Source organism: Pollutibacter soli, from assembly GCA_029269725.1.
In the GTDB taxonomy this organism is placed as follows: domain Bacteria; phylum Bacteroidota; class Bacteroidia; order Chitinophagales; family Chitinophagaceae; genus Pollutibacter; species Pollutibacter soli.
The window spans coordinates 115,343-346,028 of the sequence record JARJHS010000002.1 but is presented as its reverse complement, the minus strand read 5'-3'; the positions used below and the strand labels follow the sequence as shown (position 1 = coordinate 346,028).

173 protein-coding genes and 7 tRNA genes (2 of these 180 cut by a window edge) are annotated in these 230,686 nt (G+C 42.1%); 76 read left to right on the top strand and 104 right to left on the bottom strand.

What is annotated here, in order from left to right:
* A protein-coding gene (locus P2W82_RS06010; protein WP_336514945.1) for an amidohydrolase family protein crosses the window boundary here: on the top strand, window positions 1–2,223 show its 3' portion. Its footprint begins 825 nt before the window's first position; only the last 2,223 of its 3,048 coding nucleotides appear in the window; its start codon lies off the left edge, out of view; its stop codon occupies window positions 2,221–2,223.
* A 36-nt stretch (window positions 2,224–2,259) separates the two neighbouring features.
* Complete coding sequence (locus P2W82_RS06005; RefSeq protein ID WP_336514944.1) at window positions 2,260–3,564, top strand: amidohydrolase family protein; 1,305 nt, start codon at window positions 2,260–2,262, stop codon at window positions 3,562–3,564.
* 52 nt (window positions 3,565–3,616) lie between these two features.
* Here P2W82_RS06005 and P2W82_RS06000 read toward each other — a convergent pair whose 3' ends face one another.
* The 6 genes from P2W82_RS06000 to P2W82_RS05975 all read right to left on the bottom strand — a co-directional run bounded on the left by P2W82_RS06000 (window position 3,617) and on the right by P2W82_RS05975 (window position 12,552).
* A complete protein-coding gene (locus tag P2W82_RS06000; RefSeq protein WP_336514943.1) occupies window positions 3,617–4,114 on the bottom strand; it encodes a SixA phosphatase family protein in 498 nt (165 codons plus the stop codon).
* A gap of 422 nt (window positions 4,115–4,536) precedes the next feature.
* Entirely contained in the window at window positions 4,537–6,384 is a 1,848-nt protein-coding gene (locus P2W82_RS05995; RefSeq protein WP_336514942.1) for an amidophosphoribosyltransferase, read from the bottom strand.
* A 121-nt stretch (window positions 6,385–6,505) separates the two neighbouring features.
* Window positions 6,506–7,861, bottom strand: a complete 1,356-nt coding sequence (locus tag P2W82_RS05990; RefSeq protein ID WP_336514941.1) for a peptidylprolyl isomerase — start codon at window positions 7,859–7,861, stop codon at window positions 6,506–6,508.
* Between the two features lie 60 nt (window positions 7,862–7,921).
* On the bottom strand, window positions 7,922–10,717 hold the full coding sequence (gene infB / locus P2W82_RS05985; RefSeq protein WP_336514940.1) for a translation initiation factor IF-2: 2,796 nt from the start codon (window positions 10,715–10,717) through the stop codon (window positions 7,922–7,924).
* A 113-nt stretch (window positions 10,718–10,830) separates the two neighbouring features.
* On the bottom strand, window positions 10,831–12,078 hold the full coding sequence (nusA, locus tag P2W82_RS05980; protein WP_336514939.1) for a transcription termination factor NusA: 1,248 nt from the start codon (window positions 12,076–12,078) through the stop codon (window positions 10,831–10,833).
* A 42-nt stretch (window positions 12,079–12,120) separates the two neighbouring features.
* Window positions 12,121–12,552 (bottom strand): LSm family protein, encoded by a 432-nt coding sequence (locus P2W82_RS05975; protein ID WP_336514938.1) that lies wholly within the window; start codon window positions 12,550–12,552, stop codon window positions 12,121–12,123.
* Window positions 12,553–12,844: 292 nt separating this feature from the next.
* Here P2W82_RS05975 and P2W82_RS05970 point away from each other — a divergent pair, with 292 nt between their 5' ends.
* Window positions 12,845–13,096, top strand: a complete 252-nt coding sequence (locus P2W82_RS05970; protein WP_336514937.1) for a hypothetical protein — start codon at window positions 12,845–12,847, stop codon at window positions 13,094–13,096.
* A 115-nt stretch (window positions 13,097–13,211) separates the two neighbouring features.
* On the opposite strand, the gene P2W82_RS05965 is transcribed toward P2W82_RS05970, so the two are convergent.
* Window positions 13,212–13,850: an HAD family hydrolase gene (locus P2W82_RS05965; RefSeq protein ID WP_336514936.1), complete on the bottom strand. Its 639-nt coding sequence runs from the start codon at window positions 13,848–13,850 to the stop codon at window positions 13,212–13,214.
* A gap of 120 nt (window positions 13,851–13,970) precedes the next feature.
* Here P2W82_RS05965 and P2W82_RS05960 point away from each other — a divergent pair.
* The 8 genes from P2W82_RS05960 (at window position 13,971) to P2W82_RS05925 (ending at window position 20,497) form a co-directional block, all read left to right on the top strand.
* A tRNA-Ile gene (locus tag P2W82_RS05960) sits at window positions 13,971–14,044 on the top strand.
* A 119-nt stretch (window positions 14,045–14,163) separates the two neighbouring features.
* Window positions 14,164–14,898 (top strand): outer membrane beta-barrel protein, encoded by a 735-nt coding sequence (locus tag P2W82_RS05955; RefSeq protein ID WP_336514935.1) that lies wholly within the window; start codon window positions 14,164–14,166, stop codon window positions 14,896–14,898.
* Between the two features lie 228 nt (window positions 14,899–15,126).
* Complete coding sequence (gene hflX / locus P2W82_RS05950) at window positions 15,127–16,314, top strand: GTPase HflX (protein ID WP_336514934.1); 1,188 nt, start codon at window positions 15,127–15,129, stop codon at window positions 16,312–16,314.
* Window positions 16,315–16,316: 2 nt separating this feature from the next.
* On the top strand, window positions 16,317–16,670 hold the full coding sequence (locus P2W82_RS05945) for a Rieske (2Fe-2S) protein (RefSeq protein ID WP_336514933.1): 354 nt from the start codon (window positions 16,317–16,319) through the stop codon (window positions 16,668–16,670).
* Window positions 16,671–16,695: 25 nt separating this feature from the next.
* The gene (locus P2W82_RS05940) at window positions 16,696–18,333 is read left to right on the top strand and encodes an ArnT family glycosyltransferase (RefSeq protein ID WP_336514932.1); all 1,638 of its coding nucleotides are present in this window, start codon (window positions 16,696–16,698) and stop codon (window positions 18,331–18,333) included.
* A 68-nt stretch (window positions 18,334–18,401) separates the two neighbouring features.
* On the top strand, window positions 18,402–18,779 hold the full coding sequence (locus P2W82_RS05935; protein ID WP_336514931.1) for a winged helix-turn-helix domain-containing protein: 378 nt from the start codon (window positions 18,402–18,404) through the stop codon (window positions 18,777–18,779).
* Window positions 18,780–18,914: 135 nt separating this feature from the next.
* A complete protein-coding gene (locus P2W82_RS05930) occupies window positions 18,915–19,991 on the top strand; it encodes a cytochrome-c peroxidase (protein WP_336514930.1) in 1,077 nt (358 codons plus the stop codon).
* Window positions 19,992–19,996: 5 nt separating this feature from the next.
* On the top strand, window positions 19,997–20,497 hold the full coding sequence (locus P2W82_RS05925) for a molybdopterin-dependent oxidoreductase (RefSeq protein WP_336514929.1): 501 nt from the start codon (window positions 19,997–19,999) through the stop codon (window positions 20,495–20,497).
* Window positions 20,498–20,628: 131 nt separating this feature from the next.
* Here P2W82_RS05925 and P2W82_RS05920 read toward each other — a convergent pair whose 3' ends face one another.
* Window positions 20,629–22,137 (bottom strand): PQQ-dependent sugar dehydrogenase, encoded by a 1,509-nt coding sequence (locus P2W82_RS05920; protein ID WP_336514928.1) that lies wholly within the window; start codon window positions 22,135–22,137, stop codon window positions 20,629–20,631.
* A 106-nt stretch (window positions 22,138–22,243) separates the two neighbouring features.
* Window positions 22,244–23,299: a helix-turn-helix domain-containing protein gene (locus P2W82_RS05915; RefSeq protein WP_336514927.1), complete on the bottom strand. Its 1,056-nt coding sequence runs from the start codon at window positions 23,297–23,299 to the stop codon at window positions 22,244–22,246.
* A 201-nt stretch (window positions 23,300–23,500) separates the two neighbouring features.
* On the opposite strand from P2W82_RS05915, the gene P2W82_RS05910 reads away from it, so the two are divergent.
* From P2W82_RS05910 to P2W82_RS05890, 5 genes are all read left to right on the top strand, one after another.
* The gene (locus P2W82_RS05910; RefSeq protein ID WP_336514926.1) at window positions 23,501–23,794 is read left to right on the top strand and encodes a hypothetical protein; all 294 of its coding nucleotides are present in this window, start codon (window positions 23,501–23,503) and stop codon (window positions 23,792–23,794) included.
* 233 nt (window positions 23,795–24,027) lie between these two features.
* A complete protein-coding gene (locus tag P2W82_RS05905; RefSeq protein ID WP_336514925.1) occupies window positions 24,028–24,354 on the top strand; it encodes an ArsR/SmtB family transcription factor in 327 nt (108 codons plus the stop codon).
* A 58-nt stretch (window positions 24,355–24,412) separates the two neighbouring features.
* Window positions 24,413–25,255: an arsenite methyltransferase gene (locus tag P2W82_RS05900; RefSeq protein ID WP_336514924.1), complete on the top strand. Its 843-nt coding sequence runs from the start codon at window positions 24,413–24,415 to the stop codon at window positions 25,253–25,255.
* Between the two features lie 245 nt (window positions 25,256–25,500).
* Window positions 25,501–26,583 (top strand): ACR3 family arsenite efflux transporter, encoded by a 1,083-nt coding sequence (gene arsB, locus P2W82_RS05895; protein WP_336514923.1) that lies wholly within the window; start codon window positions 25,501–25,503, stop codon window positions 26,581–26,583.
* Window positions 26,584–26,594: 11 nt separating this feature from the next.
* Window positions 26,595–27,368: a metallophosphoesterase family protein gene (locus P2W82_RS05890; RefSeq protein ID WP_336514922.1), complete on the top strand. Its 774-nt coding sequence runs from the start codon at window positions 26,595–26,597 to the stop codon at window positions 27,366–27,368.
* 181 nt (window positions 27,369–27,549) lie between these two features.
* Here P2W82_RS05890 and P2W82_RS24795 read toward each other — a convergent pair whose 3' ends face one another.
* Window positions 27,550–27,849 carry a GIY-YIG nuclease family protein gene (locus P2W82_RS24795; protein WP_419555703.1) on the bottom strand — a complete coding sequence of 100 codons (300 nt, stop codon included), beginning with the start codon at window positions 27,847–27,849 and terminating at the stop codon, window positions 27,550–27,552.
* A gap of 89 nt (window positions 27,850–27,938) precedes the next feature.
* On the bottom strand, window positions 27,939–28,232 hold the full coding sequence (locus P2W82_RS24790) for a GIY-YIG nuclease family protein (RefSeq protein WP_419555702.1): 294 nt from the start codon (window positions 28,230–28,232) through the stop codon (window positions 27,939–27,941).
* A gap of 242 nt (window positions 28,233–28,474) precedes the next feature.
* On the opposite strand from P2W82_RS24790, the gene P2W82_RS05885 reads away from it, so the two are divergent.
* From P2W82_RS05885 to P2W82_RS05850, 9 genes are all read left to right on the top strand, one after another.
* Entirely contained in the window at window positions 28,475–29,680 is a 1,206-nt protein-coding gene (locus P2W82_RS05885) for a site-specific integrase (RefSeq protein WP_336514921.1), read from the top strand.
* A gap of 262 nt (window positions 29,681–29,942) precedes the next feature.
* Window positions 29,943–30,272 (top strand): helix-turn-helix domain-containing protein, encoded by a 330-nt coding sequence (locus P2W82_RS24785; protein ID WP_419555701.1) that lies wholly within the window; start codon window positions 29,943–29,945, stop codon window positions 30,270–30,272.
* Window positions 30,269–31,684, top strand: a complete 1,416-nt coding sequence (locus P2W82_RS05880; RefSeq protein WP_336514920.1) for a DNA primase family protein — start codon at window positions 30,269–30,271, stop codon at window positions 31,682–31,684. Before P2W82_RS24785 ends, P2W82_RS05880 begins: the two co-directional genes overlap by 4 nt.
* 99 nt (window positions 31,685–31,783) lie before the next feature.
* Window positions 31,784–32,476, top strand: a complete 693-nt coding sequence (locus tag P2W82_RS05875; protein ID WP_336514919.1) for a DUF6371 domain-containing protein — start codon at window positions 31,784–31,786, stop codon at window positions 32,474–32,476.
* A 5-nt stretch (window positions 32,477–32,481) separates the two neighbouring features.
* Entirely contained in the window at window positions 32,482–32,931 is a 450-nt protein-coding gene (locus tag P2W82_RS05870) for a hypothetical protein (RefSeq protein ID WP_336514918.1), read from the top strand.
* A 194-nt stretch (window positions 32,932–33,125) separates the two neighbouring features.
* Window positions 33,126–34,256: a protein NO VEIN domain-containing protein gene (locus P2W82_RS05865; protein WP_336514917.1), complete on the top strand. Its 1,131-nt coding sequence runs from the start codon at window positions 33,126–33,128 to the stop codon at window positions 34,254–34,256.
* Between the two features lie 68 nt (window positions 34,257–34,324).
* On the top strand, window positions 34,325–36,337 hold the full coding sequence (locus P2W82_RS05860; protein ID WP_336514916.1) for an STM2767 family DEAD/DEAH box helicase: 2,013 nt from the start codon (window positions 34,325–34,327) through the stop codon (window positions 36,335–36,337).
* Window positions 36,330–36,989 carry an STM2766 family helicase-associated protein gene (locus tag P2W82_RS05855; RefSeq protein ID WP_336514915.1) on the top strand — a complete coding sequence of 220 codons (660 nt, stop codon included), beginning with the start codon at window positions 36,330–36,332 and terminating at the stop codon, window positions 36,987–36,989. Before P2W82_RS05860 ends, P2W82_RS05855 begins: the two co-directional genes overlap by 8 nt.
* A gap of 43 nt (window positions 36,990–37,032) precedes the next feature.
* A complete protein-coding gene (locus P2W82_RS05850) occupies window positions 37,033–37,932 on the top strand; it encodes an HNH endonuclease (RefSeq protein WP_336514914.1) in 900 nt (299 codons plus the stop codon).
* A gap of 106 nt (window positions 37,933–38,038) precedes the next feature.
* Here P2W82_RS05850 and P2W82_RS05845 read toward each other — a convergent pair.
* A tRNA-Asn gene (locus P2W82_RS05845) sits at window positions 38,039–38,112 on the bottom strand.
* A gap of 185 nt (window positions 38,113–38,297) precedes the next feature.
* The gene (locus tag P2W82_RS05840; protein ID WP_336514913.1) at window positions 38,298–39,500 is read right to left on the bottom strand and encodes an MFS transporter; all 1,203 of its coding nucleotides are present in this window, start codon (window positions 39,498–39,500) and stop codon (window positions 38,298–38,300) included.
* Between the two features lie 475 nt (window positions 39,501–39,975).
* On the opposite strand from P2W82_RS05840, the gene P2W82_RS24780 reads away from it, so the two are divergent.
* The gene (locus P2W82_RS24780; protein ID WP_419555700.1) at window positions 39,976–40,308 is read left to right on the top strand and encodes a four-helix bundle copper-binding protein; all 333 of its coding nucleotides are present in this window, start codon (window positions 39,976–39,978) and stop codon (window positions 40,306–40,308) included.
* 105 nt (window positions 40,309–40,413) lie between these two features.
* On the opposite strand, the gene P2W82_RS05835 is transcribed toward P2W82_RS24780, so the two are convergent.
* From P2W82_RS05835 to P2W82_RS05810, 6 genes are all read right to left on the bottom strand, one after another.
* Window positions 40,414–43,584 (bottom strand): efflux RND transporter permease subunit, encoded by a 3,171-nt coding sequence (locus P2W82_RS05835; RefSeq protein WP_336514912.1) that lies wholly within the window; start codon window positions 43,582–43,584, stop codon window positions 40,414–40,416.
* 19 nt (window positions 43,585–43,603) lie between these two features.
* Window positions 43,604–44,680 carry an efflux RND transporter periplasmic adaptor subunit gene (locus P2W82_RS05830; protein WP_336514911.1) on the bottom strand — a complete coding sequence of 359 codons (1,077 nt, stop codon included), beginning with the start codon at window positions 44,678–44,680 and terminating at the stop codon, window positions 43,604–43,606.
* A 5-nt stretch (window positions 44,681–44,685) separates the two neighbouring features.
* Window positions 44,686–46,029: a TolC family protein gene (locus P2W82_RS05825; RefSeq protein ID WP_336514910.1), complete on the bottom strand. Its 1,344-nt coding sequence runs from the start codon at window positions 46,027–46,029 to the stop codon at window positions 44,686–44,688.
* Between the two features lie 204 nt (window positions 46,030–46,233).
* Window positions 46,234–46,839 carry a TetR/AcrR family transcriptional regulator gene (locus P2W82_RS05820; protein ID WP_336514909.1) on the bottom strand — a complete coding sequence of 202 codons (606 nt, stop codon included), beginning with the start codon at window positions 46,837–46,839 and terminating at the stop codon, window positions 46,234–46,236.
* 283 nt (window positions 46,840–47,122) lie between these two features.
* A complete protein-coding gene (locus tag P2W82_RS05815; RefSeq protein ID WP_336514908.1) occupies window positions 47,123–48,814 on the bottom strand; it encodes a RagB/SusD family nutrient uptake outer membrane protein in 1,692 nt (563 codons plus the stop codon).
* A gap of 13 nt (window positions 48,815–48,827) precedes the next feature.
* Complete coding sequence (locus tag P2W82_RS05810; protein WP_336514907.1) at window positions 48,828–51,848, bottom strand: SusC/RagA family TonB-linked outer membrane protein; 3,021 nt, start codon at window positions 51,846–51,848, stop codon at window positions 48,828–48,830.
* Between the two features lie 830 nt (window positions 51,849–52,678).
* Here P2W82_RS05810 and P2W82_RS05805 point away from each other — a divergent pair.
* On the top strand, window positions 52,679–54,550 hold the full coding sequence (locus P2W82_RS05805; RefSeq protein WP_336514906.1) for an outer membrane protein assembly factor BamB family protein: 1,872 nt from the start codon (window positions 52,679–52,681) through the stop codon (window positions 54,548–54,550).
* 356 nt (window positions 54,551–54,906) lie between these two features.
* On the opposite strand, the gene P2W82_RS05800 is transcribed toward P2W82_RS05805, so the two are convergent.
* On the bottom strand, window positions 54,907–58,131 hold the full coding sequence (locus P2W82_RS05800) for a malectin domain-containing carbohydrate-binding protein (RefSeq protein WP_336514905.1): 3,225 nt from the start codon (window positions 58,129–58,131) through the stop codon (window positions 54,907–54,909).
* Between the two features lie 645 nt (window positions 58,132–58,776).
* Here P2W82_RS05800 and P2W82_RS05795 point away from each other — a divergent pair.
* On the top strand, window positions 58,777–59,517 hold the full coding sequence (locus P2W82_RS05795; RefSeq protein ID WP_336514904.1) for a murein L,D-transpeptidase catalytic domain family protein: 741 nt from the start codon (window positions 58,777–58,779) through the stop codon (window positions 59,515–59,517).
* 56 nt (window positions 59,518–59,573) lie between these two features.
* Here P2W82_RS05795 and P2W82_RS05790 read toward each other — a convergent pair whose 3' ends face one another.
* Entirely contained in the window at window positions 59,574–60,221 is a 648-nt protein-coding gene (locus P2W82_RS05790) for a hypothetical protein (RefSeq protein WP_336514903.1), read from the bottom strand.
* Window positions 60,222–60,224: 3 nt separating this feature from the next.
* On the bottom strand, window positions 60,225–61,718 hold the full coding sequence (gene rpoN / locus P2W82_RS05785; protein ID WP_336514902.1) for an RNA polymerase factor sigma-54: 1,494 nt from the start codon (window positions 61,716–61,718) through the stop codon (window positions 60,225–60,227).
* Between the two features lie 174 nt (window positions 61,719–61,892).
* On the opposite strand from rpoN, the gene P2W82_RS05780 reads away from it, so the two are divergent.
* Window positions 61,893–62,111, top strand: coding sequence for a hypothetical protein (locus P2W82_RS05780; RefSeq protein WP_336514901.1), 219 nt, complete (start codon window positions 61,893–61,895; stop codon window positions 62,109–62,111).
* 429 nt (window positions 62,112–62,540) lie between these two features.
* On the opposite strand, the gene P2W82_RS05775 is transcribed toward P2W82_RS05780, so the two are convergent.
* From P2W82_RS05775 to P2W82_RS05760, 4 genes are all read right to left on the bottom strand, one after another.
* A complete protein-coding gene (locus tag P2W82_RS05775; protein WP_336514900.1) occupies window positions 62,541–64,118 on the bottom strand; it encodes a glycoside hydrolase family 10-like protein in 1,578 nt (525 codons plus the stop codon).
* A 23-nt stretch (window positions 64,119–64,141) separates the two neighbouring features.
* On the bottom strand, window positions 64,142–64,591 hold the full coding sequence (locus P2W82_RS05770; protein ID WP_336514899.1) for a MarR family winged helix-turn-helix transcriptional regulator: 450 nt from the start codon (window positions 64,589–64,591) through the stop codon (window positions 64,142–64,144).
* A gap of 54 nt (window positions 64,592–64,645) precedes the next feature.
* Window positions 64,646–65,671, bottom strand: a complete 1,026-nt coding sequence (locus tag P2W82_RS05765; protein WP_336514898.1) for an AI-2E family transporter — start codon at window positions 65,669–65,671, stop codon at window positions 64,646–64,648.
* A 109-nt stretch (window positions 65,672–65,780) separates the two neighbouring features.
* The gene (locus tag P2W82_RS05760) at window positions 65,781–66,809 is read right to left on the bottom strand and encodes a radical SAM/SPASM domain-containing protein (RefSeq protein ID WP_336514897.1); all 1,029 of its coding nucleotides are present in this window, start codon (window positions 66,807–66,809) and stop codon (window positions 65,781–65,783) included.
* A gap of 129 nt (window positions 66,810–66,938) precedes the next feature.
* On the opposite strand from P2W82_RS05760, the gene P2W82_RS05755 reads away from it, so the two are divergent.
* The 3 genes from P2W82_RS05755 (at window position 66,939) to P2W82_RS05745 (ending at window position 70,209) form a co-directional block, all read left to right on the top strand.
* Entirely contained in the window at window positions 66,939–68,927 is a 1,989-nt protein-coding gene (locus P2W82_RS05755) for a M1 family metallopeptidase (RefSeq protein WP_336514896.1), read from the top strand.
* Between the two features lie 16 nt (window positions 68,928–68,943).
* Complete coding sequence (locus P2W82_RS05750; protein WP_336514895.1) at window positions 68,944–69,759, top strand: glycoside hydrolase family 25 protein; 816 nt, start codon at window positions 68,944–68,946, stop codon at window positions 69,757–69,759.
* A 219-nt stretch (window positions 69,760–69,978) separates the two neighbouring features.
* Window positions 69,979–70,209 (top strand): hypothetical protein, encoded by a 231-nt coding sequence (locus tag P2W82_RS05745; RefSeq protein WP_336514894.1) that lies wholly within the window; start codon window positions 69,979–69,981, stop codon window positions 70,207–70,209.
* Window position 70,210: 1 nt separating this feature from the next.
* Here the strand turns inward: P2W82_RS05745 and P2W82_RS05740 are convergent, their stop codons facing one another.
* The 4 genes from P2W82_RS05740 to P2W82_RS05725 form a co-directional block, all read right to left on the bottom strand.
* On the bottom strand, window positions 70,211–70,636 hold the full coding sequence (locus P2W82_RS05740; protein WP_336514893.1) for a YybH family protein: 426 nt from the start codon (window positions 70,634–70,636) through the stop codon (window positions 70,211–70,213).
* A 100-nt stretch (window positions 70,637–70,736) separates the two neighbouring features.
* Entirely contained in the window at window positions 70,737–71,672 is a 936-nt protein-coding gene (locus P2W82_RS05735) for a sugar phosphate isomerase/epimerase family protein (RefSeq protein ID WP_336514892.1), read from the bottom strand.
* Between the two features lie 72 nt (window positions 71,673–71,744).
* Window positions 71,745–72,317 carry a gluconate 2-dehydrogenase subunit 3 family protein gene (locus tag P2W82_RS05730; protein ID WP_336514891.1) on the bottom strand — a complete coding sequence of 191 codons (573 nt, stop codon included), beginning with the start codon at window positions 72,315–72,317 and terminating at the stop codon, window positions 71,745–71,747.
* A 104-nt stretch (window positions 72,318–72,421) separates the two neighbouring features.
* The gene (locus P2W82_RS05725) at window positions 72,422–74,272 is read right to left on the bottom strand and encodes a glycoside hydrolase family 2 protein (RefSeq protein ID WP_336514890.1); all 1,851 of its coding nucleotides are present in this window, start codon (window positions 74,270–74,272) and stop codon (window positions 72,422–72,424) included.
* A gap of 189 nt (window positions 74,273–74,461) precedes the next feature.
* Between P2W82_RS05725 and P2W82_RS05720 the strand changes: the two genes are divergently transcribed.
* The 5 genes from P2W82_RS05720 (at window position 74,462) to mtgA (ending at window position 80,183) form a co-directional block, all read left to right on the top strand.
* A complete protein-coding gene (locus tag P2W82_RS05720) occupies window positions 74,462–76,399 on the top strand; it encodes a glycosyltransferase family 2 protein (protein ID WP_336514889.1) in 1,938 nt (645 codons plus the stop codon).
* A gap of 44 nt (window positions 76,400–76,443) precedes the next feature.
* On the top strand, window positions 76,444–77,970 hold the full coding sequence (locus P2W82_RS05715) for a GH3 family acyl-acid amido synthetase (protein WP_336514888.1): 1,527 nt from the start codon (window positions 76,444–76,446) through the stop codon (window positions 77,968–77,970).
* A gap of 105 nt (window positions 77,971–78,075) precedes the next feature.
* The gene (locus P2W82_RS05710) at window positions 78,076–78,714 is read left to right on the top strand and encodes a LysE family translocator (protein ID WP_336514887.1); all 639 of its coding nucleotides are present in this window, start codon (window positions 78,076–78,078) and stop codon (window positions 78,712–78,714) included.
* Window positions 78,714–79,292 carry a hypothetical protein gene (locus tag P2W82_RS05705; RefSeq protein ID WP_336514886.1) on the top strand — a complete coding sequence of 193 codons (579 nt, stop codon included), beginning with the start codon at window positions 78,714–78,716 and terminating at the stop codon, window positions 79,290–79,292. The genes P2W82_RS05710 and P2W82_RS05705 overlap by 1 nt, the downstream gene beginning before the upstream one ends.
* Window positions 79,293–79,490: 198 nt before the next feature.
* Window positions 79,491–80,183 carry a monofunctional biosynthetic peptidoglycan transglycosylase gene (mtgA, locus tag P2W82_RS05700; protein WP_336514885.1) on the top strand — a complete coding sequence of 231 codons (693 nt, stop codon included), beginning with the start codon at window positions 79,491–79,493 and terminating at the stop codon, window positions 80,181–80,183.
* An 89-nt stretch (window positions 80,184–80,272) separates the two neighbouring features.
* On the opposite strand, the gene P2W82_RS05695 is transcribed toward mtgA, so the two are convergent.
* The 3 genes from P2W82_RS05695 to pnuC are packed head-to-tail and all read right to left on the bottom strand — an operon-like array spanning window position 80,273 to window position 83,144.
* Window positions 80,273–81,949, bottom strand: a complete 1,677-nt coding sequence (locus P2W82_RS05695) for an ArnT family glycosyltransferase (protein WP_336514884.1) — start codon at window positions 81,947–81,949, stop codon at window positions 80,273–80,275.
* A gap of 8 nt (window positions 81,950–81,957) precedes the next feature.
* A complete protein-coding gene (locus P2W82_RS05690) occupies window positions 81,958–82,554 on the bottom strand; it encodes an ATP-binding protein (RefSeq protein ID WP_336514883.1) in 597 nt (198 codons plus the stop codon).
* Window positions 82,518–83,144, bottom strand: coding sequence for a nicotinamide riboside transporter PnuC (gene pnuC, locus P2W82_RS05685; RefSeq protein WP_336514882.1), 627 nt, complete (start codon window positions 83,142–83,144; stop codon window positions 82,518–82,520). The genes P2W82_RS05690 and pnuC overlap by 37 nt, the downstream gene beginning before the upstream one ends.
* 83 nt (window positions 83,145–83,227) lie before the next feature.
* On the opposite strand from pnuC, the gene P2W82_RS05680 reads away from it, so the two are divergent.
* A complete protein-coding gene (locus tag P2W82_RS05680) occupies window positions 83,228–84,358 on the top strand; it encodes a saccharopine dehydrogenase family protein (RefSeq protein ID WP_336514881.1) in 1,131 nt (376 codons plus the stop codon).
* 37 nt (window positions 84,359–84,395) lie between these two features.
* Here the strand turns inward: P2W82_RS05680 and P2W82_RS05675 are convergent, their stop codons facing one another.
* Complete coding sequence (locus tag P2W82_RS05675) at window positions 84,396–84,992, bottom strand: NifU family protein (protein WP_336514880.1); 597 nt, start codon at window positions 84,990–84,992, stop codon at window positions 84,396–84,398.
* A 131-nt stretch (window positions 84,993–85,123) separates the two neighbouring features.
* Here P2W82_RS05675 and P2W82_RS05670 point away from each other — a divergent pair, with 131 nt between their 5' ends.
* Window positions 85,124–85,621, top strand: coding sequence for a ferritin (locus P2W82_RS05670; protein WP_336514879.1), 498 nt, complete (start codon window positions 85,124–85,126; stop codon window positions 85,619–85,621).
* Window positions 85,622–85,799: 178 nt separating this feature from the next.
* On the opposite strand, the gene P2W82_RS05665 is transcribed toward P2W82_RS05670, so the two are convergent.
* The 11 genes from P2W82_RS05665 to P2W82_RS05615 form a co-directional block, all read right to left on the bottom strand.
* Window positions 85,800–86,456: a YiaD family glycine zipper/OmpA-like lipoprotein gene (locus tag P2W82_RS05665; RefSeq protein ID WP_336514878.1), complete on the bottom strand. Its 657-nt coding sequence runs from the start codon at window positions 86,454–86,456 to the stop codon at window positions 85,800–85,802.
* Between the two features lie 12 nt (window positions 86,457–86,468).
* Window positions 86,469–87,290 carry a tetratricopeptide repeat protein gene (locus tag P2W82_RS05660; RefSeq protein ID WP_336514877.1) on the bottom strand — a complete coding sequence of 274 codons (822 nt, stop codon included), beginning with the start codon at window positions 87,288–87,290 and terminating at the stop codon, window positions 86,469–86,471.
* Window positions 87,291–87,548: 258 nt separating this feature from the next.
* Window positions 87,549–97,889 (bottom strand): malectin domain-containing carbohydrate-binding protein, encoded by a 10,341-nt coding sequence (locus P2W82_RS05655; protein WP_336514876.1) that lies wholly within the window; start codon window positions 97,887–97,889, stop codon window positions 87,549–87,551.
* Window positions 97,890–98,284: 395 nt separating this feature from the next.
* A complete protein-coding gene (locus P2W82_RS05650) occupies window positions 98,285–104,143 on the bottom strand; it encodes a malectin domain-containing carbohydrate-binding protein (protein ID WP_336514875.1) in 5,859 nt (1,952 codons plus the stop codon).
* 386 nt (window positions 104,144–104,529) lie between these two features.
* A complete protein-coding gene (locus P2W82_RS05645; RefSeq protein ID WP_336514874.1) occupies window positions 104,530–105,324 on the bottom strand; it encodes a hypothetical protein in 795 nt (264 codons plus the stop codon).
* 87 nt (window positions 105,325–105,411) lie between these two features.
* Window positions 105,412–106,221 (bottom strand): hypothetical protein, encoded by an 810-nt coding sequence (locus P2W82_RS05640; RefSeq protein WP_336514873.1) that lies wholly within the window; start codon window positions 106,219–106,221, stop codon window positions 105,412–105,414.
* Window positions 106,222–106,467: 246 nt separating this feature from the next.
* Window positions 106,468–107,604, bottom strand: coding sequence for a glycoside hydrolase family 5 protein (locus P2W82_RS05635; protein WP_336514872.1), 1,137 nt, complete (start codon window positions 107,602–107,604; stop codon window positions 106,468–106,470).
* Window positions 107,605–107,629: 25 nt separating this feature from the next.
* On the bottom strand, window positions 107,630–108,538 hold the full coding sequence (locus P2W82_RS05630) for a cupin-like domain-containing protein (RefSeq protein WP_336514871.1): 909 nt from the start codon (window positions 108,536–108,538) through the stop codon (window positions 107,630–107,632).
* Between the two features lie 65 nt (window positions 108,539–108,603).
* Window positions 108,604–111,045, bottom strand: coding sequence for a tail fiber domain-containing protein (locus P2W82_RS05625; RefSeq protein ID WP_336514870.1), 2,442 nt, complete (start codon window positions 111,043–111,045; stop codon window positions 108,604–108,606).
* A gap of 451 nt (window positions 111,046–111,496) precedes the next feature.
* On the bottom strand, window positions 111,497–113,191 hold the full coding sequence (locus P2W82_RS05620; protein ID WP_336514869.1) for a GMC family oxidoreductase: 1,695 nt from the start codon (window positions 113,189–113,191) through the stop codon (window positions 111,497–111,499).
* Window positions 113,192–113,216: 25 nt separating this feature from the next.
* Window positions 113,217–113,756, bottom strand: a complete 540-nt coding sequence (locus tag P2W82_RS05615; protein ID WP_336514868.1) for a gluconate 2-dehydrogenase subunit 3 family protein — start codon at window positions 113,754–113,756, stop codon at window positions 113,217–113,219.
* A 134-nt stretch (window positions 113,757–113,890) separates the two neighbouring features.
* On the opposite strand from P2W82_RS05615, the gene P2W82_RS05610 reads away from it, so the two are divergent.
* Both P2W82_RS05610 and P2W82_RS05605 read left to right on the top strand, forming a co-directional pair.
* Window positions 113,891–114,529, top strand: a complete 639-nt coding sequence (locus tag P2W82_RS05610; RefSeq protein WP_336514867.1) for an MCP four helix bundle domain-containing protein — start codon at window positions 113,891–113,893, stop codon at window positions 114,527–114,529.
* Window positions 114,530–114,960: 431 nt separating this feature from the next.
* On the top strand, window positions 114,961–115,311 hold the full coding sequence (locus P2W82_RS05605) for a hypothetical protein (protein WP_336514866.1): 351 nt from the start codon (window positions 114,961–114,963) through the stop codon (window positions 115,309–115,311).
* Window positions 115,312–115,317: 6 nt separating this feature from the next.
* On the opposite strand, the gene P2W82_RS05600 is transcribed toward P2W82_RS05605, so the two are convergent.
* From P2W82_RS05600 to P2W82_RS05580, 5 genes are all read right to left on the bottom strand, one after another.
* Entirely contained in the window at window positions 115,318–116,601 is a 1,284-nt protein-coding gene (locus P2W82_RS05600) for an MFS transporter (protein ID WP_336514865.1), read from the bottom strand.
* A gap of 171 nt (window positions 116,602–116,772) precedes the next feature.
* Entirely contained in the window at window positions 116,773–117,561 is a 789-nt protein-coding gene (locus tag P2W82_RS05595; RefSeq protein WP_336514864.1) for an SDR family NAD(P)-dependent oxidoreductase, read from the bottom strand.
* Window positions 117,562–117,586: 25 nt separating this feature from the next.
* Complete coding sequence (locus tag P2W82_RS05590; RefSeq protein ID WP_336514863.1) at window positions 117,587–118,648, bottom strand: sugar phosphate isomerase/epimerase family protein; 1,062 nt, start codon at window positions 118,646–118,648, stop codon at window positions 117,587–117,589.
* Between the two features lie 9 nt (window positions 118,649–118,657).
* Window positions 118,658–121,207, bottom strand: a complete 2,550-nt coding sequence (locus P2W82_RS05585) for a DUF7133 domain-containing protein (RefSeq protein WP_336514862.1) — start codon at window positions 121,205–121,207, stop codon at window positions 118,658–118,660.
* Window positions 121,208–121,270: 63 nt separating this feature from the next.
* Entirely contained in the window at window positions 121,271–122,668 is a 1,398-nt protein-coding gene (locus P2W82_RS05580) for a glycosyltransferase (protein ID WP_336514861.1), read from the bottom strand.
* A 466-nt stretch (window positions 122,669–123,134) separates the two neighbouring features.
* On the opposite strand from P2W82_RS05580, the gene P2W82_RS05575 reads away from it, so the two are divergent.
* Window positions 123,135–126,209 (top strand): ligand-binding sensor domain-containing protein, encoded by a 3,075-nt coding sequence (locus P2W82_RS05575; protein WP_336514860.1) that lies wholly within the window; start codon window positions 123,135–123,137, stop codon window positions 126,207–126,209.
* A 123-nt stretch (window positions 126,210–126,332) separates the two neighbouring features.
* Here the strand turns inward: P2W82_RS05575 and P2W82_RS05570 are convergent, their stop codons facing one another.
* The 4 genes from P2W82_RS05570 to P2W82_RS05555 all read right to left on the bottom strand — a co-directional run bounded on the left by P2W82_RS05570 (window position 126,333) and on the right by P2W82_RS05555 (window position 129,881).
* Entirely contained in the window at window positions 126,333–126,803 is a 471-nt protein-coding gene (locus tag P2W82_RS05570; protein ID WP_336514859.1) for a DUF1648 domain-containing protein, read from the bottom strand.
* 157 nt (window positions 126,804–126,960) lie between these two features.
* Window positions 126,961–127,731: a LytR/AlgR family response regulator transcription factor gene (locus P2W82_RS05565; protein ID WP_336514858.1), complete on the bottom strand. Its 771-nt coding sequence runs from the start codon at window positions 127,729–127,731 to the stop codon at window positions 126,961–126,963.
* Window positions 127,732–127,746: 15 nt separating this feature from the next.
* Window positions 127,747–128,826 carry a sensor histidine kinase gene (locus P2W82_RS05560; protein WP_336514857.1) on the bottom strand — a complete coding sequence of 360 codons (1,080 nt, stop codon included), beginning with the start codon at window positions 128,824–128,826 and terminating at the stop codon, window positions 127,747–127,749.
* Complete coding sequence (locus tag P2W82_RS05555) at window positions 128,823–129,881, bottom strand: sensor histidine kinase (protein ID WP_336514856.1); 1,059 nt, start codon at window positions 129,879–129,881, stop codon at window positions 128,823–128,825. Before P2W82_RS05555 ends, P2W82_RS05560 begins: the two co-directional genes overlap by 4 nt.
* Window positions 129,882–130,226: 345 nt before the next feature.
* Here P2W82_RS05555 and P2W82_RS05550 point away from each other — a divergent pair, with 345 nt between their 5' ends.
* The 11 genes from P2W82_RS05550 (at window position 130,227) to P2W82_RS05500 (ending at window position 140,337) form a co-directional block, all read left to right on the top strand.
* Complete coding sequence (locus tag P2W82_RS05550) at window positions 130,227–130,904, top strand: sigma-70 family RNA polymerase sigma factor (protein ID WP_336514855.1); 678 nt, start codon at window positions 130,227–130,229, stop codon at window positions 130,902–130,904.
* Between the two features lie 393 nt (window positions 130,905–131,297).
* On the top strand, window positions 131,298–131,870 hold the full coding sequence (locus P2W82_RS05545) for a Pvc16 family protein (RefSeq protein ID WP_336514854.1): 573 nt from the start codon (window positions 131,298–131,300) through the stop codon (window positions 131,868–131,870).
* A 44-nt stretch (window positions 131,871–131,914) separates the two neighbouring features.
* Window positions 131,915–132,688, top strand: a complete 774-nt coding sequence (locus P2W82_RS05540; protein WP_336514853.1) for a M15 family metallopeptidase — start codon at window positions 131,915–131,917, stop codon at window positions 132,686–132,688.
* A gap of 185 nt (window positions 132,689–132,873) precedes the next feature.
* Entirely contained in the window at window positions 132,874–133,302 is a 429-nt protein-coding gene (locus P2W82_RS05535) for a hypothetical protein (RefSeq protein WP_336514852.1), read from the top strand.
* Window positions 133,303–134,572: 1,270 nt separating this feature from the next.
* Window positions 134,573–135,175, top strand: coding sequence for a TetR/AcrR family transcriptional regulator (locus P2W82_RS05530; protein ID WP_336514851.1), 603 nt, complete (start codon window positions 134,573–134,575; stop codon window positions 135,173–135,175).
* A 51-nt stretch (window positions 135,176–135,226) separates the two neighbouring features.
* Window positions 135,227–135,748, top strand: a complete 522-nt coding sequence (locus P2W82_RS05525) for an acyl-CoA thioesterase (RefSeq protein ID WP_336514850.1) — start codon at window positions 135,227–135,229, stop codon at window positions 135,746–135,748.
* A 114-nt stretch (window positions 135,749–135,862) separates the two neighbouring features.
* On the top strand, window positions 135,863–136,555 hold the full coding sequence (locus P2W82_RS05520) for an aspartate/glutamate racemase family protein (RefSeq protein ID WP_336514849.1): 693 nt from the start codon (window positions 135,863–135,865) through the stop codon (window positions 136,553–136,555).
* Window positions 136,556–136,573: 18 nt separating this feature from the next.
* On the top strand, window positions 136,574–138,043 hold the full coding sequence (locus P2W82_RS05515; protein WP_336514848.1) for an APC family permease: 1,470 nt from the start codon (window positions 136,574–136,576) through the stop codon (window positions 138,041–138,043).
* 8 nt (window positions 138,044–138,051) lie between these two features.
* Window positions 138,052–138,576 (top strand): GNAT family N-acetyltransferase, encoded by a 525-nt coding sequence (locus tag P2W82_RS05510; RefSeq protein ID WP_336514847.1) that lies wholly within the window; start codon window positions 138,052–138,054, stop codon window positions 138,574–138,576.
* Window positions 138,577–138,626: 50 nt separating this feature from the next.
* A complete protein-coding gene (locus tag P2W82_RS05505; protein ID WP_336514846.1) occupies window positions 138,627–139,379 on the top strand; it encodes a class I SAM-dependent methyltransferase in 753 nt (250 codons plus the stop codon).
* 19 nt (window positions 139,380–139,398) lie between these two features.
* Window positions 139,399–140,337, top strand: coding sequence for a ketopantoate reductase family protein (locus P2W82_RS05500; protein WP_336514845.1), 939 nt, complete (start codon window positions 139,399–139,401; stop codon window positions 140,335–140,337).
* Between the two features lie 316 nt (window positions 140,338–140,653).
* Here P2W82_RS05500 and P2W82_RS05495 read toward each other — a convergent pair whose 3' ends face one another.
* From P2W82_RS05495 to P2W82_RS05465, 7 genes are all read right to left on the bottom strand, one after another.
* A complete protein-coding gene (locus P2W82_RS05495; RefSeq protein ID WP_336514844.1) occupies window positions 140,654–141,784 on the bottom strand; it encodes an AAA family ATPase in 1,131 nt (376 codons plus the stop codon).
* 128 nt (window positions 141,785–141,912) lie between these two features.
* Window positions 141,913–142,401, bottom strand: a complete 489-nt coding sequence (locus tag P2W82_RS05490) for a ribonuclease H-like YkuK family protein (protein WP_336514843.1) — start codon at window positions 142,399–142,401, stop codon at window positions 141,913–141,915.
* 41 nt (window positions 142,402–142,442) lie between these two features.
* Window positions 142,443–142,515: transfer RNA gene (locus P2W82_RS05485), tRNA-Phe, on the bottom strand.
* 14 nt (window positions 142,516–142,529) lie between these two features.
* A tRNA-Asn gene (locus tag P2W82_RS05480) sits at window positions 142,530–142,601 on the bottom strand.
* A gap of 3 nt (window positions 142,602–142,604) precedes the next feature.
* A tRNA-Lys gene (locus P2W82_RS05475) sits at window positions 142,605–142,678 on the bottom strand.
* Window positions 142,679–142,730: 52 nt separating this feature from the next.
* Window positions 142,731–142,803, bottom strand: a tRNA-Arg gene (locus P2W82_RS05470).
* Between the two features lie 632 nt (window positions 142,804–143,435).
* Window positions 143,436–144,338 carry an aldo/keto reductase gene (locus P2W82_RS05465; RefSeq protein WP_336514842.1) on the bottom strand — a complete coding sequence of 301 codons (903 nt, stop codon included), beginning with the start codon at window positions 144,336–144,338 and terminating at the stop codon, window positions 143,436–143,438.
* Between the two features lie 207 nt (window positions 144,339–144,545).
* On the opposite strand from P2W82_RS05465, the gene P2W82_RS05460 reads away from it, so the two are divergent.
* Complete coding sequence (locus tag P2W82_RS05460; protein WP_336514841.1) at window positions 144,546–145,079, top strand: DinB family protein; 534 nt, start codon at window positions 144,546–144,548, stop codon at window positions 145,077–145,079.
* 122 nt (window positions 145,080–145,201) lie between these two features.
* Here P2W82_RS05460 and P2W82_RS05455 read toward each other — a convergent pair whose 3' ends face one another.
* Genes P2W82_RS05455 through P2W82_RS05430 form a run of 6 tightly spaced genes read right to left on the bottom strand, consistent with a single transcriptional unit; the run spans window position 145,202 to window position 154,549 of the window.
* The gene (locus tag P2W82_RS05455) at window positions 145,202–145,978 is read right to left on the bottom strand and encodes an HpcH/HpaI aldolase family protein (RefSeq protein ID WP_336514840.1); all 777 of its coding nucleotides are present in this window, start codon (window positions 145,976–145,978) and stop codon (window positions 145,202–145,204) included.
* Window positions 145,975–147,069, bottom strand: coding sequence for a phosphotransferase family protein (locus P2W82_RS05450; protein WP_336514839.1), 1,095 nt, complete (start codon window positions 147,067–147,069; stop codon window positions 145,975–145,977). Before P2W82_RS05450 ends, P2W82_RS05455 begins: the two co-directional genes overlap by 4 nt.
* The gene (locus P2W82_RS05445; RefSeq protein ID WP_336514838.1) at window positions 147,062–148,225 is read right to left on the bottom strand and encodes a bile acid:sodium symporter family protein; all 1,164 of its coding nucleotides are present in this window, start codon (window positions 148,223–148,225) and stop codon (window positions 147,062–147,064) included. The genes P2W82_RS05450 and P2W82_RS05445 overlap by 8 nt, the downstream gene beginning before the upstream one ends.
* A gap of 45 nt (window positions 148,226–148,270) precedes the next feature.
* Window positions 148,271–149,839 (bottom strand): sialidase family protein, encoded by a 1,569-nt coding sequence (locus P2W82_RS05440; RefSeq protein ID WP_336514837.1) that lies wholly within the window; start codon window positions 149,837–149,839, stop codon window positions 148,271–148,273.
* 29 nt (window positions 149,840–149,868) lie between these two features.
* A complete protein-coding gene (locus P2W82_RS05435; protein ID WP_336514836.1) occupies window positions 149,869–151,545 on the bottom strand; it encodes a RagB/SusD family nutrient uptake outer membrane protein in 1,677 nt (558 codons plus the stop codon).
* Window positions 151,546–151,573: 28 nt separating this feature from the next.
* Window positions 151,574–154,549, bottom strand: coding sequence for a SusC/RagA family TonB-linked outer membrane protein (locus P2W82_RS05430; protein WP_336514835.1), 2,976 nt, complete (start codon window positions 154,547–154,549; stop codon window positions 151,574–151,576).
* Between the two features lie 340 nt (window positions 154,550–154,889).
* Between P2W82_RS05430 and P2W82_RS05425 the strand changes: the two genes are divergently transcribed.
* A complete protein-coding gene (locus P2W82_RS05425) occupies window positions 154,890–155,771 on the top strand; it encodes an AraC family transcriptional regulator (protein ID WP_336514834.1) in 882 nt (293 codons plus the stop codon).
* Window positions 155,772–156,145: 374 nt separating this feature from the next.
* Here the strand turns inward: P2W82_RS05425 and P2W82_RS05420 are convergent, their stop codons facing one another.
* A complete protein-coding gene (locus P2W82_RS05420; RefSeq protein ID WP_336514833.1) occupies window positions 156,146–157,546 on the bottom strand; it encodes a Gfo/Idh/MocA family protein in 1,401 nt (466 codons plus the stop codon).
* Window positions 157,547–157,671: 125 nt separating this feature from the next.
* Window positions 157,672–158,289 (bottom strand): helix-hairpin-helix domain-containing protein, encoded by a 618-nt coding sequence (locus P2W82_RS05415; RefSeq protein ID WP_336514832.1) that lies wholly within the window; start codon window positions 158,287–158,289, stop codon window positions 157,672–157,674.
* A gap of 448 nt (window positions 158,290–158,737) precedes the next feature.
* Here P2W82_RS05415 and P2W82_RS05410 point away from each other — a divergent pair, with 448 nt between their 5' ends.
* Window positions 158,738–159,067 carry a hypothetical protein gene (locus P2W82_RS05410; protein WP_336514831.1) on the top strand — a complete coding sequence of 110 codons (330 nt, stop codon included), beginning with the start codon at window positions 158,738–158,740 and terminating at the stop codon, window positions 159,065–159,067.
* 350 nt (window positions 159,068–159,417) lie between these two features.
* Here P2W82_RS05410 and P2W82_RS05405 read toward each other — a convergent pair whose 3' ends face one another.
* From P2W82_RS05405 to P2W82_RS05380, 6 genes are all read right to left on the bottom strand, one after another.
* Window positions 159,418–160,308, bottom strand: a complete 891-nt coding sequence (locus P2W82_RS05405) for a sugar phosphate isomerase/epimerase family protein (protein ID WP_336514830.1) — start codon at window positions 160,306–160,308, stop codon at window positions 159,418–159,420.
* A gap of 279 nt (window positions 160,309–160,587) precedes the next feature.
* Window positions 160,588–161,493 (bottom strand): DUF1684 domain-containing protein, encoded by a 906-nt coding sequence (locus tag P2W82_RS05400; RefSeq protein WP_336514829.1) that lies wholly within the window; start codon window positions 161,491–161,493, stop codon window positions 160,588–160,590.
* A 1,416-nt stretch (window positions 161,494–162,909) separates the two neighbouring features.
* On the bottom strand, window positions 162,910–163,341 hold the full coding sequence (locus P2W82_RS05395; protein WP_336514828.1) for a hypothetical protein: 432 nt from the start codon (window positions 163,339–163,341) through the stop codon (window positions 162,910–162,912).
* Window positions 163,342–163,549: 208 nt separating this feature from the next.
* Window positions 163,550–164,071: an ATP-binding protein gene (locus P2W82_RS05390; RefSeq protein ID WP_336514827.1), complete on the bottom strand. Its 522-nt coding sequence runs from the start codon at window positions 164,069–164,071 to the stop codon at window positions 163,550–163,552.
* A 27-nt stretch (window positions 164,072–164,098) separates the two neighbouring features.
* Window positions 164,099–164,869, bottom strand: a complete 771-nt coding sequence (locus P2W82_RS05385) for a hypothetical protein (protein WP_336514826.1) — start codon at window positions 164,867–164,869, stop codon at window positions 164,099–164,101.
* 120 nt (window positions 164,870–164,989) lie between these two features.
* A complete protein-coding gene (locus tag P2W82_RS05380; RefSeq protein WP_336514825.1) occupies window positions 164,990–165,823 on the bottom strand; it encodes a sugar phosphate isomerase/epimerase family protein in 834 nt (277 codons plus the stop codon).
* Between the two features lie 324 nt (window positions 165,824–166,147).
* On the opposite strand from P2W82_RS05380, the gene P2W82_RS05375 reads away from it, so the two are divergent.
* The gene (locus P2W82_RS05375; RefSeq protein ID WP_336514824.1) at window positions 166,148–167,050 is read left to right on the top strand and encodes a hypothetical protein; all 903 of its coding nucleotides are present in this window, start codon (window positions 166,148–166,150) and stop codon (window positions 167,048–167,050) included.
* An 8-nt stretch (window positions 167,051–167,058) separates the two neighbouring features.
* Window positions 167,059–167,889: an FkbM family methyltransferase gene (locus tag P2W82_RS05370; RefSeq protein ID WP_336514823.1), complete on the top strand. Its 831-nt coding sequence runs from the start codon at window positions 167,059–167,061 to the stop codon at window positions 167,887–167,889.
* 400 nt (window positions 167,890–168,289) lie between these two features.
* Here the strand turns inward: P2W82_RS05370 and P2W82_RS05365 are convergent, their stop codons facing one another.
* The 7 genes from P2W82_RS05365 to P2W82_RS05335 all read right to left on the bottom strand — a co-directional run bounded on the left by P2W82_RS05365 (window position 168,290) and on the right by P2W82_RS05335 (window position 180,870).
* Window positions 168,290–170,713: an ABC transporter permease gene (locus tag P2W82_RS05365; RefSeq protein WP_336514822.1), complete on the bottom strand. Its 2,424-nt coding sequence runs from the start codon at window positions 170,711–170,713 to the stop codon at window positions 168,290–168,292.
* Between the two features lie 698 nt (window positions 170,714–171,411).
* Window positions 171,412–172,011: a DJ-1/PfpI family protein gene (locus P2W82_RS05360; protein ID WP_336514821.1), complete on the bottom strand. Its 600-nt coding sequence runs from the start codon at window positions 172,009–172,011 to the stop codon at window positions 171,412–171,414.
* A gap of 395 nt (window positions 172,012–172,406) precedes the next feature.
* On the bottom strand, window positions 172,407–174,785 hold the full coding sequence (locus P2W82_RS05355) for a hypothetical protein (RefSeq protein WP_336514820.1): 2,379 nt from the start codon (window positions 174,783–174,785) through the stop codon (window positions 172,407–172,409).
* 27 nt (window positions 174,786–174,812) lie between these two features.
* On the bottom strand, window positions 174,813–175,979 hold the full coding sequence (locus P2W82_RS05350) for a DUF4249 domain-containing protein (RefSeq protein ID WP_336514819.1): 1,167 nt from the start codon (window positions 175,977–175,979) through the stop codon (window positions 174,813–174,815).
* A 137-nt stretch (window positions 175,980–176,116) separates the two neighbouring features.
* Window positions 176,117–177,295 carry a DUF4249 domain-containing protein gene (locus P2W82_RS05345; protein WP_336514818.1) on the bottom strand — a complete coding sequence of 393 codons (1,179 nt, stop codon included), beginning with the start codon at window positions 177,293–177,295 and terminating at the stop codon, window positions 176,117–176,119.
* A 39-nt stretch (window positions 177,296–177,334) separates the two neighbouring features.
* Entirely contained in the window at window positions 177,335–180,106 is a 2,772-nt protein-coding gene (locus tag P2W82_RS05340; protein ID WP_336514817.1) for a TonB-dependent receptor, read from the bottom strand.
* Between the two features lie 32 nt (window positions 180,107–180,138).
* Window positions 180,139–180,870, bottom strand: coding sequence for a hypothetical protein (locus P2W82_RS05335; RefSeq protein WP_336514816.1), 732 nt, complete (start codon window positions 180,868–180,870; stop codon window positions 180,139–180,141).
* 444 nt (window positions 180,871–181,314) lie between these two features.
* Here P2W82_RS05335 and P2W82_RS05330 point away from each other — a divergent pair, with 444 nt between their 5' ends.
* Entirely contained in the window at window positions 181,315–183,132 is a 1,818-nt protein-coding gene (locus tag P2W82_RS05330; protein WP_336514815.1) for an alkaline phosphatase, read from the top strand.
* Between the two features lie 141 nt (window positions 183,133–183,273).
* Here the strand turns inward: P2W82_RS05330 and P2W82_RS05325 are convergent, their stop codons facing one another.
* Together P2W82_RS05325 and P2W82_RS05320 are read right to left on the bottom strand one after the other, a co-directional pair.
* The gene (locus P2W82_RS05325; RefSeq protein ID WP_336514814.1) at window positions 183,274–183,729 is read right to left on the bottom strand and encodes an SRPBCC family protein; all 456 of its coding nucleotides are present in this window, start codon (window positions 183,727–183,729) and stop codon (window positions 183,274–183,276) included.
* Window positions 183,726–184,052 (bottom strand): ArsR/SmtB family transcription factor, encoded by a 327-nt coding sequence (locus P2W82_RS05320; RefSeq protein ID WP_336514813.1) that lies wholly within the window; start codon window positions 184,050–184,052, stop codon window positions 183,726–183,728. Before P2W82_RS05320 ends, P2W82_RS05325 begins: the two co-directional genes overlap by 4 nt.
* A gap of 244 nt (window positions 184,053–184,296) precedes the next feature.
* On the opposite strand from P2W82_RS05320, the gene P2W82_RS05315 reads away from it, so the two are divergent.
* Together P2W82_RS05315 and P2W82_RS05310 are read left to right on the top strand one after the other, a co-directional pair.
* Window positions 184,297–189,678: a CHAT domain-containing protein gene (locus tag P2W82_RS05315; protein WP_336514812.1), complete on the top strand. Its 5,382-nt coding sequence runs from the start codon at window positions 184,297–184,299 to the stop codon at window positions 189,676–189,678.
* Window positions 189,679–189,998: 320 nt separating this feature from the next.
* A complete protein-coding gene (locus tag P2W82_RS05310) occupies window positions 189,999–190,388 on the top strand; it encodes a GxxExxY protein (protein ID WP_336515432.1) in 390 nt (129 codons plus the stop codon).
* Between the two features lie 164 nt (window positions 190,389–190,552).
* On the opposite strand, the gene P2W82_RS05305 is transcribed toward P2W82_RS05310, so the two are convergent.
* Genes P2W82_RS05305 through kdpF form a run of 7 tightly spaced genes read right to left on the bottom strand, consistent with a single transcriptional unit; the run spans window position 190,553 to window position 198,871 of the window.
* Window positions 190,553–192,244, bottom strand: a complete 1,692-nt coding sequence (locus P2W82_RS05305; protein WP_336514811.1) for a sensor histidine kinase — start codon at window positions 192,242–192,244, stop codon at window positions 190,553–190,555.
* 4 nt (window positions 192,245–192,248) lie between these two features.
* A complete protein-coding gene (locus P2W82_RS05300; RefSeq protein ID WP_336514810.1) occupies window positions 192,249–193,376 on the bottom strand; it encodes a sensor protein KdpD in 1,128 nt (375 codons plus the stop codon).
* Window positions 193,376–194,452 (bottom strand): porin, encoded by a 1,077-nt coding sequence (locus tag P2W82_RS05295; RefSeq protein ID WP_336514809.1) that lies wholly within the window; start codon window positions 194,450–194,452, stop codon window positions 193,376–193,378. Before P2W82_RS05295 ends, P2W82_RS05300 begins: the two co-directional genes overlap by 1 nt.
* Window positions 194,453–194,457: 5 nt before the next feature.
* The gene (gene kdpC, locus P2W82_RS05290; RefSeq protein ID WP_336514808.1) at window positions 194,458–195,012 is read right to left on the bottom strand and encodes a potassium-transporting ATPase subunit KdpC; all 555 of its coding nucleotides are present in this window, start codon (window positions 195,010–195,012) and stop codon (window positions 194,458–194,460) included.
* 10 nt (window positions 195,013–195,022) lie between these two features.
* Window positions 195,023–197,065 (bottom strand): potassium-transporting ATPase subunit KdpB, encoded by a 2,043-nt coding sequence (gene kdpB / locus P2W82_RS05285; protein WP_336514807.1) that lies wholly within the window; start codon window positions 197,063–197,065, stop codon window positions 195,023–195,025.
* A 6-nt stretch (window positions 197,066–197,071) separates the two neighbouring features.
* Entirely contained in the window at window positions 197,072–198,790 is a 1,719-nt protein-coding gene (kdpA, locus tag P2W82_RS05280; protein WP_336514806.1) for a potassium-transporting ATPase subunit KdpA, read from the bottom strand.
* A gap of 3 nt (window positions 198,791–198,793) precedes the next feature.
* Complete coding sequence (gene kdpF, locus P2W82_RS24775; RefSeq protein ID WP_419555711.1) at window positions 198,794–198,871, bottom strand: K(+)-transporting ATPase subunit F; 78 nt, start codon at window positions 198,869–198,871, stop codon at window positions 198,794–198,796.
* Window positions 198,872–199,196: 325 nt separating this feature from the next.
* Here kdpF and P2W82_RS05275 point away from each other — a divergent pair, with 325 nt between their 5' ends.
* Complete coding sequence (locus tag P2W82_RS05275; protein ID WP_336514805.1) at window positions 199,197–201,719, top strand: family 20 glycosylhydrolase; 2,523 nt, start codon at window positions 199,197–199,199, stop codon at window positions 201,717–201,719.
* A 141-nt stretch (window positions 201,720–201,860) separates the two neighbouring features.
* Here P2W82_RS05275 and P2W82_RS05270 read toward each other — a convergent pair whose 3' ends face one another.
* The 4 genes from P2W82_RS05270 to P2W82_RS05255 form a co-directional block, all read right to left on the bottom strand.
* Entirely contained in the window at window positions 201,861–202,643 is a 783-nt protein-coding gene (locus P2W82_RS05270; RefSeq protein ID WP_336514804.1) for a polysaccharide deacetylase family protein, read from the bottom strand.
* Window positions 202,644–202,753: 110 nt separating this feature from the next.
* The gene (locus P2W82_RS05265) at window positions 202,754–202,999 is read right to left on the bottom strand and encodes a hypothetical protein (protein WP_336514803.1); all 246 of its coding nucleotides are present in this window, start codon (window positions 202,997–202,999) and stop codon (window positions 202,754–202,756) included.
* Window positions 202,980–203,306 carry a hypothetical protein gene (locus P2W82_RS05260; protein ID WP_336514802.1) on the bottom strand — a complete coding sequence of 109 codons (327 nt, stop codon included), beginning with the start codon at window positions 203,304–203,306 and terminating at the stop codon, window positions 202,980–202,982. The genes P2W82_RS05265 and P2W82_RS05260 overlap by 20 nt, the downstream gene beginning before the upstream one ends.
* 442 nt (window positions 203,307–203,748) lie before the next feature.
* Window positions 203,749–205,080, bottom strand: a complete 1,332-nt coding sequence (locus tag P2W82_RS05255) for a sigma-54-dependent transcriptional regulator (protein WP_336514801.1) — start codon at window positions 205,078–205,080, stop codon at window positions 203,749–203,751.
* A gap of 483 nt (window positions 205,081–205,563) precedes the next feature.
* On the opposite strand from P2W82_RS05255, the gene P2W82_RS05250 reads away from it, so the two are divergent.
* Window positions 205,564–206,640: an SMP-30/gluconolactonase/LRE family protein gene (locus P2W82_RS05250; RefSeq protein WP_336514800.1), complete on the top strand. Its 1,077-nt coding sequence runs from the start codon at window positions 205,564–205,566 to the stop codon at window positions 206,638–206,640.
* Window positions 206,641–207,225: 585 nt separating this feature from the next.
* Here the strand turns inward: P2W82_RS05250 and P2W82_RS05245 are convergent.
* Window positions 207,226–207,298 (bottom strand) — tRNA-Phe (locus P2W82_RS05245).
* Window positions 207,299–207,488: 190 nt separating this feature from the next.
* Between P2W82_RS05245 and P2W82_RS05240 the strand changes: the two genes are divergently transcribed.
* Complete coding sequence (locus P2W82_RS05240; RefSeq protein WP_336514799.1) at window positions 207,489–210,119, top strand: MGH1-like glycoside hydrolase domain-containing protein; 2,631 nt, start codon at window positions 207,489–207,491, stop codon at window positions 210,117–210,119.
* A 183-nt stretch (window positions 210,120–210,302) separates the two neighbouring features.
* Here P2W82_RS05240 and recQ read toward each other — a convergent pair whose 3' ends face one another.
* Window positions 210,303–212,588, bottom strand: coding sequence for a DNA helicase RecQ (recQ, locus tag P2W82_RS05235; RefSeq protein ID WP_336514798.1), 2,286 nt, complete (start codon window positions 212,586–212,588; stop codon window positions 210,303–210,305).
* A gap of 206 nt (window positions 212,589–212,794) precedes the next feature.
* Between recQ and P2W82_RS05230 the strand changes: the two genes are divergently transcribed.
* The gene (locus P2W82_RS05230; RefSeq protein ID WP_336514797.1) at window positions 212,795–213,760 is read left to right on the top strand and encodes a KpsF/GutQ family sugar-phosphate isomerase; all 966 of its coding nucleotides are present in this window, start codon (window positions 212,795–212,797) and stop codon (window positions 213,758–213,760) included.
* Window positions 213,761–213,819: 59 nt separating this feature from the next.
* On the top strand, window positions 213,820–214,902 hold the full coding sequence (locus P2W82_RS05225) for a mannose-1-phosphate guanylyltransferase (protein WP_336514796.1): 1,083 nt from the start codon (window positions 213,820–213,822) through the stop codon (window positions 214,900–214,902).
* A gap of 110 nt (window positions 214,903–215,012) precedes the next feature.
* Here P2W82_RS05225 and P2W82_RS05220 read toward each other — a convergent pair whose 3' ends face one another.
* Window positions 215,013–215,423: an OsmC family protein gene (locus tag P2W82_RS05220; RefSeq protein WP_336514795.1), complete on the bottom strand. Its 411-nt coding sequence runs from the start codon at window positions 215,421–215,423 to the stop codon at window positions 215,013–215,015.
* 210 nt (window positions 215,424–215,633) lie between these two features.
* Between P2W82_RS05220 and P2W82_RS05215 the strand changes: the two genes are divergently transcribed.
* The 6 genes from P2W82_RS05215 (at window position 215,634) to P2W82_RS05190 (ending at window position 221,970) form a co-directional block, all read left to right on the top strand.
* On the top strand, window positions 215,634–216,023 hold the full coding sequence (locus tag P2W82_RS05215; RefSeq protein WP_336514794.1) for a RidA family protein: 390 nt from the start codon (window positions 215,634–215,636) through the stop codon (window positions 216,021–216,023).
* A gap of 14 nt (window positions 216,024–216,037) precedes the next feature.
* Entirely contained in the window at window positions 216,038–216,535 is a 498-nt protein-coding gene (locus P2W82_RS05210) for a hypothetical protein (protein WP_336514793.1), read from the top strand.
* Between the two features lie 35 nt (window positions 216,536–216,570).
* Window positions 216,571–217,743 (top strand): methionine aminotransferase, encoded by a 1,173-nt coding sequence (locus P2W82_RS05205; RefSeq protein WP_336514792.1) that lies wholly within the window; start codon window positions 216,571–216,573, stop codon window positions 217,741–217,743.
* Window positions 217,744–217,751: 8 nt separating this feature from the next.
* Complete coding sequence (locus P2W82_RS05200; protein ID WP_336514791.1) at window positions 217,752–218,621, top strand: TraB/GumN family protein; 870 nt, start codon at window positions 217,752–217,754, stop codon at window positions 218,619–218,621.
* 81 nt (window positions 218,622–218,702) lie between these two features.
* On the top strand, window positions 218,703–220,955 hold the full coding sequence (locus P2W82_RS05195) for a helix-turn-helix domain-containing protein (protein WP_336514790.1): 2,253 nt from the start codon (window positions 218,703–218,705) through the stop codon (window positions 220,953–220,955).
* Between the two features lie 346 nt (window positions 220,956–221,301).
* Window positions 221,302–221,970, top strand: a complete 669-nt coding sequence (locus tag P2W82_RS05190; protein WP_336514789.1) for a hypothetical protein — start codon at window positions 221,302–221,304, stop codon at window positions 221,968–221,970.
* A gap of 60 nt (window positions 221,971–222,030) precedes the next feature.
* On the opposite strand, the gene P2W82_RS05185 is transcribed toward P2W82_RS05190, so the two are convergent.
* From P2W82_RS05185 to ybeY, 4 genes are all read right to left on the bottom strand, one after another.
* Window positions 222,031–222,993: a c-type cytochrome gene (locus P2W82_RS05185; RefSeq protein WP_336514788.1), complete on the bottom strand. Its 963-nt coding sequence runs from the start codon at window positions 222,991–222,993 to the stop codon at window positions 222,031–222,033.
* A gap of 186 nt (window positions 222,994–223,179) precedes the next feature.
* A complete protein-coding gene (gene mnmG / locus P2W82_RS05180; protein ID WP_336514787.1) occupies window positions 223,180–225,048 on the bottom strand; it encodes a tRNA uridine-5-carboxymethylaminomethyl(34) synthesis enzyme MnmG in 1,869 nt (622 codons plus the stop codon).
* A gap of 67 nt (window positions 225,049–225,115) precedes the next feature.
* A complete protein-coding gene (locus tag P2W82_RS05175; RefSeq protein ID WP_336514786.1) occupies window positions 225,116–225,772 on the bottom strand; it encodes a CAP domain-containing protein in 657 nt (218 codons plus the stop codon).
* Between the two features lie 9 nt (window positions 225,773–225,781).
* Complete coding sequence (ybeY, locus tag P2W82_RS05170; protein WP_336514785.1) at window positions 225,782–226,207, bottom strand: rRNA maturation RNase YbeY; 426 nt, start codon at window positions 226,205–226,207, stop codon at window positions 225,782–225,784.
* Between the two features lie 56 nt (window positions 226,208–226,263).
* On the opposite strand from ybeY, the gene P2W82_RS05165 reads away from it, so the two are divergent.
* Window positions 226,264–226,488, top strand: coding sequence for a FeoA family protein (locus P2W82_RS05165; RefSeq protein ID WP_336514784.1), 225 nt, complete (start codon window positions 226,264–226,266; stop codon window positions 226,486–226,488).
* A gap of 29 nt (window positions 226,489–226,517) precedes the next feature.
* Window positions 226,518–227,108, top strand: coding sequence for a nicotinate (nicotinamide) nucleotide adenylyltransferase (gene nadD, locus P2W82_RS05160; protein WP_336514783.1), 591 nt, complete (start codon window positions 226,518–226,520; stop codon window positions 227,106–227,108).
* Here the strand turns inward: nadD and P2W82_RS05155 are convergent.
* Both P2W82_RS05155 and P2W82_RS05150 read right to left on the bottom strand, forming a co-directional pair.
* Entirely contained in the window at window positions 227,088–228,347 is a 1,260-nt protein-coding gene (locus P2W82_RS05155; RefSeq protein WP_336514782.1) for a chromate transporter, read from the bottom strand. The genes nadD and P2W82_RS05155 overlap by 21 nt on opposite strands.
* A gap of 63 nt (window positions 228,348–228,410) precedes the next feature.
* Window positions 228,411–229,355 (bottom strand): isopenicillin N synthase family dioxygenase, encoded by a 945-nt coding sequence (locus P2W82_RS05150; protein ID WP_336514781.1) that lies wholly within the window; start codon window positions 229,353–229,355, stop codon window positions 228,411–228,413.
* Between the two features lie 159 nt (window positions 229,356–229,514).
* Between P2W82_RS05150 and P2W82_RS05145 the strand changes: the two genes are divergently transcribed.
* Window positions 229,515–230,471, top strand: coding sequence for a DUF3089 domain-containing protein (locus P2W82_RS05145; protein ID WP_336514780.1), 957 nt, complete (start codon window positions 229,515–229,517; stop codon window positions 230,469–230,471).
* Between the two features lie 51 nt (window positions 230,472–230,522).
* On the top strand, window positions 230,523–230,686 hold the 5' portion of the coding sequence (locus tag P2W82_RS05140) for a universal stress protein (protein WP_336514779.1). It continues 661 nt past the right edge of the window; 164 of the gene's 825 nt are visible here — the first part of the coding sequence; the start codon lies at window positions 230,523–230,525; its stop codon lies beyond the right edge, outside the window.

The window sequence follows — 230,686 nt, the reverse complement described above, 5'->3', positions numbered from 1 at the left end:
ATCATTAAGGGAGGAGGAAATGAATATCAGCGAATCACAGAAATGGCTGGTACCAAAGCAAGCTTCATTGTACCTCTGAATTTCCCGCAGGCAATGGATGTTGAAGATCCGAACGATGCAAGATTTGTTTCCATCACTGATCTGAAACATTGGGAGCTGGCACCGGGCAATCCGGCAGCATTCGAAAAAGCAGGAATCAATTTTACCCTGACAACAGCTGATCTTTCAGATGTAAAAACTTTCTGGACCAATCTTCGCAAAGCACTTGAATATGGCCTCAGCGAAGAGGCCGCACTTGCTGCACTCACAAAAAATCCAGCAACGATACTTGGTATCAATACCCTCGTGGGAACTATTGAGCAGGGTAAGCTGGCAAATTTTTTAATCACCAGTGGACCGATCTTCAATGAGAAAACTGTTATACTGCAAAACTGGGTGCAAGGAAAAAAATATGCAGTAAAAGAAGATGGCTGGAACAATTTCCGCGGCAGGTACAACCTGACTTTAAAGAAAGCCGGTGCTGCCACAAACTATGTACTCGACGTAAAATCTGCACAGTCCGCTTCGGTTATAGCAAAAGATACTGTTAATACAAAGTTCAGTTTTGATGGTAAAATCATTAAGCTGAGTTTCGGACCAGATAAAAAAGCGAAATCATCATTTTTCCTGAGTGGTGTAAATAATGGTGACGCATGGAATGGAACTGGTACTGATACATCCGGCTCTTCATTTACGTGGACCGCCACCCTGGATAAACTCACGAGGGACAGCGCAGACAGCATAAAGAAAAAACCTTTGCCAAAAACCGGAAAGTTAATGTTTCCCTTCCAGGCTTATGGATGGGACACAGCTCCTGTGCAGGAAACGATATTGATTAAAAATGCAACGGTCTGGACAAATGAATCAGCGGGGAAACTGGAAAATACTGACGTACTTGTGAAAGCAGGAAAGATTGTACAGATCGGCAAAAATCTGAGTGAAAGCGGGGCTCGTGTAATTGATGGTACCGGCAAACATCTTACAGCGGGGGTTATAGATGAACACTCACATATTGCAGCAGCATCTATCAATGAAGGTGGACAATCTGTTACATCTGAAGTAAGAATTGCTGATAATCTTGATCCTGACGATATCGATATTTACAGGCAATTGAGCGGTGGCGTAACGTCGTCACATATCCTTCACGGAAGCGCAAATACTATTGGTGGGCAAACACAATTGATCAAACTCCGTTGGGGTGCCAATGACGATCAGTTGAAATTCCAGGGCGCTCCAGGATTTATAAAATTTGCCCTGGGTGAAAACGTAAAACGTTCTTCAGCAACACAGGGAAATCCGAGATTTCCCGATACCCGAATGGGTGTTGAAGAAGTTCTTACAGATGCATTCACACGCGCAAAAGATTACCAGGCTGCACTTCAACGCGAAAGCTCAGCGCTGAAAGCTAAAAAAGGTGCCACAGATGATGCATATAAAACAGTTCGTCGTGACCTGGAGCTCGAAGCACTGGTGGAAATTCTGAATAAGAAAAGATTTATTACCTGTCACTCCTATGTTCAAAGTGAAATCACTGCCGCACTTAGGGTTGCTGATAAGCTTGGTTTCACTTTCAATACATTCACACATATTCTCGAAGGTTATAAGGTTGCGGATAAAATGAAAGCACAGGGGTCTAACGCTTCTACTTTTTCCGATTGGTGGGCTTACAAAATGGAGGTGCAGGACGCTATTCCATACAACGCTACAATAATGCAGCGTGTAGGCCTGAACGTTGCCATCAATTCTGATGATGCGGAAATGGCGAGACGCCTTAACCAGGAAGCTGCGAAAAGTGTGAAGTATGGAGGGATGAGTGAAGATGAAGCTTTGAAAATGGTAACGCTCAACCCAGCTAAAATGCTTCATGTTGATGATAAAGTAGGTAGTATAAAAGTGGGTAAAGACGCGGACCTCGTACTTTGGACCGCACATCCACTCAGCATTTATGCTATGTCCGACAAAACTATTGTTGACGGTATTGTTTATTTCGATCGTACGAAAGATCTCGAATTAAGGAAACAGGTTTCCGAAGAAAGAAATCGACTTATTCAGAAAATGATCGGAGAGAAAAAAGGTGGCGGTGCAACAGTTCCTGCCCGACCTTCTTTTGTAATTAAGAATGCCTGCAGCGAACACGATCACAATCACGGATTATTGGCCATCGACCAGGTAGAAGGTGAATAAGTCATTGTCATTTTGTACAAAGCGAAAAATAATAACATGAAAAAATTAACAATCATATTCATAATCATAGCTTTTTTCAGACAGGCATTAATAGCACAGGATGATGTGTACCCCACGCCGGATAATAACGGGCAGTTATTCATTAAAAATGCGGTCATCCATGTAGGCAATGGACAAGTTATCGAAGGTGGATCAATTGAAATCAACCAGGGCAAAATTGTAAAAGTTGGCGCCGGTGTTCCAGTACCTGCAAATGCCAGAGTGATTGATGCTGCGGGTAAGCATGTTTATCCCGGTTTGATACTCTCAAATTCAAATCTCGGACTCGTAGAAATCAATAGTGTTAGAGCAACACAGGATGCAAACGAAATTGGTGATATCAATACATCCATCCGTTCTATAGTCGCTTATAATTCGGATTCAAAAGTCATCAATACATTGAAATCAAATGGTATTCTCCTGGCCAATATTGTACCTGGTGGCGGCTCCATCAGCGGATCTTCAAGTATTGTACAACTCGATGCGTGGAACTGGGAAGATGCGGCTTATGCAATGGATAATGCCATCCACATGGAGATGCCCCGGCTGATTTATATTCCGGGTGCAAGAAGTTTTTTCCAGGGTAATCAACCACAGGGCGATCCGGTAAAAAGAAATCTTGAAAAAATTGATGAGCTGAAATCTTTTTTCCGGGAAGCAAAATCGTATGGATTGCAGCCGCAATCAAAGGAAACCAATCTGAAAATGGAAGCAGTACAAGGCTTGTTTTCAAAAAAACAGAAATTGTTTATTCACTGTGACATCGTCAAGGAAATCCTGGTAGCAGTTGATTTTGCAAAAGAATTCGGATTTGATGTTGTACTCGTTGGTGCAAGCGAAAGTTACCTTGTTGCAGATCTGTTGAAACAATACAATATCGCTGTTGTTCTCAATCAGATGCATAGTCTTCCAACGAGCAACGACGATGATGTTGATCAACCTTATAAAACTCCTGCACAACTGCAGAAGGCCGGAGTATTATTTGCAATAAATGATGCAGATGGTCAAACCCGCGGCCGCAATCTTCCTTTCAATGCAGGAACTGCTGCTGCCTACGGCCTTAGCAAAGAAGAAGCTTTGGCCGCCATCACATTGAATGCAGCAAAAATTCTTGGTGTTGGTGATTTAACCGGATCCATTGAAGCAGGAAAGGATGCAAATATTGTCATCAGCGAAGGAGACATTCTTGACATGCGAACCAGCATCATCACAACTGCACTTATCCGTGGCCGTCAGGTCAGCCTGGATGATAAACACAAACAATTAAATGAGAGATACAAGTATAAGTATGGATTGAAATAAGAGGGAGTAAACAGTACCAGAATACCGGCCGACTAAAACTCCGCCGGTTTTTTTATGCGTCGGTTTTTTTCGGGTATTCAAAAAACCAGAACTCTTTTGAGGCGTTACGAAATTCCTTCCACGTCTTACTCTGAACGCGTACGGCAAATACGCTGCAGGTAGGCATTTCGTCGATTTTTGCAACCTCCATTAAGTTGGCAAAACTGGTGATTCCAGGGTTGTGAGAAAAGATGGCGACGTTTTCCAGTTTGTCGTCAAGATTTTCAATCGTTTCAAAAAACTGTTCTGGTCCTGCTTCATACAGGTTTTCAACATAGATGATCTTCGCTGTATCTACACCATATTTTTCCGCAAATGCCTGGGCTGTTTTCTTAGCTCGTTTTGCGGGACTGGAAACAAAACCGTCTATACTGACTTTTCTGTCCAGCAACCTGCCTGCAATCATAGGGGCATCCCTTTTCCCCCGGTCGTTCAACGGCCGGTCAAAATCAGGGACGCTAAAATTTTCCCAGCTGCTTTTTGCATGACGTATGAGAAGTATAGATTTCATTCCCAAGGATTGAGTTCCCTAAAATAAAAAAGAAGAACAAAGAATTGTTCTTCCCTACCAATATTAATAAGTTTCGTCTCGATGTTTTTTCAGGGTATCGATTGTAATTCAATAACCAAACGGGTCAATTAGGAACGAGGATTTATAAAAACGGGTCCAACCTGCTGATTCATAAGCAAATATTGAGCCAAAAACCAACAGCCAGGCAATACGCAATAGTAGGGAGGCAATAGATATAAAAAAGAAGGTAAGGAGTAGACGGCGGACAGTAGATGTGATGAGAAAATAGTTTAGGAGTACCGGGCCATTGAAAAAGCTGATCGATTCAATATTCAGAGTTAGGGTAGACTTTTTTACTTCAGCCTTCACTCTTCCATCTTTCAAGGACTACCATTCGCCACTCATGGCTCAGCTTTGGCTTCTTAATAACCTCTCACGTCCTTGCCTTCCATGAAATTCATGAAAGCCTTGTTCACCACGCGGTTTCCGCCTGGCGTCGGGTAGTTTCCGGTAAAATACCAGTCGCCAGTATTTGTCGGACAGGAATCGTGCAGGTCTTCAATCGTCTGGTATATCACTTCAACAGGAATTTTCAGATCGGGAGGTGTAATGAGTTCTGCAATTTTTTTGGAAATTTCTTCCGGTGTGAAGGTCTTGTAAATATGCTTGACCAGGTTTTCAGAATGAAGGTTATTGTTGCGCTGCAACTCTTTGCATCGTGCATAAAGCTCATCGAGCAGGCTTTCTCTTCCGCTTTCTCTGAGCAATGTAATCGCGGCCCTGAAGGCGATGAAATCATACATCTTGCTCATATCGATTCCATAACAATCGGGGTATCTGATCTGAGGTGCAGAAGAAACGATGGTGATTTTTTTAGGTTGAAGCCTCGCCAGCATCCGAACGATACTTTCCTTAAGTGTCGTACCTCGCACAATGGAATCATCAATCACAACGATTGTGTCAACATTTTTCTCCACCGTTCCATACGTGATATCGTATACATGCTGTACCATTTCATTACGACTTGAATCTTCTGTAATGAATGTGCGCATTTTTACATCTTTGATGGCTATCTTCTCCACGCGGATTCTTCGGTTGACCATCTCCGCAAGCTTCTCTTCGTCAAAATTTTTATCCCATGCCATGATCTTCTGAATCTTGATCTTGTTCAGGTAATCTTCCATACCTTTTAGCAGGCCATAAAAAGCTACCTCAGCAGTATTAGGGATAAAAGAAAATATGGTATGCTTCAGATCATTGTTGATGGATTTCAAAACCGCACCGCTAAGATGATGGCCGAGCGCAATCCTTTCACGATAAATCTTTTCATCAGAACCTCTGGAGAAATAAATTCTTTCAAAGCTACATGCGCGCCGCGGCTGAGGATCGAGGATCTGTTCAACTTTATAAGAACCATCTGCTTTAATGATCAATGCATTGCCTGGCATCAGCTCCATTACTTCGTTCTCGCCGACATTAAAACAGGTACGTATAGCCGATCTTTCTGAAGCACCAACGATTACTTCATCATCGATATAATAATAAGAAGGACGAATGCCATGCGGATCGCGGATAAGGAATGAATCTCCGTTCCCAAGAATTCCACCAACATGATAACCTCCATCAAAAAGTTTGAAAGATTTTTTCAGCACAGCGGATAAACAAAGATTACCCGGATTCTCTTCATCACCTTTCACCTGGAAATGATGAACGACTTCCATCATTGCAGCGAGGTCACTTTGTTTCTGAAATTCGCCTGGCTCGATATTCGCTAAAGCAAACAGTTCGTCTTTATTTACCAGGTTGAAATTTCCCGCAAGTGCCAGATTTCTTGCCGGGATAGTATCACGTTTTATAAAAGGATGGCAGAATTCAACATTGTTTTTCCCCTGCGTACCATAGCGCAAATGACCCAAAAGAAGCTCGCCCATGAAAGGCAGATTTCCTTTCATCAGACCGGGGTGTTTTTTAATATCCGGCTGGTATTTTTCCAATTCCTGGATCTCCTTTCCAACGGTGGAAAAAATATCCGCAATAGATTGGTTTGCATTACTGCGTAGACGATGTAAAAAGGGATAGCCAGGTTCGGTATTCAGTTTGACTGCCGCAATTCCTGCGCCGTCCTGTCCACGGTTGTGTTGCTTTTCCATCAGGAGGTAGAGCTTGTTCAGCCCCCAGAGCGCAGTACCTCTTTTCTGCAAGTAATAGGAAAACGGCTTTAGTAGTCTGATGAATGCTAAACCGCATTCATGTTGGATTGCATCACTCATGGATTTGAAATGAGAAGTGCAAAGTTAACAGGAAATGCCTGAACTGCAGAGGTATAAATCAGGGCTGAAGAGGGAGATTTTACAGATTAACTTTTCCTTTGTCACCAAAAAGTCTACCACCTTAATTCGAAGCCAGCGAAGGGAACTGTTTGCGGATACCTTCACAACCACTGAATTCCTTATCTACCATAATGTAATAAGTAGGCATCTTGGTCTGGAACCATTTTTCCAATACTTCGTTTTTCTTTTCAGCAAGTGCCAACTGAGCGAGCTTGTTGTAGTCGTCTTTCATATTCTGCCGATGTGGTTCAGTACGACTTTGGAGATAAACGATGCGAACGCCGGTTTTGCCGCGTTCGTCTTTATATGTAATAGGGTGTGAGAATTCTCCGACTTTCAACTTATCCAATTGAGTAACCAACTCTTTATCCAGTTCATCAATAGTCACAAAATTTCCGCCTCTTCCCTGGATGATACCTGCAGTCATTTTACTGTACTCTTCGTCGCTGTACTTTGTTACTGCTTCACCGAAAGTGGTAGTGCCAGCAATCAGGTTGGAACGGACACTATCCAACTTCGCTACAGCAGCTGCCATATCTTCATCAAGTATCTGAGGTGTTTTCAGTATATGAGCTACAACGATATCATCACCGTTACGACTGATCATTTTGATGATATGATACCCGAATTTTGATTTTACCACTGGTGAAATCTGACCTTCTTTAAGACGGAACGCAGCATTCTTGAAATCAGGATCCCAATGTTTATCGGATTTATTCATTTCCATGCGACCGTTATTCTGAACCTTGGAAGGATCTTCAGAATACAAACGTACCATGTTTTCAAAAGATGATTTACCGGATTCAATCTGAGCTTTAATATCAGCTAATTCATCCAGTGTAAATTTCTCCAGCTCCCGGCCTGCTTTTGGAAATAGTACAATCTGACCCACAACAAGTTCTGATTCATAAAAAGGCAAGGAATCTTTCGGAATCTTCTCGTAGTAATTTTTTACTTCCGTAGGAGTAATCTTAACATTCGATACAATGCTATTTCGCATTGCCTGGGCAAGTCTTCCTTCTCGAATTGATTTGCGAAAATCTTCTTTTACCTGGTAAACAGTACGACCGGCAATCTGCTCAAAAGCTTCTTTACCACCGTACTGAGAAATAAAATAACGAATACGCTGATCAAGCTCTGCTTCCACTTCTTCATCAGAAATCGGTAAGGAATCTTTTTCAGCCTGCAGGATCAGTGCCTTATCGGCCATCATCTGTTCGAGAAGAAAGCATTCCGCATTTGGCGGTACCTCTCGTTCCTGGCGCTTCATATCATCGATATAATTAATGATGTCTGACCTGAGTACGATCTTATCACCAACAATACCAATGATTTTATCTGCGATTACCCTTGCCTGCTGAGCTTTCAGACCCATAAAGACAAAAAGGCCAAGGAACAGAAGTACTGACTTTTTCATATCCAAAATTGCTGATTTCAGGTACTGAAACCTTTAGCTCTAATCCTAAATTTATCCTAATTATAAAGTACGCTTGATTTCTTCCTCTTCAAAAGCCTCCACCACATCACCTACGCGGATGTCATTGAAATTTTTGATCGTAAGACCGCATTCAAGACCCGGGCCCACTTCCTTCACATCATCTTTGAAGCGTTTCAAGCTGCCCAGTTCACCCGCCTGGCCTTCACCTTTCGGAAATTCCACGATACCATCCCTGATAACTCGGATCTTATTGTTCCTGGAAATTTTTCCTTCGGTAACCTGGCATCCGGCGACAGTTGCTTTATCAAACTTGTATACTTCGCGAACTTCCACATTGGCAACGATCTTCTCCTGGATCTTCGGCTCCATCATCCCTTCCATCGCACTCTTTACCTCTTCGATAGCGTTGTAAATGATAGAGTACAACTTGATCTGAACTCCTTCAGTTTCAGCAAGTTTATTGGCCTGGCTGGAAGGACGAACGTTAAATCCGACGATGATTGCATCCGATGCAGTCGCAAGCAGTACATCACTCTCGGTAATCTGACCCACCGCTTTGTGAACCACATTAACCGCGATTTCTTCAGTAGAAAGTTTCTGCAAGGAATCACTTAATGCTTCAACAGATCCATCCACATCACCTTTAATGATGATATTCAGTTCCTTGAAGTTACCAAGGGCCAGACGACGGCCGATTTCATCCAGTGTGATATGTTTCTTAGTGCGGATACCCTGTTCGCGGAGGATCTGGGCACGACGATTGGCAATTTCTTTTGCTTCTGCTTCGTCTTCATATACCTTGAATTTCTCACCTGCCTGTGGAGCACCGTTCAATCCCAAAATCAATACCGGTGTAGTTGGCGGCGCTTCATCCTCTCGTTTATTGCGCTCGTTCACCATCGCTTTTACGCGGCCATAATACTGACCACTTACCACGAGGTCACCTGGTTGTAAGGTACCATTCAGTACCAGTACAGTCGCAACATAACCGCGACCCTTATCAAGTGAAGCTTCCACCACGGTACCACTTGCCTCCCGGTTCGGATTGGCTTTCAATTCCAGCAGTTCAGCTTCGAGCAATATTTTCTCAAGAAGTTTATCTACATTCTGCCCGGATTTCGCTGAAATTTCCTGGTTCTGGTATTTACCGCCCCATTCTTCAACGAGTAAATTCATCCCCGCCAGCTGTTCATAGATTTTCTGAGGGTTTGCACCTTCTTTATCCATTTTGTTGACAGCAAAAATCATCGGCACGCCGGCAGCCTGTGCGTGGCTGATAGCCTCTTTGGTTTGAGGCATCACTGCATCATCAGCTGCTACCACAATCACTGCGATATCTGTAACCTTAGCACCACGGGCACGCATCGCTGTGAACGCTTCGTGACCAGGAGTATCGAGGAACGTTATGGTTTTTCCATTACTTACTTCCACTTTATATGCTCCGATGTGCTGAGTGATACCTCCAGCTTCACCCGCAACCACATTTGCATTACGGATATAGTCAAGCAGTGATGTTTTACCATGGTCAACGTGACCCATGATCGTTACGATCGGCGAACGTGGTTCGAGTTCATCTTCTTCATCCTCCTCTTCGGTTTCCTCCATCTCCATTTGTTTTTCCATGTCGATGAATTCCACTTCAAAACCAAACTCACTGGCTACCAGTTCTATAACTTCGGCATCCAGGCGTTGATTGATGGAAACCATGATACCCAGGCTCATACATTTGCTGATAACATCAGCAAAGCTTACATCCATCAGGCTCGCGAGCTCGCTCACACTGATAAATTCTGTCAGCTGCAATTTGTTGTCTCCTTCGCCATCGCCCATCTGCTCTGCCATTTCATCGCGTTTAGCACGACGATATTTGGCTTTCAGGCTCTTACCACGGCCGCCTGTCCCGGCAAGTTTGGCCTGTGTTTCCCTGATCTTATTCTGAATTTCTTTTGAGTCGATTTCTTTTACTTCACGACGCACAACCTTAGTAGCCTGGATACGCGGGCCCTGGCGCTGAGGAGCACCGCCATGTTGCGGAGGACGATTTCCATGACCACCCTGTCCACCAATGTTTTTCTGAATAACAGCTCTTGGCTTGTTAGCCTGCGGTTGTTCTTTCTTTTCGATAGGAATACGCTTTCTTTTGCGTTTCTCATCCATCGGCCTTGAACGGTTTTCCACTTCCACCGGCAATTCAATCTTGCCGATGATTTTGGGTCCCTCAAGTTCAGGTGCTTCTATCTTGATCTTTTCTACTTCAGGCTCTGCTATTTCCTGAACCACCGGCTCTTCTTCCACTAATTCCTCCACTACCGGTGCTGCTGCTTCTTCTTCTATTTCTTCAACAGGCAATTCCTCTTCTTTTTCTTCTACCGGCTTCTTGGTAATAGCCTTTTTAGGTCGGGTGGAGGAGTCAATTGCACTAAGGTCAATTTTATCCAACACTTTCGGACCCTCAAGTTCAGGTGCGTCCAATCTTACTACTTCCGCAGGAGCAACCGCAGCAACTTCTTCCGGAACTTCTTCTTTTACAACAACTGTCTCTTCAACAGGAGCAGTAACTTCCTTCTCTGTACTTTTCTTCTTTATCTCTTTCTTAAAAGTGATCTCTTCCTCATCACGTTTTTTCTTTGCTTCAATGATATTTCCTTTCGGAATTTCAATAGCATCACTTTTCGCCTTAGCCGCCTTGTCCTGAGCGAATTCCTGTACCAGAGAGCGGTACATATCTTCCGTCAGTTTAGAGGTCGGCTTCAGGTCGTCCCTGCTGAATCCTTTGGTTGCCAGGAAATCCACAAGGGTATCCTTACCGATGTTGAATTCCTTGGCCGCAGCCATTAATCTGATGTTTGTTTCTGACATTTATTCTCCTAAAGCTTTGTCGCTTAAGTTTAAAATATTTCGATAACAATAAATACCATTCCTCCCGGGATGTAACCCATCTTTCCTTGTTATCCTTTCTGAAATTCTGCTTCTAATACTTTTCTAAGTTCAATAATTGTTTCTTTTTCCAGGTCTGTCCTTCTTTCCAGTTCTTCCTGGGTGAGTACCAACACGCTTCTGGCAGTGTCGCAACCGATTTTCTTCAGTTCCTCGATTACCCATGGTTCGATCTCATCGCTGAATTCATCAAGATCGATATCGTAATCGTCTTCTTCTCCTTCGTTATCCCTGTATACATCAATATCGTACCCTGTCAGATCTTCTGCGAGTTTGATATTCACACCACGCTTTCCGATAGCCAGCGAAACCTGTTCGGGAGACACAAATACTTCTGCAGTTTTGTTCTCATTATCGAGGTTCATGCGGCTGATCTTGGCTGGGGTCAGCGATCGTTGAATCAATAACTGAATATTATTGGTCCAGTTGATTACGTCGATATTTTCATTTTTCAATTCTCTCACTATTCCGTGGATCCTGCTTCCTTTCATACCCACGCAGGCACCCACCGGGTCGATCCTGTCGTCATAGCTTTCTACTGCCACCTTAGCTCTTTCGCCCGGTTCACGAACGATTTTGCGGATCACAATCAGACCGTCAAAAATTTCAGGTACTTCAATCTCCAGCAATTTCGCCAGGAAAGAAGGATGTGTACGGGATAGAATGATTACCGGGCTGTTATTTTTCATCTCTACTTTCTTTACCACTGCACGGATATTCTCTCCTTTCTTGAAATAATCGGAAGGTATTTGTTCAGATTTCGGAAGAATCAATTCATTTCCATCTTCATCAAGTAATAACACTTCTTTCTTCCATACCTGGTATACTTCAGCGCTGATGATTTCACCGATGCGGTCACCATACTTCTTAACCAGGCTGTTCTTTTTCAGATCGCCGATACGGCTGGCGAGGGTTTGTTTGGCGGCGAGTATTGCCCTCCTTCCAAAGTCCTGAATTTCAACCTCTTCGTACAAATCCTCACCCACTTCATAGTCAGGCTCGATTTTAATTGCGTCGCTGTAGGCAATCTCAGCTAAGGGGTCCTGAACTTCGCCATCGTCAACGATCGTACGTCTGCGAACGATTTCAAGGTCACCTTTTTCTGTATTCACGATTACGTCGAAATTTTCATCCGAACCGTATTTTTTCCGCAGCAGCGTTTTAAAAACATCTTCCAGCACTTTCATCATTGTGGGGCGGTCGATGTTTTCTGCATCTTTAAAATCCTGGAAGGATTCGATAAGGTTTATACTTGCCATAACACTTTCATTTGACCTGGTCCGCCGCGGCGGACAGGGTTTTTAGAAAACGATCTGAATTTTAGTTGTTTTTATTTGATCAAATGGAATGATGTGTTCCACCACTTCCTTTTTTTTGTTTTTGCCCTTTTCTTCCACTACAAAAATCCTGCTGTCTTCCACCTGTTTCAGCAATCCTTCCACTCTTTTTCCATCATTCTGGATCACTTCTACGGTTCTTCCGGAGTTTTTCACGTATTGCCGATGCATCTTTAAAGGTTCATCAAGGCCAGGGGAAGAAACCTCGAGAGAAAAATCGTCACCTGGGAAAAGACCGCTTTCACTGATGGTTTTATACAGCGCTCTGTTGATACTGATGCATTTTTCAATAGTTATTCCCTGGTCACCATCAACATAAACACGGATATTATTTACCGGTTTAATCTTGATATCCACAAGAAAAAAAGCCGGGTCCGCTGCTAAAATCTGATTCACCCAATCCGCTAAAGTTGTTATTTGCTGGTCGTTGCTCATATCCGGGAAACAAAGAAGGGAACGGCTCCGTTCCCTTCTTGCTGATCATTTATCCAGTGCAAATGTAGAAGTTATTCAATTAAAAAAAAAATATTCGCCTAGAGCGACCTAAGGAAATATCATCTTCGATGCAGAATGCAACCGCATTGAATTTTTTCCACTCAACATCAAATGTCCGCCCTTATCTTTTTTAGTCCATTATTAAAATGCTTTAACATCTATCAATTCCCAAAGAAGTTAAATTTGTTTGACCATGATCATTCGATATATTTTTTACGCATTCCTTGTTTATCTCGGATACCGTTTTATTGTCGGCTTTGTAATTCCTGTTTTCAAAACCACCAGGCAGGTCAAGCGACAATTCCGCGACATACAGGAACGTATGCAGCAACAGCAACATGGTGGTGGATATCCTGAGGCAACTCCACAACAAAATACTTCACAGAAAAATTCTTCCGGCAATTCAAAAGTGGGAGACTATCTTGATTTCGAAGAGGTCAAATAAAGCAGGAAGTCCGGATGGTTGAACGTTGAACGTTTAACGTTATACGTTTTACCAACCGTATTAATAGCACTGTATTAGTTCAGACAACTGCCCATAAACAACTAACTATTCAAACTCACTTCAATAAATAATCAAACACCGATTCAATACTTTCCTCTGGCAATAAAAGATGTGTTTGTAATCCAACCGAAGTCGCTCCTTTAATGTTGTCCGCATTATCATCAACAAAAAGGGTCGTCACAGGATTGAGTTGCTGTTCCTCCAATATATACTGAAACCCTTCCGGATGTGGCTTGCGAAAACCGATATCGTGTGAATAGTATGCCTTTGTAAAAAAATCATCCAGGTCAGGATATGCAGATTCTTTTTTAAATGTCTGAGAGAAAGATTCATAATGTATCCGATTGGTATTAGAGAAAAGAAATACCGGCATTTTCTTTTTCAGCTCATGAATGAAATTCAGACTTTCAATTCTGAAATCCAGCAGCATTGCGTTCCATGCGCCAACAATTTCTGTGTTACTCAGGGTTGTTCCGGATTCTTTTCGCAGGCTGGTAATGAATTCTTCTATCTCCGTGTGACCTGTTTCCAGTTTATCAAATAGTGGTGTCGCTTTAAAGACGGTGAATAGCTGATCAAAATGAGGAATGCCCAGGTCGATAAATGCCTGGCGGGTACGATCGGGTGCGAGATTGATTAAAACACCGCCGAGATCGAAGATGACCGCATTAACCGGATGAATAGTTGAATTCATGCCCCGAAATTAAGCATTGACGCGACTTGAAGAATATGCCGGGTTAAGGAATGAACGGAAGCAAAAAACTGCTATTTTTGCTGCCTGAAAAAGAAAACGGTACTTCTGAATTCTTTTTCCGGACCTATAGCTCAGTTGGTTAGAGCACCTGACTCATAATCAGGGGGTCCCTGGTTCAAGCCCAGGTGGGTCCACAATTTCTACTTCAGGTGGGTTAGAATATTACCTGCTCACGGTCAACACTGTGGGCTTTTTTTTAACCTTAACCTTTCATTAACCGGTGGCAAAATACATTTGCCCCTCAACCAGAAATATGAAGCATTGCTTATTGGCTTTTCTTTTATTAGCTTTCTTCACCACTGCAAATGCACAGCAGCTTGATTCCTTACCCGCAGCTAAGCCAGCAAAAAAAGACTGGAGTAAAATCGATCTCAGTCAGCGCTCTGCTGATCACCTGATGATTCAGTTTGGTTATGCAGGCTGGGCGAAAGTTCCGGATACTATAAATATTGGCGGATTTTCCAGAACTTTTAATATCTATTTCTTTTTTGATTTCCCATTCAAGTTAAATCCGCGCTTTAGTGTTGGCCTGGGTGCCGGGTATGGATCCGATAATATCTTCTTCAAAAAGACGCTTGTAGATATTAAAAGCGGCAGTGCAGTAACTATCAGAAAGGATACCATTACTCAATACAAGAAACTGAAGTTACAGACAGGCTATCTGGAAATACCCCTTGAACTTCGTTATTCAACAAATCCTGAGAATATGAATAAAGGTTTTAAGATGGCATTGGGCGTTAAAGTAGGATTGTTGGTTGACGGTAAGGTAAAAGCGAAGATTGACCGTGATGCACAGGGCAATTCAGGTTATATCTATAAAGAAAAAGAAACAAAATATTTTCAGAATAGTCGTGTAGCGGCACATCTGCGCGTGGGATATGGCAACGTCACTGTTTTTGGTCAATATACCCTGACAAACTATTTCAAAGAAGGTACGGGGCCTGCCGTAAAGCCCTGGTCAATCGGCCTGACTTTAAGCGGACTTTAAACCTGGCAGGTGTATTAAACCTGGGAGGTCTAAGACCTCCCAGGTTGGTTATATGATTTGCAGTCAGAACAAGCGGTTCCTAGTACAGAAAGTATATTGTTTATTCTCAAGTCATCTTCGAGGAAGCAAAACCGGCAGCGTTCTGAAAGAAAATGAACCTGGCAGGTCTAAGACCTGGGAGGTTTTAGACCTGCCAGGTGTTATATTTGAAAAACTGAAACAGACGCATTGATTGAAAGAAAACAAATCCAGGATCAGGAAAAAGCGGTTCTTGTGGGTGTCATCCACAAGAATCAAACAGACAGGCAGGTAGAAGAATATCTTGATGAGCTGTCTTTTCTGGCAGAGACTGCCGGCGCTCAGACCTCCCGGAGATTCATTCAGAGACTTCAACATCCCGACAGCAAAACATATATCGGCAAAGGAAAGCTCGAAGAGATCAGGCAGTATGTCCAGGGTCGTGATATCCGCGTAATCATTTTTGATGACGAGCTTTCCGGAGCACAGATCACTAATATTGAAAAGGCGCTGGATATTAAAACGATCGACAGAAGCGATCTTATCCTGGACATTTTTGCCCGTCGTGCAAAAACAGCACAGGCAAAAGCGCAGGTTGAACTGGCTCAATATCAGTATATTCTGCCGCGACTCAGAGGTATGTGGAAACACCTGGAAAGGCTGGGAGGTGGAATCGGTACAAGGGGCCCGGGTGAAACAGAAATTGAAACTGACCGTCGAATCGTAAGAGAAAAAATTTCATTATTACGTCGACGGCTGGCCGAAATTGATAAACAGGCATTCACCCAGCGAAAAGATCGGGGTGAATTTATTCGTGTTGCTTTGGTTGGATATACCAACGTTGGCAAATCAACAATCATGAACCTGCTCACCAAAAGTGATGTACTGGCCGAAAACAAATTGTTTGCAACACTGGATACCACCACAAGAAAAGTTGTTTTCGAAAACACTCCTTTTTTACTGAGCGACACTGTTGGATTCATAAGAAAATTACCTCACCATCTTGTTGAAAGTTTTAAGAGCACGCTCGACGAGGTGAAGGAAAGCGATGTGTTGCTTCATGTGGTTGACGTTTCCCATCCGCAATATGAAGATCAGATCAATGTAGTGAATGCGACACTTGCTGATCTTAAGTGCCATGATAAGCCCATCGTTACTGTATTCAACAAAATGGATCAGTATGAAAAAATGAATATCGACGAGTGGCTGGATGCGGAGGTAAAAGCCACACTGATCAGCGAACTGAAAGAAAGATGGCAGCATGAAACAAATGGCAATGCAGTTTTTATTTCAGCAACGGAACGTGAAAATATAGACGACCTCAGGAAAATCATTCTTGAAAAAGTGAGGGAGTTGTACAGGATCCGTTACCCATACAAAACGGAGTTCCAGTTCTGATCATGGAAGGCAAAAAGTACAATTGGTTTCGCATTGCATCATCTGCGGAAGAATTACCCTTAACCGATTCCGGCGGCCTGTGTGAAATCCATGTAAACAGCAAATCGGTTTGCCTCGCTAAATACAACGATAAAATTTTTGCTTTCCCTGCAAAATGCCCGCATGCAGGTGGATATCTTTCCAATGGTTATATCGATGTACAGGGTAATATCGTTTGTCCGCTACACCGGTATAAATTCAATATGACTAATGGCAGAAACGTGAGTGGCGAAGGATACTATCTGAAAATCTATCCTGTTGAAATAAGAGCTGATGGCATATATATCGGGTTTGAAAAAGGCTGGTTCAACGTTTAGCGTTGAACGTTAAACGTTGTACGTCATGCAAATTTCAGATAAGAGTCTTTACCGGTTTTTACTGTTTCTGGCCATTGCGGTGAATTTCTCAGGTTTATTCCTGATCATTATCGGCCCCGATGGTTCTCTTTATGCTGCCATCTCAAAAAAGATAGCGATGAGTGGCAACTGGCTGGAGCTTTTTGGTAATGGCACTGACTGGCTTGATAAACCTCATTTTCCATTCTGGATAACAGCAGTTTCCTTTAAAATATTCGGTATTAGTTACTGGAGTTATAAGTTACCGGCAATTCTTTTTCTGTTGGGAGGCGCCTGGTACACTTATGCTTTTGCGAAAAAATTGTATAACACGACTGTCGCACTTTGGTCTGTTCTGATATTACTAACTGCACAACACATTATTCTTTCCAATACTGATGTTCGTGCAGAACCATATCTGACTGCACTCATCATGGCTGCTGTCTTTCATTTTTATCGTGTCATTGAAACCAAAATCTTTGTCCAACTTATCCTGGCTTCATTTTTTGCTGCATGTGCAGTGATGACCAAAGGGATGTTTGCGTTAATTCCGATAGCAGCTGCTATCGGAGGGCACCTGGTGATCAAAGGAGATTGGAAAAATGTATTCCACTGGCGCTGGCTGGTTGCAATCGTTTTGATTCTGATCATGATCATCCCGGAACTATATTCTCTCTACTATCAGTTTGACCTGCACCCGGAGAAAACTGTTTTCGGTCAGCAAAATGTATCGGGATTAAAATTCTTTTTCTGGGACAGCCAGTTCGGTCGTTTCTTCAATACGGGTCCGATTAAAGGGAAAGGTGATCCAACATTTTTTCTGCACACGACATTATGGGCATTTCTCCCATGGTCGATTTTGTTTTACGTTGCTATTTTCAGAAAGATTAAAGATGGTATTCAGAAAAAAGAAAACGGTGAATGGTATACAGTCTGCGGTTCCTTAGCTACTTTTTTACTTTTCAGTGCATCCAGCTTTCAGCTTCCACACTATATGAATATCGTTTTTCCTTTTTTTGCGATCATCACAGCAGATTATCTCTTCCGGCTTCATCATATAAAATCGCTCAGGATATTCAATAGAATTCAAACCGGTCTCGTGATACTGATGATCATCCTGGTAACCGGATTGTATCTTATTTATAAACCCGGGCACAGTTCATGGATTGCATTACTCGTCATCGTTATTTTGTTTTTTGCAGCATTTTATATCTCAGCAGGATGGAAAGAAAGGTGGAAGGAAAAAATGATTACGAAGAGTATTTGCGGTGTGGTTGCTGTTAATCTTTTTTTAAACTGGATTTTCTATCCTGATCTATTGCAATACCAGGGGGGAACGAAAGCGGCAGAATACCTCAATCAGCAATATCCCGGAGTTAAAGTAGTGCAGCTCTTTCCTCGTTTCAGCTATACGCTGGAATTTGATCTTGATGCTCCATTGATCACCATTCCGTCATTAGACGATACTTCCGGATTGCAAAAGCCGTATATCCTTTTCATACAAAAAGGAGACGATTCCACTATACTCAGTAAACCCGTTCATGAAGTGAAACAATTTCATGTCAGCAAGCTGAATGGAAAATTCATCTATCAAAAAACGCGGGAAGGACAGTTGTCTTCTTTTCGGTTATACTATGTAAACTGAAAACCCCGGTATTCCCATTGAATTTACTTTAAAAAAGGTGAACTTAGGCAGACATAAAGTTCATACCAATGGCAAAAGCATCTATCAGCAAAATCCTCAAAAAAAAATCAGGTTACAAAGTTGAAGGCAAACTCTGGATTGAATTTGAAGGAGAAAAATATTTCGGTCCCGGTCCTGTGGAGTTGCTTGAAAAAATCGAAAGCACTGGTTCACTGAATAAAGCTGCCAAAGAGATGAATATGTCTTATAAAAAAGCCTTAAAAATTGTAAATTCTTTAAACACGAAGAGTGCCAAACCTTTTGTAATCCTTCATGTTGGTGGAGAAGAAGGCGGCGGGTCAGAAATTACTCCTGAAGCAAAACAAATGATCGCTTATCATACTTCTATGCGAAAACGGTTTGCTGATTTCCTTAAAAAAGAAACCGATCAGATAAAAAAGCCCTGATCATCCTTCTCTGGATCATTCCTGTTTCTGAGCTATCGTTATATATCTGAAAATATAACGATCTTTATTTCCATAAACTCTGGCTTATAAATAGTTATACAATAAAGCTATTTTTTGAATTGTAGCGATATATCCATGGCGCGCTCATCAGTTGCAATAGGGGTAATCATTCTGCTTGTCATTTTGATGAGCCTGCTGAGTTATTTACCTGCACCTGGTTACGAAATAAAATACCCTTCTTATTTCGGCGACCGAATTTTTATTCCTGCAGACAATCCAACAACAGAGGCAGGCGTGAAATTGGGAAGAATGCTTTTTTATGAAACGTCACTATCAAAATCCAATACCATCTCCTGCGCCACCTGTCATCAACAGCAACTGTCTTTTACCGATGGGAAAAAATTCAGTACAGGTGTAGATGGTACAATGCAGAAAAGAAATACAATGTCGTTGGCCAATCTTCTTTGGGTACGAAATTTTTTCTGGGACGGGAGAGCTGCTGGTCTTGAAGAGCAGGCAAAAACACCTTTGACGGACCCGCATGAAATGGGTCAGTCGCTGCAGATTTCTGCTAAGAAGCTCCGCAAGAAACAAGCATACCCTTCCCTCTTCAAAAAAGCATTTAACTCGGATACGATCAAGGAAGCGATGATCGTAAAAGCACTGGCACAGTTTCAACGAACACTCGTATCAGCAGAATCACGTTATGACAAATACCTTCGCGGAGAGTATAAGCCTACAGTATCTGAACTCAATGGTATTGCATTATTTTATGCCGCACCCGACCCGATAAAAGGCATGAGAGGAGCAGATTGCGCTCACTGTCACGGCGGACCAAAAACATATACTGAACTTTTTCAGAATAATGGCCTCGATAGTATACCATCTGATCGTGGTCGTGAGCTGTTCACAGGAAATGATTTCGATCGTGGTCGGTTCAGGGTGGCTACATTGCGGAACATTGCACTGACTGCACCATATATGCATGATGGAAGATTCAACACACTGGAAGAAGTAGTAGATCATTACAATGAACACGTGAGCAATAATATCCTGACAAGTCCTTTTCTACGGAACAGATCAAATGAACTAAATGGCAAGCAACTCGGACTCACGAATAATGAAAAGAAAGATATTCTTGCATTTCTTCATATGCTTACGGACTCCTCATTCATTAGTAATAAAAATTTTTCAAATCCATTTTCAAAATAAAGTCTATGACTTTTAAATACATTGCAGGGATTTTTTTGATCATCGGTTTTTCAAATTTCCATTTACAGAGTCAGACGCCAGCAAAAGGAACACTGAAGATCAGCGGGCAGGTTGAAAAACAAATTGTTTTAACTGCAGAGCAAGTTTCTAAAATGAAACATGTGACTGCGGTACTCACAGATCGTGGTGGAAAAAATGTAAACTACAGGGGTGTTTCGCTACAGGATTTGCTTGGACTTGCGGGTGTAAGTACAGGATCGGCATTACGGGGTGAAAACCTGGCGAAATATCTGATCGTAAAATGCGCGGACAATTATGAAGTTTTATTTTCGCTTGCAGAAATCGATAGTAGTTTTACCGATAGAGTGATTATTCTTGCAGATACTACAGGAGGTAATCCTTTGCCCGTTGACAAGGGACCTTTCAGACTAATAGTGCCAGGCGAAAAGAAACCAGCGCGGAGTGCTTACCAGGTGAGGGAATTTGTTGTGAAGTTTGCGAAATAATGAGCCACTGTGGGATTACTGCAACAGACCATCTTTTATTTATTTCCGACTGAAAGGCAGGAACGAAAATTTACCTCCCTTGATGTGAAAGAGGGAGTACGAAATCAGAGAATTCCCTCCTGTGTGACTTTTCAGAACGCATCATTCCTTACCCGTATCAGTTTCCCATCCACTTCATCTGTCAAGATATACAACTTACCTGCAGGACTTTGTGCAATCTTTCTAATGCGCACGCGATCATCAGTAAAAAGCTCTTCAGCTCTTTTAATTCTTTCCCCTTCTATCACCATTCGCCATAAACTTCCTCTGGATAATCCTCCAACGATCAGATTGTTGTTCCATGCACCAAATTCAGTCCCCGAATAAAAATGCAAACCAGAGGGAGCAACTGTTTGCAGCCAGGACCATACAGGATCAGTGTAAACATTTCCAGGAATTAGGTTCGGCGCAAACTCTGCATAACGATATTTTCCCGTGGTTTTCATCGGCCAGCCATAATTCGCTTTTGGTTTCAGGATATTGATCTCGTCCCCCTGGTGAGTACCATGTTCCGTGAACCATATTTTTCCGTTACTGGTATCCAGCGCAAGACCTTGTGCAGCTCTTATACCAACTGCGTATAATCCCTTTGGGGCTCTTGAGCCAAAATCCGGATTATCATTTGGTATCGTACCATCGGGATTGATCCTGTAAATTTTTCCTCTTTTATCTTCCAGGTTTTGTGCAATTGGAATTTCAGGCTGATCTTTTTCTGTAAACAAACGTTCGCCGATAGTGAAATAAAGTTTACCATCTTTTCCGAAAACCATCCCGCCTCCGAAATGAAAATGTTCTCGGGTGTATGGCTCCGCAATGAACAGTGTTTTTACATGCAGTAAAGAATCATTTTGCAGGATCGCGCGTATAATTTTCGTGGTTCTTAATGTATCTTTTTTTGCAGCATAGGCTACGTATACAAATTTGTTCCTTTTAAAATCAGGATCGATTACCACATCAAACTTTCCTGTATTGTCGCCAAAACCCGTCTGTTCGCCCGCCATATCAGAGGGGAAATTTTTAATCTTTGTTTTTTCTTTATTGAAGAGATTAATCCTAACCAGGTCACCATCTTTTTCCGACACCAGGGCAGAATCATCAGATAAAAATGCAATGCTCCAGGGCCTGTTCAACCCCTGCATGATGATTTCCTTTGCAGGCTTTATTGTATTTATATCAATGACCCTGTGTGGCGTTGCTGTAGATATTTTATCGGCAATCATCCAACCCTCAGCCGTTTTCATCAGGTTGAAATAGTCTGTAAAAAGAATTCGTTCCATATTCAACTCTACTTTCGCGCTGCCCATGTTGTTGGTGATATCGAGCGAAACTATGCGTGTAGTGAGGTTTTTCGGACTCGGATGTGGTTTGAAAAGAGCCAGGTATTGACTCCTAGAGTACTCAACGAATTTGCCATCCCGGTAGTTTTTCAAACGACAAGAGTGATGCATTGCCTTGCCTACTTTGGTCGTATCGCCAGTCGCCCAGCCATCAAAATAAAGCTGGATGACCTCTTCAATTAATTGTCTTTCGCTGTTCGTATTCTGAGAAAACGCAGAGATAAAGCTTGCAAGCAGGACAACAATGATGGTTATTTTTTTCATTTTAAAATATTTGGAATGACCAGATCAGGAGGTTTCCCGATTGCTGTCAAAAATCCATAATAGTTTAAAAATGAAGGTCTTAGATACGTTAATTCGTAGTACGGATTTATAAATCTGTACTCATTGACTGCTGAAAGGCGCTGGGTGTAAGGCCGCGGATTTTTTTAAACGTGGCGAAAAATGTGGACTTCGAATTGAATCCGACTTCTTCACCAATTGCTTCAATGGTGAGGTTTGAATTTTCAGACAAGATCCTGCATGCTTCGTTAATACGGTACTCGTTCACGAAAACCGTAAAGCTTTTTTCGCAGTTGTCGTTGAGTAACTGAGATAACTGTGCACCGGAAATATTGATCTCTTTAGCGAGATCATTTACTTTCAAATTAGGGTTTTTGAAAAGTTCTTTTTCAATCATTGCTTTTTGCAGCCGACCAATCATTCTTTCTGCTTCCGTTTGGTCAAGTTTCTTATCAATATATTTCCTGGTGTTTTCAAAAAACAGGTCATTTGTTTTTTTGCGATAAAGCAATGCAAATACAACGAGATAGATCGCCAGCGAAAACCATATAGCTCCATTGATATAACTTCCTTTCGTGAGGTTGAAGAATGACCAGATATAACAGGCATAAATAATCGAAACCAATGCACAAATGGCCAGCACCCATTTCTCATGCGGTTTAACCGGTTCTTTTTTTGTGATCCTTTTCAGGACCGGAATTATTAATAACAATGAAGCAGCGACATATATTCCCCATTGCATGTAGATAGCAGGTATGATGTAATGCCCCCATACCGGAGCGGAGCTTTGATAAGGAAATATAGCGCCGACGGTTAAAATAGCGATCAGGCAAAACAGGATTTGTTGTATCCAGCTCCTCGGAATTTTGCGGATCTGCGCTGTTTCTGCCTTTGTAAAAAAATAAAGAAATGGACCGATGAAAAAGCAGGCGGTCAACCCGATCTGCAGATATGTTTTGGACAGGTTGTAGTCAAAAAAATATGCCACCGATTTCCAGATCCTGATGGTTAACATCAGTAACAAGGCGCCAAAAAGATATGCAGATAAGTGTTTTTTGGCGGTAAAGAAAAAAAAGTAAATACTTAAGATCAGTCCGTTGAAGACGCCCAGGTAACCGAAAAAATATAAGGCATTGCTGTTCATAAAAGAAGACTTGAATTTACCTTTTTACAAGCTTATTCAACATTTAATAATGATTATTTCTTTGTATATCCTTAAGATGATCTGACTTTTGACTATTTTATGAATTGTGCATCAGGGTTCGTCCCGTCTTATTGAATTCATTCGAATTGCTTTTAAGTAACTTTATTTGTCATCGATTGATTGTCAACTAAAATATATTTTATGATTGTTGTTCATGACATTTTTATTTGTAAGCCAGGCAATGCATCCAAAATTGCAAAACTTTTTAAAGAAAGGGCCGACGTTGCACCACAAAAAAATGTTACCGTAATGACTGATATGACAGGGCAGTATCACCGTGTCATTATTGCTTCCAGTTTTGAAAACCTTGCTTCATATGAGGAAGGTATGAAGTCAATGGGCGAGAGCGAAGAAGAGAAAAAGGTGATGGAGAAGTTTAAAGACATGAATGAAATGTATGTCTCAGGAAGCAGGGAGATTTTTAAGGTTTGGTAAAAATGGAGACTGAATCGAAATAAGCAATAAAGTCCAGGATTTTGAACCCAAGGTTTACAAAAGATCCTATATTTTTTTGTACGCCCGCTACTGTCCCTGACAGGAATCCGAACGATTTCTACCCATGATTCAGGCAAGTGGGCTTTAAACTCCGCTGGTAATTGGAGCGGAACTAAAACAACTCAAAAAAAATTTGGCAATTCAAAAATATATATCGTAATATTGCGATAGATATGGGAGCAACAAAAACGGAAGTATTTAACGCGAAGGAAAACAAACTGGCAAAGTATGGAAAGGCTTTAGGCCATCCGGCCAGAATAGCAATCCTTAATTACCTGGCTAAACAAAAGTCTTGTGTATGCGGGGACATCGTTGATGAATTACCTCTTTCGCAAAGTACCGTTTCACAGCATTTGAAAGAACTAAAGGAGGCTGGATTAATCACGGGAGAAATAGAAGGAGTGAAGGTGTGCTATTGCATTGACGAAAAGGAATGGAAACAGGCGCAAATCTGGATTAATCAATTGTTTGACAGCTACAAAGGATGTAAAGGTTGTTAAACCTTTTTTTTGCACGGATTCATCGTAATATTTCGATTAACATTTAAAATAACGAACAATGCAAACTCAGGAACAATTAAAGGATATGGTAAAGCAGAAATATTCAGAAATAGCACGCCAGGACAAAGAAACAAATCAAAGCTCCTGTTGCGGGTCCGGATGCTGCAGTGACGAGGTTTACAATATTATGTCAGATGATTATTCAACAATGGAAGGATACAACCCAGATGCAGACTTAGGGTTGGGATGCGGATTACCTACACAGTATGCCAGGATTAAAAAAGGAGACGTAGTAATTGACCTGGGAAGCGGAGCCGGTAATGATGCTTTTATTGCACGACATGAGACCGGAGAAACAGGAAAAGTTATTGGGATTGATTTTACACCTGCAATGATTGAAAGAGCACGTATAAACGCAGAAAAGAGAGGATTTCACAATGTAGAATTCAGGCAGGGAGATATTGAAAATATGCCAGTATCCGCTAATACCGCTGATGTGATTGTAAGTAATTGCGTCCTGAACTTGGTGCCAAACAAAGATGCAGTGATAAAAGACATTTTCCGGGTTCTGAAATCCGGGGGACATTTTTCAATTTCCGATATCGTCCTTGATGGTCCCTTGCCAGAAAAGATAAAAGAAGCTGCAGAAATGTACGCGGGTTGCGTATCGGGTGCAATTCAAAAGGAAGTGTATCTGGAATTGATTGAGGAAAATGGATTTAAAAATATCCTGGTTCAAAAAAATAAGGCTATACGTATCCCGGATGATATTCTTAGAAATTATTTGACAGAAACAGAAATTCAGGAATTCAGAAATAGCGGTACCGGTATAACCAGTATAACTGTTTATGCTGAAAAGACGCAAGACAAAAGTTGCTGCGAACCCGGTTGCTGCAATTAATCAGGATTACCTCATTCTCAAATACGTAAAAACTTAAATCATGAATAACAATTATCAAACAACTGCATCAGAGGCGCAATGTTGTGTCGACTATTGCCAAACTTCTTTTTCCGTAGATGGCAAAGAAATGGTTAACAATTACAAATGTGGTCAGGAGTCTTTTACCAGTTCACAAATGTGGAGTCTAGAAAAAAACCGTCAGACGCCGGCAATTGAAATCAGTACTGCAAAGCAGATATAATCTTATGTCAGCAAATAATTGCGCCCCTGCTAACGGAAGGAAAAGACTTGGCTTTGTCGATAGATACTTAACAGTATGGATATTCATGGCGATGTTAATTGGAGTTGGCATTGGCTATTACATTCCAGATTCCGGAGATTTTATTAATTCCTTTTCGAGCGGATCAACCAATATTCCTTTAGCGATAGGATTAATCCTGATGATGTTTCCACCATTTGCAAAAGTGAAATTTGAAACGCTTAAGGAAGTATTTAAAGACGCAAAGATTTTAAGGATGTCTTTGTTGCTGAATTGGGTTATTGGACCGATCCTGATGTTTCTCCTGGCAATCACTTTTTTAAGCGGATACCCGGAATACATGATAGGACTGATTCTGATTGGTCTTGCTCGCTGCATTGCAATGGTAATTGTCTGGAATGAGCTTGCGGGCGGGAGCCGGGAATATGCAGCCGGCCTTGTAGCAATGAACAGCATTTTTCAGGTTCTGTTGTATAGTTTTTACGCATATATCTTCATTACCGTTTTACCTCCTTTATTCGGTTTACGGTCGACAACAATTAATATTTCGATCGGACAAATTGCTGAAAGTGTTGCCATATATTTAGGAATTCCATTTATATCGGGTTTTGTTGTCAGGTACACTTTAATCCGGTTAAAAGGACCTGATTGGTACAATGAGCATTTTATCCGCTTGATTTCGCCAGTAACCTTAATTGCATTACTATTTACTATAATAGTGATGTTTAGTTTGAAGGGTAAAGTAATTGTACAGCTCCCATTGGATGTAGTCCGGATTGCGGTCCCGCTGGCAATCTATTTTGCAATAATGTTTTTGATCAGCCTGTATATGGGTAAGAGGCTCGGAGCCGATTATTCAGTGAACACTTCGATTGCTTTTACTGCTGCGGGAAATAATTTTGAATTGGCTATCGCTGTTGCCATTGGAGTTTTTGGAATAAACAGCGGACAAGCATTTGCAGGTGTGATTGGCCCTTTGGTTGAAGTACCCGCGTTAATCTCCCTCGTTAACGTTGCCTATTGGTTTAAAAGAAAATATTATCCAATAAACAAATTACAGAACGCATAAAAATTATTCCAATGAAAATTGCATTGTTCAGCGATATACATGCAAACCTCCCTGCCTTGCAAGCTTTTTTTGCAGACCTGGAAACCAGAAATGCTGATGCGGTTTATTGTTTAGGAGACCTGGTAGGCTACAACGTTTGGCCAAATGAAGTGATTAATGAAATCCGGAAAAGGGGAATACCTACTATTGCCGGCAACTATGACCAGGGAATTGGGTTAATGAGCGATGAATGCGGGTGCGCATACAAAACAGAAACGGAAAAAGACATGGGTAAAATTTCCATTTCGTATACAAACTCATTAGTAAAACCTGACGAAAGAAGATATCTCAGAACGTTACCCTCACACATCCGTGTAGAATTTCAGTTGAATAACGACAAACTGAATTTGCTTTTAGTACACGGTAGTCCAAGAAAAATAAATGAATATCTGTTTGAGGACCGGGATGAAAAAAGTCTGTTAAGAATAATGGAGCAAGCGGATGCTGACATCATGTGTTTCGGACATACACATAAACCTTATCACAGAATTCTTCCTTCTGAGCCTGGAAACGATCAACATTTTCGGCATGCTATAAATATTGGTTCTGTGGGAAAGCCGAAAGACAAAAATCCAAATGGTTGTTATGTAATGCTGACGATAAACCCGGACAGCAGTATTTTGAACAAAGATGCTATTCAAGTTGAGTTTATCCGATTCGAATATGATGTGGAAAAGGCTGCAAAAGGGGTCGAGAAAAGTCCACTACCCAATGAATACGCGGACATGCTGAGGCTTGGCTATTAAATAAACGACTAAATTCTTCGCGTTCAACTGTAATTGTAAATGATTTAGAACTTAGTGGTATAATTGTAATAAACTGTCTGACGCCAGAAAAAAGGCAAGAAAAATTGTACTCTGCTGATCGTACTCTCCATAAACTGGATTTTAGTCATGCTATTAGTTGAAGGGCCTCATAAGAGTTCAATCACTTGCTGAGTAAGAAGCAATTTTCAACCATCTCCGGAAATGCCTTCAAATTTTCAATGTACTTTTTGCTCTTCATTTTTTTGATATGGAGCTCAACTGACTTTGCCTGCTTTTCCCCGTTGCCCCCGTTGCATATCATTGTCAAAAAAATTTCCCAGTCGTCAGCTTTAGTCGTAAATACTGTATTGCCGAAAAAATGATTTCTATGTTTTTCTATTCTTAAATCAAGGTCGGATGTACAACCCGTATAATATCGATCCAGCTTTGGAGAATAAAGTATATAAACCTGCCAGTTCATTCAAATACAAAACCCCACATTTCGTGCGGGGTTTGCTCCTCAGACTGGACTTGAACCACCCCGATAGCTATCGGGGCTCTGATTAACAGTCAGATCACATATCGGGTCAATAGTTTTTCAACCATCTCCGGAAATGCCTTCAAATTTTCAATGTACTTTTTGCTCTTCATTTTTTTGATATGGAGCTCTACTGACTTTGCCTGCTTTTCCCCGTTGCATATCATTGTCAAAAAAATTTCCCAGTCCTCAGCTTTAGTCGTAAATACTGTATTGCCGAAAAAATGATTTCTATGTTTTTCTATTCTTAAATCAAGGTCGGATGTACAACCCGTATAATATCGATCCAGCTTTGGAGAATAAAGTATATAAACCTGCCAGTTCATTCAAATACAAAACCCCACATTTCGTGCGGGGTTTGCTCCTCAGACTGGACTTGAACCAGTGACCCTCTGATTAACAGTCATATTCACCTATACAAACAAACAAATAATAACGATGTAATAAACGGCTACAACTCAAGGCAGGCATGGATTTCATGTGAATATTTCATTTTTTATTTCTTCGCTTTTTTCTCGATTCTTTCCTATTTTGTGTCGCGAATGTGTCGCAATCAAAGTACCCTATTATGGCAACAGCAACAGCGAAAGCATTTATTAATGAATATCATCCTCAGAAAGACGGTAAATGCTCCGTTACGATAAGAGTAACTTATCAACGAAAAAAGAAGTACTACCCAACGGGGATAAGTTTGCTGTCAGACGATTTCAGGCGTTTATTTAATGCAAAGAGAAGAAACGACTCTGAAAAAGCGATGTACAATCGAATTTTAGCTTTTGAGACGAAGGCCAATCAGTGTATTGATAGCATCGGCATTTTCACTTTTTCGAGGTTCGAAGAAAGTTTTTTGCAAAACCGGGAAGCGGCAGACAGTATAAAAGCGGGATTCGATCGATACATTGCCGAATTGAAGAATGAAGACAGAATCGGGACAGCAGTTTCTTATGAATGCGCAAGAAATAATTTCGAATCTTTCAAACCCGGGCTGAAATATGTCGATGTTACGAAAGCAATATTGTCGAAGTATGTAGAGTGGATGAGTAAAAATGGGAAGAGCCAGACAACAACAGGAATATATTTAAGAAGCTTGCGGGCCATTTTTAACCGAGCTAAGATTGATAAAAGTATTTACCCTTTCAAAGATTTTACCATTCCCTCTGGACGGAATATCAAAAAGGCTTTAACGATCGAAGAAATCGGAAGAATTTTTGAATATCCCGCGTCTACCAATACCAGCGAAGAAATGGCGAAGGACTATTGGATATTCAGTTATCTGTGTAATGGTTTAAACGTAAAAGACCTATGTTTATTAAAACGAAAAGATATCGCCGGGGATATACTAACTTTTGAGAGAGCTAAAACTAAAAGGAGCAAAAAAGCAGCTGAAAAAATTACTGTATCATTTAAGCCTGAAGCCAAGGCCATTGTGTTAAAACATGGCATACCATCTGTCGACCCCGGCAGCTTTATTTTCCCACATCTTAAAAAGGGTATGACTGCTGAGCAACAGCGTAACACAATTCAACTGGTCACGCGCCTGATTAATAAGTACATGAAACGGATTGCCGACAAGTTGGGAATTGAAAAAAATGTTACCACTTATTTTGCTCGTCACAGCTTCGCAACTATTTTGAAGCGTTCCGGTGCTCCTACGGAATTCATCAGCGACGCTTTAGGTCACAGCGATCTGAAGACAACAAAAAGCTACCTTGCTGGATTCGAAGAGAAGGCGATTCATGAGACTACGGACGCGCTTACTGCTTTTAAAAATTAGATATAATCCCACTTATTTTCTTCTTTGCACATACTGTGCATATTTTACTTTTTTGAACAATTTTAAACGTTTTACGGCTATATTTCACCGTTATTAAAAGTTCTCCGCGCTTTGTGGAAAATCCATGCTTTAACTATTTCATTTCTGCATTTAGCTTGCATGAAATTTATTTTTTTATGAAAGCATTTTTAATCCCTGCCCACGAAGCACAAGCATTCCCAACGAAATCAATGTCCCTTGACAGAAAAGGAGGTAGACTTCTATGCTAACCCTCGAACAAATGCCGCAAGCAATTGAGTGCCTACACTCGAAAATCGATTCGCTTGAAACTCTAATCAGGAATTACACAACCTCAAGCGCAGTTAAAAATGATTCCTTAATGACCATCGAAGAAACGGCTAAGTATTTGAAACTTTCGGTTGCTACGATTTACAAGTATGTTTCAAATGCTGCAATACCAGTTTGCAAAAAAGGCAAGAGACTTTATTTCTCTACGTCGGAGTTAGATAATTGGATAAAGTCGGCTAAAAAGCTAACCAATAAGGAAACAGCTAATGAGATTGACAACTTTTTAAGCAGGAGGGCAGCATGATTACAATTGAGAAAAGCAATGCCTCTACAGTGTTACCTCTTCCAATAGCCCACGAACAGATTTTGTCAAAGCTATTGGTTCAGCTGAAAAAAATTGAATTCCGACAACTAGCTGGCCTTGAGGGTCAAGACAAACTTCAACGAAAGCATTTCATTGTTTATGCTATCGAAGAAATATTAAAATCAGCAAAAGAGCAAGGCTGGCAGTTATGCCGAAATAATGGACAAACATATTTGTATAATGGCGAGTATTGGAAGATAATTGACCGTGAACTATTACAAGATTTTTTTGGTCGTGCAGCCGAAATGCTTGGAGTACCACAGGCCGACGCAAGATTTTATACATTCAGACTTGATCTTTTGAAACAATTTGAAGCTGTGTCTTATTTGCCGCCGCCAGAACGCGTGAATGGCAAAACATTGGTGAATTGTAAAAATGGTACGTTTGAAGTCGAGGGATACGAACAAAAACTTCGAGAACATAGAGCAGAAGATTTCCTTACTCATCAGTTACCTTTTGAATACAATTCAGCTGCAAATTCACCCCTATTCCATATTTTTTTGGACAAAGTTTTACCCGGCAGGGAAGAACAAATGATACTTCAGGAATACTTAGGCTATGTATTTGTTGATGCAAAGAAATTAAAGCTAGAGAAAGTATTGCTTCTTTATGGCGGTGGTGCAAATGGTAAAAGCGTTTTTATTGAGGTTTTAAGTGCGCTTTTAGGTCCTGACAATGTCTCCAGGTTTTCGCTGGAAAGTATAACCGACCCTAAAGGTTATTCTCGCGCCGAACTGAGCAATAAGCTTCTCAATTTGAGTACAGAGATTTCAGGTAGGCTTGATAAGGGCATTTTTAAACAGTTGGCGAGCGGAGAAAGTGTAGAAGCGCGATTTATTTATGGAAGCCCATTTACAATGGAAAATTATGCTCGTCTGCTTTTTAGCACAAATGAACTTCCTAAAGAAACAGAAAACTCAAACGGCTTTTTCAGACGCTGGCAAATTGTTCCTTTTGACGTCACTATTCCCGAACATGAACAAGACAAGGAGTTGTCCAAAAAGATCATAGATGCGGAATTAAGTGGTGTATTTAATTGGGTTTTAGACGGCTTAAATAGGCTACTAAAAAACAAGCGATTCACAGAAAGCAAAGCCGTTAAACAACAGGTCGAGTCCTTTCGTTTACAATCAGACAGCGTGTTAATGTTTTTGGATGATGAGGGATATCAGAAATCTCCCAATGATACAATCGAGTTTAAACGACTGTTCGAACTGTATAGGGTTTATTGTAATGAAAGCGGCTATTATGCCTGTTCAAAAAGAACGTTTAGCGAACGGCTAAGAAATGCCGGCTTTCATACCCATAAAATGAATTATGGGAATATAGTGTACGCAAAAAAATCAAGTTAGTTTTCGATCACTTAGATCACTTCGTGCACGCTTACAAAGAGTGCGCGAAGTGCATCAAGTGATTTAAAAAAAACATCTTAATTATTAAATCGAAAAAAAATGATTTTACAAAAAACAATCAATCTTCCAATATTGGCAATATGTCCTAAATGTGGTAAAACCTCTTATCAAAACTTCAAACCAATTATTAAAATGCTTTTTAGCGATAAAATTGGCAGGTGCATTTTACCTGAATGTAGTTATGAATTTTCAACTGAAGACTATAAAAGAACCCTTGAAAAGGGAATACCTTTTTCGATTATGGAAAAAGCAATGTTGATAAGTCCGAATCAGCCTTTGGAAAATCAAAACGGCTTTCTTGCCTATCTAGTTAAGAAGTATGGACAATTTGAAATGGAGAGGGTGCGTAAAATGTATTTCCTCGGACGCGCGAAGGAAAAAGCTGCCACAATTTTTTGGCAAATTGACAAGTTGATGAATGTTATTGGAGGTCTAATAATCAGTATTGACCCATTAACGGGCGAGGCAGATCAATCTAGTCAAAAAAAAGTATTCATGCAAGATCGGTTAAGTTATGAGCGGGACGAACACAACCATTTGTATGGGGAACATTTACTTAAGTCATACCCTGAAAAGAAATGTGTTATTGTTAATGATTGTAGGTCGGCTGTCATTTGCAGTATAGAGTACCCGGAATATTTATGGCTGGCAATTACCAATCATTCTCAAAAGAACATCGAAAGAGTAAAGGCATTTTTACCACAAGCAATATGGTATGCTGATAAATTTTAGGATATATGGAAGGGGTAATAAAGGCTTCGACAATTCGGCGAGAACTCAATATTGAATCAAGGGACGACAAAAAACGAATTTTTGTACTCATTAATTCGCTTCCCAGAGTTGAAATGATTTGCGAAAAAATTGGCGGTAATCCCGGAGGGGTTCGATGGTTTTTTATTTGTCCGATTACAAAGAAGAGGAAGCATAAGCTATATTTTTGCCAAGAAGAATTTATTATCCCGAAGTACGAAAGAAAACCTTGGATAACAGGTTCACCCTTAGACAAGTTATTGCGTAGGCTTGAAGTGAGGATGAAAGCAGAACGACAATTTGGTACAAAAAAGTTCAGAACGCACTATAGAGGTAAGCCAACAAAAAGGTTTTTGAAAATCCAAAATGGACTGGATATTTCAATGTGCGACTTAATTAATGGCAGATACGACTTTTTATTGAAGAGGAAACGGTGATTTTCCCAATTTCAGCGAGAAAAAAACGGCAAAACACCGGCGTTTTCAACGCTCTTTTCTATTCGGGTAATCTTATCTTTGGATTCAACAATTAATTGGTTTGATTCAAACGGGGCCGGCAGATGAATGCCGGCCTTTTATTGTATTTAAGGCGGATTTTGTACATTCAGCTGGTTTATTAAAGTTTAATGTAAATGGAAGACTTAATACTTCAGTTGAAAAAATTAGAAGAAAAGGACTTTCAAATTAGCAAACTAAAGAAACAACTGAAAATCCTACACAATTCTTTTCTGATTTGTTTTCTAATTAGTGGTATTTCTTCAGCAACGCTTACTTTCTTTCTGGTCGAAACCGATAGTAAAGCTTTATGGGCCTTCATAGCATTAGTATATGGTTCACTGATAGGAATTTATTTGGGAGAGCTTGTGGAAAAATTCTTGATAGGATATTATAAACTCAACCCGAAAACATGGCTCGAGATTCTCGACCATGAAAATGCGAAAAAAGCTATCCATCTTAAAATTAGTAATCTTAAGAACGGTTATGAATTCAGAAGCAATTTAGCCAGTGAAAGTTTTCCACAAATTGATTTTAAAGAGCAGGATTCTGATCGAGAAGAAATCACCTCTTTAAATGGAGTAGACAGCGAAGAAAAAAAACTACATTCCTTATCGACGACTGAAGTAGGAGAACCGCTTTGGCGAGGTATAAATAAAGCCAAGACAAAAGCTTTGTCCATCATTAAAAAATCAATTTTCAAAAAATTAGAAAGTAATTTTCAAAATGAAGTATACGATAAACCATCAGGCGAAAAAGGTAATGATCAAACTAAAATTAGTAATGAGGTTGAGAATATAATTATTGGAGAAAAAATCGATTTCGAGCAATTAAATAAAAATAGAACGGAAATAGGAGCGATTGGAGAATTGATTGTACTTAATTATGAAGTAAAGCGATTGGCTCGACTAGGTTTAAATGATTTAATTCGGAATGTTATCCACGTTTCGAAGGAATCCGATTCCTTCGGATACGATATACTTTCATATTGTGACAATAGAGAACGCAAGTATATTGAGGTTAAATCAACTACTCAAGGCTCGCAGGCCCCATTCTACCTAACAGAAACCGAAATTCGAATGATGAATACACTAAAAAACTATTTCATTTACAGAGTATATAATCTTAATTTGGAAACCCAAAAGGCAGAAATTTATTTTATCAATTGCGAAACTCAATTGAAGCCATTTTATAAATTTGAACCAACTTTATTTCGAGTAACTCCAATCAATAATTTGGGAGCGGTCGATACGGCACCTTTAGACTAAATTTCGCAATACGTCAACGTTAGGTACCCAACCAAAATATTTATTTTGTCGAGCATTAAATTCAAACAATGACAAGTTATTTTTTTTCGCAGATTTCGAGCGGAGGACTAGATGACACTTTATTAAAAGATCTCGAAATCTATTCAGAAACTAAAAAGCAATTAGTGTATGTTATCAGTGGGCCGTTAGATCAAAAATATAGCTACGACTACCAAGACGCTTTAATTTTATTGTCTCCTAGACATAAAATTTCGGTTGTCGACTTTGGACAAGGCAGGCATAAGTTTGAAAACTACGTTGAAGATTTTCTTGAGGATTTGACTTCCATATCTGATAAATATTTATACCGCTCTATTGTAGGGCGGCCTAGAAATTGGAAAGGTGTTCTGATTGAAGTGATTAAAGACCCATCAAAATTGGAAGACATTCCAAATTTTTTTACAAGTGTGAAGCTCAAGGATCCGGCTGAAATTAAAAAAGTAGACCTGCTAATCTCTCTCTTAATTGGAAGTATTAATGACGTTGATCGAGTAAAAGACGAAGTGCCTGAAACTGTACTTGATAAAGTCAAACAGAAAATTCAACTATTCGATGGCGACCAAACAAGATTTGTCTATCAGGTCCCACACTCAAAACGTGTAACAATTCAAGGGCTCTCCGGAACAGGGAAAACTGAACTTCTATTACATAAATTGAAGGACCTATACATCCAAAATCAAGAATCGAAAATATTCTTTACTTGCCATAATAAGGTGCTCTCGGACAATCTTAGACAAAGAATTCCTTCTTTCTTCAACTTCATGAAAGTTGAACAGCAGATTGATTGGGAAAAAAGATTTTGGTGTAGGAATGCATGGGGTTCAGGTAGCTATTATCATTCCGGCGTCTATTCTTATATCTGCCATTTTTATAGTATTCCGTTTTACAGATATTCTTCCGTCATGAGTTTCAGTAAGGCGTGTGAGTTGGCATTAAAAGACTTGCAAGAAAAGTACATAGATGATTCTCCAGAGTATGCCTTTAGTTATATAATAATAGACGAGAGTCAAGATTTTGATGAAAATTTTTTTAAGCTTTGCGAATTTGTAACTGAGAAGAATGTATACATAGCTGGCGACATCTTTCAAAGTATTTTTGATCAAGCTAAATTAGCACACACTATAAAACCAGACTATCTCCTAGGCAAATGTTATAGAACTGATCCGAAGACTCTAATGTTCGGCCATGCCTTGGGAATGGGATTATTTGAAAAAGAGAAATTACGCTGGTTGGATGAAAATGAGTGGATAGCCTGCGGTTATAATGTGTCAGTAGATGCTAGAAAAAAGCTTCACCTTAGTCGTGAACCATTGAGAAGATTTGAAGATATTGATGATGACTTTGATAGCATCGAAATAATCGAAGCAAAAAATAATCTCGATTCGCACATAATTGACATACTATCTCACATCGTGAAGGAAAACGAGACTGTATTACCTGAAGATATCGGAATAATTTTATTGGACGACTACAGGTATATCTATGATTTGGCAGATCAGTTGGAAGTTAGTATCCAAAGAAAATTTTCATGGCCTGTAAATAAGGCCTATGAAACAAAAACGAAACGGCCTAATCAAATTTTCCTTTCGAATAAAAACAATGTGAAAGGGCTAGAATTTCCATTTGTAATATGCGTGACAATTAAGATTCTAAAAACACCGAGCTATAGGAATTCTCTTTATACAATGATTACTCGATCATTTATAAAAACATATTTTTTGATAAAGGAAGACGAGAATTCAGGGTTAAGCAAAGAGATTAAAGATGGACTTGACCACATTTTAAGGAAGAATGAAATGGTTATAGATCAGCCCTCCGAGACAGAACAAAAAAAGATCATGACTCGGTTTATGAAAATGTATCGAGATAGATCATACCACGAAATAATGATGGATATTTTCAGAAAGAAAAAAATAGAAAAGAAATATCATAACCGACTCTTCTCAGTTGCTCAGCAACTTGGAATGATGGGGAGCGACGAAAAAACTTTAACCCAATTTGTAATAGATAATTTAAAATATTTGGAAGATCAAAATGGCTAAAGAAATTTCACGATTCTTATTGCCTTTTCAAGAAGGCCAGGTTTTTTCAGCAATGAGAGATAAAATTCATTATGCCAAAAGTATTCTTTATGTTTCAAGGTTTCTATTATTAAAGCCCAACGAGTCGACAGAAAGTTCAATGAAGCTGGTAGTGGGCAAAATGAGTAGAATATTCATTTTTAAGCAAAGCAAATTTTTAAGTTTCGCGTTCCCTTTATTTGTTGACATTGAAAAGGAAGAAGTTCTTGCAATTCGGTCAAGATGGGGTGTAAACATAGATTCGGAAATAATTTCTAAATGTTTCGAAATACTAAATGATGAAAATTTCTTACATAATCCTTCACTGACTGGTTTTTATTTTAGACAGCAATCTCCAAATGATGCTGTTTTCAATTTGCTCGAAGAAATAATAATGTTTGAGCCCTGTTATATAAGATACGATTTTGATAAGGAGCGCGCTAATGGCAGACGGCATCCATTGTATCATCTTGATGTTAATTATTCTGATTATGGCAATTTTAAAATGGGCCTTGATGAAGCATTGCTTAATGACAACTTTGAAGATATTTTGAATATCGAAACGGATTGTGCATATCTACAAGATGCGTTTAAGAAAACACTTAGGAAGCCTCTAATATTAGCAAAAAAATAAGCCAGTCGACAATTTTTGTTTCCATCAAAATATTGTAATTATCATGTTTGCAGTATCGCCCACTGATTTAAATTGGTTTAATTATCTAAAAGACAACGGTTTCAATTCCTTTGTAAATTTTTGGACACCTACACCTTGGAATGTTAGCAAATTGAGTATCGGAGACAAATTGTATTTTTTACTAAAATCTCCTTATCGTAAACTAGGTGGTTTCGGGGAGTTTGTACTTTATAAGAACATCTCAGCCACTGAGGCTTGGAATGAGTTCGGTCTACGAAATGGAAGAGCCTCACAAGAACTCATGTTTGAAAGCATTATTAATTATCTCCAAAGAAATAGTAAGGTTATCAATAATGATGACTTTTCAGTAAATACACATCGAATTGGATGCATTGTCCTCAAAAACTGTGAATACTGGGATGAGGAATATTTTATGTCTCCTAATGATCTTGGAATTTCTTTTCCCTCTCAGGTCGTTAAAATGAAGTATTTCCAGCAAGCAGAACCTCAGATTTTTGAAAATTTGAATGCAAATGAATTCGTGTTGATAGATGATGATTTACCGCGGCATCGTAGGCTAGCGACGGTTAGGGTGGGTCAAGGAATGTTTAAAGGCAGAATTCTGGGTGCTTATAATAATCAATGTTGTGTTTCTGGGCCATGTTTGCCAGAATTATTAGAAGCGGCCCATATTCAGCCGTATATCAACAAAAATTCTAATCATATAAGAAATGGAATTTTATTGAGAGTGGATATTCACAGGCTTTATGATAATGGGTTATTGTATATAGATGAGGAATATGTAATTAACGTAAGTCCTTTGGTTTTAGATCCTTACTACCAGTCATTTAATGGAACTAAAATAACATTACCGGCTCGCATAGCAAATCATCCTTCAAAACAGGCCCTTTGTTTACGAAAAGAGAGCTTTCGAGTTCATTAAGTACTTACTATCATTATTAGTTTTAATTACTCAATTGTGTCGTCAATGTGTCGTGGTAGGAGAAATAAAAAAGGGTTCCAGTTAATGAAACCCTTGACTAGCAACGCTCCTCAGACTGGACTTGAACCAGTGACCCTCTGATTAACAGTCAGATGCTCTAACCAGCTGAGCTACTGAGGAATCTGTTTTTGGGGTGGCAAAAATAAGGCTTTCCTGCTAATACTAATTCAAAAACAGGAAAAAAATCAGAATCAGATTATCAGAGAATTCAACAAAAGGCCTTCTGCCTGACAGCCAGAATGCAACCCGGACTATACTACCTGGGAGGTCTAAGACCTCCCAGGTTTAAGACCTCCCGGGTTTTATTATGGAGTTCTGGCCCTCAGCCTTCGCATCAAAATTGAACAGATCACAAAACCACCAAATGCCATCAGCGCTCCAACATACTCGGGAGAACGGTAGCCAAAACCAGCTGCAATCGGTAGCCCTCCGAGAAAAGCACCTAGCGTATTGCCAACATTGAAACTTGCCTGGATCATCGAAGAAGCCAGCATTTCGGCGCCTTTTGCTGTATTAATCATCAGCATCTGGATCGAAGGGGCTATGGCGAAGGCTACAGCACCGGTGACAAAAGTCAGCACAAGTGCAATAGGCTTGTAATGAGAAAACAGGGCTACAAGTATCAGCGTTATCGTCATCGTAACCAGTAAAGCAGCGACTGCTTTTGTTGGTGAAAAACGATCAGCCAGCATTCCACCCAGGAAATTTCCTACTGCCATTCCCACGCCTGCAATAATCATGATCATGGAAACTGAGTTGGCGTTAAAGCCGGCGACTTCCGTCATAAGAGGAGCGATATAGCTGATCCAGGCGAATAATCCGCCGGTACCGATAGCAGTAATTAGTAATATCAACCAGAAATTGGTTTTCTTAAAAACGGAAAAGCCGGCTTTAAACTGATCACGGCCCTGAGTATTGGTGTCGGGCATCCAGTAGCGGATACTCGCTGCTGCAAGAAAGGCAACCAGTGCGATCAGGAAAAATGAAAAGCGCCAGCTATAATTATGCCCCAGGTAAGTTCCCAGAGGCACACCAATAATATTGGCCAGTGTCAAACCTGAAAACATTACGGCAATGGAACGCGCTTCACGACCGGGTTCTGCCAGCTTACTCGCTACAACCGCGCCAATTCCAAAGAACGCACCGTGCGGCAACCCTGCAAAAAACCTCGCGATCAGCAGGGTTTCAAAGCCTGGAGCAAGTGCAAACAGGGTGTTGAACAAGGTGAACATCAGCATCAGCATCATCAGTACTTTTCTTGGCTGATATGCGGCGGATAAGAACGTCATCAATGGCGCCCCAACAACAACTCCGAGGGCATATATCGAAATGAGGTGTCCCGCTGTCGGAATACTTATATCCAACGTCTTAGAAATATCCGGTAACAAGCCCATCATCATAAACTCAGTCATCCCTATAGTCAACCCGCCAAGAGCCAGTGTGATTAACCCCGGTTTGATATTAGTCCTTAAATAGATCTTTCTGTAAAAACCAATAGCACTTTTCATAATAAGTTCATTTGCTTACCAATAAATGGTGCGGCAATCATCTGTGAGTCAATGAATTTGCAAATGGCGTGAGCTGATCGTCGGAGTACATCTGTTTTTAAACAGGTGGAAAAAGATTCCTTTGAAATACCTAAAACACTTTAATAAAGCAAAAGTAACCGATTTTGCTTAAACGATTAAACAGCTATTGTTATTGGCTCATTAAAGTTTAAATCCGAGGTCATTTTGTTCAGGGGCTTTTGAAAGTTCCTGTACCTGCAAAAATAGTTTGAGCAGGCCGAGCCATACCAATATCGGTCAAATCGTTTTTGAAATTCCCGAAGCAGCATTACCTCCTGTAATCAATAAACTTCCTCTTTCACGACCGGATTTACAATTAATGGCCGGCCGCCATATGCCATCTAGGTGATCCGAACCATTCTTTCCAGGAGAACCCGCTGGCAGGATTTTGGTGACACCATTAAAAAACTTCCATATGAATGATTATCATACCCATAAATCTTGTATTGAAGCTTGTCTCAATTGTGCCGCCATTTGTAATCATTGTGCTAGTTCATGCACACAGGAAGAACATATCCATATGATGGCCAAATGTATCCAGCTGGATATGGAATGTGCTGCGGTTTGCTATTCTGCTGCACAACTGATGAGTCTCGGTAGTTCCCAGGCGGCAAAAATTTGCTTGATCTGTGCGGATATTTGTGATGCATGTGGAGCAGAATGCGGACAACATGAGCATAAGCATTGCAGAGAGTGCGCCGAAGCATGTAAAAGATGCGCTGCGGAGTGCAGAAAAATGGCGGCATAAATCTGCTCTGCATATTGTTTGTCCTTTAGAAAAAAATAAAGACCCCGCCTTTCGACGGGGCCTTTGCTAACCAGCCTCTACCCTTTAAAATATTTACCATTCATTTTAAATGTGCGAAGGATTAAATTCATGACCAGGCGACAACGGAATGTAGGCTTCCGTCATCTGGTCTTCCACTGATTTCGTTTTCTTCTTTCTGTTCAGACGAACAACAATCTTGTCAAAGACCGAATACATTACCGGAACAACTACCAGGGTAAGAAACAACGAACTGATCAGACCACCGATAATTACCCACGCGAGCCCGTTTTTCCATTCGGCACCTGCGCCCTTCGCGATGGCGATCGGCAACATACCGATCACCATGGCTATGGTCGTCATAAGGATCGGACGCAAACGGGCGTGATTGGCATCGATCAATGCCTGGTACGTGCTGGCGCCTTCCGCTTTTCGCTGGTTAGTAAAATCAACCAGGATAATCGCATTTTTTGCAACCAGTCCAATCAGCATGATCAAACCCAGTATTGTGAATAAGTTCAGCGAGTTATTGGTCAATGCAAGTGCCAGGAATGCGCCGATAATCGCGAGCGGGATCGAAAACAATACCACGAACGGATAAACAAAACTGTTGTACAACGCTACCATGATCAGGTATACGAGCACGATAGCTGCGAGCAAGGCAATACCCATCGATCCGAAACCTTCACTCTGGTTTTCCATATCGCCACTCCATACATAGCTTACACCCTGTGGTTTTGGTAACAATTCAAACTTCTTCTGCCATTCTGCTGCAATTGTACCTGAAGGTCTACCTACAGACTGTGCCTGAATTGTTACTGAGGTACTTTTATCCCTGCGATCCAGCTGGCTGGGTCCGCTCGCTTCTTTGATAGAAGCAAACTGCGAAAGTTTTACCTGTTGTCCCTGGTCGTTAATGAACATCAGGTTACTTACATCATTGATGTTCTTCCGGTCAAATTTTTCATAACGGATGTTGATATCGTACTCGTATTCACCCTGGCGGAATTTACCATTGGTGTTACCACTGAATGCAGTCTGCATTGTGCTACCAACTGTCGCAAGTGATAGGCCAAGTGAAGCCATTTTATCTCTGTCCACCTGAACACTGATTTCCGGATTTCCGGATTCCACCGACAACCGCATTTCAGTAGCACCAGGAATTGTTCTTAATTCAGCCATTGCAGCGTTCGCAAATTTTGTAACACTGTCCAGTTCAGGACCTGTTACTACCAGCGCAAGAGGCGCCTGCTCAGCAATACCCAGGATACTTACCGGAACAGTTTTCACTTTAGCACCAACAAGTATCTGCTGCAATTCTCTTTTGGTTTTTACTGCGTAGATATTTGCTGCGTCAACACGTTCTGTTTTCGGAACAAGCTGCACATTTATTTCAGATTTATATGCCGTGCTTTGTGAAGCACCCATACCATCGCTGGTCTGCCCGACAGTAGCTATCACTTTTGTTACCTCAGGTTTAGTTCTCAGGTAATGTTCAGCTTTACGGGTCATCGCGTTTGTTTGCTCGATAGATGCATCTTTTGGCATTTCTATCTGCACGAGAAATTCACCACGATCTGATTTTGCAAAAAACTCAGCTCCGATAAATCCTGCACCCACCAAAGCAAAGGATCCGAAGAACAACATCAACATCACAACGAGTGTGGTTTTTTTATGTGCAAGACTCCATTTCAGAATTCCCGTAATCCAGTTCGTAAATCTGTCAAGCGCTTTTTCAAATCCAATAATTATTTTCCCAAAGAAAGATGTGCCCTTGATTTTCTCAAGCTTTCCAAAACGTGAAGAAAGCCAGGGTACAATAGTAAATGAACTCAGCAGCGATAGAAGTGTTGCAATAGAAACAGTAACACAAAACTGTTTAAGGATATCGGCTGCAAGACCTGTACTCAATGCGATCGGCAGAAACACCACAACGATAACAAGCGTGATCGATGTAACCGTGAAACCAATTTCTTTTGTACCATCAAATGCCGCACGCACCCTGTTTTTTCCCATCTCCATGTGCCGGTAAATATTCTCTAACACTACTATGGCATCATCAACAAGAATACCTACCACAAGAGACAACGCAAGTAAGGACATCAGGTTAAGCGAATACCCCAACAGCGACATCCCGATAAAAGTTGCAATCAAAGAAGCGGGAATCGCCACCATCACAATAACGGCGTTACGCAAACTGTGCAGGAAAGACAGCATTACGACAGCAACCAATACAATTGCCAGAATCAGGTCATGAATTACCGCATCAGCAGATTGTAGTGTATATACGGAACTGTCATTGGCAATTTCAACATTCAAACCAAAATTGGCATAGTCGCTTTGTAATTTTTTTACACTTGCTGTAATTTCTTTACTTACAGCAACGGCATTTGCATCCGACTGTTTAATTACCTGTAATGCGATGGAACTCTTTTCATTTACCCTCGCAAGTTTTTCAACATCTTTTTGTGTATCCTGCACATCGGCAACATCTTTCAACCTCACCTGTACACCTTGCTTATTCGAGATGACGAGATTTCTCAGCTCATCAATATTTTTGTATTTACCTGCGAGACGGATGAGTATATCCTGCTCACGCGTCTGTACACTACCCGTCGGGAAATCCAGGTTCGATGCAAGGATTGCATTCTGTACCTGGCCCAGGGATAGTCCAAAACCCTGGAGACGTGTAGCATCAATATTCACCTGTATCTCTCTTTCCTGTCCACCGATCAGGTTTACCTGCGCAACACCTTGTACACGCGAAAGCACCGGAGCAACACGTTTGTCGATGAGATCGTAAAACTCTCCTTCATCAACAGTTCCTGTTGCAGCTAGCGTCATGATCGGAAGGTCATCAATCGAGAATTTATTCAATGATGGCGGATCAGCATCTTCGGGTAAGTCGCCGAGTATCGCATTCACTTTGCGCTGGGCATCATTCAATGCATAGTCAACATCCGATCCACTTTTTAATGTTATGGTAACGATGGATATACTTTCAAAAGATCTTGTCTCCAGCTTTTTGATGTTCTCCATCGACGATACGGCGTCTTCAATTTTCTTGGAAACAGTATTTTCAACTTCACTTGGTGATGCACCAGGATAAATTGTAGTAACAGATACTACCGGAGAAGAAAATTTCGGCAGCAGTTCATAGTTCAGTGAGGTATAACTCAGGATACCTCCAAGAATCAACACGGTAAATAAAACGATGACTAGCGTCGGGCGTTTTATTGATATTTCTGCAAGTTTCATGAATTCGTTTTTACTTTCCTTATTTAACTACAGATACTTTCGTTCCCTCGGCCAGGTTAATCTGTCCACTGGTGATTATTTTCTCACCTTCTGCAATTCCATCCAGCACTTCCACCTGGTCACCAATTGTTCTACCCGCAACCACTTTACGTAAAGCGGCAGTACTGTCAGATTTAATTACAAAAACTTCATTGCTGTTGACACTTCCAATAAAGGAAGAGCGGGGAACAAGAATAACCGGTGTCTGCACAGGGAAGCCAAACACGGCAGTTCCATACATGCCCGCTTTAACGGAGTTATCAGGATTTGAAGCAAGCTCTATCTGGATAGGAAAGTTTAAGGCATTGTCGGCTTTCGGAGCGATAAAACTGATTTTTCCACTGAATGATTTATCCGGAAACACACTTACACGGATATTCACTTTATCTCCTTCTTTCAATTGTGCGACCTGTCCTTCGTTTACCGTTGTCTGCAATTTGAGTTGTGAAACATCCACCAGTTCAAACAGCTGCGTACCGGGAGCTACTACTGCACCTGGTTCAATATATCTTTTATTTACAACACCGTTGATTGATGATCGAACATATGTATCATTTATTCTGAGCTTTGCCTGAGCGAGTCTTGCTTCCGCATTACTCAATTGCAATTTTGCCTGGTCAAGCTGCTGCTGTGTGACACCTCCTGTTGCAAAAGCGTTTTCATAACGTTCCTTATCTCTCAGGGAAGTCTGGTATGCAGCCTGTGCACTTTCAAGGTCAACATTCAGCTGATCGGCTTTAATCACGGCGAGTGTCTGACCTTTACTTACGCGACTGCCTTCGTCAACCAGCACTTTCGTTACCCGACCGGAATTTTCAGCTGAAAAATTCATCTGATGCGCAGGAATGAAATTTCCATTGGCAGTAAAATCCTGCTCTATGGCCTGCTTTTTTGCCTCACTCATCCGCACCACAACAACACCATCAGCCTGTGCAACTATTGCTGTTTTCTCTGCATTTTTCTTTTTGTTGTTTGCAAGAACCCATCCGACGAGTACAACTGAAACGATCAGTATGAGGATGGTTACCAATGTGTTTATTATCGACTTCTTTCTCATAAATATTACCTGTTTAATAATGATTTTAAATTCCCTTTTGCTTTAATCAACTGTAACTCTGCGAGTTTGTAATTCAGCAAAGCAGCGGATTGATTATTATTGGCTTCAGTAAATGAGTTTTCTGCGTCCAGCAAATCGGTTAACGATGCAAGACCGTTGTTATAGTTGTTTCGTGTATTGTCGAAAACACGTTTGGAGAGTTTCACGTTTTCCTGCTGATTCTGCAATATCACAAGGTTGTTTTTCAACTGTGTTTTAGCATTTTCAAACTGGAGATTCAAAGAGAGATTTGTCTGAGAAATATCTTCACGCATCTTACGCAGCTCTACATCTGCCTGCCGGATACGTGAGCGGGTTCCAAAGCCATTGAAAATGGGAACCTTAAGACTTAAACCAACCGATGCATAGTCAAACCAGTTTACACCCTGTCCCTTTGAAATCGGGAAAGTATTACCCAGACCCTGATATCCGTAGTTTCCATTAAGAGAAAGCGTAGGATAATATTCTGCTTTATAAGATTCTTTCTGGTAAGCCAGCAATTGTTCCTGCTTCTTCAACAATTTCAATTCTGTTCTGCTGTTTACATCGAGTACATCCCCTTCCACCAATTCCTGTGGACGAATGCTTGCAGCCTCGACGGGTGCTAAAGCAAGTGTATCCTGTATCGGCATACCCATCGCATATTTGAGCTGGTATTCCAGCTGCACAACATTATTGACCAGTTGCTGGCGTTGAGACTGAAGATTTGAAATATTTACAGTAACACGATCAACATCGATTTGTTTTGCCAGCCCATTCTGGTATTGTCCCTCGATGATCTTATGAACTTTTTGGTTCTTTTCGATTGTGGTATCGAATACTGTGACCCGATGTTTTTGCACCATCACCTGGTAATAAAGACTTGCCACCTGCTCGATTAACTGTTCTTCGGTTAGCTCAGCATTGATCTGGTAGAACTCTCTTGTAGAACGTGCAGCTTTCAAACCAGTGAATAAGCCCTGGTCAAAAATATTTTGTGAAAGCGCAACTGTTGCTCCGGAATTCCATTTTTGCCCGAATGCAACAAGCATAGTTTCTCCGGGACGTCCGGCAAGTTCACCAGGAAGTGCTGTCAGCTGCAGAATAGGATTATAATTCAAAGAACCGGTCGCATTCAGCTGCGGTATCGTTCTTGCTTTTATTTCATCGATTTTACTTTCACCCTTTTCAACTTCAAGTCGTGCTTTGCGTGCAGTCTGACTCGCTTCCAGTGTGTAGCCAAGTACTTCCGGTAGCGTAAGTTTTTTTCCCTGAGCATAAACACCCGCGAAAGAAGCGAGTGAAAGCATAATCAGGAATAATTTTTTCATCATCTTTTGTTTTAATTTTTTCTCACTCATTTTTCTGTTCGTAAGGGTATACTTTCAGTAGCGGATAGTTTTTCTTTTCATTTAAATATTGTTGAGAATTCTCCTTTGTAAGGTTACTGCTGATTCGGCTATCCGTTCTCTCATATTAACACAGTCATTTAATTATGTTGTTTAACATATTTGTCAATTCCGGGTCAAAAAAAATCACCCTTTTCTGAGCAAAATTTTTAAAATCAATTCCCTTCTTTCCATCATCAACTGCCTGTATTGTTTATCACTATAGTTCAATATCTTTTTAAACAAGGACTGCATGATCATCGGGTAGGTTAATAATGACATCAGGTTGAAAAAAAACTGCACAGGCGGCATTGTTTCAATAGTTCCTTTCTTCATTTCATCTTCTATATCCTTGAGAAAATGTTTGAGCCTTTCTGTCTTCTTAAGATTGGAAATGATCTCATTCTGTTTGTCTACATCATCATTGATCCTCGACAACATATACAGATCCAGGTAGGGATAGTTGAAAGATTGCTCGAGGAAAAAATCAATAAACAATTCCAGTTTCTCCCGGAAAGATTTAGCGGTTTCCATTGATTTATTCATGCGGCTATCCACACTGTCACGTGCATCTTTTAATACCTGGTCAAAGAGCTGGTCGCGGGAGCGGAAGTAATAGTTTACCAGGGTACGGTTCACACCTGCAGCGTCTGCTATTTCCTGGGTAGTCGCTTTAAAACGACCTTCCCTGAAAAACAATTTTTTCGCTGCTTCCTTGATCTGCGCTTCCGTAACACTGTCTTTTACTGCCATTTGACAACTATGTTTGACAAATTTGTTTAACAAAGATAATAAAGAATTTCATTCAGCAAAGTCTGACGCATTGAAATTAACAAAATCCGCCCGCAGAAGTTAGTCTATTAGCCGCAGCAGGTGGGCATATGCCTGCTGTAAATCGGGAGTACTTTCAATATCAGCAGATGAACTGCGGATCAACATCATTACCTGTCAACGTATTATGGAACATTAAATAAAAGCTGCCACCAGCGGAGTCAGATTTCTCCAGGCTGGTGGCAGTTTATCAAAATCAATTTGATCAGTAACCCGGATTCTGTGTCAGGTACCCAGGTATATTGGACGATCCATCGACAGCCGTTTGGGGTATCGGGAAGATGCGTTTATTCTTATCGGTGTTGTTCTTCTCAGTCCAGGTGCCTTCATATTTCTCAAACCGGATCATGTCCGTCCTTCGAACCATTTCCCAGTACAATTCAAATCCGCGTTCACGGAAAAGAATATCCAGGTTCATATCTGTCAGGGCGGGAGCAGAAAAGCCATAGGCTGTGCGCGAAGCACGAACAATATTTACATCTGCAAGAGCGCCTGATGCATCGCCTTTACGCAATTTTGCTTCTGCGCGCATAAGGTAAACGTCTGCAAGGCGTACGATAGAAATATCAGCTTCACCAAAATTTCTTCCACTGGCAGACTTTCTGCTGAATTCATATTTTTCCACACGATAGCCTGTCGGATAGTTACTACCTGCAGTAGTAAAATCGATCTGTTCCGTGAAATCGACAGCAAGAGTCGGCCTTGACCTTGTATCATGGAAAAGTTTTCCAACTTTATATCTTCCATCTGCGCATTTTACGAATGCTCCATTCACACGAATAAGTCCGTATTGCTGACCACGAAGTATACCGCGATTGATATTGAAATCTGCTGCTGCAACACAAGTATCATTTGGATTGGAATACATTCCAACGTTTTGTTTGAAAAATCTTGGGTCGGCTGCAGCAGGATCAACAGGAGCATAGGTGTTTGCCCAGGAACGATAAAAATCAGGTGTTATTCCAGGGCCATCGGTTCCGTTAGCTGCAGGAAACTCAGGAAGTGGAAACTGGTCACCGGAAAGAGAAAAGTAAGCCATACGATTATGCCCGTTCAGATCCGCACGCTGGTCTACTGCAAACACCAGTTCTTTATTGTCATGATTATTATTCCCGAAAATGGAAAAATAATCTGCGGAAAGTGCGTAGAGGTTCGAGCCAATAATCCTGCTGGTGTAATCAATCACAGCATCAAGATCTTCATTGGTATGAGAAAAAGAGGCTGCGTAGCGGTCACGGTAAACTGCTGAATTGAGATGCAGCCTCGCCAGCAATCCCCAGGCTCCCGCTTTTGAAATTCTTCCCGGACCAACATTAGCATCCAGCACAGGTTCTGCTGCCAGCAATTCTGATTTTATATAATCAATGGCTTCCTGGCCACGAACGATTTTTGAAATTTCACCGGGAGATTCTTTAATAAAAGAAATTCCGAAAAGATCCAGGCTCAGCATATTGTAGTATGCGCGCATTGCTCTTGCTTCAGCGAGGTACAATTTTGCATTGGGGTCAGCATTCGTGGGAAGTGCGGTGATCGCTGTCAGCGCCCTTGAGATCCCCTGGGTAATCAGGTTCCATGTGTTTCGCACGTTCGGATCTGTACTCGTGGTTTCATGTTTATGAAGTGAAAGATAGATACCATTGTCACCCCAGTCTGTACCTCCGCGATAAGGCAGTATGGCTTCATCTGTTGAAATTTCCTGCAATGCGAAATAGTTGGTATGTAAAAATATATCCGGAAGTCGCGCATATACCGGCGCAATCAAACCATCTGCAACCTGTTTGTCAGTCTGGCCAGTGATGGATGATTCATCCAACACTTCTTCTTCCAGTTTTGTACATGAGGAAATGAAACCAATGAGAAATAATATAGTCAATATTTTGATTAAATCTTTTTGCATAACTCAGAATTTATCAGAATGAAACATTAACACCTAAAATGAACGATCTTGCTTTCGGATAACTCAGGTAGTCGATACCGTTAGAAGTAATTCCATTGATCGACCTGTCAGTATTTACTTCAGGATCATAGCCATCATATTTTGTAATTAGCCAAAGATTCTGACCGGTTACGGAAACCCTCAGCCCTTTCAACCATCCTTTTGATTTCCACGCCCCCGTGTTGAAATTATAACCTAAAGCAGCATTATTCAGACGGAAATATCCGCCCTCTTTCAGGTACCTTGAACTTACCGGGGCCGCATTGTTCACGTTCTCTTCCGGATATTGTACCGCTTCAGCTGTAGTATTAATCCCTTTGTACAGTCGCAGTTTATAAAAATTCGCGTTTGCGGTATTATCATAGATCATATTTCCGGTAACTCCGTTGAAATTGACCGCGAGATCAAATCCTTTATAACCGAGATTGAAAAAGAAGTTATACATCGTTTTGGGCAATGCAGATCCCATGGGGAAACGATCTTTATCGGAAATGATCCCGTCGTTGTCCTTGTCACGGAACTTATTCATGCCCGCTGTATCAAAGCCAATGAAATCTTTCAGATAGAAAGTTCCGATCGGCTCACCATTGATGTAACCGTTAATAGTAGCCGAAGTGAGACCCGAACCCGATGCAGATCCGGAAGGGATAACGGAGTAAGGAGAATTTTCAACTATATTTTTTATAAAAGTCATATTTCCACCAACGCCATACTGAAATCCACTGGCTGTCTGGTCACGGTATTCGAGGTCAAATTCAAGGCCCTGGTTGGTTATGGTCATATCTTTCACATTTGTCCAAACTGTACCTGCGGGTTGAATCGGATCAGCAGGAATTACCTCCAGAAGTATGTTGCTGGAAACTTTGCGGAAGTAATCGATCGTACCATTTAATCTTCCACCAAACAATCCGAAATCAAGACCAACATCCACCTGGTTTGAAACTTCCCACTGGATATCAGGATTAGCTAACCGCGAAAAAGTTGTTCCCGCAGGATAAGGTCCACTTGGTGAAAGAGGATAACTGGTACTCGCAGAAACAGTGGAAGTATATAAGGGTTGGGTAATTTTTGAAGGAATCTCCTGATTGCCGGTCAATCCCCAGCCGGCTCTCAGTTTAAGATTGCTGAAAATGGATCCTTCCATAAACGATTCTTCCGAAATACGCCATCCTGCACTGAAAGAAGGAAAAAAGCCATATTTATTGTTCTCTCCAAATTTCGAAGAACCATCGGCACGCATGTTGATCGTCAGTAAATATTTATTCTGATAGGAATAATTGATCCTTCCGAAGAATGATTGCAACTCATTTATCAGTGCGTAACCTCCGGGCTTATTGTTCGCCAGCGTTAATTCCTGGCCAAGTCCCGGATTGTAAATAGGCTCAACCGAACCAATCGGGAATTTGTTGATGCTGTAATTTCTTCCCTGCAAAAAAATCTTCTGATAGGAATAACCAGCCAGCACAGAGAATGCATGATCCTTAACATCGAAATTATAGGTGAGATAATTTTCGAAAAGGGTATTCCTGTTGTATGTGTAATAAGTCTCAAGACGACCATCCCTTTGTGGAATCGCGTTTGGAAGACTCTGAATATCACGGGTGCCGTTGGAAACGTCAACACCGAAATTCAATTTATAAATCAGCCCTTTGATGATCCTGAGAGAAGGAGAAATATTACCAATAATCCTGTTGATTTTGGTGAGATCTTTTTCAAGATTCATTGTAACCAAAGGATTATTCATATCCTGGTATTGCGCTGGTTTTCCGGAAGAGTCATATGCAGGATACGTGGGGTTTCCCGAGAGTGCTTCTCCTATCACGGCTCCTATATTTGGGCGCTGATTATAGGTATTGGTAGCATTCATGTTTGCTTCTACCACCAGGCGGTCATCCAGGAATCGTTGTGTTACATTAAACCTTCCGGTATACCTGTTGAGATTGTTGTTTTTCAGAATACCCTCCTGTCTTTGCATATTAAACGAAGCGTAATAAGTCAGTCCTCTTGAACCGCCGCTGAAACTGAGGTTTTGATTCTGCGTGAAAGCTGTTCGTGTGATCTCTTTCTGCCAATCGGTACTTGCTCCTTTATCAAGAAGGGTGCCGCCGATCTTATTCACTTCAGCACGATATCTAGCAGCATCGAAAACTTCAATAGGGTTTGCTATTGTTGAGAGTCCAACATTTGAGCTGAATACAAGGGAAGAAGTACCCGCTCGTCCTCGCTTGGTGGTAATCAATATAACACCATTTGCGCCGCGCGATCCGTAGATAGCAGTAGCTGATGCATCTTTTAAAACATCCATGGATTCGATATCCTGCGGATTCAAAAAGTTCAAAGGATTTCCTCCGCCGGTACTCGAATTATCCAGTGCCAGACCGTCAACTACAAACAATGGTGTACTTCCTGTACGCACACCACCAGGTCCGCGGATAGTGATGCCTGTGATAACGCCGGGTTCACCACTGGCAGATGTAACGTTTACACCTGAAACCTTACCCTGGAGGAGTTGTTCCGGCGACGTAATAATTCCTTTGTTGAACGATTCTGCTTTCACTGATTTAACAGCTCCGGTAACATCCCTTCTGTTCTGAGATCCATAGCCGACAACCACAACATTAGCGAGGTCAGAAGTAAGAACCTGCAGTGCGATATTAATAGTGGATTGGCCTGCCGTTGGTACTTCCTGTGTGGCATAACCGACAAAACTGACTACCAGAATAGCATTGTCACTGTTGATTGCAATGCTGAAATTTCCTTCAGCATCAGTTCGCGTTGTTGTTCTTGTGCCCTTTACTGAAATTGTTGCCCCCGTTAATGCTGAGTCGCCTGGCGCCGCAGTGACGCGGCCCGTAATCAACCTGGCATTCTGTTGTGTGTTCTGAAAAAAATCTTTGCGATCAAAAAGTCTTTTTTCCGGTGAGGCGAGTGTAGAGTTGCTGTAACAGCATAGTAGCATTACAGCAATGAGCTGAAGTAAATTAATCTTCGTCATAAGCAATTAATAGTTGGTGAAAGTAAAGAGTAAAGTATTCCACGTATGCCGGGAACCTTAATGTAATTCTAATATAACAAATAGATAAGATTTCGAAAACGAGGAATTTATATTAGCACCAGGAAAGAATTTATATGGCAGTAACCAATTCTAATAGATGGCATGCGGCCCAGGCATAAAGTTGCAAAAGCGTATGGCTTCATCTTGAGCAATTTTCGCCAGGTATCCGATACTTTAAAGTATCGGATACCTGGGAGCTTTTACGAAGTAAAATCCGATTATTGGATTTTCCCGGTGAATAATCTTTTTTTAAACAGGATTATTCTTTCGAAAAGCTGGTAAGTTGCACATGGTCAATAAAAAGGCCAGGATAGAAATCCCGGCCGTGGCAAACGATTTATAATCGATGCCGTATGAAACGAGCTTAAATACTGTAGAATAGATTCTGAAAGTTTGAAGGCAGCCGCCGTTGGATATGACAAGCCGGATTCCGTTTTGCTACAACCGAGGCGTAAAATTAGTATTCATGTGCTGGCGGAGGCAATCGGATGCAAACAAAATCGCTGCAAATTCAATCACTGATGGCGTAGAAATCATTAAATGCCAATGGGGTGACAGAATGTTTGCAAGCAAAAAATGATCCGCGAAGTTAGCAGACCTTTATCTCCCGATCGATGAGAATTGAATTAGAATCAATTTCGGGAACAAAGTTGTCGATTATTTCCATTAGTGCTCGTACAACCATTCAGGGCGACTATTCATCATAGACTTTTCCTTTTTGGGAAATTCTATCTAACAGGTAACCAGAATCAGCCTTCAAAAAAAGCTTTATGGGAAAATTTATCGTGTCTGTTTCACTTGCAATATTTGCTGTAATTGCATTACAACCGGGGGAAAAAGAAGATAAGATATCGTCGTTCCCTCCAACTCAAAATCAGCAATTATATTTAATCAGTGACACCACTGCTGACAAAGGAAAGAAGATTTACAATAACGCTTGTACCAGTTGCCATAAAGACACGCTCCAGGTGCTAGCGCCCGGCTTGAGTATACTTTCTCAAATGTCACCTAAATCGATTGTGGCCGCATTGGAAAGCGGGAAAATGAGAGCGCAGGGTTCGGCGTTGAGTGCTGAAGAAAAAAAAGCTGTAGCAGAATGGATCACTGGTGTAAAACTCAAAACATATGAATTGCCGAAGGAAATGTTTACCAGCTTTTCATTGCCGGCAACAGTAAATAATATTCGCTCAGGATGGGGAAACAATATTGAAGGCACAGGATTCACGGGCACCTCACAGGCCGGCATAACCGAAGAAAATATTGGCTCATTAAAGTTGAAATGGGCAATTCCATTTCCGGAAGCAACTATTATGCGGACCAGGCCTGCAATTGTTGACAACTGGTTGATAGTAGGATCGCAATATGGAGATGTTGCAGCTATTGATCGGAATACCGGCAAAATAGGCTGGATTTTCAGCACTGGAGCTGCAATTCGTGGCGCTATTACTGTGACTAAAAAAGGAACTGCAATCACTGCATATTTTGCCAATTTCACTACAACGGTTTATGCAGTTGACGTCAGGACGGGAAAACAGCTCTGGAGTGTAAGGACTGGAGTTGATGCAATGTCAAGCGTAACAGGATCAGTCACATTGTACAATGATATTTTGTATGTTCCGCTCAGCTCAACGGAAGTTGGATCTGCGGTACGAGGAGATTATGCCTGCTGTATATCTTCAGGTGGCCTTGCTGCAGTACAGGTATCCACCGGGAAATTAATGTGGCAGCATCGTGTTGTTCCTCCTGCGCAGGCGACAGGAAAAAGAAAAAATGGCGTCACCACCTATGGCCCTTCAGGCGCGCCTGTCTGGTGTAGTCCTACGATCGATAAAAAACGCAATCTCGTATACATTGGAACGGGCCAGAATTACAGTGCACCTGCATCTACCGGCAGCGACGCAATACAGGCGCTGGATTTAAAGACCGGCAAACTAAAATGGTCATTCCAGGCAACACAGAATGATATGTATAATGTTGCCTGTCCCTTTTTTGAAAATTGTCCTGACAAAAAAAGTCCTGACTTCGACTTTGGAATGGCGCCAATTGTAATGAAAAGGTCAAAAGGAAAGGACATTCTTGTGGTCGGTCAGAAGGCTGGTATCGTTTGGGGGATCGATCCCGATAACGGTAAACCGGTCTGGCAAACAAGAGTCGGCAAAGGCGGTAAACTCGGAGGTTTGCATTGGGGAATGGCAACTGATGGCAAATTAATTTACGCTGCAAATGCTGATAATGCTGTTGCACTGGAGTTGTCTGACACGTCATTAAAAGCTTCACCAGGCATCTATGCTTTAAAACCTGATGATGGCTCCATTGTTTGGAAGACAGCTACCCCCTGTGCAAATCCGAAAGTATGCATGGCATTCAATTCTGCAGCACCCGCGGTCATTCCCGGAATCGTGTTTGCAGGTTCTACTGACGGCAAAATGCGCGCTTATCAATCTTCAACCGGGGAAATCATCTGGGAATATGATAGTAATAAGTCTTATGGTGAGATCAATGGCTTCAAAGCGCGAGGCGGTTCAATTGATGGTCCCCCGCCGGTGATTGATAATGGTATGCTGTTCTTTAATTCCGGATACGGCATGTTTGGCCAGGCACCCGGAAATATGCTTCTGGCTTTTGAGGTGGAGAAGAAGTAAATGAACGTTTAACCATACACGAAACTGAAAGAATCAACGCTGAGTTTTTAGTACGCAACGTCTTACGTTAATGAGCCGGAGTTTTTTAATTGTGTCTGAAAAATTAGTTGTAAAAGGTGTTCAATCGCTCGATGCTTTTGCGCAAATACAATCATTAAAAAAAGACGATCCTCTGAAGTTTAATGAGCTACTGAAAAAGCTTTCACGAAGCAAAAAAGATTTCCTGGATTTTCCAAGGGAAAATTCTTTTCTGTCGATGTATTTTCTCTTCCCATTCTTGTAATTCAACCGGATTTATAAAAAACAAAACCGGATACTTTATGAGTATCCGGCTGTTGGTTTGTAGTTGGTCCGTTTTATTTTGCTACGACGATTCGCCCTGTTTTAATTTCACCTGCAGAAGATGAAATCCTGTAAATATAAATTCCGTTGGGCAGGTTGGATGCGTTCATCGTTTTTCTGTACACCATTCCCGGGTATACATTTTCCTCGGGGAAGCGATGAACAGTTTTGCCTTCAGCATTTATTACATCAAGTGTAAGTTTCGCCTCTTTCTCTGCTTTGAATCCAAATGTTACCTGTGTGGTTACCGGGTTCGGGTAAGCGTTAAGGGTTGACACTACAGGGGCGTCATTCATCTGTTTGAGGTTCTGATCAGCAGTTGCCAGAGGCGTTGTCACCTCGGCTATGCTAAGTGCCCGTGCTCCTGCTGTGGCTGAATTAATAACAGTGAATGTCACGGTCAGAGGATCGCCAGCAACACCTCCTGTTGTGTAAGGTGTCGCTTTTAGGGTATACGTACCTGTTGGAGGTGTCCAGGTGTTATAGTTACCACTGGCGTCACCATACAATGCAAAAGGTGCAGATGTTTCGGTCGGACTATAGTTGACCGGACCTGTCAGCGCAAATACAACCCGTCCTGCCAGCGTTGGCGAGGTATTCGCACGGATATTCAATGCGCTACCAACAGTTGCCAGGTTGATCTGTGCACCATTTGTAATAGTGCCTAAATCAATATCTGTATTTGCATTGATTAAAGTAAAACTGCTCAACTGTAACAATGAGGATGATTTAACCACCACATTCACCTGTGCGGATGCACTCGCGAGGTTCAGATTATCGGTTACGACCAGCGCAAACGTATAAGTGCCTGCGGTTGTTAAACCTGTCAATATTGGATTAGCGACAGTTTTGCTGCTGAATGTTGCGGTTGATGGTCCGTTCACCTGGCTCCAGCTGTATGTTTTTATTGAACCATCTGCATCTGAACCGCTACCGGCCAATGTGGCCTGTGATACAGGCAGGGTGATGGTTTGTGCAGGACCGGCGTTGGCTGTTGGTGCTTTATTTGTCACGTTTACTGTAAATACATCGTCCACAAACAATCCTTCAGCATCCGTTGCTCTTACCGTAATATCTGTCTGACCAGCCAGGATGCCAGCAAAATTCAATGTCAGGGTAGTGCCGCTTATTGTTGTTGAGCTGACAATCGATTTGTTTGTATTTCCCGGAACAGAATACGTCAGGTTATCGGCTCCTTTATCATCAGTAAATACTGAAGCAAGATTGATTGCTTTCGTTACAACCTCGACGCCAGCTGTTTGATTTGGTATTGCCGCAGTAACTGTTGGAGCTGTGTTGGCAGCACCACCGGATATTTCAATTGCAGAAACTTTTGCGTTATCCAGCACAGATGCAAAAATGATATTCAGTGTGCCGTCGGTTACATTAATACCATTAAATGTTTCAACGACCGCAGTTGAAGCCGCTCCGGCTTTCGCGAAAATATCATAGTTGCTTAATAAAGCCTGACCGCTTTCAATATTTACATTGAACTTCCTTTTGTTTGCCGATGTATGAAATACCTCGGCAAAGTGAAGCTTCACAGTATACTTACCCGCAGGAACCGGAATCGCATAACTCATGTTACCATACCTTTCAGTCTGGTAGATTGCATCATTTGTAGTACCAGCAACCGCTTTTGTGGATTTGTAAGTTGATCCTCCGGAATAATTTTTGTCGGCAGACCAAATCTGTGATCCAAACGTCACCGAAGATCCACCACTATTTATTAAGAGACTAAGTGCCGGAGTTTCTGGTTGTCCTTCCAGGGTAACAGTAAATGCATCTGAAACAGAAAGTCCGTCAGCATCAGTGGCGCGTACTGAAATATTTGATGCTCCCGTTGCGCCTGCAGGCATCGTAAGAACCAATGACGATCCTGATACAGCAACATTACTTACAACAGAAGTATTGCTGTTTCCTGCAATTGCATACGTTAATTCACTTACTCCCTTATCATCTGTGAATACATTTGAAATAGAAACGGTACGCGATGTTGTATTGTATGGTAATGAAATATCTGCTATAGGACTTGACACCTGCGGTGCTACTGCTGTATATGCAGCAACGTTTACGTTAAAAGCATCTTCAACTGAAAGTCCGTCATTATCTGTTGCCTTTACTTTAATTGCGGAACTACCGCTCTTGTCACCGGCTATACTCAATACCAGGTTAGATCCTGAAATAGTAGCGGATTTAACCAATGTTGTATTTGAATTTCCTGAGACCGAAAGCTGCAGATTTGAAACAGCGTCATCATCCGCAAATACACCAGACAATGTCACTGTTTGTGAAGTTGTACCGTAATCCAGGTTTTGATCGGGGATAGCTTTTGCAACCGTGGGAGCTACAGGTTTTGCTGTTGGTGGTGGTGCTGACTGATCGATCAGGAAATCCTGCAGAGTAGCAGCATCATTTCCGAATTTGTACTCATCATAATACACTTCTACAGGGTTATTACATGCCGGCGTGCCCCATCCCATTCCTCCAGGATCGGTCCATGGCCATTTGTACAATCCCATATGAACGTAGCCTTCCGGCGCTCTTCCGGATCCGGTAACCCAGTTGGGGCCCTGGTAACTATATACCAACTGCCCGTTTCGGTACAATTCCAGATATCCGGCAGAACTCATATCGAAATTGCGATGTAAAACCCAGTCAGTCCAAACACCTTTTACGACGGGTCCGAGATCTTTTTCAATCTCTCCATTGACTGTCCCGTTTGATTGAATGTTGGCCCTGATAGCGATGATCCTTCCACCCCTGACATCAAGCCTGAAAGGCGTATTGTAATTATCCGGGTCAGCTTTTACATCATACGCAATGCTCATTGGCGCCTGATCAATACAAAAATCATTGGGGAGGTAAATACTTACTGCCGCCCATCTCCATCCGATAGGTGTCTGTCCGGGAGTAGAGAAAGTCATCTCCGAACGATGCGTTCCTGCAAGCGCATCATAGTCAGGGTTCTTTGTAATTCTTGCGAGGTAAGAATAGTTTCCTTTCCTCGAAATTACGTTCGTCCTCGTCATGCTGGCGGTAGAAGAAGTACCGGGCAGCGTATGGTTTGCGCCTGTCCAGTAGGACCACTTTTTTGTGCGATCGCCACCCCATTGCCATGAAGGATCAACTTCGCAGTTATCATAAGCGAGAATCGGTGGATTACTCGTGTACTGGGCGGATGTAAAAACGGGTGATAATGCTAATAAAATCAGAGTTAACCAGGGTATAGTTTTCATGTTTTTCGGGAATTAGGCCATTCTTATCAATCACCATGCCTAAACCTGCCTGAATGAGCCAAAAAACTGGCATCCTGAAAATTTTGAATACTAAACTGACGGTTTCTGCGTTGCACAATCGTCTAAAACCCGCATCAGTGTTGATTTCCAGGGAAAAAGGCTTGTTAGAAAAATCTTAAAAATTGCCAATGTGGAATTTTTGCACATTGTAGACCGTCGTCATCCCGTTGTTTATTTTTATACTTACAGCCGGATTTCAGTACCTGGCCTCATTGTGCTCGGAAATCTGGTATTGGTACTGCGGGAGCAAGTGATTGCCGATGTAATGATGCGGCGAAATCACCGATGAAAATGAATGTTTTTGATTGACGCAGATGTAAAAAAATATTTATTTGGATAGATTTCAATTTATCGAAGGGTAACTATAAAAGTTAAAATATGGTCCGTATCAAATCGAAAACGTATGCAATAGTTTTTCAATAACTAATTTTGTCGCCCGTTGAAATTTTGTTCTGATGCTGATTATCACGATAGAATTTCTCAACCAGTTCTATGCTTTATGAGATCATTTTTAAAATTGATAAAATGCAATATTGGAAAATGAAGCTCGTTTCTAGAAAGTCATTCTTGTATAATTCCAATCCCATGAAAATTTCAATTCCCCGGCTATTCGCCCTGCTCCTTATTGTTTGTACTCCGCTGATCATGTTGGGAAAAAAAGTGAATGAAAACAGGAGGAATTTTGCTGAAACAATTTCAGCACCTGTTGCTGCCCCGACAGAACTCACGATCTCTGCAGATCAACTTTATAGCAAACTCGATCTTTCCGGTAAAGGAATTTCAAAGGAAGCTTTCGCTTATGCTTTGAAAGGTTTTGAAAAATTATCTGAGAATGGAAGATTAAATACTGACAGCATATTAACGATTATCGATTTCACAAAATCTTCCCGCCAAAAAAGATTGGTTGTAATCGATTTGAAAACAGATCAGGTGGTTTACAACTCTGTTGTCGCACATGGTCGCAACACAGGAAAAGAATATGCAAAGAGTTTTTCCAATCAGCCAAAATCGCATAAGAGTTCATTAGGCTTTTATATAACACAGGAAACCTATATGGGGGCTCATGGCCTTTCCCTTAAGCTGGATGGGTGCGAAGCGGGTATCAATGATAGAGCGAGAGAACGTGCGATTGTTATGCATCCTGCTGCGTATGCCGGTGAAAATGTTATCCGCGGCAAGGGATATCTCGGAAGAAGTTATGGATGCCCTGCCTTACCTCCACAGGATTCAAAAACGATTATTTCAAAAATTAAAAACGGCAATTGCCTGTTTGTATATTATCCCGATAAAAAATATCTCGAAAAGTCTACTTTGCTTAATGGTTAATTTGGGATAAGCATGGTTAGGTAAAGGCCCAGTCTGCTACGGAGATTGGGCTTTTTTTATATCCATGCGGAAATGAGCTGAAGTGCCAGCCCGGTAAAGAAGCCTGTGAATATTTCAAACCAGGTATGATCGGATGCTATCTTTCTTGAGCTACAGATCAATGCCGATAAAAGAAGGGTAATTATTATCGGCCATGCGGAATAAGCAGCAGCCTGGTAAATAATATTGATCATCATTCCCAGTCCGCCTCCCGCAGCAATAGCATGCATACTCACTTTGAAAAAATTATTCATGATGACGGCCATGCACGCTGCGAGAAACATTCCAAATGTGAGATCAACGGATATTTCCGGCATCCCGGGAAGATTCTTAAACACATAGAAAGTCCAGAAGAAAAAGACGGTGCATGCGATATAAGGAACAATTCTTTCTTTTTGTGTTCTGAGATAGATTGATTTTGAAAAGCCGAGTCCGCGCAAAAGCAGTACTACCAAAGATGGCAGAATAAAATTGTTATTGACAAAAGTGAGAAAGCGCAACAGCTTTGCTTTTGAATCGAAAGCAATAAAAAATGATGGATGCACAAAAACGAGATAGGCCATCAGGTAAACGCCTATCAGTAATGGATGAAAAATAAAAGAGATAATCCGAGCGAAAAAAACAGTAGATCCGGAATAAGGTGTTGCTTCAGTTCTGGCTTCCATGCATTATAATTCTTTCCGTAATCGTGCCACAGGAATATTCAGCTGTTCCCTGTATTTGGCTACAGTACGGCGTGCAATATTATAACCTTTTTCCTGAAGCATGTCGGTGAGCTTCTCGTCACTCAAAGGTTTTTTCTTGCTTTCATTTTCAACCAGGTCGCTTAGGATTTTCTTCACCTCGCGCGTACTTACTTCTTCGCCGCTGTCAGTGCTCAGCGATTCACTGAAAAAGAATTTTAATCTGTAAGTACCGAATTCAGTTTGTACAAATTTGCTGTTCGCAACCCGGCTCACCGTAGAAATATCGAGATTTGTTTTCTCGGCAATATCCTTCAGGATCATCGGACGCAAAGTGGTTTCATCACCGGTCATGAAAAAATTGTGTTGCTGTTCCATGATCGAATGCATGGTAACATACAAAGTGTTCTGACGCTGACGAATAGCATCGATAAACCATTTTGCCGCATCAATTTTTTGTTTGATGAACATCACAGCCTCTTTCTGACGCTTATCTTTTTTACTGCCCTTGTCATACTCTTTCAACATCTCACGATATCCTTCACTGATGCGGAGATCGGGAGCATTTTTAGAGTTCAGGGTAAGCTCAAGTTTTCCGTTATTGTTGTATATAAAAAAGTCAGGTATCACATAGCTTTCGCTCACATGATCTCCGCCTACATTTCCACCTGGTTTTGGATTCAGTCTCAACACCTGCTTTACCGCCTCCCGCAGATCCTCATCACTCAGGTTTAAGCCCTTTTGAATTTTATCGTAGTGCTTCTTGGTGAACTCGTCGAAATACTTTTCCAGGATCGCTGTCGCGTTCTTTATCGACGTTTCAGAAGAAAATGCCTGTTTTCTGTAAAGCTGAAGAAGCAGGCATTCCTGCAGATTGCGGGCAGCCACGCCAGGCGGATCAAATTGCTGGATCTGTTGAATCAGCTCTTCGATCTCCATCGGCGTTACAATAATGTTCTGGCGGAATGCGAGATCGTCAACAATCGCATTTGTTTCACGTCTCAGGTATCCGTCATCATCGATGCTACCGACGATCTGCTCCGCAATTTTGCGACGCTGCTCGTCCATAGTTAATAAACCCAACTGTTCCAGGAGATGGTCGTGAAATGTCGATTCAACACGATGGGGAATGGTCTTGCTGTCATCAAGCTCCGGGTAGTTCTCATCTTTCAGCTTATAATCCGCGATCTCATCTTCATCCTGCACATACTCACTGATATCAAGGTTTTCGTATTCATCCTCACTGCCATCCATTTCATATTCATCATCCTCCTTACCTTCATACTCCTCCTGGCGTTCCTCAGACATATTTTCGTCGTGGCCTTCTTCCGCCTGTTCGAGAGCCGGATTTTCCTCCATCTCCTCTTTAATCCTTTCTTCCAGGTTTGCAGTAGGAACCTGCAGCAGTTTCATGAGCTGAATCTGCTGAGGGGATAGCTTCTGTAATAGTCTTTGTTGTAAACTCTGATTAAGGGCCATAATTTTACACGGTAAAGACGCTGAAATTTCTTAAAAAATCCGCGCCATCCACAAAAATCAAGCCTAAATTTATATATAATTGTTCATTCAATGTACAGGCGCTTAGTAATATTATTTTATTTATTGATTATCTGCGAGTTATGTGTTAACGCGCAGTTAAAAAAAACTTTTTCAATGCCGGTTTCGAAAGCAGATTCTGTTGATAACCGCTTCTCGGACCTGCTGTTTCAAAACCGTCAATTCAATCTTAGTACGCCTGCTGCAAATACCGCCTACAGGTCGCAGGGCGTCATTTGTCGCGGCGAATGGAAACTCGAAAAACTTACCGGAATACCTTTCCGATTCCGGTTGGGAAGCCTTGATTATGTGAATAAGATGGAAGGAAAAAAGTAGTTGGGAGTTGACTGATCGTGGCGGGAGTTGTACGTTGTAAGTGAAACGTAAAACGTACTACTCCGTTTAAACAAACCAGCGTCTCCATCCAGCGCTTTCATCGGACACCTCAACTTCTTATTTTTCAGCCTGATTCCTGGTGTTCTCTGGTTGCATTACAATCAATAGTTACTGTAATGTCCCGGAAAACAAAACACTTGTTGAGGCCGGAAGCCAGAGGCGGGATCAAAAAGTTTTTAAAATACCAAAAGTTACAGCTCCATCCATCATTTCTCAGTGTACAACCAATTTGATTTGAGTTGGCGAAGAGCTTGCAATTTGCTGGCTGTTGGTGGTCCTCAACACCCCCGTTTTCAATAGTCTGTTTTCAGTATTGTCTTTAGAGTTTTTCACCACGACGTTCTGCCCACCGCCCGATTCTTCCATCGATTATCTCTTATTTCGTTTCTTCACTTTCCCTTTGGCTTTCTTTTCTTCCAAAACAGCAACTGCAGGAGTCTGCCGGGGTGAATACAAAGCAAGTGAAGGCGTCGATTCTTCATTGAGACGATTCAGAAATGTCACATAGAATTTCTGGTATTGACTGCTATCTGCATTAATCTCAATCAAACGAAGCTGAACAAATGGATAAACAGCAATCAGTTTTGAGCCTGATGTATCATTTGACTGCTCTGGAACAGAGTACACAGCTACAAGTCTTACATTCCCGGTATCTGCTGCTGCCGTCGACACACGGAAAGAAATTTTTGTGCTGCCCGATGTGATGTGTGAAACTTCAGGCACGGGTGGCAATGCGATCATCGGATTCCGGCGCGCGCCGATCAATGCCGGATAATGAAAATAATTGTTTCGTAAACTGTCGTTCCAACCCAGCGGATTGCCGTAAAATGAAGTACTGCTAAAGAAAATCATTCCATGGACATTCGGCATCGTTCTCAATTCCTTTATCTGCATTGGAATCACTGCAGGATCACGCCAGGCTTTCAGCTTATTCGCTTTATACACGCCCAATCCTATGTAACAATCTTTGCCGTAGCTGTGATCGTTCCACCATTTCAATAAAACTTCATAAGCTGCGGCAGAATGCCCGAATTCCCAGTAAAGTTGCGGAGCAACATAGTCTATCCAATCGTTGCGCAACCACAATAAAATATCTGCATAAAGGTCATCATAATTTGTCTGGCCAGCTCTTGTCGCACTACCTAAACTATCGCGATCAATATTTCTCCAAACACCGAACGGTGAAATTCCAAAACGGCAATAGGGTTTTACTTTTTTAATTGTCGCATTCAGTTTTCGTATTACAGAATCCACATTGCTTCTGCGCCAGTCTTCCAGCGACAAACCTTTTCCATATTTCGCAAAACTTTTCTGATCATTAAAATGCTTGCCTGGTATGCGATAAGGATAGAAATAATCGTCGAAATGAATGGCATCAATATCATATCGTTGAACAATATCTTCTACCACCTGGTTGACATAGAGCTGAACATCTTTATTTCCCGGATCAAAAAAACGCTGACCTCCGTAATTGATAAACCATTCCGGTTTTCGTTTAGTGATATGATTTGCCGTTAAGGATGATGTATTATTTGAGAATACAGCCCGATATGGATTACACCAGGCATGAAATTCCATTCCTCGTTTATGCACCTCGTCAATAATAAATTTCAAAGGATCATAATAAGGTGATGGCGCTTTGCCTTGTGTACCGGTTAACCATTCACTCCAGGGTTCAATTTTGGAAGGGAAGAAAGCATCCGCAGCGGGTCTGATCTGCATTATGATGGCGTTAATACCATTCGCCTCGTGAAGATCCAGCTGGCGAATAAATTCCTGCTGTTGCTGTGCAGAAGAAAGTCCTTTTTTCGAGGGCCAGTCAATATTATCGACGGTCGCGATCCAGACCGCACGGAATTCACGCTTAGGAGATGCCTGTGCTATTGCAAATGAACAACTGACAAACAAAAACAGAAACAGAAACAGTAGAGGTTTTCGGTACAGCATTAATCTTTTTCGCAAGTTAGAAATCATCCCCGGATTTTATCCAATAGAACGTTCAATTGGGTCATTTCATTTTCGTCAAGATGATTTATAACATTATCCATTTCAATATTTTTTTCATCAAGTCTTTGCAGAACAGCCTGTCCCTGCTCGGTAATCACCACATCCACCAATCTTTTATCCGCGGATGAGACGGTTTTTTTAACAAGATTTTTTAGAATGAGCCTGTCGACGATCCTGCTGGTGTCACTCATTTTATCCAGCATTCTGTCGCGTATCTGCAATGTTGAAAGGGGTGTGGGATAACTGCCCCGCAGGATGCGAAGCATATTGTACTGCTGAGGAGTAATATTTTCTTCTGCAACAAATTTTTTAATTCTTTCCATCACCCAGTTGTGGGTATAAAGCAAATTAATGATTGCTTTCTGTTGCTGATTTCTGAATTTGTACTGATTGATGTCTTTTTCCAGTCCCATCATCTGAATTTTTACTGGTGAGTATTGCCTGTCGGTACGTTTATTATTTCTACCTTAAGATGCGCGCCCTTCCTCCACAAATTCCTGCATGTACAGTTTGATGAGGATAAACAGGTAGCTAAGAATCAAAGGGCCAAATATAAAACCCATAAACCCGAAAAGCTGTAATCCCACCAGCACACCGAAAATGGTTATCAACGGATGAACATTGCCGATCTTTTTCATGAGCGTAATTCTCGCGAGGTAGTCAACATTTCCTGTTACAATCAAACTATAAATCAACAGTCCTGTGGCTTGCCAGTTATTGCCTTGGGTATATAAATGAATGACCAGTGGCACCCAAATTAATAATGTTCCAACCAGCGGAAAAAACGCAAAAACACCTGTGAGAAACCCCCACATCACCCAATCCTTCAATCCGAAAATCCAGTATCCGATCATGGCAGTTACCCCCTGGATCAAAGAAATTAATGGAATTCCTATAGCATTTGCGCGAACCATGGTCCGGGTTTCAACGGCAAGTTCGTCTACGCTATGTCTGCTCAAAGGCATGAATTTAGCGATGCCTCCCTCCATCATCCTTGCATTGGTAAACATAAAATAGGAAACAAAAAACATGACCAACAGATTAGAAAGAATATTAGCCGTGCTGTTGAGAAATGCGGGAATAAACCCGGTAATTGCTTTTTCAACTGCTTTTATGTTTTCGTCAGATAGCAATTTCTGACCAGTATATCCTTCGATTTTATCTGAAAAGGATTGAAGGCCGTTCATTAACTCCTGTGAATGTCCGAATACCTGTGTGACTTTTGGAGTAACTAACGATATGGCGTAATAAACAGGGAAGCCAATCAAAAGAAGAAATATCAACATAAAAATTACTGCAGTCAGCCCTTTCTTCCATTTTTTTTGTTCAGTGAGTTTCAGATAATATTCTCTTCCAAGGATATAAAAAGTAACTGCTCCGAGAAAGCCAGGGAGCAGTATAAAAAGTTCCCTGATGATCAGAAAAGAAAGTAGACATATCAGGAATATCATTACGATCTGCCTGATCCTGACATTGAATCTTTGTGCCGACATATGTGCAGTTGTTTTGGCAACTGAAAATAAGTGTTATTGAAAACTTATCCTCTTTTTACCAATTCAAGTATGGAAATAACTATCGAAAACCGACGGTTGTTATGTTGTATTAACCCCAAACTTTAACGCCTTCACTGCAATTGGAGCAGATATCAATGTTGCGGCGACCGCTCATTAATTCTTTACGAAACTGACGATAGTTCTCATTGTTCCAGATCTCACGGAAACTCTGCATTTTCATATTACCCAACTGATGCATAGCATCTTTATCGAAACAACAGGGAACAACAAGTCCATCCCAGGTGATGACATTGGCATGCCATAATTTCCAGCAATGATTGGATAATTTGTTTTTTGGAACGTATTGACCTTCACTATTTTTTTTGTATCGGCTGAAATGATTCAATTCAGGAATCAACTGGTTGGGGTCATTCTGGTAATCGTATACCTGAGCTGTTTTGTACCAAACATCATCAACACCAACTTCATCAGCAAGTTGCCTGATGTCATCCACCTGGTGTTCATTGGGTTTGACAACAAGAAACTGGAAAACGACCAGAGGTGTTTTACTTTTCAGTTCTTTCTTCCACTTTACAATGTTGGCAGCGCCCTCAACAACCTTTGATAATTTTCCACCAACACGATATTGTTCATATACATCCTGGGTTGTACCGTCGATACTGATGATCAGTCTGTCCAATCCGCTTTCCACCGTCTTCTTTGCATTTTTATCATTGAGGTAATGCGCGTTGGTGGAAGTTGCTGTGTAGATTTTTTTATCGGATGCGTACCTGACCATGTCCAGGAAACCAGGATTTAAATAGGGTTCACCCTGGAAATAAAAAATCAGGTAGAGCAGATCCTTATGTATTTCATCGATCGTTTTCTCGAAAAAAGATTGCTCAAGCATTCCTGTCGGGCGGGAAAAGGCCCTCAATCCGCTGGGGCACTCAGGACAACGAAGATTACAGGAAGTAGTAGGCTCAAACGAAACAGAGATCGGATATCCCCATTGGATAGGCTTACCAGTCATTCTGCTCAGGTAGAAACTACTATACACTTTAAGCGCATTCCAGCCCCGCCTTACACTGAGTTTGGAAAGTAGATTTCTGGTATCGTTAAACTGGAACCTGCGCATCAGAATGTAAAAATAAAGCAATCACGCTTGCGTTATGTGTTTTCCGGGAATGATGTTACCTTATATTGAAAAACAAGGTATTATGAAATTCCAGCACTAATTTCACAGGCTAAAAAACGAATCTCAAACTTGAATTTTTTCCGATATCCATACTTCAATGGCATTCACGCCGGGATTTTCTGCGTGATGGTGTCTGTCGTGATATCTATTGTTCCAACCAGATTACGGGCTCAATCAGTCACTGAATCAAGGTCGATAGCGGAAGCAGAAGCCAAAGCTGCAAGGAAACGAGTTGGTATTGATGATACATCTTTGAGAACCCAGGCATCACCTGAATTCAGAATTCAGTATCTCCGTTGCAAATGGACTGTTGATCCGGCTGTTCAATATATCAATGGTGAAGTGAAGGCCGCAATACAAATGATTGCAGCTGCAGATGTTCTTATTTTTGATCTTATCGATCAATTGAGGGTAGATAGTGTACTCTTTCACGATGCAAAGATCAATTTCTCACGACCAGGGAACAATACCCTTCGTATCCAGCTTCCTGCGCAATTAGCAGCCAACAGCAAAGATGCTGTCGAAATATTCTACCAGGGCGTTCCGGCAGCAGGAGGTTTCGGAAGTTTTGTGAGTACCACGCATGCAGGAACGCCTGTCTGCTGGACACTCAGCGAGCCTTATGGCTCACGCGATTGGTGGCCATGCAGAAATGGGCTTGACGACAAGGCAGATTCGCTTGATGTATTTATTACCACGCCTGAACAGTATACCGGCGTGTCGATCGGCATGTTAAAGCAGTCGATAATTGAAAACGGCCAGAAAACTACTCACTGGAAACATCGGTACCCGGTAGCGACTTACCTGATCGCGCTGGCTGCTACCAACTATACCGAAATGAATGATACGGTTCATGTTAATCAGAAGGTGCTGCCAATGGTACATTATGTTTATCCGGAATCAGCGCCGGTTTTCCGAAACGGACTTCGTTTTGTACGGCGTACGCTTCGCATTTTTAATGACACATTCGGACCTTATCCTTTTCTGAATGAGAAATATGGTCATACCCAATTTTCCTGGGGTGGTGGAATGGAAAATCAGACCAATTCTTTCATGACGAACTCTTCAGAGGCCCTCATTGTTCATGAAGCGGCGCACCAATGGTTTGGGGATCTGATCACCTGCGGAAGCTGGCGGGACATCTGGCTGAATGAAGGCTTCGCGCATTTCCTGACCAATTACACGACAGAAAAATTTTATTCAAAAACATTGTATCAAACCATCCTTAAGGAGCAGCTAACGGACCTGGTTAAACGACTTGATGGATCTGTTTACGTTACTGACACTACTGATATAGCGCGCATTTTTGACCCACGACTTACCTATGCCAAAGGGGGGTGGCTTTTACACATGCTCCGTTGGAAAATCGGTGATTCTGCATTTTTCAAAGGCATGCGGACTTATTACAGCGATCCGAAACTGGCTTATAATTTTGCATACTCAACCGATTTTATCGATCATATGCAAAAAGCATCCGGTCAGGATTTGTCAGAATTTTTCAACGACTGGCTTTATGGAGAAGGATATCCGAGGTATCAACTGACCTGGAATAATGCAGGTAATGGATGGATTTACACGAGCCTGAGTCAGACACCATCGTCTGGCGCAGTATTTTTTGACATGCCCGTACCGATTCGTTTTAAAAATGCAACGCGCGATACCATCATAGTGATTGATCATATAAAAAACAGTCAGCAATCTTTTTTACAACTCGGATTCGCAGCAGATTCTGCATTTATCGATCCTGAACTAAGATTGATTTCTGACGGAAATTCAGTGATGAAAATCCCGGATGATAACGATGAAACTGCATCTGTAGCTGCATTTCCGAATCCGGTAATTGCTGATCTTAACCTGACTATCAAACATTTTGAACCTGGTACATATAGGTTTGGTTTATACAGTAGTACAGGTCAGCAAGTTTGGTTGAATAAAGAAGTAAACATTTCCAGGTTTTATTCTTTGCAGATACCGATGGCTCAATTGCCTCAGGGTGTTTATTTTCTTCGGATCAATAGCAGCAATGGTTATAAATTGATAAAAAAGATCATCAGATAGTTCAGTATTAAAAGGAATGGCAACAGGAAAAATAGTTGAAAAAATCCCGCAACCGAGAAAGAGTAAAAAATCTTCCCGTATAAAGTGGAAGAAGATTGCTTTGACCATGGTCTACCTGGCGCTGCTTGGTGTTGCTACGCATTATACTATTCAATGGTGGAAGATCCGCGAAGCGGGGTTTGCACATTATCCTGGTTTTGGAATTCAGATGCCCATAGGATTTGAAATTCATGGTATCGATGTGTCCCATCACCAGGACCTGATTAAATGGGAATCGGTCAGAGAGATGGAAGACAATTCAGTAAAGCTGGGTTTTGTTTTTATCAAAGCTACGGAGGGGTATACACGAAAAGACAGACAGTTCAGCAGGAACTGGCGAAAAGCAAAAGACGTAGGATTGATCCGTGGTGCATATCATTTCTTTCTACCTAACAAAAACGGTTTGATACAGGCGCAGAATTTTATCAGGTCAGTTGACCTTGAGCCTGGTGATCTTCCGCCAGTAGTGGATATTGAAGAAACTTACGGTGTAAAAAAGACGGAGATCAAAAAAAGATTACAGGAATACCTGAATACTATAGAAAGACATTACGGTGTAACCCCCATAATATATACCGGTGCCGATTATTACGCCAATTATCTCGGAGAAGACTTTGATGAATACCCACTCTGGGTAGCGCATTATTTACAACGCAACAAACCGCGCATCAACAGGCCCTGGAATTTCTGGCAATTTGCTGAAACCGGACGCGTTGATGGAATCATTTCTAAAGTGGATTTTAATGTTTTCAGTGGGGATTCGACGGAGTTTCATGCGTTGCGAATACAGTAGAGTTGAAGGTTTAAAGTTAAAAGTTGAAAGTAAGCATATGACGTACGCAGCGTCGCTTCCCTTAAAATGCTTAAAATGCTTATACCGGTTTGAATCATTAATTAGCGAATAAATACCTGCTTACAAAACCTGAAAATTCTGAATTCCACAACAGTAGATTTTTAACCTTCAACCTTAAACTTTCAACCTCTGCTTACTCCTTACTCCTTACTTTTACATATGAGTTCAATGGAACCTGAAGTAAGAAAATTTCTGCAAAGAATCGGATGGACATTGACCGCAGGATTTCTGTGGATGTTTCTGAATGTAATATTCGGTTTTCAGTTAGGCTGGGCTTTCTGGAATGATAAACCCGGCATCGGTAATATTATTTTTTATCTATGGCTGATCGGCAGTTTCGTTTTATTGATATGGTTATTGATCAGGTGGTGGAAACCACACCTGAAATAGGTTAACTGCTATGATCCAGAATAATTTTCCATTGACCGTCAATTTTTTTCCAGAGCAGATTAAAATAACCGCTGAGATCACCGACTGATCTTTTCAGATAAAACCTTCCTACTAACAGATAATGATCCTGTCCGATAGGATTGAGTTTGATAATATCAAATTTCAGCTTTCCCATTTTTGCGGTGTCGCTGTATTTTGTTTTGTACCGCGCCAGCGTTTGTGCATATCCGTATGTAATACCAGACGACCCGATGTACATAAGTGAATCGTTTTCCCAATAGCCGATCATGAAATTATCGAGATTGCCACTATTCCATGATTTTTCCTGGTCGGCAAATATTTTCTTGATGATGGCTTCGTCGGATTGAGCGCAGAGCAAAGTTGAAATGAAGAGTGAAATTATAAGGGAGAAAATTCTGGGGTCCATTAAAAATGATTTCTCCTAAGTTAATCTCTTCATAATAGATTCATACCAAAACAAAAAACCAGGAAGTGATTCCTGGTTTTCCGATTATTTTAATGCCTCGTCAGATTTTCAGATTCTTCAGGTATTGCGCATCCACTTCTGCGCTCTTCAACGGCGTACTATTATCATAGCGCTCCTGCTCTACAATATAATATTCCATTCCCTGCGCTTTCGCCTCTTTCAGAATCGTTGCAAAGTCTATTGAACCTGTACCGAGATCGGTTGATGCATTGTCTTCTTTCGGACCCGCATTTTTCATGCGATCTTTTACGTGGCACAGTCTCCAGCGATTAGGATATTTTTTCAACCAGGTCAGTGGGTCCTGACCAGGATATACCACCCAATAAATATCCATTTCAAAATCCACCAATGCAGGATCTGTATTCTGCATCAGTACATCCTGCGGATATTGTCCATCGATTTGTTCGAAAGTATAGCCGTGATTGTGATAAGCGAATTTCAATCCGTTCTTTTTGCAGACTTCACCGAGTTTGTTGAATGTGTCCGCAAATTTTTTGTAATCATCCAATGTTTTCTGCGGACCGATATAAGGCGAGATCAGGTATTTCATCCCGATGGCTCCGGCCTCGGCGGCTTTCTTTTCGAAATTTTTATTGATGTCGCAATGGCTGGAAACAAAATCCATCCCGATCTCATCCATATACTTTTTAAACTCAGTATTGCTCATTCCCCAGAAGAGTCCTTTATTTCCTTCGAATCCTTCGGCTTGTTTATATCCAAAACCTGCAAGTTGTTTCAGAATGCCTTTCGGATCTTTTGGAAGATCATCACGTAAGGTATACAACTGGATACCAAAAAGCGGAAGTGCTGTTCCCTGTGGAGCTGCAGCTGCTGTCGATGCGGTATCTGCGGGAGCAGTTGCTGATGAATCTGCATTTTCTTTTTTAGCTTCGGAATTACAAGCGCTGGCACCCAGGGCGATACCTGATGCAAATAAACCAGTAGTTCTCAGAAATTTTCTTCTGTCGAAAGTCATGGCAATCAATATTGGGTTTAAAAAAAATCTGCCGGTCTTTCGGACGCGGCAGTGAATCTATTTACAATTTTACTAGGTGGCCCAGGCTTTTTCTCCTTTTGTATAAGGAATACATCCTTCATACTTTCCAGGAACAGCTATGTATCGCAGGGCTTGTGTGGCACCGACTTCGGAAGTGAAATAACCCAGGAGGGTTAATTGTTTCATCAAACCGAAATAATGATTTGGTTCGCCGTCTTTTTTATTTTTATTGTAGGCCTTTAATTCATTGTCTATCTCTGTAAGCAAAGCCTTCTTTTCTTCAGGGCTCGAAGACATAAATGATTTGCTGTTTTTCTTCTGACTTGCATCTTCAATTTTCTGCAGCCCTTCCACAAATACTTTCTGATCGCCTTCTGTATAACAATCAACAACCATTGTATTCATAAACTCACCCACTTTTGCAGCTTTCGCGCCAGGTGTGCTTGTTGTCGGAATAATGGTTTCTGCAACTTCATCAAGGAAAGAAATGTTTTCGGCAGAGAATGGAAGACCCACAGCCAGTTTATCACCGCCGGATTTACAGCCTTCTAAAAAAGCCGCGCCTCCAACTACGGTTCCTCCCAGTATCAGTGCGACCCTGTTTAACGCATCACGTCTGTTCATATAGCAATGTTTGAGAATTAAATGTACAAAAGAAGTTCTAAGTTTTAAGTGAAAAGTTGAAAGTTAAGATCCTGCGTTGAGCGTTTAACGTTGAACGTAAAACGTCATGGCATAAACTTTTTCCCTAATGCATCATCATATAACTTCTGATGAATGGCCTTCAGTTTTGCTTCATCCATTTTGATGACTTTACGATCATAGGTCATGAGCCCATTGGTTTCGATTTCAACATCAGTGGTTTGCGTGTACACAGCCGCCGAAAGACCTTTTTCGATCAGTGCCGGTATTCGTCCAATGAATTCGGAGTACCTGTTGTACAGCTCATCTTTATTTTTAAAACTCTGGTAACCCCAGTTGTTTTTATCCTGCCACGTATGATTTTCAACGGGTAGTCCCAATCCACCGAACTCACCCAATACAAGTATTTCCTTCGCACCAAACAATTCCGGTGTCGGCATTGCCGGTTCAGGATAATTGTGCAGGTCAAAAATATTTCCTGCGAACTCAAAGTTTCCGCCGCTGGCGCTGTTTACCAGGCGGGAAGGGTCCATCTGGGTTGTCCAGTCTGCTATCTGTTTTGTTTTGAACTGACCCCATGCTTCGTTGAAAGGTACCCAGACAACAATTGAGGGGAAATGGCCGAAATCGGTTACGATCTCCTTCCATTCCGTGCGATAAATCTTTTCAGATTCAGGCGTCCGGTCTTTATCAGTTTGCAGACCGGTAATTCCCGGCCGGCTCTCCCAACGGTTACCCATATCGCCACTCGGCATATCCTGCCATACCAGCATTCCCAACTGATCACAGTAGTAGTACCAAAGTGCTGGTTCTGTTTTCACATGTTTACGAATCATGTTAAAACCCATTTCCCTGGTTTTAACGATATCAAATTTTAGTGCCTCGTCCGATGGAGCTGTATAAAGTCCATCGGGCCACCACCCCTGATCCAACGGGCCGTACTGGAATAAAAACTGATCATTGAGAAGCATACGTTGAATACCATTTTTATCCGGCTTCATTGATATTTTCCGCATAGCGAAGTAAGAACTCACTTCATCAATCTTTTTACCTTTTCTGTAGATCCCAATTTTAAGATCATACAGATGAGGATTCGAAGGCGACCACAAAACCGCGTCTTTAATATTCAGCTTTCCGCTGCCATTTGCATCGAGTTTTTCTTCGGCGATGGTTTTTCCGCCCTGCAGAGCTGTCGCACGAATTTCATCACCTGCAATTAAGCCATTCGCCTGTATTTCCAGGTTAAGCTCCTGCTGATCAGTCTGCGGAACAGCTTTGATATTGCCGACATAAGTTGGAGGAACCGATTCCAGCCATACCGTCTGCCAGATACCAGTAACAGGTGTATACCAGATGCTTTTCGGAACCTTTACCTGCTTGCCGCGTGGCTGCGGACCATCGTCAGAAGGATCCCACACTTTTACAACCAATTGTTGTTTATTCCCTTTTTTCAGGAATGCTGTGATATCGAAACTAAATGGATCATACCCTCCTTCATGCATACCGGCAGGCTGTCCATTGACAAATACTTCGCATCTCCAATCCACAGCACCAAAATGCAGAAGTACCTTACCCTTACGCATAGCTGAAGAAATATCCAGCTCACGCTCATACCACAGAAGACTATCTTTTCCAACCCGGGCACCAACTCCGGAGAGCGCAGACTCAACTGCAAATGGAACCAGTATTTTACCAGCATATACCGTAGGGAGGCTTGCCGAACCAGCGGGAAGAATGGTGTAATTCCACAATCCATTCAGGTTCATCCAACTGCTTCTCACCATTTGCGGGCGTGGATACTCCTGGTGTACAGATGCAGGATTTACATTTGAAGCCCATGGCGTTGAAATTTTTGTTCCCGCAATTTTCCATTCCTGCGAAAATCCGGAAACCACAACGCTCAAAAGAATATAACAAATCGCAATCGTTTTTTTCATCGAGTGATTATTAGATAAAAAGAAAACGAATTTATGGATTGTGGTCAAGAACCAAAGCAATTCATTCATCGTTTGAAACCATGTTTTTTTTACTGGCCGTATCCCTCGATCTTTAATCGCAACTGAGAATGCTTTTCATTGTACCAATACTTAATTCCGAATTCATCCGTATTTTCCGAGTTATATATCATGCGGTTATCGATCATCATAGTGAGTTATAATGTCAGGCATTTTCTTGAGCAGTGCCTGCTTTCTGTGCAGAAAGCTATTCAACATATCGACGCGGAGGTGCTGGTAGCAGATAATGCTTCCACCGATGGTTCACGTGAATACCTCTCGGAAAGATTCAATAACATCCGATTTTCCTGGAATGAAGAGAATACTGGTTTTGCAAAAGCCAACAATCAACTTTTAAACATAGCAAGAGGCGAGTACATTCTTTTCCTTAACCCGGACACGATTGTACCGGAGGACTGTTTTAAAAAGTGCCTCGCATATTTTGATGCAAACAAGACCGTTGGTGCGTTGGGCGTTCAAATGATTGACGGCACGGGTCATTTTCTTCGCGAAAGCCGTCGCTCTTTTCCATCGCCGCTGATTTCTTTTTTTAAGTTGACCGGCCTCGCATCATTGTTTCCTAAATCACCTGTGTTTGCAAGGTATCATATGGGTCACATGAATCAGCAGGTAGTTCATGAAACGGATGTTCTGTCAGGTGCATTTATGATGATCCGAAAAAAGGTATTGGATATCACGGGCGGTTTCGATGAAATGTTTTTCATGTACGGAGAAGATATTGATCTCAGTTACCGGATACAAAAAGCGGGATTTAAAAATGTTTATTTTGCTGATACGACCATCATTCATTTCAAAGGAGAAAGTACAAAAAAAGGTTCGCTCAATTATGTCAGGTTGTTTTATAAAGCGATGTCGCTGTTTGTAAAAAAACACCTTAAAGGAGTGAAAGCTGGTTTTGTTCTTTTTTTTATACGGATATCTATCTGGATCCGGGCGATACTGACTGCAATTGGCAATTTTATTCGAAATGCAGGACTCCCACTGATCGATGCGGCCCTGATTCTCTTATCATTCTGGATCGCGAAATATTTGTGGAACCGTTTTGTGCGACCTGATATCAGTTATTCGAGGCATCTGTTAACGATTGCATTTCCTTTTTTTTCGATTCTGTTCATGATCGCCTCCTACTACACAGGTTTGTATGATAAGCCAGGCAAACCTGGTCAGTTAATAAAATCAACAGGTATTGCAGCAGTGATTATCATTTCCTGTTATTCACTCTGGCCGGAACAGTTCAGATTTTCAAGGGGAATTTTACTCTCAGGAATAGTTCTTTCTTTTCTATTGCTGCGCATATGCAGATCCATTTTCATTCAGTTTGGAATTCTTGATCCTCCGGAAAAAGGAAAAAAATTACAGACGATAGTTGCAGGAACGGAGCGTGAATATGAAAGAATTTTATACCTGCTGAAAAATTCCGGAAGAAATGAAAGGGTTTTTGGACGCGTACCTGTAATTGAAAATAGCAACAACCCATCTGTTGATAAGAAGCAGCTGGACATATTGATAAAAGAGTCTTCCATTCGTGAAATTATCTTTTGCGAAAATGGCCTGAGTTTTAAAGAGATCATTGGTTTAATATCGACATTAAAAGGCAATCTTCGTTTCAGAATCAGTGGAAGCGGTTCAATGAGCATTGTGGGTAGTGATTCCAAAGATGAAGCGGGTGAAATTCTATCAGAAGAATCAGGCTATGCACTTTCTTCTCCGGTAAATCAACGTTTAAAAAGACTGGTTGACATTGCTTCATCGATATTGCTGATCATCAGTTTTCCGATCGGTATTTTTTTTCTTAGGAAACCGTTAAAAACATTCGGCAATGCCTGGCAGGTGCTGATTGGAAAAAGAACCTGGGTTGGTTATTTCACCAACACGCCCGGGTTACCATTTTTACGAAAAAGCATAATCGCAGGAAATGGAATGCCTGTTGCCATACGTGGTTTGCAGGCTGTGAATGTTGAGCAGGTTGATAAGCTATATGCACGTGATTACAGTGTATATAACGATATCACGCTTATTCTGAAAAATTACCGTCAACTTTGCGGATAGTTTGCCTCGAATTTTATCTTGCTTAAAACACTATATTGCATAAGATGCCGATAATTGAATTTCATCTTCCTAAAACGATTGCAAAGGCTTTGAATCTCCGGGGTAATTCACCGAAGCATCAGCAATTGCGCGTTTTAAAAAAGTTGCTGAAGAAGGCAAGGCATACAGAGTTTGGTCAGAAGTTTTTTTTCGACCAGATCCTGATGGACAGGCATATCATCAAAAAATTCCAGGAGCAGGTTCCTACTTACGATTACAATACGCTCTATAAAGATTTCTGGCATCGGACATTACAGAATCTTCCTGATGTGTGCTGGCCCGGAAGGATTAAATATTTTGCATTAAGTTCAGGCACTTCCGAAAGTGCGAGCAAGTATATTCCTATCACCCAGGATCTCATGCGAGGTAACAGGCTCGTTATGATTAAACAACTCCTTTCTCTTCGCAACTACGATGGTATTCCATGGAAGTCGGTGGGTAAGGGTTGGATGATGCTGGGTGGAAGCACTGATCTTGAGAAAGGACCCGGATATTATGCCGGAGATCTTAGCGGTATCACAGCTAAAAAAGCACCGTTCTGGTTTTCTCCTTTTTATAAACCAGGTAAAAAAATTGCGCGTACACGGGACTGGAATGTCAAGCTGGAAGAAATTGTTCAGCAGGCTCCCAACTGGGATATCGGATTTGTTGTTGGTGTTCCTGCATGGATCCAGATGTGTATGGAAATGGTGATTGAAAGATATAATCTGAAAAACATCCATGAGATCTGGCCCAATCTTGCTTTTTATGTGCACGGTGGCGTTGCATTTGATCCTTATAAAAAGGGATTTGAAAAATTGTTGGGCAAGCCGCTCACTTATATTGAAACCTATCTCGCGTCCGAAGGGTTTATAGCTTACCAGGACCGGCAGGATCCGAAAGGCATGCGACTGGTCACCAATGGTCATATCTTTTGCGAATTTGTTCCTTTTGATGATAAGAATTTTGATTCTTCAGGAAACATGATCCGCAATCCGAATGCGCTCATGATTCACGAAGTGGAAGAAGGAAAAGATTATGCATTACTGATCAGTACTTCCGCCGGAGCATGGCGATACCTGATCGGTGACACTATCCGTTTCACCGACAAAGAAAGATGCGAGATCATTATCACCGGCAGAACCAAACATTTTTTAAGTCTTGTTGGCGAGCACCTGAGTGTCGACAACATGAACAAAGCATTAAAACTCGCCAGTGAAGAATTGAATGTGATCATTCCTGAGTTTACTGTTGCAGGTGTTCCGTACAAAAGTTTTTTTGCGCATCACTGGTATGTGGCTTCTGACGACAAGATCGACAAGGAAGTGTTATGTAAAAAAATCGATGAACGTCTCAAACAGCTCAATGATGATTATGCTGTTGAACGAAAAAGTGCGTTGAAAGAAGTGTTCCTTGATGTACTACCTGAAAGCAGGTTTCTCGATTTCATGAGATTAAAAGGTAAAGTCGGAGGGCAGCATAAATTTCCTCGGGTACTCAAAGGCCAGATCATGGAAGACTGGCAAAAATTTATTGCTACCGGTACTATATAATCTTCTCTTTAAACTGATTTAGCTTAATATTGTCAGCTAAAAAATCCACCTGCTGAAACGACTCTTTTCTCAGCAGAATGCATCATTGCAGCATCTTCATCGGGCATGACTGAATCAATTATTAAAGGACTCGGACTTGGGTTAATCCTTGTGTTATCGGTTGGGCCGGTAATATTTACTATTCTTAAACAGAGCCTGAATAATGGTCATCGTGGTGGTTTCAGTTTTATCGCCGGAGTCTGGATCAGTGATATTATTCTTGTTGTTGTCAGCAATATGTTTTCGGAACTGGTCCGCCAGATGCTGGAATACAAATCGACAATTGCTTTAGTTGGAAGTGGTTTCCTGGTTGCTATGGGTATTTATTATGTCTTTTTTAAGAAAGTAAAACTGACTAAAGCTGATCTTAGCAACACAACAAAGTTCAGTAAGAGTGATTTTGCCAGAATTATGCTTTCTGGATTTTTTATTAATACACTCAATCCCAGTGTGATGCTGTTCTGGCTGGTTAACGCAACTGCTTTTGCAGTGAATCATTCCATCTGGCAGCGTATCGTCATTTTTTCTGTCTGTCTTGCCCTGAATATGATTGCAGATGTATTAAAAGTTTTAATGGCGGGAAAGATTCGTGATAAACTTACTGTTCATAATATTTCATTGATCAATAAGATTTCCGGAACGATACTGGTTATTTTTGGTCTTGCATTGGCTTACGGAGTCGTTGCCCTGAAGAACAATCTCTGATGATCCTGATCAGAAAATATATCATCGGCATTATCTGTACAATTACTGCGTTGGGTTGCTCCGCAATTTTTTCAGCTTCCTATGCGCAGGGTTCCGACGTTTTGTTGCTTAAAAAAGGGAATGGGAAAACGCTGCAAACCATCACCGCAGGAACATATATCGTATTCAAATCTACCAGTGGTCGTTATGTAGAAGGAACGATCAATCATATCAAGGATGATACGTTGTACATTAATGATTTTGATGTTCGAAGAGCATATACCATCTGGGGAACATCGGTGCTTGATACTGTTAGCCAATTCATGCTGCGATTTCATTATAATGAAATTGCATCCATCGTTAAAGAACGAAAAGGGTTTGAATTTGTAAGAAATGGCACCCTATTTATCATAGGTGGCGCTACGTTCGTCGCATTAAATCTCATCAATTCAGCTGTTCAGAAATCAAGTGTCAACACTACTTCACTGATTATTTCCGGTGCTGTTCTCGCTACCGGTATTGTGATGAAAATCACCCGAAAGAACAGCTATTCTATCGGAGGGAAGTATTCGTTTAAATATCTGGATCTTACGAACTGAGGGTTGAACGTTTAACGTTGAACGTTAACCGTTCAACGTTAAACGTATGCTCATGCGAATGTGAATTGCTTTATTTATTTCAGGACTTACTGCGTTAATCGCGTAAGGTGCACATGCTTAGGCCAACGTTTTACGTTAAACCTTAAACCTTCAACTTTTTATCGTTTATTTTGCAGCATTGAAACATATCCTCTGAAAGTGAAAGAAAAACTCCTCAAGGCCTGGCGCATTCTTAAAAGAACATTCATCATCCTCTTTATCGCCCAATTTGTATATATCATTTTATTAAAATGGATGAATCCGCCGATTACTGTTACCCAACTGGGAAGCTGGTTACGGGGCGACGGATTAAAAAGGGATTATATTTCAAACGAGAATATTCCCCAGGTGGCTAAACTGGCCGTCATTGCATCAGAAGACCAGATGTTTCCTGATCACAATGGTTTTGATTTTAAAAGCATCAAGAAAGCGATGGCATATAATGAGAAAAAGCCAGGTCGGGTAAAAGGTGCGTCAACCATCAGCCAGCAGGTTGCAAAAAATGTTTTCTTATGGCAGGGCAGAACCTGGTTCAGAAAAGGACTTGAGGCTTATTTCACTTTTATGATCGAGCTTATCTGGGGTAAACAACGTATCCTGGAAATGTATCTGAATGTAGCTGAAATGGGGAAGGGTGTTTTTGGGATCGAAGCCTGCGCCAGGAAAAATTTCAAGACTTCAGCAAAAAAACTCAATCGTGTACAGGTGGCAATGATCGCTGCATCGTTACCTAATCCAAAAGCTTATACGATAAATCCCCGTTCACGATATGTTGCCGTGAGATACCCCTGGGTGCTCAAACAGATGAATAACCTGGTGAAGGATCCGGATGTGGTCAGAGTGATTAAATAGACAGGAGGCAGGAGGAACCAGGGATAGCCAGTTTTAGTTATTTCACTTCAGTAACAGTGAGATAATAAATTCAGAAAGAGGATTCGATTTTATTCCACGTCGACAGAATAACTGATGCTATTCAATGAAGGTAGCCCCGGAAGGCAGCTATTGATGGCCCATCTCGCGCGGTGGTGACCCGCAGGAACAGAAGCAGGCAAGACCATATCTATTTCAGTCTTTCCTGCAGCAATATCTCTTACAGTCAGGTTACTCTTCACAATCAAACCCGGATCGTTATCGTGATAATAGAGTACCAGCGAAACCGCGGCGCTGTCATAACCTAATTGTTTCGCTTGTTCCAGACTTCGGGGTACAATAAATTCCAGCGATGTTTTTAAGTGATGTGCAGGAGCCTTCATTTTTGAAGGGCCATATATGCGGATATGCGAAAAAGAAAACCAGTCATCGGCGATATAATACCAGTTTTTTCTTTTGGGGTTGACGATCAGTTTTGAAAAAAGATTACTTGATTCCCCGGATACTACCAATACTTTTCTATGCTGAAGGCGTTCCTCCAGCGGCCAGAAATTGTAGTTATTCCTCCTGTAAAAGATATTGTTCATTGCAAAAGAAGTATCGCCTGAATAAAACCAGTATTGTGATGCACGCTGATATGAATTGATGAATACTACCGGCAATCCATTGGCCTGTTCTTTGATTGCAGCTGCCCATGGGCGGTTTTTGTGAAACGCATCCTTTTTTATCCATTTCACAGGTGGTACATCCATTAACATATAAAATCTTGCAGCAAGTATCAATACCAATGAAGGTATCGCCAGCCTGAATATCCATTTACTGAGTGCCGGTTTGAATAGCAGGTACTGATGCGCGATTATTATCACGGATATCAATGCAGGTACCGTCCAGTTTGCTTCTGACCTTCCTTTGAATGTGCTCACAAAAAAGAGCAGGTACACGCCGGCGAATGTCCATTTCAATGCACTTTCCAATGCCGATTCCGGTTTGTGCTTTGCAGAGGACCACAACAACAACCAACCGATCAATGGCCCGACCAGCAGGATCTGACCGATAACATATTCTGTTGTAAAATTGAATTGGTAGACGGTTGCATTGCGTTCGAAAAGATGGTATTGAATAGAAATAAAGTCGTGCTGATATTGCCAGGCGAGGTGTGGAGCAAAAAGCAACAATGCAATGATGGCAGCCAACCATGTCTGTGGTTTCGCAAGAAGACGAAGATTGGATAGGAGCGTAAAAAATATTACCAGTACCGCGTGATATTTACTGTACAACATCAGGGCCATAATCATACCAAGTACTGTCGCTGAAAAATAATCCGGTTGACTACTGAAGCGCCTGTACGCAAGAAAAAATAATGCAATAAAAAAAAGCAATGGTACATCAGGCACCGCGATTATACTTCCGATCTGAAGAAGGCCCATGCTGAGCACGATTGCATAGAACAGGCGGTCATTTTTCTGGGAAATAAGACTGTCAATCGCTGCAACAGTAGCGGTGCTCATCGCGACGATCAGCAATCGAACACCAAATTCATTCTGAAAAAAATAGTACCCTGTTTTTATCAGGATGGCAATCATCGGCGGATGATCGAAATATCCCCAGTCAGGAAACCTCGAATACACCCAATAATATGCTTCATCATCAAAAAGGCCTGTGCCTGCAGCTTGTACTATACTCAGCAGCGCCCAGCACAAATAAAAAAGCTTCCGGTGATTTCTTTGTATGAATGACGACAGGGACATCAATTATTCTATTTAAGGGTAGCGTTTTTCACCAGCAATTCATCTACAGCTTTAACTGCAATCTGTAAACGCTGCTCATAATTTCCTTCAATCTTAACCCAGGGTGTGTGCTGATTGATCATCAGGTCATGATAGATATGGTAAAGTCGCGCGCGACTTTCCAGATCTGGATACTCCCTCAATTCATCTTTCTGCCACGGCAGATCAATATTGCACAAAAAATAAAGATCATATTTCCGTTGCACAATCTGGTCGAGTATCCAGAGATGGCAACGCTGGAAAACAAATTCACACCATACTTTCATTACATACATATCCGTATCGATAAATAGAAGCTTCTGATCATTAACGACCGCCTGGGAATTTCCCATCACCTGTTTCGTATATGCTTCTTCGTTATCGAGCTGTCCTTTAGCAATTGTCAGCAGGTCGTCGAATGAATAATCTGTTCCGTGTTTCAACAAATATTCACGGGCATATTCCGGACACCAGATCGTCTGGTAGTGATTGGCGAGTTCAGTGCACAGAGTACTCTTGCCCGTTGATTCGGGGCCGATTATCACCACCTTCAGCGGCCTTGTTGTTGTTTTGCTCTTTGTATCCATTCCAATAATCCGAAAATTGCCAGTATCAGGAGTATAAGATAATATACACTGGTCAATACCATATGTTTTACAAAATAGAGAGGGATTGAAGCGATATTGGTGGCTATCCACCAATACCAGCTTTCCACTTTCTTTTTGGTCATCAGCAACATACCGGTAAATGCGGCGGCCGAAGCAAAAGCGTCCGGAAGTGGAATGGCTTCCTTTGCGAAGGAATGTTTCAGAAACAGGAGCGAGTAATAAAGAACTACAAAACAACCAGCAAAAAACAACAGTTGCATTTTCCAGTCGCGACCGTTCGAAAAGCAAACATGGACGATATGCTCATGCGCCGCGTTCCGCCGGGCCCAGTTGAACCATCCGTAGACGCTCATCACGCTGTAAAAGATATTCACTGATGCTTCTCCGATAAGGTGATTCTGAAAACTTAAAACAACATAGATAATCGTGTTAACCAATCCTACCGGGTAAACAAGGATATGTTCCTTTTTTGAAAACCAAACGCTGGCAATACCTGTTATTACCGCGATCCATTCCCACATTCCGGAACCACGAAGGTCTTTTAAAAATTGCTCCAGTATAATTTCCATGACGGGCTCAAAAATGACCACTAATTTTAAACTGACCTAATCCATCTTTGCCTTTATTTTGCTGAATTTCAAAAACAAGCTATATGAAAATTGCCGTGTTAGGTGCCGGACTGGTAGGAAGTGTTATTGCGCGCGACCTCAGCGCCGAATATGATGTTACCGCATTCGATATCGATGCTATTGCATTAGGATCTTTGAATAAGAGATTTCCAAAGATCAATGTTGTTACTGCTGATCTCAAAGACTACAACAACTATAAGAAAATGCTGGATCCATTTGATCTTGTTGTAACAGCAGTACCAGGATTTATGGGATACGAAACCTTAAAAGCGGTTATTCGTTGTGGTAAGTCGGTCGCGGACATCAGTTTTTCACCTGAAGATGTACTCAATCTGGATGCAGAAGCAAAAGCAAATAATTGTACGGTGATCACAGATTGCGGTGTAGCTCCAGGTATAAGCAACTTTATCATTGGTCGGTATAATGAGTTCATGGAGATTGACGCTTTTGAAATCTATGTTGGCGGGCTTCCTGAAATCAGGAAAAAACCTTTTGAATATAAAGCACCGTTCTCACCGGTTGATGTTATTGAAGAATATACAAGGCCGGCGCGATTCCTTGAAAATGGTGTAATCGTTGTAAAAAAAGCGATGAGTGAAACTGAACTCATGGATTTTGATGGGATCGGAACGCTCGAAGCATTCAATACAGATGGTCTGCGTTCACTGCTGACCACGATGCCGCATATCAAAAATCAAAAAGAAAAAACACTTCGATATCCCGGTCATGCTGCATTGATCATTGCTTTGCAGCAAGGTGGTTTTTTTGATAAAGAAGAAATCCTGATCAGGGGCCAGAAAGTCAGTCCGCTGGAAGTCACTTCAAAAATTCTCTTTAAAGAGTGGAAGCTTGATCCGGAAGAGGCAGAATTGACTGTGTTAAAAATAATTCTGAAGGGAAAGATTAACGGCAAGCCGGAAACGGTCGTGTATAATTTACTAGATCGTTATCATGAGGAAAGTGGAGTTTCTTCAATGAGTCGTACTACGGGATATACCTGTACAGCGACAGCTAATATTATAGCCAGGGGAATTTTTAAAGAGAAAGGTGTATTCGCCCCGGAATCGGTCGGCAAGCACAAGGAAAGTTTTGATTACCTGATGCAGTACCTTGATAAGAGAGAAATTCATTGCAAAAAAGAAGCAGCGGGATAACCTGCTGCTTCAATATAAATTTTACTGACCAGGTTGATTATTCTGCTTCAGCCACTACTTCATTTACTTCAGGAATCATTCTTTTCATCATTCCTTCAATACCTGCTTTCAGGGTAATCATGGATGAAGGACATCCACTGCAGCTTCCCTGGAGCATAAGTGTAACAACTCCATCGTCGAATTTTTTAAACTGAATTGCACCACCGTCCATTTCAACAGCTGGCTTTACATAATTTTCGAGCAATTCTTTAATGCGCTTTACAACATCTCCATCTTCTGAAAGAACGATATCGTTGCTGCTTTTCTGAACCGCTGGAACTTCGTCTTCGTTGATTACCGGTTTGCCTTCTTCGAGATATTCTTTCAAAAAACTGCGAATGGCGGGTTTGACATCTTCCCAGTCTGTATCAGGTGTTTTAGTAAGCGTAACGAAATTGCTGGCAATGAACACGCTTTTTACAAAAGGAAAAGAGAATAATTCTATTGCGAGAGGTGAAGGTTTTGCGCTTTCAACATCCGGAAAATCAATGCTTTTGCCCGGGTACAACAATTTGTTGGCCACAAATTTCATTGTTTCCGGATTGGGGGTCATTTCAGTATAAATGCTGATGACCAGGTTTCCAGTTTTTATCATATCCACTTGTTACTTTAATGAAGTACAAAAATAACACAAACCGGGGTTTTTTTGTTGCTTTAGTTTGATGCCCAGCAAAACCATGACAATTAAGCCTTTAATTAATAACTTAGGCTCTACAAATTCCGGACATGATTTCAGCAAAAATTGAAAAAGCGCTCAATCAGCAGGTTTTATTAGAAGCGGAGTCCTCACAGGTTTACCTGACTATGGCGTCATGGGCCGAAGTAGCAGGCCTCAGTGGTGTTGCCGCATTCCTGTTCAGGCATTCTGACGAAGAACGGATGCATATGCTCAAACTGGTCAGATTCATCAACGAACGCGGCGGTCATGCGGTAATTCCCGCCCTGAAACAGCCGGCGCAGAAATACAAAAGCATTCGCGAGCTTTTTCAGGAAGTACTTACCCATGAAGTGTTTGTAAGTACAGAGATCAATAACCTGGTGGATATCTGCCTGAAAGAGAAGGACTATACCACCCATAATTTCTTACAATGGTATGTGAGCGAACAGATTGAGGAAGAAGCGCTTGCGCGCAAAATCATGGACAAACTCAAGCTTATAGGTGATGACAAAGGCGGACTGTATATTTTCGACAGGGACCTACCCGCTATGGCTACCGCTGACTAGTGACAGGGCAGAAGCCGGGCGTCAGGAGCCGAAAGTCAATACGATACAGCGACGCTATGCATCGCGGTCCTTTATCGTTGGAAGTATTTGTTTAAACAGACGGCATTTTTTAGCACCGGCAAGCGTTTGCTGCCAACTCCAAATTTCAAACTCCTGCTTACAACCTACTTCGTACTGCTCACTTGTCTTTGATTTCCCCTTTTTGTGCCTCCGCCTTCATGTTCTCATCGGCCGTAATTCCTATCTCCACCCGCCGGTTCTTTTCGCGGTTCGCTTCACTGTCGTTAGGGAACTTGGGCTGTTCCTCGCCATACCATTTTTCGGTTATTCTTGTACGTGGAACTCCATTCGCCTCCATATATGATCCAACAGCTTCTGCACGCTTTTTTGATAAGTCCATATTGAACGCTTCTGCTCCTGTATCATCGGTATGCCCCTCGAGCAGGATTTTTGTATCATCATATTTTTTCAATACCTGGCAGACATTGGCGATATCTTTTTTAGCGCTGTCGCTTAATTCAGCAGAATTAATTTTAAATAACAGCCCTGAATTGAAAGTCATATTAATCCCCTCCCCGACACGGTTGACTTCTGCGTTTGGAACAGCCTGTTTTAATTCCTGGGCCTGCTTATCCATGCTTTTCCCGATAAAGTAACCTGCAGTTCCACCGATGGCCGCACCAAGCAAAGCACCAACAACTGAATTTTTCGCTACCAGTCCGCCAATTACAGCACCACCTGCAGCCCCGATTGCTGCTCCTTTCTGACTCTTGTTTGCACTTTTACACCCGAAAAGAATAACGACAGCGGCAAGGAACAAAAGATATCTTTTCATGTCAGTAGTTTTTTATTTACAAATCATTGTTGAAAAAAGATCGAGCTGCATATTCCGCATGCCGAGTTCATTTGCTTTTTTCAATTCGGCACACACCATTGTTTTTTCTTCAGCAGTCATTTTCTGTGCCAAAGTGTTTGCATTGTCGGTACCATATTTCTGCTGCACCTGTTTTATTCGCGCATTAGTTCTTATCTGGTACATATCGAGATCTGTCTTTCCTTTAGCTACCGCCTTATCATAACTGACAAATGCATCTGCATAATTTCCCTCCTTTATGTACATATCTCCACGTTGTATATAAAATGATGGATTTGACGGATCCAGTTCGATGGCCTTTGTGAGGTTTGAAATGGCGGAGTCTTTCATTCCTTCCTGGAAATCGATATCCGCCATTGCTGCGAACATTGTTGCCCTTGCTTTTACATTCTGATTTTTTGTCGTGAGTTCAGTTACTCTTTGCAAATCTTTCCTTGCGTCATCAGGCCGGTTTATTTTCTGATAAGCATAGCTGCGCGTGTAATAGGCCATCACATTGCTGTTTTTTGATGCACTGATGGCTGTTGTTGCGCAGGTAATCGCTTCATCATATTTATGTAAACCATTCAATGCCCTCGCCTTTCCCAGGTTTCCTTCAAGCTTTGCATCTTTTGAATTGCATTTCGAAATGACCTCGTTAAAAATGGCAAGCGCCTCTTCATACTTTAAACTGTCCAGCTGTTTCCTGCCATTTTTAACTCGGTCGAAACATTTGTTGGACATGGTAAAAAGCTGTGCGTTAACAGTGGCACCCATAAACAGCATAGCGGAAAGGATCAGTAATTGTTTTCTCATAAAACAACGATTGAATTTTCTGTGGATGGAACCGAGCAAAATATCTGCCATCATTTATTTACATAGAAACGATGCTACGATCAGAAAGAGAACCGGAAGAAGTTTTCACACTTTCAAGAAGTAAAAAATCCAGCACCAGGGTAGCTGCATTAATTTGAAGGTAGCAATTTTCAAAATATTCAACCATGGTAAAGAAAAAGGCCGGCTCCTTTGGAGCCAGCCTTGTTTTTCTATACGGGGTTTTTCGGACGTTCGTTATTATCTGTTCAGGATAAACCTTGAATGGTGTCGTTTTCCGTTCTTCTCAATTTCAACGATGTAAGTACCATTTGCGATCGTCCTTGGCAGGTTGAGTTTCAACAGAATTCCTGCGCGGTCTGTCTGTGTCTGCTGATATAGAACTGCACCCTGGAGACTTAGTACGCGGATCTTCAGATTTTCCTGCATTCCCAGTTCTTTAGGGAATTCGAGGAATAGAACTCCGGTATTATTCGGGTTCGGATATACCAGGAAGCTGTGGTGATTTGTTGTAAGTGTCACTTGTTTAACAGGTGAGTAGCTTGCAGCCAAACCATCTTTCGCACCGCGTTTAATCCTGTAGTATGATACGCCGTTCAATGGTGTCATATCAGCATATCTTCTGACCAGGCTCTTCTTATCATTCTTCGACACAACTGTTGTCTGCAATGATTCGAACACTTTACCATCTGCTGATCTTTCAACTGTATATTCACCATCGGTACGATCACCTGAAGTCCAGTTCACTTCCACAATATCATTGCTTGGTTTGACATCGATAGTGCTGTTGAGCATCACTCTTGTGTTACCACCACCGGTTGCGTTAGAGATAACCTCGATACCTGAAATCTTCGCATTATCTGTTATGCCAGTCAGTGCTATTGTTACGTTTCCATCTGCCACGTTCACATTGGTGAATTGTTCAACTACCGCTGTTGCTCCGCCACCTGCTTTCGCAACGATGTCATAGTTATTGAGTGCGCCTTGTCCACCTTCCACATTCACATTGAATACCCTTTGACCAGTTGTGCTGAAGAATATCTCTGCGAAGTGCAGTTTAACTGTGTACAGACCATTTGGCACCGGTATGCTGTAGGTGGTATTACCCCAACGTTCGTTCTGATAAAGAAGATCATTTGTTGTGTTGGCAATTGCTGTTGTTTCACCATAAGCATTACCACCAGAGAAGTACTGATCTGCGCCCCAAACCTCAGAACCAAATGTATGACCTGCACCACCTGCTGCAATTCTGATGAGTGTTGTTGGTGTCGTTGAAACAACATCAACTTTAAAGTCATCTTCAACAAACAGGTTGTCATTGTCAAGCGCTTTCACTTTGATAATTGCCGAACCAGTAAGGTTTGCTGCGAATGTCAGTGTCAGGTTTGTTCCGCTGATTGTTGCACCTGTTACAAGAGCCGTATTCGTATTTCCTGTTACGCTCAGTGTGATGTTCGCTGCACCTTTTTCATCAGTGAAAGTATTTGCCAGGCTGATCACCTTGGTTGCTGTTCCCTGGTTCACTGACTGATCAGGTATCGGCGTACTCACGACAGGAGCAGAAAGCACACCTGCGATCGTGACTGTGAATTCGTCTTCTACTGAAAGACCTGCCAGATCCATTGCTTTCACTTTCACGTTTGCGACTCCTGATTGACCTGTAGCGAATGTCAGTGTCAGATTTGTTCCACTGATTGTTGCTCCGCTAACCATCGTGGTATTTGTATTGCCGCTGATGGAATAGGTCAGGTTGGCAACTCCGCCGTTATCTGCAAAGACATTTGCAATGCTGATCACTTTCGAAGTTGTTCCCGCTGTAATGGTCTGATCCGGAATCGGATTTGCAACTGTTGGCGGTCCGGCCAGCACCCTCACATAAAACGCATCTTCAATGAACTGGCCTTGTGCATCGGTTGCGCGAACCCTGAATGTTGAAGTACCGGTTACACCAGCTGCGAAGGTCATAGTCAGATTTGTTCCGCTGATGGTTGCCGCAGGTATCATAGCAGGATTTGTGTATGCCGGGATACTCAGCACCAGGTTGGCTTTGCCGCCATCATCATCAAACACATTGGACAGATTGATTGTGGCTGAAGTCTGCTGACCCACACCATAAACTACATCTGGATATGCATTCACCACCACTGGTTTCGCATTTGCTGCTACAGTCACTACAAACTCATCCTCTACAGAAAGCGCACCTGCATCAGTTGCTTTCACTTTAATTGTGGCAGTTCCTGTTTTAGCTGCTACAAATTTCAGTGTCAGATTCGTTCCGCTGATAGTTGCTGCAGAAATAAGAGCCGTATTTGTGTTTCCGGAAACTGACAACGTTATATTGGCAGCACCGCCATTATCTGTGAATGTATTCGCAAGGCTGATTACTTTACTCGCAACTCCAACCACAAGGTTCTCGTCAGCGATAGGCGTGCTCACCACCGGTGGTGTATTACCAGGAATTACAACGTCACTTATAGTCACCACGAACTCGTCTTCTACAGAAAGACCTGCAAGATCCGTCGCTTTCACTTTGATGTTAGAAGTTCCCGGTTGACCAGTTAAGGTGAGCGTAAGGTTCGTTCCGCTGATCGCTGAACCCGTAACCAGTGCCGGATTTGAATTACCACTTACTGTGTAGGTGAGATTGGCGACACCTCCGTTATCAGCAAACACGTTGGCAATGCTGATTACCTTGGATGTAGTACCCTGGCTAAGTAGTTGGTCAGACAATGGATTTGCCACAGTTGGAGGACCTGCGAGAACTCTTACATAAAATGCATCCTCAATAAATTGTCCCTGTGCATCAGTTGCACGAACCCTGAATGTTGATGTACCAGTGATACCTGCTGCAAAAGTCATCGTGAGATTTGTACCACTAATCGTTGCAGTAGGAATCATTGCCGGGTTTGTGTATGCAGGAATGCTGAGTACCAGGTTAGCCTTGCCGCCATCATCATCAAACACATTGGCCAGGCTGATGGTAGCAGATGTCTGCTGGTTTAATCCAAAAACAATATCAGGATATGCGCTTACTATCACTGGTTTGGCATTGGCTGCCACAGTTACGATGAAATCATCTTCTACAAACAATCCCTGCGCATCAGTTGCTCTTATTTTAATGGTAGCTGTACCTGTTTTACCTGCTCCTACGGTGAGTGTCAGGTTGGTGCCGCTGATGGTTGCTGCCGTGATCAGTGTTGTATTGGTATTTCCACTAACCGCCAGCGTTATATTAGCTGCACCTCCGTTATCCGTGAACACGTTTGCCAGGCTCACTACTTTACTTGTTGTACCTGTCACGATCTGCTGATCAGGAATCGGCGTTGTTACCACCGGAGCTGTGTTGGCCGCTGAAACCGTAACAATAAACTCATCTTCAACAAACAATCCACCTGCATCAGTTGCTTTCACTTTTATTGTTGAAGAACCGAGTACTCCTGCACCGAAAGTCAGATTCAGATCTGTGCCTGTAATGGCAGCACCTGTTACCAGCGCTGTATTTGTATTTCCACTGACTGTGAGTGTCAGGTTAGCTGCGCCACCATTATCAGTGAAAACACCTGACAGGTTCACCAGCTTAGAAACTGTTCCACCGGGTACTGTCTGATCAGCAATTGGTGTAGCAACCACAGGAGCCGTATTGGCGATCGTCACCACAAAATCATCCTCAACAAACAACCCACCGGCATCAGTAGCTTTTACTTTAATTGTAGATGTTCCTGTAACTCCTGTACCGAAGGTTAATGTCAGGTTGGTACCGCTGATGGTTGCTGCTGTAACCAGTGCCGTATTTGTGTTGCCACTAACGGTGAAGGTCATGTTAGCCGCACCAGCATTATCTGTGAACACATTGGCAATGCTGATCACTTTTGAAGCTGTTCCTACAGCAACTGTCTGATCAGGAATTGGTGTCGTTACAACAGGAGCTGAGTTTGCAACACCTGTACTGATCACTTCGATACCTGATACTTTCGCATTATCAGTTACACCTGTAAATGTAATTGATACGCTTCCGTCGGTTACATTAATATTCGTCAATGTTTCAATCACTGCCTTGGCTCCACCGCCAGCTTTCGCCACGATATCATAGTTAGTCAGTGTCTTCTGTCCATTCTCCACGTTTACATTGAAAATACGCTGGCCGGTAGCTGTATGGAAGATCTCAGCAAAATGCAACTTCACTGTATAGTTTCCGTTTGGAACAGGAATACTATAAGAATGGTTACCCCAACGTTCATTCTGATATAGCTGATCATTGGTGGTATTGGCAATTGCAATTGCGGAACCGTATGCGTTTCCTCCGTTGAAATTTTTATCAGCACTCCACACCTCTGTTCCGAAGGTATGGCCGGGACCTCCTGACGCAATCATGATATGCGTTTCTGGAATATCCATCACATCAACTTTAAACTCATCTTCGGCAAACAAGGCATCGCTGTCAGTTGACCTGATCTTGATATTCGCTGTACCTGTTACTCCAGGTGCAAAAGTTAATGTCAGGTTCGTTCCGCTTACAACAGCACTGGTGATTAAAGCAGTGTTTGTATTTCCTGTAACAGAGTAAGTCATGTTTGCATCACCTTCATCATCAGAGAATACATTCACCAAAGAAATCACCTTATTAACTGTTCCGAGATTTACGGTCTGATCGGGAACTGCATTGTTGATTACCGGAGCTACAGGAAGCGGACCCTCAGGATATACTGTTACATTGAATTCGTCTTCAACAAACAATCCCTGAGCATCTGTAGCTCTCACTTTGATTTTTGTTGTTCCGGATTGATTTGCACCAAACAACAGAACAAGGTTACTTCCATTCAACGTTGCGCTCGTAACCACAGCTGTATTTGTATTTCCTGTAACAGAAAAAGTCAGGTTCGCTACTCCATTATTATCATTAAATGTTGTAGCCAGGCTGATCTGTTTTGAAACTGTATTATAGGCAATCGCCTGGTCAGGGATATTATTGGCAACGGTAGGTGCTGCGTTTGCTGCAGAGTAGGGCAAAATCTCAATACCGCAGACTTTCGCGTTACCCACCACATTTATGAAATTGATATTTAATGTACCATCATTAATGAGGATGTTATTGAACGTTTCAATAATTGCTTTGTTCTGGCCACCGGCCTTCGCAAAGATGTCATAGTTGTTCAAACCGCCCTGGCCGTTCTCGATGTTTACATTGAACTTCCTGGAACCTGCCACATTATAATTGCTTTCAGAGAAATGCAGTTTTACAGAATACGTTCCATTGATTACCGGGATATTATAAGCATGATTATCCCAACGCTCACTCTGGTAAACCGGATCGATAGTTGAGTTCGAAATATCATTGGTGTTCGTATTTACATAACCACCAACAAAATACTGATCAGCAATCCATGTTTCAGATCCAAAGGTTTGATTCGTTGTACTGCCTGCATCAATCCTGATTGTTGTCGGCGGAGCAGACAACAGTACTTTCACTTCAAATTCATCTTCCACCCAAAGTCCCTGCGCATCAGTTGCCCTGAACTTCAGTACTGCTGTACCGGTCTGGTTCGGTTTCACCGATATTCTCAGGGTGTCACTGATTACTTCCGCCGATAAAAGATTACTGTTTGTATTGGATGAAATTTCACGATAAAGATCCGGGAAACCCTTGTCATCACTGAACATAGTATTGACAGGAATTTTTATAACCGCGGGATTTACCAGTACCTGCTGATCAGGTATCGGTATTAACAATTCAGGAGCCACGTTCTCTCCACCAGTGTAAGGTATGATCTCCACACCTGAAATTTTTGGATTGTCTATGATGGAATGTAACTGGAAGTCCAGGAAACCATCTGAAAGATCAACACTATCGATGGTTTCGATATACGCTTTTTTAATTCCACCAGCCTTCGCAACGATATCGAATGTGTTCCATACATACTTGCCTGACTCAACATCGAGTTTGAAAACACGTTGACCAGGTTGTGTCCAGTACAGATCTGCAAAATGCAGTTTTACTGTATACAATCCCGGGATTACAGGAATATGGTATTTGATATCACCGTCACGCTCATATTGGTACAGTCTTTTGTTGTCTGAATTAGTAACCACGGCGAATGTGTCAGAATACACCCAGCCGCCTTCGAAATACAGGTCATTGCTCCAGGTTTGTCCACGGAAAGAAAAGCCAGGACTACCCGTAGCCATCTTGAAGCTTGTTAAGGTCTGTTGAGCCTGAACATTCACCTGGAACTCATCTTCAACAAACAAACCCTGGGCATCTGTCGCCTTGATCCTCATTGCTGCAAGACCCGTTGAATTTGGCGCAATGGTCATCACCAGGTTTGTTCCTGTAATAGTTGCACCTGTTATAAGTGCTGCATTACTGTTTCCGGTTACTGTGAATGTTAATGTATTTGCGCCATTGTTATCTGTAAATACATTGGCCAGGCTGATCGTCTTTGAAGGTGTATTCTTATACACGTTCTGTGTCGGGATCGGGTTAACCACTTCAGGTTCTGTATTCACACTTCCGGGTTGAGAGAAAATTTCAATACCTGAAACTTTCGCATTGTCCAGAACAGATGCAAAACTGATGTTCATTACCCCATCGTTTACATAAATGTTATGGAACTCCTCTACGACAGCTTTGTATGAACCTCCGGCCTGAGCATAAATATCATAGTTGGTTAATGCGCCCTGGTTGTTTTCTATGTTAACGTTGAGCAAGCGTTTATTTGGCTGCTCCCAGAACAATTCGGCTTCATGTATGCGAACGCCGTAGATACCGTTCGGCAACGGAATAGCGTAACTGAAATTCTCAGTGCGCTCGTCCTGGTGCATGGCATCATTCGTGGTATTGCCAATAGCATTGCCGTTGGAGTAAGTTGTACCTCCAATGAAGTATTTATCAGCAATCCAGGCCTTACCGTCATGCGTAAGCGCGCCACCTCCGCTATTGATCCGTATGGCAGTGGAAGGAGCTGGCATATTGTTCAGTACCTCTACTTTGAATTGTTGTTCAACAAACAAACCGCCGGCATCTGTCGCTTTAATTTTCAGATCCGCTGAACCGGTAGCGCCCGCTGCAAATTTGAGTTTGAGGAAGTTGTTGGTAATTGTGGCACCGGTCACCAATCCCGTATTTGAATTGCCGCTCACGCTCAACACCAGGTTGGATGGACCATTATTATCCGTAAACACTTTGGCAACACTCATCGTAATGCTGGGCGTGTTTACCTCCACCTGCTGATCCGGGATCGGGTTGGAAACCAATGGTGGAGTGTTTACACCACCTCCGGATACAGATATGATCTCAATACCGGAAAGCTTCGCATAGTCGACCAGTGAAACGAAACTGATGTTCAGGATACCATCTGCAACAGAGATATTATTCATTGTTTCAATCACAGCTTTGCTTCCGCCTCCGGCTTTCGCAACGATATCATAGTTGTTGAGTGTACCCTGTCCGTTTTCAACCACTACATTGAACTTGCGTTTGTTGATTTCAGAATAATAAAAATCAGCGAAATGCAGTTTTACTGTATATGTTCCGATAGGTACCGGTATCGCATAGCTGAAGTCGCCCCAACGCTCACTCTGGTAAACAGCATCCCTGGTTGTATTGTCAATGGCTGTTACCTTGGTATAATTTGACCCGCCTGTGTAATACTGATCCTCAATCCATGTTTCAGACCCGAAGGTTTCCAATGAGCCACCCGCATTGATCAAAATACTTGTTGTTGGAGGAGGCATCACCACACTTACTTTCACCTCATCCTCCGCAAAGAACCCATCACTGTCCGTAGCTCTTATTCTGATAAAGGATGTACCGGTATCTTCTGAAGCAAACATCAAGGTAAGTGCTGTACCATTGATTGTTGCAGATACCAATGAAGGCTTGGAATTACTTCCTATGCTTAGTGTAAGGTTATTGTTTCCTTTATCATCAGTGAATACATTTGAGAGGTCCAGTAACTGACTACCACCGTTTACAGTAGTTTGCAGGTCGGCCACCGGATTTGCAACAGCTGGTGCCGTTGTAAGAATATTCATATAATCCCACTTCGCAGAGAATGGTGTTGCTGAACCACTCGAAGCGATAAGACCAACCGCAATTGCATTTGGACCCTGCAATGTGGACAACAGCGTGCCCGTCAATGTGATCGGCGTTCCGAGCGTTACCGGCGTAGTGTTTACGTTGGTGCTGTATTTCACAGTCACCACGCCGGTTGCAGGATTCACCTCCATATGGAGATAGACGTTGTTTACACTCAGAATGTTTGGAACACTAAAGAACGTATTTTTTGTAACCGTTCCCGCATTCTCCATAACAATACGGATACCTTGAGCGGTGCCGCCGGTTTCGCCCGAAAGAGCAACCATCAGATAGTTGTCCTGGTCGCCATTTCCGATATAGATACCCTGGCGGTGATTCGCATTCAACTGACCCTGGTCAACTGCATTAAAGAATGGACCGATCAGGCTTGACTGTACTGTGAAAGAAGGAGATGAGCTGTTTACTTTATATCCAAACTGAAATCCATTTTTCTGTGTATTCGTAACAGCCGTTCCCTGGTCTGCGGGGAAGCTCACCAAACCTACGGCACCACCCATGATGAATCCATCATTCAACGGGTTGTAAAGCGCATCAGGACTTGTTCCGTTGGACATCAGGCCTGTAAGACCAAGTCCATACAATCCTGTTCCCGGGTTACCATTCAGGAACGGATATAAAATTGTACTTGCTGAACCCTGTCCGTTCTGCGCGTCCCTGTGGAAGAAATCATTTATATCGAGAATACCATCATTATCATCATCAGGATCGTTCAGGTTAGAGATACCGTCACCATCAAAATCAGAAGGGAAACTGGAAGCATTACATGGATTTGTACCATTGTCTGCTTCATCTTTATTACTGAAACCATCTTCATCATCATCCAGTGTTGTACTTGTATTATTGCCTGAACAGTTTACACTTCCCTGGGGAGTAAATACATAAATTTTACCCGCGGTGTAATCGCAGGTCCAGATCGTTCCTTCAAAAACTTCGCCGGTTCCCTGCGCAACCACATCCAGCGTGATTTCACCGAAACCGCTGGCGAAAATTTCTTTACTTACCACCGTTGTACCATCATCATTCATTTTCATCCTCCAGATGATACCTGAAAAGTCTGCGGCGAGAATATCACCAGCCATCTGACCTCCGAAATAGTTACTGGAAGTGTATTCTGTAATACCATTTGTAGAAGTTGCAAAAGTTGTCAGAGCTCCATCGCCGGCACCTGGAACCAGCAGGTCCTTTTCCCTGGGGTCCGCCATAGAGAGAGGGACCGGCGGCCAGTCGGAAGTGGGAGTTAAACTGAAATTTGCAATAGAACCGTCATTCCAGGAAAGACCGGCACCCGCAGGATTTGCCCTGATCGGATTTGGCTGACCACCATATATCGGAGCCATACCAGGCATTGATACCAGGTGCATATTATCCAGGTTGTTTACGACCGGCAATCCCGGCCCGGCAGCAGAAGTGGAACCGGGTTCACCAGCAACATATTCGTTGCTGATATTCGTTGTGTTTACGTTCTTCGGATAACCACCCCAACCGAAGTTGGCGCCATTATCAATGGTGTACATACGACCTTCTCTGCCTGGAAGCTTAGAAATTACAAGGTCATAAGGGTTACGGTAACCGGGCGAATAAACCTGCACCGGACCATTAGGAATCAGTTTTGCCTGGTTACGGCCGTCATTACCGCCGAATGGATCACCCTGATCGATTGTCTGCGGAGAACCAATTACCGCAGGATCATAATCAGGGTTAGCAATGTCCGGTCTTGTCGGATCATTCAGCGTTGGTATATCGTAAACATATTTATTATTACCGGCACCTTTTACAGTAAGGGTGCTGATATAGTTTAAATCAATTTTGAGTATCGCTCCTGATAATGCTGTTTCATTCAGGTATGCGAAATTGTTGGAGGGAGCACCACCATTTGTATTTCCCCCAACTGCAAGAAACATCTGACCTGTGTTTTTGTCGATGGTCATACCATTCACCGCATGGTTTTCTTCAGAACGCGGCAAACCTCTTACGAGGTCAACTTTTTCCCAGGTATTACCATTCCAGCTGAGTTTTGAAATCATGCCTGAGTTTGTATCCAGGTTTACATCACCTGCTGAACCGCCACCTCCTACACGGGGATCGCTCGAAGACACATATATAATTGGATTGGAAGAAGTTCCCGTCACAAATATTCCCGTAACCTGGCGCACATTAGAGGCACCGGTATAGAGCGAACCGTCGTCGTTATGGTTGGGAATCTGTGCCACCAGTGTAATCGTTTGTGTACTGGCGACCGTATAACTGGTGGGACCCGTCTGACTTACCGTGTAAACTAAAATTTTACCGGTTTCAGTACCGACATACAATTTCCCATCAGGACCGAATTGCATAGTAGTTGGTCCATCCAATCCACTTGTTCCTGCCAGTGTACTAAATGAAAAGTTGACCTGTGCGGCGGGCTGTAGAGCAAACCCGAAAATGAAAATAAGAATTGCAAGGATGACCCGGTGAAGGTTCCTTCCCTTTAGGTTGGTGGTAAACATCTGGTACAAAATTTTGTTTCCGTTTAATTTGTTTAGGGTATGCAGACCTGGTTCTGCGGACGCAACCCAGAAAAAATTAATTCACAGGAATTGACTCAATAAATGGATATCACAAGAAAAATGTGGATTGAAAATGGCTGTTCTTGGTGGGGATACCAGCCAGTTAGCTTTTATAGTAGGATAGGTTTAGAGATAAGAGTTTAAAGATATATTAGAGCCTTCTAATTTCGAAACAAATGGAAAAATAAATTTTATTTTTCCACAATCTGTTGCAACTCATTCCTTTTCTAATTTCTTTAAAACCCAGGCCAGTTACGGTTTCCATAAGATCCAGGAAGTTATATCTCCCTGAATCTTAATGTAGAAACCGACTGCACCGTTTTATCTTTTATGTTTTATCTGTTCAATATAAATCTCGAAGGATATTTTTTTCCGTTCTTCTCCACTTCAACAATATAAGTTCCATTACTTAAACCGGAAGGCAGGGACACTCTCAGCAATAATCCACTCCGTTGATGCTGTGATTGCTGATATACAACAGCCCCCTGCATATTGATCACCCTGATCTTCACATTCTCCTGTTCACCAGGCTGTTTTGCCAGCTCAATAAACAACGTACCTGTAGTCGGATTCGGATAAACCATAAAGCTTTGTACGGCTTTATTGAATACGACTTTTTTAGCATCACTGTAATTGATTTCTGATCCCGAGGCATTTACCGTTTTCAATCTGTACCATGAAGTGCCGCTGACAGGATACATATCAGCAATTCTTCCTTCTGTTGTTTTATTAGACTTTGCATGTACAATTATACTATGTATGGATTCGAAATGCTTACCATCGGCAGATCTTTCAATTTCAACTTTTCCTTCAGTGATAGAAGTATTCCAGTTGAGATCTACCTGGTAGTCCGTTGTGCGTGCGTCAAGTCCGCTATTTAATTTTCGTGTATTGTTCGAAGAGATAATTTCTATTCCTGAAATTTTTGCGTTGTCAGAAACTGAAGTAAGTGTGATGGTTACAAAACCGTCAGTAACATTTACACCATTGAACTGCTGAATAACCGCAGTTGCGCCGGCGCCTGCTACTGCAACGATGTCATAATTAGTGAGTGTTCCCTGTCCGTTTTCAACATTAATATTGAATATCCTGTTACCTGGGGTCGTCCAGTAAATTTCCGCGAAATGCAGTTTTACAGTATATGATCCAGCCGTTACTGGTACGTTGTACACCACATTGCCCCAACGTTCATTCTGATACAAAAGATCATTGGTGGTATTCGCAATTGCAATCGACTCGCTGTATGGATTTCCACCGGTAAAATACTGATCAGCACTCCACACCTCACCATTGAATGTATGACCTGCACCGCCACTAGCAATCCTGATATGTGTTGCCACCTGTTCTGCAACAGTCACCATAAACTCATCCTCGATAAATAATCCCTGTGCATCAGTTGCTTTTATTTTTATCAGTGCAGAACCCGTCATGTTCGATGCCAGCGAAAGGACTGCATTTGTACCTGAAATGTTTATTGCTGTTACTAATGCAGTATTTGAATTTGATGAAAGTGTATATGTCAGATCTGCAGCTCCGCCATCATCATTAAATACACCGGAAAGACTCACCGGAGCTGAAGTTGTTCCGAGTACATATTGCTTATCCGTTATCGGACTGACCACTATCGGTGCAGCGTTTCCACTTCCGCCGGTAGCGATTACCTCAATTCCGGATATTTTGGCATTGTCCTGTACATTAACCAGGCTGATATTCAGGAATCCATCAATTACATTGACATTACTAAATTCTTCAACGTGCGCAGTGAATCCATTTCCTGCATCAGCGGCAACGATATCATAATTATTCAGCACACCCTGGCCATTCTCCACGTTCACATTAAATATCCTCGATCCCGGAACGGTGTAGAATATTTCTGCAAAATGAAGTTTCACAGTATATCCCCCGGTCGGTACAGGGATCGTATAAGTTATATTTCCGAAACGCTCAGATTGATATAGCTGATCATTTGTTGTACCGGCAATTGGTGCGTTATCACTATAAGTTGAACCACCGGTGAAATACTGATCCGCGTTCCAGGTAGTTCCTTCAAACGTAAATGCCGGACCACCTGCATTTATGCGTATATGCAACGGAGGTGTGGTGCCACTGTACACATTCACCAGGAATTCGTCTTCTACAAACAATCCGGCTGCATCTGTTGCCCTGATTTTGATTTTTGATGAATCAATCATTCCTGATGCAAGTATCAAATGCAACTGTCCGTTGGTGATGGTTGCTGAAGTTACCAATGCAGGTTTTGTATTTCCGCTCACACTAAATACAAGGTTTGCTGCACCGCCATCATCGTTAAATACGTTATTCAGATTGATGTCTGCTGATGTTGTACCTGATGCTAACTGCTGATCAACAATCGGTGCAACTACCACCGGAGCTGTATTTGGCGGTGTTCCGGTACTGCTGATAATTTCAAAACCTGAAAGTTTTGCGTTGTCAAGAACCTTGGAAAAACTGATGTTCAATACTCCATCAGCCACAGCGACAACAAACTGTTTTACAACAGCAGTATTTGCTGCACCGGCATCTGCATAGATATCATAATTAGTCAATGCGCCTTGTCCGTTTTCAACATTCACATTGAACACGCGAGAACCTGGGGCCGTGTAAAATATTTCAGCAAAATGAAGCTTAACAGTGTAGTTGCCATTGGGTACCGGCACAGCATAACCAAAAGTTCCATATCGCTCATCCTGATGCAGCGCATCATTTGTAGTATTTGCAATCGGCGGATTATCTGAATATGTAGAACCACCAGTGAAGTACTGGTCCGCCAGCCATGTAGTTCCTTCGAAAGTGTATCCCGATCCTCCGCTATTGATATGCAGTGATACAGCCGGAGGAGGAGTATTTGTAATCACAACTTTAAATTGATCTTCTGCAAACAGACCCTGTGCATCGGTAGCCCTGATTGTGATCATTGCTGAATCAACAAGACCTGGTTGTAATGAAAGATTAAGTTGTGTACCGCTGACTACAGATGAAGTAACCAGTGCAGGGTTGCTGTTCTGCACGACACTATACACCAGGTTGGCCACGCCACCATCATCCGTGAATGCATTTGCAAGATTAATGCTTGCACTGGTTGTACCTGCAGTAAAGCCCTGATCAGAAACAGGATTTACAAGTACAGGCGCATGATTTGTTGCAGCACCCGTGCTGAAGATTTCTATGCCTGAAAGCTTAGCATTGTCAAGGACATTTGTAAAACTGATATTCAGGAAACCATCAGTTACATTGATGTTTGCAAGTTGTTTTACAGTAGCTGTAAATCCACCGCCCGCATCAGCCACGATGTCGAGATTATTCAGTATACCTTGCCCGTTTTCAACATTCACATTAAACACACGCGAACCTGGTGTAGTATAAAATATTTCGGCAAAATGAAGCCTCACAGTATAATTTCCACTGTTCACAGGAATCGCATAACTCATTTCTCCGAAACGTTCTGACTGATACAACTGATCATTTACAGTATTGGCGATTGGAGTAGCATCATCATATGTACTTCCACCAGTAGCATACTGATCAGCCATCCAGCTTTCACCGGCATAGGTAAACGCTGGTCCGCCTGCATTGATGCGTATGGCTGTGGGTACAACACCTTCCGGCACAATGTTCATGTAATCGTACTGTGCGGCGTATGTGTCAACATCACCGGATTGCGCGATCAACCCTACTGCTATTGCCTGCGCACCTGTGAATTTTGCAAGAAGAGCACCGCTTACTGAAATCGGTGAACCCAATGCAACAGGTGTTGTATTCTGATTCGTACTGTATTTAATTGTGATCGTTCCAGCGGCCGGATCAACCTGCATGTACAAATAGATGTTGCTGGAAGAAAGAATATTTGCAACAGGATACAGCGTATTAAAATCAACAGTGTTGTTTGTCTCTCTCATTATCCGAAGACCTGGAGTTTCACCACCATCAACACCACTGATACCCACCATCACATAATCGGATTGTGTACCCGTTCCTATGTAAATGCCCTGCCTGAAATTGCTATTTAAAACAGCGCTTGGAAGGCTGTTGAAATAAGGTCCGATCAGGCTTGATTCAATATTGAATTTGGTTGTAGCAGATGGAATTTTATATCCAAAATGAAATCCATTTTTCTGATTATTGCTGGCAGCACTTCCCTGGTTTGCCGGGAAACTTGCGAGTCCTACTGCGCCTCCCATGATGAGACCCGGATCCTGAGGATTGTAAGAAAGATCAGGATCAGTAACACCATTAGACATCAATCCCGTAAATCCTAATCCAAATAAACCAGTACCCGGATTTCCATTGAGGAAAGGATACAGTATTGTACTGCTCGTATTCATTCCGTTGGTGGCATCGCGATGAAACACATCGGTTATATCCGGAATACCATCATTATCATCATCAGGATCATTCTTATCTGAAATTTTATCACCGTCAAAATCAGGCGGGAAGCTTAACGCATTACACGGATTTGTTCCATTATCTGTTTCATCAGCGTTGCTGAACCCATCGTCATCATCATCCAAAGTGTAACTTGTATTTTGTCCGGTACATACGACATTTGATTCTCCGTTTGGCGTGAACACAAAAATCTGGTTGGATGTATAATCACAAACCCAGATTGTACCGTCAAATATTTCGCCGGCACCTTGTGTTGTAACATCCAGAGGTGATGGACTAAATCCTGTTGCAAATACTTCTTTAGTAACTACCTGTGTACCTTCTGCATTGAGCTTAAGGCGCCAGAGTGTACCAACGAAATCAACCGCAAACAAATCACCCACCAGTTCCCCGTTGAAGAAAGAGTTTGAGCTATACTCTGCAATACCATTTGTTGACGCCGTCCATGTTGTAAGTGCATTATCACCGGCACCTGGCATCAGGAAGTTTGCTTCCGCAGGATCAGCCATTGAAAGAGGAACCGGTGGCCAGTCACTCGTAGGATTCAAGCTGAAATTAGCGACACCTGTTGCATCATCTTTCCATGAAAGACCAGCACCGGCCGGATTCGCACGTATAGGGTTTGGATGACCTCCATAAACAGGAGACATTCCAGGTTTGGAAACGAGATGAAGGTTATCAAGGTTATTGACCATCGGGATTCCCTGGTAGGAAGATGTTGATCCGGGTTCACCGACCATATACTCGTTGTTAACGCTTGGAGTGTTTACATTTTTCGGATAACCACCCCAGCCCCCATTCGCTCCATTATCAATAGTGTACATCCTGCCTTCGCGGCCAGGCGTTTTTGTAATTACGATATCATAGGCATTCCGGTAACCCGCGGCATAGATCTGCACTGGTCCGCCCGGTACCAGCTTCGCCATATTCAAGCCATCGTGACCACCAAAGGGATCACCCTGGTCAATCATCTGCGGTGAACCAGGCAGTGAAGGATTATAATCCGGATTAACGATATCAGTACGTGAAGGATCGTTTAATGTTGGAAGATCATAAACATATTTATCAGGCGCCGATCCGCGAACAGGTAAACTGTTGATTACATTCAAATCGATTTTAAGGATAGCTGCAGATAAAGCATATTCATTGATAAAAGCAAAATTGGTGGAGGGTCCCCCGGCATTTGTGTGACCTCCGACAGCCAGGTAAAGTGTGTTGGTTGCGGGATCAAGTTGCAAACCATTTGTTGCATGGTTTTCTTCTGAACGCGGAAGACCTCGCACTAGATCAACTCTTTCCCATGAACTGCCGTTCCAGGTTAATCTTGAAACCATACCAGAATTTGTATCCAGGTTTACGTCTCCCGCTTCGCCACCGCCACCGACTCTCGGATCACTGGAAGAAACATAAATTACCGGATTAGCTGCCGTTCCTGTTACAATGAAGCCTGTAACCTGCCTGACGTTATAATAAGTGTAGGGAGTGAGATCATCGTTGTGATTCGGAATTTCCAAAACAGCGTTGATGATTTCAGTATTTGTTACCGTATAGGTATTCGTACCTGATTTACTGATTGTAAATACACGGAATTGACCTGCAGTATTACTCACATACAATCGTCCGTCAGGACCAAATTGCAATGAGGATGAAGATTCAAGGGAAGCGCCGGTCAGTGTACTCATAGAGAAATTCACCTGCGCATAATCAGCAACTGATATGATCAAACCAGTGAACAGCAATGCAATGCTGTACAGAATTTTTTTAGTGGTGGGTCGGAAAAAATTGCACATGGGTTCAGACTATTCTTTAAGTATTCAAAAAGGTATGACAACAGGAATTCCTTCCGGTCATCAGGATATTCAAACTACTATTGCTACTACGTGAAAAACTGTCCGACTGAAAGGCGACAGCAACTGGTTTTACAAGGTAATTGTAATGATTAAGGCCAGTTTTTAATAGAATCTGATTTCAGAGAAGAGTAAAATTAGTTAACAAATTCTGTTTATGCAATACAGGCAATTGGGCATCTTCCGGTTCTGATTGTAATCCAGTGTGCAATAGAATTTTAGCCGAGAAGAAATTTTTTCGTTTTTACAAATTGATACTTTTTAGGGACGTTTACACTTGATACTAATTGGTTTCTAATTTTTCGCGATGTAAAGTTCTTGTTCAAGACTTAACGAGATAGTTTTTTGTTGCGGTGATCAGTTGTGCGAAACAGAAATCTTAGTATTGTAATACCAGCAAGAAAAATCAGTGCATATAAAACATAATTGCTATTGATTTCTGTTTTGCGAAGTTCTGATTTGAAAATTCCGAAAAAAGCCCAAACCACAACAAGAGAAAACGCCCATTCCCGCTGGATCCAAACCATATATGCACCAATCAGACCCGCGGCTGTAATCATAATATATGTCCAGGCAGTTGGCTCAAGACCAAAGCCACTCCAGTTTTTTGATACGAGAAATGCTGTAATATTTGCGATCGTGGCGACGGAAATCCAGCCGAGATAAACAATAAAAGGATGATATACCCAGAGTTTGTCACTGGGTGACAATGCGTGACGATAGTTTTGCAGTCGCGCATATATTGAAATCAACGTGGCAAGGAAACAAATCATGATCATTACTGACAGGGTCACCTGTAGATAATGCCATGCAAAAATCCAGGATGCGTTTAAAATGCACGATAGCCAGAAAAGCGGTAACACGGATTGTATTGCATCCATCATCACTCCCCGCTTCTCTTTAATAACGGCATTGGTTGCGACAATCATAAAGCCGCAAAGCAAAAAATAGATCAATGACCAGATGCTGAAGGTAAAGCCAGCCGGTACAAAATAGTTTGGATACAAATCAGAAACGGCTTTCGTGCTCAGGTCATTTAAAGGCACTGCATTCGCAAGAATGTTTGCCGTGATCATCGAAAGAAAGCACAGCCAGGAAATTAAAATGATTGCGAATTTTTTCATAGCGAAATTTCAATGCTCCAGGCGCTGCAATAATCCAGCCATGGTATAAATTAATTAGTATGAATATCAAATGGCAATCCCCCGGAATCATCCGGCAAAAACAAAAATCAAGACTGCACGGATACCGAATTTCGGCTTACTGGCTTCTGGTCCGGCAAGCGGGATCCTGGGACCGATAGCCATCTGGATGGGTTGTTTGCCGATTTTTGTGATCCCTGAAATCGTAGGGTTGAAAAACAATGTTGTTGTACTTGCCTGCCAGTTCTGTGTGAGTTCAAAGTTTCCTCCCAGGCTGGCGCCACTGGCAAAACTCCTGGCGAAGAAAGGCTGAAGGAACATTTGGTTCACCGGCTGCCGGCTGCCATTACCAGCCACACTCCAGAGCTGATTAACAAGAAAACCAATGGTCATTCCCTTCCCCTGTTTTAACACCAATGCTGTAGGACCTGCACCGAATTTTTCTGTTCCGAGGTATTTATCGGTAGCTGTGGGCACCAGCAATGCCGGTCCAAATCCCCAGATCAATCCGTTCTTCGGTTGCGCAGGCGACGCCCATGCACTGACAGTCATATCACTCAGACCAAACTGGTGAGTATCATTACCCGTGATATCGCGCTGATCAACCACGGGTAAAATGTATCGTGTGATAAGATTAAGATTTGAACTGAGCTTTATTGGAATTACCGGCTGAATGTTCAGGGTGTTTTTTGAACCATTGTATGTACCTATCCCCCAATCGGTATTGTTTTGAAAAGGCACACTGATCATGCTGGCGACGGGGTTGGCTAATTTGTCGGCCAAAGCCTGTGCATCTGCAGACGGCTTTTCCTGGGCAAACAGGTTGGAATGAATGATCCCTGAAAACATAATCAGTAAAAATCTGATCTGAACTTTCATGTGACTGGTTTTTACAACGCCTGTTTTTAGAATATTTCCTCTCCTCAGTAGATCAAATAACGATATTAAAAATACATGCTAAGTCAACATGATGTACAAGGATGAAATTTTATCCCCTTTTTTTGATTTTTCTGAAAAATGGCATTTTTTTCAATAATTGTAAAAAATGATCATTCGATGCAGAGGCAAGTCTGGTTTCAATGCTAAGATGGAAATGGGTTTTCAGGAACCCGGACTTATAAAGTTTCAGGCGGGACGAATTACATCCAGAAGTTTTTTGTCAAGTTTATAACCATACCAATCCTGGTAATTAACATCAGTTCTTCCGGAATTCAGAATACCGAAATCACCGACAAAATTCCAGAGCGCATAACCGATTTTATTTGCCTTGAGTATATCAGTGAGGTCAGTAAACCAGGCTATGAAAACATCATGAGGGGTCATTCTCCACGCGCCACATTCTCCGCAGTGAACACCCACGCCGGATTTTGAAAGTTCAATCCACGGTGCGTAATATTTTTCCAGCATTTCTTTGCTGAGGTATTGGTTACCAACCTGGCCAGGCCATTTCGGAAGGGGTGCTTTATCAGGTTCTTTTGTCGTCCACGGAGCTTTATAGTGAGAAATACTTCCCGGAACATAACCGCGACAACTTTGAATGATATTGAGATCTTTGATTTCAGGTATTACCTGGTTGCCAACGCTGTTACCATCAGCAATCACGAGATGGTCTTTGTTATAACTACGAATAGTTTCAGCTGCTTTTTTCGCCACTTTCCTGTAAAGTTCTCCGGGAACAGGACCGGACTTACTGAACTGATCATTCATGTCCTCGCGCATGGCGGGTTCATTCAGCAGATCAAAACTTAGTTTTTTGTTTGATGTGGAACTGAACTGTTTTGCAAAAAGCGCCCAATGCCAGTAAAATGCTTCCTGAGCCGCATTGTCTTTCCAAAGATTGAAGGGCTCGTGAAACCCGGCGTTTATACAATATCCAGGTGCGCGATGAAGATTCAGACTTACGTGTAGCCCATGCTGTTGAGCGAGTTCGGTGAGTTTAAAAATTTCTTCCAGGCGTGCATGGTTAATCCTATACACGTCATCCGGTGTAATATTCTGCTTTCGGTCGATATCGAGATAATATGGATATGCAATGGGGATGCGGATAAAATCAAAACCCCAGTCGCGCATCCATTTCAGGTGTTCGGCTGTCGTTTTTCCCCTGCTGCTGCTGGAAGGTTCCGGTTGAAAAAAGTCAAGAAGGTTAAAGCCTTTCCATTCCGGAGCGGGATTGGTTGTTGGAAATGATGGCAGATCTGTTGACCCCATTGCCAAACCAGCAGCGAGCAGACCGGAGTTCCGGATAAAATCCCTTCTTTCCAAAAGCAGAATTAGTTATGTAAAAAAATTAATGTGCCGGCTCAAGTTTTAATGGCGGCTGTTTTTCGCGGATCTTTTCAATCGCACGAAGTGCACGCTTATGTGCCACGCGTTTTTTATACTCGAACCATTTTTTCTCATTGATCTTCCTCGCGATATTATCAGTAATCCTGAGCACCGATAAGCCCCAGATACCACGGGTGAGGCGCGGAAGTTTGTTCGCCACTGTCCTGATGGCAAGACCAAATCCGCCCGTGACATATTCGATATGATGCCAGTAACCGCTCGGCATAAAGATCGTATCGCCGTGTTCCAGTAAAGCACTCATGCCTTTCGCATAATTCAAGCCCGGAAACTCTTCATAATCCGGATGATCGATGTCAACTATGGAATGGACGTTAAACGGCAGACGATATAACAAATCTGACTGACTCGGAGGAAAAAGTACCACACGTTTCTGACCATGGAACTGTGTGAGGAAAACGTTGCTCATGTCAATATCCTGGTGCATACGCACAACAGATTTCGCCGGTCCGAAAAACATGAAAGGAATTTTGATATATGGACCTGCAATATTAGGATATCCGAAATCTTTTAAAAGTTCAGGCTTATGCTTGAATACCGGGAACAAAAACAGCCTTAGATCGGTAGGCTCTCTTTCGATCAGGTTAAGGTAATCATCGAAGCGCATTACCGCATTGGGAACCTGCAAAGTTTTGGCAATGTCCTCTTTACGGTTACCAAACAGGCCAACCTCAATACTCCCCATGGACTTTTTAAAATAGTCCATGGTCCACTTGGTGTACGCAGGATACTGTTTCCATAAACCACGGAGGACGACGGGTTTCTGAGGCCTGTAATAATCACGGTAAAACTCCTCTTTTGTGATTTTGGATCCGTCCACGATAGGTATCTGCGTACTAACATCAATTGCCATAGCTTCAGATTTGCGGGCCTAAATTACGAAATCTAAATTTTGTATGGCTGCTTTAACAAATGTTATCACTTTACCAGGACCAGTCTTTTGCTATCAGCAATCCTTCCGTCAACGGTTAATTTGTAAACATATGTTCCTGCGGGAAACTGGTGCGCTGAAAGACTAATTTCACCCTTTTGTTTTCCGGAAATATCTGCACTGTACAACTCCTGGCCGGTGAGGGAATATAATCTGATGAATGCCTTTCTCACATTTGATGGCACTTCATACCGGATGATAGTGGTCTGATTATAAGGATTTGGCGCGTTCTGCCAGAGTTTTGCATCAGCAGGAGACAAACTCAATCCGCCACTGTTTCCACCATTTCTGATCATCAATTCAAGCATCTCCATTTTTTTCTCCAGGTCGTCGATTTTAGTTTCCAGGGCATCTATCTGTTCCTGTTTTTCATCAATATTTTTCTGTTGTTCCTTCACTGAATTCACAAGGATATAAAGCAATGCTGTGGCATCGTAATCCAGGAATTGTTGCTTTTTTCCTGTCGTATCCTCGTAAATAAACTGACCGATCATATAAGGTGCAAACTCCTGTACCTCCTGTGCAATCACACCGATAAATTCTTTATCTGTGGCCAGGCCTGCCTGTCCGTTGTAATGAAACCGAACCGGTTTGAATTGTTTTAAAACCTCCAGACCGTCTTTAAATTCTCGGGTATCTTTTTTAAGATTTTTGTCTGATGCTACGATCCATGCCGAGCTTCCGGCCTTGGCTGCGCTGGCTGTTGATAACTGTAACTGGTACGCAGGCGCACTCGTACCGATGCCCACTTTTGCATCAATCAAACCTCCGTTTACTCCTTTGATCGATCCCAACACAAGGCAATTGGATGCTGAAACATAAGCAGCATTACCAATCGCAGTCGCATTTGTAAGAATGCCTGATGAGAAATTAGCGAAATACCCGAGTACGGTATTATTGCTTCCCGTTGTATTTGCACCACCGGATGCATAACCAATAAACGTATTGTTTTTCCCGGTGGTGTTGGCAAACCCGGAAGCATAACCGAAAATTGAATTATAAGATGCGGTCTTGGAATTGTATGCTGTATATCCTCCGACAACGGTGTTATAGCTTCCGGTGGTATTTATCAAACCGGCCTGGTCACCAAAAAAACTATTTCCGTTTCCGAGGCTATTGTCTGCACCCGCGTTGTATCCGAAAAATGAATTACCGGCACCTATCGAATTGTCTTCTCCGGTTGAAAAACCAAAAAAGCTGTTATTGGCACCGGTACTGGTATTATAACCGGAGCGGTACCCAAACATGGAATTACCGCTGCCAGTTGAATTGGTATACCCCGCCGCATAACCAAAAAGACTATTGTAGTTGCCCGTAGTGTTCTTTCCACCAGCAGCACTGCCGAAGAAACTATTGTTGCCGCCTGATGTATTAGCCAGCCCCACTTCGTATCCCATAAAAGTATTGTTGCCGGAAATTGTCGTGTTCGTGCCAGACCGGTGTCCAAAAAAGCTGTTATTATATCCGGTGGTATTGCTATACCCCGAGGCATATCCGAAAAAATTATTTGCGCTTCCGGTATTATTTACTCCTGCACTGGCTCCAATAATAACATTACTGCTACCGGCTGCATTAGCATAGCCGGCAAAGGAGCCGACAAACACATTGTTTACGCCGGTTGTCATACCATATCCGGCCGAAGCTCCGACAATGCTGTTATAACTTGACGTGGCACCACGGTAACCTGCGCTTTCTCCGATATAAGTATTGTAAGAGCCTTTATTTGAAATCCCGGCATCGTTACCAAAAAAGCTATTAAAGCCGCCGGTCGCGTTATACCTGCCTGAATTGTTACCAAAAAAACTATTTCTTGAACCGGTGGTGTTTGAGTTACCGCTTGCAAAGCCTGAAAACGTATTGTTGATGCCGGTAACATTCGCGTAGCCTGCTCCATACCCAACAAAGCTATTGGAGCTGCCTAAGGTATTTGAAAAGCCCGCGGCGTACCCGATAAAACTGTTTCCGGACGCAGTGGTATTTGCCTGTCCCGCATAAGCACCAATAAACGTGTTTGCTTCCGCCGTATTCCTGTAACCGGCCTGAAAACCAAAAAAGCTATTATAGTTCGCTGAACCATTGAAAAAGCCTGTATTAAACCCATAAAAACTATTATTGGAACCTGTCGTATTGTTTTGACCAGCTATGTGCCCGAAAAAACTATTGCCGGAACCGGACGTAGTATAATATCCGGTAAGAGCTCCAAAAAAAGAATTGAAATTACCAGAGGTATTTCGCTGGCCGGCACTCGATCCATAGAAACTATTTTTGCTGCCTGCAATATTATACCAACCGGCATACGAGCCAACAAATGAGTTGTTGTTCCCGGTATTCTGAATGCCAGCACCTGTCCCTGAGAAGTAGTTGTTTTGTGCTGTTGAATAAAACGATAGCAGGATCCCCACTACTGAAAATAGTATTCTTGATTTCATCACGCTAATTTTTAATTTGGAAGCAGGCGCAACTAACAGATCCTGATTTCAAAAGTGAGCCTGGCGGAAATTTTCACGAGGACCAGAGTCGTATAAGTTAATAAACTTCCGGAGATAAAACAATTATACTTCCACCAGGCAGCATGCATGGCAAGTGGATTAAGCTCCATTTTCTCTTTATACCGGTTTTGATGTATGGTCCATCGTTATGGAGAGTGAAATGTCATCAAAGGCAGGAGTAGGGAGCCAGCCTGCCGGCAGGCAGGGCAGGAGATCTGGCTAATAGGGAATAGCATCAGCACCATTTTTAAAGATACTGTCACATCGAAATAATTTCAAAAAGTTAGTGTCAGTCCGTTAATTAATTTCGCAAAAAGATGCAAAGCAGTATATCAGTTATCTGCCTGTTACTAAAGAGTTCCCACCAGGTGTGCTGCCTCTTTACTCCTTACTAAATTTCTCCTTTTTTCATCTGCTGTATCGCATAATCGGCGGCTCTCGCAGTGAAAGCCATATACGTCAATGAAGGATTTTGTGTTGATGTGGAAGTCATGCATGCACCATCAGTCACAAAAACATTCTTACATGCATGCATCTGGTTCCACTTATTGAGAACGGAAGTTTTTGGATCATTTCCCATACGTACGCCTCCCATTTCATGTATGTCAAGTCCGGGGGCCTGTTTTGAATCGCTGGTTTTGATATCAGTAAAGCCGGCCTTCGCAAACATCTCTGATAATTGTTCGAGATAATCCTTTACCATCTTTTCATCGTTATCATCATAATCGATATTGATCTTCAGCAGTGGCATTCCCCATTCATCTTTCTGCACAGGATCGAGAGTTAATGTGTTTGACTCTTTTGGTATTGTTTCACCCATCATATGTGAACCCACCCGCCATGGACCCAACGTCGGGTTATCAATTCCATTTTTTAAATCAACACCAAACTGCGCGTTGACACCTTCGTTAGATCTCCCTCCGCCAAATCCCGCAGCATATCCGCGGAGAAAATCAGTTTCCTGTTTCTTTACATTTCTGAACCGTGGAAGATACGCGCTGGTATGGGAACGACCATCTGTTTTCTTATCCAAAAATCCTTCATATACACCGGAAACACGGGCGCGATAATTATGAAATGCTACATATTTTCCAAGAACACCGCTGTCGTTTCCTAAACCATTTTCGAAACGTGATGATGTTGAATTCAACAATATAAGGTTAGTATTCAGCGCAGCGGCATTTACAAAAATCACACGCGCATAAAATTCAATGGTCTCTTTTGTATTTGAATCAAATATTCTTACGCCCGTGACTTTCCCTTTTTTATCATCATAAATTACAGACTGTACAACTGCATTTGTACGCAAAGTCATGTTGCCTGTTTTTTCTGCCCAGGGAATCGTCGATGAGTTACTACTGAAATATCCACCAAATGGACAACCGCGCTGGCACAAGGTTCTTTTCTGGCATTGTGCTCTTCCCTGGTCAAGATGAATCTGTTGAGGCTGCGTTAAGTGAGCGCAACGACCATAGATCACATGCCTGCCCGGATAGTTTTTAGAAACAACATCTTTGAAATGGTTTTCAACACAATTCAGATCCAGCGCTGGTAAAAACTCACCATCAGGTAGTGTGTCGATACCATCCTTGTTTCCGGAAATGCCGGCAAATTTTTCTACATAACTATACCAGGGTGCGATATCCTTGTACCTGATCGGCCAGTCGGTTGCAAAACCATCCCTTGCAGGACCTTCAAAGTCATAGTCACTCCACCGTTGCGTCTGTCTTGCCCAAAGCAATGATTTTCCACCCACCTGGTATCCGCGGATCCAGTCGAATGGCTTATCCTGTACATAGGGATGCTCTTTGTCTTTCACGAAAAAATGCATTGCATCTTCACGAAAAGCATAGCAACGGCTTACCACCGGATTGTCTTTCTGAATTTCATACGGTGGCTGCCCGCGGTGTTCAAATTCCCATGGCAACATGTTCGTTGTCGGGTAGTCCTTACCGTGACGTACATCCCGTCCTCTTTCAAGTACAAGGGTCTTCAGCCCTTTTTCACAAAATTCTTTCGCTGCCCAGCCACCACTGATGCCGGAACCAATCACGATCACATCAAAATTCCTGTTATTGTCGCCCATATCTGATCTAATAAACGCTTAAAAATTATGCAGCCTTCACCGGAACGCAACCGTGATAACGGCCGGGAACGAGTTCATATACCTGAACTTTTGTAAGAAAATATTCGGATGAGGTATATGCCTGGACAGTATACCTCTTCACGGTGGAAAAAAATTCAGCGGCAGCGTTGCCTTTATCTTTTACTGCGGCAAGTGCTGCAAGCAAAGCTGCTCTTTGTTCAGTATTGCTTTCGCTAAATGATTTACCGTTTTTATCTTTTGATGCCTGTTCAAAAGCTTTGAGTCCATCAAGGAATTTTTCCTGGTCCTCTTTACTGCGACAATCGTCCATCATCTTCAATAAAAAAAGATGAGCAGAAATGTCTTTTGCTCCGGGTGTATTCGTTTTAGGAATGATGGTCTCGGAAATTTCGGCCAGCATGGCTTCTTCGGAACCCGTGATGCTAAAGTTTTTTAGCAGAATCGACGCCTTGCTTTTATTTTCCTGTACGCAGGAAGGTATCAGTACAATTCCTGCTGATGCATATAAAAACTGTTTAATAACAGTTCTGCGTGTTACTGGCATGCAAACGATTTAAGGCGTACAAAATACAAACTTTATCGGTAAAGTGAAAGCTAAATGGTTATAGTACAGCGATCGCAGGCGTTAACAATTCCGCATCGTTGCTTTTGGTAATTTACAGGTCAAACAGATCCACAATGATTGCCGATAAACATAAACCTCCGCTATTGGTAGCCATATTCCTCATGATCGTAATGGTGTTACTGACAAATTTTTCCGACAGGAAAGAATATGATCACCTGGACAAAACTGTCAGTTCAATTTATAACGACAGGCTTATTCCATCGGGTTACCTTTTCCGAATCGCGCATCATCTGTATGTGAAGAACAATGTACTTGAACAACTCAAAGACAACTCGTTTGCTGCGCAGAATACGCTGCGTGACAACAACTTCGAATTGAAAAAACTGATGGCCAGTTACGAGAAAACATATCTCACTCCGGATGAGAAAAAAACATGGAACAGTTTCAAATCTACCTTGGTCAGTTATAATCAAATGGAAAACAGTTTGGCCACTGATGCGTCTTTAGTTTCTTCAGCTGAGCTTACCAGTACCTTAAACAAACTGGAATTTCAACTTCAGGAGCTGAATGAAATACAGGCTCTGGAAGGCAAAAAACTTCGTTCCGATTCTGCGCGCATTATTGATGATACCCGTTTGAATGCTTTACTTGAAATGGCGTTGCTATTTGTAATTTGTATTGCGTTGCTGCGTCTTTCAGGGTTTAACGAAAGGCATCATGGTTTAGGCGGCGACAGAGCGTTATTAAATTAACAGGATACAGAAAACGGATTACAGTATACAGGAGAAGACGGATACTGAAAACAGAAAATCGAAAACTGTAAAAAGCCGCTGGTTTATCGTAGATACGCGATGCATCGCGTATCTACGATAAACGAACAGAAAACTAAATACTGGCTGTTCAAACGAAAAACGTATAACGATGTACCGGCTGTTCCTGATAACTGCCAACTGAAAACCGACAACCCCTGGATCATTTCATCCGGAAATTACCGCAGTTTATACATCTGATCGTTGCTGCTGACTTTATCATTGATGAAATTTACATCGTAAAAAACATCAACTGTGAAAGTGCAGACATCATATAGCAAAAGGCAGAAGGCTCTTCTTCTCCTGGTATTGACACTTTTACTGGGGTTGCTGAGTATCTCATTGTCCATAACCGGACGCCAATATTTTGAATAATGAAACTAATTGCGATCATAACAGCTATGCTGATAACCGGGGGATTATTTTTTTCTCCTGCAAGGAAGGATCTGAAGGGAACCTGGCTGATAGAATCTGCGCAGGCTGAATGCAGTTCAAAAGTGCTTCGATTCCAGACGCAACAGGGCATATTGAAAGGAACTATCGATTTTCCGGCATTGAAGAAATATGATCAGAAACTCATTTCAGTACATACGGAAGAGCAAAATGTCGAAATAAACCTTAACGACACAGATAAGATTGTTGGGAAGTGGGTCAATGACAGCCTGATTACTGCAACGTATACAACTGGCAGTAAGCATTCGATTGTTGAATTAAAAAAGCAGTAGCGAATTTTACTCGCCGATCCTGTCCAGGTTTTTTACTATAAAAATATAGGAAAGCGCACCTGCCAGTCCCAACGCGCCAACGAAAACAAGGGCCGGGCTGAAGTCACCTCCGCGTACAAGAAACCCGATGATTATGGGTACAATGACTGAAGCCAGGTTTCCCATAAAGTTGAATATGCCTCCGGTCAGGCCGATTAGATGTCTTGGTGAAATAAGCGAAACGAAGACCCAGGAAATCATTGCCATGCCCGCACCGAAAAAAGCAAGCGACATAAAAAAAATTACCAGTGAGGTATTGTCTGTATAATTTGCTCCTACAATAACTCCGGAAATTATCAAACCAATAATTATCGGGATCTTACGGGCAACCGCAACCGATTTTCCGCGCGTCACCAACCTGTCAGAAATGAAACCCGATAGTAATAATCCGGCACATGCGGATAAAAAAGGTATGGAAGCGAGAAACCCTGTCTTAATAAAACCAAGTCCGCGGTATTGTACTAAATATGTTGGAAACCAGGTCAGGAAAAACCAAAGCGAGGAATTAATACAAAACTGAGAAATAAAAATTCCCCAAAGTGTACGACTCCTGAAAATCAATGCCCAGTCTTGTTTACTCCAGCCACTTTTTTTGACAACAGATTTATCTTTTTGTCTGAAAATACCACCGCCTTTCTCAATATAATCCAACTCTTCTTTACTCACCTTAGCGTGTTGCAAGGGATCGCGGTAAAGCGTCCACCAAATGATCGCCCATAAAAGCCCCGCCAGACCGGTTACAAAAAATAAACCGCGCCAGCCTGCATAATGTTGCAATGCAACAAGTACAGGCGTTAAAAATGCAAGACCGATGAATTGACCCGCCACATACATGGCCGTTGCCGATGCACGTTCATGATCGGGAAACCAGCTGGTTACAATGCGGTTATTGACAGGATAAGACGGGGCCTCAAATGCACCCGTTGCCAGTCTGAATGCGAACAAACTGGCAAACCCCTTTGCAATTCCCTGTGCAACTGTTGCTAATGACCAGGTAACAAGACAAAGCGTATACAAAAGTCTCGGAGCAATCCGGTCTGCGAGCATACCACCCGGGATCTGTAATGCCGCATAACTCCACCCGAATGCAGAAAAAATCAATCCAAGTTCCACTGAGCTCAGATTCAATTCTTTACCAAGAGATGTTGCCGCTACAGAAAGATTACTCCTGTCCAGGTAATTGATCACGACGTTCATAAAAACAAGAGCAATCATGTAATAACGGATACGGCCAGACGATTTTACGTGCATGCAAAATATTTTAACTTGTTGAACGTGGTCGAACGTTTATCGTAGAACGTTAAACGTAGATCCCGCTATTGAAACAACATCATCTATAGCACCTGTATGCCATTTCAAAACAGGTTTGAAAACACATAGGCTAACGTTTTACGTTAAACGTTGAACGTATTACGTTTTACGTCACCTCGCGGTCCACCCTCCGTCCACCGTCACCATTGATCCTACCATATAAGCAGATGCATCACTTGCCAACAATATTGCGGCGCCCTGGATTTCTTTCAGTTCGCCCCAGCGACCCATCGCCGTTGCTCCCACGATAAACTTCTTTCCTTCTTCGGTTTCAGCAATGGATTTGTTCATATCGGTAAGGAACGGTCCGGGACAGATAGCATTAACGTTGATGTTAAACCCGGCCAGTTCAATTCCCAAAGCTCGTGTCATTTGTACAACGGCACCTTTACTTGAAGTGTAAGGTGTTCGGTTCGACAATCCCACCAGCCCTAGCGTACTTGCCATATTGACAATCTTTCCACTGTTGTTTTTTTTCATGTAAGGAACTACAGCTTTTGAACAAAGCCATGTTCCCGTCACGTTCACCTGCATCACGCTTGAAAAATCAGCAAGACTAAGTTCATCAATAGGCCCGCGGATATTAATACCTGCGCTGTTCACCAGGATATCGATCTTTCCAAAAACCTCCATCGCATGTGCAGCCATGGATTCCGTCTGTTGCTGATCGGTGATATCTGCAGGGAATGAAATAATCCGCGTCCCATATTGCGCGCTCAATACGCTTGCGGCCTCTTCCCCTTCATCCGCCTTCCTGTTTACGAGCATAATTTCAGCTCCGGCTGATGCTAATGCTGCAGCCATCGCAAAGCCAAGACCTTTTGATCCTCCTGTAATTATTGCTGACCGGCCATTTAAACTGAAAAGCCCTATACCAGGCAGTTGATTTAGTTCATCCATAACGTTTATCTATAATCGCTCACCGTCAGGCTGCAATCGTTTTATTGTATTTTAAACATTCGAGAATATTATTTTCTTCGAGGGCCAGCTTTTCTTCAGCACTCAGCTGGCTGGTTCGCGGTAAAGATTCCGGATATTTACGCGAGCGCACCATTCGTAAGGTATTTGCGAGGTCTTCGCCTGTTCTCGAGCTCAGCACGTTCCAGTATTCCTGTTTCAGGCAAGGAACCTGCAACGGATCGCGCGTGATCATTTCAAGATTGAATGTGATACCCGGATTATGTTTCAGGCAAACTGAATAAATACGTTGCAGATCAAGTATACCTTTGCCCATAGGCACTTCAGATAAAAGAAATCCATCAGCATATTCATCAACACCCATATCTTTTACATGAGTGCTAAATGCATAAGGAGCAAGTTTTTCCACCACATCCATGGGATCTTCAATCAATGAAATGCTGTTTCCAAAATCCAGCGTCACACCGATCCATTCGCTGTTTATTTTTTTTAATGCGTATACCAATTCATCAGCGAGCCAGTCTTTATGATTTTCTACTGCAAGCCTGACCTTATGTTTTGCTAAAACAGGCGTTGTTAACTGGAGAGATTGAATTGCTCTCAACTTAAAATCTTCCACTTCCGCACTGTTATGATAAGCTTCATACCTTCTGCCGGAAGAACTAACGGTTCTCAGTACCTGCGCGCCAGCTTCTTTCGCAGCAATCAACTCCTGCTCGAACCTTGGTACGTCACTGGTGCTTGCCGGAATAGCAATTGATCCTTCAAGGTATAATCCCAGGTTCTCTCTTGTGGCCCGCACTTTTTTTGCAAAATCCGAACTCCAGCCTTTAACCACTACCTGAACTCCGGCCGCGCCGATTTGCCTGCAGTGATTCATCATGTCAACGGCATCTGCAAAGCCGGGATATTTTGCAGACGGAAATTTGGATTGCCAGCGTATACCATAGGAATGCACCACAATTCCCATTGGAACATTGGCAGCACCTGGCGCGAAACTTTCACCACGGAATACGGCCAACCCAAGTGCAGCAGTTCCTGAAGTATGAATGAATGCCCTTCGGTCCATCTGATAAATTTATTTGATTTTAGAAGTATCTGTTTGTTTGATATATGTGTTTAATTCCGAAGCTGTCCATGGCATCACTCTTCCCTGGCTGAGGTGCCGCGTTTTACTTACCATCCCGCGACCCATTGCGCCTGCATTATTTCCCCATTCATTCCTGATATATGTGATCACAGATGCAATTGCTTCATCATCAAGAATGGAATGGGCCGGCATGACAGGCAAAATCGCCGGTACATCATATTTTTTTTCGTTGACCATAATCGGACCCTCAATTCCATGTAGCAGTATCATTACCAATCTCCTCTGATCACCCAAAACCCAATCTGATCCTCGTAATGGTGGTCCCAACCTGTTCATTCCATTTCCATCCATGCCATGACAGGCAACACAGGAACTAAGATAGAGCTGCCGGCCAGTAATAAATGATTGTTGATCAGCAGGTGAAAGTTGATTTCTTACTTTTGCATTTCCTGTGTCAACACGATGTCCGGGCCACTCGAAAAGTCTGAGCATGGCTTGTCTGAAACTACTATCCTTCTTCACTAATGCAGATTTCATCAAGGCAGGTTCCTGGTCAAGCTTTACAGGTCGCATACCGGTGTTTCTGCCCTGGACAGAAACAGCAGAAATAACTGCTGCAACTTTCCAATTCGTGGAGTTTTGTTCAGCCATCAGATTGAACAGCCTGTTAAGTTGATCAGGATTGCGTGTTTGCAGAATTGCGGCCGAAAGCATTTCAAAAAAAATTACGCGACCAGTCCCTGGATGTTCCGTTTTTACCGATCGCCAGAGTTGATGAAGTACATCCATTTCCCAGCCCTGCAAACTACTCATTAACGCATCGCGGAATAAAGCAGAACTATCATAAGTCTTAGCGATGATTTCTTCCAGTTGAATCGCTTCTTGTCTCTCGATTGATTCTGCAGAAAGAGCCATCTGCAATGCCATTAACGGCTTTGAGGTATTTGCGATTTCGATGATTTTCTTTGATACCTCCTTTCTCAGCGATGGATCGTTTTTTATCACAGGTTCCAGTAACCGAAGCGCTGCGCTGCTGATATAAGGGTCTTGTTCTTTCAGCAATTTCACCAATGTGTCGCTGCTCAATAATTGTAAACCTTCAAGCGTCCATAGGGCATGAAACCTCGCAAGCTGTCCTCCCGTCCGTAGAACCTGGTACAAAGCGTCAGCATTATTCTTATTATTTCTTTCCACAAGTTTTTTCTGGGCCTGGTCCCGCACCCATCCATCATCATTTGATAACAGGCTGATTAATACCTGATCATCCAGCTCCGAAAATTTTATTGTACGCTGTGTTTTTCTGTCTTTTGAAACAATCCTCCAGATCCGGCCCTTGTGAATGGGTTGATCCAGCTTCCTTTTAAGCGTTTGGTCGCGGAGATATGGCGTAACATAAGATCCATGTTGCACCTGTCCACGGTACATGTCAACAACATAAAGTGCGCCGTCGGGACCTCCGGTGATATACACGGGTCTGAACCTCTCATCGGTTGATGCGAGAAATTCTGTACCAGGCTTCGGGTCAACAGCAGAAAGAATTACCCCGTCGGTGCTGATCACATTGCGTTTTACCAGGTTTCCTGCGGGTTCGCAAACAAACACATTTCCATAGTATTCTTCACCCATTGAATGACTACGATAACAATAAGGCGCACTTGCTGCTGTAAATTCAAGCAAACGGCCGTTTTTATCAAGGGTACCGCTAACGTATCCACGATTTACCGCTGGATTTGACCTGATGGGATATACCCGGCGGTCAAGTGTGAGACCATGATCGATACCGGTTGTCGGACTGTGATTTTTATTTGCAGAAAGTTCATTCGGTGGTACAAGATCGCCGTGCAGCTGCGACCAATTATAATTGTACATCAGGTGGCCAAAATCATCATGCGTAATTCCCCATTGTCCCCTGAATTCTGTACTGTCGCGTTCCCATTTTCCGTCACGCAACCGATACCTGATTTTTGATCTTGCATTATAATACCAGTTATCGATGTTCCACATAAGTCCATTAGCTGAATGCTCGGGGCTTGGTCCATCAGCATAAACAGAATCCAGTACGATTTTTTCATCCGCTCTCAGATCACCATCGAGATCTTTCGTCAGCCAAAGTTTTCGCTCTTCTGCAATCAATGCGCCTTGCGGAACAATAGCAATCGCTCTTGGTAAAACCAAACTATCAAGCCATACAACAGCATAATCCATTTTTCCATCTGCATTTGTATCTGTAAGTATGGAGATTCGGCCAACCGGATTTTTTTCTCCTTTTCCGTTGATATCAGGCATAAAGCCTCTCATTTCGACGACCCAAAGCCTGCCTTCACCATCAAAGTGAGCAACTACCGGATCTTCAATCATTGGTTCCGATGCCACCAGTTCAATCTTCAATCGGGGCTCAAGCCTGAAAAGTTGCTGAGATTCTTCCGGACTATATGCAGGGGCGGTTTCGTCCAACTTACGTTCAGGCGCACCCGAACAGTGTGGGAAAAGAAATATAATACATACATATGCAGCGGGTATAAGCAGCCGTATCAGCAAAGCATCGTGATTAGTTGAGTAAGTTAAAATTTTTTTCGCTCCTGACACCGATCGAAAAAACTGTTACGCGGTCTTAATATGATAGTCCTCCTTTCCTTTAATCGAAACGATGCTGGCGATAATAGAAGGTGCGCCTATTAACTTACTTACCTGGCTACTACAGATCTGCAAAGCATCAAAAGATTCAAAGTCCCTAGCTATCTTTTCCAGATTTTCTGCAAAACTGTTATTTGCAAAAATCTGATTCGCTGCCCGCAATATATCATGTGCGGAAGGTCTTTCCGTGCGCAGATTGATGCCGGCACCAAAATAACCGACCCTGCTGCAGATCTCGTTTTTACCTTCATATATACCTGCCACAATCATCGGAACTCTATACTTTATACTCATCATCACTCCACCAAATCCGCCATTGCTGATGTACAGATCTGCAAGTGGCATTACCTGCGCAAATGGAATAAAATCGGTGATATAAAAATTGGTTTGCGGAAATCGCGCTTTCAGCCCGGCGGTTTTTGAGCACCCTGTTGTAGCAACCACCAGAATTCTACTGGTAGCAAAAGCTTTTAAAACAGGAACAAGAATTTTCTCCGGATCTTTTTCAATCGTTCCCTGTGTAACAAGTATCAGTTTATCGTAGGATGATTTCAATTTTTTCAGAACATCTATTGTCGGTGCCTTTTTGGAAATGGGATGGAGCTGCCCTGCAAAATGAAGCGTTGGTCGAAATTTTTTTCGATGATACTCAAATGCCAGACTTCCGCTTTGGAGCACCAGGTCCGGCTTGCTGTACAGCATATCTATCACAGAAGTCTTTGGTATTTCAATTCCATCCTCCTGGAACTGCGCTGTACAGATTTTATCCAGCTTTGAATAAATAATTTTTTTTGCAAAAAACTGAAGTACTCTATTCCGTAGTTTTTCAAAAATGTTCTTTGCAGGGGTCAGTCCAATTCCAGGCGGAGCCAGCTCCGGAGATGATTCCATGATCGGCATTATTCCCACTGCTATTACAGGTATCTGCATTTTATCTTTAACATATGGGATACCTGAAAACATGATGTCCGCGATCACCAGGTCGAAAGGGAAAGCAGTAAAGATCTCCCTGATATCATCGAAATAATTCCTGGCCGTATCCAGGTAAGCATGTTGAAAATCGAACCTTAATTTTGAAATAGCTCCTTTGATCTTTTTTCTCTCCGGGTAATAAAATTCAAAATTTTCCTGGTTGAATTTAGGAGGCCTGATAAACGGGAAATGTTTTACGCCCAGTGCAGTAATATTTTTCCTGTACATATCATGCGCATACCAGGCAACTTCATATCCTTCATTGACCAGGTGTTTCGCAAGAGCCGTCAAAGGATTGAAATGGCCGTCTGCGGGAACAGTTGCAAATAAAATTCTCTTTCTTTCAGTCGTGTACCTTATTTCAGGGGTTGAAACATTACTAAACGATTCCATGATATCCTGTCTTTTGAATTTTCAATACAAGAATAAAAATCAAGTCAGAAGCGTGCCAGCGCATTCAGCATCAAATGAAGATTTGTTGATATGAATTGTTAAGGAAGTTGCAGGTTATTAAGTTGTAAGTAGTAAGCAAATTCCTGTTAGGTAATGTGGTTTAAGAAGTGAGCAGGCAACAGTAAGGAGGCAGTCCCATTATCAGCACATCGCTAATGTTTGTTTAAAAAAATAGCCTGGATCATAGTGGAAAATAGCCTCTAAGACTCAAAGACGGGACGGTTGCTCGAAGCTGATCTTTTAGCAATCGTTGAGCCCTGGAGATTTTCCGGCAAAGAAAGTGATATAGAGATTTAAGTGGTTGCGAGTAGCAGCAGGCTGCTGTTATAGGCTGTAACGTTGTGTGTAATAGATTAATGTATAACTTAACAACCTATCACCTAAAACATTCAATTCTGTTTTATATTTGAAATATTATCCAGTCTTCACCTTGCGATATTTTATTCTTTTCTTTTTAGCAGCATTGATCAGTAGCGAAGCGACTTCACAATCCTTCCATCGTTATTCTTTTAACCGCATCAGCCGTGCAAATGGGCTTGTATCTGATGACGTAACTGCTGTCGCACAGGACAGCAGCGGTTTTATCTGGATCAGCACCAGCAACGGATTGCAACGATATGACGGGAAGCGATTCCGCACTTTTCAGCATAATCCTGACGATTCCTCAACTTTGCCGCCGGAAGGTATCGGCCAGATTATTTATGACCGCAAATTCAGGTTATGGGTTCTTACTTCCGCAAATAAGATTGGCATTTTTGATACAAAGCATTTTGTTTTCAGAAGAGTCAATATCAATATCGAACCCGAATTCAGAAATAACCAGATATTGACTTTCAAGGAAGAACCTGACGGACAGATATTTTTGCTTGTCCATAAATACGGACTGGTAAGTCTTGACGAAAAAAATCTGCAGTTTACCCGCGAAGCCAATCCCATCCCGATGCTCGGAAAAAATTTTCCGCAGTTCATATCAAGAGATAATACTACCGGAGACTATTTTGTTACTTCTGTTGAGGGTTTTGATGTTTTCAATAAAAAAAGCGATAGCCTCATTACCCGGGAAGGCAATTCATTTCTTTCAGAGATCAATAGTATACTTCGTAACGAAAATGCGTTTGGCCCGGTTAATATTACACAGGATCACAAGGGAAGGATATGGCTGAACATCTGGTCTAATAAAAGGAGCGGACCAGACCTTCTTTGTTACGACACCGCAGTAAAAAAATGGCACTCCTACGCCAACAGCGTGTCTGCCAGTGCAAAAGGATATCATGAATTCAGGGGGATACTCATTCAGAAAAACGGAGACATCTGGATTTATGGAACTAATCTTTTCGCGAAACTGAACAATGAAACCAATGCATTCGAAGATGTAAGAAATGAGGCTCTTCAGTCATTAAGTGTCCCCTTCGAAATGATTTACCACATGTACGAGGATAAGGATGAAAACATCTGGGCCAGTGCGAATAACGGCCTCTATATTTTTAATCCCGAAAAACAATTCATCTCCACTTTTAGTAACAAAAGAAAGGATGGCGTAGAACAGCATTTTCCCGTTGACTTTATTCTTGAAACAAAATCCGGCAATATTTTTACCAGCATCTGGGGGCTTGGTTTGTTTACTTATGACAATAAGTTTAAACCCATTGAAAGTCCCATTCTTCCTGACAAAGCAAATATTGCACTTTCGGTATGGGATATGGTTGAGCGAAAAAACGGGGATTTCTGGATGGGAATACAGGGTGGCAGTATTTATATTTTTGAAAAGAAAATTAATAAACTGCACCAGTTTAAACCCAGGGCAGTTGAAGATCATACCATTCGCCAGGTCTGTGAAGATTCATCCGGAAGCATGTGGTTCGGAACGCAAAGTGGATTACTGGTGAAATGTGTAAACTCCGACTGGCGGGATAGCACAAATTCATTCAAACTCATTATGCGCATGAATGCGCATGTCATTAAATTATATACGGACAGCAAGGGAAGGATATGGGTTGGTACGGATAGGGATGGTTTGTATGTTATCGATTCACAAACAGACAAAGTAATCGAACACTTTACAGATCTGGAGCCGGGAAATCTTCGTTTGCCCGGCATATATGTAAGTGATATACTCCAATACCAGGATAGTCTTTTTCTTATTGCATCAAGTGGATTATGTGTACTGAATCTTGAGAGAAGAAAGATGGATCGGATCTCTGTTGCAGACGGACTTCCATCCAATGATATCGTTTGTATTACAACAGACCACCTCGGAAATATATGGTTGGGTTCGCAGAGCGGTCCTTACCGTATGCGACTCGGAAGTAAAATGTATTACACTTTCGGGGCAGAAGATGGTATTGTTTTTGGCCGTCGCAAGATTGCCGAAGTAACCACACTAAAAGATGGAAGAATCGTGTTTGGTACAAGCAGTGATTTGCTGATTGTACATCCGGATAAAATAAAACTGCCTGACTTCGCTCCTGTTCCACAGCTTTCTGATTTCAAAGTTTTTGATAAACGCAGATCAGTTGATTCTATTTTAAATAACGAACGGATCGTACTTGCGTATAATGAAAACTCGCTGACGATCGATTTTACCACATATACCTATTCGAATAATCCGGTAGTGATGTATATGATGGAAGGAGTTGACAAGACATGGAAACAGGCGATTCAGAATGAAGTTTCTTACAGTTACCTCGCTCCGGGAAATTATCTTCTGAAAGCCAAATCGATCGTCGCCTCAGGCAAAGAGTCTGATAGATATTTTGAAATGTGGATTGAGATCGAACCTCCTTTCTGGCGTACCTGGTGGTTTTATTTTTTACTGATCCTGGTAGGCATCACTATTTTATATCTGCTGGACCTGGAGCGTATGAACAAACTCAGGAGCAATCAGCAGCTAAGGACAGATATCGCGCTTAATCTTCATGATGAGGTAAATAGTTCGTTGAACAATATCAACCTCCTGAGTGAAATGGCTTTGAGAAAAGCAGATACCCACACGGAAAGATCGAAAGAGTTAATTGTACAAATCAGGCAGCAGAGCAATGACCTGATTATTGCAATGGATGATATGCTTTGGAGCATCGACCCGGAGAACGATTCCATGGATAAAACGCTGTTGCGTATGAATGAATTTATTGATGCGCTGAAGGCAAGACACGATGCAAAGATCACTTTGAATATTGACCCCGATGTTGTCCAGTTAAAACCTGATATGAAGATCAGGCATGGCATATTCACCATCTTTAAAGATGGATTGAGATTGATTTGTCAGCTGGGAGGTGGGAGAGATAGTATTATCAATCTTAATCTTGATAAAAACAAGTTGATGATTGATATGGCGGACAAGGTTAAATTAAACCTCGCGGACCTTAACGTCACCAAATATCTCGAAAACATACGCGTCCATGCTGACCAGATTAAGGCTGACGTGGATATTCAGACTGACAAGGACTCTACCAGGATTGTTCTGAATGCACCCCTCAGTTGAGGCATAATGTTACATGTTAAACGGTGAGCCTAAGCGAGAGCTGGTGTTTATCCGGCGGGTGAGTAAACCTATTGATATATTTATCCCTCGCATCGACTTACATTCTACATTTAACGTTATACATTATTTGGATTTTCTGAAATTCCTGATGAGAAAAAAAATCGTTGGGATGCAAATGAGCAGGATGACAAAAGGAAGAAGCCATCCGCCAAGAACTTCCGCCTTTCCGGTTGCTACTTCAATTGTTTTCCAGGTAATGGTGAGAAATAAAATCGACATCGCCAGGCAAAGTGCCTGCATCATCAGCGATGCTTCTTTCGGATCACCGTTAACGGGCAACCGAAAATAGCTGATACCAGCTTTTAATCCGGCTATCCATCCGATAAATACCGTGCTGATTATGGGAAGAAGAAAAATAGTAGCGCGATTGCCGTAATTGTCGGGCGTCCCACTCCAATCAAAATGAATCGGAACCTGTTCAGGCAGGGAAGAATATTTGCTAATGGCCAGAACCCAGTTAGCGAAGACGATTATCCAGGTCAGCCTTTTCAGGATTTTTTCAGGTTGTGTGGGCGAATTTGTCTCGCGATTCATCAGCGTTTGAGGTGGAATGTAAAATGTATAACGTAAAACGTTGAACGTTGACCTGAGGATGCATAGTTTTACTTTTAATAGTGTTAGTAGCTAAATCCTAAAAAGTAAATATCAACCGCATCGACTTAGGTTTTAAGTTGCACGTTCTACGTTAAACCTATTTCCCTAGCCATCTTTTAAAATCAGTCACTTTTTCCCTGCTTACCAGGGCCTCTTTTTCCACCGGTGGCTTCAGATTCAGCATTAACCGGTTACCGAAATAATCGTGAATCTGTTCAACGCAACCGATCGATACATAGAATGATCGACTGATCCTGAAAAAACTATCGGGATTGAGCATCTCCTCCAGTTCATCCATGGTATAGTCAACAACAAATTTTTTGTTATCGTTTGTTTTGAAAAAATTAAGACGACCATCGCTATAAAAAAAAGCAATATCCTCTACTTCAACTGAAACCAGTTTCTGAGCGTTTTTTACAAGAAATCTTTTCCTGAACTCTTTCGGCTGAAGTTTCTGCTGGAGTTCCCGGATGAGATTATCCATATTCAGTACTGAAGCATCTGCCGGCTTCTGTACCATTTTTTTATATTTTTCAAGTGCATTTCTCAGGTCTTCCTTTTGTACAGGTTTCAACAGGTAGTCGATGCTGTTTACCTTGAATGCTTTCAATGCGTATTCATCATAAGAAGTTGTAAAAATCACCGGGCTCTTCACTTCGAACTGGTTGAAAATCTCGAAGCTCTGGCCATCAAGTAATTCAATGTCCATCAGTATCAGATCGGGAGAAGGATTATTTTCCAACCACTCCACTGAAGTTGCAATACTGTCCGCAGTTCCAATTACTTCTATATCCTTATCAATGGTGAGCAACGTTTTGTGCAGTTTCTTCACTGCCAGTTCTTCATCTTCAACAATAAAAATTTTCATTTTTCAGAACTCGGTTTAGTTTATAGTTTGTGCGTATTGTGGCAGCTTGGGATCTGCAGTATTCAACCAGATCAATGGCAAGACCACGGTAAAACTTTTTTCATCTTCAATCACCTGGAACCCGGGTTGTCGCAGCAATTCATATTTCGATCTGATATTTTTCAATCCCACTTTGCCTGACGGCGCCTTCAGGTTTCGCTGCCGGATATTGTTATTCACCAGCAATTTATTTCCTACTGTCGTAAATATTTCAATTGTCAACGGATAATTTTTTGAAAGCGAGTTGTGTTTTACCGCATTTTCCACCAGCAACTGCAGACTCAGTGACGGAAGAAGATAACTTTCATAGCGCTTATCTATATCCAGTTGTAATTCTATCGCATCGCCATGTCTTGTTTTCAGCAGGTTAAAATAGGAATGAATAAATTGAATCTCATTTTTAAGCGTACTCATTCCATCTTCGTTATTGCGCAACAGGTAACGGTATACTTTGCTGAGTTCATTCAGGAATACTTCCGCCTGTGCTTTGTCCTCCGTTATCAGCGAAGAAAGCGTATTGAAACAATTGAAAAGAAAATGCGGATTTACCTGGCTTTTCAGCCCTTCGAATTCTCCCTGCAAACTCAGGAACTCATACTTCTCTCTTTCGCGCAAACTCTCTTTCCACTGGCGGAAAAAATAATTTCCTTCCCAAAGAATAATTGCAATGTAGGTAAAGGTCAGACCTACTACCATACACATGACGAACTTCTCAACGGTTGGATGATATAATCCGGGATTCAGGTATCCTACGACAAAAAATATGACTATCACTGAGAGCAGAATGATGAAAAACTGCTTAATGAAAATAATGAGTATCCGTTTACCGGTATTATGTAGTCCGGATAGTTTTTCATGTATATATCTTGTACATAACACATCCAGGTACCATGGAAACAGTGCAACCGTGATTAATGGCAAAAATGCAGTGAGCCAGAGTTGTGGATATTTCCACCACGCCGTATCAAGTACTATATAGCACTTAACCGTTGCTATCGCAGGCATCAGCATAAAAAAGCTGGCCCATTCAACCGCATATGGTTTTGGCAGCCTCATGAAAGCTCCATTGTTTTATCCTGGATCAAAGGCAATTTCACTGTATAACTGTTTTCCGTTTTCGAAACATTGATTTGTTGATGCGTCAGTAAGCGAATTTTCTCCGCCAGGTTATCGATACCAGATTCATCCGCCGGGATCGTCGCAATTCTGCGTTGGATATTATGGGAAAGTTCCAGCCAGTGATCTTCTGAAACACTAATGGAAATATTCAACGGGCTGTCTTTATGCGTAGCATTCTGATTGAATGCGTTTTCGAAAAGTGTCAGAAGTGCAAGCGGCGGAATCATCAGTTGTCGCTGGTCATCATCAAAGTCGACAGACAAATTTACGGCGTCACCATAACGCGCTTTCAGCAGGTAGAAATAGGAATTGATGAATTTCAGTTCTGTTTCGAGACTCACCAGTTTATCGTCACTTCCCCGGAGCAGATATCGGTATACTTTGGTGAGTTCATTTAAAAAGGTCTCTGCTTTTTCTTCATCTTCAGAAATCAGGCTTGATAAAGAATTCAAACTATTGAAAAGAAAGTGCGGGTTCACCTGGCTTTTTAATCCCATCAACCTGCTTTGTGTGTATGCTTTTTTCAGTTGCTCGGTCTGAGTGAAAGTGGATTTCCATTTTTCAAAACTTTCAAACCCTTCATGAACAAGCGTGATCAGAATATTTAAGATGAAGGAAATGCTGAGCGTCCAGTAAAACCTTCTTTTGTTCAGTTCATATCCAAACAGATGCAGGTAATCGTATCCTTTAAAAAACAAAGCGATAACCAGCGCCTGAATAGTCCCGATTACGACGATTGTAATGATCAATCTTTTGATCAGGTCCTCATCCTTTGGTAAGCGGTTTCTTACAGTTACAGCAACCCAGGTGAAAAGAAACCACGCAAGCGTCATCACGCCTGCTACGACCAAACTGCTCAGTAACAAGAGTTTTGGTTCAGTAAAATATCGCCCGCCAAACAGAAGAGAGTTTATCAGCGCAACCACCAGTGGCATGGTCACTGATAGGATCAGCATATCTCTACGGGTATATTGTGGCAGTTTAACCATCATAAAATTTAGAGCCGTGAACCATCTGGCCGCACTCGATTCGGGCGACGAAGGGTTGTTGTACAAATTACATTCTTTTCAGGGTAACCTCACAGCGCTGGAGATAAATTGCCCGGCCATCCGGATGAGTTGAGTAAAACCGTGTATGAATTGCAGGAATTGACGCTAACCTGTAATTATTTATCATTTTTCATTGTCTTCACATCTGATCTCAGGATTCTGTAATTCATGCAGGCTTTTTTACATCCCGTACACAATACACTTTTATCAGAACAGTAAGCGGAGCAAATTTGTGACAACGAAAGGAAATTAATTGTTCAGGAAAGGAAATTATCAAAAAACTGTTTTATGAAAGAGATTATCAGTCAGTACCAGCCACTTTGGTTTTCGATAGCGAAAAAATACAGCGGAGATGTTCACACCAGCGAGGAATTGGTTCAGGATGCATTGGTAAGATACCTGCAGTCTGAAAACGCTGAAGTTAAAAACATAAAAGCCTATGTCGCGAAAACCATTTATCATCTCTACATCAACCAGATCAGGAAGGAAAAGATCAGGAACGAATATTCGAAACAGCAGGTACGGAACGCGTCCGCCCTTGCTGAACAGGATTCAACTCTCGAAAATGGAAATGAGGTAAAGCATCAGCTGAGCAAAATGTACAAGATGCTGACACCGGGAGAAAGAGCGGTATTTATTCTCAGGAGGGCTTTTGACTATGATTTCGAACAGATCTGTGAGTTGTTCCGGATTACCAATGAAAACTGCCGACAGTTAATGTGCAGGGCTAAAGCTAAAATGCAGGAGCCGGGTAAGCCATATTTCAGGCCCGGGAAAAATGAAGCTGCCTTTATTGATGCTTTTTTTAAAGCTTCACGTAATGGGAGCATGGATGAATTGATTAATATTCTCAGACAGGATTTAGGAAAGAAATATCTGAAAGTAAGCAAAGAACCGAAATCGAAAGCAGCAAAGGGTATGGTTATCGGATTGGGCAATGGCAGGATGGAGGGATTAAGAGCGTGACTCACCCCTCGCTGGTCTCTACGCTTCGCTTAGAGAGGGGAAAAGGCAACACGCAACAGATATTGCGCAATGAGGTTGTTGTTCCTGTTTCTGTCTAAACAATATTTCAGGATGGTTTTTATTGAATGCAGAGCCGATGGTTTCATCGGCTTTTGTTTTATAAGCAAGAGGCGGGAGAAAGTAGTCAGCAGATTTAGTCAGTAAAAAGCATAGCAACAAGCCTACTATTGTTGCTACCCTGTATCTTTCTGTATTTAGTATTCTGTTTCCTCCTTCGGGTGAGTAGAAAAATTTCCTTTTTTCGCTGAAATCACCTAATTTATGAAGCTTATTTCAGTTGCATACAACACCTGATTTCACTGGAAGGCGTGTCAGTAATTAAAAATCTTTCAGATGATCGATGTCGCATTACAAACGGTGGTGGATTCCCTGAACGATTATTTCGCTCAACGCATGGGTCTTGAACATCCTGATCCAACTCCATATGTGATACTTGACAACGTCGCAAAGTACAGGCAAGCCGCCCATAATAATGCCCATATTCATCATTCTGATAATGTTGTATTGACTGTCGTGAACCTGGAAAAATCGTCTTTGCATCATTCCAGTCCGCATCATCTGCTGAATTCCGGTGCAAATGCTTCCAACAGTAATTCCTACCGTATTCACCTGCATTGTCTTTTTTCCATAACGGTAGAACCTTATAACAGGGCACTTCAGTTTCTCGGGCTGATCACGGACTATTTTCATCTTCATCCTGTTTTTGAATTTGAGCAACGCGATGGTGAAAAAAATAAAATAGCCATGGAACAGGTGGTACTGAATTTCGAGGAAAACCAGCAATTATGGAGTATGCTCGGCGGTAATCTGCTACCCTCGGTAATGTTCCGGGCCGCATTACAAATGCACGCGGTTGAATCAAAACAGCTGGAAGCAAAAACATCCGGATTTCCCTACCTGCTCTGATGGTTTCCGACTCTTGATTTTACTTGGCTAAAACCTATTAAACGATGCGCGTACTAAAATTAGGATCGTCAGGTGCGGTGGTAAAAAAATGGCAACTGTTTTTAACGGGCCAGGGATTGTATCACGGACTTGTGAACGGCATTTTTGACGGACCAACAAAACTGGCTTCACAGGAATTCCAGAAGCGTCATTCACTTGAACCAGACGGAAAAGTCGGTGACAAAACAACCGGTGCAGCAATGATGCTTGGCTTCAGTATTCTTACAGATGATGAAGTTGGAAAGGATAGCGCAAACTGGCCAAAAAAACCAAGATTTCAACCGCTCATTACCAACGCTGATCGAGCCTCGGTCTTTGGGAAATTCAGTTTCAGATCAAAACCCGTTCCGGGCAATCCCGAAAATATAGAAGTGACGGATAACTGGGCAAGAGACAATATTGTTATTGCAAAAGTGCCTCAGCTCGTCGGCATAAAGGGTTCGGATAAAGTCGCGTTTCATAAAAAATCAAAAAGTCAGTTGGAGAAACTCTGGAAAGATTGGGAATCAGCGGGCTTGCTGTTTCTTGTACTAACCTGGGCGGGATCATATAATCCAAGGTATATCCGTGGAAGCAGAACCATATTAAGCAATCATGCCTTCGGTACCGCTTTTGATATTAATGTTGAATGGAACGGACTAGGCGCATTACCTGCCCTTGCAGGAAGAAAGGGAAGTGTACGTGAACTCGTGGAAATTGCCAACCTGAATGGATTTTTCTGGGGTGGACATTTTACGAGACTGGACGGGATGCATTTTGAAGTAGCGAAAGTGGTATAGCGTAGAAAGTTAAACGTGAATGTAGTACGTAGAACGCTGGCCTGGGACGAGGATAGCTGCATTTCCATCCACTCTTATATCATGTTCCATTTGTAAGGAATATTTCAATTGCAAGAGCTAACGTTATACGTTTTATGTTAAACGTTAAACGTAATACGTTCCATCTTTTACGTTTAACTTTGCAGATGCTTCGCAAAAAACCCGACGTTGATGTGATCCTGGATGTGCTGAATGAATTCCTGGCGATATACCCCGATTCGCCTTTTGTAAAAAGTTTATTGAGTCAGTACCGGGAAAGAGGAAGTCTGAGCAAACGTCAGTTAGAAGGGTTGTTTCTTAAGGCTGTCGACATACAAAAGATCACTCCTTCCAAACTTGCGACATTGGAAGCTGTAATCAAAAAGAAGGCATTCAAATCCAAAGCAGCTCCGCCACCGCCAAAACCTTTGTACGAAAAGGATACAGCAACAGGTGATAAAATCGATGCCATACTTGCCAAATATCCGGAACACAAAAGAGTAAAATTTTTTCAGGCTCAGTACCAGAATAATGTACAGTTATCGCCACTGGAACAGACAGAGTTGGAAAGGTTTTTTAAGCTGCTGGTGAAGTGAAGCATTAACAACTTGTTGTTTTACCAGCAAATCTGATTCATTTCCAGTCTTCATTTTTTCACCTGCCGGATATCGCTCTTCATCACCATACAACAGTTTGATTCAAATCCAATAATGAATCCGAAGGAGTCAAAAATGCAAGCTGCTACCTGGAATTAAAAACAGTAATTCGGACGTTAATGCCGTGGTCTTTGACCTGTATGTTATTTCGCTAAAGAGAGGTTGTAGCAAACTTCTATACGGCCCGCAGAAATATGATTTTAATGAAGATTTGAAGGCGTTTATGTCACCCGGCAAATACTGCGTGGTGAAGAAGGTGGTGTTCCGCCGAAACTGGAAGGCGAGGATATTCATTCATCCGGATTTTCTATGGAACACATCGCTGGGAAAAAATATTCGTATATACCAGTATTGATTATGCCGTAAATGAAGTATTGTTTCTTTCCGAAAAAGAAGAATAAATTGTCAATGGAACTATTCAGCATGAATATCATTCCAACATGAATAACTTCAGCAAACAAATCATTATTTCACACCTCGAAAATTTGCTGAGTTATGCAGAACCGTTTTACAATCGCCGGTTTATCACCCGGGAAAAATTCTTGACAGACTGGAAGAATTACCTTCCGATTATTTTCGAGAGGATGATCTGGCGGTTAAGGGTATTGCAGTACAATACATTTCCGATCATTCAAATATCTCACCGACCTATTTGCGTAGCCTGTTGAAATCGCTTACCGGGCAAAACACTCAGCAAACATATCCATACTATACTTATTGAGAAAGCGAAAGAAAAACTGTCCACAACAGATCTTTCCGTTAGTGAATTGCCTAAGAGTCAGGGTTTGAACACCTGCAATCGTTCAGTAAATCATTTAAAACGAAAACGATGTTTTCTCCAATGCAGTTTCGTTAGTCTTTTAATTGAGGTTACGATTACCAGAGGGCAAGGCCGGAGCATTGAGCATTAACTTCACCTGTGTTTCTATTCTTTACGATAACAGGGCAGGTTTTGAGCTACGAATTGATAGTCGTTGAATTTAAAAGAGCATAAAAGCAAACCACAGAGTAATATAAGTGGCAACAGCTGGGTAACAGGCGAGAAAAAAGAGTTATCTCTTCTGTAGTTGTTGCCTCGTGTAGCCTGTGTATGACTTTCGTAAAAGCGGAAAAATGAAATTTCAATCGAACAATTGCCTAAGAGTTTGTGCAAAATAAATTTTCCGAAAATATACCTATTGGTATATTTTTAATTACCTTCACTGAAGCAATGAGCAATTCTCTATCAAAAGCAGAAAGGACCAGACAATTCATCATTGAAAAAACCGCATCTGTTTTCAATGAAAAAGGGTATGCGGGTACTTCAATTAATGACCTTACTCAGGCAACTGGTCTTACGAAAGGAAGCATCTACGGAAATTTTGAGAATAAAGACGAAGTCGCGCTGGCTGTATTTGATTATAATCACAATAAGGTCACCGAATTTATAAAGGCAAAGTTACTGGCCACTGAAAATGCAGTTGAGCGCTTACTGGTTTACCCGGAAGTGTATCGCAATTATTTAAAAACGCCTTTTTTACAACCTGGCTGTCCTATTCTAAATACTGCTACAGAGGCCGACGACACTCACCCGCTTTTGAAAGAAAAAGCAGCCAATGCACTTGCTATCTGGAAAAAAGCAGTGGAAAATCAGGTAAAGAGAGGGATAAGCAGAAATGAAATAAAAGCGGATACCAACCCTGCAGAGATTGCTGTTATTCTCATTTCACTGATTGAAGGAGCATTTATGCAGGCCAAGGTAACTGGCAAAACAACTGAGCTTAAAATCGCCATGGATTACCTGGCAAAAATGATACGCGATCTGGAATGCTGATTTTTTTTAACCTGAAATATACCAATCGGTATATTATTTAATCGTGATTGTATGCATGAGTATAAAAAAGTTCTTGAAAGCAAAATGAAAATACGCTTTCACGATTGCGACCCCTTTAATCACCTGAACAACGCCAGGTATATCGATTATATCGTTACCGCCAGAGGCGACCAGCTGCTGGACAATTACGATCTTGACATTTACAGACTGGCAAGAGAGAAAGCTATAGGCTGGGTATCGGCCCAGACACAAATTTCCTACCTCGTGCCTGCCATGGTGATGGAAGAGGTAACCATCCAAACGCAATTGATTTCTTTTTCTGACAAAAGCCTGGTGTTTGAAGGCCTGATGTGGAACAACGATACAACTCAACTCAAAGCAGTAATGTGGACCAAACTCGTGCACTTCAGTCTCACGCATCAAAAAAGCCACAACCATTCAGCAGAGCTGATCCAACTCTTTCAACAGATTGTTAACCCCCTTGTCTCTCAAGTCGATTTCGAAACAAGAGTAAAAAACCTCAGGCCTGTAGATGAACCGATGACATTCCGAACTGCAAAAGACCATTCCTGAGTTAGACCAAATAACTCTATTTCAGATAATCTAAGCGCAGTTAACAAACAATACGATCATGACATGAAATCATTGCAGGACGCAACTCCATTTCTTAAACAACATATATACTAGATGAAAAAAATCGGACTGGTCGGTGGTACCAGTTGGACGTCCACCATTGACTACTATAGGTTTATCAATGAAGAAACCAACAAACAATTAGGTGCCTTGAATTTCGCCGAATGCATTATCTACTCTGTCAACTTTGAACATTTCAGAAAGTTCAATGCAGCACATGATTGGGACGCGAATTTCAAATTACTATCACAGGCAGCAATGAAGCTGAAGGATGCCGGAGCAGATCTCCTCATGCTAGGCGCAAATACTGCGCATATAGTAGCAGAACGAATTAGTGCAGCAATTGACATACCTCTCATTGACATCCGGATAGCCACTGCAAACGCGATCCATCAAAAACAACTGACGAAGGTCGGACTGCTTGGAACTGTTTTTACAATGGAGCTGGATTTCTATAAAGACAAGCTTTCAGCAACCGGCTTAACCATCATAACGCCGGAAACCAAAACTGAAATTGACTTTATTGAACAGACGCTCGTGCACGAATTAGGTAAAGGCATTATTCGCTCCGAAACCAAAAAGGAATATGCAGCCATTATCAACAGGCTGATCAAGCGCGGTGCAGAAGGTATTATCCTCGGTTGCACGGAAATTCCGCTGATCATCGGCCAGGGAGATATTCACGTGCCTGTGTTCAATACCACTTTGATTCATGCGCAGGCCGCTGTTGATTTTGCATTAAAGTAAAACCAAACCCACCCTAACATGAACCTGAAAAATTTACTCCGAAAGAAACCTCTGGAAGCATATCATGAGGACATTAAAACGAGTCAGTTAACAAGAACTCTTGGTAAATGGGAACTTACTGCCATTGGAGTTGGCGCGGTTATCGGGGGCGGTATTTTCGTACTGACCGGGGTGGCAGCTAATCAATATGCAGGACCTGCGTTGGCTTTATCCTTTGTGCTTGCAGGAGCGGGTTGTCTGTTTGCCGCATTTTGTTACGCGGAATTCGCCAGCATACTGCCCGTGTCAGGATCAGCGTACTCTTATTCTTATGGCACGATCGGTGAATTTTTTGCATGGTTCATAGGCTGGAACCTTATCCTCGAATACATGATGGGCGCCACAACGGTAGCCGTCAGCTGGTCAAAATATTTTATCAAACTATTGCATCTTTCAGGCATCCACAATACCCCGCCATGGTTAATAAATGATCCTGTGACAGCAAAGGAAGAAGCTTTGAGACTGGGAATCGATCCACCTGTATTTTCGATCAATCTCCCTGCTGCCTTGATTGTTTGGGTTGTCACATACATTCTTGTACGAGGTATAAAAGAATCTGCAAGAACCAATAATATCATCGTATCCATAAAAGTAGCTGCAGTGCTGTTTGTGATCATAGCAGGTGTTGCATATATTAATCCTGCCAACTGGCAACCATTTATTCCCGAAAGAATAGTCGATACCTCCGGCACAGGTCATTACGGAATTTACGGAGTTGTTACTGCTGCCGGACTTGTATTCTTTGCATTCATTGGTTTTGATGCCGTATCCACTCAATCGCAGGAGTCGTTGAATCCTGTAAAAGACATTCCATTCGCTATCATCGCTTCATTGGTTATCTGTACCATCTTATATATACTGGTTTCCTTAACACTAACGGGGATGGCAAGTTACACCGAACTTGACCCTGGAGCGCCGGTAGCATCTGCATTCAGTGCGGTCGGCCTCCATTGGGCCTCGCTATTAATCACAATCGCAGCAGTTATTGGTTTGATATCTGTAATGCTGGTGATGCTGCTTTCGCAAACCAGGATATTCCTGAACATGGCTAAAGACGGTCTTCTGCCACCAAAAATTTTCGCGACTATCCATCCCCGATATAGAACACCATGGAAGAGTACGATTTTACTGGGCTTCATTTCTTCTTTTATTGCTGCATTTACTCCCATTGAAAAAGCAACCAAAATGACAAGCATCGGAACCTTATTTGCCTTTTCGATGATCTGCATTGCTGTGCTGGTGCTCCGAAAAAATCAACCGACACTTCACAGACCATTTAAAGTAAAAAACCTGCCCCTTATAGCAGGCTTGGGCTTTGCATTCAATTTATTGCTGATGTTCAGTCTTGATTCCTCCACCTGGCTGAGGCTGATTGTATGGAGCGTCGCAGGCATCCTGATATACTTTCTCTATGGTGTAAAAAACAGCGGGTTAAACAAGATTGAATAATAATCTACATGAGTAATATGATAACAAAAGCTGTGCGGGATGATCTGCCGGTCATTTATCATCTTTTTGAGGAAGCAATACGTTTTCAACAATTGAATAATTATAAAGGATGGGTCAGCTATGACAAAGCATTTATAGAAACGGATATAGAACAGGGACATTTGTTTAAGATGATTACCGGGAATGATATTGTCTGCATCTTCAGTGTTTACTATAGCGATGCATTGATATGGCGCGAAAAAGAATCCGGTGATGCAGCATACTTGCATCGTATTGTCATCAACAGAAACTTTGCTGGTCAGCAATTGTTCAAAAAAGTACTTGACAACACCATTCAGCTGGCAAAAGAAAAAAATCTGAAATATATCCGCATGGACACCTGGGCGGAGAATGAGAAGATCATTTCCTATTATAAAAGTTTTGGTTTTTCATTTGTTGAGAACTACACGACTCCGGAAACGGAGAACCTGCCGGAACAGCACAGAAACCTTCATGTTGCATTGCTGGAAAAAACAATTCTGCAGATCGGGTAAATTTGAAGTTTCACAGCATTTGATTTCTTTAATGAACAAAACGACTATAGATGAAATGGGACGCAAACCTTTACGACAATAACCATTCTTTTGTTTCAAAATATGGAGAGGATCTTATCAATGTTTTAGGACCTGCACCAGGAGAAATCATTCTGGATATCGGCAGTGGTTCAGGCGACCTGGCGGATCTGATTGTTAAACGCAATGTCAAAGTCATTGGGATCGATAATTCCAGGGAAATGGTCGAGGCCGCAAGAAATAAGTATCCCCATATACAATTTGACATCGGTTCAGCGAGTAATTTTTCTTACGATATAAAGTTTGATGCAGTATTTTCCAATGCCACGCTGCATTGGGTACCCGATTATGAAAAGGCAATCACGTGCATAGGCAATGCTTTAAAGACGGGGGGAAGATTTGTTGCGGAATTCGGCGGAAAGGGCAACGTATCCAACATAACCGATGCACTGAAGTTTCAGTTAATTAGCAAAGGTTATACAGCAGTAGCTGAAAGTCCGCTTTGGTATTTTCCGTCGTTATCTGAATACACAACTTTATTGGAACAAAAGGGTTTCCGGGTAACATTTGCCGCCCACTTCGATAGGGAAACATTATTGAAAGGCGATGATGGCATGAAGAACTGGTTGATCATGTTTGGAAAATCATACTTAGAGAAACTGGAATTGAACGTTGCTGAGGAGATCATCAACAGAGTAGAGAACCAGCTCCGGGCAACAAATTTTAAAAACGGGAACTGGTATGCCGATTATGTACGATTGAGATTTGTTGCAATAAAAGTGTAATCTGAAAATAAAAATCATTATGCAGAAAACTAAACCCACGATTTACATCATTGGCGCTGGTGCAATCGGGAAGACGTTGGCTGTTTTTTTAAAACAGCAGGGTAAAGATATTGTTCTCCTTCGTGGTCATATTGATAATAAACCCGCCTGTGTTGAAAACATCGAAGTCCAGTTAAGCAAGGATGAAATCATCAGAGAAGAAATCACTTTGAGCTGTATCAGCAATTACCCAGCTTTTGATGGCATCGTTGTTCTTGCAAATAAGGCATACGGAAATCTGTCAATTGCAGAACGACTCAGAAATAAAGTCAGGAATTCACCTTTGGTCATTCTGCAAAACGGCCTGAATGTGGAGCTGCCTTTTACAGATCATAAATTTTCACACGTATACCGCGGTGTTCTGTTTACTACCTGTCAGTCATTGGCAGAAAACTCGGTAAAGTTCAGGCCTGTGACGGCGTCTCCCATTGGTATTATCTCAGGCAATGAAAAAACTTTACATGCTATCGTCGATCAATTAAACAATCCGAATTTGCAGTTTATTTCTACGTTAAATATTCATTCAGTCGCCTGGACAAAAACAATAATCAATTGCGTTTTTAATTCAATATGCCCTTTACTGGAAACCGACAATGGGATTTTTCACAGCAACAGAAATGCCTTAACCATAGCAAAGCGTATTATAGATGAATGTGTGATAATTGCCTCATTAAAAAATATTCATCTGAATAGCGAAGAGATATTGGAAAAACTTCTCCTCATCAGCAGATCTTCTGATGGACAACTTATTTCTACATACCAGGACATCATCAACAAGCGAAAAACCGAAATTGAATCGTTTAATTTCGCGATAACCGGTATTGCAGATCTGCTTCAAAAAAAAGAACTGGTAACGGAGACCCGTTTGCTGGGTGAGCTGATACAAATCAAATCTGAATTAACATCTGGCAGTGTGTAAGGAAACCTGTAAGGTCTTCACGACCTCACAGGTTTGACGAACCAAAAATTCCCTTCAACTGTTCCAATAATGCACCAGCCGGGCGGGGAACCTGCGCATCCTGTTGCTCTACCGTTGAGTTATCCCCGTAAGAGCGGAAGAGGAGTCGGACCTCTGACTTACAGAGTAATGATATAAACTATCGCTGCAAAAGCATACGGCCAGCTACTGCTTCCGCACGGTCATGAAATCACGCATAGACCTGGTCTGTATTCAATAGTCATATACCATCTTGCCGGTGGGCAGGCTTTTATACGACATGTCAGGTCCCGTAGCACTAACAGCGCTGTGCCAAATCAGAATGACGTTTGAAACCGATTATTTCAATCCTTTTTATTTCAAACTGCATATCATGTTGATTGGTTATTTCAGCAACAGTCATTGGCATTTTAATTACTGTTTCGAATCCAAGATGATCTGAGAGCCGCTGTGATTTTTCGACACTCAATTTTCCGAATTCATACCTGGCGATAAGCCGACCTTTTCGCATCAACGCATCGTCAATCAGGTTGAGATCACTATTGAAAGTGCAGATCACCTGTACGCTCACACAATCACTCAACAAACCATCACTCAGGTTCAGCAGGTTGGATACTGAAGAATCGCTGTTATATTTTCTGTTCATGAGGATATTTTCTGCATCCTCAATCACCAAAACTGAATTGGGATTTTCGATCAGCAGATCCACAAATTCAGGATTCATCAGGTTGCCTGCTACAGAAGGTGAAACAAAAAGTACTTTCTTTTTAAGTTCACCAACCAGGTGACGCAGGTAAGATGTTTTTCCTGTACCTGGTAGTCCATGAAGCAAAACAATCCCTTTATCGTTCTGCATATTCAACCGGCTTTTAATCAGTTTATCCACTTCAATAAAATCATCATTGTAAAACAAATGCAGATCGAGATTCGCAGGTTTTATATCCAGCCGTTTCAGATCAAGTCCCGAATTAGAGTATGTGATGATATTGATCTCGAAATCCTCCTGTTTCTCCAGCACTTTGAATTCACTAAAAGCAGCAAGCAATTCTGAGGCGTGTTGAAAAGCTTCAGACTGGTAAAGAATTCGTGCATACCTGTAAGCCAGTTCGATAATCACTTTATTCTTCATTACGAATAAGGTTTTGTCGAACTCCTGCTTACCTGCCTCAAAATTGTACTCGCAGGACTGATATATCCTTGAAACCATTCCGCTATGTATACCTGTTACATATTCGAAAACCTTTCCGACATCAACACCTTGAATGATGCTGATGTTCGGAATAGACCCGAACCTATACCTGTATAGTGATTTAGCATCGATATAGTGATTCTCGAAAACCGGTAACGATCTTTTACTGATAAGTGTCCTCAACAGACCTCTCAGTTCTGAGAAGAGTGAAGGGAAGATCACGATCAGAATCCGAATCATGATGATGATTAAAAAAATATATAACGACATAAGTTGATTTTTTAATTGTTCGTTGTTCGTTCATTGTTCATCGTTGTCCACTGTTCGCTGTTCGCAATAGCCGCCAGTACCTTTTGCCTCTTGCCTCATCATTGCACTACTTTGTTAGCGCAGCTTGAGCTGGCAAACGCCTGGGGTTTTGCCTTGAAATCAAATCCCATCCCGACGATATATCCCATCGCCTCTTTCAGTGCATCATTGCTTTTGAAACCGGGATTGGTATTGATGTCTGCATGTACTTCCATACTCACACTGAAGCGTGAAAAAATATTGCAAAGCGCAAAAGCCACATCGACGCTTTTTGCTGCTTCTACGAGCATCCGCTGTTTGATACTCATCTTCTGATGAGAAACTTCATTGCATATGTACATGAATCCTCCTTTACCTTTCCGGATGAAAACAATAACAGTGGCAAATTCAGTTACAGTTCCTTTCACCTGGCTGTCAGTACCGATACATACCTTCAATTCGTGACCGGATTCGCGCTCCTTTGCCAGTATGTTTACTACTTCATCTGCTATCGGAATGAGAATTTTCTCTCCATTTAATTTCCGCCATTGGAGTTTTAAATGTTCCATTGTATCAGTTTTCTGTTTCTGTATTCTGCTTTCTCTTCCAGTGGCGCCCGAGGGAATCGAACCTTCTTTGCCAGATTTTCAATCCGGTGCATAGACCAACTCTGCCAAAGCACCCTGTTTAATAAATGCGGATGAAAAAAGACTCGAACTTTCAACCGGCGGCTTAACAAACCGCTGCTCTGCCATTGAGCTATTCATCCTTGTTGGCCCGGTGAGATTCGAACTCACAACCTCCCGGTTAAAAGCCGGGAACATCTACCTGTTGAGCTACGAGCCAGTTGAGCTTCTTAATTTTTCATAGGTTTTCCAGGGACGTTTAAAAAAATCGGTTGGCATGACAGGATTCGAACCTGTATCTCTTCATTCGTAGTGAAGTATTCTCATCCTTTTAACTACAAGCCATTTTTTTCCTGTTTCTATTTTCTGTTTCTCAATAAAAAACCCGGTCGTTTACTGCGACCGGGTTTACATACACAATAGATTTCGCCTATATGTACACGTAATCAGGTCGCTGATGACTATTTAGATAGTGTTCAGCGCCGGGCATAGTTTTATTGCCAGCACATGAATCCCAATTCATTACTTCTATTTTAAATCGCATATTTCCTTTCGTTTTCTTTTATCATCAAATTCCGTTTCAAAATTATTTCATTTAATTACGATTCTTTGCCTGCTCAGGCTCCCGCGTTCTACGTTAAACGTTGTACGTTTAACATAAATAAAAAACCCCGCAATCTCTTGCGGGGCCTGCATTGTATCGAATTCGTTTTTTACTTATTCTGATAAATTAAATGCCCCGCAATTGCAATAGCCTGTGTTCAGACCAAAGCGATTTACCGGTTTAATATGTATCTGCGTGCGTTGCATTTTTTTATTTTGTGAGTGCAAAGATGTAAACAATTTTTTGATGCTGCCAATTTTTTAGAAAATATTTTCAGAAATATTTTTGAGTGCAGATTTTTGAATTGAAATTTTACAGTGGTTCCGTTATCGCCTTACAAAGGAATTTTTTCGGAAATTACTATCGCCAAAAACTAACGATGATCAGAGTATGTATTTTGCCGGATGGATTGTTTCAAATATGAATAATCCTCTTCCGCAAGCTCGGGTGTATCAAATACTTCTATAGCATCCTTTAACTGTACAGTGTTGCGCACACCAATAACCGAAGAAGCAACCGCGGGATGACGAAGTACAAACCTGATTGCCGTCTGCGCAGTTGAACGATGTGGACCTGATATGGAAGAAATTGCTTCAAAAGCAATTCGTATGCTTTCTGTACTATGATCCAGATACTCCTTCGCAGGCTTGCCTGCAAGAAGACCTTGTGCCAATGCTCCGCGAACCAACACTCCGATATTGTGCTGCAGGAGTGTATCGAGTACTTCCTCTTCGGGTCGACGATCTGCGAGACTGTATTGCAACATCACCGACTTTATATTTCTATTCTCCTGCATATATGCACGAATTACATTCGGTCGAATCGATGAAATACCGTAATACCTGATCTTCCCTTCCTTTCTCAACTGTTCAAAAGCATCAACAACTTCGTCCCGCGAATCAGTGATCATCCCGCCATGCAATTGGTAGAGGTCGATATAGTCAGTCTGCAATCTTTTCAAACTATCATCAACGCATTTCAGGATGTAGTCTTTCCGCGGGTTCCAGTCCCATCCGGAACCATCTGCACGCCACTGATTGCCGACCTTTGTAGCGATGATAACTTTATCACGAATATCTCTGAATGCTTTTCCAATGATTTCTTCATTCCGCCCATGTTCGTACATATCTGCGGTGTCAAAAAAATTAATACCCTGTTGGAATGCAGATTGCAACAAAGTAATTGCTTCATCGTGCTGTACCGATTTAAGTGACATCCCACCGAAACCAATTCGGGAAATGTTCAGATCAGAATTACCCAGGAGTTGATATTCCATAATTAAAGTTAAGCCGGGGAGTTCGTTATTCGTTGTTCGTTATTCGTTGTTCGTTATTCGTTGTTCGTTAAACAGCCGGCTAATAATCCAGTTGAAACTGTGGGCCGGGAAAAGGGAACATCAGGACTGTAGTATGCGCGATGAACGATGAACTAATAACGAACAATGAATAACGATAAACTATCAACAATCAACTAATTTCATTCAATGAAAACAGAAGTATGGCAACGCGGGCCAATCGAAGGAATTCCCGCTTTATTGCAACCTGTAGCTCACGCATTGCTGCAGGCGGCCGAAGAAGTAGAAGAACTGATGCAACATTTTCCGGCGGAGATGTTATGGAACAAACTATATCATTCAGCTTCGCCGGGTTTTCATCTTCTGCACATGAGTGGCGTTATTGACAGACTTTTTACTTATGCCAGGAATGAAAAATTAAATGAAACTCAAATGCTTTATCTGCAGCATGAAACACTTGCAAATAAAGATCTTGACACCAATCATCTGGTAGCTCAATTTTCTGATACCGTAAGAAAAGCAATCGAACAATTGCGGTCTACACCGGAAGACAAACTGACTGAATTTCGTGGCCTCGGCAGAAAACAGTTACCCACCACCGTTATCGGACTTTTATTTCATTCCGCGGAACATATCATGCGCCATATGGGGCAATTGCTGGTGACAATGAAAACAGCGAAAGAGATTTATGATAATAAAAAACCGCAGAACCTGGATTATTAAATTGCGTCGACTTTTACATGGAACAATAACTGAATTTACATCTGCTACGGGATAAGCCCAGGCAGCCAACAGTTCCCGTCATCATTTAGTTATAACGGGTTCGAGATTTATACAGGTTAAGGTCAGTTATTTGTTTTACCTGCACATCTTTCTTTGTCAAAGGCGTTTAATATCTGCTGGTAACCAGAACGAAGTATAGCAAGGTCAGATAAAACTGCAATACATGTAAATCCCATTTCGATGTGCTGGCTAAATTCATTTTTGTCTTTAGCCAGAATTCCGGCCGTAATATGATGTGATTTAGCGGTCTGGCATACTTTAGCTAAAGCTTCACGGTAGGTGATGTCGAAGTCGGTTGAAGAACTGATGGAGAGTTGAAGGTCTGCCGGGCCAACAAACAATACGTCAATACCGCTGACCGATGCGATCGCATCTATATTTTGAATTGCTTTCACATCTTCAATTTGTGCAAATAGTAACGGCTTTAATGAAGTAATGGCTTCTGTAGCTTTCATTCCATACTGATATTGACGGGCGGAACTGGAATATCCACGATTGCCAAAGGGCGGATATTGCATCGCTTTCAGGCATTCATTGATTTCTTCAGCGCCGGATACATGCGGAAGCATTATTCCGGCAGCTCCCCAATCCAACGCCCGGGAAATGATATAAGGATTCACACCTGGTACTCGTACGATTGATTGCACAGGGCCGGGCGCTACCGCTTGCAGGTTTGATTGTAAAGCTGCCTCAGTCAAATTACCATGCTCCAAATCAAACAACAGCCAATCAAAACCAATGAGGGAGGCCAATTCGGAGATAACCGGGGAACCGATCGACATCCAGGTTCCAAGCGACAAAGGAGCAGCAGATTCCGGTTGCCTTTTTTTCGAATTCATAATTCCTCAATTTTAATTTTACCATTCAAGCCATTATACGCCAGGTTAATTTTGTTGAGCGTCATTCTTCTCAGATCGTTTTTTTTATTCCCAGAATTTACAAGAAAAAAATCGCCGGATTCTTCAAAATATCCGGCTCCAACTCTGATAACCGCTTTGAAAATGATGTTTCGTAGCAAGTGCAACCAAAATCTTTCTTCGAAGTCTGAGGGCAGGTTTCTTACCTCCTGGTAGCCCTCGATTGCAGCGCACACATCCGGTCCTGAATGAAAACAGGCAAGCAGGGACAAATCATCTGTAGGATCACCAGCAATCGCATCATCCCAATCAATTATGGCTTTAATATCTGTGCTTGTTCCGAGAATGTTCCAGAGAGCAATATCCTTATGAACAAGGCAACTATCATTTATATTCATTACTGATTCGTGGTCTTTGACAATGGCATCAATTGCGCTGATCCTTTCTGAATTCATCAGACCGCTTTTGGCTAGAAAGTTGAGATGCTTATCCCAATTCAGGAAAAAATAATCTTTATACAATTGATGAAACCCCTGCAACTCTCCGGTTTTTTGCAGATGCCGGACATCAAACAATCCAAAATTTCGTGTGGGTATTTGTTGCCACCTGCCGATATACCTCCCGATTCTATTGGCAATTGTTCTGAGTTTTATATCACCGTTCTTATATAACTTATTTAGATCGGAATAGGGAAGATATTCCATTATCTGAATGGCAAACGGCAATTTCTCCCTGTTCGTGTTAAGATGAAACATTGCCGGAACAGGGATTTGTTTAGTTTGAAGCATCGTGGCAATCCTGCTCTCCACTTCCATATAATTATCCCTTTCCTGTCCATCTTCCAGCCGGATAAAAAATTGCTTTTCCTGACTGTCAACAATATAAGTGATATGGTTGCCCTGGCTTCCGGCTGGTGTCAAAGTAAATGGTGCTCCGGAAAAATAAGTATCCAGATACTCCTGCAGTAACGATTCGATGAATACTTTACGTTTCTGAATATCCGACACATGACGGATTTCAAAAGCAGAAGGCCTGTCACATTTCCAGTAATAAATTTCACGTCTGTCAAACATCAGAAGTGTTTTTGGTGTTCGCGGTAAGCAGGGTAGATTGCTGCAGGTTCTTTTCCTCAGGCTGCAGAATGGGTACTTCGGGATTTTCTAATGGTTCGCGTTTATGCCACCAGGAGGCAAGTACAGAACCAGTGATATTCATAAGCGATCCGAATATAGCAGGAGCCAGCCCGGTAGTTGCCAGTTTTCCCATTTCCTTTGCTATACCTGTAGCCAGCCCGGCATTCTGCATTCCCACCTCAATGGCCACTGTCCGGCAGTCGCGCTCCGACATCCTAAAAAAACGTGCAAACGAATAGCCCAGAAAATATCCAGCGAGATTATGAATGACCAGGAGGCCTAACAATAGTGGGCCGATCGTTAGTAAACTATCGCGACCGGCCGCTACTATTACAACGATTGAAAATGCAACTCCGGCCATGGATACAAGAGGCATAGCCTTATCCAGCCATCTGACTTTCCCCCTTAAAAAATGATTGAATAACAATCCTGCAGCAATGGGTAAAATCACCATTTTCGAAATGTCCCACATCATGTGCAACATATTGATCTCGATAAATGAATTCGCAAGCCATTTCATTAAGAGTGGTGTCAGGAAAGGTGCGAGCATGGTCGACACTGCGGTAATCGTTACAGAGAGTGCCAGGTTTGCTTTGGCCAGGTAGGAAATTACATTTGAAGCCATTCCGTTGGGTGAACATCCGAGAAGAATGATACCTGCAGCGATCTCCGCTTCAAGTCCGCTTGATTTGGCAAGCAGAAAACCCAGCAGGGGCATAATGATAAAATGACTCACCACTCCTACAAGCACTCCCTTTGGATTTTTTATGACGCCGCCAAAATCTCCGAGACTCATTGAAGTACCCATCCCGAACATGATGAGTTGAATCAATGGTGTAATCAGCAAAGCCACATTAAAATTTCCCCATCGTACAAATAATCCCGGGTAAAACATGGCTGCACTTACGGACGCAAAAATGGAAATAGTATAGATGTAACTCCGCAGCGAATCCCTGGTTGAAAAAAACAGAGCAAGACTGATAAAGAATCCAATTATCAATAGTCCTGAATCGGCAAATCTGCCAGACAGACCTGCTATAATCATTGATATCAGTAAAAATACTGTAACGGATAGGAACAACCGATTTTTAGACATACAGATTTTTTACTCCGGGACAGATCACATCATCTTTCCGGTTATTCATTTAGAAACAGTATTGACAATCTCCGGTCGTGATAACAATATCTTTGATCCTGAATCTTTCAGAAAAATCTTTCCTTTTCGTACTTCTTTTTCAGAAAATCTAGCCATCAGAATTTCTTTTTCACCTGTTCTTGACCTGTCGTATACCAATAATATTCTTCCTTTATCATCCTGAACCAGATCAGGGTAAGAAATTCCGGAACGTTCATCCAGCAGCAGAGAATACGGCCATGTTTTTCCGTCATCCTGCGACAAGGCAACGGTCATATTTTTCCGGTCTTTTCTTTCTTCATCGCGATTGTAGATCAGTATGAGTGCTCCCGACTTCAGTCTTCCGAAATATAATCTGGAAGAAGGAGAGGGGAAGTCTGCACGTTCCTTTAATTCAGTCCAGGTTTTGCCTTTGTCAGTGGAAAAACTTTCCTTGATACTTCGTTGCATCATCCAAACGGTACCATCTTTTTTCTCTGTGAGCATATGCTCATAAAAAGTAATGTTGTTATTGTAGGGTCCACCCTGTAAAGTCCATGTCCTACCCTGATCGCCGGAAATATACACTGTGCTCCGGCGGTCCACCCAGGTGTAGGATGGTAACAACCATTCCCCGGTGGACAGCACCACTGGTTTATTGCGCGTTAGTCCATCGCAGAGCCGCCTGGGCTTACTGAATTCCGGAACAGCCGCTTCGGGGTTATCACAAACAGATGCCCATGTTCCCCAGAGTCCATCAAATCCATTTATCCCGGTGTTCTGTGTCCACATCAACCAGAGTTTCCCGGACGGATCGGTCCACAATTGCGTGTCCATCACACGCACTTTCTCATTCGGGTGAGTGACGATCAATGCCGGATCGGTCAATGTTTTTCCCGGCTCACCAGAGTAACTGATCACTGCGTAGTTTCCTTTATCGGGTTCCTTTGTTCCACCGGTAAACCATCCAAACCAATACCGCTTACCTGTTTTTGCTATTGTGGGGCAACCTTGCCAGAGTCTGGTTTGTGGCAGATACTCTTTGCCTGGATTCCAGATTACTTTTGCCGGTTCATGTATGGAAGGGAGATGGTACCCGGAAAAGAAAAAAATAACCCAGCTGCCATAGGCTGCAGGTGGTTCTGCGAGATCTGCATCGGTCAGTGTTTTTTCCAATAGGACCAACTGGCCATCAAACTCTTTGAATAAACCATCAATACTTTCACTCCGTTTGCTGAAACCTTCCTGCTGCAATCTCGCTTCCTGCGAAAACGGACTGCCAGAAGCAGGAGTTATGGCATAAATTTTACCCGCTGCTGCTGCTTCAATTTTTGAGCCTTTATAGAAAGAACCGGCAATGAAATTGCTGCCGTTCAGAAATACCGGGATTGAATTAAAATAAAATCCGGTGTCACTGAAAACTTTCTCACCTGCGGTGGCGATAAACATACGTGCTCCGTCACGGGCGACAACCGATCCCGAGGTGTTTTCCTGAGCGAAAATGCGGGCATATAAAAACAGCAACCCTGAGATTATAAAAACAATACGAAATGCATTTTTAAATATTGCAGCTCTTGATCCGGCTTTCATCTTCATTTTCAATTTCAATAGTATTATAACGGTGATCAGTAACCGGGATTTTGCGTTAATTCAGCACTGAAATTTGCGTCGATTGCAGATTGCGGAATAGGCCAGAACTTATGAAAATCCTGTATGGTGGTTCGGGTATCTTCACGCATATTGTATTTCCGGACGCGCTCCACAAGTGTTCCTGTACGTACGAGTGTTACGTGGCGGATCTCCTCTGTAACCAGTTCCCGTGCACGTTCATCGAGAATATAATCAAGGTTAACATTTGAAGGATCAACAGGGCTCGCATTGGATCTTGCTCGAACAACATTTATATCAGCGGCAGCACTCGTGAGGTCACCCTTACGCATATACGCTTCTGCTCTGAGCAGATAAGTTTCGGCTAAGCGATAAACTATAAAATCACTTGAAGTATACCCCCTGTTTACCGCACTTGTTGCTCCTTTCCAGCTGATATTTCCAAGCACTTTCCTTAACCTCGGAAACAGCATCCGGAATGTATCAATTTTTGGTTTGTGCGATTCCAGTACCGGAGTGTTTACCCAGACAGAAGCAGGATTGTTATAATAGTGTGTACGTTGAATATTATATTCGGAGTTCCGGATATCATTATTAAAATCACCGTTCCAGATCGTATAAAGAAAATAATTGTTGGGCCTGATACCTCCAACACTACGACCAAGGCTATCCGCAACCAGCATATTAAATCCGGCAGGGTCTTTTACATTTACATAAAATGGTCCCCAGTAACGCAGAGAAGGATTGCCCGCTTCATTCTGACCACCCTGGCCACCGAGGGTCTGATCCTCAAATTGCCAGACATAAATGGTTTCGAGATTACCTGAACTTCTGTTCTGATTGCCCGGCCTGAACAAATCACCATACACATCTCCCGGCTTATCCTTATGTAAGCCAAACCGGCTCGTCATTAACTGGTACAAACCAGAATTGATCACATTGGATGAACTGGCGATTGCTTTATCATATTCTCCGAGACTGATATAGACTTCTGACAACAAATGATCAGCGGCTGCTTTTACAATCCTGCCTTCCTGCTGCCTAATTACTGTTGGCGGTAACCATTGGCTCGCAAACTCCAGATCGGCTGCAGCAAACTGGTAAACATCTTTTCTCGCACTCCTTACAAAATCGGTCTTGGGCCCACTGAAAATTGTATCAACGATGGGTACATCCCCGTAGAGATTTGCCAGAAAATTAAGTGTATAGGCCCGAAAGAAACGCGCTTCCGCAATGATGGCATTTTTTTCAGCATCATTTGCCCAGATACCTGCGAGTTCAGGCTTTGAAGCATATACAATTATGGTATTTGCACGCACCAGCATTTCACGATATGCCCAGTTCCAATAGTTTTCCACCACCGGTCTTGTCGGTGTAAGATAGGTGACCCAATTGCCGTAATTGATCAATGCCAGCTCACCATTGCAGGCGATGTCAGTACCTTGTAACAGGTTGATAAACCCATGATTGTAGTCAATCATGTTCAGTTGATTGCGCGCTGATGCATGCAGGGCAACAATATACTGTTCGAAGCCTTTTTTACTTGTCAGCACATTGTCTGAAGAAAGAAAACTCAGCGGTACTTCATTAAGGTCCTCTTTTTTAGTACAGGATGCCAGTGCAAAAATTGAAACCGCGATATGCAGCAGTAAAAAAATTCTCCGCTGTGTTTCGTTTAGAAATTGTTTAATCATAAACCAGGTTTATAATTGAAAGAATATTTTAGAATGAGAGATTAAATCCGAGGGAGTAAATTCTTCGTACCGGAATACCATCCTGCGTTGCGCCGCTTTCAGGATCCGCTCCGGGCCAGTCTGTAAACGTGAGCAGATTTTTACCGCTGAGAAATATTCTTGCGTTGGAAAGTTTTAAACTGCGCAACCAGTTATGAGGAAAATTAAATGAAAGCGAAAGATCCTGAAGCCGCACAAAATCGCGGGTTACATAATAACCATGTCCAAGCGGATTGGTATATATCAGGGAAGGCATACTATTCGAAACGTTTTGTTCCGTCCACCAGCCATAGTCGATTCGATTCACATTCCGGTCGTTCTGCAATCCGTTGCCCACCAGATCAATTTGTGATACCCATCCATGCATGCCGTTGATAAAGAAACTCAGACTGAGATTTTTGTATTCTAAAGTGTTTCCAAAACCCCATCGGATTTTTGGTTCAGCGTTTTGCCCGATAATGGTGCGGTCGGCAGCATTGATAATACCATCTCCATTTACATCTTTTACACGTACATCTCCAGCTTTATATCCTGTTGGGAAAGCATCGCCTTTCTGATAGATCCCGTCAATAACATAATCGTAGGCAACATTCACTGGCTGTCCGATAAACCATCGGTTGGATAAATCATTATCTTCATTTCCATCACCGTCAACATCAGAACCGTACAAACTCCGAATGGCATTTTTGTTTCTGGAAAAGACAAAATTGGAAGACCATTCAAATGCTGCGCTTTTGATGTTGATAGTATTCAGCGTGAGCTCGATACCCTTATTGGTGGTTGACCCGAGATTTGTCCATACCGAAGGATAGCCTGTCATTGCCGGAAGTGAACGTTGTACAAGGAGATTTTCTGTATTCATATGATACAATTCCACCGAACCGCCTACACGTCCTTTCAGGATTTCGAAATCAACACCAATATTTCCCGTATAAGTCGTTTCCCATTTCAGATCATCATTGGGCATCCGGTTTGGGAATACACCAAGCGAAGATGTACCTCCATCGCTGAATACGTATCGGGTTATTGACGATGCACTCAATGATTGATAAGGACTGATGGCCTGGTTACCTACTGCACCATAGGATAAACGAAGTTTAAGGTATTTGAGCACCGGGCTGTTTTCCAGGAACTTTTCTTCTGTCAATACCCAGGAGATGGCGCCTGAGGGAAACAGTGCATATTTATGGTTTGCAGAAAATACCGAACTGGCATCGCGCCGCATCGTAAAGGTGAAGAGATAGCGGTCTTTAAATCCATAGTTTAATCGGATCATGGAAGAAACACCGCGTTGCTCTGTTGCGTTAGATGTAAGATTAAATAAAGTTGCCAGACCCAGGTTATTCCAGCCCAGAATATCAGATCCGAATTGCGACGCACTGGCTGTTGTAGAAGATGAATTTCGTCCGTCCATACCATATAATGCCGTTGCATCGATCCTGTGATTGCGGCCGATCAGCTTGGAATAGCTGAGGATATTCTCCATCACCCAATCAAAATCCTCTCTGTGAAATTTACTCGCGCTGGTGGTATTGGTTGTAAGATGCTTATCCTGACGGAAAAAATTGTAGTTGTGATCCCAGCGATAGTTTGGAGAATAGTTAATCCTGTATTGAAGACCACTTACCCAGGGAATTTTTACGATTCCATAAAAATTTGCGAAGATGTTATTGATGATCGTTTCATTTTTCGTGAGCAGCGCACTATAAATCGGGTTATTCTGACTCACCTGGTCTTCCGGCAACATAAACTGCTGTGGTTCTCCATCATCATAGTACAATGTGGAATAAGGATGAATATTACTGCTTGGTGCCGGTAATACACCGGACTCATCTCGGGTAATAAAGGTGGCATTCATCCCTATAGTCAACCAGTCTGCGATCTGGTTTTCTATATTCGATCTTAATGTCAATCGCTTCATCTGGTCGTTTAACATCAAGCCTTTTTCATCTGTATAGGAGCCCGACAAATAATAGTTCGTCTTTTTTGACTTACCGGAAATACTTACATCCAGAGAATATAAAGGCGCATTCTGGGAAACCTTATCCCAATGATCATTCACTCTACCCGCTTCCTTATTGGCTATCTCGGAAGGATATAAAAAGTCAGACAACTCGGTTGCGGGCAAACCAGCCTGGATATTATAATCGCGCATCCTTTCGATATACCGTTCGGGAGTCAGCAATTTTACTTTGTGTGCCCGTTCTGCAAATCCACCAAAAAAGTTGACTTGCAATTGTGGTTTTTCAGATTTGCCTTTTTTCGAGGTAATAAGGATCACTCCGTTTGCAGCTCTGGATCCATAAATGGCGGAAGCACTCGCATCCTTCAGCACTTCCATACTTTCAATATCGTTGGGATTGATGTTCTGAATACCTGCATTAAAGAAAATACCATCGACAATGATAAGAGGAGCATTACTTCCGCTCAACGAACGTACACCACGGATCAGAATGTTCCCACTCTGGCCAGGCCGCCCGTTGTCTGTAAACTGAACTCCGGCTACCCGACCCCGTAAGGACTGAAACACATTGGTATTCGGGATATCCTGGGTCTCTTTCATTCTGACTTTTGCAATAGCACCTGTAACCCGTCGTGTAGTTTGTGTACCATAACCAACGACCACCACATCATCCAGTGCAATTGTGCGCGCAACCAGATCCACATTTATAGTATTATTTTCTTTCACCTGAATTTCGAGATCACTGTATTCCGTGCTGCTGAAAACAAGAAACTCTCCGGCCGTCGCTTGGATGATATAAAATCCGGTGGAATCAGTTACTGTCGCTTCGGCGCTGTTCTTTACTCTAACTGTTGCCCCTATCACCGGACCGGAAGCGCTGGAAACCGTACCCTGAATTGTTTTCTTGGTTTGAGAGAAACCGTCAGATGGCAACAATAATCCAAGTAGTAAAATCACAAGTAACACCATGTGCTCCATGAAGGCGCTGCAATTTTTTTTCATATGCAAGTTGAATTGGTAGTGCGTTGATCGATTGCCAGGCAATCATGATGTGAAATTATTCTGATGCCTCAGGAATCGCATCCTCTTTATTTTCTGAGTTGTATATGATCTTATCAATTTATAACCGGCATGTCCCGGTTTGTATACTTTCTTATCGGATTAATACATAAACTTATCATCACCCATTTTTGAAACAATGGACAACACTCTCAGTCATTAGCTATATCTATTTGAAATTCAGTAGTATACCATATCTTAAATAAAATCGGAAGAATGTGTGAGTGAAATCACATCAGATAATTAAATATACAAGGCTGAACTTTTTTACTAGATTAGAATAATGAAAGCGCATTTTCATCTGGTGCCCAGGGCCATCGAACAGAGTTATTTATCAAGACATCATATCCTTCCCAATTTTGGCACTGTATGGCATTATCACCCGGAAATCGAACTGCATTATATCATCCGGGGTGAGGGTGTCAGATTTGTTGGCGACAATATCAGCAATTTCGATTCCGGGGAAATGCTTCTTCTCGGAGAGAATCTCCCCCATATGTGGCGATGTGATGATCACTATTTTCAGAATGATCCAGAAATTTCAGCGGAAGCTATCGTCGTTCAATGGTTACCTGATTTTATAGGAAAGACATTTCTTGAAATGAAAGAAAACAACCCGATCATTACCCTTTATGAAAAAGCCAGAGCCGGTCTGATGATAACGGGTGAAACTAAAAAAAAACTGGTTGGATTGATGCATCGCTCATCTGAAGTTGAAGGTTTCAATCGCATTTTGACAATATTACTGATGCTGGAAATTCTAAGCGATAGTAAAGATCTGATTCCGATCACTATCGGACATAACGCCTATCGCTCCAATAAAGAAGAAACGGCCAGGCTCAATAAAGTTTATCAATTCACACTACAGAACTATTGCCGCGAATTAACCCTTGAAGAGATTGCAGGTGTTGCTAACCTGAGTGTGACCTCTTTCTGCCGATATTTTAAGATGATGACTAAGAAAACATTCCATGAATTTCTGATCGAACTCCGCATCAGTCATGCGAAAAGATTGTTGATGGAGGACAATTTTATAACAACAGAAGCTATTTGTTTTGAGAGCGGATTCAATAACCGTTCAAATTTTTTCCGTCATTTTAAGGAAATTGTCGGATCTACCCCACAGGAATTTAGAAATAAATGTATTCGGGAGGAGTTGATTTGAAATCAATTTTTAGCTTGGCCTTTCATCATCTTTTTCCTGCCCCCAGTATGCAACGAATAAACAGAAATCCTGCACAGGTGTTTCGACTTTTACCTGGAAAGTTTCACATCTTATTGCAGCTAAGCGGGCATCCGAAAACTGCATTTGTTTCCTAATCGGAGATTTTCCGAATCTGCAAATTCGACCATGTCCAAGTATTGGAATACCAGCTAAGTTCAAAACAAAAAAGCGCATCTTTTTAGGATGCGCTTTTTTATCTTCGGATCGCTATTCGGACGTTAAATTATCTGTCTTCTATTAAGCACATTTGTAAGTGTTCCCAAAAGTTTTTGATTTGTCGACGAAGTATTCCGGGAACACCAATATGTACTATGTTACGCTTTCAGCTTCATATTCTCCGCATCCCAATTGACAATCTTCCTCGAAAAATAACTTTCATTACATGCCAGCGATGGAGCCGCAGCGCGGAAACCAAATGCTGCATCTTCCACTACCAGCTTACCTGAGCGGATTCCATCGAAGAAATTGGTAAAATGATCCAGGTGATCGCTATAACCTTGCGGCACTTTGAAATCAATATCTGGTTTTGTCGGTCTTTTTCTGTCTTCCTCCGGCCATTTTTGATCATAAGAAGCTTTGAGTGACTCCTGCATGGATTTCGGATAAGTAAATACAGCGTCGTAACCTCCAAAACCGGGTGCTTTAGGAAGAATGCTGTGTTTTACAGTAAGACCGCCACCACGTATTTCCATTATACCCTCATCACCAACAAAACGGGTAACATCACTGCCGCCGGTTCCGCTGATGAAATTAACCTGGAGCGTAAGCTGGAACGGCGGATGACCATCTGTCTGTGGATACTCCATGATCCCCGTCATTACATCCGGTACATCGCGACCATCCTTCCAGTAGGACAACTGGCCTGAAGAAAAGATCCTTGAAGGTCCTTTAGATCCTGTAATTACATGTGTACCTGAAATCAGGTGCACAAAAAGATCCCCCGCTACTCCTGTTCCGAAATCCCGGTAATTACGCCACCAGAAAAACTTCTTAGGATCAAAAGGGATTTTATTCATTCCCTCCACGTACTTATTCCAGAGAGTTGTTTCGGGTGAAGCATCAGAAGGCATGGTGTATTCCCATGCACCGATCGCACTCTGGCGGTCGTTCACTGAATTCACCATATTGAGTTTGCCGATCTCCCCCGATTTGAGGAGTTCCTGCGCTTTCAATGAAACGATGCTACTCACGCGCTGGCTTCCCACCTGCACAATCTTTCCTGATGCTTTTGCTGCTTCAACTACGCCAAGGCCCTCACTGATTTTGTGAACCATCGGCTTTTCGCAATACACGTGCTTGCCTTTCTTCAAAGCATCCTTCGTGATACGTGCGTGCCAGTGATCACTGGTGGCAAGTATTATGGCATCTATATCTTTTCTGTCGAGAAGTTCGAGATAGTTCCTGGTGGTAAACAAATCCTTTCCGTACAGTTCTTTGGCATTTTCCAAACGGCCGGTGTACAGATCACAAACCCCGGCCAGTTCAACACCGGGAACTTTTAAAGCGGTGGCCAGATCCATATGACCCTGGATACCAAAACCAATCACACCAACGCGAACTTTATCGTTTGATGAAAATTTGCGGTCGTAACGAATAATGCGTTCTTCAGCTTTTTCCTCAGCCGCTAAAGCCAGTTTTCCGGATGCGAGAAAAACTCCCGTGGTGCTCAGCTGCTGTAAAAACTTCCTCCGGGATTTGTAGGAATCATTTGACATGCTATCGTATTTTTTAGATTGAGAGAAAAGATTACTTATCCGCTCAATTTACAGCATTGTTTCAAAAATGAAACATGGCTGTAAGGCAGTTTTACACTCTACCCTAAAAAATCCGAAAAAGCGAGTTATTTTGAAACTGCCTTACCGCCTTTTAATTCGGCCTGCAGTTCTTTTAACTCTTCCCATTTACCGGCAGCAGCCAGTTTTGACTGTTTTGGCCAACTTGCAGGATCAGCGAGTTTCAGATTTGTGCCGCTATTGTCCAGGATAGTTTTCAGTTTCTTCGGAGTAGCCTTAGCCAGGTCAGCAAAGCTTAAGATCTGCTGCTCTTTCAGAATACCAGCGATCTTTTTGCCAATCCCTTCTATTTTCGTGAAGTCGTCCTCTGTAGTTTTTTCAACTGCATTGGAACCATTGGTACCATTGGATCTGGCCTTGGTTTTAGCCAGTTTTGGAGCTTCCGCAGGAACAGAAATGACACAATTATCTACATATAGACCTGGGACGGGGCTGTAGTATTGCGCGTTACCATCATTTACCCAGCGACCATCATTCAGCAGGTATCGATATTCATAAGTGCGACCTTCTTCCAGATCAACGGTTGTCTGGAAAGAACCGTCTTTGCCTTTTTTCAGTGTAAAGCCATTCTCTTTATCCCAATTATTGAATTCTCCCAGTAACAAACACTCAGTAGCATTGGCAACAATTTCTGCCGCCAGAATAAATTTTACTTTCTTACTCATAACATTAATTTATATATTGATGAATAATAGATTCAGATATTTCCAACCTGCAAAGTTTCAGCCATTTATCTGTACGGGCAAATAAATCATTGGCTAGTTTTCCCGATATGAGTTCAGCGGGGTTAATAAATAGATTTGTTTGCAATATTTATTTTCCCATATACGTTTCCACTGTAGTTCTTACTGTCAACCAGCCAACTGTGGCTGAATAACTACGGAATTGGAAAAAAAATAAACAATTCCGGGGTTCTCATTCTCCACAAGATTGGTTATGGAGCGGGCATTACAATTGATCCATATTTACATGAAGATTTGTAAAACTGACTGAAGCAGGATTCAACACCCATTTTTCGGTTCATGGTTTAACAAATTTTTTCAGATCACAGGTGTCACTTTCGTATAGGAAATGATGTCTTAACAATAATAATGAACTGAAAATTTACACAAGATGGGAAACAGGCAGGCACAACAGGAAATCCTGCTGTTGAAAGGAAACAGTTTCACAGCAAGGCAGTATCACAACCGGAATGAAAACGGAAAACCAGACAATCTTTCACCCGAAGAACAACTGGAAGAAGCGTGCTGGAACGGATTGATACAGGAACTCATTCCAGAAGTATATGAACACCCGGACACCGACAAACCTCTATATCTCTGGCAGATCAGGGAATCCAACAGTTTTCTCGAACTTGATCTCAGCGAGGAGCTTCCGGAAGTAAAGGACAATTATTTCTCTATTGACCCTTATGCTTTCATGAAGGAAAAGCTGATGTCGTAGAAGAGTAAGCAGGCAGGAGTCAGGAGGCAGAATGCTTCAGTGCAAAATATCAATGTATAGCAATCATCGCTGATTGCTTTTTTATTTTAAGGTAGTTTCTGTGGTTGGCTTTTTAAAAATTAAGGAGAGCAATTGATTTGTAGATGGTTTTCAGCCTTCCTTCCGCGGTCTCCGCGTGTATTTCTCCTCCCCGTAAAGGTTGTTGACCAGGCCGAAGGACTTTTTATACCAAGTCCGAAGGACAAATGGCGAAATAAGAATTGCAAGAACTTCTATAACGAAGAGATTTATATTTTAGGCATGTTTTCACCAATGCCCTCCGCCCCAGTATCCCGTATTCTGTATTCTCCCTAAAGTGTCTTCATTACCCTAACGTAATCTGCAATCGCAATTTCCGGATCTGCAATCTCCGGGTGCCAAAGTTTCTCCCATTCAAAACTGTAGAACCCCTTATATCCGCCTTTTTTCAGCAATTCAATTGTTTCCTTAACAGGTGCTTCACCTTTGCCCAATAAAACATATGAGGGTTTATTTCCCTCGACAATATTTAAATCCTTGATATGGGCGTGGCGTATCCAGGACTTCAATTTCGGGTAAACCACACCGGGAGCCTCGCGGGTGATCCGCCACATGTTCACCATATCATAAACCAGGGCTACTTTTTTATGATTCGCTAACTGCATCACATTCACAATATCATCTGCATAAACAAGATCGCCATGGGTTTCCATCAAAACAGTGACTGACGTATTGTTAGCATAGTCACCCAACTCTTTTAAACCGCTCACCATCAGTTCGATGGTTTTCTCCCGATCCTGGTCCTTTGGAAAATGATCGGGAAATACGCGGATATAGGGACAGCTTAATTGTTCCGCAAGATCAGTGAGTCTTTTTGCTTCATCAAGATTTTTTGCACGTGTTGCGGGGGCGGCATGGTGCATTGCAGCAGAAGCACCGAGATTCACAAACACCAGTTTGTTGTCCCGCATCAATCTGAGTGTTTCCTTAAGCGCCTCCGGAGATTTGAATGGCGCAGCTTTAGAGAGGTCCATCTCCTTTTGAATACCCCGGATTTCGAGTCCGCTGTAGCCATGTTGAACTGCAAATTTTACAATCTGGTCGAAGCTCCATTCAGGACAACCAAGAGTAGAAAAAGAAAGTTTAAGTTTTTCTTTCGGCATTCTACCGAGCAGTGCCAGGGATGCCATTGATGATTGCTGAATAAATGTCCGGCGTTTCATATGTTCGGGTTTTCGCAATTCTTTATGGAACATGAATTTACTGAAAGTTCACAGTTTGTTGTTCATTGTTTGAACAGCCAGGCAACAGGCAGCAGATAATTTTAAAGACCAAAAGCACCTGAGAAATGCATTTAAAATATAATGTTCAAATTAATCCTGGTTGAAATAATAGTCGCTGACTGCTTTAATCTCTTGCCTGCTGCCTGTTGCCTAAAACATGATTGTCATTAGTGAATCCAAACAACCACCTCTACCCACGGGCTGTTTCCCACTTACCACTTACTTCTTCTCAATCATCTTCTCGCCTGCACTAACGGCAAAGGGCAACCTGTTTTGCCGGGGTGGAATGGGGCAGGTGGCAAAAGGAGTAAATACGCAGGGCGGATTGATCGCCTTATTAAAATCCAGTTCAATCATTCCATCAGCATCAGCCTTTGGGACATAGAGATATCTGCCGGAGGCATACGTTTCATTTCCGTTAGTATGATCTGCGAAGATGATAAACAGATCTTCCTTTCCACTTTCCAATGCATCCAACGAATATTCTTTGTCTCCTACTTTAAAATAAAGTTTGCCGGGCGAATGCTGGGCATGCGTCTGGCCAATCATGTTGGAGATCATCACGCTGTCATTATTACCAGCTACAAATTTTGCATCTAAACGCCAGGTCGTATCTGTTGGAAAGTAGGGTAGTTTATCAAATGCTTTCATGCCCGGATGATTCAGGTCTCTCAGTCTCACTCCCAACTTATCATCTCTCCTGATGATGTTCCAACGAAATGAACCCATATTCAATACCGGAACCGGTCGACCATTTTCAAAAATTATTGCTTTCTTTACTGGTTTGTCAAGCATCTTTACCTCAACACCGCCAGCACTATTCCAATACACCTTTCCCTTTTTTAAAGTAAAAAAGCCGGCAGTTACCGGCATATTTGGCAACTCGCATACAAAATCATTCTTCGGACTTTGTCCCATCGTGTTTTTTCCTGGCTCCAGCCAGTATAAACCTGCAAGATTCAGCCATCCATTCTCAGCCTTTAACTCAGCAAGCCGTTTAATTCGCCAGGCATCAATCGTTTCATCATAACGCGATCCTGCCTGTGCTGCAGACTTCATTGGTGAAACGAAACCTATACTAACGATAATCGTTAAAAAAACAGTGCTTCGGAAAATATTCATCATAACAATTCACTGAGTTGATATTAGATTTGACGCGTTCCTCGAATTGACAAATTGCAAATTTGAGACCTGCAAAGTTCAGGGAAAGCTGGAATTGAAATGGCTAAAAGGAGAAATTCTTTCCGATTCTATCATTTAAAACAATCTGTTATATTTGTTAGCGGTTCCCTACAACGATTTTTATTTTATTTCGCGCCGTTCGAAGCAACCAATGAATTTATTCTGAGATGCATAAAAGCCGGATTCGGATAGTTTTTTGGATGGTTTTATTTTGCCAGTTTGCCCTGGTAGGGAACGGAGTTTTTGCATCAATTCAAACGTCGGTATATCAGACTGAAGTTCACACCAAAAAAGAATTGGCACCCTCACATACCGGTACTTTTATTGATCAGTATTTTGAATCGGAAGAATCTTTGAGCGATAAAAATCTGCGAAAACCAGCACCTCAGCCATTCGATTCAGGTTTTTTTATTCACTATGCAGTTGGATCAATTGATGAACTTCAATCTCAGCAAATAAAGTCTTTTCATGTACCGGAAATTTCGTCATCGCTTTTCCTCCGGTATTGCAATTTCAGGATTTGATTACTCACCTGTTTCTTTCTCTTAAACAGTACAATGTAAAAGTTCTCACTCCATCACTTACTTGTTTTCGTATACCCCTAAGCGTGGGCGAGTTTTAATGGTTTAAATACCTCAACTGATTACTTGTCATGTTGCTGAACTGGAAGACAAAAAAACTCCCGATAAACAAATGCCTTTGAAAACAGTTTGAATCCGTTTAAAAATATCGATTCCGTTCTCTGTGGAGTTTTATTGAAGTACATGAAAATCGCTTGTTTTCCATGCGCCAAATTGCTTGTTTTAGAATGATCTGCAATGATGCTGCGACCACTTTGCCACATGAACAATGGTCAACCCGGATGATGCGCCCTGCCGGTCTCTTTCCTTTCCGGAAATTTTCCCGCGGGGCAGGCAGTCTTATGAATTGTTCTCATGCATATGCACTCTTGTTGTCTTTGGGTAAACCGTACCCGGAAATACGTAATCCTGTACCAGGAAAAGGAAGAATCCGGAAACATCGTTCTGCCAGATGATTTTTTTGGTTCTTCCTGAACGCGGTTTTTTGTTTTAAAGGTAGAGGAGAAATGCCCGCAACCATACCCTGCGGGCTTTCTCATTTTCAGGCAGGAGTGAGGAGCAGGAAAGGCGGGAGAGTCAGAAGATAAAGATTAGGGACAAGTATTATAGCCATATTTATACTGCTTTTTATAGTTTTAATAATAAAAAAAGTGGGCTAAGAATTTACCCACTTTTTTAAAGGATATAGAAACGTATTATTTCTGAAGTAGCTCTGTACAGGGATGCTTTTTACCAGACTTCTATTTACTAAATCTCCTGCCACCTTTCTCCTGCCTGACTACTTCATCTTCCCTATCTGTAAAGAATCTCTTGAAATCATAGACGAGTCCGCTTTACGCATCAATGGTCCGCCGCAATTCCACTCAGCCTGATCAATTGCATCAAAATAACTGAGCCAGTATTCTTTCACATCTGCATCAATGAGGTAACCGGCACTTCTGTTATAAAATGAACTTACACCGTACCTGTTCAGGTTTCCATATATCACGTCCCCGGGAAAAGGTGCGCTTCCACCCCAGGCACGCAAAACTGAATACCCGCTCCTGGTTTCAACAATAAAGTAAGGGCAGCTGAAATCCGACATCACAACAGTGCCGCGCTCCTGGCGCAACCAGTAACTCTCATCCTGCTGAGGTCTGCCCATATCCTGTTTGGTACAGGAAATCGCCAGCAAACTGATGGGTAAAAGGAGTAAAATTATTCTTCTCATTTTCTATGGCATTTAATGCAGCTAAGACGGAAATTGATGGAGATGGATCACTAAGGAGATGTTAATGTAGTGGGGGGTGAGCCGGGCTGAGTTTTTTATGACCTTGTAGGGGTCAGTTATTTTTTCGCCAGGCTGAATCCCTGACCATTGAAAATGAGCAATCGTTCAAAGTAACCTGCGCCGCCCAGATTTTTCTGCTGCCTGCTGCCTAAGGAAACAATACAATCGCCTGCATCCTGCGGATAAACGCATTATCCATATTCGATTTGGAATTGCAGGAAAAAATAATTGTCCCGGGGAACACCTCGGAAATCTTCAGAAGATCATCAGTAGCAGTTTCCTGGTCAGCATGTTTTTTACCAAACAATGCATCTGCTTCATCGAACAAAAGCAGGATATCAATTGAACTGACTGACTGCAGTAAGGATTGCAGATTCTTCTCTGTTTCGCCGATATATTTTGAAACCAGCGTATTCAGGTCAATCCTGAAAACATTTTTTGAAGCGTCCTTGCCGACAAGCGCTGCAGCAAGAATCTTCATGTGTTCATTCTTTCCTTCAAAAAGAAAGCGGAATGGAAGCTGTTTTCCTTTTACACGCGGGTTTGATTTTAACGGCAAAGAACCGGTAAATGTTCTTACCGTTTGAAGCGATGGCAAAGTCTCCGGGCTCCAGTTGATTGTATTCCAGGAATGAGCAGTTTGAACAGAATAGGCAGGCAGTTGATTCATGGTCGTGCTTAAAGAGAACAGAAATAATTACCCCTGGGTCCTGAAATCGTTTTCGGCAACGATCTTGTCATTTCGGTAAATACCCAGCTTTCCGAAAATGCTGTTTTGTACAAGCATGTTCTCCAGTTCGGTTAGCTCTACCGACAAATACGGCACCCACTCCTGCCTGTTTCTTACAAAAACTTCTGTGGCTGCTTTGTCGGGAAATAATTTATAATCGAATTTAGGGTTCCGTGAACAAACGTAGCCCGGATAATAGTAGTTCTTTTTTTGTTCAATGGCAAACTCCGCTTTCATCAGCATAAGGTACTTACCGAGACTGTATTTACTATAAGCCGGATGATAGAAATTCAGAATACCCGCTATACTGGTATTGCCTTCATCAAAATAACCTACAGCGATTAATCTTCCCTGATCCCGCACTTCGATCTGCAGCGAATCATACACATTCATCGCATCTGTACCCAAAAGATAATCCTTAACAGTATCGGTTAAGTGAAAATCAGTGCAGGTTTTATATGCATTGAACAACTCTTCTGTTTCTCTTGTAATCTCAAAGGACTTTATATTGACGGTAAAGTTGCTATTGATGCTGATGATTTTTCTCGATGATCTTCCGGGTTTGAATTTTTTCAGATCGAATCTTATCCAGAATACAGGTAACAAACTTTCATCTTCACCAATGATCAGATCAGTGGTAATCATTTTCTGCTGAATCCGGTACCATCCGAATTTTAAATAATGATCCAGCATTTCGCCGGTCATCTGATCCGGAGAATGTGTATGATAATAGATCATCGATTGCTGCTTTCAGAAATCAGGATCGTTTTAAATAACGATCACCTCATATTATGAATTTACATTGAATCACCGGTTTTTACAACAATCCTTTTACCTAAGAGTTCTGGTTAACCTATATTAGGACATTTTGATGACAGCCCTTACATAACCTGTTGATTCCGCCAGGCCAGGAACAGGATCCTGTTCATCTTTTTCGTATTCAATCGCAATAGTTTCCTTGTAGCCGATTTTCTTCAGCGTTTTTATAATCGCCGGAATATCAATTACTCCTCTTCCGATTTCAATAGGTTTTCCCTGCTCATTATTTTTATCTACATCCTTAAGGTGAATATCATATAACCTGCTGTGGTATTTTTCGAGTTTCTCCGCAGGATTTTGTCCTATCCTTTGTACATGCCCAACATCTATGCACAGTCCAATTCTTTTGTCGAGATCCTTTACTCTTGAATATACATCATCGGGACTGCGATACAGATCATCACCGGGACCGTGATTATGAATCGCCAGTCGTATGCCGGAACTTTTCACCTGCTCTTCAACAAATTTCAACAAGTCGTGATTAGGTACACCAATGATGGTGGGAATTCCTGCATTTTTTGCATAGGTGAACGCCTGCGCTACTTCATCCTGAGTCTTCATATAAATCACTCCTGCACCATACAGTTGAAGACCTGCAGCAGAAACTTTTGCTGCCATTGATTTCAACTCATCAGCTGAAGCATTTATTGGCATATGCATCGACTTGAGAGCAATCTTTTGCAAACCCAATCGCTTACTCACAGCAATAGTTTCATCCAGGTTGAATTTGCGAAGTGTATAGGAAGCCAGACCAACATTCAGCGTTTCTGCCGGAGTTGATTTTTCAGATGAAAAAAGAGAGGATGCCGGTACAAGTGCAGAACCTAACCCGAGTATTCCTGTTTTCAAAAATTCACTGCGTGAAAATTTCATATGGAAGTAGTGATTTGTAGCTCAATTTACAACAGAAGTGATCATTTCAGGCAGAAAGCAGTAGCCTGCCCGCCGGCAGGCAGGTAAGCAGGCAGGAGAAAAAAAGAAATCTGAATACTTCATACTGAAAACAGGTAAAGAAATCAGTTTGCGAAATATTACCCAAAAGTACAGCCGAAGAACCGGTTCGGAATTTGTAAGCCTGCACAAGGGAATTGTTTTTCTTTCTATATCCCGTTATCTGCCTCTTTTTTCTGTTTCTTATTCTTCTTGTATCCTGTATTCTGTATTTCCGTATTCTGTTTTCTCTTTATACTTGCATCTATGTCAGGCGAGTTAAAAATCATTTCTTCGGAAGAGATCGATAAAAAAAGGTGGAACGACTGCATTATCAAAAGCAGTAACGGGCTGATCTATGCAAGAGCTGAATATCTTGATCATATGTGCGAAAACTGGTCAGGTATTGTGCAGAATGAATACGAAGCTGTGATGCCCGTTCCCTGGAAAAAGAAATTAAACATCATTTATACCCCTTCCGTTCCATTTATCCAGCAGCTCGGCATCTTTTCGCAGTACGGGAAATATGATGAAGAAAAATTCCTGGATGCTTTGTCTCGGTTTTCTTCCTACGGTGATTATTTTTTTAATTACAAAAACCAGGTACAGGGCTCGGTGTCCCAGACCAATTTTGTTTTAAAGCTGGACAGAGATATCGAAACACTTCTTAATAGTTTTACCAATGATGCAGTTCAGAATATAAAAAAAGGAGCCGGCAGGGATCTGCAGTTTTCCAATGCAAAAATTCGTGATGCTATTGCTGCATTCAGGAACCTTTATGGAAAGAGGTTCACACACGTGAGCAAAGAACATTATCAAAAGTTTGAGGCGCTATGTTTAGTCCTTGAAAAAGAGAAGAAAGCGTTTGCAAGAAAAATTGAAACATCCGCAGGCGAGATGCAATCTATTGTGTTACTGCTAAAAGATGAACGACGCCTGTACAATATTATGAACTCGACTACTGATGAAGGTCGGCACAACGCAGCAAACCATTTTTTACTATATAATATCTGGGGAGAATTTCATCAAAGCAATTTACTCTTTGATTTTGAAGGTTCCGATGTTCCTGGAGTAAAATCTTTCTATGAAAAATTCAATCCTGTAAATGAACCATTCTATCATTTGCATTTTAACAACTTACCCGCTCCGATCCGCTGGTTGAAAAAATAAGATGTAAAATGATCGGATTGCTGAGCCCATTTTTCAGATTGCTTGCTAAAAAAGAAACGGCTCTTCCGCGCATGTCCATTTTTAAAACCCTTGTGAACCTCGCCATACTCAAGCGACGGAATCCCGAAACCTCCCCGGTAAAAGTTAAAATGGACAGGTTTATTTTGAATGGTCCGGATTACTCCCTGCTCAGTTTCCTGATCAAAGAAAAGTTTATTGACGAAGAATATCACTTCCAAACTTCGGTTACACGTCCTGTTATCTTTGATTGTGGTGCGAGCATCGGTATGGCAATGATTTACTTTAAATCTTTATACCCCAATGCTACCATTCAGTGCTTTGAGCCTAACCCCGGCGCAATGCATTTATTAAAATTGAATGTTGATGAAAATAATCTGAAAGATGTAACTCTTCATGAATCGGCATTGACAGCAAAAGAACGATCTGTGTTGCTGACTATTCCAGATCAAAAGAGTATGCTTAATGCTGGTGTACATTTTAATGCTGACGGGTCGACTTCAATCATCGTACAAGCTGAACAACTTTCGAATTACATTACTGCAGCAGGCAAAGTTGATCTCGTAAAGATTGATGTGGAAGGAAGCGAATATGAAATTGTAAAAGAACTTCAGCATTCAGGAGTACTCGCCGGCCGGGCTGTCAAACAATTCATCATCGAGTTCCACACGCTTCTATTAAAAGACAAAATCTCACTCGACGATTTCTGTTCCATCTTCGAAAACAACGGCTACGGAGTCAGCCAGCAGAAATTATTCTATCACAACCCCGACTCAGATTACATCATTCACGCAATTGCCATGGAGAGAAGTAAGCGGTAGTTTGAAGTAAAAAGTTGAAGTTTTAAGGTTATAGGTGTTAAGTCATAAGTTAGCCTTCGTGAGTCAAATTCATCTTGGATTGTGACAGCAGATCCGTTCATGCTCTAACTTATGTACCCATTTGTTGATCAACATTGGATTTTCAATAGACCCAGGCTTCAGCCAGGAGCCTTCGCAAGTGCCAAATTCATCTATGATTGTAACAGCAGGTTCGTTCATGCTCCGGAAGAAGCATCCTGTGTATGCCACCTGCAACAGGGCGTGTTGAAATATAAAAAGAGAGGTAAGGAGCAGGTTAAAGTCAAAAGGGTTCAGTATTTGTTGTTGCTGACTGCCATCTGCAACTCACACTTCCCTCTTATATCACTTTTTACTCCTTACCTTTCTCTTGATAGCCTGATTATTCTGTTCTCAGGCTTCTTACAGGATTCGCCAGTGCTGCTTTGATCGCCTGGGAACTTACCGTTACTGCTGCGATGAACACTGCCACTAATCCTGCTACAGAAAATACCCACCAATGGATTGCCGTACGATAGGCGAAATTCTGGAGCCAGCTATTCACTACCCACCATGCCAGCGGAAAGGAAATTGCACAGGAAATAATTACGAGCTGAATAAATTCTTTCGCCAGTAAAGTAGCAAGTTTTAGTGAAGATGCGCCTAATACTTTCCGGACTCCGATTTCGCGCGTACGTTTTTCTGCGGTATATGCAGCAAGACCAAACAGACCCAGGCAGGAAATCAGTATTGCAAGCGCAGCAAATATGCCGGCAAGTTTCCCGGTCAACGTTTCTGTTTTAAAAAGTGCATTAAAATCATCATCCACAAAGCGAAATTCCAAAGGCTGACCTGCATTGCTGGCTTTGATCACATTCATCGTTTTTCCCAGTGCATTCGAAAGATCGACACCATCTTTCAGTTTGATGGTCATGGAAGACGCGGCCATTGGCCCCCAATACAGAACAGCCGGCATCCCTGATCCATACATATCATTGTATACATAGTCATTGATTATACCAATAACCTGGAAGTCATTTTTACCCACCGATAATATCGCTCCGGCTTTCCCTTCCACGCCCATAATATCAGCGAGACTTTTATTGATAATTACACTGTTGCTATCTGCTTCCGAAGAACTATAAAAATCTCTTCCTTCTATAACTTTCATTCCCATTGTAGACAGGTATTCCGGGCTCACCGTGTTGGAGTGAACTTCCGTTTTGCTTTCAGGATCTTTTCCCTGCCAGCGAAAATTGGTGGAGCTGCTGTATAGATGTAGGGGCTCGTGAAGACTCATTGCAACATTATCAACCACGCCCGTTGAGATCAACTGTTGTTTTACGGCCGGGAAGTGTTCTTTGATTCCGGTCGGTGCAGCCATATGAATCAACCTCTCCTTTGTAAATCCGAGGTCGCGGGTTTTGATATGATTGATCTGCTGATAAATTATAAGAGTACAAATGATCAGTGCGATGGAAAAAGTAAATTGTGTTACGACCAATCCTTTCCTGATGAATACTGCACCACCTGCACTTTTTATATTCAATCCTTTCAGCACTTTTATCGGGTTAAATGCAGAAAGATAAAATGCCGGATAGCTTCCGGCAAGCAGACCTGTAATCAACACGATTCCTGTGAGTACCACTACATGCGGTGCTGTAAACAGTTTGACATTAAGGTCCTTTTCTACGAGTTGATTATAAGCCGGTAATACGAGATAAATAATACCCAACGCGATAAACAAGGCGATAAAGGTCATGGTCAGCGACTCTCCCAGGAACTGAAGTATCAGTTTTGATTTTCCCGACCCCATTACTTTTCTGATTCCTACTTCCTTTGCACGTTTTTCAGAACGTGCCGTAGCCAGGTTCATAAAATTGATACATGCAATCAGCATAATCACAAATGCAATTACAGAAAAAAGATAAACATATGTTGCTTTTCCGCCCTCAGTTTTTCCATTGACAAATACATTTCTCAAGTACCAATCATTCATCGAAAACAGGATCAGTTCTCCTTTCCATCCGGTTAATTTTTTGGAAAGAAATCCTGAAAGGTTTGCCTGTACTTCACTTCGTTTGGCTTCGGGAGATAACTCAACAATCGTTTCTGTGAGTGTATTCGTCCAGGGTTTTATCCAGTCATTCCGGTCCTCAAATCTTGTATAAGGTGAAACCCAATGAAACTGGTATGATGAGTTCCGGGGAACATCTTTAAAAACTCCGGTTACTTTAAAAAGTCCATCTACGCTGAATGATTCACCCGCATTCATCTTTATTGTTTTACCAATAGGATTTTCATTGTGGAATACCCTTCTTGCAAGCGATTCACTGATGATCACAGCATCCGGTTCAGTCAAAACACTTTTTGAATTTCCTTTAACGAAATCCAAGGTCATCATATCAGGAAAAGAAGTGTCTGCATATACACCGGTTTCACGAATCTTTGTTTCATTCCATTCCAGCAGTTGCGGCATAAACCAACTCAGCCGTGCTGTATTTGTGATACCCGGGATTTCTTCTTTTATAGCCTGTGCCAGCGGGCCTGGCGTACTTCCACCTGTTTTGATCTCGCCATTCACCTCTACATTTTCCATGATACGGTAGATATAATCCCGTTTTTTAAATGCTGAATTAAAATCGAGTTCAGCTTCCACCCACAGAAAAATAAGGGCTGAAAAAGCGATTCCTATTGCCAGACCAAAAAGATTTAAAAAACTATAAGTCCTGTTTTTCCAAAGACTGCGCAGTGTTGTTTTAATGTAGTTTTTGAACATCGCATTCGGTATTGTTATAAAGACAGAAAGGAATGGAAGATGTTTCATCCCAACACAATTGCCTTCTTGTGATGCGACCAGTAGTCAATCATTTACATCACATTTCTGGCAAATTCTCGTGTGAAACTGATACATCAAGTGAGCGGTTTCAGATAACCGGCAATCAGTATTTATCAACCGGATTTTCTAATCAGCGAAAATCAGCGTGCCTTTCAATCTGCGGATTGCGGGAGAATATCTTCCTTTGCAAACAATTATTTTCCCGCGGATTGACGGTGATTTACGCAGATAATAACAAATGTTTCCTATCTGCGCCAATCTGCAAAAATCTACGGGAGAAAATCTTCCTTTGCAAACAATTATTTTCCCGCGGATTGATGATGATTTACGCAGATAACAACAAATGTTTCCTATCTGCGCCCATCTGCGTATTATCTGCGGGAAATGAACTGATCTAAAAAAGATTTCTTCGATGGCAGAAATTTTCCCGCTGATTCGCGCTGATTACCTACTCGCAGATCAATGCAGAACCAGTTAAAGAATTTTTCAGATAACGATGGCCGGGATGCCGATCCTCAGAATCCAAAAAAGAATAGGTATCGCAGGGATAAAATCTTTTTTGTGCCAGAATTTCATCAGCATTTCGGGAATATGCAAAGATGTTACCTGCCGGAACCCGACCAGAATATTATTACCCGTAGATCAATACCCTTTTAGTGCAGATGACGCTATGAGTAAATCACTGCTTAGAGAACTATTGTTTCAATTTTTTCTGAAGATTGTACAGCTGTTTCTTCGAGGCATTCGAAAACCAGCCGATAAAATTCCGGGTGTGACTGCCAGGTTTGGCCGGTTACCAGGCGCCCGTCGCGGACTGCTTCTTCGCTGCGGATATATGTCGCGCCATAGGCTTCGGCTTCTGAATGTACATGTTCGTAGCAGGTGACCTTCTTTCCTTTTACCAGGCCAGCAACGGTTAAGATCTGAATGCCATGACAAATAGCAAACAACCACTTCTCTTGTTGATCAAATTCCTTTAATATGCGGAGCACCTGCATGTCATGTCGTAAAAATTCGGGAGCTCTTCCACCGATCAGCAACACCCCATCATAATCGGATACATTGACATCCTCAAAACTGATATCTGAAGGCACGCAGTAACCTGGGCGCTCACGATAGGTATCCCATCCCGGCTCCAGTTCATGGATCACGAGGTTTAGTCTTTTTACTTTGTTGGATGCGATGACAGGTTCGTAATAGGATTCACGAAAACGATGGATGGCAAACAGTGTTTCGTAGCTCTCTCCGGCATCGCCGGTAATGATGAGAATTTTCTTAGTCGACATGCTTTAAAGATAAGTAATTAAGAAGATTTTAGATGAGATCTCACTATTGGCAACACACCAATATTTTTTATATATACCTTATCCTGTGATCAACCCAATGGCGCCCTCGAAGACGCGAAGTTTGTTCGAAGTTTATCTTAGAGCATCCTTAGAGCCTTGGTGTCTTCCCGGCAAAGGAAGGCAGCATTTTCAGGGAATAGGAATGAGTATCAAGCATTAATTTTATACGATTGACTTCAATTCAAAACAAGAATACCCTGTTTTATCAACCGGAGTTAAAAACACTTATACGCCAGAAATCTGTATTTCATTGCAGGTTTTTACTTCCCAATACTCGTCACTAAATCTCTAACCCCTAATTCTCCTGCCGGCAGGCAGGCTCCTGCCTACTGCCTCTACTTCACCGTAAACCTCGTCACTGCCTCACCACTGACTCCCTGCCCGGAAAGTCCCTCAAGCACAACGATGTAATTTCCTTTAAGATCACCTGAGTAAAAAGAGAAATTGACCGGTGTGCCGTTTTTCAGTTTCACTTCAGGATTCCAGTACAATGTGGTTCTGAAATCGGGTATTGATTCTACAGTGCTGTCCAGTCCGTTATATACAGGTGAATAGAATTCTCTTTTTAACTGGAGGCCGTCATAATCTACAACAGTTGCGTTGCGATCCAGGGTGAGACCTTCAAGATCGCCGTTGAATGAAACAAAATTCAGTATGCCATCAAAGCTGGTATTTCCGAGTACATATTTTTTTGCGATCACATCCAGCTTCTGCATTTTTAGTGGATTCAGTTCGAGTACCTTGTTGATCCTGAACACAGGTACCCCATCCATCAGTACCAGCGGATCATCAGACATGATTACTTTTCTTTCCTCATCATATACTGTCAGATGAAAATTGTCCGCCTGTTTTTTTACGTTCACCCATTGTACATACTCACGGAGAACTTCTTCCATCGTGGTAAAGCGGGTATAGTCATCGAGGTAATACCGTTTATCAGGCCTGGTATAAAATGTTGTGGTATCAATGGAAAGTGTATCAAACCTGTTGAGTTCTTCTTCTTTGTAAACAGACTGCACCTGCGTACTGATCATCCGATCAAGAATACCCGAGGTGTCTGCGGCAGTAATAATCAACGGGGTAATCGAATCAGTTTCGGGCTTCTCAGCATATGGCTGTATGATATCTACCCTGTAAACACTATCACCGTTGAGCGAATTTGTCTGAAGTACGAGTTCAGAACTGCCGTAGAGATCAGGCATTTCCAGTTTCAGGTAGCCGCTGTCGTTACTGATACCGGATACAAAATTGGTTCGGCTTCCTGGTGCACCGATAAAACCCTGGATACGTGGAGCAGGCGCACCATTGCGTGAATCAATTATTCTTGCCGATACAATTACACCATTGTATTCGGGTTCGAAAGTAAATGCAGGAACCGTATTCGGTGATTTCCAGTCGAAACGCCGCCAGCCTTGTGTGAGCAGTAAATTTTCAAGGGCAGGTTTGCGATTGGGTTCTTTTTCATCAAAGTAAAATTCAGGATGTTCCACCCGGCCTTTCAACTCGGATCGCAACCACAGCCATTCAGAAATTCCTGAAAATTCTTTTGAAAAAGCTGAATCAACCTGGTACACTGCCAATGAAAAATTTCCCTGATTGGTATCAGAAGAGCTGACATCAAGGTTAATTTTTTTTCTGTTCTGATAATCTGCCTGGTCCGTTTTTACTGTAAGGTTTTTAATTTTTGACGGTTGTTTGAAATACAAGCGTTCGCAGACAGGTTCGCGGGATGCATTGAATACAGTAATTGTCGATACCCCTTCGCCAAGACCTTTCTCCCTGATCTTCACGATCCCCTGCCCGTTCACCAGTTTTACCATTTCCGCAATCTTTAAAGATAGTCGGGTATGAACGAGGACATACAGCTTAGAAGCATTACTGATGTTACTATTGAGTTTTACCTCTATATTTCCATCTTCATCATTAGACACTGACATCACATATCCTTCATTTTCTATTGCCTCGAATGCTGAGCTTTGCAAACTTCCATCTGGGAATTTAATTACTGCCTGGTAACTGTTTCCTGTCTCAGGAGTAAATCTGAAACTTCCCATACCAAACACGAGCGGCTGAAATCTTACAACGGTATCTTTTTTCTGATCAACTATGAATCCCATAAAGTCAGCACTTTTGCCGTATTGATCCGTAACCTTAACAGCAATTTTTGATTCAAGACCTTTTACTGCATGGCCTCCTTCTGGAAAAAACTCCGCATTGTATTCCGGTTGCGGCACTTTTGTTTCAGGTAAAATTCTTCGCCCATTCGTTACTGTTATATCCTGACGATAGAAAAAATTTTCGCTGAAATTTTTCATCCAGTGCGTGTACGAGCGAAGTCTGTAATTGCCTGTAGGAAGCGTCGATGGAATTACAACTGAAGCGGCACCAAAACCTGAATCCAGCGCCACTTTTGCAAGCATCACCTGCCGGTTCTGATTATCCAGCAATTCGATATAGGCCACTTTGCTCAGGTTCAGGGGTTTGTTTTGCCGGCTGTCAACGCAGTATACTTTCAACCACATGATGTCGCCTGACTGGTACAAATGTTTATCGGTATGTACAAAAATCTTTTCTTCCAGTACATTGTTGTTGTAAGTCTCCAGTCTTGTACGCAAAGGCGCCATTTCGTCCGTCGTCTGTGCGACAGCGTTAGCAGACAATACCGTTGTCAGCAGAACAATAAACTCCAGTTTCTTATTAAATGATCGAATCACAGAATGAAATATTATAAATTAAAAAAGTTATGGCCAGAAAGACGGCTTTTGATTTGATCCTCCCAATTTCCGGCAATCCACACATTTGTTGTAAGAATATGATACCGCAACAACGCGACCGAGAACTTCTTTTGGTTGCACAGGGATATAACTTCCGGATTCAAACCAGTATATCATTGTATCGCGTATATATGGCAGCTCGTCAATATAGCAGTCCTGGTATAGTGTATTAATATTCAACTGAGGCAACTCCTCGCGTTTAATAAAAATTCGTTTTTCTGTAATACTTGATGCAGAGATAAATCCTACAACTATTTCTGAACTGTCACTCACACAGGTAATATTCCCGCGCAGTTCGGAGGGCTGCGAATCAAAAACAGACCCGGTCAGCTCCGTATTCTTCTGCATTCGCTGAAGATATTCATAGCCTTCCTTAGGAAGTATAGATTGCTTTACAATAATGCTGTAGTGAGATACTAGCCGGTTGGAGTTAGAGGCAGAGACAAACCTGACTGGCTTTGCGTATATAATGTCCTCACTTAGGTTTACCGTACTTCCAATGACAATGGAACTGGATGGAACAGTCATCCAGCAGGTGTAGATTGGCGGGTCTGATGAAAGCCTGGGGACTATTGGTGGTAATATCGGATCCGTAATTGTCGCCGGATCAAATTTTATCGTAGAAAAATAGGGTGTTGAATATTGCCAGGTTTCTATATAGCTCCAGGAATAGTACTTGCTTGCATTTTGCGTATCATGCGTCATTAACCGGATTTCGATACCGTCGTCCTTAGGGACCCAGAATAAACTGTCAATTGCGGGTGAAATTTTTGCTTCAGTGAATCCGGATACATATTCCTTGTTGTTAGCGATTATCCGCAGCCTGTATTGTCTGCCCGTAGGTAAACTTAGTTCAGGAGAAATAAATTTTCCACTATCTGCATGAGAAAGTTCAATCCTGTCGTTTTGCTGATCTTCAATATACACACGGGCATTTTCTTCGAATTGAACGTCAGGATTATCAAGCGCTGTTGTTCTGGCCAACCGAATTTCTGTTCTTACTTTATCGCCGATATTGATAACGCCTTCGGCAATAAGGAAACCTGTCGCTGGAGAGGGTAAGTCCGCATAGAACTTTTCTTTACAGCCACAGGCCATAACCACCAAGCAGGATATGAGAAGAAGTTTTTGCATTTTTTTCTAAGGCCAGAAAGAAAGTTTCACATTTGTCCCGGTACTCTGCAATCCACACATTTATCCAATGCTGGCTGTATTCTCGATGATACGAAAGCTGTGCATTCAACACAGCTCCATTTATTCCGTTTTCTTTTTCACCAGAACGAAGGCCTGACATTCGAACCACCCTGCTCTCTGCAGTCAACGCAAAAACTTGCACTGCCGACCACACCATTTCTTATTCCGGCATCATTTGTCCAATAATCAATAGGGAGATTGGACCCGTAATAAAATGCTTCTCTTAAAGAATCCGGATGCAACTTCACCGTATCTAACATACATGCGGAAAAAGGATTCATATGATTGAATGCGGGCAATTCCACCCGTGATACAAAAATTCTCTTTTCGGTTATACTTGACGTTGAAATATACCCGACCACAATTTCAGAACTGTCCGTTTTACATTTTATGTTTCCCCTGAGCTGAGATGGCTGCGCATCGAATATGGATCCGGTCTGTTCGGTGTTCTTTTTCATTCTTTCAAAATACTCATATGCATCTTTAGAAAGAACGGATTGCCTTACGATGATACTGTACCTGTTTACAAGTTTCGAAGTGTTGGTGGCTGAAACAAAAGTAATGGGCTTTGCAAATACCAGGTCCTGGCTCAGTTTCGCAGTGGACGCGATCACTATACTTGATGATTCCAGTGTATGATAACACTTGAATATTTCAGGATCGCCAGCGCCGCGATAGTCGACTGTGTTCGAAGCCTGGATATATTTAAGAACGGCGAAGTAGGGCACATTATACTCCCATGTTTCCGTAAAATTCCAGTAATAATACCGGCTGTTTCCCAATGGATCGTCAGTGTCCAGTTGTATTTCAATACCGTCTGTCTTTGGCTCCCAGTAGAGGTTGTCTATTTCAGGAGCAATTTTGGTATCTGTAAATCCTGAGTAATACTCTTTTGCGTCTGCGATCACATGTAAACGATACCTGACATTTACAGGCAGATCGAGCGGTTGCGAATAGTACTGACCGCTGTCCGATAAAGCAAGTTCATACTGATGATTCTGTTCATCTTCAATAAATACCTGCGCATTGTTCTCAGGCGTAACCGCCCTGCTGTCCAGCGGAGTGGTGCGCGACAACTTTATCATCGTTACAGCTTCGTCTCCCACATTAATGATGCCCTCCACAATCAGATAACCCGTCGCCGGAGAGGGGAGATCGGCTTCAAATTTTTCCCTGCAGGCAGTTACAAGTACGACCATAACAAGAACAGCCAGCGCTTTTTTCAAGCGTATCGATATGGAATTAACTGATGTCATGTTCAGAATGAGGGTTTAACATTTGTTTCATGCCTGCTGTTAAAATTTCAGGTTTAAATTGATAAATGGAATAACGGCTCCGAATATGGACAGTTTATACCCGGTGACTACTCCGTTTTCTGAAATATAATAAACTGAATAAGGATTTTTCCTGCCAGTTAAATTGTATACCCCGAAAGTCCAGGAGAGATGTACTTTCTGCTTCACCCGGTGATTGCCATCAACGTTCATAGAAAAATCCATCCTGAAATAATCAGGAATACGATATGAATTTCTGTCTGCATACAGCGTACGAAGCGAACCGGCATAGTAGAAGAGTCCCACCGGAACAGTGATCGGTCTGCCTGTGCTATAGGTGCTGTTCAATGAAACGCTTACCCGGTGACTAAACCTGTAATTCGCAATTGCGGTCACATCGTGTGGCTTATCATAAGAAGATGGGTACCAGTTACCCTGGTTGATATTTTCCCCTGCAATCGGGTCATCCAGCTTCAGCAAAATCCTTGAGTATGTATAGCTGATCCATCCATTGAGTTTGCCCGTTGATTTTTTCACAAGCAATTCCACCCCGTAGGCTTTTCCTTTTGTATTCAGCACATCAGTTTCCACATGGGGATTCATGATCAGCACTGCGCCGCTTTTATAATCCATGAAATTCCGGATGTTCTTGTAATAAACCTCCACGGAAGTTTCAATGGTATTCGATTTGAAATTTTTATACAGACCCAATGAGTACTGTTCGCCGTATTGCGGTTTTATGTTGGGGTCACTGAGCTTCCAGATATCTGTCGGTGCCATTGCAGCTGTATTGGATAACATATGTATAAACTGGCGCTGCGAATTGAACCCCGCTTTTATAGAAAACGCATCACTGAAACTATAACGTGCCGATACCCTGAATTCAGCTCCGCCGTAATTCTGGATATTTTTATTTTTTCCGTAACTGATCGTGTCGGTGATATTATCAACGGTTCTCGGAACACCAGGCGCATATTGTCTTATATCCTGCGGACCAAGATAATTGTACAGCACATAGCGTATTCCGCCTTCGATGCTTAGGTTATCATTCACATTGAATTTGTCGCTCAGGTACAACGCTGATTCAAGCGCCTGTTCCTGGGAAACGGTTTCCGGAATGACAATAGATTGCTCGCCGACTGCTCTTAGCGCTCCTGGTTTCAATTTATAATAGAGTGTATTGAATCCGAAATCCAGCGCGTGTTTATTGTTGATGTAATAATTGAAGTTGGCTTTGAAATAATACTGCTGTATGGAAAAGTTAAGCTTATAAGCGTTGTAAGGGTTATTGTCTGACGAAATATCATAATTGTATTCATCATACCCCGTAGTAATCACTCCGGTAAGTTTGTTGCTGTAAATACTTTTCAGTTTCAATGATAGGTTCCTGTTGCTATATCCGTAGGTGGTATCGTTATTCAGATTGAATTTATCGCCACTCATATACCCGGTGATGAACAGGGTATTTTTTTTATTGAATTCGTGGGTGACGTTCAGGTTGGCGTCATAAAAACCTGCACGGCTGTTTTCATATTCATCGGGCAGAAATTTCATCATCCAGTTGGAATAAGTCGCGCGGACACCGGCCATGAAAGTGGTGCGGTCTTTGATCAATGGCCCTTCTATATTGAGCCTGCTGGTAACCAAACCAAGACCTGCAGAACCCGTGAATTTTTTCTTGTTTCCTTCGCGGCTTTTGATATCCAGTACCGACGAAAGGCGGCCGCCATAACGTGCAGGCATACTGCTTTTGTATAATTCGATGTCTTTCACCACTTCGGGATTGAATGCGGAAAACATTCCAAAGAAATGGGAAGGATTATAAATGGTAGCGTCGTTGAACAGGATCAGGTTCTGGTCCACGGAACCACCGCGAACATTGAGACCAGTACTTGATTCGCCGGTTGTCTTCACACCGGGAAGGGTCAGTACCGCACGCAGCAAATCCACTTCTCCAAGAACTGCCGGAATCTGTTTGATGGCTTTAATGTCCAATTTGGCGACGCCCATTTGTGTGCTGCGGATATTGTTCACCTTGGCTGCCGAGATAACTACTCTTTTCAGCGAAAGCACCTGTCCTTCCATATCAATGTTCATCTTGCCTTCACTGTACAGCTGTATCTGGCGGCGGGCATCACGCATACCGATACTTTGCACATTCAGAATATAGCGACCCCTGGGTAACTGAAATGAATAATAGCCATATTGATCGGTAGATGCGCCCACCCGTGGTTTATCTATATATACTGAAGCACCAATAACAGGCTCGCCGCTTTTTGCATCACGCACATATCCGGTAACCGTAATATTGCCGGAGGCAGGTTGATTCTTATCGCCAATAATATATAACCTGTTATCAACTACAGCTCTTGCGCGATTCGCATCCTGCTCTTCAGCATCCAGGTCGTCAATAGGGCGTTGTCCCGCTGCTGCAGTTACGCGACCCGGCGCAGGTAAAAATCCCTGAGGCAGGGTGGTTTTTACAGCCTGGCCCCTGGTGATGAAAATGTTTTTGTTGGCATCAATTGAAAAAACAAGCTCCGTTTCTGCAAATGCTTTTGTCAATACTTTTTCAATCGACTGATTATCAAATGAAATATTCTGAGCGAGCGTATCCAGTTTTTGCGGATCATAAAACAAACGATAGTCCGTTTGTTTCTGTATTTCTTTTAATAACTGGGGCAGCCTGATTTGTTTATAATCGCCCGATATTCCTTTAGTCTGGCCCTGTCCGCACAGATTGCAGCAGAGCAAAATGCAGCCGGTCAAAAATGTATTGATAATCCGTTTCATCCGTGCAATTATCCTGTTTGGCAGAATTTATATTACTGTTTTATAAGCTGATCGTAATAACCGGCAATCCTTGTGAGGGATTTCGCTATCTCACTTTTCCTGAAAGACAGATCTTCTTTACGGATCAATTGCTGTAATTCCGCCTTTTTATCTTTCAATATCTTCAGCACATCACGTTTGCCTGATATAGGATAGTATTTGTCGCCTTTCTTCAGGTAATATTGATTTCTCTCGTCGATATATCGCTGCTCAGAAGATTGTTCTATTACTGACCGGATGATTTTCCAGTTTTTCCACAATACCTGGACTGACCCATCGTACAACAATGCATAATAGCCTGCACGGATGGACGCGTTCTGATCACGTACGTGTATAAAATGATAATTGTGTATTGCAAATGATTTGATGAGATCATTGGTGATCAGGATGGCTTCCTGTTCGGGACTGAATACAATCAGCCTTTCGCGGACAATGTCAAAAAGGAACTTGACGTCATTATAAAGCACACCTCCTTTTTCTATACTTCCGACACCGGTTACAGCTGAAATAAAGTAGGGATGGCCTTCTTTAAATGGAAATGGGTACCCGGTATATTTAGCACCGTTGTATAACGTCGTACTGGGATAAATTGACTGATGATAAATTTCAATGCTTTTGGCATATGCAGACTGAAACGATGCACTGTCTTCCGACTTATTCTGTGATACAGCCGCCTGGCACAGGCAGATGCAACATAGGCCATGCAACAGCAATACTCTTTTCAAACAAAAATTTTAAGCAGTTAGAAATCTGTAATATACTTATTTAATCCCTGAAAATATCCCCTTAATTGTCTAGATAAGTTGCGCAACAGAACGGCAATTTCTGCAGCATGGTTGTTTCACTTATTTAAACTACGCAGGCAATGAACTTTAGATGCCGGTATCTCCGAAAATCTGGTGGCCACCTGGAAAACAAAAGTTCATGACAAATAAATCGGCTGCCTCGTTACAATTGATGGGATAATTTTTGCCGGTGGGAATTGCTGACGCTGAATATAGTCGTGAATAGTGTTATCTTATCCGGTTGAATCGCGGGAAACTTAAGCAGCCCTGGTTAAATATTTTTACGTGTTACAGGGTTAACATAAGTTTCATGGACAAGGGGAGATACCGATCTGATAAATTCTTCTCTTTACAATTATTCCTTCTGTTCTAAAAATTTCGCAAATGAAAATCTTCGTCTTCCTCTGTGTGATCTTTATGTCTTTTGCTGATGTCTCCGCATCACAGTCCTACAGTCCTTCAAATGCACATTCGCATAATGATTATGAACAGAAGTTTCCTTTTAAAGCAGCCTGGCAGCAGGGTTTTGGATCCATTGAAGCTGATGTGTTTCTTGATAAAGGAAAACTGATTGTAGCACACGATACGAAACAAATGAAATTACAAAGGGGTCTGGATTCGCTTTATCTTATCCCTCTCGCACAGGTGGTTACCGGAAATAACGGCTATGTATATGCGGACACGTCGAAGAAGCTCCAGTTGATGATCGATATAAAAACCGAAGCCATACCGACACTCACCCGGTTGGTCGAAATATTGAAGGGATACCCGGCTTTGACAACAACTTCAACACTTAAAATTGTTATTTCCGGTAACCGTCCTTCAGCATCTACTTATCATGAATATCCTGCATGGATTTTATTTGATGGTGATTTAAATGCCTCTTACAGCCCGGAAGAATTGAATAAGATTGAGATGATGAGCGGGAATTTTCAGCAATACTCCGTTTGGAAAGGAACGGGCTTGCTTCCGGAAAACGATAAGGCCAGGATATCCGCAGCGGTGCAAAAAGCTCATGAAGCAAATAAAAAAATCAGGTTCTGGGCTGCACCGGATAATATCAATAGCTGGAACACTTTTGTGTCCCTGGGGATCGATTACCTGAATACCGATCGGGTGGAAGCTTTGGCCACGTTTCTGAAACAGTATCCCGACCGAACATTTTCAGGCTCTTCTCCACACAAACTGTACACACCTAAATACCGGAACGATGGTCTGGAGAAACCTGTGAAATACGTAATCATCCTTATCGGAGATGGTACCGGGCTTGCGCAGTGGTACGCGGGATATACAGCAAACCATGCGGCGTTGAATGTATTCAGCATGCGTCAGATAGGTTTATCAAAAACCAGTTCCTACGATAGCTATATTACTGATTCAGCCCCCGGGGCGACGGCGTTGTCGACAGGTAAAAAAACAAATAACCGTTCAGTAGGTGTCGATCACACCGGAGCGAAACTCACTTTACTGCCGGATATTATTGCTACCAGGAAAATGAGAACCGCGATTGTAACAACCGGAGATTTCCGCGATGCAACACCAGCCTCGTTTTATGCCCATCGGAGTCAGCGCAGTGATTATAAAGGAATGATGGAAGATCTTGCAAAAGCAAGGGTCGATGTGATCATGGGTGCATGTAATATGCGCCAGTATGATTCAGCCGCTGCCGCACTCAGAAAAAAATTCTCGGTTACCCACTCTTTAACTTCGGTTTCATCTTCCAGTAAACTTCCATTGATCGTTGCAGATTCAGTAGCTGCCCTGTCAATGGAAAGGGGGAGAAAACAATGGGCGGAAACCGCATTTGACAAAACGATCTCCCTGTTGAGCAGAGATAAAAACGGCTTTCTGCTGATGCTGGAAGGCGCGCAGATCGATCATGGCGGACATGCAAACAAGCTGCCTTACGCGGTTTCTGAATTACTGGATTTTGACCAGGTGATTGGCAAAGCAATGCAGTTTGCTGACAGCAATGGCGAAACCCTGATCATTGTAACGGGAGATCATGAAACAGGAGGGTTAACCCTAACCGGAGGCGATTATGAAAGCGGTATGATTAACGGACAGTTTTCAACAGGCGGGCATACAGCAATTCCGGTACCAGTATTTGCATACGGCCCGCAATCACAATTGTTCCGGGGTGTTTATGAGAATACAGAAATATTCAGCAGGATTCTGAAAGCGCTGAAGGTTGCACGTTGAACGTTGTACGTTGAACGTTGTACGTTGAACGTAGAACGCCGGAACCTGCGTGTAACGAGTGCCTGACAATTGGCCGTCTTACCAATTATCGGCGCAATCGACATCCGGATAGGCTTACGTTCTACGTTTAACGTTCTACGTTTAACGTTTAACCCGTCTTTTTGCAATAGGATCAATCTTATTAATGGCATTCGTCCAACCTACCTGGTATTCATGGCTTGAATCAGGATGAAGATTTTTATGAACGAGTACCAGTTTGGATTGATCTCCCATATCAAGAAATTCAACTTCAACATTTGAAATTTTCCCGGGCTCACTAAGCCATTCCCAGGAGTAATGAAGTCGTTTTGCTTTTTCAACCAGTGTGAACTCTCCAAAAGCAGTGTGTTCGCTGCCATTGGAGTCAGCAAATTTTATTTTATAGACTTTGCCGACAGACAGATTCATTTCTGCTGAAATCACCGTTCCGTTCGGATCACCACCAAACCATTGCATAATGAATTCCGGCTCGGTCCAGATGCGCCACAACAATTCAACAGGCGCATCAAAAACTCTTTCGATCGTAACATGGTTGCGGGTTGTTTCAGCTGCTTTCATTTTTTGCTGTTTTTAAGTTTTTTAATCAAAGCATCGATATTGTCGAACCTTGTCTCCCATACCAGACGAAATGGTTCCAGCCAGTTGTCTATCTCTTTCAGTTTTTTTGGATTGAAATAGTAGTACACTTCACGGCCCTGCTGACGACTGGTCAGCAGCTCGCATTCACTAAGGATCCGGATATGTTTTGAAATGGTCTGCCTTGCGGAATCAAAGTTTTCAGCAATGGCGCCTGCTGTCAATGCCTGCGCAGCCAGCAAACTCAAAATGGCCCGCCTGGTCGGGTCTGCTATCGCCTGGAAAATATCCCTCCTTGTTTCCATTATGCAGCTATTTGACTGCGAATATATGCAGTTATATGACTGCGCAAAATTTTATCTTTCTCTTTTTTCAGAATAGCAAGTGGATGGTATTTTCTGTCAGCCGGAAATCCTGGAGCCATAGTAAAACTTAACCGTGTTTTTACGGTGAGCTGTTTTTCGATAATTCGGTAAATTCAATGTCCCGCAAAAACTGCAGCGATCTCTTGTGGTCATATGCACAATTCAACGAGCAAATCAGATCAATATGCCTAGAAAAATTTCCGTCGGTGATACGTTTAAAATTAGTGGTACAAAAATCGAAACGCCAGTACTATTCCCGGATAGTAAAATGGATGGCGGGTTTGAAGTACAGGAAGTATACAGTCTTTCCGTTACAAGAGGCGAAGGCGACGAAATAATAATCAACCTGCAGGAGAATCAGCTCGTGGAATTTATTTTTGAAGATAATACCACCTGGTTTGGCGATAAAACCATTATCGCCGATTTGTTAGATGAGGGTTCAGTCAAACGTTCTGCAACAGAAATTCCTTATCTCCCTGCTTTTATTACGAACGAGAATCAAACACGCGGTCTTTTTGATAAAATTAAAATTCTCTTCCTCAAGATTTTTGTTAAGAAAGCGGTTAAGGAAAGTGTTGCAACCATAGCTGCAAGGCTTGAAGAAAAATTCCTGGCTGGAAGAAGTGGATTGTATCGACTGACGAGAAATTTTGATTTCATGGAGCCCAGGTTTTTTCCCGGGAAACCTATTCTGGTGCTGATTCATGGCACGGCTGCATCTACGGAAGATTCATTTAAACATCTGAAAGATTCTGATCTGTGGTTCGAAATATTTGAAAAGTTTGCCTTTGAAATTTATTGTTTTGAACACAAAACACTGATCGACGGACCGCTGGACAATGCGCTTGAATTGATGCAATTGCTTCCTGAAAATTCAACTGTTTCTTTTCTTACCACATCACGCGGAGGTTATGTTGGAGAACTCATGGTTCGTTTCACTGAAAATGAAAATGGTTTTACTGATGATGAAGTAGCCATCTTTACCAAGGCGGGTTTGCATGAAGAGGTCACCAAAATTTTAACACTGAGAACCTTAGCCAAACAAAAGAGCATCAAAATTGACAGGTTCGTCAGAATAGCATGCGCGGCGCAGGGAACCTCTCTTCTTACAAAACGTCTGGATTTTTTCCTGAACACACTCATCAATTTAATTTCCCTTGCCTCCGCTGCATTAGGCCCTGTTATTACTACAATCGTTGGGCTCATTAAGTCAATGATTGCAGCTGTGCTGGAACAAAAAAGCAATGTCGATGTTTTGCCCGGTCTTGCAATTCAGAGTCCGGATTCCATCTTTATCAAAGTCCTCAATTCGCCACAAATCATTTCCGGAAAACCTGTTGGCTTTAACAATAAACTTATCGTAATTGCTGGAAGTGCAAAATTTAGTTTTAACCTCAGAGGGCTTGCTGTGCTGCTGTTAAAATTTGTTTATGGTGGTGCAAAAAATGATATGATGGTGAACACGGAATCGATGTACCAGGGTTCCATCAGGAATAGTAAGGTGTTGTATTTTTTCGACGAAGGCAATGATGTCAGTCATTTCAGCTATTTTAAAAACAAGACTACTAAGGAAGCAATTAAATGTGCCTTGACTGCAACAGGAGATTCTATTCCTGGTTTCCAGGAAAGAGAATTGAGATTAGGGGTTGAGGAAAAACGTGGCGTCGCTGGTATTCAGAGCGGCCGACTTTTTCCTCAAAAAATTTCAGGTAAAAAACCTGTCATCATTCTGCTGCCCGGGATTATGGGATCTGTACTTGAAACCAAAGAAGATTTCATCTGGTTAAATCCATGGCAGATTCTTTCCGGTGGACTTCAACACCTCGCCATAACAGAAAAAGACGTAAGCGCAACTGCTTTGATCAGATCGGCATATGCTGATTTGTTCGAGTACTTGTCTGTTAAATACGATGTATTGCTTTTTCCTTACGACTGGAGACTTTCCGTGACTGACGCTGCAGCGAAATTGAATGATGTTATCAACGAACTTTTTTCAACAAAGCAGCAAATCCAGATCATTGCACATTCAATGGGGGGTCTGGTGGTACGTGAGCTGATGATACATCATACCGCAACCTGGAAAATGCTATGCGGGATGACACTATTCAGATGCATACTGATGGGAACTCCGTGGATGGGCTCTTATCGCATACCACAACTTGCTGCAGGAAGAGACCAGGTCATCAGGATAATTGACGTCATTGATTCCAGTCAGCGGCGTGGCGATCTCATCAATATGTTTATACGTTACCCAGGCTTAATGAATCTTCTTCCGTTAAAAGGAGAAATCAATTATTCAGATACAGACGAGTGGGCGGATTTAAAAAAATATTCAGGTTACGACTGGGAAATTCCTGCAAATCACGAAATAGATCTTTTCGATAGATACAAAAAGTCGGCAATTGATGCGGATAGTGAATTTGATTATTCACGCATTGTGTACATCGCAGGTAAAGCCGATAAAACAGTCGCTGGATATGTAGTGATTAACGACGAACTCAAATTTGAGAATACATCAGAGGGAGATGAAAGTGTAACATGGGAGTTAGGTATTCCTGACAAAATCAAAAATGATGGTTCGCTGTATTATGTGAATGTGAGCCATGGAAAACTGGCAGGCAGGAGCCATTTGTTTCCGGGATTAACAGATATACTTGAAAAAGGGTTTACAGAAAAAGCGGAGTTCAGCAAAAATCCGATTGGCGAAACCGGTAAAAGATCGATTTCTGATATCAGCCTCATTGAGTACGACACGAGTCCTGATCAGATGGAAACTGCGATACTTGGGCTTGATGAAAATAAAGCGGATATACTTCCACCAAGTCCTATTCTGAAGGTAAGTGTAAGCTACGGGGATTTGATGTACAGCGCCTATCCGATACTGATTGGTCACTTTGCAAAAGACGGAATACTCAATGCAGAAAATGTTGCGAACAAATATCTTGGAAATGCGCTCGCAGAGAAACATGCACTCGGTATATATCCCGGGCTGATTGGCACGAGCGACTTTTTTGAAAGCGAAAGCAAGGATATTTTCAACGGTTGCATTGTTGTCGGTTTGGGCCAGATGGAGGAACTGAGTGCATATCAGCTGATGGTCACTATCGAAAAAGCCGTATCCAATTATTTACTCACTGATGGGATCAAAAAATTCAAAAAGAACAAGACAGATAAGAAACTGCGGTCGGCAAAAATCGGTTTGTCAAGTCTGATCATTGCGGGTTACTATGGGGGTTTATCCATGGAACATTCGACGAGAGCAATTCTGCAGGGTATAGTCAATGCGAATACAAAAGCAATGAAAACAACCGGTATTGCTGATCTGTATGTTGATCATCTTGAATTTATCGAACTGTTTGAAGATAAGGCCATTCAATGTTATGGAAGTCTGGACCGGCTTATCAAAGGAAACAGCGATAATCTGAATCTCGTATGGAATACCCCGCGCACAAAACAGTTACCCGGGGCACGTCGGAGGTTGATTGATGATGGTACTTCCAGCTGGTGGCAGCGACTGAGTGTACAACACAAAGGAGATAATGTGTTGAACTTCTACTCCGCCACGAACACATCGCGCGAAGAGAGCCAGGAAATCTATAATAATATTGCCTTGATCGAAGAAATGATCGAAAGTATATCTGTTAAGGATCGATGGAGCCATGATTCTGCAAAAGCGATTTTCAATCTTCTCATTCCAACAAACTTCAAGGAAAACATTAACCGCAACAGTAATGTACTTTGGGTATTGGATAATTACAGTGCAGCATTTCCCTGGGAACTACTTCAAACCGGTGGCGATTATGATAAACCCCTTTGTATAGGAGCCGGGATGATAAGACAGTTGTCGATTTCCGAATACAAACAGGTTACTGCTTCGACCCGCACTAAAAACGTATTGATTGTTGGGGATCCTGATCTGGCAGGCTTTACAAAAGCACGTCAATTGGATGGTGCAAAACGCGAAGCAGAAAAAGTCGCTTCCTGTCTTCAAAAATTTGCGGTCGATATGGAGCCGCCGCTGATCAGGAGTGATCACAATGAAATTATCAGATCGCTTTTCAGGAAAGATTACATGATTGTACATCTGTCCGGTCATGGCATTTTCGACCCAACGGACTGGAAGAGAACGGGCATGCTGATCGGAAAGAAAAAAGATGCAAATGAACCGATGATTCTGTCATCAGGTGAAATTGAAAAACTTCCAACGCCGCCTGAATTTGTTTTCGTCAATTGTTGTCACCTTGGGCGCGTTCATCCGTTCGCGGAAGAATTGTCGGCCGGCAGAAATAAGCTGGCAGCAAATATCGGAACTGAACTCATCAGGATCGGCGTGAAGGCTGTAATTGTAGCGGGGTGGGAAGTAGATGATCTGGCTGCAGAAGAATTTGCCACCAGGTTCTATGAATCCATGCTGGATGGCAATCAATCATTTGGCGATGCAGTACTGAATGCCAGGAAATACGTACACGAGAAATATAGGTATACGAATACCTGGGGTGCCTTTCAATGTTATGGCGATCCGCATTATAAATTTCCAATTGACATAAAAGGAGGGGCTTCTTTAAAATCGAAGTCGCCAAGATTGATTCAGCAACTGGAAAATGATCTTGACAGAATACTCAGCTGTTGCGATATTACTTATTACAAACACGATAATCTCCTTGATCAACTGGCAGAACTCGAAGAGGAAATGGAACAGCTCGGAGACGTAGCTGAAATTTTGCTGGAACGCCTTGGTAATGCATATATGGAGCTGGGGCATTATGATAAAGCATTGGAGAAGTTTGATCGGCTATTTAAAAAGGGAAATGCAAAATATGGTATTGGTGCAAGGGAGTTTTATTATGATCTTGAATCGAGAAAAATCCTCACAGACTTTCTTGCTGTTCAAAATAATAAAGGCATTGAAATAAAAAAACCTGCGAAGAAATCTGCAAAATCCTCCGCAGGAAAAAATGAAAAGTCAGACCCTATCACTGCACTTGAACAGCTCAATAGTTTTACACAATCCATCAGTGGAAGTCTGTACCTGGGTCATATGTACAGGCGATCAGCACTGATGCATAAAGATCAGCTTCGTTTAAAGCAATTGCAAAAGTCGATTGAGCAATATCTCAAAGCATGGGAATTGTCATCTTATAAAGACAATGAAGCTCTTTTAAATCTCGCAATCGTTAAGTTCATATCGGCCAGAATAATGGGCCGTAAATGGATTGGCTTCAGGCAAGGGAATACAATCGTTTCTGAAAAACAATTTCTGAAAACACTCACGGATATTTTTGAGCAATCGGATTTCGAATCATCTGATTTGCGCAATTTGACTGAAGAGCCTACATACAAACTTTTGCAACTGATTCACAAAAACGGAAAGGCAGATGAAACTGAAATCATCGACAAGTACTATCGCGCCTGGACAAAAGCTGGCTCCCGTAACAAACGAAAAGCCATACAGGAATTCGGGATAATTCTTGAACAGTTGGTGCCTGATGGAAAAAACACATCGTTATTAGCTACAAAGCTTAAAGCGATAAGGGAAGGTTTAGAGAGATATGAGGACCTGGTATAGTGAGCAGGAAATTTGAAGGTTTGTTACGGAATCAGATTTCCCGTTTCTTAGTTTCCGGACTTCTCCTATCCCGTCTTCTTCAAATTGGAATAAAGAACCTTCGTATCAACAAATGATAGACAGGAAGTCGGGAAAAAAAGGAAAGAAACGGAATGTCTTTTCCTATATTCTACTGTTCTAAACTTTCCGGATTCGATACAATTAAAATTTAAATCACAAATTATCTGTCGGAGAAAATCACGGATAATCAGGAGAAAAATCTCCTCTCTATCGGTAGAATTGATCTTAATTTAATCAAGTTAAGTTTCGAAATTTAGCTCATATATATTCTAACACCGGATGAAGAGGCAATCTCCAAACAAGTTGTGGATTCTGCCTGCCAGGTTCACAAATATGTGGGTCCTGGATTTTTAGAACAAGTTTATGAGACCTGCTTTTGTGAAGAGCTTTTCGCGGAAGGATTGAATTTTATAAGACAGTATCAAGTTCCTATAGTTTACAAAGGGAAAAAACTTTTTGAGACTTTAAGGCTTGACATACTTGTTGAGAATAAAATCGCATGCGAATTAAAGGCTTTAAAACAAGTTAATCCGCTCTGGGAGGCACAAGTCTTGAGTCATTTAAAAATGACTGGATTGCATGTCGGATTTCTAATCAATTTCAACTCAGTTTATATCAAGTCAGGAATTCGAAGATTTTGTATGAAATGAGTTGTATTATTCCCGTTTCCTGCTTCCCGCCCTTGGCCTTCCCGTCTACCTGATACTCAGATCAGCGACCTTCTTAGTTAATAAAAGTAGACGATAATACAGGAATAACGCCTGCCCGACATAGCGCAGCGACGGCCGGGAAAGAACGGAAAAAAACTCACAGCCTAAGAAAGAGGCAGGTTAATTGTAAAAGTGGATCCTTTACCCTGTTCACTTTCCACAGAAATATTTCCTTTCATCGCTTCAATAACATCTTTTGAAATCGATAACCCCAAACCATTGCCTGAACTTTTACTACCCGGCACACGGAAATATTTTGTAAAAATGTAATCGTGATACTGGGATTCAATACCAGGCCCCTGGTCTGCCACGGACACATTTAATGCACCATCAGCCTGCTGTGCTGAAATAGTCACCGTAGTTTTTTCCGGTGAAAATTTAATTGCATTAGTCAAAAGATTGTTGAGTACCCAAACCAGTTTCTGTTTATCTGCCTGGAAAACCGGAATATTTTCATCTACATCTACTTCGAGTGTTATTTGTTTTTCTTCTGCCGGTTTTTCTACCGTCTGAACTGCTTCAGCAATAGCATCCTGTACTTTTGTGGGTTCGATACGCATATCGATCCGCCCCGCTTCTACCTGTGATATATTCAGCATCTCGCTTAAAATACGAAGCATACGCTGGTTATCCTCTTTGAGATGTTTTACAATTTGCTGTTGCTCTCCTGTAAGTTGCCCTACGCGCGTATCTTCTAAAAGCTTCAAACCAAAATCAGATGATGCCAGCGGAGTTTTTAACTCATGCGAAATAGTAGCAATAAAATTCGTTTTCGCGACATCCAGTTCCTTAAATGAAGTAATGTTTTTTATAATGATCATCCTGTTTCCCTGCCCGTCTTTCTGTTGAATATCGATGATCTCTTTTGTAAAATAGTTCTCCCTGTTACTCACCACAATTTTGAAGGGAGACTGCTTTTTATCATCGATCAGGAACCTGAACAGATCATTCCTGCTTTTAAGCTCGTTTACAGAATGGCCTACGATATCTTCTGAAGCCAGGCCAAGTAAAGCCAAAGCCTGTTCATTGGCAAAAAGTATCTGTTCTTTTTTATCAATTCCGATACTCGCGTCTTTCAGACTATTGATCACAGCTTCTGCACGGCTTTTCTCAAACAGTATCCTGTTAAGATTGCTGTTTTCAAAATACTCAAGCCGCGCAGCCATTGAATTATACGCATCTGCCATTTTCCCGAATTCATCATGCTGATCAATATGCAAACGATGCCTGTAATTTTTTTGTTCGATCTGCTGAATGGCTTCCGTTAACTTCCTGATCGGGTTAGTGATAATGAAAGGAAAATTGTAAGCGAACGTAATGGCTATGATAAAGATGATCGTTGCAATAACCGTGAGATAAGTTAATGCTGTTTCTGCCGTAGCTTCTGCTTTTCTATTCTTTGTTTCAATGGCAGACATATTGAGCCTGATCAGATCGAGGAGCTGATGTCTTATTGATTTTCGCAGTGTTTCAGAACTATCCCCCTGAAAAAGGTTCTTCACAGCATTTTCCAGTCCCGCAGTTAATTCATCTTCTCCAGGCTCCGTTATGTTTCTCTTTTGCTTTTCAAGAATACTGATTATAACTGACTTTGTCTCCGCCTGTGAAACGACACTACTATCAAACGCCGCAAGTAGCTGCTGACAATAATCAATGGATTCATAGTTGTTGGCAAGAATAGCTTTCGCATCTTTCTTCAGCTTAACCAGGTAATAAATACCTACACCGCCTGATACCAGAAGTAGAAGAAACAGGAATATTGTACCAGCTCTTATTTTAGTTTTAACTGTTGTCATGCGTTCAGGAAAGAATTACAATGTCTACATCTTCCTCTGATAAATTTTTCAGCAAAGGATAAAATACACCCGTTTTCAGAATGTACTTCAAAAAATTAAACCTCGGCTTGCCCATGCAGATAGTCGTAATTTCTTTTTGCTTCACCACCTCCATAATGCCTTCTGCAATATTATCCATTTTGATCTGGATTACTTCTGCACCAAGTTGGGTAGCATTTTTAAAATTATTGATCAGGTGCCTTTGTGAAGCAAGAGATATACGACTGAAAGATTCTGATTGTCTTTGTACATACAGCACATACCAGGTACTGTTGTAATAGGATGCAAGCCTGGCGGTTTTCCTGATGATTCTTTGTGCAACTTCGTGATTTGACGATATACAGGCGAGCAGATGTTCGTGGCGGAAACTGAGTTTTTTTGTCGTGATCTCATAGTCCACTTTTCGCTCTACCTGGCCGGCAACTTCTTTTAAAGCCAATTCGCGTAGCTGGAGAATTTTTTCCGGTTGGAAAAAATTGGTCAGCGCCTGCTGAATTTTGGATTGATCATAAATCTTCCCCTCCTTCACTCTTTTAATCAATTCTTCAGCAGTAAGATCAATATTCACTACTTCGTTCGCCATCTGCAAGATCCGGTCCGGTACTCTTTCTTTCACTTCAACACCGGTAATCAGTTTTACATCTTCATTGATGCTTTCAATATGTTGAATATTTACTGCCGTGATCACATCGATACCAGCATGTAGAATATCCATTACATCCTGCCAGCGCTTTTCATTTTTGCTTCCGGGTATATTGCTGTGAGCGAGCTCATCAATAACCACAACGGCCGGTTGTAATAGTATCACGGCAGCAACATCCAGTTCTTCAAGCCTTTTGCCTTTGTAAAAAACTTCCCGACGCGGAACTACACGCAATCCTTCAATTAACGCCTCGGTCTCCTTCCTTCCGTGTGTCTCTATAAAACCTACCAGTATATTTACGCCCTCTTTACTCAATGCCTGTGCCTCCTGCAACATCCGGTATGACTTGCCAACACCGGCACTCATCCCGATATAAATTTTCAGTCTGCCTGTGGCCGTATTACTCATTCGGTCCTCGTCACCTTTTTCTATGTTGATATCCGAGATCATTAAAAAGATACTGCTGTTGAGAATAATAGAGCGGTGTTGTTATTAACCGGTTTGTTATCCCTGGTAAAAATGGGATCCTCTGCCTGGAGCCATCTTGCCTCTAATCGCATCGACATCCATACAAAAGGTAAATAATCTACATTCAATGAAAAGCCGGCAGTTGCAAATGCGCCCGTTGAACTAACCGGTACAATTACTCCTTTCACATCGTTATAATATTCCGCTCTTGCAGCTGTCGCCCAGTTTGCATTTGGTTTGTATCTCGCAATGATCACAGGAGCATACCATTGATTCCAGTTTTTATCAGGCATTGGGTTTCGCTCAATGCCATAATCAAAGCCAATCGTCAGCCCCCAGTATTCATTCAGATTGATTACTGAATACAGATTCTGAAATATCCTGTACTGTTTCGTACTATCGGGATGATTAGTTCCGAAGAATGTGCTATGGTTGATTAATACAGAAGAAGCGGGTTTATACATCACCTGGGTACCAAATGAAGGTCGATTAAATCCATCTGGCCGGGTGATTCTTTGCCAGCCATTCAGCACAAGCCCACTCAATACCCAACGATCATTCACTGATGAATAGGTAATCTTTGCGCCGGTTTCATAGTAAGGTGAATTTTCTGCGAGAATACTTCTGCTCAATGCCCAGCAATCTTTGCTGATCGCTGATTCAAAACCGATATGCGATGGCATAATGCCGATGTCAAACCAGATGTTGTTCTTTTTTGACAGCTTGAGTCCCGCGTTTGCTTCGAAAACATTTTTCAATACACCTGGTTCATTGCTATAATTGGCATTCACATAAGTACCGGCTGCAAAGGCAAGATTGGCCCTGTATCTTTCGTCACTCACACTTCCCTTAATATAGCCGAGGTTGATATTGAATTCATTACTTCGGTCATGACTGTACAAAAAATCTGGTCTTTTGTGATTTTCTGGTGTATTGAAATCATATAAGTAATACAATTCGGTATAGACATTCCATTTGAATACGGGTTTTTGATTTTCCTGAGCGATGATTTCAACATTAAAAGAACAAAACAGGATTAAAACCGGGATCTTTTTCATCGTTATTATTTCAGATCATCAAGAGCAATATTTAATTGCAACACATTTATTTTTTCTGGAGATAGTAACCCGTGTTCAGTATGCGCCTGGATCAGTTGTTTGAGTTTTTCTTCGGAGAGATTTCTTACTGAAGCTATTCTTGGGACTTGTACAAATGCTGATGACGGTGAGATATGCGGATCAAGCCCGCTCCCGCTGGCTGTAACCAGTTCTGCAGGAATATCTTTTCTTTCAATCGTTTTGTTGTGAACTATAAAACTGTCAATTCTTTCGGATACGGTTTTCAGATAGTCTGGATTTGATGGGCCCTTATTACTTCCTGCACTACCATCAGCATGATAATCCACCGCAGATGGACGACCCTGGAAATATTTATCATCAGTAAAACGCTGTCCGATTAATTCATATCCAACTACTTTACCGTTGACAATTACCTGTTTCCCGTTTCCTTTATTTGAAGTGAAATATCCTGCTGCAGCAATGATCAAAGGATATATAACTGCGAGCAATACAAGCATTACGAGCGTAAGCCTGAGTGATATGAAGAGATTTCTTTTCATGATTGTTTTTTTACATAATGACTGATAACAGCATGTCAATGAGCTTAATTCCGATGAACGGCACTATTACTCCGCCCATTCCAAAAAGAAGCAGGTTTCTTCTGAGCAGTGCACTTGCTCCTATAGGCTTGTATTGAACTCCTTTTAGTGCAAGCGGTATCAGCAGTGGAATGATGATAGCATTAAATATCACTGCTGAAAGAATTGCAGAAGCGGGACTTTCCAGCTTCATGATATTTAATGCCTGCAGTGCGGGAATAGATGAAATAAAGAGTGCAGGCACAATCGCGAAGTATTTTGCAACATCGTTGGCAATACTAAAGGTAGTGAGTGTTCCTCTTGTAATGAGTAGCTGCTTTCCGATTTCGACTATTTCAATCAGCTTGGTCGGGTCGTTATCCAGATCAACCATATTGCCAGCCTCTTTTGCTGCCTGTGTACCGCTGTTCATAGCAACGCCTACATCTGCCTGTGCAAGCGCAGGGGCGTCGTTGGTGCCATCACCCATCATCGCTACCAGCTTTCCTTCCGCCTGTTCCCGACGGATATAGTTCATTTTATCCTCTGGCTTTGCTTCTGCAATAAAGTCATCTACACCCGCTGCATTTGCAATGTACTTTGCCGTGAGTGGATTATCTCCAGTGACCATAACCGTTTTTACGCCCATCCTGTGCAGGCGTTGAAAGCGTTCGCGGATACCGGGTTTAATGATGTCCTGCATTTCAACTACACCTATGATCTTTTCATTTTCAGAAACAAGCAGGGGCGTTCCTCCGTTGGTAGCAATTTCTTCTACTTCTTTTTTTGTCTGATCCGGAACAGTATTACCTGCATGCTGTGCGAGTTTACAGATAGTATCGAATGCTCCTTTGCGGATACGTTTTCCATCGATATCTATGCCGCTTGTCCTGGTTTGTGCAGTAAAAGAAATGAAGACAGGATCTTTCAATTCGGTTGCAGAAAGACTAATCCCCGAAAGTTCAATGATTGATTTTCCTTCCGGTGTGTCATCAGCAACAGAACTCAATGCTGCTGCGTTTACCAGGGTACTTATACTTACGCCAGGAGCAGGATGAAACTTTGTTGCTTTCCTGTTACCTATGGTGATCGTGCCTGTTTTATCCAGCAGTAACACGTCCACATCACCGGCCGTTTCAACTGCTTTACCGCTTTTAGCGATAATGTTTGCCCGCAATGCACGATCCATTCCCGCAATACCTATGGCTGATAAAAGTCCGCCAATAGTTGTTGGTATAAGACATACAAAAAGTGAAATAAATGCCGCAATTGTAATTGGTGTTTGGGCATAGTCGGCGAAAGGCTTCAGCGTCACACAAACAATGAGGAACAATAGTGTAAATGCCGCAAGCAAAATGGTGAGCGCAATTTCATTAGGCGTTTTCTGGCGGTTCGCTCCTTCAACGAGTGCAATCATTTTATCCAGAAAAGTCTGACCAGGTTCCGTAGTAACCTGTACAACAATTCTATCGGATAGTACTTTCGTTCCGCCAGTGACCGAGGACTTGTCGCCACCTGATTCGCGGATCACAGGTGCAGATTCACCCGTGATGGCCGACTCATCGATGGTGGCAATCCCTTTGATAATTTCGCCGTCCATCGGGATGATATCTCCTGCCACACAAATAAAGCGGTCGCCTATTTGCAATAACGATGATGGCATTTCTTTTATCTCATCAGCATATATTTCGCCAATCGCAACTACTTTCTTAGCGGTTGTATCTTTTCTTGTTTTGCGCAACGTATCCGCCTGCGCTTTACCTCTTGCTTCGGCGATGGCCTCAGCAAAATTGGCAAAAAGAAGTGTGGCAAAAAGAATAAGAAAGACAGATAGATTATACCAGACAGACCCCTGGTCGTGGTGATCACTTAAAAACGTATACACCACAACAAAAAACATGATCAGCGTACCGATCTGCACAGTAAACATCACGGGGTTCCGCATCATCGTCGCGGGGTTCAGTTTTACCAGCGACTGTTTCATCGCCCATTTCAAGTGGGATTTATTAAAAATGCGTGTTTGATTTGATTTCATAGAAGATCATTTTAGATCGAGAGAGAAATACTCTGTGAGCGGACCCAGCGCCAGTGCAGGAAAAAATGACAGGGCGTTAATTATGAGGATAATGCCGAACGTCATTGCCCCGAATGTGACGGAATCAACTCTCAATGTACCTGGCGACTCAGGTATGTATTTCTTTTTCGCAAGCAATCCAGCTATGGCCACAGGCGCGATGATGGGCAGAAATCTTCCCAGCAACAACGAAATTCCGGTAGTAATGTTCCAGAAAAAATTGTTGTCGCCCAATCCTTCAAAACCACTTCCGTTGTTGGCGTTGGCTGAGGTGAATTCATATAGTATTTCAGTGAAGCCATGAGCACCGGGGTTGTTCAGCCATAGTGAGGGTGGCACTACCCATCCGTTATCCGGATCATGGGTGACAAGAAATGCCGCATATGCAGTAAATCCTTTAATGAGAATTGAGGAAAGCAGTGTGACAAGTGCAACAATTTTTATTTCACGTGCCTCGACCTTATGTCCCATAAATTCCGGAGTTCGTCCTACCATCAGGCCTGAAATAAAAACAGCGATGATGATGTAGATAAAATAGTTAAGAATACCAACACCGCAGCCTCCATAAAATGCATTCACCATCATGCCCAGTAGTTGCATCAGCCCCGAGAGCGGCATTGAACTATCGTGCATTGAGTTGACCGACCCGGTGGAAATGATAGTAGTTACGATACTCCAGTAAGCGGATAGTCCTGAGCCGAAACGGACTTCTTTTCCTTCCATCGCTCCTGAGGGCTGCGCAATTCCGAGTTTTTCAATGGCTGGATTTCCATTCAGTTCAGATACTATAGTGGGAATGAGTAGCAACAACAAGCCTGTCGTCATTACACCAAAGATGACCATTGAAAGTTTTCGTTTTCCGAGATAAAATCCCAAAGCAAAAATCATCGCGATCGGGATGATCATTTGAGCAATCAGTTCAATAGCCGCGGTGAAATAATTCGGATTCTCAAAAGGATGCGCAGAGTTGGTACCAAACCAGCCACCTCCGTTAGTTCCCAGGTGTTTAATCGCAACCATTGCAGCGACCGGACCGCGCGAAACAGAAACCGAATCGCCCTGCAAGGTGGTGATGGTATCCTTTCCTTCGAAGCCTGATGGCGTTCCGTTATATGCAAGCAGTATTGCTGTTATTATTGAAATGGGTAGCAGTATGCGAGTGATTGCCCGTGTAAACAAGACCCAGAAATTTCCGAGGGTGGATGTTGTTTTTTCCTTCAGGGCTTTAAATACAGCAACCAGAGCAGCAATGCCTGTTGCTGCACTGACAAACTGCAGAAAGCAGAGTACAAAAATCTGGGTAAGATAAGTGACGCCCGATTCTCCGGAGTAGTGCTGCAGATCGCAGTTGACCAGAAAACTGATGGCGGTATTGAAAGCGAGATCCGGTGACTGTCCTGCATTTCCATCGGGATTGAAGGGAAGATATCCCTGGAAAATCAGCATAAAAAATGCGTAAATAAACCAGAGCATATTGATGGTGAGCATGGCTTTCAGAAATGATTTCCAGTCCATTTCCTTTGCAGGATCGATACCTGAAATTTTATAGATCAATCCCTCCAGCGGAAGCATAATCGAAGAGATCCCCGTTCCGCTAAACACTCCGGCGAAATATTTACCCAGCGGATAAGCCAGAAGAATAGCTGATAAAAAGATCAGGATGATTCCGGTGATTTGTTCGTTCATGAGTTAAAATTTTTCCGGATGAATCAGGACGTATATCAGGTAGATGAATACCAGTATGCAGAGTATGAGAAGTACTGTCATCATAGCGATCAGATTTTTTCGAGATAGTCGATGGATTTGAAAAAAATGAAGAAGGCTGCGAGAGCAGTTAAGAGCAGCAGAACTATTTCCATAGTATTTTTTGATACGGAATTCCAAACGCCATGCCGGCAAGAACTGGAATGATGAAACCCGCTACTGTGGCGGTTTTGCAGAAAACAGGGCTGATCTGAAACTAAGAAAAGTCTTCCATTTTGGAAAAGAGATTTTCATTTTGAAAAGCCGGCAGAATCATAATAAAGCAAAATAGATTATTTTTTAGGTAGTATTGGCGATGGCACTACTACGCGAAAAACTTACTTTAGAAATGAAAACATCGATCCTGATTTTGTTGGTCTTATTTGCCCTGGCCTGCGGCAACAAAAAATCATTTGATGCCTCGAAACTTGCTATTGAGTGGGAACTTATTAAAAACGATTTCGACGACAAGGGAAATTTTCTCTCTGTACTTACATTCAAAAATAAATCTGAAGTAACCATGCCATCACAGGGATGGAAGATATATTTCAGTCTTCGCTATCACGGTACCAAACTTGCATCAGGGAAGGATGAGGTTGAAATCCATCATGTCAATGGCGAACTCTTTACTATCTCGCCAGCGGCAAATTTTCCTCCAGTGGGCCCCGGGCAATCATTTCGTTTAGAGTTTACAGGTGCACGTAAGGTTGCCAACTTCCAGGATGTACCTTCCGGATTCTTTTGGGTAAACAACGACAAGCCAGACCTTGCTATCGAACTCACTAAACCCTCGGTTAAACGAGATACTAACGGAGAAAAATTGATTACGACCCGGGATGGTAACAATTATGCAGCCAATGCTACAACAAAGGACATGACTGATGAAGAGTTGATAAAAATTCTTCCTACTCCAATCAAATATACCGTTGGAACAGGGGAGTTTATCATCAGTAAGGAAACAGGTCTGCAATACAGTGAAGACTTTAAAAATGAACACAATTACTTTATTGATGAAATTGAAAAAGTCACCGGTTATAAGCTCGACACAACAGGAAAAAAAATCAATTACATCTGTCTGCGGAAAAAAAACGGGCCTTCAGAAAGTTATACACTTTCCGTAACATCTGATACAATAACGATCACCGCTGCAGATGCTGCTGGTGCCTTCTATGCGATTCAATCATTGAAGCAGCTTTTCCCGATCGACTCCTGGAAAACTCATAATAGATCAATAGCTGTCAGGAATGTAGAGATAGTTGATCGGCCTCGCTTTCCCGTACGTGAGTTTATGCTCGACGTATCACGCAATTTCGAATCGAAGACCAATATTCTTCGTCTACTCGAAGTGATGTCATTATATAAGATGAATACATTTCATTTTCACTTCAATGATGACGAAGGATGGCGACTGGAGATACCAGGTTTGCCGGAACTTACAGAAGTAGGGGCAGTGCGCGGTTTCCCTTTTGAATCGAATAAAAGACTTCAGCCATCCTATGGATCGGGACCGGGGGAGGCCAACCATTTCGGTACAGGTTATTATTCAAGATCCGATTTTATTGAGATCCTCAAATATGCCACGCAGCGTCATATCGAAGTGATTCCTGAGATCGAATCGCCAGGTCACGCACGTGCCGCCATCAGATCCATGGAGGTTAGATATAATCGTTTCATGAAAGATGGTAAGAGGGCTGAAGCAGAACAGTATCTTCTTCACGACCTGAATGATGAATCGAAGTATACAAGCGCGCAATATTTCAATGACAATGCTATGAATGTTGCGTCTCCCGCAGTGTTTGCCTTTATCGACAAAGTGTTGGAAGAGCTTCAGAAGATGTATGCGGAAGCCGGAGCGCCGCTGACTGCCGTACATATGGGCGGTGATGAAGTAGCGGCCGGAGCGTGGGAGAAATCACCAGCGATTGATGTTTACAAAAAGAATAATCCTTCAATAAAAACACCAAAAGATCTTTATGCCGATTTTTTTGTGAAGACAACAGGTCTGCTCAAAAAACGAGGCCTCAAAATAACCGGATGGGAAGAAATGATTATCGAACATCCACAGGCCGAGGGATCAGACCGCAAGGTGATCGACAACAAAGTATATCGCGATGACAGTCTTCAGTTTGATGCCTGGTGGCCTGTCTTAGGCAATCAGGATATGATCTATCCTATCGCCAATTCGGGCTATGGTGTAGTGCTCGCGCCATTCGATTATTTTTATTTTGATCTTGCACAGTCGCCGTCATTCGACGAACCCGGGGATGCATGGATCGGCTATCTTGGATTACAAAAGACGTTTTCCTTTGATCCTTTTGATATTTACAACAGCTCTCCAATTGACTTTGCGCTGAAGCTGATAAATCTTGAAAGTTATAAGCACAAACAGCGATTGACCGAAGCTGGCAGGAAAAATATTCGCGGAATACAGGGCGCACTATGGGCAGAGAATATGACCTATGAGGGTTATATGGAATACCAGGTATTGCCACGATTGCTTGCTCTCGCGGAAAGAGCCTGGGCACCCGAACCCTCGTGGACGAAAGTGATTGGTGCCAGGCGGGAACTAGCGTTTAACATTGACTGGTCTTCATTTGCAAACCGCGTCGGAAAAAGAGAATTGCCGCGACTTGATCATTACAATGGAGGCTACATTTACAGACTACCAACGCCTTCATTCGATATCAGGGAGGAAACAATCTTTGTCAACAACGAGCTACCGGGCATAATCGTTCGATATTCAACAGATGGCACAACGCCTGTTGCCACAAGTCCTCGGGTGACAGGTTCAATACCGAAAAAAGGAAGGGTTCAGTTACGTGCATTTAGTACATCAGGGCGTGCGGGCGCCGTTGTGGTCGTCAATAAATGAGTTTATCCCTGATCTCTTTCCACGTAATCAGTTTAATTTTTTCGTCTGTGAGCAACTTTTTGCATTTCTCACTGGTAAATAAATCAACGTCGTCCTTACGCAAGTTAGCACCGTAATCGCTGTGGCCGAAAGTAATGGCCTTCATCTCTGCATCGTTGTAGGCAGCATGTAGAATATAACGGTGAGACCGGGGGTCATGGCTTTTATTTGCTCCGTATAAAAATTTTCCATTTCCAACCGGTAAGTCTCGTAGGTTGCCATGACGAATTTTTCAATGAAGATATCTTTTTCGTTAGTGTAATCTTCTAAGTTGATATTGAAGAGTTTCCCCACTTCCCTGGACAAAAGAATCGGCACCTTGAATTCGCGTCCAAGTTTGATGTATACTTTTAAAATCTCCGGTGTTGAAACTCCACTCGCCATATGTGAATCAAAGTGTGTGGGATTAATCCCAAACCTTATCACCCGCTCTATCTGCGCGCGTAACTCTTTTTCGACTTCCACTGCCTTACCGTTTTTCATTACATCACCTGTCTTGTTATAGAAATATCCATGGTCATCGATCAGACTGCGAACCTGATCTGATGATGCAACGGGACCCCACATGTAATTCTTCCATTCACTGGTGAGTGTGCGATGTAAACCAAGATCTGCTTCCGGATGTGACTTCGCATACTCAGCAGCTTCCGGAAACCCTGGACATGGAACCGTTATACTCGCAGAACTAACTACACCTCTTTCCATCGTATGGATAGTAGCCATGTTTTCTGAGTGCGAAACACCCATATCATCTGCATGTATAATCAACAACTTTGTTTCCTTCGGATAACCCAATCTTTCCTGTATACTTTTCTGTTGAGGGATTGATACATATGAGACGGTCAGTAAACAAATGCTTGTGATAGTGATTCTAAACTTAAACATATAGCTTTTTCTTATCCATGAAATATCCGATGATCCAAACGATCATCATAATTGAAAGTGAAAAAAGTATTGATGTATTTGCGGGATCTGTATATGACAGAAAAATTGACTTATATATCCAATCTCGCTCGTTCACCATCCACCTGAACATAGAATAGCAATTTAATGATCAGGTAGGAGAGTATATACAATACGAGTGGATTCCGACCAAACACTTCGAAGAATTTCAATCCCATTTCAGTTTTGCGATTTCGATGAGAAAGAAAAGAATCGCGAGCAAAGTACCCCGCTGCAACGTTTGCCAAGGCAGGTAGGGTGCTCAACAACACTTCAGGATCAAATGGAACTCCCCCCATGCCAGATATATTTAGCTCCCGGTATGAGCAGATCAAGTTTTGAAACAGCAGTACCAGTCAGACTATAAGGATCGGGGTGATCGCCAAAAAAATAAAGAATACCCCAATAGGCAAGTATTGCAATCATGTATGCTGTGACAGGCGCTGAATAATATATTATCAGCGACATCACACCATAACAAATCGCGATCCTTCCCAATACGCCAACGAAACGAATCGCCGTGAAATATAGCCACTCGTAATTTCCATTGACAAAATGAAAAAATGGATAAGCATTCAGAAATAGTCCGATAAGGTAAATGACCAAAGTGCGCTTAAAGAATTTAATAAGAAAAGATCGCTTGTCAACTTTGTAATACTATTTTATTGTAAAACTCATTGCGTTTCCAACGACAAACAGGAATTTTGGGAACACAAGGTCAGTTAAGGTAAACGCATACCATGATGCCTGTTTTAACTGCGCATAACACGCAGCATTACTTCCGGGCGAATTGACGACGATCATAAATGCGATATCAACACCTTCAATATGCCAAACATGGATAACGCATTGTAATATTTGGAATAATGGTCGATTGGCCAGTCATAACTCAGTCGATCAATGGATTCAATTCACTTGCTGTTATTCGCCAGCGGGAATGTACATTAATTTGTGATTTCGGTGATTCGATTATCTGTAAGTCGAAAGCTTGCGGGTCACTTCGGTCTTCACTTTTTGCATGCTTCCACATTCTTTTTTGCCCGTCCTTTCACTTCAAATGATACTCCTCCATCTTCCGGTACAAAGTCGTAAGACCGATGTTCAACAGCCTGGCAGCCTCCGATTTATTACCCTGGGTATGCGCAAGTACTTTGGCAATATGAATTTTTTCAGCAGCCTGGAGTTCGAAGGAATATACATCCGCGAGATCGGTTTTAAATTCACCAGGTAGATCGTTTTTTGAAATAACTCCGTTTTCGGACAATATAACTGCACGCTCCATGAGATTTTTCAATTCACGGATATTTCCGCGCCATTTGTATTTCTGAAGCGCCTTTATAAATTCAGGATCTATCGATGAAACTTTTTTCCCGATCTTATTCGAAAACTGGTCGGCGAAAAAGTTTATGAGAAGTGATATATCGTCTATCCTTTCACGTAATGGTGGAATGTCAATCTGAAATACAGAAAGCCTGTAAAACAAATCTGCACGGAAGCGACCTGCATCAATTTCTTCCCGGAGATGTCGATGTGTTGCGGCAATTATTCTCACATCAACTTTCGTCGGACGCGTATCGCCAATCCTAAGAAATTCTCCGGTTTCCAGAACACGCAACAATTTGGATTGCAGATCAGCCTGCATTTCACCGATTTCATCGAGAAACAATGTTCCTTTAGTCGCTTCCTCAAATAATCCTTTCTGATCTTTTGCAGCACCGGTATAACTCCCGGCCTTATGACCAAACAGTTCATTTTCCAAAAGCTCTTTACTGAATGCAGCGCAATTCACAGCAACAAAATTTTGTTTGCTTCTTACACTGGCATTGTGAATCGCCTGGGCAAAAACTTCCTTACCCGTTCCCGTTTCTCCAAGTAACAATACGGTCGTATCAGTGGGTGCTACCTTCTTTGCAAGCTCTATCGCTCTCAATAGTTTTTCCGACTTACCAATAATGGCCTCGAATGAATATTTTAGTCCAACCTGTTTCTCCAGCTGGAGTACCCTATTGGCAAGTGCGCGTTTTTCAACAGCACGATGCAGGAGTGGAATGATGCGATTATTATCATCGCCTTTAAGTATATAATCAAACGCTCCGTTTTTAATGGCAGTAATTCCATCTGGCAGATTACCATACGCCGTCAGCAAAATCACTTCAGCAGAAGGATAGATCGATTTTATTTCGTTCACGAAATCAACTCCGCTCCCATCGGGCAAGCGTACATCACAGAGAACAATATCAGGTTCCCATAATTTCAATTGTTTTCGCGCATCCTGCAAACTATCTGCGTGTTTGACCTCAAAGCCTTCCAATCCGATCAGTCGGCCGAGCATGTTGCGGATCGGGGCTTCATCATCAATAAGGAGAATGGAAGTTGGCATGGAGCAAAGCTAGGAGAACAGGATGATTTGAATAAAAATGAAGCATTTTACCTAAGAGTATGTTTCTAAATTGGTTTGAAATTAGGTTTGTTTTCAACCGGTCAAATCAAATGATTCTTTTTTTATTCTTTAATGGTCATATGCTGCGCAACTGTCAACAATGGAAAAAGACTGACTACAATACGCCAACGTTTTTTTTGTTTCAAAGTGTTTGGTTTTATGAGAATCCTCTCAGAACAAATACAACTGAAGCTGCCCTTCAATTTGATTTTTGTGATTGAAAAAAAATGTAAAACAGTTATCATAAAGAGTTAGTACATATAGGGAAAATTTGATTTCGTCTTAATTTCTATTTTTTTAATTCGACCATACGATTAATTTAGCGTTATAGTTCTTCAAATTTTCACCGGATAAAATATCACTGATCTGAATTCGTTGTTATACATTAATTTTCAGCAAACCTTTCTGTAAACACCACAAACAATGATGACTCCTTACCTAAGAACGGCATCTGTTGCTGTTATTATTTTTCTTTCTCTGCATATTATCAGTTGTAGTAAACCATCAGATCCAAATCCAGAACCAGAGCCGCAACCAGAAGTACCTGATCCGAGATCATGGTACGCGTCTACCGTTGCAGGAGTTGGAATGCAGGGAAATTTGAACGGGCCGGCCCAATCTGCTGCGTTCGGAATAATGGAGGTTATAACGGCAGATGCCGCAGGAAATATTTATGTTGGCGATAATCAAAGCATCAGGAAAATCTCAAATGGCCAGGTTACAACATTTGCAGGTAAAGGCTCTGGTGGTAACCAGGCATTCGGCCTTATTGATGGCATAGTAGTGAATAAGCAGGGAATTATATATGATGTGGAAGGCCCTATGATACGAAAGATTAATTCAGATGCAAGCGATGTGTATTTCGCAGGCACAGGAACCTATGAATATAAGGATGGCATTGGAACTAACGCAGGTTTTCGTCAGATTTATCACATCGCACTGGATAAAGATGAAAATCTTATTCTACCTGATTATGATCTGAACCAGAATCAGATTTTGAGAAAGATTACACCATCCGGCGTGGTAACCACTTTGCCTTTAATTGATAACACGGGCTTTTCATCCGGCAGTACAGCCAGCCTGATTTACATTACCTGTATTGCGATTGATCCTTCGGGAAATATCTATTATTCGTCTGCGAAAAACCAGATGATAAAAAAGCGCGACCTGAATGGCAATGTGACTGCTTTTGCAGGAACCGACGCGTTCGGTACAGAAGACGGACAGGGTACAGCAGCGCGTTTTATGGGAATCACCGGAATGACCTGCGACGCATCGGGAAATATTTACGTAGCCATGTATAGTACACATAGCATCAGGAAGATTACTCCATCGGGTAAAGTAACTACAATAATCGGAGTTAACGGCCCGGGCGCTATCGATGGTCATACTGACTCAGCAAGGTTGAAAAGACCAATGGGTCTGGCTGTCGATAAAAATGGCGCAGTACTTATTGTGGACCAGGGTAATTTTAAAATCAGAAAGTTGGAGCTTAAATAGTTTATCTGATACTATATCGGATTGGTTCCAACGTTATTGAAAGTTATCTGAAGCATTAATTACTTCGACGGGCATTGAAATCAGTGCCCGTCTTTTTATACGTTTTAAAGATTGCAATCTTTTTAAACCCGATTCTTTCGCCCTGATAATTTGGAAGGGAGAATGGAGGAAATTCATTCCTGGGTTATGAATGCCGAAGTAAAAAGCCGTCAGAATGTAAAATTTATTAGCACTGCAGAGCACTTAATTTCACCCTGTCTCTGTTCACTTTTTCTGTATCACTTTTTTTCATAAAAAAGCCCGCATTTTCTGCGACCTTTTAATTTCTTCCTGCTTCTACTCCGGTATTCTGTTTCTTCTCCTGAGGTGTGCAGCAGTAAACCGCCGACACGTACTCTCGACGAACGAAGTACGAAATGCGAAGGCCGAGTGAAAAGCATTCGAGACTTAAAATTTATTAACTCTGCAGGTCACTGAGTGTTTTCCTGTTTCAGCTCACTCAATCTGCATACACATAAAAAAAGCCCGCAAAATGCGGGCTTTAATTTCTTCCTGTTTCTCCCTCTCTAGTCTGTCCCCCTCTTGTGGTGTGGGGCGGGATCGAACCGCCGACACAAGGATTTTCAGTCCTTTGCTCTACCGACTGAGCTACCGCACCATACGTTTACGTTAGACGTATTACGTTCTACGTTCGGGCGGCAAATATACATTACATCCTCTTTCGCAACAACTTTTATTCTCTTATTGATACTCAGCACGAAAATTGCTTTTTCGCAGATTATTTTTGCTAATTATTTGAGAAACATACCATTCCTTACCATTGGAAACGTTATTCTTTATTTTTAAGCATGAATGCAGAATCGCAAAGACTGGCCGTAAACGCAGGAAAGAAAGTACCGCTCGAACAATGGGGACCTTACCTGAGCGACAGACAATGGGGTACCGTAAGAGAAGATTATAGCCGACATGGCAATGCATGGGACTATTTTCCCTTCGAACAGACGCATTACCGCGCCTACAGATGGGGCGAAGACGGTATCGCCGGCATTTCGGATTTTTACCAGAACCTGTGCTTTTCCCTTTCCATGTGGAACGGAAAAGATAAAGTATTGAAAGAGAGACTTTTTGGTCTTGGAAACCACCAGGGTAACCATGGCGAAGATGTGAAGGAGCTTTATTATTATCTCGATAATATCCCTTCTCATTACTATATGGACTTTCTGTATAAATATCCCCAGAAAGCCTTTCCTTATGAGCAGTTAATCAATGAAAACCGGAAGCGTTCGAGGCTGGAACCGGAATACGAAATCCTGGATACTCCGATTTTTGATAATGATGAATACTTCGATATCGGTATTACTTATGCCAAGCAGAATTCGAAGGATATGTTCATCAAAATCAAGGTAACCAACCGCGGCCCTGCGAAAGCTAAAATTACTTTACTTCCGACTCTTTGGTTTTATAATCGCTGGCAATACGATACTGAACATAAAATTCCGGCAATCACATTACGAGATGTACATTCAGTTCGTGCGCAACATCATCGCCTGGGCTCTTATTATTTGTATTTCCAGCATGCGGATGATCTGCTTTTTACTGATAATGAGACCAATTGGTCAAAAGTAACCGGTGCACCCAACGATAATCTGTTTACAAAAGATGCATTCAATCGTGTGATCATCGACGGTGAGGATGCAAAACCGTTTCGGAAAAGAAAATCCGGAACCAAATTCGCACCGGTATATAACCTCGAACTGAAAGGCGGAACGTCTAAGACTATATATCTGAGACTCTCTAATAAAATAGTAGAGCATCCTTTTGCTCCTGGCTTCGATAACGTTTTTGAAATCAGAAAAGAAGAAGCCAACATTTTTTACGACAGCGTTTTATCGACTGAAAAAGATACAGAACTGAGATTGATTCAGCGCCAGGCAATGGCAGGGCTGCTCTGGACAAAACAATATTATCACTACGATGTTGAACGCTGGCTGAATACCAGCGATGGGATAACTCCTGTCAACACCGGCAAACAACATGGTCGTAATCACGATTGGAAACACCTGAAAAACCAGGACATTATTTCGATGCCTGACAAATGGGAGTTTCCATGGTATGCTGCCTGGGACCTTGCTTTTCAGTGTATCCCTATGGCAATCATCGATCCCTGTTTTGCAAAAAATCAGTTGCTGCTGATCATGCGGGAATGGTATATGAAACCCGATGGTCAGTTACCTGCTTACGAATGGAATTTTTCTGATGTAAATCCTCCGGTACAGGCCTGGGCCGCACTACAGGTATACACAATTGAAAAAGAAAGATCCGGAAAAGGTGATATCGTTTTTCTGAAAAAGATTTTCCAGAAACTACTCATCAACTTCACGTGGTGGATTAACCGAAAAGATCCGAATGGTAACAACATGTTTGAAGGAGGTTTCCTCGGCCTTGATAATATAGGTGTATTCAATCGCAGCTCACAATTGCAGGGCCAGGTATTCCTCGAACAGGCAGATGGCACTGCATGGATGGGGATGTATGCATTGAACATGCTGGACATCGCGTTGGAAATTGCGACAAAAGACGATGCATTTGAAGATACAGCCACCAAATTTTTTGAACAGTTCGTATTCATAGCTGAAGCGCTGAACGAACATGGCATGTGGAACGAAGAAGATAAATTCTATTACGACATGCTCGCGATTGATGGTAATTCTCCATTGCAGTTGAAGACGCAGTCAGTAGTGGGATTAACCAGTATGTTTGCGGTTTCTGTGATCCAGAAAAAAGTAATGGATAAACTCCACGACTTTAAAAAGCGCATCACCTGGTTTGAGAACTATCGATTAAAAAATAAACTTTTCTGGCCCAACGAAGAGCACGGTTCCCGCAATGAAGTGTTGCTTTCGCTGATTCCCAAAGAAAGACTTGCTCATTTGCTTACAAGATTACTGCACGAAACAGAATTTCTTTCGCCAACGGGTATCCGTGCTTTGTCGAAATTTCATGAAGCAAATCCCTACACGGTTCATATCAACGGAGTAGAGTATACCATTAATTATGATCCGGGTGATAGCACCAGTGATTTCTTCGGGGGCAACTCCAACTGGCGCGGACCAGTATGGATACCAATGAATTATCTCATAATTCGGAGCATTCGGAGATATGGTGAATTCTACGGCAACCAGATCCGCGTGGAGTGCCCTACCGGCAGCGGAATATTTATGACACTGCAGGAAGTAGCTGATGAACTCAGTCGAAGACTCATCAAACTTTTCGAAAAAGATAAGAAAGGTCATCGTCCTCTCTTCGGTGAATATGCATCATTCTACAACCGACCCGGCAACGAACACCTTCTTTTATTCTTCGAATATTTTCATGGCGACAGCGGCAAAGGTCTCGGCGCAAATCATCAAACCGGATGGACAGCTCTTGTTGCTGATTTGATAGATCGGTTGCAGGTGAAGGGAGATAAGGTGGTTTAGCGTTGAACGTAGAACGTGGAACGTTAGCTGTTGAGTAATAGATCAGCTTTAATATTCAGGGAAAATAGGCGCCTCATGAAGTACCTGGGTTAATCGTTCAACAGGGAACGTTAAACCCACTGCCATCAGGGTAACCAACCGCTTCAAGGGGAGCCAGCGTTAAACGTTCTACGTTTAACCTTCTTACATGCCGAACACACTCAAAAACTTTATCCTCATAATCTTGAGTTGTTCCCATTCCAGGTTGAGATCAGCGAGTTCTTCCTGGGCAACTTTAAGACTGGATGTTTCACAGCTTTTAAAATAATCAAGGATATCCTGTTGATCATCTTCATCGACGATCTGGTCGATGGCATAATCGAGATTGAGTTTTGTTCCGCTCGCAACAATGGTCTCCATTTCTTCGAGTAACTGATCCATGCGCATATCTTTATTTCTTGCGATGGTATCCAGAGGCATTTTTTTATCCACCTGCTGAATGATAAATACCTTGTTACCACTTTTATTTACAACTGACTTCATTACAAAATCATCCGGCCTTACAATTTCATTTTCTTCAACATAAGATTTGATCAGCTCTACAAACGGTTTGCCGTAACGCAATGCTTTACCTTTACTTACCCCACTTATTTTTTCCAGCTCCTGCATCGTAGTAGGGTACTGGGTGGCCATGTCTTCAAGCGAAGTCTCCAGGAATATCACAAACGGTGGGAGTTTCTTTTCTTTTGCCAGTTTCTTGCGGAGCTCTTTCAGCATTTCAAATAAGTGCTCATCCGTTGCGGCAGTTCCAACTGCTTCAGCATTTCCTTCGTCGTCATCTTCGTTTGCTTCCTCGTAAAGATTGCTTAAAACGATCATGAATGATGAAGGCTTCTTAAGGAAAGCATTTCCTTTTGAAGTAAGTTTCAGTATACCGTAATCTTCAATTTCTTTTTCGAGTATGCCTTCCAGTAAGAGTTGCCTGATCAACGATTTCCAGTAATGATCAGGTTGATCATTTCCACATGCAAATTGTGCAAGCGCATCGTGACGGTACATCTGGTTCTGTGGAGTAAGGCGACCAATAATGATGTTGACCACATAATCAGTAGCAAATCTTTCATCAAGTTGCTTGATTACCTTCAGCACTTTTACCGCTGCATCCTTTGCTTCAACTTTCTCGCGCGGGTTGATGCAGTTATCGCAACTTCCGCAATTCTCATCTTCATACCCTTCGCCGAAATAATTCATCAGTACTTTTCTTCTGCACACACCACTTTCAGCAAATGCTACGGTTTCTTCAATCAGCTGAGCCCCGACTTCACGTTCGCTCAAAGGTTTATCGCGCATCAGGTGTTCCAGCTTGGAAACATCTTTATGTGAAAAGTAGAGATAACATTTTCCTTCGAGACCGTCTCTTCCGGCGCGCCCGGTTTCCTGGTAATAATTCTCAATGCTCTTGGGAATATTGTAGTGAATTACAAAACGGATATCAGGTTTATCAATACCCATTCCAAATGCTATCGTTGCAACGATAACCTGTACATCTTCATTTAAAAACTGATCCTGCCTGTCTGCACGGAGTTTACCATCAAGGCCGGCATGATATGCCACAGCCTTGATGTTGTTTGCTTTTAAGATATCAGCAAGCTCTTCAGTTGTTTTTCTGTTCAGTGTATAAATGATCCCACTTTTCCCGCGACACTCATGAATAAAACGGACAATGCTTTTTATTGTTTGTTCTTTCTTGATTTTTGGTCTGATCTCGTAGTAAAGATTCGGCCTGTTAAATGAAGAGATGAAAATTTTTGGAGCCCGGAGTCCGAGGGTAGTTACGATATCACTCTGCACTTTTGGAGTAGCCGTAGCTGTTAGTGCAATAATGGGAACATCGGGATTGATCTGGTCCATCATTTCTTTCAGCCTGCGATATTCAGGCCTGAAATCATGACCCCATTCAGAAATACAGTGTGCTTCGTCTACCGCAAAAAAAGACAGTTTCAGATCACTGAAAAACTCCAGGTTTTCCTGTTTAGTCAGCGTTTCCGGTGCGACATACAACATTTTTGTTTTCCCCGATTTCAGATCATCATGTACTTCAGCGATTTGCTTTTTATTTAATGTAGAATTCAGGAAATGCGCGACGTCATCCTGGCTGCTGTAACTGCGAACGAGGTCGACCTGGTTTTTCATCAGGGCGATCAACGGAGAAACGATGATGGCACAACCTTCGCTCATCAGGGCAGGCAACTGGTAGCAAAGACTTTTTCCTCCGCCTGTAGGCTTGATTACAAAAGTGTCTTTCCCCGAAAGCAGATTGGTAATAATTGCCTCCTGGTTTCCCTTGAAGGAGTCGAATCCGAAATAGTCTTTCAGAACCTGGTGGATGGCCAGTTTGCCGTTGGTTTTCTTTTGCTTTGATGTTGGTTCAGCAGCCTTAACCTTTGCTCCCGAACCTGGTGTCCGGGATGATTTCTTCGCAGTTGCCATGAATTCTTTACTTACACACGATTATTATAAATGAAGTACGGGGCGGATGGATGAATTTTGTTCAGTTCCGTATGCCTTTGGGCAAGCGGACAAAGATACCGAAAAACAGCCCCTTTGACAGAACTTTAACAGATTGACTCACGGTTTATTTCGGCACAAAAAGACGTTCTACTCTTGTTTAATATAATACTTTTGCGGGGATTTTCATGGCAAATTCGGATATCAAGACTGTCGCTACCAGAACCATCCAGTTGGAAACAGAAGCCATTCAGGGCTTGCTGCAATTCATCGATCCCGAATTTGAAGAAGTGGTCAGGCATATCGCTGCATCCCCCGGCAGACTTGTGGTGAGTGGAATTGGGAAGAGTGCGATCATCGGTCAGAAAATCGTGGCAACACTCAACAGTACCGGAACTCCATCGATATTCATGCATGCCGCTGATGCCATACATGGGGACCTGGGTATGGTGCAGCCAGATGATAACGTGATGGTTATTTCGAAAAGCGGTGAAAGCCCGGAAATAAAAGTATTGGTGCCTTTGATCAGGCATATGGGAAACAAGCTGATCGGAATGATTGGCAATACCCAATCATTCCTCGCAAAGAATGCAGATTTCAAACTCAATACCACGGTGAGCCAGGAAGCCTGTCCCAATAATCTGGCTCCTACCTCCAGTACCACCGCTCAGATGGTAATGGGTGATGCGCTTGCCATTTCCCTGATGGAACTAAAGGGATTCAGTTCCAATGATTTTGCAAAATATCACCCGGGTGGGACGCTCGGCAAAAAATTATACCTGTTGGTAAGCGACCTAAGTCAGCAGAATGAAAAGCCGGCTGTTCAGTTGGATAGTTCATTAAAACAGGTAATTGTCGAAATTACGCAGAAGAGATTGGGAATCACTGCTGTAGTCGATGAAAATAACAAACTGAAAGGCGTCATTACTGACGGAGATCTTCGAAGAATGCTGGAGAAGCAGACCGGACTCGAAAATATACAAGCACAGGATATTATGACGGCGGGACCGAAAACAATCGCCGCCGGTGATCTCGCGGTGGAGGCACTCGATTTGATGCGAAAAAATAATATTACGCAGCTGCTCGTTACAGAACAGGAAAATTATGAAGGGGTTATACATCTGCATGACCTCATCAGGGAAGGTTTAATCTAACACCTTCAAATGATATCAGGAAAGAGAAAAGGAATTAATAATCAACTGATCAACCCAACATGAACAAAAATCATTACGTGGCTATTATGGCAGGAGGAATCGGAAGTCGCTTCTGGCCGATGAGCAGGAGCAGCTATCCTAAACAATTCCTTGATATCCTTGATACCGGAAAGACCCTGATCCAGGCAACTTTTGATCGATTTGCTCTTTTTATTCCCAAAGAAAACATCTTTGTTGTTACTTCAGAAGAATACGAGGAAATCGTTCAAAGACAGATCCCTTCAATCAAAAAAGAAAACATCCTTTCTGAACCTTCAAGGAAGAATACAGCTCCGTGTATCGCCTACATCAGCTTCAAACTCAACCAGGTAAATCCCGATGCAGCCTTGATTTGTGCTCCTGCTGATCACCTTATCCTTGACGAAACCGGTTTTAAAAAAGTGTGCCTCGAAGCACTGGATTTTGTGAGTAAACACAAAGCCCTGATCACGCTGGGGATTAAACCAACTTATCCGAATACTGGATATGGATACATCCAGTTCGAACAACAACCTGCCAGTGACAATGTGTACAAGGTGAAAACCTTCACGGAAAAACCGAATACAGAGTTGGCAAAGACTTTCCTTGCCAGTGGCGAGTTTCTTTGGAACGCAGGCATATTTGTCTGGCAGATAAAAAATATCGTGAGTGCTTTCCGGAATCATCTTCCGGAGATGGCGGAAGTTTTCGATGCCGAAAAAGACCAGTTCAATACACCCGCTGAAAAGGAAGCTATCGAAAGAATTTATCCGCAGTGTACGAATATATCCATTGACTATGGAATTATGGAAAAGGCAGATAATGTGTACATCATCCCTTCCAGTTTTGGGTGGAGCGACCTCGGCACATGGAATTCAGCATATGAAAATATGGACCGCGATTACCTCGGTAATGCCGTAGCAGGCGAACATGTGATGGTAATTGATGCTACAAAATGTATGGTTCACGCGTCAAATGACAAACTGCTTGTACTCCAGGGACTGGATGACTTTATCATTGTGGATACAAAAGATATTCTGTTGATCTGCAAGAAGGAGAAAGAGCAGGAGATTAAGGAATATGTAGCGGAGGTAAAAAGAAATAAGGGGGAAAAATACCTTTAATAAGTGTGATCGAGGAGTAAGATGTAAACACCCGAGATATAGTCGTTTAGACTACCCACAGAGTTCCAGGTTTTATACCAAAGCCTGAAAGTCTGTGGGATTTTTATTTTTTAAGCTAAAGTTGCTTCAAGTGAAATGTTGCAATTAAGGACTTTGCTGACCGGGCAGTTTTGTTTTGCATCAGCAGCACATTCCTGAAATTTTTCCTCGCTGATGCCCGGAACTTTTGCCGTTAACGTCAGATGAGATTCGGTGATGGCGCCATTTTCCAATGTAACTACGGATTTGGTCTGAATTTCTTCAGGAGTAAATCCAGCTGCACCAAGGACGAAACTGAGTTTCATGCTGAAACATCCGGCATGGGCTGCCGCAATCAGTTCTTCCGGATTCGTTCCTTCCCCTTCTTCAAACCTCGAGCTGTAAGAATAAGCTTTATCCTTAAAAACACCCGACTGTGTTGATAATTTTCCTGTTCCTTCTTTGCCTGAGCCGTTCCAAACGGCAGTTGCTGATCTTTTCATATGCGATATGTTTTATCCTGTTTTGCCGGAAAGATAAGTAAGAACTTCGAGCTGGATGATAACAACCAATTACTGATTTTCGTTCGCCGGGGATTAATGTTTTCGCTTTATTGATCCTGAAATTCTACGGCACCGCCTTCGACCGGACCCGCAGATCAGTAAAAATAAATAGCTTTAGAATCTGATCATTTCTTAAATAAATCACCGGAAATGGAAAGAATAAATTATTCATCAGGCGCTAAATGGGAGGACATTGTCGGGTATAGCAGGGCAGTGAAAATCGGCAATATTGTGGAAGTAACAGGTACTGTTTCTGTTGATGAGAATAATCAACTCGTAGGTGGAGACAGTGCCTACGAGCAGACAAAATACATATTATCAAAAATTGAAAAAATTCTGATTAAAGCAGGCGCGTCAATGAAGGATGTTATCCGTACACGTATGTTTGTGACAGATATTTCCAGGTGGGAGGAATATGGTCTTGCACACGGTGAATATTTCAAAGACATTAAACCCTGCGCAACAATGGTTGAGGTGAGCAGCCTGATCGATAAACTATTTCTTGTCGAAATCGAAGTCAGTGCAGTAATCTCAAAATAATCGAAATCAAACTTATGCTTGATACAATTAAAAAGCTGCGTTTTACAGGTCATAACAAAGTACTGTTGATCAGCGTGCCGAAAGAATGTGAAGCACTGGTAATTGAAATGAAAAAACAGGCTAAAGTTGATACCACTATCGACAAGAAAAGCAGTTATTCTGCAGCGATGCTTTTTGTACAAAGTAAAGCAGACCTGAAAAAACAGGGTCCGCTGATTACAAAACAATTAGGAGAAGATGCTGTTTTCTGGGTCGCTTACCCAAAAAAGACTTCAAAAAAATACAGCTCGGATGTTAACCGCGATATTAAGTGGAGTGAGGAGGGAGTCGGTGAATACGAAACAGTTTCTGCAATTGCTATTGATGATGACTGGAGTGCTTTGCGTTTTCGCAAACCTGAAAAAATAAAATCAATGATCAGGCGCCAGTCGATGGCCATGACTGATGAAGGAAAAAAGAAAACTGTCAACAAGAAAAACGAAGCCATCAGCAAACCAGCTTTAAAAAAATAAATTTTCAAAAATCTCAGGCTGTCAATGCAGTCTTCTTGAACTATCAGATGCTTCCGCTTTCTTTTTCTTCTAAGCTGCCGGATGCCGGTACCACTATTTTCACTGTGATGAGTGCACTGGCAATTGAGCATAATGCTGTAAATCTCGGTCAGGGTTTTCCGGATTTTCCGATGAACCAGGAACTGGCCTGCCTTGCTGCGAAGGCCATCACGGATGGCTATAATCAGTATGCACCCATGGCAGGCTGGATGCCGTTACGGGAATCTATAGCCGAAAAGGTGGATTTCCTTTATAGTCTTTCGGTAGATCCCGATTCAGAAATTACTATTGTTCCCGGCGGCACCTGTGCAATCTACTGCGCTCTCACTGCCATATTACAACCTGGTGATGAAGTAATCGTATTTGAGCCGGCTTATGATAGTTATATTCCCAACATTCTCGTTAATAAAGCAGTGCCCATAAAAATTCCTTTAAGCATTCCTGATTTCAGAATCGATTGGAACTCAGTAAAATCAGCAATCACGGAAAAGACCCGGGCAATCGTAATAAACACACCGCATAACCCGACGGGATCGATTCTTTCCGCATCTGATCTGCAGCAGCTTTCTGCATTGGTGAAAGGAACCGGGATTTATGTGGTGAGTGACGAAGTATATGAACACCTGGTGTTTGATGGAAAACAACACGAGAGTGTTTTACGATATCCTGAATTGTTTGCAAGAAGTTTTGTGTGCTACTCGTTTGGCAAAGTCTACAATTGTACGGGTTGGAAACTTGGTTATTGTATTTCTCCGGCAGAACTCACCACCGAATTCAGGAAGATCTATCAGTTCAACGCTTTTTCAGCTTTTACACCAACACAGGTGGCAATTGCTTCATTTTTAAAAAATCATGCAGTTTATCTTGAACTCTCGCAACAAATGCAGGAAAATCGCGACTACTTTATTAATCTTATGCGTGCAACTGATTTTAATCTTTTGCATTCTTCCGGAAGCTATTTCATATGCGGCACTTATGAGCGGATTTCGGATGAGCCAGATAAGGATCTCGCATTAAGGCTTACAAAAGAAGCGGGAGTAGTTACAATCCCGGTTTCCGCATTTTACCAGGACAGTACCGAAAAAAGAATTTTAAGATTCTGTTTTTCAAAGAAAAAAGAAACTTTAGAATTGGCTGTGGATCGATTGATAAAATATCTCGGCCATTAATATTCAATATGAAAAAATTAAACGCAATACTGATCGGAATTTTCACTTTGTGTGGGAACCTTGTTTTCGGCCAGCAACTGCCGGCTGAAAAATCTTTGCTATGGGAAATAACCGGTCCCGGATTATCAGCCCCATCATATCTGTATGGTACCATACATATGATTTGCCCTGCAGATTATAGTATGAGTGAAACTATTAAAAACAGCTTCGCAAAATCGAAGACTTTGTTTCTGGAGATTGATATGGACGATCCCTCAATGAATATGAAAACGCTTCAGTTGTCTATGATGAAAACCGGTTCGCTGAAAGACCTGATGACTGATAAAGAATATACGGAGCTGGAAAAATTTATGAAGGATTCTATCGGGATGCCATTAATGATGTTCAATAAAATGAAACCATTCACTTTGCTGAGCATCATGTACATGAAAGTGTTACCATGCACAGGCGTGGAGTCTTATGAACAGAATTTTGTGGAAATGGCAAAGGCACAGAAAAAGGAGGTGTATGGGCTCGAAAAGCTGGAGGATCAGTTTGCTGTGTTTGATAAAATCCCTGATTCCGCTGAGATTAAAATGATATTGGAAATGTCCCGGAATTTCTCGGAACAGAAAAAAGAATTTTCGAAAATGACCGAATCTTATAAAGCCAAAGATCTTGACGCTTTAGGTAACGCCATTTCTTCGTCACCCGATATTGCAGGGTTTGAAGATATTTTACTGGTTGATCGTAACCGCAACTGGATCTCCATCATGGAGAAAGCGATGAAAAAAGAACCCACGTTTTTTGCGGTAGGGGCGGGACATCTTCCCGGTAAAGAAGGTGTTATTGAATTACTTCGAAAAGAAGGTTACACAGTTAGAGCAATCGATAAATAAACGAATTAATCCTGTTAAAAAAACTGCTGGCGACGTCATTATACCATCTCCATCTCATTTTGATCCGCTAATTTTCCGGGTATGGAAGAAATGCAGGAAAACAGGTTATTTGAGCTGGCGGTGAGTTTCGTGCAACAATCTGACCGTCATATTTTCTTAACGGGTAAAGCAGGAACGGGCAAAACAACCTTTCTCAGGCATATTTCGCAGACTACAGCTAAAAAGATTGCCATTGTAGCACCTACTGGTGTTGCTGCGATCAATGCGGGAGGCGTTACCATTCATTCATTTTTTCAGCTTCCGCCTGGAATATTTATTTCAGGTATTCTCGCGGGTGCAGATTTTTCCGGTATAAAAATTCTGACACCTGAAACCATCGTTGGAAACCATCGATTCAGTTTGAAGAAAAAGGAACTGATCAGGGAATTGGACACCCTGATCATTGATGAAGTTTCTATGGTAAAAGCTGATCTTCTTGATGCAATGGACTTTGTACTTCGATGGATCAGGCAGGATATGAAAACACCTTTTGGCGGAGTACAGGTAATTTATATTGGTGACTTGTTTCAGCTTCCGCCCGTGGTCAATGACGAGGAATGGTCCATTCTTAAAAAATATTACCGTAGTTCTTTTTTCTTCGATGCAAATGTGATTCAGGAACAAACCCCCTTATATCTCGAACTCAAAACAATTTACCGGCAGAATAATCCTGCGTTTATTCAGCTATTAAATGCAATCAGGAACAACAGGGCAGGGGAGGAAGAGTTTTCCTTATTGCATAGCCGATATCATCCCGGATTTATTCCTGATGTTTCGGATCCTTATATCACCTTGACCACACATAATGCAAGAGTTGATATTATCAACCGAAGTGCTATCAATGCGATTGATAGCCCGGAAGTTTATTTCAAAGCTAAGATCAAAGGAGATTTTCCTGAAAAATCTTACCCCGTTGATCCTGACATGTTGCTGAAAGAAAGTGCGCAGATCATGTTCATCAAAAATGATAAGGGTGAGACGAGAAAATATTACAATGGAAAAATCGGAAGAATCAGCCGCATTGAAGATGGAAAAGTTTTTGTGAGATTTCCCGATACAGGTGTTGAGATTGAAGTAGAAAAGGAAGTTTGGCGGAACATCAGGTACCAACTGAACAAAGAGAAGAATATACTGGAAGAAGAGGAACTGGGCAGCTTTGAGCAATTCCCGATTCGGCTTGCGTGGGCGATCACTATACACAAAAGCCAGGGACTCACCTTTGAAAAAGCAATTGTCGACGCTGGGCATTCATTTTCAGCCGGCCAGGTTTATGTTGCATTAAGCAGGATGACCGGACTTGAAGGATTGATTTTAAAAACGAAAATTCCTGCATCTGCCATCCAGACAGACGAGCGTGTTATTGAATTCAGTTCCGGAAATTCAAACGAAATAGCTCTTAAAGAAATATTGCTTGAAGATCAAAAGCTTTTTATCAGGAGAACAATGATAAAGGTTTTTGAAGTTGAAAAGCTTCACGCTCTTGCCTCAGGCATTGTAGATGAACTTAAGGAACTTCTCATTCCGGAATCTGAGGAATTAACAGATATCGAAGTCATAGAAAAAAAGTTTGCCGAGCAAAAAAATACCGGCAATGCCTTTCAGCGGCAGCTTGCCAGGATTTTTCAAAAGCCTGCGTCGGAAGGTCATGAGGAGTTGCATCGAAGAGTCGTGGCCGGTGCCGGATGGTTTAATAATTTTTACAGTGAAATAGATACCGAACTTTCAGGGCAGATCCATCTCTCAAATTCCAAAAAAAGACTGGGCCTTGCATCAAGGGCTTTGAAAAATTTGCAACTCAGTGTCCGGTTAAAAATTCATCAACTCACGCAGGTTCAAAAGCTGGCGGAAGGTTTTCTAAAAGGAATTAGTCACGATGAACTGCTGGCTATTGTACAACAGTGTAGCATACCCGAAAAACCGATCGTTGCTGAATCGGTGTCAGCAAATGAAAGCTTCGTTAAATCAAAAACTTCAACTGCTGGTAAAGTAAGTTCTCCTGCAATCAGTCTTGCATTGTTTCGTGAAGGAAAATCCATAGACGAAATAGCTTTGGAAAGAAGTTTTACGATAGAGACGATTTACAAACACCTTCTTGAATACCTGCCCACCGGCGAAACTCAGATCACCGATTTTGTTTCGGAAGAGAAACACAAGCTGATTCGAGAGGTTTTTGAAAACACTACAGAGCCTGGGCTAAAAGTAATAAAGGAAAAGCTTGGCGACGAGTTTTCCTATCACGAGATACGCGCGGTAAGCATTCTCCTCAAACTTGAAAATCAATCATCCGGAGCATAACGCTAACGAATACACGAAATAATGAAGTGTACGATATCGTACACTTATGTCCGGTTATGATTATTTTCATAAGACCAGCGTTTAAACAGCAGTAACAATCACAATTTTGGTGAGGCATTTCAACACTTGAGTGATAGATTTCTTATTCATCGCGAAGCAATTTTGTGTTGGCAATTCATTGTTTTTGTAAAATCAGTTAACAACTGATTCCGCTTATCCGGCGAACTGACCACAGGTGTGAAACCGTTGCCGAAAAAGGTTTAAAAAGCAACCTCAGTGTAACATCTGTTTTTGTGTTACGTCTATATATGTACACGGAAAAAGGAAAAGAATTAAAAGAAAGGAAATGGAAAAGACAGGAATAATTAACCGGATTCACAAAGGTTTGAGGACCTGGTTATTCGAAACGGGGATTATCATTCAGGAAACCGATTTTTCTTCCACACAGGAAGGAATGAAATCTGTTACCCTGTTGAAGAAAGTATTAAATGTAACTGACAGGAAATCGACAATAGACGAAACGCATGTGTTACCTGTGCTGGTGCTGCACGCACCATACATGGTGAGCCTGATGGATGCTGAAATTCAGAGAGTGAATGGAATCAGTGAGCGTTTATCTGGATATATCAGCAGTTATATGCAGCCGGGAACAGAAGCTTATCATGCTGCCACCGGTTTCAGCATCCAGCAGGTTTATTCTGAGTTCATGGGTTCAGTATTGATTTATATGAACAGGCTGGAAACGTTGATTAGCGAATTCTACCACGCGATTACAGCAGCTGACATGACGGAATTAATGGATGCTGCACAGATGATGCACATTGATGGCGCAAACAGGATGATTATCGAAGAATGGATTTATAAAGGAATGAGCAAGGCAGAAATCTCAGGGTGGTTATCAGATGAAAGGAAACTATCGGGCAATTGGATAAAGAAAGGATTGAACAGGTTATTTGCCGATGTTATTACAAGCCATGAACATGCAACCCCGGGTATGAAAATCGAAGCAGCTTAATTTCATTCTGCAAAAAATTCAACGGTGTCATTTATTTTAATGACACCGTTTTTTAGCCAACTATAAACCAGGCCATTTATCCACTTTATGAGAAATTGGTTTTACTGTTCTCAGGAAAGCATAAATGGCTTTCAGATCTGAGGTTTTCATTCCCGCATAGGCTTCCCAAGGCATGATGGTGTTTGATTTGCCGGGTTTGTTTTTGGAGACTGCAAGCGCAGCATTCTCACGGAACTTATCTAAAAACATGGACTCTGTCCATGATCCGATGCCCGTAGCCGAATCCGGTGTAATATTCGCAGAATGGACAGTAAATCCGGGCAATTTGAATTCGCGACCACCCGATACAAATTTCGTCATGTCAAATGCACCTTTCACCATCGGGGTATGGCAATCCGAACATGAGGCCATCGTCAACAGGTACTGGCCGTATTTTACAGGGTCTGTGGTGTCGACTGCAAGTCCGCCAGTGAATGGTGGAGGCAGTTGAGGCACAGCTGCTGCGATCGGAATAAACAATTGCCTGGCTTTGACGGTATCCGGTAATGGCTTGAAAGTTTTCACGTACGCGATAATATCAAGTAGATCCTGCTTCTGCATCTGGGAATAGGCGAAATATGGCATCACCGGAAATAGCGTATCGCCTTTTTTCGTTTTACCTGAAGTGATCGCCGTAATCAAATCGTGATCTGTCCAACCTGCAAGGCCCGTTGGGGTAATATTTTTCGAATAAATTATTCCTGGCAAACCCATTTCCGGGCCAAAACGTTCACCACCAACACCTTCTGTTCCCGGAGTTACTGGTCCTGCAAAGATTTCGAAGTCGCGGTAGCCATGGCAATCAGTACAAAGCATTACATGGGTAGCAAGGTATTTACCTCTATTCAATTGCGCTGCGGCCGAATCTTCTTTTAATTCAGTTTCCGTTTGACTTACCTCTTTTACTTCCTGGCCGCAGCTATTCAGGAAAATAAAGCAGCCAATCATACTTAGACCTTTAAGAGCATACCAAGCCTGTTTCATGAAATGAATTTTTATTTTTTGGGGATGAAAGATTTATTGGGGGAAGGGAACAGATCGGCTGATTTCCGACGAAATTGTCACATTAATGTAAACGAAAATCCGGTACAAAAAAATTAGAAATTTCAGCATCACATATAATGCTGAAAAACAATATATTATGGGGTTTTTTATCAAAAATATCGCGTGCTATCTACCCATATAAACCATCAGGATCTGCACATCGCTGGGATTGATGCCTGATATCCTTGAAGCCTGACCCAGGGTGCGTGGTTTTATTGTGAAGAGTTTTTCCCTTGCTTCATTGCTGATGGCCTGAACCTTTGAATAATCAAAACTGCCGGGAATTTCCAAATCTTCCAGACTACTCATCCGGGTGACGAGTTCTTTTTCTTTGTCTATATAAACCTGGTATTTGAGCTGAATTTCTGTCTGCTGAATTGCTTCGTTATCGACTCCATCCAGTTGGACTTTAATTGAGTCCACGTTCCTGAGGAGATCTTCAATTGAAATTTCCGGACGAAGAATTAACTGGGACAGCTTTTGTTTTTGTTGTAACGGTGCTGAGCCTTTCGAATCCAGGTAGTTATTGATTTCTTCAGGTTGGAGTGTTATTTCGTTGAACAGCAACTTAAGTCTTGCTACCGTCCCTTGTTTAGCTGATACTTTGGCCATCCTTTCATCAGAAGCGAGACCAAGTGAATGACTGACCGAAGTCAGGCGCAGATCCGCATTATCCTGCCTTAACAAGGTTCTGAATTCAGCCCTGGAAGTGAACATACGGTAAGGCTCCTGCGTCCCTTTACTGATCAGGTCGTCGATAAGTACTCCAATATATGCTTCGCTTCTCTTAAGAATCAACGGATCCCTTTCGGTCACGTATTGGTGTGCATTGATTCCTGCCATAAGTCCCTGGCACGCAGCTTCTTCGTATCCAGTCGTGCCATTGATCTGGCCAGCGAAAAACAAACCCGACAATTGTCTTGTTTCCAGCGAATATTTCAGCTGGGTTGGCGGGAAATAATCATACTCGATAGCATAACCCGGCCTGAACATGCGGCAATTCTCGAATCCCGGGACCTGGGTAAGGGCTTTATATTGAACATCTTCGGGTAAAGAGGTGGAAAAGCCGTTTACATAGATTTCGATGGTATTCCATCCCTCCGGTTCTATGAAAAGCTGGTGCCTTTCCCGCTCAGCAAACCGGTTAATTTTGTCTTCAATACTTGGACAATACCTGGGACCTATCCCATCAATCCTTCCGGCAAACATAGGACTCTTCTCAAATCCTGTTTTCAGTGTATCATGAACGCTCCGGTCAGTATATGTTATCCAGCAACTGCGCTGTTTTTTGCCCGCGAGTGCGGGTTTGCCTATGTAGGAAAAACCTGTAACTTCTTCATCGCCAGGCTGTTCCTCCATCTTTGAATAATCGAGGCTTCGCCCATCAATACGAGGAGGTGTGCCTGTTTTAAGACGATCACTTTCAAAACCCAGTGAAACCAGTTGTTCAGTAATGCCGGTTGCTGCTTTTTCTGCCATTCGTCCACCGCCGAAGTTCTTTTCGCCAATATGAATAATGCCGTTGAGAAAGGTTCCGTTAGTTAATACCACAGCTTTCGAAAGAATCTCATGACCCAAACCTGTTTTCACGCCGCGGCAACGTCCATCTTTCACGATAAGTTCCCGAACCATATCCTGGTAGAAGTCAACATTTGACGTTTGCTCCAGCATTTCCCTCCATTTCTGGGCAAACAACATACGGTCGCTTTGTGCTCTCGGGCTCCACATAGCTGGCCCTTTCGAGCGGTTAAGCATGCGGAACTGAATCATGGTTTCATCGGTGACAATGCCGGAATAGCCTCCCAAAGCATCTATTTCCCTCACAATCTGTCCTTTAGCAATACCCCCCATGGCCGGATTGCAGCTCATCTGGCCAATAGTTTGCAGGTTCATGGTAATCAGGAGAACTCTTGATCCCATATTGGCAGCGGCAGCTGCGGCTTCTGATCCGGCATGGCCGGCACCAACAACAATCACATCGTATTCAGGAAACATGGCGCAAAATTACAATTCCTTCCACTGAAGTTTGGAAATCAGTTTGAAGTGTTCCACGTGAAACATGTTATTTACAGGAAAAAAGCTGATCGAGGATGTATTGCCCATCTTTGCGAGGGTAAATTGAAACACCGATTAAATTAAAACCGGAATTGAGGAGAGCCTTTCTATGGCCGCGGTTGGCCACACCTTCATCTATCAACAATAAAATGATTGCTTTCAAGGCGTCACTTTTCCCAATGAGGATATTCTCCCCGGCACATGTAATTCCTTCTGCCGCCATTCTCTGTGCGAACGACTTACCGTCGCTGGAGGAATGTGAAATGCCGTTTGTGTTGATCGCAAGGTCTCTCGTGTGTTTACGACTGATATCACTCAAATCTTTTCTCGGTTCCATCAGAGGAAGAGACGGCTGATTCTTTAAGTCGGAAATTAGCGACCGTGATGCTCCGCCCCTGGCTTCTGGAAACTGCTCAAGAAATGGACGAACATATTTTTCGAGGAACAGCCCAGGATTTGCTCTAAGTACATTGACCCAATAGAACAATTCCTGTTCTTCCTTATCAAGGTTGTTAATAAAAACAAATTGATCAAGGTATTCGTCAATTTTCTCAACTCGTTTTTCATTCACCACAAATAGACGGTCCTCTAACTCCATTGTCCCTTGTCCACTTGCTATAGATACGAAAAGAATAAATACTATTAAACCAGTCAATTGTTTCACGTGGAACATTTACATTTTATAACGGGCAAGGTAAAAATCTTCTTTTACCCTCATGGTATCCTGGTCAGTTTTTAACTTATCCTTGTAGCCCAGCAGATGAAGTAATCCATGGAATATTACCCGGTGCAATTCCCTGGATCTGGACACTCCAAGAGCGGAAGCATTGTCTCGGGTCCGATCCACACTGATGTACAACTCAGCCTCGATGGGTTCGCCAGGTTTACTAAGGGGGAATGTGATAATATCAGTATAGTAATCATGCCCAAGAAACTCCTGATTCATCTTCAATAAGTAGTCGTCATTACAAAAGATAACCTGAAGGCTGATCAGCGAATACTTCTCGCTACTGGCCATCTTTTTCAGAAAAGATTTTAACTCCCTGCGATGAAGAAGTTCTGGAACCGGTATCAAATAATTAAACTGAATATTCGGCATGCGATGTAAATTTAACCCTCTCAAGTGAACGGCTATAAGCCGGAAATATAAAATCTATGCTGAAGAAATTATCAGAGCTGGAGATTGGTCAGGTAGCAGTAATCAACCATGTTGAAGAAGATGAGATATTCCTAAAACTTATGGAGATGGGCTTTATTCCAGGCGAACATGTAAGCATTAAGCAAATTGCTCCGCTGGGAGACCCTATCTCAATAACGGTAGCCGGCTACCAGGTTAGTTTAAGAATAAACGAAGCGAACAAAATAATTGTAGAGATTTAAAACATTATATAGTTGATTATCAACTTTTTATGAAAATCGGACTCTATTTTGGCTCATTTAATCCCATCCACCACGGCCATCTCATCATAGCCAATTTTATACAACAAAATTCTGACCTCGACCAGGTTTGGTTCGTCATTTCTCCACAGAATCCATTCAAACCAAACCATGGTTTGCTTAATGAATACCATCGGCTGTTTCTTGTAAACCTTGCCATTGAAGGCGAATCAAAATTAAAAACTTCGGATATCGAGTTTCGCTTACCGAAGCCTTCCTATACCATCGACACCCTCACCTACCTCGAAGAAAAATACTGGGATCACCACTTCGTAATTATTATGGGAAGTGATAGTTTTCAAAACCTTGATAAATGGAAAAACGCACAGCTGATTATGGAGAGGTATCCCATCTATGTTTACACCAGACCGGGCTTCCCTGTAAGAACTGATCTCCCTGTAAAATCAACAGTATTAAAAGCGCCGATGTTGCAGATATCGGCAACCGAAGTGAGAACCATGATACAAAGTGGCCAATCAATTCGATACCTGGTTCCTGATGTTGTAAAAGAAGAAATTGAGAGAAACAGCTATTATAAAACTCTAAAAAATCCAACCCAATAACAAACACAATCCAGCAATAAAGGGCGCTGGCAGTTTAGTAAACATTAAAAAAAGGAAGGTTCCGAAAATTACGCCAACATTCAGAAAACTTAGAGCACGCCCATCCACAATACCAGCCAGCGAAAGGTCCTTGGTAAGATAAAAAGTTGAAGCCGCCATAATTCCCACGATTGCTGCATTGATCCCCTTTAAAGATCGATAAACTGCTGTGTACCGATGCAGGTTATGCCAGACAGGATAAAAAAATAACACCAAAAGTGCGCTGGGTAAAAAAAGCGCAACAATTCCAATAACACAACCCAGCATCTGATAACCTATTCCCATGTTCCGCATCGCCAACCCTCCGGTGTAGGCGCCAATTGAAAAAACAGGACCTGGTATCGCTCTCACCATACCTGCACCGGTGAGAAAATCATCTCTGTTTATTCGAATTACATTGGGGTTTCTTAGTTGAACACGTTCGGTATTTGGACGAACCACATATTGCTCATACATCATTGGAATCAAAACATCGCCACCGCCGAAAACTATACTTCCAAACCTGTATAAATTCTCAAACAAGTTAAAGGGCGCACGTTTCGGCCACTCCTGCTTGCGGGAAATTTCAGAAAGCGTTCCGCTCAATAGAAATATAAAAAAGAAGATTACAATATTCGCCCACTTCACTTTCCTGACCGGAACTATTTCCTTTTGCCTGTCCCTTCTTTCAGTAAAATTAGAAGCTACACCTCCGACAACTATTACTATAGGAAAAATGACTGGATTATTAAAAAACATATACGTGATAATCATGCTGAACACCATGATCACCCGTGAAATTCTGTTTCTGACAACTATAGTAAATGCACGGAATGCCGCAAAGGCAAGAAACCCAACGGCCATGGGTTGAATAAATCTGAAAATATTATTTTCAATATTTCTGTTATCAAAATAGCGGATCAAAAACGATAAAGCGCCCATGATGATTGCAGCCGGCAATACCCAGATCACCAATGTAATTATAGCCAGTGGCAAGCCGCCTCTTTTATACCCGATCAATGTCAGTATCTGTGTAGAGGAAGCTCCGGGAAGTAGCTGGCAAAAAGCATTGAAATCAAGAAGCTCCTGTTGGGTAAGATCCTTTCTTTTTTCAACAAAAGTTTTCATCATCATACCGAGATGACCCTGCGGTCCGCCAAAGGCAGAAATACTGTGCAGAAATACTGCCTGCAGAAATGGGATATGACGAAGCAGAACCAACCTTGCAACAAATATTTATATAATAAAGCACACATAAATCTGCCGCACTTCTCGTCAGTAAAATTATTTTTTTAACCCGATCTCTCTCAGTCGCTCGTCCAGGTATTCTCCTGCTGTACAATCAGGATATGCCTTTGGATGATTTTCATCGATACAACTTTCGAGGCAAGCCAAAGACATTCCACTTTTCGGGTGAAGAAAAAAAGGAATTGAAAATCTGGAAGTATGCCACAAATCACGAGGAGGATTAACCACCCGGTGGGTAGTACTTCTTAATTTATTATTAGTTAATCTCTGTAACATATCTCCTACGTTCACTACAATTTGTCCGGGAAGTGCAGTCACCGGCACCCATTCATTTTGTTTTGTCAAAATCTGTAATCCTTCCGCGGACGCCCCGACAAGCAGTGTAATCAGGTTAATGTCTTCATGCTGCTCTGCCCGGATCGCTGAAGCGGGCTCAGCTGTGATTGGAGGATAATGTATTGCCCTCAATATCGAATTACCCTCTTCTATAGGTGCTGCAAAATAATCTTCATTCAGTCCCAGGTAAATAGAAATCGCCTGTAACAATGCACTCCCGGATTTTTCAAACGCCCGATAAGATTCAAAAAAAGACGCATTAAAATCTTCGACTTCGTTGACATCTACATTATCAGGATATTCTTCCGCAAACTCAGAATCGCCCGCAACCGTTTGTCCGTACTGGAAAAATTCCTTAAGATCCGGCGCCTGGCTACCCTTTGCATGTTCTCTTCCAAAAGATGTATATCCCCTTTGACCAGCAAGCCCTGGAATTTCATATTTTTTCTTCTTTTCTAATGGTAAGGAGAAAAAAATCTGCACATTCTCATACAATCGCCTGATAAGATCTTCTGAAATTCCATGATTCTTGACAGCCACAAAACCCACTTCTTCATACGCTTTTCCAAGCTCTTCAGAAAAAGCCTTCCGATTGTTAACAGTTCCTGAAAGAAATTGTGAGAGGTCAACCACTGGTATATTCATGGTATCTTTAATTATCGGGAAAAATTACAAAACATATTTTTGAGTATAAAGAAAACTTGCGTGTTGCCTGTAGCCCCATTTTTAAAATACATCACCCCCACTGTAATAACCTTTATTTTTTTATCCTGCTCCCAACAGGTAGCTACGCAATACACGCCATTGAAAACAATAAAACACGCAGGACCGGATTACTCCAACCTCAAATACTGGGCAGCCCACCCCTTAAAAGTGGATCCATCTGACAGCGTACCTATTCCGCTTCACTCCATTCCAGGGGATACTTCAGCTGATGTGTTTTTTATTCATCCCACAACATTTACAGGGAAAAATGAAATTCATCTTACAAATGCTCCTCTGGAAGATGAATTCATAAACAACAAAACAGACCGAAGCAGCATTCTTTACCAGGCAAGTATATTTAATGCAAGTTGCAAAGTATATGCACCGCGTTACCGCCAGGCGTACCTGCAGATGTATTACGAAAAAGATTCAACGACCAGGCAAAATGCATTTGATTTTGCATATAATGACGTTCGTGCTGCATTTCAATATTACCTCGATAGTTTAAATCATGGTAGACCCATCATAATAGCATCACATAGCCAGGGCACCACGCATGCAAAAAAATTGATCAAAGAATTTTTTGAAGACAAACCACTGCGATCACAACTCGTTTGTGCTTACCTCGTAGGAATGCCTGTAGAAAAAAATTTTTATACCTCGATACCACCGTGCCAGGATAGTCTTTCCACGGGATGTATTACTTCCTGGAGAACTTACCGTAACGGCTACCTGAAAAATGGTGTATCAAATGAAGACACCAGTCTTATCACTACCAATCCGGTAACATGGACGCCGGGGACCGAGGTCGCCACCAGAGATTTACATAAAGGAGCAATACTTTATAAATTTAACTCGATCGCAGAGCATCCCAACAGTACTGTAGTTGCAGGAAATGCGCTCTGGATCTCCAAACCGAAATTCAAGGGAGGTGTTTTTTACTTCCAGAAGAACTACCATATCGGAGATTTCAATCTGTTTTATCTCAATGTGCGTGAAGACGTAGCCCGACGGATCAGGATCTACCAGCAAAAACCAAATCACAACATTGAATAAATGTGAAATCTTGCGGGTTATGATTAACTTGTTCCTCCAACCTCGCAAGCAATGAAAAAGATTCTGGTTCCAACCGACTTTTCACCTGTTTCTATAAATGCCTTGCACTACGCAGCCGAACTTTCAAACCAACTGGGTGCACAGCTGGTATTATTTCACGCGTTTCAATTACCCGTATCGATGAGTGAGATCCCGATGATCACGATGCCCTATGA

What these genes read in the sequence shown, in the direction of transcription:
- P2W82_RS06005 (WP_336514944.1), top strand. Translation starts at nt 2,260, where the DNA reads ATGAAAAAATTAACAATCATATTCATAATCATAGCTTTTTTCAGACAG.
- P2W82_RS06000 (WP_336514943.1), bottom strand. Translation starts at nt 4,114, where the DNA reads ATGAAATCTATACTTCTCATACGTCATGCAAAAAGCAGCTGGGAAAAT.
- P2W82_RS05995 (WP_336514942.1), bottom strand. Translation starts at nt 6,384, where the DNA reads ATGAGTGATGCAATCCAACATGAATGCGGTTTAGCATTCATCAGACTA.
- P2W82_RS05990 (WP_336514941.1), bottom strand. Translation starts at nt 7,861, where the DNA reads ATGAAAAAGTCAGTACTTCTGTTCCTTGGCCTTTTTGTCTTTATGGGT.
- infB (WP_336514940.1), bottom strand. Translation starts at nt 10,717, where the DNA reads ATGGCTGCGGCCAAGGAATTCAACATCGGTAAGGATACCCTTGTGGAT.
- nusA (WP_336514939.1), bottom strand. Translation starts at nt 12,078, where the DNA reads ATGGCAAGTATAAACCTTATCGAATCCTTCCAGGATTTTAAAGATGCA.
- P2W82_RS05970 (WP_336514937.1), top strand. Translation starts at nt 12,845, where the DNA reads ATGATCATTCGATATATTTTTTACGCATTCCTTGTTTATCTCGGATAC.
- P2W82_RS05965 (WP_336514936.1), bottom strand. Translation starts at nt 13,850, where the DNA reads ATGAATTCAACTATTCATCCGGTTAATGCGGTCATCTTCGATCTCGGC.
- P2W82_RS05955 (WP_336514935.1), top strand. Translation starts at nt 14,164, where the DNA reads ATGAAGCATTGCTTATTGGCTTTTCTTTTATTAGCTTTCTTCACCACT.
- P2W82_RS05945 (WP_336514933.1), top strand. Translation starts at nt 16,317, where the DNA reads ATGGAAGGCAAAAAGTACAATTGGTTTCGCATTGCATCATCTGCGGAA.
- P2W82_RS05940 (WP_336514932.1), top strand. Translation starts at nt 16,696, where the DNA reads ATGCAAATTTCAGATAAGAGTCTTTACCGGTTTTTACTGTTTCTGGCC.
- P2W82_RS05935 (WP_336514931.1), top strand. Translation starts at nt 18,402, where the DNA reads ATGGCAAAAGCATCTATCAGCAAAATCCTCAAAAAAAAATCAGGTTAC.
- P2W82_RS05930 (WP_336514930.1), top strand. Translation starts at nt 18,915, where the DNA reads ATGGCGCGCTCATCAGTTGCAATAGGGGTAATCATTCTGCTTGTCATT.
- P2W82_RS05925 (WP_336514929.1), top strand. Translation starts at nt 19,997, where the DNA reads ATGACTTTTAAATACATTGCAGGGATTTTTTTGATCATCGGTTTTTCA.
- P2W82_RS05920 (WP_336514928.1), bottom strand. Translation starts at nt 22,137, where the DNA reads ATGAAAAAAATAACCATCATTGTTGTCCTGCTTGCAAGCTTTATCTCT.
- P2W82_RS05915 (WP_336514927.1), bottom strand. Translation starts at nt 23,299, where the DNA reads ATGAACAGCAATGCCTTATATTTTTTCGGTTACCTGGGCGTCTTCAAC.
- P2W82_RS05910 (WP_336514926.1), top strand. Translation starts at nt 23,501, where the DNA reads ATGATTGTTGTTCATGACATTTTTATTTGTAAGCCAGGCAATGCATCC.
- P2W82_RS05905 (WP_336514925.1), top strand. Translation starts at nt 24,028, where the DNA reads ATGGGAGCAACAAAAACGGAAGTATTTAACGCGAAGGAAAACAAACTG.
- P2W82_RS05900 (WP_336514924.1), top strand. Translation starts at nt 24,413, where the DNA reads ATGCAAACTCAGGAACAATTAAAGGATATGGTAAAGCAGAAATATTCA.
- arsB (WP_336514923.1), top strand. Translation starts at nt 25,501, where the DNA reads ATGTCAGCAAATAATTGCGCCCCTGCTAACGGAAGGAAAAGACTTGGC.
- P2W82_RS05890 (WP_336514922.1), top strand. Translation starts at nt 26,595, where the DNA reads ATGAAAATTGCATTGTTCAGCGATATACATGCAAACCTCCCTGCCTTG.
- P2W82_RS24795 (WP_419555703.1), bottom strand. Translation starts at nt 27,849, where the DNA reads ATGAACTGGCAGGTTTATATACTTTATTCTCCAAAGCTGGATCGATAT.
- P2W82_RS24790 (WP_419555702.1), bottom strand. Translation starts at nt 28,232, where the DNA reads ATGAACTGGCAGGTTTATATACTTTATTCTCCAAAGCTGGATCGATAT.
- P2W82_RS05885 (WP_336514921.1), top strand. Translation starts at nt 28,475, where the DNA reads ATGGCAACAGCAACAGCGAAAGCATTTATTAATGAATATCATCCTCAG.
- P2W82_RS24785 (WP_419555701.1), top strand. Translation starts at nt 29,943, where the DNA reads ATGCTAACCCTCGAACAAATGCCGCAAGCAATTGAGTGCCTACACTCG.
- P2W82_RS05880 (WP_336514920.1), top strand. Translation starts at nt 30,269, where the DNA reads ATGATTACAATTGAGAAAAGCAATGCCTCTACAGTGTTACCTCTTCCA.
- P2W82_RS05875 (WP_336514919.1), top strand. Translation starts at nt 31,784, where the DNA reads ATGATTTTACAAAAAACAATCAATCTTCCAATATTGGCAATATGTCCT.
- P2W82_RS05870 (WP_336514918.1), top strand. Translation starts at nt 32,482, where the DNA reads ATGGAAGGGGTAATAAAGGCTTCGACAATTCGGCGAGAACTCAATATT.
- P2W82_RS05865 (WP_336514917.1), top strand. Translation starts at nt 33,126, where the DNA reads ATGGAAGACTTAATACTTCAGTTGAAAAAATTAGAAGAAAAGGACTTT.
- P2W82_RS05860 (WP_336514916.1), top strand. Translation starts at nt 34,325, where the DNA reads ATGACAAGTTATTTTTTTTCGCAGATTTCGAGCGGAGGACTAGATGAC.
- P2W82_RS05855 (WP_336514915.1), top strand. Translation starts at nt 36,330, where the DNA reads ATGGCTAAAGAAATTTCACGATTCTTATTGCCTTTTCAAGAAGGCCAG.
- P2W82_RS05850 (WP_336514914.1), top strand. Translation starts at nt 37,033, where the DNA reads ATGTTTGCAGTATCGCCCACTGATTTAAATTGGTTTAATTATCTAAAA.
- P2W82_RS05840 (WP_336514913.1), bottom strand. Translation starts at nt 39,500, where the DNA reads ATGAAAAGTGCTATTGGTTTTTACAGAAAGATCTATTTAAGGACTAAT.
- P2W82_RS24780 (WP_419555700.1), top strand. Translation starts at nt 39,976, where the DNA reads ATGAATGATTATCATACCCATAAATCTTGTATTGAAGCTTGTCTCAAT.
- P2W82_RS05835 (WP_336514912.1), bottom strand. Translation starts at nt 43,584, where the DNA reads ATGAAACTTGCAGAAATATCAATAAAACGCCCGACGCTAGTCATCGTT.
- P2W82_RS05830 (WP_336514911.1), bottom strand. Translation starts at nt 44,680, where the DNA reads ATGAGAAAGAAGTCGATAATAAACACATTGGTAACCATCCTCATACTG.
- P2W82_RS05825 (WP_336514910.1), bottom strand. Translation starts at nt 46,029, where the DNA reads ATGAAAAAATTATTCCTGATTATGCTTTCACTCGCTTCTTTCGCGGGT.
- P2W82_RS05820 (WP_336514909.1), bottom strand. Translation starts at nt 46,839, where the DNA reads ATGGCAGTAAAAGACAGTGTTACGGAAGCGCAGATCAAGGAAGCAGCG.
- P2W82_RS05815 (WP_336514908.1), bottom strand. Translation starts at nt 48,814, where the DNA reads ATGCAAAAAGATTTAATCAAAATATTGACTATATTATTTCTCATTGGT.
- P2W82_RS05810 (WP_336514907.1), bottom strand. Translation starts at nt 51,848, where the DNA reads ATGACGAAGATTAATTTACTTCAGCTCATTGCTGTAATGCTACTATGC.
- P2W82_RS05805 (WP_336514906.1), top strand. Translation starts at nt 52,679, where the DNA reads ATGGGAAAATTTATCGTGTCTGTTTCACTTGCAATATTTGCTGTAATT.
- P2W82_RS05800 (WP_336514905.1), bottom strand. Translation starts at nt 58,131, where the DNA reads ATGAAAACTATACCCTGGTTAACTCTGATTTTATTAGCATTATCACCC.
- P2W82_RS05795 (WP_336514904.1), top strand. Translation starts at nt 58,777, where the DNA reads ATGAAAATTTCAATTCCCCGGCTATTCGCCCTGCTCCTTATTGTTTGT.
- P2W82_RS05790 (WP_336514903.1), bottom strand. Translation starts at nt 60,221, where the DNA reads ATGGAAGCCAGAACTGAAGCAACACCTTATTCCGGATCTACTGTTTTT.
- rpoN (WP_336514902.1), bottom strand. Translation starts at nt 61,718, where the DNA reads ATGGCCCTTAATCAGAGTTTACAACAAAGACTATTACAGAAGCTATCC.
- P2W82_RS05780 (WP_336514901.1), top strand. Translation starts at nt 61,893, where the DNA reads ATGCCGGTTTCGAAAGCAGATTCTGTTGATAACCGCTTCTCGGACCTG.
- P2W82_RS05775 (WP_336514900.1), bottom strand. Translation starts at nt 64,118, where the DNA reads ATGCTGTACCGAAAACCTCTACTGTTTCTGTTTCTGTTTTTGTTTGTC.
- P2W82_RS05770 (WP_336514899.1), bottom strand. Translation starts at nt 64,591, where the DNA reads ATGGGACTGGAAAAAGACATCAATCAGTACAAATTCAGAAATCAGCAA.
- P2W82_RS05765 (WP_336514898.1), bottom strand. Translation starts at nt 65,671, where the DNA reads ATGTCGGCACAAAGATTCAATGTCAGGATCAGGCAGATCGTAATGATA.
- P2W82_RS05760 (WP_336514897.1), bottom strand. Translation starts at nt 66,809, where the DNA reads ATGCGCAGGTTCCAGTTTAACGATACCAGAAATCTACTTTCCAAACTC.
- P2W82_RS05750 (WP_336514895.1), top strand. Translation starts at nt 68,944, where the DNA reads ATGGCAACAGGAAAAATAGTTGAAAAAATCCCGCAACCGAGAAAGAGT.
- P2W82_RS05745 (WP_336514894.1), top strand. Translation starts at nt 69,979, where the DNA reads ATGAGTTCAATGGAACCTGAAGTAAGAAAATTTCTGCAAAGAATCGGA.
- P2W82_RS05740 (WP_336514893.1), bottom strand. Translation starts at nt 70,636, where the DNA reads ATGGACCCCAGAATTTTCTCCCTTATAATTTCACTCTTCATTTCAACT.
- P2W82_RS05735 (WP_336514892.1), bottom strand. Translation starts at nt 71,672, where the DNA reads ATGACTTTCGACAGAAGAAAATTTCTGAGAACTACTGGTTTATTTGCA.
- P2W82_RS05730 (WP_336514891.1), bottom strand. Translation starts at nt 72,317, where the DNA reads ATGAACAGACGTGATGCGTTAAACAGGGTCGCACTGATACTGGGAGGA.
- P2W82_RS05725 (WP_336514890.1), bottom strand. Translation starts at nt 74,272, where the DNA reads ATGAAAAAAACGATTGCGATTTGTTATATTCTTTTGAGCGTTGTGGTT.
- P2W82_RS05720 (WP_336514889.1), top strand. Translation starts at nt 74,462, where the DNA reads ATGCGGTTATCGATCATCATAGTGAGTTATAATGTCAGGCATTTTCTT.
- P2W82_RS05715 (WP_336514888.1), top strand. Translation starts at nt 76,444, where the DNA reads ATGCCGATAATTGAATTTCATCTTCCTAAAACGATTGCAAAGGCTTTG.
- P2W82_RS05710 (WP_336514887.1), top strand. Translation starts at nt 78,076, where the DNA reads ATGACTGAATCAATTATTAAAGGACTCGGACTTGGGTTAATCCTTGTG.
- P2W82_RS05705 (WP_336514886.1), top strand. Translation starts at nt 78,714, where the DNA reads ATGATCCTGATCAGAAAATATATCATCGGCATTATCTGTACAATTACT.
- P2W82_RS05695 (WP_336514884.1), bottom strand. Translation starts at nt 81,949, where the DNA reads ATGTCCCTGTCGTCATTCATACAAAGAAATCACCGGAAGCTTTTTTAT.
- P2W82_RS05690 (WP_336514883.1), bottom strand. Translation starts at nt 82,554, where the DNA reads ATGGATACAAAGAGCAAAACAACAACAAGGCCGCTGAAGGTGGTGATA.
- pnuC (WP_336514882.1), bottom strand. Translation starts at nt 83,144, where the DNA reads ATGGAAATTATACTGGAGCAATTTTTAAAAGACCTTCGTGGTTCCGGA.
- P2W82_RS05680 (WP_336514881.1), top strand. Translation starts at nt 83,228, where the DNA reads ATGAAAATTGCCGTGTTAGGTGCCGGACTGGTAGGAAGTGTTATTGCG.
- P2W82_RS05675 (WP_336514880.1), bottom strand. Translation starts at nt 84,992, where the DNA reads ATGATAAAAACTGGAAACCTGGTCATCAGCATTTATACTGAAATGACC.
- P2W82_RS05670 (WP_336514879.1), top strand. Translation starts at nt 85,124, where the DNA reads ATGATTTCAGCAAAAATTGAAAAAGCGCTCAATCAGCAGGTTTTATTA.
- P2W82_RS05665 (WP_336514878.1), bottom strand. Translation starts at nt 86,456, where the DNA reads ATGAAAAGATATCTTTTGTTCCTTGCCGCTGTCGTTATTCTTTTCGGG.
- P2W82_RS05660 (WP_336514877.1), bottom strand. Translation starts at nt 87,290, where the DNA reads ATGAGAAAACAATTACTGATCCTTTCCGCTATGCTGTTTATGGGTGCC.
- P2W82_RS05655 (WP_336514876.1), bottom strand. Translation starts at nt 97,889, where the DNA reads ATGTTTACCACCAACCTAAAGGGAAGGAACCTTCACCGGGTCATCCTT.
- P2W82_RS05650 (WP_336514875.1), bottom strand. Translation starts at nt 104,143, where the DNA reads ATGTGCAATTTTTTCCGACCCACCACTAAAAAAATTCTGTACAGCATT.
- P2W82_RS05645 (WP_336514874.1), bottom strand. Translation starts at nt 105,324, where the DNA reads ATGAAAAAATTCGCAATCATTTTAATTTCCTGGCTGTGCTTTCTTTCG.
- P2W82_RS05640 (WP_336514873.1), bottom strand. Translation starts at nt 106,221, where the DNA reads ATGAAAGTTCAGATCAGATTTTTACTGATTATGTTTTCAGGGATCATT.
- P2W82_RS05630 (WP_336514871.1), bottom strand. Translation starts at nt 108,538, where the DNA reads ATGGCAATTGATGTTAGTACGCAGATACCTATCGTGGACGGATCCAAA.
- P2W82_RS05625 (WP_336514870.1), bottom strand. Translation starts at nt 111,045, where the DNA reads ATGAAATCAAGAATACTATTTTCAGTAGTGGGGATCCTGCTATCGTTT.
- P2W82_RS05620 (WP_336514869.1), bottom strand. Translation starts at nt 113,191, where the DNA reads ATGGGCGACAATAACAGGAATTTTGATGTGATCGTGATTGGTTCCGGC.
- P2W82_RS05615 (WP_336514868.1), bottom strand. Translation starts at nt 113,756, where the DNA reads ATGCCAGTAACACGCAGAACTGTTATTAAACAGTTTTTATATGCATCA.
- P2W82_RS05610 (WP_336514867.1), top strand. Translation starts at nt 113,891, where the DNA reads ATGATTGCCGATAAACATAAACCTCCGCTATTGGTAGCCATATTCCTC.
- P2W82_RS05605 (WP_336514866.1), top strand. Translation starts at nt 114,961, where the DNA reads ATGAAACTAATTGCGATCATAACAGCTATGCTGATAACCGGGGGATTA.
- P2W82_RS05600 (WP_336514865.1), bottom strand. Translation starts at nt 116,601, where the DNA reads ATGCACGTAAAATCGTCTGGCCGTATCCGTTATTACATGATTGCTCTT.
- P2W82_RS05595 (WP_336514864.1), bottom strand. Translation starts at nt 117,561, where the DNA reads ATGGATGAACTAAATCAACTGCCTGGTATAGGGCTTTTCAGTTTAAAT.
- P2W82_RS05590 (WP_336514863.1), bottom strand. Translation starts at nt 118,648, where the DNA reads ATGGACCGAAGGGCATTCATTCATACTTCAGGAACTGCTGCACTTGGG.
- P2W82_RS05580 (WP_336514861.1), bottom strand. Translation starts at nt 122,668, where the DNA reads ATGGAATCGTTTAGTAATGTTTCAACCCCTGAAATAAGGTACACGACT.
- P2W82_RS05570 (WP_336514859.1), bottom strand. Translation starts at nt 126,803, where the DNA reads ATGAATCGCGAGACAAATTCGCCCACACAACCTGAAAAAATCCTGAAA.
- P2W82_RS05565 (WP_336514858.1), bottom strand. Translation starts at nt 127,731, where the DNA reads ATGAAAATTTTTATTGTTGAAGATGAAGAACTGGCAGTGAAGAAACTG.
- P2W82_RS05560 (WP_336514857.1), bottom strand. Translation starts at nt 128,826, where the DNA reads ATGAGGCTGCCAAAACCATATGCGGTTGAATGGGCCAGCTTTTTTATG.
- P2W82_RS05555 (WP_336514856.1), bottom strand. Translation starts at nt 129,881, where the DNA reads ATGATGGTTAAACTGCCACAATATACCCGTAGAGATATGCTGATCCTA.
- P2W82_RS05550 (WP_336514855.1), top strand. Translation starts at nt 130,227, where the DNA reads ATGAAAGAGATTATCAGTCAGTACCAGCCACTTTGGTTTTCGATAGCG.
- P2W82_RS05545 (WP_336514854.1), top strand. Translation starts at nt 131,298, where the DNA reads ATGATCGATGTCGCATTACAAACGGTGGTGGATTCCCTGAACGATTAT.
- P2W82_RS05540 (WP_336514853.1), top strand. Translation starts at nt 131,915, where the DNA reads ATGCGCGTACTAAAATTAGGATCGTCAGGTGCGGTGGTAAAAAAATGG.
- P2W82_RS05535 (WP_336514852.1), top strand. Translation starts at nt 132,874, where the DNA reads ATGCTTCGCAAAAAACCCGACGTTGATGTGATCCTGGATGTGCTGAAT.
- P2W82_RS05530 (WP_336514851.1), top strand. Translation starts at nt 134,573, where the DNA reads ATGAGCAATTCTCTATCAAAAGCAGAAAGGACCAGACAATTCATCATT.
- P2W82_RS05525 (WP_336514850.1), top strand. Translation starts at nt 135,227, where the DNA reads ATGCATGAGTATAAAAAAGTTCTTGAAAGCAAAATGAAAATACGCTTT.
- P2W82_RS05520 (WP_336514849.1), top strand. Translation starts at nt 135,863, where the DNA reads ATGAAAAAAATCGGACTGGTCGGTGGTACCAGTTGGACGTCCACCATT.
- P2W82_RS05515 (WP_336514848.1), top strand. Translation starts at nt 136,574, where the DNA reads ATGAACCTGAAAAATTTACTCCGAAAGAAACCTCTGGAAGCATATCAT.
- P2W82_RS05510 (WP_336514847.1), top strand. Translation starts at nt 138,052, where the DNA reads ATGAGTAATATGATAACAAAAGCTGTGCGGGATGATCTGCCGGTCATT.
- P2W82_RS05505 (WP_336514846.1), top strand. Translation starts at nt 138,627, where the DNA reads ATGAAATGGGACGCAAACCTTTACGACAATAACCATTCTTTTGTTTCA.
- P2W82_RS05500 (WP_336514845.1), top strand. Translation starts at nt 139,399, where the DNA reads ATGCAGAAAACTAAACCCACGATTTACATCATTGGCGCTGGTGCAATC.
- P2W82_RS05495 (WP_336514844.1), bottom strand. Translation starts at nt 141,784, where the DNA reads ATGATTCGGATTCTGATCGTGATCTTCCCTTCACTCTTCTCAGAACTG.
- P2W82_RS05490 (WP_336514843.1), bottom strand. Translation starts at nt 142,401, where the DNA reads ATGGAACATTTAAAACTCCAATGGCGGAAATTAAATGGAGAGAAAATT.
- P2W82_RS05465 (WP_336514842.1), bottom strand. Translation starts at nt 144,338, where the DNA reads ATGGAATATCAACTCCTGGGTAATTCTGATCTGAACATTTCCCGAATT.
- P2W82_RS05460 (WP_336514841.1), top strand. Translation starts at nt 144,546, where the DNA reads ATGAAAACAGAAGTATGGCAACGCGGGCCAATCGAAGGAATTCCCGCT.
- P2W82_RS05455 (WP_336514840.1), bottom strand. Translation starts at nt 145,978, where the DNA reads ATGAATTCGAAAAAAAGGCAACCGGAATCTGCTGCTCCTTTGTCGCTT.
- P2W82_RS05450 (WP_336514839.1), bottom strand. Translation starts at nt 147,069, where the DNA reads ATGTTTGACAGACGTGAAATTTATTACTGGAAATGTGACAGGCCTTCT.
- P2W82_RS05445 (WP_336514838.1), bottom strand. Translation starts at nt 148,225, where the DNA reads ATGTCTAAAAATCGGTTGTTCCTATCCGTTACAGTATTTTTACTGATA.
- P2W82_RS05440 (WP_336514837.1), bottom strand. Translation starts at nt 149,839, where the DNA reads ATGAAGATGAAAGCCGGATCAAGAGCTGCAATATTTAAAAATGCATTT.
- P2W82_RS05435 (WP_336514836.1), bottom strand. Translation starts at nt 151,545, where the DNA reads ATGATTAAACAATTTCTAAACGAAACACAGCGGAGAATTTTTTTACTG.
- P2W82_RS05430 (WP_336514835.1), bottom strand. Translation starts at nt 154,549, where the DNA reads ATGAAAAAAAATTGCAGCGCCTTCATGGAGCACATGGTGTTACTTGTG.
- P2W82_RS05425 (WP_336514834.1), top strand. Translation starts at nt 154,890, where the DNA reads ATGAAAGCGCATTTTCATCTGGTGCCCAGGGCCATCGAACAGAGTTAT.
- P2W82_RS05420 (WP_336514833.1), bottom strand. Translation starts at nt 157,546, where the DNA reads ATGTCAAATGATTCCTACAAATCCCGGAGGAAGTTTTTACAGCAGCTG.
- P2W82_RS05415 (WP_336514832.1), bottom strand. Translation starts at nt 158,289, where the DNA reads ATGAGTAAGAAAGTAAAATTTATTCTGGCGGCAGAAATTGTTGCCAAT.
- P2W82_RS05410 (WP_336514831.1), top strand. Translation starts at nt 158,738, where the DNA reads ATGGGAAACAGGCAGGCACAACAGGAAATCCTGCTGTTGAAAGGAAAC.
- P2W82_RS05405 (WP_336514830.1), bottom strand. Translation starts at nt 160,308, where the DNA reads ATGAAACGCCGGACATTTATTCAGCAATCATCAATGGCATCCCTGGCA.
- P2W82_RS05400 (WP_336514829.1), bottom strand. Translation starts at nt 161,493, where the DNA reads ATGATGAATATTTTCCGAAGCACTGTTTTTTTAACGATTATCGTTAGT.
- P2W82_RS05395 (WP_336514828.1), bottom strand. Translation starts at nt 163,341, where the DNA reads ATGAGAAGAATAATTTTACTCCTTTTACCCATCAGTTTGCTGGCGATT.
- P2W82_RS05390 (WP_336514827.1), bottom strand. Translation starts at nt 164,071, where the DNA reads ATGAATCAACTGCCTGCCTATTCTGTTCAAACTGCTCATTCCTGGAAT.
- P2W82_RS05385 (WP_336514826.1), bottom strand. Translation starts at nt 164,869, where the DNA reads ATGATCTATTATCATACACATTCTCCGGATCAGATGACCGGCGAAATG.
- P2W82_RS05380 (WP_336514825.1), bottom strand. Translation starts at nt 165,823, where the DNA reads ATGAAATTTTCACGCAGTGAATTTTTGAAAACAGGAATACTCGGGTTA.
- P2W82_RS05375 (WP_336514824.1), top strand. Translation starts at nt 166,148, where the DNA reads ATGTCAGGCGAGTTAAAAATCATTTCTTCGGAAGAGATCGATAAAAAA.
- P2W82_RS05370 (WP_336514823.1), top strand. Translation starts at nt 167,059, where the DNA reads ATGATCGGATTGCTGAGCCCATTTTTCAGATTGCTTGCTAAAAAAGAA.
- P2W82_RS05365 (WP_336514822.1), bottom strand. Translation starts at nt 170,713, where the DNA reads ATGAAACATCTTCCATTCCTTTCTGTCTTTATAACAATACCGAATGCG.
- P2W82_RS05360 (WP_336514821.1), bottom strand. Translation starts at nt 172,011, where the DNA reads ATGTCGACTAAGAAAATTCTCATCATTACCGGCGATGCCGGAGAGAGC.
- P2W82_RS05350 (WP_336514819.1), bottom strand. Translation starts at nt 175,979, where the DNA reads ATGCAAAAACTTCTTCTCATATCCTGCTTGGTGGTTATGGCCTGTGGC.
- P2W82_RS05345 (WP_336514818.1), bottom strand. Translation starts at nt 177,295, where the DNA reads ATGACATCAGTTAATTCCATATCGATACGCTTGAAAAAAGCGCTGGCT.
- P2W82_RS05340 (WP_336514817.1), bottom strand. Translation starts at nt 180,106, where the DNA reads ATGAAACGGATTATCAATACATTTTTGACCGGCTGCATTTTGCTCTGC.
- P2W82_RS05330 (WP_336514815.1), top strand. Translation starts at nt 181,315, where the DNA reads ATGAAAATCTTCGTCTTCCTCTGTGTGATCTTTATGTCTTTTGCTGAT.
- P2W82_RS05325 (WP_336514814.1), bottom strand. Translation starts at nt 183,729, where the DNA reads ATGAAAGCAGCTGAAACAACCCGCAACCATGTTACGATCGAAAGAGTT.
- P2W82_RS05320 (WP_336514813.1), bottom strand. Translation starts at nt 184,052, where the DNA reads ATGGAAACAAGGAGGGATATTTTCCAGGCGATAGCAGACCCGACCAGG.
- P2W82_RS05315 (WP_336514812.1), top strand. Translation starts at nt 184,297, where the DNA reads ATGCCTAGAAAAATTTCCGTCGGTGATACGTTTAAAATTAGTGGTACA.
- P2W82_RS05305 (WP_336514811.1), bottom strand. Translation starts at nt 192,244, where the DNA reads ATGACAACAGTTAAAACTAAAATAAGAGCTGGTACAATATTCCTGTTT.
- P2W82_RS05300 (WP_336514810.1), bottom strand. Translation starts at nt 193,376, where the DNA reads ATGATCTCGGATATCAACATAGAAAAAGGTGACGAGGACCGAATGAGT.
- P2W82_RS05295 (WP_336514809.1), bottom strand. Translation starts at nt 194,452, where the DNA reads ATGAAAAAGATCCCGGTTTTAATCCTGTTTTGTTCTTTTAATGTTGAA.
- kdpC (WP_336514808.1), bottom strand. Translation starts at nt 195,012, where the DNA reads ATGAAAAGAAATCTCTTCATATCACTCAGGCTTACGCTCGTAATGCTT.
- kdpB (WP_336514807.1), bottom strand. Translation starts at nt 197,065, where the DNA reads ATGAAATCAAATCAAACACGCATTTTTAATAAATCCCACTTGAAATGG.
- kdpA (WP_336514806.1), bottom strand. Translation starts at nt 198,790, where the DNA reads ATGAACGAACAAATCACCGGAATCATCCTGATCTTTTTATCAGCTATT.
- kdpF (WP_419555711.1), bottom strand. Translation starts at nt 198,871, where the DNA reads ATGACAGTACTTCTCATACTCTGCATACTGGTATTCATCTACCTGATA.
- P2W82_RS05275 (WP_336514805.1), top strand. Translation starts at nt 199,197, where the DNA reads ATGAAAACATCGATCCTGATTTTGTTGGTCTTATTTGCCCTGGCCTGC.
- P2W82_RS05270 (WP_336514804.1), bottom strand. Translation starts at nt 202,643, where the DNA reads ATGTTTAAGTTTAGAATCACTATCACAAGCATTTGTTTACTGACCGTC.
- P2W82_RS05265 (WP_336514803.1), bottom strand. Translation starts at nt 202,999, where the DNA reads ATGGGGGGAGTTCCATTTGATCCTGAAGTGTTGTTGAGCACCCTACCT.
- P2W82_RS05255 (WP_336514801.1), bottom strand. Translation starts at nt 205,080, where the DNA reads ATGCCAACTTCCATTCTCCTTATTGATGATGAAGCCCCGATCCGCAAC.
- P2W82_RS05250 (WP_336514800.1), top strand. Translation starts at nt 205,564, where the DNA reads ATGATGACTCCTTACCTAAGAACGGCATCTGTTGCTGTTATTATTTTT.
- P2W82_RS05240 (WP_336514799.1), top strand. Translation starts at nt 207,489, where the DNA reads ATGAATGCAGAATCGCAAAGACTGGCCGTAAACGCAGGAAAGAAAGTA.
- recQ (WP_336514798.1), bottom strand. Translation starts at nt 212,588, where the DNA reads ATGGCAACTGCGAAGAAATCATCCCGGACACCAGGTTCGGGAGCAAAG.
- P2W82_RS05230 (WP_336514797.1), top strand. Translation starts at nt 212,795, where the DNA reads ATGGCAAATTCGGATATCAAGACTGTCGCTACCAGAACCATCCAGTTG.
- P2W82_RS05225 (WP_336514796.1), top strand. Translation starts at nt 213,820, where the DNA reads ATGAACAAAAATCATTACGTGGCTATTATGGCAGGAGGAATCGGAAGT.
- P2W82_RS05220 (WP_336514795.1), bottom strand. Translation starts at nt 215,423, where the DNA reads ATGAAAAGATCAGCAACTGCCGTTTGGAACGGCTCAGGCAAAGAAGGA.
- P2W82_RS05215 (WP_336514794.1), top strand. Translation starts at nt 215,634, where the DNA reads ATGGAAAGAATAAATTATTCATCAGGCGCTAAATGGGAGGACATTGTC.
- P2W82_RS05210 (WP_336514793.1), top strand. Translation starts at nt 216,038, where the DNA reads ATGCTTGATACAATTAAAAAGCTGCGTTTTACAGGTCATAACAAAGTA.
- P2W82_RS05200 (WP_336514791.1), top strand. Translation starts at nt 217,752, where the DNA reads ATGAAAAAATTAAACGCAATACTGATCGGAATTTTCACTTTGTGTGGG.
- P2W82_RS05195 (WP_336514790.1), top strand. Translation starts at nt 218,703, where the DNA reads ATGGAAGAAATGCAGGAAAACAGGTTATTTGAGCTGGCGGTGAGTTTC.
- P2W82_RS05190 (WP_336514789.1), top strand. Translation starts at nt 221,302, where the DNA reads ATGGAAAAGACAGGAATAATTAACCGGATTCACAAAGGTTTGAGGACC.
- P2W82_RS05185 (WP_336514788.1), bottom strand. Translation starts at nt 222,993, where the DNA reads ATGAAACAGGCTTGGTATGCTCTTAAAGGTCTAAGTATGATTGGCTGC.
- mnmG (WP_336514787.1), bottom strand. Translation starts at nt 225,048, where the DNA reads ATGTTTCCTGAATACGATGTGATTGTTGTTGGTGCCGGCCATGCCGGA.
- ybeY (WP_336514785.1), bottom strand. Translation starts at nt 226,207, where the DNA reads ATGCCGAATATTCAGTTTAATTATTTGATACCGGTTCCAGAACTTCTT.
- P2W82_RS05165 (WP_336514784.1), top strand. Translation starts at nt 226,264, where the DNA reads ATGCTGAAGAAATTATCAGAGCTGGAGATTGGTCAGGTAGCAGTAATC.
- nadD (WP_336514783.1), top strand. Translation starts at nt 226,518, where the DNA reads ATGAAAATCGGACTCTATTTTGGCTCATTTAATCCCATCCACCACGGC.
- P2W82_RS05150 (WP_336514781.1), bottom strand. Translation starts at nt 229,355, where the DNA reads ATGAATATACCAGTGGTTGACCTCTCACAATTTCTTTCAGGAACTGTT.